207 protein-coding genes, 4 tRNA genes and 1 pseudogene (2 of these 212 cut by a window edge) are annotated in these 230,686 nt (G+C 34.3%); 137 read left to right on the top strand and 75 right to left on the bottom strand.

Annotated features, from left to right (window positions below; all coding sequences use genetic code 11):
* On the top strand, positions 1-1,019 hold the 3' portion of the coding sequence (locus tag GJJ64_RS11825; protein ID WP_154287992.1) for a hypothetical protein. It extends 151 nt beyond the left edge of the window; only the last 1,019 of its 1,170 coding nucleotides appear in the window; the start codon falls outside the window, past its left edge; the stop codon is at positions 1,017-1,019.
* Here GJJ64_RS11825 and GJJ64_RS11830 read toward each other — a convergent pair.
* Positions 994-1,788, bottom strand: coding sequence for an ion transporter (locus tag GJJ64_RS11830; protein ID WP_154287993.1), 795 nt, complete (start codon positions 1,786-1,788; stop codon positions 994-996). The two genes, GJJ64_RS11825 and GJJ64_RS11830, sit on opposite strands and share 26 nt — an antisense overlap.
* Before the next feature lie 124 nt (positions 1,789-1,912).
* Between GJJ64_RS11830 and lpdA the strand changes: the two genes are divergently transcribed.
* The 4 genes from lpdA (at position 1,913) to GJJ64_RS11850 (ending at position 5,682) form a co-directional block, all read left to right on the top strand.
* Positions 1,913-3,316, top strand: a complete 1,404-nt coding sequence (gene lpdA / locus GJJ64_RS11835) for a dihydrolipoyl dehydrogenase (protein ID WP_154287994.1) — start codon at positions 1,913-1,915, stop codon at positions 3,314-3,316.
* A 149-nt stretch (positions 3,317-3,465) separates the two neighbouring features.
* Complete coding sequence (locus GJJ64_RS11840) at positions 3,466-3,906, top strand: sterol desaturase family protein (protein WP_154287995.1); 441 nt, start codon at positions 3,466-3,468, stop codon at positions 3,904-3,906.
* A gap of 24 nt (positions 3,907-3,930) precedes the next feature.
* Entirely contained in the window at positions 3,931-4,947 is a 1,017-nt protein-coding gene (murB, locus tag GJJ64_RS11845; protein WP_154287996.1) for a UDP-N-acetylmuramate dehydrogenase, read from the top strand.
* A gap of 204 nt (positions 4,948-5,151) precedes the next feature.
* Positions 5,152-5,682, top strand: a complete 531-nt coding sequence (locus tag GJJ64_RS11850; RefSeq protein ID WP_154287997.1) for an RNA polymerase sigma factor — start codon at positions 5,152-5,154, stop codon at positions 5,680-5,682.
* A gap of 25 nt (positions 5,683-5,707) precedes the next feature.
* Here the strand turns inward: GJJ64_RS11850 and GJJ64_RS11855 are convergent, their stop codons facing one another.
* Positions 5,708-7,192 carry a phytoene desaturase family protein gene (locus GJJ64_RS11855; RefSeq protein WP_154287998.1) on the bottom strand — a complete coding sequence of 495 codons (1,485 nt, stop codon included), beginning with the start codon at positions 7,190-7,192 and terminating at the stop codon, positions 5,708-5,710.
* A 139-nt stretch (positions 7,193-7,331) separates the two neighbouring features.
* On the opposite strand from GJJ64_RS11855, the gene GJJ64_RS11860 reads away from it, so the two are divergent.
* From GJJ64_RS11860 to GJJ64_RS11875, 4 genes are read left to right on the top strand one after another with little or no spacing between them, the layout of a single operon-like run.
* Complete coding sequence (locus tag GJJ64_RS11860) at positions 7,332-8,165, top strand: phytoene/squalene synthase family protein (RefSeq protein ID WP_154287999.1); 834 nt, start codon at positions 7,332-7,334, stop codon at positions 8,163-8,165.
* A 35-nt stretch (positions 8,166-8,200) separates the two neighbouring features.
* Complete coding sequence (locus GJJ64_RS11865) at positions 8,201-8,728, top strand: hypothetical protein (protein WP_154288000.1); 528 nt, start codon at positions 8,201-8,203, stop codon at positions 8,726-8,728.
* On the top strand, positions 8,729-9,415 hold the full coding sequence (locus GJJ64_RS11870; RefSeq protein WP_154288001.1) for a lycopene cyclase domain-containing protein: 687 nt from the start codon (positions 8,729-8,731) through the stop codon (positions 9,413-9,415).
* Positions 9,412-9,654 (top strand): cytochrome b5 domain-containing protein, encoded by a 243-nt coding sequence (locus tag GJJ64_RS11875; protein ID WP_154288002.1) that lies wholly within the window; start codon positions 9,412-9,414, stop codon positions 9,652-9,654. The genes GJJ64_RS11870 and GJJ64_RS11875 overlap by 4 nt, the downstream gene beginning before the upstream one ends.
* Here GJJ64_RS11875 and GJJ64_RS11880 read toward each other — a convergent pair.
* From GJJ64_RS11880 to GJJ64_RS11890, 3 genes are read right to left on the bottom strand one after another with little or no spacing between them, the layout of a single operon-like run.
* A complete protein-coding gene (locus GJJ64_RS11880; RefSeq protein ID WP_154288003.1) occupies positions 9,651-10,169 on the bottom strand; it encodes a shikimate kinase in 519 nt (172 codons plus the stop codon). The two genes, GJJ64_RS11875 and GJJ64_RS11880, sit on opposite strands and share 4 nt — an antisense overlap.
* A 1-nt stretch (position 10,170) precedes the next feature.
* The gene (locus GJJ64_RS11885; RefSeq protein WP_154288004.1) at positions 10,171-11,331 is read right to left on the bottom strand and encodes a BT_3928 family protein; all 1,161 of its coding nucleotides are present in this window, start codon (positions 11,329-11,331) and stop codon (positions 10,171-10,173) included.
* An 18-nt stretch (positions 11,332-11,349) separates the two neighbouring features.
* A complete protein-coding gene (locus GJJ64_RS11890; RefSeq protein WP_154288305.1) occupies positions 11,350-11,826 on the bottom strand; it encodes a DUF1599 domain-containing protein in 477 nt (158 codons plus the stop codon).
* A gap of 181 nt (positions 11,827-12,007) precedes the next feature.
* Between GJJ64_RS11890 and folP the strand changes: the two genes are divergently transcribed.
* Genes folP through GJJ64_RS11910 form a run of 4 tightly spaced genes read left to right on the top strand, consistent with a single transcriptional unit; the run spans position 12,008 to position 14,671 of the window.
* Positions 12,008-12,868 carry a dihydropteroate synthase gene (folP, locus tag GJJ64_RS11895; RefSeq protein WP_154288005.1) on the top strand — a complete coding sequence of 287 codons (861 nt, stop codon included), beginning with the start codon at positions 12,008-12,010 and terminating at the stop codon, positions 12,866-12,868.
* A 52-nt stretch (positions 12,869-12,920) separates the two neighbouring features.
* A complete protein-coding gene (cdaA, locus tag GJJ64_RS11900) occupies positions 12,921-13,712 on the top strand; it encodes a diadenylate cyclase CdaA (RefSeq protein WP_154288006.1) in 792 nt (263 codons plus the stop codon).
* An 18-nt stretch (positions 13,713-13,730) separates the two neighbouring features.
* Positions 13,731-14,414 carry a metallophosphoesterase family protein gene (locus tag GJJ64_RS11905; RefSeq protein WP_154288007.1) on the top strand — a complete coding sequence of 228 codons (684 nt, stop codon included), beginning with the start codon at positions 13,731-13,733 and terminating at the stop codon, positions 14,412-14,414.
* Positions 14,411-14,671 carry a (2Fe-2S) ferredoxin domain-containing protein gene (locus GJJ64_RS11910; RefSeq protein ID WP_154288008.1) on the top strand — a complete coding sequence of 87 codons (261 nt, stop codon included), beginning with the start codon at positions 14,411-14,413 and terminating at the stop codon, positions 14,669-14,671. The genes GJJ64_RS11905 and GJJ64_RS11910 overlap by 4 nt, the downstream gene beginning before the upstream one ends.
* A 35-nt stretch (positions 14,672-14,706) precedes the next feature.
* On the opposite strand, the gene GJJ64_RS11915 is transcribed toward GJJ64_RS11910, so the two are convergent.
* A complete protein-coding gene (locus GJJ64_RS11915) occupies positions 14,707-15,243 on the bottom strand; it encodes a ferritin (RefSeq protein ID WP_026903261.1) in 537 nt (178 codons plus the stop codon).
* A gap of 81 nt (positions 15,244-15,324) precedes the next feature.
* Positions 15,325-15,672, bottom strand: a complete 348-nt coding sequence (locus GJJ64_RS11920) for a hypothetical protein (protein ID WP_154288009.1) — start codon at positions 15,670-15,672, stop codon at positions 15,325-15,327.
* Positions 15,673-15,950: 278 nt separating this feature from the next.
* Between GJJ64_RS11920 and GJJ64_RS11925 the strand changes: the two genes are divergently transcribed.
* The 5 genes from GJJ64_RS11925 to GJJ64_RS11945 all read left to right on the top strand — a co-directional run bounded on the left by GJJ64_RS11925 (position 15,951) and on the right by GJJ64_RS11945 (position 20,433).
* On the top strand, positions 15,951-16,640 hold the full coding sequence (locus GJJ64_RS11925) for a response regulator transcription factor (RefSeq protein ID WP_154288010.1): 690 nt from the start codon (positions 15,951-15,953) through the stop codon (positions 16,638-16,640).
* Positions 16,637-18,004 carry a HAMP domain-containing sensor histidine kinase gene (locus GJJ64_RS11930; protein ID WP_154288011.1) on the top strand — a complete coding sequence of 456 codons (1,368 nt, stop codon included), beginning with the start codon at positions 16,637-16,639 and terminating at the stop codon, positions 18,002-18,004. Before GJJ64_RS11925 ends, GJJ64_RS11930 begins: the two co-directional genes overlap by 4 nt.
* Positions 18,005-18,105: 101 nt before the next feature.
* The gene (locus tag GJJ64_RS11935) at positions 18,106-18,891 is read left to right on the top strand and encodes a prohibitin family protein (protein WP_154288012.1); all 786 of its coding nucleotides are present in this window, start codon (positions 18,106-18,108) and stop codon (positions 18,889-18,891) included.
* Between the two features lie 40 nt (positions 18,892-18,931).
* Positions 18,932-19,609: a leucine-rich repeat domain-containing protein gene (locus tag GJJ64_RS11940; RefSeq protein WP_154288013.1), complete on the top strand. Its 678-nt coding sequence runs from the start codon at positions 18,932-18,934 to the stop codon at positions 19,607-19,609.
* 41 nt (positions 19,610-19,650) lie between these two features.
* Positions 19,651-20,433: a carbonic anhydrase gene (locus GJJ64_RS11945; protein ID WP_317162932.1), complete on the top strand. Its 783-nt coding sequence runs from the start codon at positions 19,651-19,653 to the stop codon at positions 20,431-20,433.
* Between the two features lie 295 nt (positions 20,434-20,728).
* Here the strand turns inward: GJJ64_RS11945 and GJJ64_RS11950 are convergent, their stop codons facing one another.
* Positions 20,729-21,649 (bottom strand): PfkB family carbohydrate kinase, encoded by a 921-nt coding sequence (locus GJJ64_RS11950; RefSeq protein ID WP_154288014.1) that lies wholly within the window; start codon positions 21,647-21,649, stop codon positions 20,729-20,731.
* A gap of 99 nt (positions 21,650-21,748) precedes the next feature.
* Here GJJ64_RS11950 and GJJ64_RS11955 point away from each other — a divergent pair.
* From GJJ64_RS11955 to GJJ64_RS12060, 22 genes are all read left to right on the top strand, one after another.
* Positions 21,749-21,822 (top strand) — tRNA-Asn (locus tag GJJ64_RS11955).
* 196 nt (positions 21,823-22,018) lie between these two features.
* A complete protein-coding gene (locus tag GJJ64_RS11960; RefSeq protein ID WP_154288015.1) occupies positions 22,019-22,300 on the top strand; it encodes a hypothetical protein in 282 nt (93 codons plus the stop codon).
* A complete protein-coding gene (locus GJJ64_RS11965) occupies positions 22,301-22,495 on the top strand; it encodes a hypothetical protein (protein WP_154288016.1) in 195 nt (64 codons plus the stop codon).
* Positions 22,496-22,918: 423 nt separating this feature from the next.
* Positions 22,919-23,359: a hypothetical protein gene (locus GJJ64_RS11970; RefSeq protein ID WP_154288017.1), complete on the top strand. Its 441-nt coding sequence runs from the start codon at positions 22,919-22,921 to the stop codon at positions 23,357-23,359.
* A gap of 92 nt (positions 23,360-23,451) precedes the next feature.
* Positions 23,452-24,006: an REP-associated tyrosine transposase gene (locus GJJ64_RS11975; RefSeq protein WP_154288018.1), complete on the top strand. Its 555-nt coding sequence runs from the start codon at positions 23,452-23,454 to the stop codon at positions 24,004-24,006.
* Positions 24,007-24,139: 133 nt separating this feature from the next.
* Entirely contained in the window at positions 24,140-24,520 is a 381-nt protein-coding gene (locus tag GJJ64_RS11980; protein ID WP_154288019.1) for a hypothetical protein, read from the top strand.
* Between the two features lie 454 nt (positions 24,521-24,974).
* On the top strand, positions 24,975-26,564 hold the full coding sequence (locus tag GJJ64_RS11985; RefSeq protein WP_154288020.1) for a glycoside hydrolase family 43 protein: 1,590 nt from the start codon (positions 24,975-24,977) through the stop codon (positions 26,562-26,564).
* A 110-nt stretch (positions 26,565-26,674) separates the two neighbouring features.
* Entirely contained in the window at positions 26,675-29,035 is a 2,361-nt protein-coding gene (locus tag GJJ64_RS11990; protein WP_154288021.1) for a glycoside hydrolase family 127 protein, read from the top strand.
* Between the two features lie 87 nt (positions 29,036-29,122).
* Positions 29,123-30,433: an acetylxylan esterase gene (locus tag GJJ64_RS11995; protein WP_154288022.1), complete on the top strand. Its 1,311-nt coding sequence runs from the start codon at positions 29,123-29,125 to the stop codon at positions 30,431-30,433.
* Positions 30,434-30,628: 195 nt separating this feature from the next.
* Positions 30,629-32,815 (top strand): polysaccharide lyase family 8 super-sandwich domain-containing protein, encoded by a 2,187-nt coding sequence (locus GJJ64_RS12000; protein WP_154288023.1) that lies wholly within the window; start codon positions 30,629-30,631, stop codon positions 32,813-32,815.
* Between the two features lie 21 nt (positions 32,816-32,836).
* Positions 32,837-34,633, top strand: coding sequence for a hypothetical protein (locus tag GJJ64_RS12005; RefSeq protein WP_154288024.1), 1,797 nt, complete (start codon positions 32,837-32,839; stop codon positions 34,631-34,633).
* Between the two features lie 8 nt (positions 34,634-34,641).
* Entirely contained in the window at positions 34,642-36,777 is a 2,136-nt protein-coding gene (locus GJJ64_RS12010; RefSeq protein ID WP_154288025.1) for a polysaccharide lyase family 8 super-sandwich domain-containing protein, read from the top strand.
* 78 nt (positions 36,778-36,855) lie between these two features.
* The gene (locus GJJ64_RS12015) at positions 36,856-37,887 is read left to right on the top strand and encodes a GntR family transcriptional regulator (RefSeq protein ID WP_154288026.1); all 1,032 of its coding nucleotides are present in this window, start codon (positions 36,856-36,858) and stop codon (positions 37,885-37,887) included.
* A gap of 82 nt (positions 37,888-37,969) precedes the next feature.
* Positions 37,970-39,046, top strand: a complete 1,077-nt coding sequence (gene rhaT, locus GJJ64_RS12020; protein WP_154288027.1) for an L-rhamnose/proton symporter RhaT — start codon at positions 37,970-37,972, stop codon at positions 39,044-39,046.
* A gap of 24 nt (positions 39,047-39,070) precedes the next feature.
* A complete protein-coding gene (locus GJJ64_RS12025) occupies positions 39,071-41,191 on the top strand; it encodes a bifunctional aldolase/short-chain dehydrogenase (RefSeq protein ID WP_154288028.1) in 2,121 nt (706 codons plus the stop codon).
* Positions 41,192-41,280: 89 nt separating this feature from the next.
* Positions 41,281-42,555: a sugar isomerase gene (locus tag GJJ64_RS12030; RefSeq protein WP_154288029.1), complete on the top strand. Its 1,275-nt coding sequence runs from the start codon at positions 41,281-41,283 to the stop codon at positions 42,553-42,555.
* Between the two features lie 149 nt (positions 42,556-42,704).
* Entirely contained in the window at positions 42,705-44,090 is a 1,386-nt protein-coding gene (locus GJJ64_RS12035; RefSeq protein ID WP_154288030.1) for an FGGY-family carbohydrate kinase, read from the top strand.
* A gap of 162 nt (positions 44,091-44,252) precedes the next feature.
* Positions 44,253-46,154 carry a DUF1800 domain-containing protein gene (locus GJJ64_RS12040; RefSeq protein ID WP_154288031.1) on the top strand — a complete coding sequence of 634 codons (1,902 nt, stop codon included), beginning with the start codon at positions 44,253-44,255 and terminating at the stop codon, positions 46,152-46,154.
* Between the two features lie 20 nt (positions 46,155-46,174).
* Positions 46,175-47,443 carry a DUF1501 domain-containing protein gene (locus GJJ64_RS12045; RefSeq protein ID WP_154288032.1) on the top strand — a complete coding sequence of 423 codons (1,269 nt, stop codon included), beginning with the start codon at positions 46,175-46,177 and terminating at the stop codon, positions 47,441-47,443.
* 193 nt (positions 47,444-47,636) lie between these two features.
* Positions 47,637-47,713: transfer RNA gene (locus tag GJJ64_RS12050), tRNA-Asn, on the top strand.
* A 65-nt stretch (positions 47,714-47,778) separates the two neighbouring features.
* Positions 47,779-48,261 carry a YdeI/OmpD-associated family protein gene (locus tag GJJ64_RS12055; RefSeq protein WP_154288033.1) on the top strand — a complete coding sequence of 161 codons (483 nt, stop codon included), beginning with the start codon at positions 47,779-47,781 and terminating at the stop codon, positions 48,259-48,261.
* Between the two features lie 355 nt (positions 48,262-48,616).
* A complete protein-coding gene (locus GJJ64_RS12060; protein ID WP_154288034.1) occupies positions 48,617-49,261 on the top strand; it encodes a hypothetical protein in 645 nt (214 codons plus the stop codon).
* A 190-nt stretch (positions 49,262-49,451) separates the two neighbouring features.
* Here GJJ64_RS12060 and recA read toward each other — a convergent pair whose 3' ends face one another.
* The 4 genes from recA to GJJ64_RS12080 all read right to left on the bottom strand — a co-directional run bounded on the left by recA (position 49,452) and on the right by GJJ64_RS12080 (position 53,349).
* Positions 49,452-50,465 carry a recombinase RecA gene (gene recA / locus GJJ64_RS12065; protein ID WP_154288035.1) on the bottom strand — a complete coding sequence of 338 codons (1,014 nt, stop codon included), beginning with the start codon at positions 50,463-50,465 and terminating at the stop codon, positions 49,452-49,454.
* Between the two features lie 94 nt (positions 50,466-50,559).
* Positions 50,560-51,312, bottom strand: coding sequence for an endonuclease III (nth, locus tag GJJ64_RS12070; protein ID WP_039452918.1), 753 nt, complete (start codon positions 51,310-51,312; stop codon positions 50,560-50,562).
* Between the two features lie 9 nt (positions 51,313-51,321).
* Complete coding sequence (locus GJJ64_RS12075) at positions 51,322-52,374, bottom strand: TerC family protein (RefSeq protein ID WP_154288036.1); 1,053 nt, start codon at positions 52,372-52,374, stop codon at positions 51,322-51,324.
* A gap of 3 nt (positions 52,375-52,377) precedes the next feature.
* Positions 52,378-53,349 carry a polyprenyl synthetase family protein gene (locus tag GJJ64_RS12080; RefSeq protein ID WP_154288037.1) on the bottom strand — a complete coding sequence of 324 codons (972 nt, stop codon included), beginning with the start codon at positions 53,347-53,349 and terminating at the stop codon, positions 52,378-52,380.
* 129 nt (positions 53,350-53,478) lie between these two features.
* On the opposite strand from GJJ64_RS12080, the gene GJJ64_RS12085 reads away from it, so the two are divergent.
* From GJJ64_RS12085 to GJJ64_RS12095, 3 genes are all read left to right on the top strand, one after another.
* Positions 53,479-54,027 carry a hypothetical protein gene (locus tag GJJ64_RS12085; protein ID WP_154288038.1) on the top strand — a complete coding sequence of 183 codons (549 nt, stop codon included), beginning with the start codon at positions 53,479-53,481 and terminating at the stop codon, positions 54,025-54,027.
* Positions 54,028-54,166: 139 nt separating this feature from the next.
* Positions 54,167-54,469, top strand: a complete 303-nt coding sequence (locus GJJ64_RS12090) for a nucleotidyltransferase family protein (RefSeq protein WP_154288039.1) — start codon at positions 54,167-54,169, stop codon at positions 54,467-54,469.
* Positions 54,459-54,767, top strand: a complete 309-nt coding sequence (locus GJJ64_RS12095; protein WP_154288040.1) for a HepT-like ribonuclease domain-containing protein — start codon at positions 54,459-54,461, stop codon at positions 54,765-54,767. The genes GJJ64_RS12090 and GJJ64_RS12095 overlap by 11 nt, the downstream gene beginning before the upstream one ends.
* A gap of 103 nt (positions 54,768-54,870) precedes the next feature.
* Here GJJ64_RS12095 and GJJ64_RS12100 read toward each other — a convergent pair whose 3' ends face one another.
* Entirely contained in the window at positions 54,871-55,710 is an 840-nt protein-coding gene (locus GJJ64_RS12100; protein ID WP_154288041.1) for an endonuclease/exonuclease/phosphatase family protein, read from the bottom strand.
* A 98-nt stretch (positions 55,711-55,808) separates the two neighbouring features.
* Here GJJ64_RS12100 and GJJ64_RS12105 point away from each other — a divergent pair, with 98 nt between their 5' ends.
* The 8 genes from GJJ64_RS12105 to GJJ64_RS12140 all read left to right on the top strand — a co-directional run bounded on the left by GJJ64_RS12105 (position 55,809) and on the right by GJJ64_RS12140 (position 69,689).
* Positions 55,809-58,688: a triple tyrosine motif-containing protein gene (locus GJJ64_RS12105; RefSeq protein ID WP_154288042.1), complete on the top strand. Its 2,880-nt coding sequence runs from the start codon at positions 55,809-55,811 to the stop codon at positions 58,686-58,688.
* Between the two features lie 265 nt (positions 58,689-58,953).
* Positions 58,954-61,959, top strand: coding sequence for a SusC/RagA family TonB-linked outer membrane protein (locus GJJ64_RS12110; RefSeq protein WP_154288043.1), 3,006 nt, complete (start codon positions 58,954-58,956; stop codon positions 61,957-61,959).
* 17 nt (positions 61,960-61,976) lie between these two features.
* Positions 61,977-63,512: a RagB/SusD family nutrient uptake outer membrane protein gene (locus tag GJJ64_RS12115; RefSeq protein ID WP_154288044.1), complete on the top strand. Its 1,536-nt coding sequence runs from the start codon at positions 61,977-61,979 to the stop codon at positions 63,510-63,512.
* 12 nt (positions 63,513-63,524) lie between these two features.
* The gene (locus tag GJJ64_RS12120; RefSeq protein WP_154288045.1) at positions 63,525-64,418 is read left to right on the top strand and encodes a LamG domain-containing protein; all 894 of its coding nucleotides are present in this window, start codon (positions 63,525-63,527) and stop codon (positions 64,416-64,418) included.
* Positions 64,419-64,550: 132 nt separating this feature from the next.
* On the top strand, positions 64,551-65,909 hold the full coding sequence (locus tag GJJ64_RS12125) for a glucoamylase family protein (RefSeq protein ID WP_154288046.1): 1,359 nt from the start codon (positions 64,551-64,553) through the stop codon (positions 65,907-65,909).
* A gap of 5 nt (positions 65,910-65,914) precedes the next feature.
* Positions 65,915-68,242, top strand: a complete 2,328-nt coding sequence (gene bglX, locus GJJ64_RS12130; protein ID WP_154288047.1) for a beta-glucosidase BglX — start codon at positions 65,915-65,917, stop codon at positions 68,240-68,242.
* Entirely contained in the window at positions 68,239-69,018 is a 780-nt protein-coding gene (locus GJJ64_RS12135) for a carboxylesterase family protein (protein WP_154288048.1), read from the top strand. The genes bglX and GJJ64_RS12135 overlap by 4 nt, the downstream gene beginning before the upstream one ends.
* A 5-nt stretch (positions 69,019-69,023) precedes the next feature.
* Positions 69,024-69,689: a GDSL-type esterase/lipase family protein gene (locus GJJ64_RS12140; protein ID WP_154288049.1), complete on the top strand. Its 666-nt coding sequence runs from the start codon at positions 69,024-69,026 to the stop codon at positions 69,687-69,689.
* Between the two features lie 38 nt (positions 69,690-69,727).
* Here the strand turns inward: GJJ64_RS12140 and GJJ64_RS12145 are convergent, their stop codons facing one another.
* The 4 genes from GJJ64_RS12145 to GJJ64_RS12160 all read right to left on the bottom strand — a co-directional run bounded on the left by GJJ64_RS12145 (position 69,728) and on the right by GJJ64_RS12160 (position 75,059).
* Positions 69,728-70,618, bottom strand: a complete 891-nt coding sequence (locus tag GJJ64_RS12145; protein WP_154288050.1) for a hypothetical protein — start codon at positions 70,616-70,618, stop codon at positions 69,728-69,730.
* 25 nt (positions 70,619-70,643) lie between these two features.
* Positions 70,644-71,369 carry a YebC/PmpR family DNA-binding transcriptional regulator gene (locus tag GJJ64_RS12150; protein WP_154288051.1) on the bottom strand — a complete coding sequence of 242 codons (726 nt, stop codon included), beginning with the start codon at positions 71,367-71,369 and terminating at the stop codon, positions 70,644-70,646.
* A 127-nt stretch (positions 71,370-71,496) separates the two neighbouring features.
* A complete protein-coding gene (locus GJJ64_RS12155; RefSeq protein ID WP_154288052.1) occupies positions 71,497-72,444 on the bottom strand; it encodes an NAD-dependent epimerase/dehydratase family protein in 948 nt (315 codons plus the stop codon).
* Positions 72,445-72,446: 2 nt separating this feature from the next.
* Positions 72,447-75,059 carry a lamin tail domain-containing protein gene (locus GJJ64_RS12160; RefSeq protein ID WP_154288053.1) on the bottom strand — a complete coding sequence of 871 codons (2,613 nt, stop codon included), beginning with the start codon at positions 75,057-75,059 and terminating at the stop codon, positions 72,447-72,449.
* A 66-nt stretch (positions 75,060-75,125) separates the two neighbouring features.
* Between GJJ64_RS12160 and GJJ64_RS12165 the strand changes: the two genes are divergently transcribed.
* On the top strand, positions 75,126-76,121 hold the full coding sequence (locus GJJ64_RS12165; RefSeq protein ID WP_154288054.1) for an aspartate-semialdehyde dehydrogenase: 996 nt from the start codon (positions 75,126-75,128) through the stop codon (positions 76,119-76,121).
* Positions 76,122-76,224: 103 nt separating this feature from the next.
* A complete protein-coding gene (gene dacB, locus GJJ64_RS12170; RefSeq protein WP_154288055.1) occupies positions 76,225-77,601 on the top strand; it encodes a D-alanyl-D-alanine carboxypeptidase/D-alanyl-D-alanine endopeptidase in 1,377 nt (458 codons plus the stop codon).
* Here the strand turns inward: dacB and GJJ64_RS12175 are convergent.
* The gene (locus tag GJJ64_RS12175) at positions 77,594-78,628 is read right to left on the bottom strand and encodes a sensor histidine kinase (RefSeq protein ID WP_154288056.1); all 1,035 of its coding nucleotides are present in this window, start codon (positions 78,626-78,628) and stop codon (positions 77,594-77,596) included. The genes dacB and GJJ64_RS12175 overlap by 8 nt on opposite strands.
* A 120-nt stretch (positions 78,629-78,748) precedes the next feature.
* On the opposite strand from GJJ64_RS12175, the gene crtD reads away from it, so the two are divergent.
* The 9 genes from crtD (at position 78,749) to GJJ64_RS12220 (ending at position 86,265) form a co-directional block, all read left to right on the top strand.
* Positions 78,749-80,218, top strand: a complete 1,470-nt coding sequence (gene crtD / locus GJJ64_RS12180; protein ID WP_154288057.1) for a 1-hydroxycarotenoid 3,4-desaturase CrtD — start codon at positions 78,749-78,751, stop codon at positions 80,216-80,218.
* A gap of 35 nt (positions 80,219-80,253) precedes the next feature.
* Positions 80,254-80,877, top strand: a complete 624-nt coding sequence (locus GJJ64_RS12185) for a lysophospholipid acyltransferase family protein (RefSeq protein ID WP_154288058.1) — start codon at positions 80,254-80,256, stop codon at positions 80,875-80,877.
* Positions 80,878-81,972: a glycosyltransferase gene (locus tag GJJ64_RS12190; RefSeq protein ID WP_154288059.1), complete on the top strand. Its 1,095-nt coding sequence runs from the start codon at positions 80,878-80,880 to the stop codon at positions 81,970-81,972.
* Positions 81,969-82,613: a carotenoid biosynthesis protein gene (locus GJJ64_RS12195; protein WP_154288060.1), complete on the top strand. Its 645-nt coding sequence runs from the start codon at positions 81,969-81,971 to the stop codon at positions 82,611-82,613. The genes GJJ64_RS12190 and GJJ64_RS12195 overlap by 4 nt, the downstream gene beginning before the upstream one ends.
* Positions 82,614-82,682: 69 nt before the next feature.
* Complete coding sequence (locus tag GJJ64_RS12200; RefSeq protein ID WP_154288061.1) at positions 82,683-83,531, top strand: 4-hydroxy-3-methylbut-2-enyl diphosphate reductase; 849 nt, start codon at positions 82,683-82,685, stop codon at positions 83,529-83,531.
* A gap of 11 nt (positions 83,532-83,542) precedes the next feature.
* Positions 83,543-84,232 carry a fatty acid desaturase gene (locus GJJ64_RS12205; protein ID WP_317162933.1) on the top strand — a complete coding sequence of 230 codons (690 nt, stop codon included), beginning with the start codon at positions 83,543-83,545 and terminating at the stop codon, positions 84,230-84,232.
* 6 nt (positions 84,233-84,238) lie between these two features.
* Positions 84,239-85,258 carry a ferrochelatase gene (gene hemH / locus GJJ64_RS12210; protein WP_154288063.1) on the top strand — a complete coding sequence of 340 codons (1,020 nt, stop codon included), beginning with the start codon at positions 84,239-84,241 and terminating at the stop codon, positions 85,256-85,258.
* 68 nt (positions 85,259-85,326) lie between these two features.
* Entirely contained in the window at positions 85,327-85,806 is a 480-nt protein-coding gene (gene parS / locus GJJ64_RS12215) for a type II RES/Xre toxin-antitoxin system antitoxin (RefSeq protein WP_154288064.1), read from the top strand.
* Positions 85,807-85,815: 9 nt separating this feature from the next.
* A complete protein-coding gene (locus tag GJJ64_RS12220) occupies positions 85,816-86,265 on the top strand; it encodes an RES family NAD+ phosphorylase (RefSeq protein WP_154288065.1) in 450 nt (149 codons plus the stop codon).
* Here GJJ64_RS12220 and GJJ64_RS12225 read toward each other — a convergent pair.
* On the bottom strand, positions 86,262-87,491 hold the full coding sequence (locus GJJ64_RS12225; RefSeq protein WP_154288066.1) for a 3-deoxy-D-manno-octulosonic acid transferase: 1,230 nt from the start codon (positions 87,489-87,491) through the stop codon (positions 86,262-86,264). The genes GJJ64_RS12220 and GJJ64_RS12225 overlap by 4 nt on opposite strands.
* Positions 87,492-87,554: 63 nt before the next feature.
* On the opposite strand from GJJ64_RS12225, the gene GJJ64_RS12230 reads away from it, so the two are divergent.
* The 5 genes from GJJ64_RS12230 to GJJ64_RS12250 all read left to right on the top strand — a co-directional run bounded on the left by GJJ64_RS12230 (position 87,555) and on the right by GJJ64_RS12250 (position 92,764).
* Positions 87,555-88,868: a UDP-glucose dehydrogenase family protein gene (locus tag GJJ64_RS12230; RefSeq protein ID WP_154288067.1), complete on the top strand. Its 1,314-nt coding sequence runs from the start codon at positions 87,555-87,557 to the stop codon at positions 88,866-88,868.
* Between the two features lie 2 nt (positions 88,869-88,870).
* On the top strand, positions 88,871-89,866 hold the full coding sequence (locus GJJ64_RS12235) for a UDP-glucuronic acid decarboxylase family protein (RefSeq protein ID WP_154288068.1): 996 nt from the start codon (positions 88,871-88,873) through the stop codon (positions 89,864-89,866).
* Positions 89,867-90,895 carry a UDP-glucose 4-epimerase GalE gene (galE, locus tag GJJ64_RS12240; RefSeq protein WP_154288069.1) on the top strand — a complete coding sequence of 343 codons (1,029 nt, stop codon included), beginning with the start codon at positions 89,867-89,869 and terminating at the stop codon, positions 90,893-90,895.
* A 73-nt stretch (positions 90,896-90,968) separates the two neighbouring features.
* Entirely contained in the window at positions 90,969-92,024 is a 1,056-nt protein-coding gene (rfbB, locus tag GJJ64_RS12245) for a dTDP-glucose 4,6-dehydratase (RefSeq protein ID WP_154288070.1), read from the top strand.
* A complete protein-coding gene (locus tag GJJ64_RS12250; RefSeq protein WP_154288071.1) occupies positions 92,024-92,764 on the top strand; it encodes a tyrosine-protein phosphatase in 741 nt (246 codons plus the stop codon). Before rfbB ends, GJJ64_RS12250 begins: the two co-directional genes overlap by 1 nt.
* Before the next feature lie 21 nt (positions 92,765-92,785).
* Here GJJ64_RS12250 and GJJ64_RS12255 read toward each other — a convergent pair whose 3' ends face one another.
* The 5 genes from GJJ64_RS12255 to GJJ64_RS12275 form a co-directional block, all read right to left on the bottom strand.
* The gene (locus tag GJJ64_RS12255) at positions 92,786-94,015 is read right to left on the bottom strand and encodes an ABC transporter permease (protein ID WP_154288072.1); all 1,230 of its coding nucleotides are present in this window, start codon (positions 94,013-94,015) and stop codon (positions 92,786-92,788) included.
* Between the two features lie 119 nt (positions 94,016-94,134).
* The gene (locus tag GJJ64_RS12260) at positions 94,135-95,187 is read right to left on the bottom strand and encodes a hypothetical protein (protein ID WP_154288073.1); all 1,053 of its coding nucleotides are present in this window, start codon (positions 95,185-95,187) and stop codon (positions 94,135-94,137) included.
* 61 nt (positions 95,188-95,248) lie between these two features.
* A complete protein-coding gene (locus GJJ64_RS12265; protein ID WP_039452832.1) occupies positions 95,249-96,142 on the bottom strand; it encodes a class I SAM-dependent methyltransferase in 894 nt (297 codons plus the stop codon).
* Positions 96,143-96,147: 5 nt separating this feature from the next.
* Entirely contained in the window at positions 96,148-96,897 is a 750-nt protein-coding gene (locus GJJ64_RS12270) for an ABC transporter ATP-binding protein (RefSeq protein WP_154288074.1), read from the bottom strand.
* On the bottom strand, positions 96,894-97,628 hold the full coding sequence (locus tag GJJ64_RS12275; RefSeq protein ID WP_039452826.1) for an MlaE family ABC transporter permease: 735 nt from the start codon (positions 97,626-97,628) through the stop codon (positions 96,894-96,896). Before GJJ64_RS12275 ends, GJJ64_RS12270 begins: the two co-directional genes overlap by 4 nt.
* Positions 97,629-97,711: 83 nt before the next feature.
* On the opposite strand from GJJ64_RS12275, the gene GJJ64_RS12280 reads away from it, so the two are divergent.
* From GJJ64_RS12280 to GJJ64_RS12290, 3 genes are read left to right on the top strand one after another with little or no spacing between them, the layout of a single operon-like run.
* Positions 97,712-98,413 (top strand): SDR family NAD(P)-dependent oxidoreductase, encoded by a 702-nt coding sequence (locus tag GJJ64_RS12280; protein ID WP_154288075.1) that lies wholly within the window; start codon positions 97,712-97,714, stop codon positions 98,411-98,413.
* Between the two features lie 37 nt (positions 98,414-98,450).
* Positions 98,451-98,978: a PspC domain-containing protein gene (locus GJJ64_RS12285; RefSeq protein WP_154288076.1), complete on the top strand. Its 528-nt coding sequence runs from the start codon at positions 98,451-98,453 to the stop codon at positions 98,976-98,978.
* A gap of 2 nt (positions 98,979-98,980) precedes the next feature.
* On the top strand, positions 98,981-99,910 hold the full coding sequence (locus tag GJJ64_RS12290; protein ID WP_154288077.1) for a LiaI-LiaF-like domain-containing protein: 930 nt from the start codon (positions 98,981-98,983) through the stop codon (positions 99,908-99,910).
* A 55-nt stretch (positions 99,911-99,965) separates the two neighbouring features.
* Here the strand turns inward: GJJ64_RS12290 and GJJ64_RS12295 are convergent, their stop codons facing one another.
* Complete coding sequence (locus GJJ64_RS12295) at positions 99,966-100,541, bottom strand: non-canonical purine NTP diphosphatase (protein ID WP_317162940.1); 576 nt, start codon at positions 100,539-100,541, stop codon at positions 99,966-99,968.
* 9 nt (positions 100,542-100,550) lie between these two features.
* Entirely contained in the window at positions 100,551-101,153 is a 603-nt protein-coding gene (locus GJJ64_RS12300; protein WP_154288079.1) for a hypothetical protein, read from the bottom strand.
* A gap of 85 nt (positions 101,154-101,238) precedes the next feature.
* Here GJJ64_RS12300 and GJJ64_RS12305 point away from each other — a divergent pair, with 85 nt between their 5' ends.
* The 3 genes from GJJ64_RS12305 to GJJ64_RS12315 are packed head-to-tail and all read left to right on the top strand — an operon-like array spanning position 101,239 to position 104,413.
* On the top strand, positions 101,239-102,096 hold the full coding sequence (locus tag GJJ64_RS12305) for a hypothetical protein (RefSeq protein ID WP_154288080.1): 858 nt from the start codon (positions 101,239-101,241) through the stop codon (positions 102,094-102,096).
* Positions 102,093-103,451 (top strand): peptidylprolyl isomerase, encoded by a 1,359-nt coding sequence (locus GJJ64_RS12310; protein WP_154288081.1) that lies wholly within the window; start codon positions 102,093-102,095, stop codon positions 103,449-103,451. Before GJJ64_RS12305 ends, GJJ64_RS12310 begins: the two co-directional genes overlap by 4 nt.
* A complete protein-coding gene (locus tag GJJ64_RS12315) occupies positions 103,448-104,413 on the top strand; it encodes an AAA family ATPase (RefSeq protein WP_154288082.1) in 966 nt (321 codons plus the stop codon). Before GJJ64_RS12310 ends, GJJ64_RS12315 begins: the two co-directional genes overlap by 4 nt.
* 2 nt (positions 104,414-104,415) lie before the next feature.
* Here the strand turns inward: GJJ64_RS12315 and GJJ64_RS12320 are convergent, their stop codons facing one another.
* The 6 genes from GJJ64_RS12320 to mutL are packed head-to-tail and all read right to left on the bottom strand — an operon-like array spanning position 104,416 to position 111,476.
* Positions 104,416-105,255, bottom strand: a complete 840-nt coding sequence (locus tag GJJ64_RS12320; protein ID WP_154288083.1) for a hypothetical protein — start codon at positions 105,253-105,255, stop codon at positions 104,416-104,418.
* Between the two features lie 12 nt (positions 105,256-105,267).
* Positions 105,268-106,725 (bottom strand): cysteine--tRNA ligase, encoded by a 1,458-nt coding sequence (gene cysS / locus GJJ64_RS12325; protein WP_154288084.1) that lies wholly within the window; start codon positions 106,723-106,725, stop codon positions 105,268-105,270.
* Positions 106,726-106,759: 34 nt separating this feature from the next.
* Positions 106,760-107,878, bottom strand: coding sequence for an endonuclease/exonuclease/phosphatase family protein (locus GJJ64_RS12330; RefSeq protein WP_154288085.1), 1,119 nt, complete (start codon positions 107,876-107,878; stop codon positions 106,760-106,762).
* Positions 107,865-108,737: a rhomboid family protein gene (locus GJJ64_RS12335; RefSeq protein WP_154288086.1), complete on the bottom strand. Its 873-nt coding sequence runs from the start codon at positions 108,735-108,737 to the stop codon at positions 107,865-107,867. Before GJJ64_RS12335 ends, GJJ64_RS12330 begins: the two co-directional genes overlap by 14 nt.
* Positions 108,738-108,769: 32 nt before the next feature.
* Complete coding sequence (locus GJJ64_RS12340; RefSeq protein WP_154288087.1) at positions 108,770-109,600, bottom strand: rhomboid family intramembrane serine protease; 831 nt, start codon at positions 109,598-109,600, stop codon at positions 108,770-108,772.
* Positions 109,601-109,604: 4 nt separating this feature from the next.
* Positions 109,605-111,476: a DNA mismatch repair endonuclease MutL gene (gene mutL, locus GJJ64_RS12345; protein WP_154288088.1), complete on the bottom strand. Its 1,872-nt coding sequence runs from the start codon at positions 111,474-111,476 to the stop codon at positions 109,605-109,607.
* Positions 111,477-111,636: 160 nt separating this feature from the next.
* Here mutL and GJJ64_RS12350 point away from each other — a divergent pair, with 160 nt between their 5' ends.
* The 4 genes from GJJ64_RS12350 to GJJ64_RS12365 all read left to right on the top strand — a co-directional run bounded on the left by GJJ64_RS12350 (position 111,637) and on the right by GJJ64_RS12365 (position 116,537).
* Complete coding sequence (locus tag GJJ64_RS12350) at positions 111,637-113,433, top strand: serine hydrolase domain-containing protein (protein WP_154288089.1); 1,797 nt, start codon at positions 111,637-111,639, stop codon at positions 113,431-113,433.
* Between the two features lie 60 nt (positions 113,434-113,493).
* Positions 113,494-113,964 (top strand): hypothetical protein, encoded by a 471-nt coding sequence (locus tag GJJ64_RS12355; RefSeq protein WP_154288090.1) that lies wholly within the window; start codon positions 113,494-113,496, stop codon positions 113,962-113,964.
* A 128-nt stretch (positions 113,965-114,092) separates the two neighbouring features.
* Positions 114,093-115,232, top strand: a complete 1,140-nt coding sequence (bshA, locus tag GJJ64_RS12360; protein ID WP_154288091.1) for an N-acetyl-alpha-D-glucosaminyl L-malate synthase BshA — start codon at positions 114,093-114,095, stop codon at positions 115,230-115,232.
* Positions 115,233-115,337: 105 nt separating this feature from the next.
* Entirely contained in the window at positions 115,338-116,537 is a 1,200-nt protein-coding gene (locus GJJ64_RS12365) for a hypothetical protein (RefSeq protein WP_154288092.1), read from the top strand.
* A 65-nt stretch (positions 116,538-116,602) separates the two neighbouring features.
* Here the strand turns inward: GJJ64_RS12365 and GJJ64_RS12370 are convergent, their stop codons facing one another.
* The gene (locus GJJ64_RS12370) at positions 116,603-118,000 is read right to left on the bottom strand and encodes a pseudouridine synthase (protein WP_154288093.1); all 1,398 of its coding nucleotides are present in this window, start codon (positions 117,998-118,000) and stop codon (positions 116,603-116,605) included.
* A gap of 217 nt (positions 118,001-118,217) precedes the next feature.
* Here GJJ64_RS12370 and GJJ64_RS12375 point away from each other — a divergent pair, with 217 nt between their 5' ends.
* The 6 genes from GJJ64_RS12375 to GJJ64_RS12400 all read left to right on the top strand — a co-directional run bounded on the left by GJJ64_RS12375 (position 118,218) and on the right by GJJ64_RS12400 (position 124,914).
* Positions 118,218-118,979, top strand: a complete 762-nt coding sequence (locus tag GJJ64_RS12375; protein ID WP_154288094.1) for a lytic transglycosylase domain-containing protein — start codon at positions 118,218-118,220, stop codon at positions 118,977-118,979.
* Between the two features lie 138 nt (positions 118,980-119,117).
* Positions 119,118-121,955, top strand: a complete 2,838-nt coding sequence (gene uvrA / locus GJJ64_RS12380) for an excinuclease ABC subunit UvrA (RefSeq protein WP_154288095.1) — start codon at positions 119,118-119,120, stop codon at positions 121,953-121,955.
* A 46-nt stretch (positions 121,956-122,001) separates the two neighbouring features.
* Positions 122,002-122,196 (top strand): hypothetical protein, encoded by a 195-nt coding sequence (locus GJJ64_RS12385; protein WP_154288096.1) that lies wholly within the window; start codon positions 122,002-122,004, stop codon positions 122,194-122,196.
* Positions 122,196-122,675, top strand: a complete 480-nt coding sequence (locus tag GJJ64_RS12390; RefSeq protein ID WP_154288097.1) for a hypothetical protein — start codon at positions 122,196-122,198, stop codon at positions 122,673-122,675. Before GJJ64_RS12385 ends, GJJ64_RS12390 begins: the two co-directional genes overlap by 1 nt.
* Before the next feature lie 116 nt (positions 122,676-122,791).
* Positions 122,792-124,279, top strand: a complete 1,488-nt coding sequence (locus GJJ64_RS12395) for an NAD(P)H-hydrate dehydratase (protein WP_154288098.1) — start codon at positions 122,792-122,794, stop codon at positions 124,277-124,279.
* An 8-nt stretch (positions 124,280-124,287) separates the two neighbouring features.
* Positions 124,288-124,914 (top strand): pyridoxamine 5'-phosphate oxidase family protein, encoded by a 627-nt coding sequence (locus GJJ64_RS12400; RefSeq protein WP_154288099.1) that lies wholly within the window; start codon positions 124,288-124,290, stop codon positions 124,912-124,914.
* On the opposite strand, the gene GJJ64_RS12405 is transcribed toward GJJ64_RS12400, so the two are convergent.
* The 3 genes from GJJ64_RS12405 to lipA are packed head-to-tail and all read right to left on the bottom strand — an operon-like array spanning position 124,911 to position 127,241.
* Entirely contained in the window at positions 124,911-125,786 is an 876-nt protein-coding gene (locus GJJ64_RS12405) for an anti-sigma factor (protein WP_154288100.1), read from the bottom strand. The two genes, GJJ64_RS12400 and GJJ64_RS12405, sit on opposite strands and share 4 nt — an antisense overlap.
* Complete coding sequence (locus GJJ64_RS12410; RefSeq protein WP_154288101.1) at positions 125,787-126,338, bottom strand: RNA polymerase sigma factor; 552 nt, start codon at positions 126,336-126,338, stop codon at positions 125,787-125,789. It abuts the gene before it with no gap.
* Between the two features lie 24 nt (positions 126,339-126,362).
* Positions 126,363-127,241: a lipoyl synthase gene (gene lipA, locus GJJ64_RS12415; RefSeq protein WP_154288102.1), complete on the bottom strand. Its 879-nt coding sequence runs from the start codon at positions 127,239-127,241 to the stop codon at positions 126,363-126,365.
* 162 nt (positions 127,242-127,403) lie between these two features.
* On the opposite strand from lipA, the gene GJJ64_RS12420 reads away from it, so the two are divergent.
* Entirely contained in the window at positions 127,404-127,811 is a 408-nt protein-coding gene (locus tag GJJ64_RS12420) for an OsmC family protein (protein WP_154288103.1), read from the top strand.
* A gap of 45 nt (positions 127,812-127,856) precedes the next feature.
* Here the strand turns inward: GJJ64_RS12420 and ytxJ are convergent, their stop codons facing one another.
* The 4 genes from ytxJ to GJJ64_RS12440 form a co-directional block, all read right to left on the bottom strand.
* Positions 127,857-128,183: a bacillithiol system redox-active protein YtxJ gene (gene ytxJ / locus GJJ64_RS12425; protein WP_154288104.1), complete on the bottom strand. Its 327-nt coding sequence runs from the start codon at positions 128,181-128,183 to the stop codon at positions 127,857-127,859.
* On the bottom strand, positions 128,180-128,911 hold the full coding sequence (locus tag GJJ64_RS12430) for a DUF6503 family protein (RefSeq protein WP_154288105.1): 732 nt from the start codon (positions 128,909-128,911) through the stop codon (positions 128,180-128,182). The genes ytxJ and GJJ64_RS12430 overlap by 4 nt, the downstream gene beginning before the upstream one ends.
* A gap of 186 nt (positions 128,912-129,097) precedes the next feature.
* Positions 129,098-129,589: a 6,7-dimethyl-8-ribityllumazine synthase gene (gene ribH / locus GJJ64_RS12435; protein ID WP_154288106.1), complete on the bottom strand. Its 492-nt coding sequence runs from the start codon at positions 129,587-129,589 to the stop codon at positions 129,098-129,100.
* A gap of 59 nt (positions 129,590-129,648) precedes the next feature.
* Complete coding sequence (locus tag GJJ64_RS12440) at positions 129,649-130,320, bottom strand: YfgM family protein (RefSeq protein ID WP_154288107.1); 672 nt, start codon at positions 130,318-130,320, stop codon at positions 129,649-129,651.
* A gap of 179 nt (positions 130,321-130,499) precedes the next feature.
* On the opposite strand from GJJ64_RS12440, the gene recF reads away from it, so the two are divergent.
* Positions 130,500-131,609, top strand: coding sequence for a DNA replication/repair protein RecF (gene recF, locus GJJ64_RS12445; RefSeq protein ID WP_154288108.1), 1,110 nt, complete (start codon positions 130,500-130,502; stop codon positions 131,607-131,609).
* Positions 131,596-131,886, top strand: coding sequence for a DUF721 domain-containing protein (locus GJJ64_RS12450; RefSeq protein ID WP_154288109.1), 291 nt, complete (start codon positions 131,596-131,598; stop codon positions 131,884-131,886). Before recF ends, GJJ64_RS12450 begins: the two co-directional genes overlap by 14 nt.
* Position 131,887: 1 nt before the next feature.
* Here GJJ64_RS12450 and GJJ64_RS12455 read toward each other — a convergent pair whose 3' ends face one another.
* The 4 genes from GJJ64_RS12455 to GJJ64_RS12470 all read right to left on the bottom strand — a co-directional run bounded on the left by GJJ64_RS12455 (position 131,888) and on the right by GJJ64_RS12470 (position 133,803).
* Complete coding sequence (locus tag GJJ64_RS12455; RefSeq protein ID WP_154288110.1) at positions 131,888-132,061, bottom strand: hypothetical protein; 174 nt, start codon at positions 132,059-132,061, stop codon at positions 131,888-131,890.
* Between the two features lie 79 nt (positions 132,062-132,140).
* Positions 132,141-132,719, bottom strand: coding sequence for a 50S ribosomal protein L25/general stress protein Ctc (locus GJJ64_RS12460; RefSeq protein ID WP_154288111.1), 579 nt, complete (start codon positions 132,717-132,719; stop codon positions 132,141-132,143).
* A gap of 12 nt (positions 132,720-132,731) precedes the next feature.
* Positions 132,732-133,667, bottom strand: a complete 936-nt coding sequence (locus GJJ64_RS12465; protein WP_026904366.1) for a ribose-phosphate pyrophosphokinase — start codon at positions 133,665-133,667, stop codon at positions 132,732-132,734.
* A gap of 65 nt (positions 133,668-133,732) precedes the next feature.
* Positions 133,733-133,803 (bottom strand) — tRNA-Gln (locus tag GJJ64_RS12470).
* 248 nt (positions 133,804-134,051) lie between these two features.
* On the opposite strand from GJJ64_RS12470, the gene GJJ64_RS12475 reads away from it, so the two are divergent.
* Entirely contained in the window at positions 134,052-137,075 is a 3,024-nt protein-coding gene (locus GJJ64_RS12475; RefSeq protein WP_154288112.1) for a glycosyltransferase family 117 protein, read from the top strand.
* A gap of 134 nt (positions 137,076-137,209) precedes the next feature.
* On the opposite strand, the gene GJJ64_RS12480 is transcribed toward GJJ64_RS12475, so the two are convergent.
* The 5 genes from GJJ64_RS12480 to GJJ64_RS12500 all read right to left on the bottom strand — a co-directional run bounded on the left by GJJ64_RS12480 (position 137,210) and on the right by GJJ64_RS12500 (position 142,347).
* The gene (locus GJJ64_RS12480) at positions 137,210-138,166 is read right to left on the bottom strand and encodes an acetyl-CoA carboxylase carboxyltransferase subunit alpha (RefSeq protein ID WP_154288113.1); all 957 of its coding nucleotides are present in this window, start codon (positions 138,164-138,166) and stop codon (positions 137,210-137,212) included.
* A 55-nt stretch (positions 138,167-138,221) separates the two neighbouring features.
* Positions 138,222-138,716, bottom strand: a complete 495-nt coding sequence (locus tag GJJ64_RS12485) for a hypothetical protein (protein WP_154288114.1) — start codon at positions 138,714-138,716, stop codon at positions 138,222-138,224.
* A 5-nt stretch (positions 138,717-138,721) separates the two neighbouring features.
* Complete coding sequence (locus GJJ64_RS12490; protein ID WP_154288115.1) at positions 138,722-138,934, bottom strand: hypothetical protein; 213 nt, start codon at positions 138,932-138,934, stop codon at positions 138,722-138,724.
* Positions 138,935-139,033: 99 nt separating this feature from the next.
* On the bottom strand, positions 139,034-139,519 hold the full coding sequence (locus tag GJJ64_RS12495; RefSeq protein WP_154288116.1) for a hypothetical protein: 486 nt from the start codon (positions 139,517-139,519) through the stop codon (positions 139,034-139,036).
* A gap of 338 nt (positions 139,520-139,857) precedes the next feature.
* A complete protein-coding gene (locus GJJ64_RS12500) occupies positions 139,858-142,347 on the bottom strand; it encodes a M1 family aminopeptidase (protein ID WP_154288117.1) in 2,490 nt (829 codons plus the stop codon).
* 241 nt (positions 142,348-142,588) lie between these two features.
* Here GJJ64_RS12500 and GJJ64_RS12505 point away from each other — a divergent pair, with 241 nt between their 5' ends.
* Positions 142,589-144,430, top strand: coding sequence for a tetratricopeptide repeat-containing sensor histidine kinase (locus GJJ64_RS12505; protein WP_195759283.1), 1,842 nt, complete (start codon positions 142,589-142,591; stop codon positions 144,428-144,430).
* Between the two features lie 44 nt (positions 144,431-144,474).
* On the opposite strand, the gene GJJ64_RS12510 is transcribed toward GJJ64_RS12505, so the two are convergent.
* A complete protein-coding gene (locus GJJ64_RS12510; RefSeq protein ID WP_154288119.1) occupies positions 144,475-144,885 on the bottom strand; it encodes a BrxA/BrxB family bacilliredoxin in 411 nt (136 codons plus the stop codon).
* A 194-nt stretch (positions 144,886-145,079) separates the two neighbouring features.
* Between GJJ64_RS12510 and ahcY the strand changes: the two genes are divergently transcribed.
* From ahcY to GJJ64_RS12545, 6 genes are all read left to right on the top strand, one after another.
* Complete coding sequence (ahcY, locus tag GJJ64_RS12515) at positions 145,080-146,396, top strand: adenosylhomocysteinase (protein WP_154288120.1); 1,317 nt, start codon at positions 145,080-145,082, stop codon at positions 146,394-146,396.
* A 271-nt stretch (positions 146,397-146,667) separates the two neighbouring features.
* Positions 146,668-147,390, top strand: coding sequence for a pyridoxine 5'-phosphate synthase (locus tag GJJ64_RS12525; protein WP_154288122.1), 723 nt, complete (start codon positions 146,668-146,670; stop codon positions 147,388-147,390).
* 146 nt (positions 147,391-147,536) lie between these two features.
* Positions 147,537-150,422, top strand: a complete 2,886-nt coding sequence (gene gcvP, locus GJJ64_RS12530; RefSeq protein ID WP_154288123.1) for an aminomethyl-transferring glycine dehydrogenase — start codon at positions 147,537-147,539, stop codon at positions 150,420-150,422.
* Positions 150,423-150,549: 127 nt separating this feature from the next.
* The gene (locus GJJ64_RS12535) at positions 150,550-152,769 is read left to right on the top strand and encodes an ABC transporter substrate-binding protein (RefSeq protein WP_154288124.1); all 2,220 of its coding nucleotides are present in this window, start codon (positions 150,550-150,552) and stop codon (positions 152,767-152,769) included.
* Positions 152,770-152,853: 84 nt separating this feature from the next.
* The gene (locus GJJ64_RS12540; protein WP_154288125.1) at positions 152,854-153,441 is read left to right on the top strand and encodes a YceI family protein; all 588 of its coding nucleotides are present in this window, start codon (positions 152,854-152,856) and stop codon (positions 153,439-153,441) included.
* 389 nt (positions 153,442-153,830) lie between these two features.
* A complete protein-coding gene (locus GJJ64_RS12545) occupies positions 153,831-154,241 on the top strand; it encodes a response regulator (protein WP_149074840.1) in 411 nt (136 codons plus the stop codon).
* On the opposite strand, the gene GJJ64_RS12550 is transcribed toward GJJ64_RS12545, so the two are convergent.
* A complete protein-coding gene (locus GJJ64_RS12550) occupies positions 154,238-155,011 on the bottom strand; it encodes an MBL fold metallo-hydrolase (protein WP_154288126.1) in 774 nt (257 codons plus the stop codon). The two genes, GJJ64_RS12545 and GJJ64_RS12550, sit on opposite strands and share 4 nt — an antisense overlap.
* Positions 155,012-155,118: 107 nt before the next feature.
* On the opposite strand from GJJ64_RS12550, the gene recJ reads away from it, so the two are divergent.
* The 7 genes from recJ (at position 155,119) to GJJ64_RS12585 (ending at position 162,413) form a co-directional block, all read left to right on the top strand.
* Complete coding sequence (gene recJ, locus GJJ64_RS12555; RefSeq protein WP_154288127.1) at positions 155,119-156,819, top strand: single-stranded-DNA-specific exonuclease RecJ; 1,701 nt, start codon at positions 155,119-155,121, stop codon at positions 156,817-156,819.
* Between the two features lie 10 nt (positions 156,820-156,829).
* A complete protein-coding gene (lptB, locus tag GJJ64_RS12560; protein ID WP_149074837.1) occupies positions 156,830-157,570 on the top strand; it encodes an LPS export ABC transporter ATP-binding protein in 741 nt (246 codons plus the stop codon).
* A 39-nt stretch (positions 157,571-157,609) separates the two neighbouring features.
* Positions 157,610-159,127 (top strand): GH3 auxin-responsive promoter family protein, encoded by a 1,518-nt coding sequence (locus GJJ64_RS12565; protein WP_154288128.1) that lies wholly within the window; start codon positions 157,610-157,612, stop codon positions 159,125-159,127.
* Positions 159,128-159,196: 69 nt separating this feature from the next.
* The gene (locus tag GJJ64_RS12570; protein ID WP_154288129.1) at positions 159,197-159,769 is read left to right on the top strand and encodes an RNA polymerase sigma factor; all 573 of its coding nucleotides are present in this window, start codon (positions 159,197-159,199) and stop codon (positions 159,767-159,769) included.
* Positions 159,750-160,511 carry a hypothetical protein gene (locus GJJ64_RS12575; RefSeq protein ID WP_154288130.1) on the top strand — a complete coding sequence of 254 codons (762 nt, stop codon included), beginning with the start codon at positions 159,750-159,752 and terminating at the stop codon, positions 160,509-160,511. Before GJJ64_RS12570 ends, GJJ64_RS12575 begins: the two co-directional genes overlap by 20 nt.
* 6 nt (positions 160,512-160,517) lie before the next feature.
* The gene (locus GJJ64_RS12580; RefSeq protein WP_154288131.1) at positions 160,518-161,333 is read left to right on the top strand and encodes an outer membrane beta-barrel protein; all 816 of its coding nucleotides are present in this window, start codon (positions 160,518-160,520) and stop codon (positions 161,331-161,333) included.
* Between the two features lie 108 nt (positions 161,334-161,441).
* Entirely contained in the window at positions 161,442-162,413 is a 972-nt protein-coding gene (locus tag GJJ64_RS12585) for an ABC transporter ATP-binding protein (protein WP_154288132.1), read from the top strand.
* 164 nt (positions 162,414-162,577) lie between these two features.
* On the opposite strand, the gene GJJ64_RS12590 is transcribed toward GJJ64_RS12585, so the two are convergent.
* Positions 162,578-163,159 carry an REP-associated tyrosine transposase gene (locus tag GJJ64_RS12590; RefSeq protein ID WP_154288133.1) on the bottom strand — a complete coding sequence of 194 codons (582 nt, stop codon included), beginning with the start codon at positions 163,157-163,159 and terminating at the stop codon, positions 162,578-162,580.
* A 180-nt stretch (positions 163,160-163,339) separates the two neighbouring features.
* On the opposite strand from GJJ64_RS12590, the gene GJJ64_RS12595 reads away from it, so the two are divergent.
* Positions 163,340-163,747 carry a hypothetical protein gene (locus tag GJJ64_RS12595; protein WP_154288134.1) on the top strand — a complete coding sequence of 136 codons (408 nt, stop codon included), beginning with the start codon at positions 163,340-163,342 and terminating at the stop codon, positions 163,745-163,747.
* 231 nt (positions 163,748-163,978) lie between these two features.
* Here GJJ64_RS12595 and leuB read toward each other — a convergent pair whose 3' ends face one another.
* From leuB to atpD, 13 genes are all read right to left on the bottom strand, one after another.
* Complete coding sequence (gene leuB, locus GJJ64_RS12600; RefSeq protein ID WP_154288135.1) at positions 163,979-165,037, bottom strand: 3-isopropylmalate dehydrogenase; 1,059 nt, start codon at positions 165,035-165,037, stop codon at positions 163,979-163,981.
* A gap of 94 nt (positions 165,038-165,131) precedes the next feature.
* On the bottom strand, positions 165,132-166,649 hold the full coding sequence (locus tag GJJ64_RS12605) for an alpha-isopropylmalate synthase regulatory domain-containing protein (RefSeq protein WP_154288136.1): 1,518 nt from the start codon (positions 166,647-166,649) through the stop codon (positions 165,132-165,134).
* Between the two features lie 111 nt (positions 166,650-166,760).
* Positions 166,761-167,357: a 3-isopropylmalate dehydratase small subunit gene (gene leuD / locus GJJ64_RS12610; RefSeq protein ID WP_154288137.1), complete on the bottom strand. Its 597-nt coding sequence runs from the start codon at positions 167,355-167,357 to the stop codon at positions 166,761-166,763.
* A gap of 81 nt (positions 167,358-167,438) precedes the next feature.
* Positions 167,439-168,848, bottom strand: a complete 1,410-nt coding sequence (gene leuC / locus GJJ64_RS12615) for a 3-isopropylmalate dehydratase large subunit (RefSeq protein WP_154288138.1) — start codon at positions 168,846-168,848, stop codon at positions 167,439-167,441.
* 70 nt (positions 168,849-168,918) lie between these two features.
* The gene (locus tag GJJ64_RS12620; protein ID WP_154288139.1) at positions 168,919-170,424 is read right to left on the bottom strand and encodes a 2-isopropylmalate synthase; all 1,506 of its coding nucleotides are present in this window, start codon (positions 170,422-170,424) and stop codon (positions 168,919-168,921) included.
* 63 nt (positions 170,425-170,487) lie between these two features.
* The gene (locus tag GJJ64_RS12625; RefSeq protein ID WP_154288140.1) at positions 170,488-172,002 is read right to left on the bottom strand and encodes an ATP-binding cassette domain-containing protein; all 1,515 of its coding nucleotides are present in this window, start codon (positions 172,000-172,002) and stop codon (positions 170,488-170,490) included.
* Positions 172,003-172,070: 68 nt separating this feature from the next.
* Entirely contained in the window at positions 172,071-173,552 is a 1,482-nt protein-coding gene (ilvC, locus tag GJJ64_RS12630; protein ID WP_026903844.1) for a ketol-acid reductoisomerase, read from the bottom strand.
* Positions 173,553-173,693: 141 nt separating this feature from the next.
* Positions 173,694-174,296, bottom strand: coding sequence for an acetolactate synthase small subunit (ilvN, locus tag GJJ64_RS12635; RefSeq protein ID WP_026903843.1), 603 nt, complete (start codon positions 174,294-174,296; stop codon positions 173,694-173,696).
* A gap of 19 nt (positions 174,297-174,315) precedes the next feature.
* Complete coding sequence (gene ilvB, locus GJJ64_RS12640; RefSeq protein WP_229655544.1) at positions 174,316-176,037, bottom strand: biosynthetic-type acetolactate synthase large subunit; 1,722 nt, start codon at positions 176,035-176,037, stop codon at positions 174,316-174,318.
* Entirely contained in the window at positions 176,027-177,706 is a 1,680-nt protein-coding gene (ilvD, locus tag GJJ64_RS12645; RefSeq protein ID WP_154288142.1) for a dihydroxy-acid dehydratase, read from the bottom strand. Before ilvD ends, ilvB begins: the two co-directional genes overlap by 11 nt.
* On the bottom strand, positions 177,706-178,584 hold the full coding sequence (locus GJJ64_RS12650) for a branched-chain amino acid transaminase (RefSeq protein WP_154288143.1): 879 nt from the start codon (positions 178,582-178,584) through the stop codon (positions 177,706-177,708). Before GJJ64_RS12650 ends, ilvD begins: the two co-directional genes overlap by 1 nt.
* Positions 178,585-179,080: 496 nt before the next feature.
* Entirely contained in the window at positions 179,081-179,329 is a 249-nt protein-coding gene (atpC, locus tag GJJ64_RS12655; RefSeq protein WP_154288144.1) for an ATP synthase F1 subunit epsilon, read from the bottom strand.
* Positions 179,330-179,399: 70 nt separating this feature from the next.
* Entirely contained in the window at positions 179,400-180,908 is a 1,509-nt protein-coding gene (atpD, locus tag GJJ64_RS12660) for a F0F1 ATP synthase subunit beta (protein WP_154288145.1), read from the bottom strand.
* Between the two features lie 370 nt (positions 180,909-181,278).
* On the opposite strand from atpD, the gene GJJ64_RS12665 reads away from it, so the two are divergent.
* From GJJ64_RS12665 to obgE, 7 genes are all read left to right on the top strand, one after another.
* A complete protein-coding gene (locus GJJ64_RS12665) occupies positions 181,279-182,577 on the top strand; it encodes an SGNH/GDSL hydrolase family protein (protein WP_154288146.1) in 1,299 nt (432 codons plus the stop codon).
* A gap of 130 nt (positions 182,578-182,707) precedes the next feature.
* Positions 182,708-183,613, top strand: coding sequence for an SDR family oxidoreductase (locus tag GJJ64_RS12670; RefSeq protein WP_154288147.1), 906 nt, complete (start codon positions 182,708-182,710; stop codon positions 183,611-183,613).
* 70 nt (positions 183,614-183,683) lie between these two features.
* A complete protein-coding gene (locus GJJ64_RS12675) occupies positions 183,684-184,145 on the top strand; it encodes a redoxin domain-containing protein (protein WP_154288148.1) in 462 nt (153 codons plus the stop codon).
* A 20-nt stretch (positions 184,146-184,165) separates the two neighbouring features.
* Entirely contained in the window at positions 184,166-185,152 is a 987-nt protein-coding gene (gene floA, locus GJJ64_RS12680; protein WP_154288149.1) for a flotillin-like protein FloA, read from the top strand.
* A 154-nt stretch (positions 185,153-185,306) separates the two neighbouring features.
* Positions 185,307-185,380 (top strand) — tRNA-Arg (locus GJJ64_RS12685).
* A gap of 65 nt (positions 185,381-185,445) precedes the next feature.
* The gene (locus tag GJJ64_RS12690) at positions 185,446-186,018 is read left to right on the top strand and encodes an adenylate kinase (protein WP_154288150.1); all 573 of its coding nucleotides are present in this window, start codon (positions 185,446-185,448) and stop codon (positions 186,016-186,018) included.
* Positions 186,019-186,092: 74 nt separating this feature from the next.
* Positions 186,093-187,091 carry a GTPase ObgE gene (obgE, locus tag GJJ64_RS12695; protein WP_154288151.1) on the top strand — a complete coding sequence of 333 codons (999 nt, stop codon included), beginning with the start codon at positions 186,093-186,095 and terminating at the stop codon, positions 187,089-187,091.
* Positions 187,092-187,180: 89 nt separating this feature from the next.
* Here the strand turns inward: obgE and GJJ64_RS12700 are convergent, their stop codons facing one another.
* Positions 187,181-187,579 (bottom strand): acyl-CoA thioesterase, encoded by a 399-nt coding sequence (locus tag GJJ64_RS12700; RefSeq protein ID WP_154288152.1) that lies wholly within the window; start codon positions 187,577-187,579, stop codon positions 187,181-187,183.
* A 74-nt stretch (positions 187,580-187,653) separates the two neighbouring features.
* On the opposite strand from GJJ64_RS12700, the gene GJJ64_RS12705 reads away from it, so the two are divergent.
* The 4 genes from GJJ64_RS12705 to GJJ64_RS12720 all read left to right on the top strand — a co-directional run bounded on the left by GJJ64_RS12705 (position 187,654) and on the right by GJJ64_RS12720 (position 191,823).
* On the top strand, positions 187,654-188,295 hold the full coding sequence (locus GJJ64_RS12705) for an alpha-ketoglutarate-dependent dioxygenase AlkB family protein (protein WP_229655533.1): 642 nt from the start codon (positions 187,654-187,656) through the stop codon (positions 188,293-188,295).
* On the top strand, positions 188,292-189,017 hold the full coding sequence (locus GJJ64_RS12710; protein ID WP_154288153.1) for a YqjF family protein: 726 nt from the start codon (positions 188,292-188,294) through the stop codon (positions 189,015-189,017). The genes GJJ64_RS12705 and GJJ64_RS12710 overlap by 4 nt, the downstream gene beginning before the upstream one ends.
* Before the next feature lie 126 nt (positions 189,018-189,143).
* Positions 189,144-191,222 carry a hypothetical protein gene (locus GJJ64_RS12715; protein WP_154288154.1) on the top strand — a complete coding sequence of 693 codons (2,079 nt, stop codon included), beginning with the start codon at positions 189,144-189,146 and terminating at the stop codon, positions 191,220-191,222.
* A complete protein-coding gene (locus GJJ64_RS12720; protein ID WP_154288155.1) occupies positions 191,209-191,823 on the top strand; it encodes a trimeric intracellular cation channel family protein in 615 nt (204 codons plus the stop codon). Before GJJ64_RS12715 ends, GJJ64_RS12720 begins: the two co-directional genes overlap by 14 nt.
* A gap of 12 nt (positions 191,824-191,835) precedes the next feature.
* On the opposite strand, the gene GJJ64_RS12725 is transcribed toward GJJ64_RS12720, so the two are convergent.
* Complete coding sequence (locus GJJ64_RS12725; protein WP_154288156.1) at positions 191,836-193,044, bottom strand: GAF domain-containing sensor histidine kinase; 1,209 nt, start codon at positions 193,042-193,044, stop codon at positions 191,836-191,838.
* Between the two features lie 88 nt (positions 193,045-193,132).
* The gene (locus GJJ64_RS12730) at positions 193,133-193,450 is read right to left on the bottom strand and encodes an FtsB family cell division protein (RefSeq protein WP_154288157.1); all 318 of its coding nucleotides are present in this window, start codon (positions 193,448-193,450) and stop codon (positions 193,133-193,135) included.
* 110 nt (positions 193,451-193,560) lie between these two features.
* On the opposite strand from GJJ64_RS12730, the gene GJJ64_RS12735 reads away from it, so the two are divergent.
* Positions 193,561-194,862 (top strand): DEAD/DEAH box helicase, encoded by a 1,302-nt coding sequence (locus GJJ64_RS12735; RefSeq protein ID WP_154288158.1) that lies wholly within the window; start codon positions 193,561-193,563, stop codon positions 194,860-194,862.
* A gap of 70 nt (positions 194,863-194,932) precedes the next feature.
* On the opposite strand, the gene ygiD is transcribed toward GJJ64_RS12735, so the two are convergent.
* The 4 genes from ygiD to eno form a co-directional block, all read right to left on the bottom strand.
* Positions 194,933-195,772: a 4,5-DOPA-extradiol-dioxygenase gene (gene ygiD / locus GJJ64_RS12740; RefSeq protein WP_154288159.1), complete on the bottom strand. Its 840-nt coding sequence runs from the start codon at positions 195,770-195,772 to the stop codon at positions 194,933-194,935.
* Between the two features lie 2 nt (positions 195,773-195,774).
* The gene (locus GJJ64_RS12745; protein ID WP_154288160.1) at positions 195,775-196,212 is read right to left on the bottom strand and encodes a nucleoside deaminase; all 438 of its coding nucleotides are present in this window, start codon (positions 196,210-196,212) and stop codon (positions 195,775-195,777) included.
* Between the two features lie 11 nt (positions 196,213-196,223).
* Positions 196,224-197,222, bottom strand: a complete 999-nt coding sequence (locus GJJ64_RS12750; protein ID WP_154288161.1) for an LLM class flavin-dependent oxidoreductase — start codon at positions 197,220-197,222, stop codon at positions 196,224-196,226.
* Between the two features lie 171 nt (positions 197,223-197,393).
* Entirely contained in the window at positions 197,394-198,695 is a 1,302-nt protein-coding gene (gene eno / locus GJJ64_RS12755) for a phosphopyruvate hydratase (protein WP_149074807.1), read from the bottom strand.
* A 476-nt stretch (positions 198,696-199,171) separates the two neighbouring features.
* On the opposite strand from eno, the gene gnd reads away from it, so the two are divergent.
* A complete protein-coding gene (gene gnd / locus GJJ64_RS12760; RefSeq protein ID WP_154288162.1) occupies positions 199,172-200,632 on the top strand; it encodes a decarboxylating NADP(+)-dependent phosphogluconate dehydrogenase in 1,461 nt (486 codons plus the stop codon).
* 150 nt (positions 200,633-200,782) lie between these two features.
* On the top strand, positions 200,783-203,221 hold the full coding sequence (locus GJJ64_RS12765) for a helix-turn-helix domain-containing protein (protein ID WP_154288163.1): 2,439 nt from the start codon (positions 200,783-200,785) through the stop codon (positions 203,219-203,221).
* Between the two features lie 49 nt (positions 203,222-203,270).
* On the opposite strand, the gene carA is transcribed toward GJJ64_RS12765, so the two are convergent.
* Positions 203,271-204,374 carry a glutamine-hydrolyzing carbamoyl-phosphate synthase small subunit gene (gene carA / locus GJJ64_RS12770; protein WP_154288164.1) on the bottom strand — a complete coding sequence of 368 codons (1,104 nt, stop codon included), beginning with the start codon at positions 204,372-204,374 and terminating at the stop codon, positions 203,271-203,273.
* Between the two features lie 279 nt (positions 204,375-204,653).
* On the opposite strand from carA, the gene panB reads away from it, so the two are divergent.
* Both panB and GJJ64_RS12780 read left to right on the top strand, forming a co-directional pair.
* The gene (gene panB, locus GJJ64_RS12775; protein WP_154288165.1) at positions 204,654-205,469 is read left to right on the top strand and encodes a 3-methyl-2-oxobutanoate hydroxymethyltransferase; all 816 of its coding nucleotides are present in this window, start codon (positions 204,654-204,656) and stop codon (positions 205,467-205,469) included.
* A gap of 134 nt (positions 205,470-205,603) precedes the next feature.
* Complete coding sequence (locus GJJ64_RS12780) at positions 205,604-206,320, top strand: RluA family pseudouridine synthase (RefSeq protein ID WP_154288166.1); 717 nt, start codon at positions 205,604-205,606, stop codon at positions 206,318-206,320.
* Positions 206,321-206,322: 2 nt separating this feature from the next.
* Here the strand turns inward: GJJ64_RS12780 and GJJ64_RS12785 are convergent, their stop codons facing one another.
* Both GJJ64_RS12785 and GJJ64_RS12790 read right to left on the bottom strand, forming a co-directional pair.
* Entirely contained in the window at positions 206,323-207,345 is a 1,023-nt protein-coding gene (locus GJJ64_RS12785; RefSeq protein ID WP_154288167.1) for a patatin-like phospholipase family protein, read from the bottom strand.
* Between the two features lie 61 nt (positions 207,346-207,406).
* Positions 207,407-207,904: a CAP domain-containing protein gene (locus GJJ64_RS12790; RefSeq protein ID WP_154288168.1), complete on the bottom strand. Its 498-nt coding sequence runs from the start codon at positions 207,902-207,904 to the stop codon at positions 207,407-207,409.
* Positions 207,905-208,258: 354 nt separating this feature from the next.
* Here GJJ64_RS12790 and mraZ point away from each other — a divergent pair, with 354 nt between their 5' ends.
* The 19 genes and pseudogenes from mraZ to GJJ64_RS12890 form a co-directional block, all read left to right on the top strand.
* On the top strand, positions 208,259-208,720 hold the full coding sequence (gene mraZ, locus GJJ64_RS12795; RefSeq protein ID WP_154288169.1) for a division/cell wall cluster transcriptional repressor MraZ: 462 nt from the start codon (positions 208,259-208,261) through the stop codon (positions 208,718-208,720).
* A complete protein-coding gene (gene rsmH / locus GJJ64_RS12800) occupies positions 208,713-209,618 on the top strand; it encodes a 16S rRNA (cytosine(1402)-N(4))-methyltransferase RsmH (protein WP_154288170.1) in 906 nt (301 codons plus the stop codon). Before mraZ ends, rsmH begins: the two co-directional genes overlap by 8 nt.
* Positions 209,615-210,028, top strand: coding sequence for an FtsL-like putative cell division protein (locus GJJ64_RS12805; RefSeq protein ID WP_154288171.1), 414 nt, complete (start codon positions 209,615-209,617; stop codon positions 210,026-210,028). Before rsmH ends, GJJ64_RS12805 begins: the two co-directional genes overlap by 4 nt.
* Entirely contained in the window at positions 210,012-212,117 is a 2,106-nt protein-coding gene (locus tag GJJ64_RS12810) for a penicillin-binding protein (RefSeq protein ID WP_154288172.1), read from the top strand. Before GJJ64_RS12805 ends, GJJ64_RS12810 begins: the two co-directional genes overlap by 17 nt.
* Positions 212,117-213,577: a UDP-N-acetylmuramoyl-L-alanyl-D-glutamate--2,6-diaminopimelate ligase gene (locus GJJ64_RS12815; RefSeq protein WP_154288173.1), complete on the top strand. Its 1,461-nt coding sequence runs from the start codon at positions 212,117-212,119 to the stop codon at positions 213,575-213,577. The genes GJJ64_RS12810 and GJJ64_RS12815 overlap by 1 nt, the downstream gene beginning before the upstream one ends.
* Positions 213,577-214,860 (top strand): phospho-N-acetylmuramoyl-pentapeptide-transferase, encoded by a 1,284-nt coding sequence (gene mraY, locus GJJ64_RS12820; RefSeq protein ID WP_154288174.1) that lies wholly within the window; start codon positions 213,577-213,579, stop codon positions 214,858-214,860. The genes GJJ64_RS12815 and mraY overlap by 1 nt, the downstream gene beginning before the upstream one ends.
* Before the next feature lie 49 nt (positions 214,861-214,909).
* Positions 214,910-216,283 carry a UDP-N-acetylmuramoyl-L-alanine--D-glutamate ligase gene (gene murD / locus GJJ64_RS12825; protein ID WP_394350015.1) on the top strand — a complete coding sequence of 458 codons (1,374 nt, stop codon included), beginning with the start codon at positions 214,910-214,912 and terminating at the stop codon, positions 216,281-216,283.
* A gap of 11 nt (positions 216,284-216,294) precedes the next feature.
* Positions 216,295-217,476 (top strand): FtsW/RodA/SpoVE family cell cycle protein, encoded by a 1,182-nt coding sequence (locus tag GJJ64_RS12830; RefSeq protein ID WP_154288176.1) that lies wholly within the window; start codon positions 216,295-216,297, stop codon positions 217,474-217,476.
* 127 nt (positions 217,477-217,603) lie between these two features.
* Positions 217,604-218,704, top strand: a complete 1,101-nt coding sequence (gene murG / locus GJJ64_RS12835; protein WP_154288177.1) for an undecaprenyldiphospho-muramoylpentapeptide beta-N-acetylglucosaminyltransferase — start codon at positions 217,604-217,606, stop codon at positions 218,702-218,704.
* A 4-nt stretch (positions 218,705-218,708) separates the two neighbouring features.
* Entirely contained in the window at positions 218,709-220,064 is a 1,356-nt protein-coding gene (murC, locus tag GJJ64_RS12840; protein ID WP_317162941.1) for a UDP-N-acetylmuramate--L-alanine ligase, read from the top strand.
* On the top strand, positions 220,057-220,935 hold the full coding sequence (locus GJJ64_RS12845; RefSeq protein ID WP_154288179.1) for a cell division protein FtsQ/DivIB: 879 nt from the start codon (positions 220,057-220,059) through the stop codon (positions 220,933-220,935). Before murC ends, GJJ64_RS12845 begins: the two co-directional genes overlap by 8 nt.
* Before the next feature lie 2 nt (positions 220,936-220,937).
* The gene (ftsA, locus tag GJJ64_RS12850) at positions 220,938-222,293 is read left to right on the top strand and encodes a cell division protein FtsA (protein ID WP_154288180.1); all 1,356 of its coding nucleotides are present in this window, start codon (positions 220,938-220,940) and stop codon (positions 222,291-222,293) included.
* Positions 222,294-222,419: 126 nt separating this feature from the next.
* A complete protein-coding gene (ftsZ, locus tag GJJ64_RS12855) occupies positions 222,420-224,066 on the top strand; it encodes a cell division protein FtsZ (RefSeq protein ID WP_154288181.1) in 1,647 nt (548 codons plus the stop codon).
* Between the two features lie 159 nt (positions 224,067-224,225).
* Entirely contained in the window at positions 224,226-225,467 is a 1,242-nt protein-coding gene (locus GJJ64_RS12860) for an aminotransferase class I/II-fold pyridoxal phosphate-dependent enzyme (protein WP_154288182.1), read from the top strand.
* Between the two features lie 265 nt (positions 225,468-225,732).
* Complete coding sequence (locus GJJ64_RS12865) at positions 225,733-225,918, top strand: histone H1 (protein ID WP_154288183.1); 186 nt, start codon at positions 225,733-225,735, stop codon at positions 225,916-225,918.
* A gap of 103 nt (positions 225,919-226,021) precedes the next feature.
* Positions 226,022-226,552, top strand: coding sequence for a dihydrofolate reductase family protein (locus GJJ64_RS12870; protein ID WP_154288184.1), 531 nt, complete (start codon positions 226,022-226,024; stop codon positions 226,550-226,552).
* Positions 226,553-226,689: 137 nt separating this feature from the next.
* A pseudogene (locus GJJ64_RS16945) lies at positions 226,690-227,295 on the top strand (RNA polymerase sigma factor).
* A 197-nt stretch (positions 227,296-227,492) separates the two neighbouring features.
* Positions 227,493-228,635: a FecR family protein gene (locus tag GJJ64_RS12885; protein WP_154288187.1), complete on the top strand. Its 1,143-nt coding sequence runs from the start codon at positions 227,493-227,495 to the stop codon at positions 228,633-228,635.
* A 29-nt stretch (positions 228,636-228,664) separates the two neighbouring features.
* Positions 228,665-230,686, top strand: the 5' portion of a protein-coding gene (locus tag GJJ64_RS12890; RefSeq protein ID WP_154288188.1) for a SusC/RagA family TonB-linked outer membrane protein. 1,563 nt of this gene lie beyond the right edge of the window; 2,022 of the gene's 3,585 nt are visible here — the first part of the coding sequence; it begins with the start codon at positions 228,665-228,667; the stop codon falls past the right edge of the window.

Genomic DNA, 230,686 nt, shown 5'->3' on the forward strand with positions numbered 1-230,686 from the left:
ATGGTAGTTGTACCCGGTTTATTTTGCAAGATGATACTGGTAAAACCATTGGTAGAATAGCTACTTTCATTAATAGAAAAACTTTAAACAGTTTTGACCAGCCCACCGGCGGCTTAGGTTTTTTTGAGTGTATTGATGATAAAAAAGCTGCTTTTTTACTTTTTGATACCGCTAAAGCTTGGCTTGCAGCGCAAGGAATAGAAGCTATGGACGGACCTATAAATTTTGGAGATAGAGATAAATGGTGGGGTTTATTGGTTGATGGTTTTTATGAACCTTGTTATTGTTGTAATTATAACCCACCTTATTATCAGCAGCTTTTTGAGGATTATGGCTTTGAGGTTTACTTTAAACAATACACTTATTACAGAAAAATATCGCAAAAGCTAGCTTCAAATTATGCTGATAAAGCAGAACACATTTTAAGTAACCCTGATTATACTTTTGAGCATATGAAGCTTTCTAATTTAGCTAAGTATATAGAGGATTTTAGGGTGGTTTATAACAGAGCTTGGGTAAAACATAAAGGTGTAAGAGAAATGAGTACGCAACAAGCCAAGGCTATCATGTTGCAACTAAAGCCAGTTTTAGATGAAAAAATTGTTTGGTATACCTATTATAAAGGAGAATGTATTGGCTTTTTTGTGAATATTCCAGAGCTTAACCAACTTTTTGTGAAGCATGTTAAGGGTAAGTTAGATTGGATAGGCAAAATCAAATTTCTATACCATAAATGGAGAAAAACTTCTAAAACAATGTACGGGATTGTTTTCGGAATTGTGCCTGAGCATCAGAAAAAGGGAGTTGAGGTAGCTATGATTGTAAGAGCTGCAGAAACTATTCAAGACAAGAATAAAGTTACTTATGAAGATTTTCAGATGAATTGGATAGGTGATTTTAACCCGAAAATGATGAACGTTGCCGAGCAAATTGGTGGTAAAATTTACAAAACTCATCACACCTACAGGTATTTATTTGATAGAGATAAAGAGTTTAAGAGGCATCCGGTAATTGTGTAATTTCTTTGCCACACTGGGTGCAAAAATTAGCATTAACTGGGTTTTCTGTGCTGCAATTACCACAAACTTTACTTTTATTTTTTGATAACTCAACTGTAATTATACCCGTTGGAACGGCAATGATGGCATAACCCATAATCATCGCTACCGATGAAAGAAATTTACCTAATACGGTTTGTGGTACTATATCTCCAAAACCTACTGTTGTAACTGTTACTATAGCCCAATAAATACTTTGTGGGATACTGGTAAAATTGTTTTCGCTACCTTCTATCACATACATTAGTGTACCTAAAATGGTAACCATCGTAAGAACTGTCATTAAAAAGACGCTAATTTTATAGGAACTCGCTTTTAAAGCATTAAAAAGCATTTGTGCTTCTCGGTTAAAGCGTACCAATTTTAAGATTCTAAAAACTCTAAGTAATCTAAATATTCTTACTGTGAGGAGGTAATGGTATCCAGCAAAAAATAAATCAAAATAGGTTGGGATAATAGAAAGCAAATCTACTAAGCCCCAAAAACTAAATATATAACGAAATGGCTTTGGAGATGTCCATATCCTCAAAATGTATTCTATAGAAAATAAAATGGTTAAAATCCACTCTATGGTATAAAATTCCTTGAAAAAAGCCTCATGTACTTCGGGAATACTTTCTATAATAACAATCACTACACTAAACAGAATCACCCAAAGTAAAGCTATATCAAATGCCCTTCCGGCTTTAGTATCGTGTTCAAAAATGATGTTATACAGACGTTTTTTCATAATTAATAATATAAATTCTAATATAACAATAAACAAGCCTTAATGGTTAATCAAAATAATTGAAAAGAAGCTTGCCAGAAGGCAAATAGAATCGTTAATTTAGCCAAAACAAAAAATTAGAAAGATGCAATACGACGTTATCGTAATAGGTTCTGGTCCGGGCGGTTATGTAGCCGCTATCCGTTGTGCCCAATTGGGAATGAAGACCGCTATTGTAGAGAAATATTCAACCTTTGGAGGTACTTGCTTAAACGTAGGTTGTATCCCATCAAAGGCTTTACTAGACTCATCAGAACATTACCATAATGCAACCCATACCTTTGCAGAACATGGTATTGATGTTAAAGATGTAAAAGTAAATATCAAGCAAATGATTAAAAGGAAAAATGAGGTAGTAGCACAAACTACTGCTGGTATTACTTTCCTGATGAAGAAAAATAAGATAGATACTTATGAAGGTCTAGGCTCATTTAAAGATAAAAACACCATTAAAATTGCTTTAGCAAAAGGTGGAGAACAAGAAATTACAGGTAAGAATGTTATTATAGCAACAGGGTCTAAACCAACAGAACTACCTTTCTTAAAAACTGATGGTAAGCGTATTATTACATCTACCGAAGCTTTAAACTTAACAGAAGTTCCGAAACATTTAATCTTAATAGGAGGTGGTGTTATTGGTTTAGAGTTAGGTTCGGTTTACGCCCGTTTAGGTGCTGAAGTTACTGTGGTAGAGTTTGCTTCATCTATTATTCCAACTATGGATAGTACCATGGGTAAAGAGCTACAAAAATCTTTAGCCAAATTAGGGGTTAAGTTTTTACTTAGTCATAAAGTTACAGGTGCCGAGGTAAAAGGTAAAAAAGTAACCGTTACCGCTGATTCTCCAAAAGGTGAAAAAGTAGTTCTAGAGGGTGATTATTGCTTGGTTGCAGTTGGAAGAACTGCCTATACCGAAGGATTAGGTTTAGATAAAATTGGAATTACTGTAGAAGAAAGAGGCAAGAAAATCCCGGTAAACGAACATCTTGAAACTTCTGTTAAAGGTATCTATGCTATTGGCGACGTTATTAAAGGTGCAATGTTGGCTCATAAAGCAGAAGAAGAAGGTACTTTTGTTGCCGAAGTTATTGCCGGACAAAAACCACACATCAATTATAATTTAATACCGGGTGTAGTTTACACTTGGCCAGAGGTTGCTTCTGTTGGCTATACAGAAGAGCAGTTGAAAGAACAAGGTAAAAAATATAAAGTAGGTTCTTTCCCTTTCAAAGCAAGTGGAAGAGCAAGAGCTAGTATGGATACCGATGGTTTAGTAAAGGTATTAGCAGACGCTACTACTGATGAGATTTTAGGTGTACATATGATTGGGCCACGTACAGCCGATATGATTGCTGAAGCTGTAGTAGCGATGGAGTTTAGAGCAAGTGCAGAAGATATTGGTAGAATAAGCCATGCTCATCCAACTTTTACAGAATCTTTCAAAGAAGCTGCTTTAGCTGCTACTGATAATAGAGCGATACATATTTAGAATGTAAATAACATAAAAGTCTAGGCCGCAACTTTAAATGTTGCGGCTTTTTTGTTTTGGAGAATAATAGTATCCTACAAGTATATCAATAGTTCACAATCGTTTTTAAGAGCTAAATTTTAAATGCATCTTTGCTATATATTTAATTTATGATTTGGTATTACGCATCTGGTATAATTATACTTACCATCATAATGATGGAGTTAGTTTCGTGGACTTTGCATAAATACTTATTTCATGGCCCGCTTTGGTTTATTCATAAAACACACCACCAACAAAGACATGGTTTTTTTGAGTTAAATGATATTTTTAGTTTAGGTTTTGGGATATTAGCCTGCTGGCTGATGTTTGATAACCAAACAACATTAAACCATAAATTTTGGGTGGGTGTAGGTATATCAATATATGGTATCATCTATTTTATTTTTCACGATTGGTTTATTCATAATCGCTTTAAAGCATTTAAAACCGAAAATAAATATTTAAAAGGCATCAGAAGAGCGCATAAAATACATCATAAATCAACAGAAAAGATGCCTTCAGAAGAGTTTGGTTTACTTTGGGCATCCAGAAAATATTTTAAAAGCTAGTCATCATTTCAATATAACGTCATCATGTTACAAATCCATCAAAATGTTTCTTTAAAGAATTTCAATACCTTTCAAATTGAGGTTTTTGCTAAATATTTTGTTGAAATATGTCGAGAAGATGAGCTTGTAGAACTATTTCTAGACCCACAATGGCACCAAACCCCACGTTTGGTTTTGGGTGGTGGTAGCAATATGTTACTTACACAAGATTTTGATGGTTTAGTTATTAAAATGAATATTAGGGGAATAGAGCATCGCATCAATCATCAAGAAGTTGTGGTAGAGGCTGGTGCTGGTGAGGTTTGGAATGATTTTGTAAATTATTGTGTTGATTGGGGTTTTGCAGGAGTAGAAAATTTAAGCCTTATACCGGGTTCTGTAGGTGCTTCGCCAATACAAAATATTGGTGCTTACGGAGTAGAGCTAAAAGATGTATTTGAAAGCTGTAAAGCCTTTGAAATTGCTACTGGTACTTTTAAGTACTTTACAAATGATGCTTGCAAATTTGCATATCGCGAAAGCATATTTAAAAGGGCCTTAAAAGGTCAATATATTATTTGTAGTGTAAAGTTTAAATTGTCTTTAATTCCTCAAATAAATATCAGTTATGGGGCTATCCAAGCCGAATTAACAAATAGAAATATTACACAACCTACTTTAAGTGATGTATCTAAGGTGGTGTCAGAAATTAGGGTATCTAAATTGCCAGACCCATTTACCATTGGTAATGCAGGGTCTTTCTTTAAAAATCCTATTATAACAAAAGAACAATTTGACCTATTACATGAACAGTTTCCGGAGATAGTGTACTTTTTATTGCCCAATAATGAAGTTAAATTAGCTGCTGGTTGGTTAATAGAGCAATGTGGCTGGAAAGGAAAGGTTGTTGGCCATACAGGTACTTGGCATCAGCAGGCCTTGGTTATTGTTAATCATGGTGGTGCAACCGGAAAAGAAATTTATGATTTTTCTACATCTATTATAAATTCTGTTCAACAGAAGTTTGGCGTTGTCTTAGAACGCGAAGTAAACGTCTTTTAGCTAAGGTATGTAATTTTTTTACTACCCATTATTAGATTAAAATCCTGAAAACCTTATTTATACGCCTTTGGTCTAACTTTTGTTAGCGAAAAAGTGTTGCAACATATTGTTTAATTTTTTTGACAAAAAACTTAAACAAAATTTGCAGATTACAAATTATAATCATTAAGTTTGTTTAGGTATTAATCATAAAAGTTAAACAAAATGACTAAGATAGAATTTAACACCCTAGTAATGCGCCAAGCATCATCACTTAAAATGTATGCCTTACATTTTACACATGATGCTGATGATGCCAATGATTTGGTACAGGATACTATGTTAAAGGCAATTACCTACTATAATAAATTTAAAGAAGGAACAAACTTAAAAGGATGGTTATACACCATTATGAAGAATACCTTCATTAATAATTACCGTAGGTTTGTGAAGATTAATACTTTCGTAACTAAAACAGACGAGATTTCATCTTCTCAATTATCTTACTCTGCAACAGTAAACGGAGGAGAGCCAAAGTTTGTGATGGATGATATCAAAAAAGCACTATCAAGGTTACAAGAAGAATATTATGTGCCTTTTACCATGTACTTTGAAGGTTATAAATACCACGAAATAGCAGACCATTTAGCTATACCTATTGGTACAGTTAAAACTAGAATACACGTAGCAAGAAAATTGCTTAAGAAAAGTTTGAAAGCTTATGACCGTAAAACTTCTGAGGCTGTTGCAGCCTAAGAAGTTTTACTTCTTGATTATCTATCTAATTTCCTTTAAAATATTTATCTGCCTCTGCTGCTGCAACTTGTCCAGAAATTAATGAAGGTGGTACACCTGGTCCTGGTACGGTAAGTTGGCCTGTAAATAGTAAGTTATTAACTTTTTTAGCTCTCATAGCAGGTTTGAAAAACGCTGTTTGAGCTAAGGTGTTAGCTAAACCATAGGCATTGCCTTTATAAGAATGATAATCTTTCTTAAAATCCTCCATGGCATAGCTTCTCTTGATGATTTCATGTCCCCTAACTTTTTGTTTAGTGATATTCTCAAACCTATCCATGATGATGTTGTAGTATTTTTCTCTTAATTCATCAGAATCTTCTAAACCTGGGGCTAGCGGTATCAAGAAAAATAAGTTTTCTTTTCCTTCTGGAGCTACTGTATCATCAGTTTGAGATGGACAGCAAGCATAAAATAGAGGTTTTGTGGGCCATTGTGGTGTAGTATAAATTTCTTTAGCGTGTTGGTCTAAATCTTCATCAAAAAATAAATTATGATGTTTAATACCTTCTATTTTTTTATCTAAACCAATGTAAAACAATAAAGATGAAGGAGACATAGTTCTTTTATCCCAATACTCGGCAGTATAATTTCTGTTCTTTGGTTCTAAAAGTTGTTGGTCGGTATGTTCATAATCTGCGCCAGAAATAACAAAATCTGCTTCAATATTTCCTTTATTGGTAATTAAAGTTTTAGCCTTATTTTTATCCACCAAAATTTTTTCAACTTCTGTATTTAGCAAAATTTCTACACCTTGCTCTTCAGCAAGCTTAGTCATAGCTTTTACAATTTGGTGCATACCACCCATTGGGTACCAAGTTCCCATGGCTAAATCGGCATAATTCATTAAGCTGTACATGGCCGGTATTTTTTGTGCTGTAGCGCCTAAAAACAAAACGGGAAACTCTAATAATTGTATCAGTTTTGGATTTTTGAAGTACTTTCTTACATGAGAGCTCATAGGTTTAAGCATATGAATCCGTAAGCTTTCTAGCATCATTCTTAAATCTATAAACTCGGTAATAGAGTGTGAAGGTCTAAAAACATAATCGCTCATAGCGGTTTTATACTTATAAGCCGCTTGCTCCATAAATTTTCTTAAACCAATGCTACTCCCTGGCTCATACTGTTCAAATAAAGCTTCTAGTTCTTGCATATTGGCCGGAATGTTCATGATTTCGTCCTCGCCAAAATAAATTCTATACCCGGGGTCTAATTGTATAAGCTGATAATAATCTTTAACACTTTTGCCAAACAGGTTGAAATAATTCTCAAAAATATCTGGCATCCAATACCAACTTGGTCCCATATCAAAAGTAAAACCTTCGGTTTGCCAAATCCTCGCTCGACCACCAGTTTGGTCGTTTTTTTCTAATAAAGTTACCTGATAGCCTTTTTTAGCCAATACCGTGGCTGCAGCCAAGCCAGAAAAACCTGCGCCTATAACTGCAATTTTAGATTGATTACCCATGTTAAATGTTAAATTCAAAATAAGCTAATTTGTTTTACAATTTCTTGATTTCTGCTGTTTATTAGCTAAACGATAAATCATTTCAAACAAAATCTAACTGATTTTGTAATCTGAATATATTTTACAATTTTAGCTATTGATGGATTTATATACCCAAACCTGCCTAGATTGCAGTAAAATTATTACCAATAACTACAGTACTTCTTTTAGTTTGGGCATTAAGGCTTTTGATAAAAAGTTTAGAGAACCCATTTATGCCATCTATGGTTTTGTGCGTTTTGCTGATGAAATTGTTGATACTTTTCATGATCAAGACAAAGAAAGCTTAATTGCTCAGTTTAGAAAAGATACTGTTGAAGCTATAAAGCGTAAAATAAGTTTAAATCCTGTACTACATGCTTTCCAATTAGTAGTAAATCAATACCATATTGAGTTTCATTTGATTGATGCTTTTCTAAAATCAATGGAAATGGATTTAGATAAAACCCGTTATACCGATGACAGCTACAAGGAGTACATTTACGGCTCGGCAGAAGTAGTGGGTTTAATGTGTTTAAGAGTTTTTTGTGAAGGCAATCATCAACTTTATGATACTTTATTACCCAAAGCAAGAAGTTTGGGTTCTGCTTTTCAGAAAATTAACTTTTTAAGAGATATTAAATCTGATTTTGAAGAAAGAGGAAGAACATATTTCCCTGGTGTTGATTTTACAAAATTTACCGAGGCGGATAAACAAGAAATCGAAAAAGACATTAAAGTAGATTTTGATGATGCTCTAGAAGGTATAAAACTACTTCCACAAGGTTCTAAGCTTGGTGTTTATATAGCTTATATTTATTATCTAAAATTATTCGAGAAAATAAGAGCTACATCGGCTCAAACCATAGCGAATAAAAGAATACGTATTCCAGATACACAAAAGATATTCTTAATGGCACAAGCATTGATTAAGGACAAGCTAAACTTTGTTTAAGGTTTTTACGTTCGTTATATAAGAATATAAAAATTATGAAAAATATTATCTTTTGCTTTCTATTTCTGGCTTGTTTTACGGTTCAAAGTTTGGCTTATGATATCCAAAAAATAAGAAAAGATTATATAGAAGCTATTAAAGATGCCAATGCTGCCGATAAACTTTATAAAGAATTAAAAGCCATTAAAAACCCAAGTCCGTTAATATTGGCTTATTTAGGTTCTGCTGATGCGGTAAGAGCAAAACATTCTTGGAACCCGGTTAATAAAATGGCTTTTTTAAAGCAAGGTTGTAAAACCATTGATAAAGCTGTTGAATTAAGTCCTAACCAGCTTGAAATACGTTTTCTTAGATTTAGTTTAGAGCATTTTCTACCTCCATTTTTAGGTTACAGCAAACATCTTGAAATAGATAAAAAGAAGATATTAGAATTGGTACAAAAATCAAACGTACAAGCTTTGCATGTAGATGAAAATATCCTGAAAAATATGGTCAATTTTATGATTGATAGTAAAAGATGTACCGATAATGAAGTAAGTGTTTTAAGAAAAGTAATAGCATAAATGGATAATAAACTGAGTTATCTGCTCATTAATATTTTAACAGTTTTCTTTCCTATTCTCTTATCATTCGATAAAAAAGTACATTATTATAAAAAGTGGAAATTTATCATGCCTGGCTTATTTATTACAGGGCTTCTTTATCTTCTTTGGGATTATATTTTTACCATTAACCAAGTTTGGTCTTTTAATGATGATTATATTCTAGGCATCAGGTTTTTCGATTTACCACTAGAGGAAATCATGTTTTTTATCACCATTCCTTTTGCTTGTATTTTTATATACGAGTGTTTAATAGCTTATTTTAAGATTGAAATCTCGGCTAAAATCGTAAATACTATCAGTTGGTTATTCATCATCTTATGCGTAATTATGCTGGGGCTGTTTTATGATAGAATTTACAGTTTAGTAAATTTTAGCACTCTTATGGTGGTTTTACTCTACACCATTTTTGCTAAAACGCATTTAAATATGGGTAAGTTTTACATCGCCTACTTGGTTTCTTTATTACCTTTCTATATTGTAAATGGGATATTAACATCTATACCTATTGTGATGTATAATAATTCAGAAAATATGGGTTTTAGAGTTGGAACTATCCCTTTCGAGGATCATTTTTATTCGATGTCTTTATTTTTGATGAATTTGCTTTTCTTTGAGTTCTTTAGAAATAAGAGAAAAGCTGCATGATAGAAGAAGAATTGCCTGTTTATACCAAATCTCAGTTAGCTTTAAGAAACGGACAAGATAAGCCAGAAATATGGGTTGCTTATTTGGGTTTAATTTATGATGTAAGCCAAAGCAGATTATGGCTAAAAGGAAAACATTATGAGCATTGGGCGGGGCAAGATTTAACAGCCGAGTTAAAAGATGCGCCACATACAGAACAGGTTTTTGAGCGCTTTAAAGTTATCGGCAAACTGGCCTAAACCAGTTTGATGTCTTTATTTTCTAACTCTTCTAATAAAATTTCTGGCGTTAGGTTTACACCATGTAAAGAAATTTGGGCTTTTTCATAAAATGGTCTGCGTTCTTTTAGTTTGTTTTCTATAAATAAAACCAGTTCATCAAAGCTTTTGCCTTTTATTAGCGGTCGCTCGGTTTTAGCGTTTATCAATCTATCTGCTAAAACTTTAACAGGTGGGTCAATAAAAATAGTTAAGCCATTGGCATTCATCCAATCCATATTATCAAAAAAACAAGGTGCCCCACCACCGGTAGAGATAATAGCATCATCAGCTATGGCGCTATTTTGTAATAAATCACGCTCAATTTCTCTGAAACCATTTTCGCCTAGCTCAGCAAAAATTTCAGGAACAGTTTTATGCTGGGTACTTTCTATTAAGGTATCTAAATCTATAAAAGGACGGTTTATTTTGGCAGAAAGGTTTTTACCCATTCTTGTTTTTCCGCAACCCATAAAACCTATTAAGAATATCTTCATTTTAGTTTTTACTCAAGTATTGTGCTACCAAATCATCATAACTTGGTAAAGCACTTGCTGGCCATTTATTAATAATTGTTCCGTTTTTTAAAAGAATTAAACCGGGATTAGCTCTTACCATACTTTTAAGCGGTACTGCATCGGCATAAAAAAACTCCATCACCAGTTTATTTTCTTTGATAAATTTTTCAGCATCAGTAGCAGAATTTGCTGTTAGCCAAACCGTACGGATATTAAAATTTTCTGCAGCATTTATCGCTAAAGCGTTAATGTCTCCGGCAGCTTTTTTATTAGCTTTATCAAGCTTCCAACCAACAGCAACCAAATTATAGTAAGGGTTTTCTATCAATTCTTTGGTATAGCTTACCCCTTGTGAATCGTAAATATTTAAATCACTTATTTTAGGCTGATAGCCTTCTTTAACAAGTTTTGGTTCTGATGAGTTGATTAATTCCCAATCCGGATTTTCATAAATTTTGGTCTCCAGATATTTTTTATCACTCATTTCCTGTTGCTCGCCAGTTTTCTTATTCTTTAGCGTATAAATAATTTCATACTCGTTTTGTGGTGCACCTTCAGGAATACGCATAGCATCCGGAATATTAGCACCAATTTTATAAGGCAAAAAATCTATAATAGGCAAATATGCATAGGTATAAATGCCAAATAATATGGTTAAGCCGATGGTTAAAGAGATAATTGCTGTTCTGCCAGATTTTTCTGCTGCAACGGGCTTAATATGCGCTTTATTAAAGAAGATATAAACAATGAAAACCAATAAAATCAAATCTTTGCTGAAAGATTGCCAAGGCGTTAAAGGTATAGCATCACCAAAGCAGCCACAGGTTTTTACAACATTAAAAGCTGCCGAGTAAAAAGTTAAGAAAGTGAAAAATATAATCAGTAACAATAAACCCCAACTTACCTTTTTTGAAGATATGCCGGTTAATAAAAACACACCCAATACCACTTCAAGTGCACATAAAAAGATAGATAGATATACTGAAATTGGGTTTAAAAAAACTACATGAAAAACCTCAAAATACTCTTCTAATTTGTAAGAAAAGCCTAGAGGGTCGTTTAGTTTAATAAGTCCTGAGAAGATAAAAAGGACACCTACAAATATCCGACTAAATAAAAGGATGTACTTATTGTGTAACATAGGTTAAGAGCTTAGCAGTTAAGACAATTTTATCAGTGCAAAAATAGCGTAGTTCATCATATCTTGATAATTGGCTTTTACACCTTCAGAGGCCTCTGTTTGCCCTTGGTTATCTTCAATTTGTTTTACGCGTAAAATCTTCATCAAGATTAAATCTGTTAAAGAGCTTACACGCATATCTCTCCAAGCTTCGCCATAATCATGATTTTTGGCAAACATAAGCTCTTTAGTTTCGGTAACTTTTTGGTCAAAATTAACTTCCACAATACTAGGTTCAAGCTCTGTAGCAGCACTATCATCAAGCTCTAGCTGTATCATAGCTATAATACAGTAATTGATGATACCGATGTATTCTCCCTTAATATCATCACCAACTTTACTAACTTTTTTCTCTTCTAAAGTTCTAATTCTTTGCGCTTTAATAAAAATTTGATCGGTTATAGAAGAGGGACGTAAAATTCTCCAAGCTGTACCATAATCACGAGTTTTTTTCATGAAAAGGTCTTTACATACCTTAATTACTGCGTCGTATTGTGTTGATGTTTGAGCTGCCAATCTGATATCGGGTTTATTTAAATAGTAAAATTATGGCTATTTTGTTGCTTTTAAAAATTCTACCCTTTATTTATCATAATAATAGATGAAAGAGGGCTTTATTTTGTAAGCAAATAAAATAATGGTTAAAGATACAAGGCTTCAGGTAAAAAACACATTAAATATTGGCGGCAAATTGATGGATTTAAGCGAGCCTAAAGTAATGGGGATTATCAATATCACACCAGATTCTTTTTTCTCTGGCAGTAGAGTTAATACTAACCATGAAATTCTTAAGCAAGCAGAAAAAATGCTTACCGAAGGAGCAGATTTTTTGGATTTGGGAGCTTACTCATCAAGACCAGGGGCTCAAGATATTAGTGAAGCCGAGGAGGAAGCAAGGCTTTTGCCAGCAGTAGAACTCATTAGTAAAGAATTTAAACAAGCTTTTATCTCTATTGATACTTTTAGGGCTGGTGTAGCTGAAAAAGCTATACATGCTGGTTCGCATATCGTTAATGATATATCGGGTGGTAATTTAGACCCAAAAATGTTTGAAACCGTAGGAAAATTAAAAGTGCCTTACATCTTGATGCACATGAAAGGTACGCCTCAAAACATGCAATCGCAAAACCACTATGATGATATGATGGAAGAGATGATGTATTATTTCTCATCTAAAATACAACAATTAAAAGCTTACGGAGTGCATGATATCATCATAGACCCCGGCTTTGGCTTTGCAAAAGATATAAGTCAAAACTTTAGTTTATTAAAGCATATGGCTGCTTTTGAAATATTAGGTTTCCCAGTTTTGGCGGGGCTTTCCAGAAAATCTATGATTTGGAAAACGCTTAATACCACGGCAGATGAAGCCTTAAATGGTACTACAGTTTTAAACACTATAGCACTACAAAATGGGGCGGCAATATTAAGAGTTCATGATGTAAAGGCGGCAAAAGAGAGTATTAGTCTTTATCAAACCTATCTTAAAGCCAAATAGCTATTATTTTTTTAATAATTTTTGATAAATTACAAGAGTACAATATTAAAATATGGATTTTCTCGATTTTAGCTTCTTAAAACTTACCGTATTAGATGTAATAGATATCCTTTTAGTAGCTATTATCATTTATTACATCTATAATTTGATAAGAGGTACTATAGCTGTTAATATTTTTATAGGTTTTATCCTTATTTATGTTGTTTATTTTGTGGTAGAGCAGCTAAATATGAAACTGCTGGCAGGTATTTTAGGCAGTTTTGTTAGCGTAGGTTTTATTGCTTTGATTATCGTTTTTCAGCAAGAGTTTAGAAGATTTTTACTTACCATAGGTAAAAATATCTCTCTAAAAAATAAGATTTGGCTAAAGCTGATGTTTGGCAAAGAAGAGTTAGAGAAAAACAATATCGCCAAAATTAAACCTATTATTGATGCCTGTAAATCCATGAAAAAGACCAGAACAGGTGCTTTAATTGTTTTTGCAAAATATTTTGATCAAGATGCTTTTGCCAATAGTGGTGAAATGATGGATGCAAAAATCTCTAAGCGTTTATTAGAAAGTATCTTCCAGAAAAATAGCCCATTGCATGATGGTGCTGTTATTATATCAGAAAATAAAATAAAGTCTGCCAGCTGTATTTTACCCTTAACAGAGAATGATAAGTTGCCACCACAATTTGGATTAAGACACCGGGCCGGGATAGGCGTTACAGAATCTAGCGAGGCTACTGCATTAATTGTTTCTGAAGAGACAGGAGAAATTTCTTATGCACAGCAGGGTAGGGTAAAAATGAATATTAGTTTTACTGATTTGGAACGCTTGTTGAACAAAGATTTTAATTAAATCAGTCCGCACAAGTTCATGTCAAAGAAGAAAAAAGAACACTTTATTGTAGGAGACGTTCATGGGTGTTTAAATACTTTACAAGCTTTATTAAAAAAATGGAAACCCAATACACAACAACTTATTTTTGTTGGAGATTTGGTAGACCATGGTAATTTTTGTCCGCAAGTAGTAGAACTAGCTTTTAACCTTAAAGATGAAGAGCCTGATAGCGTTTTAATTAGAGGTAACCACGAAGAGTATTTTTACAAACATGTACTTAGCCAGTATAACGAAGACTGGTTTCAAAAATCTGGCGAGAAAACGTTTTCTCAATACTTATTTCATGGAAGAAGAATAGAGCCCGATGCTGAGTTGTTTAAAAAGATGCCCTTATATTACCAAACGCCTTACTTATTAGTTAGCCATGCAGGTGTTTGTGAAACGGCAGAACCTTTTAATCCGGATAATGTAGATAGTGTTTTATACCAAAGAAAGGGGATAAGAAGACTTCAGCAATTACAGGTTTATGGGCATACACCGGCAGAAAAAGCTAAATATGATGAAGCTAGCCATGCTATTTGTATAGATACAGGGGCGTATAAATGCAACAAACTTTCTGCAATAGTTGTTAATGCTAAAGGAGATATTAAAGATTTGATAGAGCAAAAAACACATCATGATGATGAGGTAAGTTGTGAAGAAATACAAAGAATAGCATGAGTAAATTTTACGAGCCAGAAAACATTATTTACGTTTGTACCGGCAGCAAATGCGCTAAAAGAGGGGGTAAAGATTGTTATAAGTCTTTAAAATCTTATGTGAAACATACAGATACAGAGGTTATAAGAATAGAATGTACAGATAGGTGTAAGTTTGCTCCTGTTTTAAATTTACAACCTCAAAATATTTGGCTTAAAGAATATACAGAAAAACAAGTTTTCAAAACTTTAGAAGAGCTTAAACTAAAAAAGCGATAAGTTCTTATCGCTTTTTTAATGTTGATTAGAGCTTTTTAAGCTTCTTCACCTTCGCTATATTTTATTTTAGCTATATGTCTATCAATTTCCCAACGACCAGTTCCGGCTTCACCAATTAAATCAAACAATTCTAAAGCTCTTCTTGCTTTAAATTCTTCTTCGCGTTGTTCTTTAAAGAACCAGTTTAAAAACTCTAAGGTTACAAAATCTTGCTCTTTATGGCATTTTGCAGCAATGTTTTTGAAAGATTGTGTAATAGCTATTTCTTGTTCCAAAGCATCCTCAAACACTTCTCTAAAGCTCATATACTCTATTTTGATGTTATTGATATCTGGAGAGATAGCCGTACCGCCCATATCTAAAACATAATGAAATAATTTCATTTGGTGTTTACGCTCTTCTTCTGATTGATCATAGAAATATTGAGCAGAACAATCAAAACCATTTCTATCACACCAAGAAGCCATAGCTAAATATAGCGATGATGAATGAGCTTCTTTTTTTATTTGCTGATTTAAGCTACTTTCTATCTCGGTAGAAAGTAAACTTTTATGACGTACTAAATCTTTCATGATGTAAATTTTTATATCTTAAATATAGCAAATATTACACCGTAGGCAGATTAGAAAAGTAATTTGGAGTTAATCTAATTATCAGATTAGCCTTTGCAGGCAATCTTTAATAGTGCTGTTTAAGTTAAACATGGTAAAAGTACCATGTAACAAATCTTTAAGCCCTAAAATTTCATGAATATCTAATACAAAGCAATCCTCGGCTCCACACAAGAAAATAATTTCTAGGCCAGAATGGCTGGCATCTGTCATTTTAGCCAAATCAACCTGGTTAATAACTTTGTTTAGTCTTTGTAAGCAAGGGTATTTGTAGGTAACGGTTTTACCAGAGAATTTTAAAGTAAGTAAATCTGTTCTAGGGCAATGACTAATAGAGCCGAAATTGGTGCTAAAGACTTCTATTTGGTTAATTTCCGCTAGTTGATTCATATTGTTTCAAATTTCTATTTTATTTAGAACTAATCCAAATTAATTTTAAAATGATTCTAAATAATTTTTTGGATCATGATGAACATTATGAAAAAAATGCGGTTAATTAAGCTTAAAGCGTTAAATGTAAATTTTAACTCAAAAGGAAATTAAATTCTAATAAGTTTCTAAGGTTGATGTAATTTCTGCCTAATTTAATCAACTAGTTTTATGTTGTTTTTGAAGATGCTATAAGAAGCTAATTTCAATCCTCAAAGAGCAATTAACGCTGTATAAAAATGGTAGAACGAAAAAATATATTAATTGTTGAAGACGAAACTAAAGTAGCAGCCTTTATTCATAAAGGTTTGCAAACTCAAGATTTCTCTAGTGATATTGCAGATTGCGGCTTTCAGGCGCTTAATCTTTTTAATCAAAACCATTATGATTTGGTAATATTAGATATTGGTTTACCTGATATGAGTGGTTTAGCCGTTTGCGAGCAAATCAGAAAAAATGATAATAGAATTCCTATTTTAATGTTAACCGCCATGGGAAGCTTAGCCGATAAATTATCGGGGTTTGAGGTTGGTACTAATGATTATCTGGTTAAGCCTTTTGATTTTATGGAGCTTTTGGTTAGGATTAAATCACTTCTAAAGTATTATCCTGAAAAGGTTAAACAACAAGAAATTTTAAAAGTAGCAGATTTAGAGCTTGATTTAAACGAGAAAATAGCCCGTAGAGCAGGGAAAGAAATAGAGCTTACAGCCAGAGAGTTTAGCTTATTAGAGTACTTGATGCTTCATAAAGGTAAAGTAGTTTCAAAAATAGAATTAGCAGAAAAAGTTTGGGATATAAATTTTGATACTAGAACCAATTTTGTTGAAGTTTATATCAATTACGTTCGTAATAAAGTAGATAAAGGGCATGCTAACAAACTTATTCATACTGTAGTAGGAATGGGTTATATCTTAAAACAGAAATGACAATTAGAACCAAGATGACGGTACTGTTCCTTAGTATCGTAACTGTATTATTATTGGTTTTTTGTGTAACCATTTACTTTTTAAGTGATGTTTACAGGCAATCAGAATTTGAAACTCGGCTAAAGAGAGAAGCCTTAACTGCTGCTACCATTGTTTTTAACAAAGAAGAAGTTAGTCCTGATTTGCTTAAAATATTAAGTCGTAATCAGATGACGGCCCTCAGCAAAGAAAACATTGTTATTTTCAACGCTCAGGATAAAGTTATCTATCAAAGTGGGCTAAAAAGCAATATTTATACTCCGGCTAAACTGCAAGAAATAAAGCGAAACGAAGAAGTTTTTTGGGAAGAAGGTGAGGTAGAAGAATTTGGTATGACCATTAGAAACCGAGCTAAAGATTATATTGTTATTGTATCTGCGGTAGATAAATATGGTTTAAGTAAGCAGCACAATTTAGCCATTCTGCTAAGTTTTGGAAGTATTTTATTAATTGCCTTAAGTGCTATTATAGGGCGGTTTTTTGCAGGAGGTCTACTTAAACCTATGCAACAAATGATTAAAGAAATAGATGCTATTAATGCATCTTATTTAAGTTTAAGACTTAGCCAAAGGGGTAATAAAGATGAGCTAGGGCAGTTGGCTCAGCGTTTTAACGAGATGTTAGACCGTTTACAGAAAGCTTTTCATAAACAAAGGGCTTTTGTATCTCATGCCTCGCATGAATTAAGAACTCCTTTAACGGCTATTACTGGGCAAATACAGGTTTCTTTGCTTGCTAATGATAATATGGAGGAACTAAGAAACATGGCTAAATCTGTTTTAGAAGATGTAAATCAACTTAATATCCTTACCAACAATTTATTAGAATTAAACAGTATTGATGTTGATGATATTAGAATTAAAGCAAGCTTGCTTAATGTGGTAGATTTATTACTACAAGCAAAATCTGAGGTCAGTCAAAAATATCCGGAAAGTAAGATTGTGCTGCAAATTGATGACCATGAGGATTATTTACCCGAGATTTATGCTAACGAGAGCTTAATTTATAGTGCATTCATCAATCTTATTGAAAATGCTGTAAAGTTCGCATCAGATCAAACAGCTCAAATTAAATTACTTACCTTAAAAGATGAAATTCAGATAAAATTTCAAAACAAATTAAATACACCTGTAAACTTAAATATCGATATCATTTTTGATCCTTTTATCAGAGGTGCTAATTCTAAAAACGTGAAAGGTCATGGCGTAGGTTTATCGCTTACAAAAAGAATTATTGATATTCATAAAGGTCATTTAACAGTAAACCTAGAGGAATCAGAATTTGTAGAATTTATTCTTTTTTTACCCAAAGGAAATCATCCATAAATTCTAAGCTCATCCTAATATCAGCTTAAGTTTAGTCTAATAAGAGAAATTTATGTTTACACTATAAAGAAAAATGATTGTGTAATCTAAATTTTAATATAATGAAAACTAAAGTTATTTTATTCTCAGCATGCCTAGCTGTAGCATCTTTAAGTAGCTGTACCATTATTAAGCAAGGCGAAATTGGTGTAAAACGCTCTTTTGGTAAAATAAATCCTAAACCTTTAATGGAAGGTGCCAGAGTATTTAATCCTTTTACAACTACCATTATTAAACTTCCAACACGTACTATCAATATGGAGGTTCGTTTGCCTTTGCCATCTAAAGAAGGTTTAACGGTACAATCAGAAGTTTCTATTTTGTATAGGATGGTAGGAGATTATGGCCCTCAAATAGTTGAAAAATTAGGTAGAAGCTATGAGCAGGTAGTTATTTTGCCAATTTTTAGATCAGCTGTAGCTGATGTTTCTTCTCAATATTTTGCCAAGGATATGCATACAGGACAAAGAGCTTTAATAGAAAAATCTATTAAAGATTTGATGATGTCTCAGTTGCAAAGCAGAGGTTTTGTGATAGAGTCTGTTCTGTTGAAAAGTATAGTGCTTCCTCCAGGGCTAACCAAAGCTATTGAAGAAAAATTAGAGGCAGAACAAGATGCGCAAAGAATGCAATTTGTCTTAGATAAAGAGCGCCAAGAAGCTACTCGTAGAACTATTGAAGCCGAAGGTATTAGAGATGCTCAGAAAATTATTTCTGAGGGTTTATCCCCAATGCTTCTAAGATTTAAAGCTATTGAAGCTTTTAATAAGCTATCAACATCTCCAAATGCTAAAACAATCATAACTGATGGAGATTCGCCCCTCATTTTAAGTACAGAGGGTAAATAGCTTTAAATAGTTAAAACATCAATCTCTAAAGAATAAGATTATGGAACCTAAAAAAGAGCCTTTTTTACAGCGATTTACGGTATATGATTACTTACAATTGCTTATCATCATGGTGTGTATACTGCTTGCAGTATTGCCTCATAAGGCCGATGCCCAAGTAGCAGTAAAAGAATATACCACCCTTGAGGAGGCTTTAAAAGAGCCTGAAAAGGTGTTTAGGTTAAACTTACAAAATCAACATCTTGATCATTTAGAAGAGATTGCTAAGTTCAAAAATCTACAATATTTAAATCTCCGGAACACTCATTTATCGAGTGTTCCGCAGGAGATTACCACGCTTCAAAATCTAAAGGTATTAGATATTGGTGATAATGAAATTGCCTTGCTCCCTAAGAACTTTGATGCTTTGAAAAATCTTACAGAGTTGTATCTAGATAAAGAAAAAAACTTACAGCTAGAAGAAGATTTAGAGATCTTAAGTAGGATGAAGAGCCTTAAAATTCTTCACTTAGAAAATAACGGAATCAGCATCTTGCCCAAAAATATTGGTAAACTTCAAAAAATAGAAGCCCTGTATTTAGGCGATAATAAATTACAAACTATTCCGGCAGAAATTAAAGAACTCAAGAAATTGAAATTTCTTGATGTTCACCACAACCCCATTATTCCAACAGATGTTATCAAAAGGAATTATGGCGGACTAAAAATCAATTTTTAAGACAGAACATATACACTCATTAACACACTAAATAGCATAAAATGAAAAGAAATTTTTGTATCACCTTAGTATGTTTGCTCATCGCAAGTTTAAGTTTGCAGGCACAACAAAGTAGAAAAAGCAACAGTAAAGCCGTAGTTAAAATTGATTCTGCGAAATGGCGAGCAGAGCATTATGTTATCAATAGAGACTCTGCCTATGCAGACCCACGCCTAGGTTTAAAGAAATTAATGGGCGGTAATAAAAGATTTGTGGAAGGTAAAAGCATTAAGCCAAGACAAGATGCTCAAACCATTAAGCAGCTAGAAAATGGTCAGAAACCGTTTGCTACTATTGTAGGCTGTTCTGATTCTAGAGTACCCAATGAGGTAATTTTTGATCAAGGTTTAGGAGATTTATTTATTATCCGTACAGCAGGGCAGGTTTCTGCGGCAGCATCTTATGGAAGTATGGAATTTGCCACCCTAAAACTTAATACAAAGCTTATTGTAGTTTTAGGGCATACAGAGTGTGGTGCGGTGGCAGCAGCAGTACAAAGACCAGAAAATGTACCCGGACATATTGTTACGCTTATTAATGATATAAAACCGGCAGTTGCCAAATGTGCGCATTTACCGGGCGACCCTGTGAATAACGCAGTTCGCCAAAATGTGATAGAACAAGTAAACCATTTAAGAGATTTAGAACCTATTTTACATAAAAAGTATGTAGACGGTGAGATTTTAATTGTAGGTGCCGTTTATGATATACACACAGGTAAAGTAGAATTTTTACAAGAGACTTTATTGAATCTTCCTCAGAATAAAGTAAAAACAAAAGGTTAGTTCTTTTTTAATGAGGGGTGGTCTTGATAAGCGAGACTGCCTCTTTTTTAAGCTCTCCTAAAAAAGAGATTACAGGAAGAATAGTTTTAAAAAGCAAGATAAAATCTTCTTCATACTCCAAATAAATGCGATAAGTTAGTTAAGTGTAAAGAGACGGTCTTGCCCATCAAGACTGTCTCTTTTTAACCATCATCACATCACAAGAAATTAAAAAATTACTTTATATCTCTTTCAAATAAAGTACGATTGGTTAGTGTGTTAGAGGCAGTCTGGAAAATTCAAGACTGCCTCTTTTTTATTTAGAAATTACAAAGCTACTTAGCTTCACAAATTCTTGTACTCTAGCAGCTATTTCTTCTTGAGTTAAATTTTTAATACGCTCTGTGCCAAATTTTTCTACGCAGAAAGATGCTAAGGCCGAGCCATAGATGATAGCATTTTTCATGTTATTGAAATTTACAGTACCTACTTGTGATAAAAACCCAATAAAACCACCAGCAAAAGTATCACCAGCACCCGTTGGATCAAAAACCTCGGCTAAAGGTAAAGCCGGAGCAGAAAATATTTGGTCTTCATGAAATAATAATGCACCATGTTCTCCCTTTTTAATAATCAGGTATTTAGGGCCCATAGTTAAAATTTTATTTGCCGCTTTAACCAAAGAATATTCTCCGGATAACTGGCGGGCTTCTGCATCATTAATGGTTAAAACATCTACCATCTTAATGGTTTCCAATAAATCGTCCATGGCAATATCCATCCAAAAATTCATGGTATCCATCACAATAAGCTTAGGTCTGTTTTTTAACCTTTTGATAACGGTTTGTTGTATTTGCGGCGTTAAATTACCCAACATTAAAAACTCGCAATCTTGGTAAGACTCTGGAATGATAGGGTCAAAATCAGCTAAAACATTTAACTCTGTAGCTAAAGTATCACGGCTGTTCATATCATTATGGTATTTACCAGCCCAGAAAAAAGATTTTTCTCCTTTTTTTATTTGTAAGCCTTCTACATCAATACCATGCTCTTTAATGCTGTTGATGTCTTCTTCGTGGAAATCCTCACCTACAACAGCCACAATTTTTGTTTTTTTATAAAAGTAAGAGGCTGCTAAACTAGCATAAGTAGCTGCACCACCTACAATTTTATCGGTTTTACCAAACGGAGTTTCTATAGCATCAAAAGCCACAGTACCTATAACAACTAAGCTCATATATTATCTTCAAAAAAGTTTTTACAAATATTGCATAATAAATTTAAAATCCCGAATATTGCAGTCCCTTAACCAGAAGCATGTTGAAATGCTTAAAATTCCCGAATAGCTCAGCTGGTTAGAGCATCTGACTGTTAATCAGAGGGTCGCTGGTTCGAGCCCAGCTTCGGGAGCTCCTTAAAGCCTTACTAGAAATAGTGAGGCTTTTTTTATTTGTAGTTCTAGAACTAAAGCCGTTAATTATATTATATTAATTATTTATATTTAAAATTAAATGCTGAGCGTTTTGGCGTAAGTATGCAGTATTATAGGAATGAATTAAGGGGTACTTGTGTCTTTAGATAGTTTGCAAAGGTTTAATAGAAATAGATGTATTACAGTGATGAAAGCGCAAGTCAGGCTTTTGCTTTGTCTAGCCCGCTAAGACTTGCGCTAGTGAGGGGGCTTACAAAAGCAGAAAAAACTATTTTATCTGCCGGTGTAACTGCTACAAGTAAACTTGCAGAGATAGGAATTGATAAAACAAAGTCTAAAGATAATCCGGGGTCATTACCTTTAATACCAGATTTAACTTCTCCTACTCCTTTACCACTTATAAAACCAGCTCCCGCATCAAAACCTAAGGCAGAATTAAAACCTAAACCTAATTAAATGAATAATACGCTATATTTTCTTGGAGGCATTTTATCCTTAATACTTGGGATATTTATCGTAATAAATCAAATAAAGTTTTTTCTGAAAAAAGAGAAAGACGAATTAGGATTTAATTTTGGTTTTTTAATTAGTGGAATATGTGCAATAATGTTGGGGATAGGATTAATAGAACATTATTGGTCATTAGTTTAGGTAGTCTTAACCCTCTCAATGGCGCAAGGTGTGTCGTGAAGAGTTGATGAGAATCAACGCCTCCCTCACTGGCGCAAGTCTTAGCGAGTAGGTAAAGCGGGAGAGCCTGACTTGTGCCTTATGATTAAAAGCACTAGATTTAGTAATGAGTACAAAATATAAGTTTAACAACCCAGAGAGAGATTATCAAGAAGGTAAAGGTTTAATAGAAATAGATGTATTACAATAATGAAAGCACAAGTCAGTCTTTTGCTCTATCTAGTCCGCTAAGACTTGCGCTAGATAGGGGAAAAAAATATGGAAAGTGGTGAAAATAAGCCATCGGCTGAATTGGCAGCAGGAATAGGCACTGCAATAGGTGTAGGCTACGTAGTAGAATATAAAGTTGAAATAGGAGTTAAAGTAAGTGAAAAATAATATCTAATGATTAAAATAAGTGTTAATAATATAATAGGGAGGGTCTTGTTTTTTCTCATTGGAAGTTTTCCTTTTAGTTTTTATTTAATATTATCAATATTACTTGATTGGGACTTTAATTTTAGTGCTGGTATTTTTATTTACTTTTTGTTATCAATGGGTTTTATGATATTATTAATAAAGTTCTGTTGTTTTGATTGGGATTTCTATGTTGTAAAAGGTAAATGTTTTCAATTTAATAAGTTTGGAATAAAAACCACTGTGCCAATTAATTCTTCTTTTATTATTAAACCTGCTTCTTTACTAGCGTTTTATTTTAACGTTTTTTATATAGAGTTTGAAGATGGAAAAAGATTTTATTTTAGGTATAATTTGTATCAAATGCCTATTTCATCATTTAGAGGTGTTTTGGAAAAAATAAAGTCAGATATTATTGATGCCCAGTAGAGAGCACCCCTCACTGGCGCAAGTCTTAGTGAGTAGAGGAAAAAAGGGAGAGCCTGACTTGTGCTTATTCAATAAAAGCACTAAATATAAAAATGAGTTCAAAATATAAATTTAACAATCCAGAGGGGATATATTTTGTTCCTTTTGCTGTTGTAGGGTGGATAGATGTTTTTACAAGACAAGTGTATAGAGATTTGTTTTTAGAGAGTTTAGTTTACTGTAGAAAGGAAAAGAATTTAAACATACATGCATGGGTAGTCATGAGTAATCATGTTCATTTAATTATGAGCAGCAGAACGGGAGGTAAACTAGCTGATATCATGCGAGATTTAAAGAAATATACAGCATATAAAATACTGAAGGAAATAAAGGAAAGTACAACAGAAAGCAGAAAAGAGTGGATGCTGTTTTTATTTGCCAAAGCTGGCAAAGAGAATAGTAACAATACAAATTATCAGTTTTGGCGGCAAGATAATCATCCCATAGAATTAGATTTTCATAGCAATATGTTTGAACAAAGATTGGATTATATACATAACAATCCAGTAGAGGCAGGCATAGTAGAGCATGCAGCGGATTATGTGTATAGTAGTGCAAAGGATTATCAAGAAGGTAAAGGTTTAATAGAAATAGATGTATTACAGTGATGAAAGCACAAGTCAGGCTTTTGCTTTGTCTAGCCCGCTAAGACTTGCGCTAGTAAGGAGATGTCATCAGTTCAACCTACTCCTTTAATTGTTAAAAGAGATAACCTTCGAGTAGGAAATTAAGAATATATATATGAAGAATACTATGAAAATATTAGGAGTTTTAGTGTTTATATTTTCTATAACATGGTTAATAAACAACTATAAAATTTTCAACTTAGAAAACAACGGGTCTTTAGTCTATATGAAGATTATCGAAAAGCCTCAAACGTGTCTAGGTACAAGAGCCAAATACAACATGAAATTGGATTATAATGGTGAAATATTTGTAAAACAGGTTGCTTCATCTATCTGTGATCAGTATCAAGTGGGTGACAGAATACAGATGAAATACTTAAGGGGGTATAATCAGGTACTGTACCCGAAAGAAAATTTCACTGTGGACTATGGAATAGGAATATTATTTGCTCTCTCAGGAGTGTCATTAGTGATTTATGGTTTTGTTAAAAAGTAGAAGCCTTTATTAGCAACAAAAACAGAAACGCCCGGTTCTGGTTTAAGTCTTAGCGGGCAAAGGCAAGAAGGGGCAGGGTTGACTTAAATCTAAATAGAAGCAAAGACTTTAATATTTTGCATAAGCTTTATATTTTTAAGTAATGTGCTGACAAAAATTAAGATAAAGAAGACAAACCGTGTTAGGGATTGCAGCGGCATCCTTTTTTAGTGAGAGGGTATAGCTTAGGGAAAAAAAGATACAGCGGAAAGCCCGGCCTTGGGCAACACCCAAATAAATAACTCCTTTAACTTTACTATCTCCCTCTCAAGCTTAATATTTCGTATTTTCACCTCCATCCATGTGCGTTCGGCTTTAAAATAAGCTCTATCATTAAAACCAATTTAAACTCATGATTTTTAATTCTCGCTCTCGCAGCATTTTTGGCTGCTTCCTGATGATTTGCTTATTATGCATGCAACAGCTTTACGCACAACAAGAAAAAGTACTTAAAAACCCTATTCTAGAAGGTTATTATCCAGACCCTAGTATTTGCCGTGTAAATGATGATTATTATTTGGTTTGTTCTACCAACGAGTATTTCCCGGGTTTACCCATTTTTCATAGTAAAGATTTAGCCCATTGGCAGCAAATAGGTCATGCTTTAGATAGGCCAGATCAAATAAGATTAGACAGCGTGAATCCATCAGGAGGAATTTTTGCGCCAACCATCAGATATCATCAAGGTTTGTATTACATTTTGTGTACCAGAGCAGGCGGTGATCCTGTAAAAAGAAATTTCGTTATAACGGCAACAAATCCTGCCGGCCCATGGAGCAACCCTTACTGGTTAGAAGATGCACCCGGTATAGACCCCTCTTTGTTTTTTGATGATGATGGAAGAGCTTGGTATACAGGAAATAAAATCCCCAATAAGGAACGCTATTTTAAGCAAAGAGAAATTTGGTTGCAAGAGTTTGATACCAAAAGCATGAAATTAAAAGGCCCTGTTACGCTCTTGCTTGATGAAGGTGCAACCAGAGAAGCCCGTAACATAGAAGCGCCACACATTTACAAAGTAAACGGTTATTACTACCTCATTATAGCAGAAGGAGGCACAGATTTTAACCATGCCGTTACAGTTTTTAGGAGTAAAAATATTCAAGGGCCTTATGAAATTGGTGCTAAAAACCCCATCATCACCAGCAGGCATTTAGGTAACCATTATCCTATACAAAACATTGGTCATGCAGATTTTGTAGAAACCCAAAATGGCGAATGGTATACCGTTTTATTAGGAACCAGACCCTATGGCGGAAAAGGCTTGGCCAATTTAGCCAGAGAAACTTTTATAGCTCCATTAATTTGGGAGGATGGTTGGCCAGTGGTAGCCCCAGGCGAAGGTAAGGTGTTGCCTCAATTTCCTTTTCCTAATTTACCAGAATTTAAGGTGGCTAAACCCAGTGTAAGAGATGATTTTAATAGCGATAAATTGGGCTTTCAATGGAATTTAATCAGAACCCCATCGGCAAACTTATATTCTTTAACCAAAAAACCTGGTACTTTAAGGTTGTATCTAAAACCAGAAAATATTACAGAAAAAGCTAATCCGGCTTTTATAGGTCGTAGGCAACAGCATATCAATTTTGCGGCAAGCACATTTATGCAGTTTAATCCTAAAAATAAAGAAACGGCAGGCTTAGTTGTTTATCAAAATCCAACGCATCATTTTAAATTAGAGTATCTCTTACAGAACGGAAAAAAGGTGCTGCGCTTAACTAAAGTAAAAGCAGGCGTGGTAGAAATATTGGCCGAGAAAGCTATTGATGCTAAGCAATTATTTTTAAAAGTATCTGCCCAAGGGCAAGCTTATGCTTTTCATTTTGCAACAAAAGAAAACGATTGGAATTTATTGTTAGGAAATGTTGAAGGCACTATGCTTAACAGAGCTACAGCAGGCGGCTTTACCGGTGTTTACCTGGCTATTTATGCCAGTAGCAATGGTGCTAAAACCACTAATTATGCAGATTTTGCTTGGTTTGATTATCAAGAATTAAACAAATAAACTTACTTGTGCATCTTTAAATCAACAGCATGATTTGTTATTCTTTTTAAGAAATGTGAAAATTACACTTATATTTGAATTAACCAGCTATAAGCCAAAAAACCTATTTTATGATACGTAAAATTATCATCTATTCTTTCTTCTTTGTGGGTACCCATTTTACTGCACAAGCGCAGCAAAAAGCTCAGTTATTTCCGCTTTCGGCGGTTAAACTAGAAGACCAACTTTTCTTAAAAGCGCAGCAAAATAATTTAAAATATATTCTGGCTTTAGAGCCCGATAGACTCTTAGCTCCGTTCTTAAAAGAAGCCGGGCTTAAACCCAAAGCAGCTATGTATGGCAATTGGGAAACCAGTGGTTTGGGTGGGCAAACGGCTGGTCATTATCTTTCTTCGCTTGCGCTGATGTATGCCGCCACAGGAGAACCCGAGTTGCTAAAGCGTTTAGATTATATGCTAAATGAATTGGCACTATGTCAGCAAAAAAATGCAAACGGCTATGTAGGCGGTGTGCCGGATGGTTTAGCCATGTGGGCCGATGTAGCAAAAGGCAAATTGGAAGTAGCCAACTTTGCTTTAAACAAAAAGTGGGTGCCATGGTACAACATACATAAACTTTATGCGGGTTTAATAGATGCTTATGTGATAGCACAGAGGCCAGAAGCTAAGCAGATATTGTTAAAACTAAGCGATTGGTGCTTAAATACCATCGCCAATTTAAGTGATGAGCAAATGCAAAACATGCTACGTTGCGAGCATGGTGGGATGAACGAAGTTTTAGCAGATGTAGCAGCCATTACTGGCGATGATAAATATTTAGTGGTGGCTAAGCGTTTTTCGCATCAATTTATTTTAGAACCTTTATTGCAGCAGAAAGATGCGCTTACCGGTTTACATGCCAATACACAAATCCCTAAAGTAATTGGCTTTATGCGTATTGCAGAGCTTACACAAAATGATAGCTGGAAAAATGCATCTAAGTTTTTTTGGGAAACCGTAGTCAATAATAGAAGCGTGGCAATTGGAGGCAATAGTGTAAGAGAGCATTTCAATAAAACCGATGATTTTGCTGAACTTATTTACCACAAAGAAGGTCCTGAAACATGCAATAGTTACAACATGTTGAAACTAAGTAAACATTTATTTCAAGACCAACCGCAAGCCAGCTATTTAGATTTTTACGAGAAAACTACTTATAACCATATCTTAGCATCGCAACACCCAGAGCATGGCGGTTTTGTTTATTTAACGCCTATGCGGGCGCAACATTACAGGGTTTATTCTAAACCCGAGCTTGCTTTTTGGTGCTGCGTAGGTACAGGTATAGAAAATCATGCAAAATATGGCGAGTTGATTTATGCTCATCAGCAAAATGATGTATTTGTAAACCTATTTATTGCTTCTACTCTGCATTGGAAAGAAAAGGGCTTAACATTGAAGCAAGAAACTAAGTTTCCTTTTCAAGAGTCTAGTACCCTAACTTTACAATTAGCAAAACCACAATCTTTTACTTTATACATCAGAAAGCCATATTGGGTAAAAAACAATCAGTTAGCGGTTTTAGTAAACCAGAAACCTGTAGAGGCTAAACTTGCAGCAAATGGTTATGTGGCTATCAAAAGAAATTGGAAAAATAACGATAAAATAAGCCTAACACTTCCAATGGAAACACAGCTAGAATCTTTGCCAGACCATTCTTCGTGGGTGGCTTTTAGGCATGGGCCAATTGTGTTGGCTTCTGCCACTTCTAAGCAAGATTTAGAAGGCTTAATTGCTGATGATTCTAGAAAAGGACATATTGCAAACGGACCTTTATATTCTGTTGCTGATGCTCCTGTGCTTATTTCAGAACAGAAAAATTTCAAACCTCAATTAGAAATTATAGATAAAGATAAACTGATATTTGGTGCCGCTAAGTATATCCACCAGGATAAATATAAAAACCTAAAACTGATTCCATTTTTTAATTTGCATGATGCCCGATATATGCTTTATTGGCCCGTAAGCAGTATCCAAAGTTTAGAAGAAAATCGAAAAAAATGGTTAGCAGAAGAGCAAAAAGTCTTGCCTTTAGAAACCGCAACGGTAGATTTTGTTGCACCTGGCGAGCAGCAGTCTGAAGTAGACCATGCCTTTGACGGCAAAGATACTGAGAATGGCTTGTTTAGAGACAGGCGTTTTAGAGCTACCAAAGCATGGTTTTCTTACGAGCTAAAGAATGAAAATAAGCAGGCTAAAAAACTACGCATTACTTATTATGGTGCAGATGTTGCCAAAGGATTGCAGATTTTTGTGAATGATAAAATGCTTCAAAAAGTTACTTTAAACGGAGATAAAGGAGAGAAGTTTTTTGATGAGGAATACATTATCCCGGCTGATATTCTTGAAAATGCAAAATCTTTAAAAGTTAAGTTTGTAAATACAGAAAATGCTACGCCAGTGAAGGTATTTTTTATACGACTTTTAAAATAATAGCTAAAATTTAATAGAGTTTTTGCGGATTAAACATATGTATTAACTTAGCGCTTATTAGCTAACCCAATATACCAAACCTCAAAAATGAACAATTCAATTCTTAAATTTAAAAACTTAACATTCATTTTGTTAGGCTTTTTATTCATTGCCAACGTACAGGCACAAACCAATAAGTCTACAAATCTTACTTTAGCTGTTACCGCTGATAAACCTGATTGGGTTTATAAAATAGGTGAGCAACCTAAGTTTAAAATTACCGCAATGCAAGATGGTAAGCAGCTTAAAAATGTAAAAGTAAAGTACGAGCTTGGTCCAGAAAAAATGCCTGCTATTAAAAAAGACTCTTTAGTGTTAACTCATGGAGAGGCGGTGGTAAGTGCTAGCTCTTTAGCAGAACCAGGTTTTTTAAGAATCACGGTAACTACACAGTCTGGAGATAAAGTGATTAAAAGTTTAGCCACAGCGGCTTTTGCACCAGAAGCTATAAAACCAACCATTACTTTGCCAGATGATTTTAAAACCTTTTGGGCAAAAGCCATAAAAGATTTAGAAAAAGTACCTTTTGATGTAAAGCTAGAAGCTTTAAAAGAGCGTTCAACCGCTACGGTTGATGTTTACCAATTAAACATCCAAAACATTGGTGCTTCAAGAATTTACGGTATTTTATGCGTACCTAAAAAGGAAGGAAAATATCCAGCCGTTTTAAAAGTTCCGGGTGCAGGTGTAAGACCTTATAATGGTGATATTGCTTTAGCCGAAAAAGGATTTATCACACTTGAAATAGGCATACATGGTATTCCGGTTAACCTAAATGCCGATGTTTATAATGATTTAAGAGCTGGAGCATTAGCAGGTTATCCTAGCTTTAATTTAGACAATAAAAACAGCTTTTATTATAAAAGGGTTTATTTAGGATGTATCAGAGCTTTAGATTATTTAGCCAGTCATCCGGCTTATGATGGTACTAACTTAGCCGTACAAGGCGGTAGTCAAGGTGGGGCATTATCTATTGTAACAGCTGCATTAGATAAAAGAATAAAATATTTGGTTGCATTTTATCCCGCTTTAAGCGATGTTACAGGTTATTTATTTAACAGAGCAGGAGGCTGGCCACATTATTTCAATGCTACATCTGTTACACAAAATAATACCAAAGCAAAGTTAGAAACCTGCCAATATTATGATGTGGTAAATTTTGCTAAGCAATTAAAAGTACCTGGCTTTTACAGTTGGGGCTTTAATGATGAAACTTGTCCGCCAACCTCTATGTATGCCGCTTATAACAGTATCAGCGCAGCAAAAGAGCTGGCTATTTACAAAGAAACAGGTCATAATACTGTGGAAGCTCAAAGAGAGCAAGCTACCAACTGGCTTATCAGTATGTTAAAAAAATAGCCTTCAACTTATAAGATAAGCTTCTGAAAGATTCCCATCTTTCAGAAGCTTATCTTATCCCATTTAAAAGCCCGCTTACTGGGCCAAATTATTTCTAATTTTGTTTTCTTAGAAAATATTAATAACTACGCAGAATTATTTGCCCCAAACCAATTTATTAAACTATTTTATTAAGGCCTAAACCATATTCTAATTATGCAAACGTTTGTATTTAGTTTAGAGAAATCTAGCTTGGCAAAAAAAATGATGCTCCTACTGTTTTTATTCATAGCAGGTAGCGTATACGGACAGTCTAATCTTATTGATGTTCTTGCAATGAACATACAAGACTATTACGTAATGAATAAGCAGCAAGACAAGAACTTAAGTCTTGCATTGCAGAATTTAAAGATAGATAAACAAGCATCAGACCAAGGTACTATAGAGCTTTATGAGAAGAAGGAAATTAAGAAAGAAGATGTTTTAAAAATCATCAACTCGCAAAGTGAAAATGGTAGCTGGGCAGATATCAATTATAAAGACGAAAAACGTGGCGGTTGGGAGCCCAAACTACATGGCGATAGGGTGTTGTTATTAACAAAAGCTTATAAGAATCCATCATCAGCGTTTTACAATAAAAAAGAAATTTCTACAGCTATACATAAAGCATTACAGTTTTGGTTTCATACAAAGCCAGTATGCTTAAATTGGTGGTATAATGAAATTGGCTTGCCGCGTACATTGGGCCCTGCCTTTGTTATGCTTAAAAATGAATTATCTGCCGAAGAATTGCAAGGTGCCATAGAAGTGATGAATAACGCTGGTTTTAGAATGACAGGGCAAAACAAAGTATGGCTGGCCGGAAATGTTTTATTCAAATCTATTTTGTTAAATGATGCGCAGTTGGCCCAACAAGCAAGAGATACCATTGTTTCTGAAATTGTGCTTACTAATGTAGAAGGCATTAAGCCCGATTATAGCTTTCATCAACACGGGCCGCAACAACAATTTGGAAATTACGGATTGTCTTTTTTCATTGGGATGTCTATGTGGGGGCGTGTTTTTAACCAAACGCCTTTAGCTTTTAATCCAGAGCAGGTAGGTATTTTAAGAAATTTATTTTCTGAGGCTTATAACTGGCTATCTTGGAAAGCCGAGTTTGATGTAAACTCTTTAGGGAGGCAGTTTTTTAAGAATGCTTTAAAGAATAAGGCATTAGGTGTGGGCTTTGTTGCGGCAGATATGATGTTGATAGATCCACAGCATCAAGAACTTTATGCGGCTTATATTCAAAGGAATTTTGGTAAAGCAACGGCGGCAAACACATTAGAAGGTCATCAGCACTTTTGGTATTCTGATTTTACCATCCATAGAAATAAGGATTGGTTTTCATCGCTTAAAATGTCTTCTAACCGTGTTATAGGTGGCGAGGCTGGTAATAATGAAAATCTTAAAGGCTATTATTTGGCTGATGGGGCCCACTATATTATGGTAGACGGTACCGAGTATGATGATATTTTCCCACTTTTAGATTGGCGAAAGTTACCGGGTGTTACCTGTTACGAGGGTAAAGAGGCGCTTCCTTTATTAACTTTTAAAGGCTACCAAAACCCTTCTGATTTTGTTGGGGGCTTATCTCATAAAAATGAAGGGATATCTGTTTTTTCTTTAGATAGAGATGGTTTAAAAGCTAAAAAAGCATGGTTTTATACCAAAGATGGTGTTATTGCTTTAGGTGCCGATATTCAATCTGGTAATGCTAATGCAGTTACCAGTACCATCAATCAAACTTACTTAAATGGTAAGGTTTACGTAAAAGCTAAGCAGCTTGAAGAAGTATCAAAAAGTAAGAGTTTAAATCATGTAGATTGGGTTTATCACCATAAAATAGGGTATCATAACCTAAGTAAATTGCCATTATCTTTAAAAATAGAAGAACAAAAAGGTAGTTGGGGAGAGATTGCTAAAGTTTACAATACAGATAAGTTACAGGCAGATATGTTTACCTTATTTGTAAATCATGGTAAAATGCCAAAAGCAGCCAATTATGCCTATTTTATGCAGCCTGGGGTTAGCTTAAAGGAAGTTAAAAGCTATAAGCCCGATTTTAAAGTTTTAGAAAACAGTGCTAAGGCACAAATTATAAACTTTACGAAGGATGATAAATTTGCTTTTGTGATTTACCAGCCTTATAATTTCTCTCATCCTAAATTGGGAAACATCAAGTTTGAGCAAGCGGGTTTATACTTGCTGGCTAAAGAAAATGCTAAATGGAACATCACCGTTGCAGACCCAACACAAAAACTATCAGAGATAACGTTTCAATTAAAGAATCAAACACATCAAATAGCTTTACCTAAAGGGCAAGCTTTGGGTAAATCAATAAACTATCTCATTCCTTAAACAATTAATTACATATTCAGCATGAAAAGAATTGCTTTAATAGCTTTAGTATTAGCCACTATACAGGCAGTTGCACAAGAGAAAAGTGCTGTTCCATATTGGAATAGTAAAACACAGCTTATTCCGTGGCGTTTTGAACCTCAAATTACCAATATTACTTATGAAGATTTAGATAAAGACGGTGACCCGGATGTTTTAAAAGCGATGTTAAACGGTAAAATTCCTGTTATTTGGATTGATGATAATGACAATATGAAGGTAGGGGATAAAGAAGGAGATACTGTAGACGACTGCTTATTAATAGATAAAAATATAGACGGTATTTTTGCCGGCCCTCTAGATTTTAGTATAGATTGGACAGATGAAAATAACGATGGCAAAGCCGATATACAATTGATTGTAAACAACGGAAGTGCTAAAAAGCGTAATTTTTTTGATTGGCAGGCCGATTTTATGTACATCATGGACGATGACAAAGACCAAATTATGCACTATGTAGATTGGAACAAAATTGCCATGGAAGCTTGGGAGCACATAGGTCATGCAAACTTTTTCTACGATTACCACGGCAATTCTACCTTCTTAAAAATGCATGGTTCAAGCTTTAGGATAGATGATTTACGTTATAACTGGGAAAATCCTTTCATTTTTTATGATTTTGATAAAGATGGTTTGTCTGAAATGGCTATCCGCTTGTTAGATATACCCGTTTTTAGAGATTCATCAGAAGCAAAAAATATTGCCAATGGTTTTGATAAGCTAGATAAAGAAATTGATGCTAAATACAGCAGAATGATAACTTATGCTGCCCCAACCTGGGATTTAGACAATGACAATGCACCGGGTAACGAGTTTGATTTTGATATGAGCTTATTGCTTAAAGGCAAAGGATTTAGTTATACAGACCAAGCCCATACTTTTAAAAAGTTAAAAGGTATACCAGAAGCTAATAAGTATTTCTTTGATAAACGTTGGAGAGAGATAGATACTTTATTTTATCCGGATAGATATGTAGCCTATGACATGATTTTCAAAAAAGGCGATTGGCAGGAAGCTCGATTGGTTTTTGATGAAGATGATGATTGCAACCGTTGGGAGCGAGTGGAGTTTTATGACCCTCTAGATTTGTTTAAAACTGGTGGTGGTAAAGGCGGTTTGGATAATAACCTGCAAGCAGACGTTATTGGCGATAGAGGCGAGTTTGATATGGATAACTCTGGTAAAGGAAACCTTTATATAGCGGCTTTTGATGGAAGAATTCACCTTCATGGTGCCGAATGGGGCGCTTGGAGGATAGACCAAAACGCTTTCTCATTCCAAGGTTTTGGTGGTATTTATGATAGATGGAGACCCGGAAGAATGCAAAAAAATATAGATGTATTTGCAACTGTAAAATATACTGATGCTGATAATAACGGCTTCATAGATGTAATTGAATATGATTTAGATGGAGACCAAAAGTTTGAAGATAAAGTTTCTTTAAAAGCGTTAGGTATTGATGATAAACAAGCGGTTATTAATTCGGCAGAACTAAACCATAAAGGGTTACAAAAATTATTTAATCAAGTTGCTAATAACATTTGGAACAAGGCTTTAGCAGCTTTAGAAGTAGCAAAAAAACATAATCTTAATACAGATTGGTATGCTTTTTACAAAAAACCAAACTCTGTTAACGAGAAATATCAATACGGTTATTGGTTAGGTTTTTATATCTATCAGGATTTAAGACACGCAGCAAAAGCAGCTAACAATACAACTTTGGTAAGCCAATTAGATAAAGCTTATTATAGTGGTAATTGGGCATTATTAAATAAATAAATAAAAGTATGGTAAAGACTTGTAAATATTTACTTATTACTATTTTAAGTTTAAGCTTGTTTCATGTAAATGCCCAACAAGACCTTTTTAAGAAACTAGAAGATAATATCAAAGCTTATTATACAAATGCTCATCAGGCTCCTTATGCTATAGACCATATTGTAAAAGGCAGCAAGCCTTATGATATGGAGCAAAATGTTAAAGAGCAGGCTTTAATCAATAACTATAAGAAAACCTTTAATGCTAATGGTAGCTGGGCAGATATTGATTATCAAGACAGTAGAAAGGCAGCTTGGGCACCAAGAGAACATGCAGACAGGGTTTTAGCGTTAAGTATTATTTACAGTAATCCTAAATCTGCCTTTTACCAGAACAAAGAACTTAAGGAAACCTTGCATCAAGCTTTAGCTTTTTGGTTTAATGCTAAATTGGTTTCTTCAAATTGGTGGTATAACGAAATTGGGATACCTAAAACTTTAGGTGTAGCTTTTATATTCTTAAAACATGAGCTTTCTGCCCTAGAAATGCAACAAGCAGTAGCCATACTTAATAACTCTTCTTTTAAACAAACGGGGCAAAATAAAGTATGGCAAGCTGGAAATATCTTATACAAAGCCATTTTGATAGAAGATGAAGCTTTAGCTAAAAGAGCAAGAGATACTATTTTTTCTGAGTTGAGGATGACTACCGAAGAGGGTATCCAGCCAGATTACAGCTTTCATCAGCATGGACCGCAATTGCAGTTTGGTAACTACGGGCAAGGCTTTGTAACTACCATGAGTTTCTGGGCAAGAATTTGTTCATCTACCAAATTACAGTTAGATGATGAAAAACTAGCTATCCTTAGAAATTTAGTTATACAAGGTTTTAATTGGGTAAGCTGGAGAGGTTATTTTGATATCAACTCTTTAGGAAGACAATTTGCTAAGAAAGTTTTAACATCAAAATCAAATTCTCTTACCGGAGGTGTTTTAGATATGATAGATATAGACCCGGCAAATGCATCGCTATATAAAGAGTTTATCATCAATAATTATAAAGCTCATCAACCATCATCTTTAACTGGAAATAGGCATTTTTGGCGTTCGGATATGACTATCCATCGTCAGCAAAATTGGATGTCTTCTGTAAAAATGTCTTCAGAAAGAGTGCAAGCTACCGAGGCTTTAAACGGAGAAAATTTAAAAGGTTATCATATAGGAGATGGTACTAACTTTATCTATGTTAAAGGAGACGAGTATGATGATATCTTCCCAATTTGGAATTGGAAAAAACTTCCGGGTGTTACCAATTATCAAAATACAAAACCATTACCAGTTCTTACTATCTCTGGTTTTAGAAACCAAGGCGATTTTACCGGAGCAGTTAGTAATGGCAAAACAGGTTTAACAGCCTTCATGTTAAACCGAGATTCTTTAACCGGTAATAAAGCATGGTTTCATCTGGAAGATAAAATTGTTTGTTTAGGAGCAGCCATAAAACCTTTAAAAAATGATTCTGTTTTTACTACAGTTAATCAAGTTTATACGAAAGGGCCCATAGTATATCAAGATCTTAAAAAAGATAGTTTATGGTTAGGGAAGCGCTTTTCTTCATCGTCTATAAAATGGGTTTATCACAACCAGATAGGTTATATCCCGTTAAACGGAACTTCTTTAACGCTAACTAATCAAAATCAAAAAGGTAGTTGGGGAGATATTGCTGTAACTTTTAGTAATGATAAAGCACAACAAGCACCTGTTTTTACGCTAGAGATAGCGCATGGTAAGCAGTTTAAGCAAACAAATTATGCTTATTTAGTTGTACCAAATACTACTTTAAGTAAAATAGAAAATTACAAAGTAAGTTTTGAAATTGTAGCTAATGACGAAGGAGCACAAGTTTTATTTCAGAAGGATAAACAACAAGCTTATTTTGCTATTTATGAACCTCAGACTTTCAATATCAAAGGTTTTGCAGAAATTTCTTTTAAAAGCCCTGGTCTTTACATGCTAAGCAAAAAGGGTAAACAGTGGATTTTAAATTCAGCAGACCCCACACAAAAGCAAGGGAAACTTCTTTTAAAGGTTAATCAAAAAGAAATAAGTGTAAAAATGCTCGATGATGGCTTTAAAGGCAAAACTGTGGAGACAATATTCAATTAAAAGCAGATGTTGGTAGGACATTTTACTTTGTTCTACCTACATTTGTATAAACCTTTGTTTTCTTTGCGTTTCTGATTTATGCGGACAGATAATTTTTTTAAGCTTATACAAATAGATGAATATTCTGCAACACCAAAATATATGCAGCTATGTGATTCTATTATAGCTGCAATAGAAAATGCTAAGCTTAAAAAGGATGATCCATTGCCATCTATAAACGAATTAAGTTTTGCTTTAGATATTTCTAGAGATACGGCAGAAAAAGGCTATAAATATCTTAAGAAAAGGAATATTCTGGTTTCTGTACCGGGTAAAGGCTATTATATCGGGAATACAGATTTTAAAAAGAAAATTAGGGTTTTCTTACTTTTCAATAAGCTATCGGCACATAAAAAAATTATTTACGATGCTTTTGTTGCCGCCTTAGGAGAAGACGCCGCTATAGACTTTTACATCTATAATAATGAATACGCTATCTTTAAAAAGCTTATCCAAAGCAAGCGTAATGATTATTCGCATTATGTGATTATACCCCATTTTATGGAGGGGGGCGAAGATGCTTATCAAATTATCAATACCATACCGGCAGATAAACTCATTTTATTAGATAAAAAAATTGATGGTATAGCAGGTAATTTCTCTGCCGTTTATGAAAACTTTAGGCAGGATATCTACCAAGCACTTAATCAAGCTAAAGAAGAGCTTTCTAAATATCACACCTTAAAATTAATCTTTCCAGATAAAAGTTATTATCCTACAGAAATTATCGATGGCTTTAAGCTGTTCTGTCAGCAGTATGCTTTTACCCATCGTATCGTACACGATATAGAAACAGAGCCGATAGGAAAAGGAGAAGTTTATATTAATTTGATGGAGGATGACCTTGTAACCTTGATAGAGAAAATTGTTTCTTTAGATTTTAAGCTGGGTAAAGAAGTAGGTATCATCTCTTATAATGAAACACCTCTGAAAAAATTATTGCTTAACGGAATCACTACCATTTCTACAGATTTTAAATTGATGGGAACAATGGCCGCAGAAATGATAAAAAATCAAATCTCGGCTCACCGCGAGGTTCCATTTTACCTTACTTTAAGAGCGTCTTTATAAAAGATACATGATGGTACATGACAGTTTAACGTAGTTAGGTGCATATTTTAGCCCTACCAATAATAAGTTAAACGAATTATACATGCAAGCATTATTAGGCGTCATTTTTCACTTTATTGGAGGCTTTGCTTCCGGTAGTTTTTACATTCCTTACAAAAAAGTTAAAGGTTGGTCTTGGGAAAGTTATTGGATAGTAGGGGGGATATTTTCTTGGCTTATTGTACCTCCATTAGCTGCTTATTTAACCATACCAGATTTTACCGGTATTATCGCCGCTACTGATGGTGGTATTTTAGGTTTAACTTATTTTTTCGGGGTTTTATGGGGAATAGGTGGTTTAACTTATGGTTTAGGAGTTAGGTATTTAGGCGTTTCTTTAGGCAGTTCTATCATTTTAGGTTTGTGTTCTATTTTTGGAGCTTTAATCCCTTCTTTTTATTATGATTTATACCCTAGTCCGGGTAAAGATTCTTTTACAGATTTGATTAACAACACCTGGGGACAGATGGTACTATTAGGCATTCTGGTATGTATCTTCGGAATTATCATCTGCGGAAAAGCAGGTATGATGAAAGAGAAAGATTTAAATGCTGCAGAAAAGGACGCTGCTAACAATGAATTTAAAATAGGTTTAGGACTTTTTGTAGCTATAGTTTCTGGTGTTTTAAGTGCATGTTTTGCTTTCGGTATTGATGCAGGTAAAGACATGGCTTCTACAGCAAATGAAGTGTGGAAAGCTAATAACCCTAACCAAGGCGAATTTTTATTTCAAAATAATGTTACCTATGTAGTAATTTTATTAGGTGGTTTAACTACCAATTTTATTTGGTGTATGTTGTTAAATTTCCGCAATAAAACTTTCGGAGATTATACCAATGCTGCTACGCCTCTCTTAAAAAACTACATTTTCTCTGCATTAGCAGGCACCACTTGGTTTCTACAATTTTTCTTTTACGGCATGGGTGAAAGTAAATTAGGGAATGGTCCAAGTTCGTGGATATTACACATGGCATTTATCATTCTTATAGCCAACCTTTGGGGTTTAATCCTTAAAGAATGGAAAGGTGTAAAAAGTAAAACCCTTACTACCGTTATAGTAGGTATACTATTTATTATCCTATCTATTTTAATTGTGGGCTACGGAAACTCAATCAAATAATAAAACAATAAAAACCAGCATATTATGTCTTTTGATACAAAGCAATTTAAACACGTAAGCTATTTATGGGATGAAGCCGAAGCAGCAAAGCTAGCAGGAGATGAAGTAGCGTTATTAATTTACCGTTCAAATTTATTAGGAGCAGATTTAAGGCTTACTAATTACGGTGGAGGAAATACATCTTGTAAAGCTATAGCAAAAGATCCGTTAACAGGAGCAGATACCGAAATCATGTGGATTAAGGGTTCTGGTGGAGATATAGGTACACTAAAAAGAAGCGGCTTAGCAGCTTTATATGTAGACCGTTTACGTAATTTAAAAAATATATACCGTGGTGTGGCTTATGAGGATGAAATGGTTGAACTTTTTAACCATTGTATTTACGATTTAGCTTCTAAAGCACCATCTATTGATACACCTTTGCATGGTTTTTTACCATTTAAACATATAGACCATTTACATCCTGATGCGGCTATTGCTATAGCAGCAGCAAAAGATGGTAAAAAAATCACTCAAGAATTATTCAACGGAGAAATTGGTTGGGTAGAGTGGAAAAAACCAGGTTTTGAACTAGGCTTACAATTAAAGCAATGTTTAGATGAAAACCCTGGTATTAAGGGTATTATGCTGGGCTCGCATGGTTTGTTTACTTGGGGGGATACAGCTTACGAAAGCTACATCAATACCTTAGAGGTGATAGAGAAATGTGCAGAATACCTAGAGCAAAATTATGGTAAAAAAGGACCTGTTTTTGGTGGACAAAAAATACAAAGCCTTCCAGAAGACCAACGTAAGAAACAAGCTGCTGCTTTAGCACCTATTTTACGTGGTTTTTGCTCAAGCGAAAGAAGTATGATTGGGCATTTTACTGATGATGCTAGAGTACTTGAGTTTATCAATTCTCATGATTTAGATAGGTTAGCACCACTAGGAACCAGCTGTCCAGACCACTTCCTAAGAACTAAAATTAGTCCTTTAGTATTAGACTTAAAGCCAGAGCAAGATTTATCAGACGTAAAAGCTATAAAAGAGCAATTAGCGCCAGCATTTGAGGCTTACCGTAAAATGTATACCGATTATTACGAGACCTGCAAGCATGATAATAGCCCGGCTATAAGAGATGCTAATCCGGTAATTATATTATACCCAGGTGTAGGTTTATTCTCTTTCTCAAAAGATAAACAAACTACCCGTGTAGCGGCAGAATTTTATATTAATGCTATTAATGTAATGAAAGGTGCTGAAGCTATTTCAGAATATACCTCATTACCAAGACAAGAGGCTTTTGATATTGAGTACTGGTTGCTAGAAGAAGCTAAATTACAACGTATGCCTAAGCCAAAGGCTTTATCAGGGCGTATTGCTTTAATTACAGGTAGTGCCGGTGGTATAGGTAAAGCTATTGCAAAGAAATTTGTAGAAGAAGGCGCTGTAGTTATTTTAAACGATATGAATGCAGAGCGTTTAGCTGGTGCTGGCGAAGAGTTTAAAAAGCTTTATGGTAAAGATTCTTATACAACAGCAGTTTTAGATGTTACCAATGATAGCCAAATACAAGAAGCTTTAGAAGTAGCTGCTTTGGCTTTTGGTGGGGTAGATTTAATTGTAAATAATGCTGGTTTATCTATTTCAAAATCTATAGAAGACCATACCGATAAAGATTGGGATTTACTTTACGATGTATTGGTAAAAGGCCAATTTAAAATTACCCAAGCAGGTGTAGAAATTATGCGTAAGCAAAATATTGGTGGCGATATCATCAATATTGTGAGCAAAAACGCTTTAGTTTCTGGTCCAAATAACGCTGGTTATGGTTCTGCAAAAGCAGCGCAATTACATTTAAGCAGATTAAATGCTGCAGAATTAGGTGCTGATAAAATCCGTGTAAACGTAGTTAACCCCGATGCTGTAATCTCTGATAGTAATATCTGGGCTGGTGGCTGGGCAGAAGGCAGAGCAAAAGCCTATGGCGTTAAAGTAGAAGAATTACCTGCTTATTACGCAAAACGTACTTTATTAAACGAGATTATTTTACCAGAAGATATTGCTAACGCTTGTTTCGCATTTGCTGGTGGTTTATTAAATAAATCAACCGGTAATGTGCTAAATGTTGATGGTGGTGTTGCCATGGCATTTGTAAGATAAAAAGCAGCAATTAAATACCGATTAAGAACAATTGCTACGGTTTCTTAATCGGTTATTTTTTATTACATTAATAAAAACCAATTACAAGCATGTTGATAGAAAAAAGTCAGATAGACCAACATAATAGCGATAATCAAGCGTCACATCAAAAAAGGTTTGATTTTATTAAATTAGAAATTCCTCAAGTAGAGGCTGTTATCCAAAAATTAATTGATTTCCAAATAGCTATCCCTAGTTGGGCTTTAGGTACGGGTGGTACGCGTTTCGGCAGGTTTTCTGGTGGTGGCGAGCCTCGTAACCTAGAAGAAAAAATTGCTGATATTGGCTTATTACATAAATTAAACCAATCTAGTGGTGCTATATCTTTACATATTCCTTGGGATATCCCTCAAGATTATGACGCTATAAAAAATCTTACGGCAAGTCATGGTTTACGTTTTGATGCTATGAACTCTAATACCTTTCAAGATCAAAAAGGACAAGAGTTGAGCTATAAATTTGGTTCATTACAGCATGTAAACAAAGCGGTAAGACAACAAGCTATAGCGCATAATATCGAAGTTATTCAACAAGGTTTAGCATTAGGTTCAGATTCTTTAACCGTTTGGCTAGCAGATGGTTCTTGCTTTCCTGGGCAATTAAACTTCAGAAAAGCTTTTCAAAATACTTTAGAAAGCTTGCAGGAAATATATGCTGCTTTACCAAAAGACTGGAAAATGTTTGTAGAGTATAAAGCTTTCGAACCAAATTTCTATTCGATGACCGTTGGTGATTGGGGACAGTCTTTATTATTTGCCAATAAACTAGGCCCTCAAGCTTATACTTTGGTAGATTTAGGTCATCATTTACCAAATGCCAATATAGAGCAAATAGTTTCTTTATTATTGATGGAAGGTAAACTAGGCGGTTTCCATTTTAACGATTCTAAATATGGCGATGACGATTTAACCGCAGGAAGCTTAAAACCATATCAGTTATTCTTAATATTTAACGAATTGGTAGAAGGTATGGATGCTAAAAACATGAACCACGCCAAAGATTTAGGTTGGATGATTGATGCATCGCATAACGTAAAAGATCCATTAGAAGATTTATTACAGTCTGTTGAAGCTATCATGATTGCTTATACACAAGCTTTATTGGTTGATAGAACAGCTTTACAACAAGCTCAAGAAGAAAATGATACGGTTAAATGTCAAGAGCTATTACAAAATGTTTTCCGTACCGATGTTAGAGCAATTGTAGCAGAAGCTCGTTTACGTTCTGGTGCAGCTCTAGATCCGGTAGCAGCTTACAGAAAGTTAGCCGTAAGACAAGAACTTATCAAAGAAAGAGGAGCTGTAACGGTAGCAACCGGACTTTAATATTTTAGATTTTAGAATTACGATTTTAGATTGATTTCTGAAGAATTTAGAGTTTAAATGACGATTTATATTGAAGACTTTAAACTCTAAACTTTTCACTTTCAAACTTAATACTTTCAACCTTTAACTTAATACTTTCAACTTAAAAAATGCTTATTCCCGTTATTGCTGTTTTTGATGTAGGTAAAACCAATAAAAAGCTTTTCCTTTTTGATGAGCAATACCATATTGTTTATGAAAAATCGGCTCGTTTTTTAGAAACCAAAGACGAAGATGGAGACAGCTGCGAGAATTTAGACAGCCTTAGATTATCAGTTTTTGATTCTTTAAATGAAGTTTTAAAAATCAATAAATACGATATCAAAGCCATTAATTTTTCTACTTACGGGGCAAGTTTTGTATACCTTGATGAGGAAGGAAAACCCTTAACGCCACTTTACAATTATTTAAAACCTTATCCAAAAGAATTAGAAGAGCTGTTTTATAAAATACATGGCAGCCCACAAAAAATAGCACAAGAAACGGCATCGCCAGCTTCGGGGAGTTTAAACTCTGGTATGCAATTGTACCGTATCAAGCATCAAAAACCTGATATTTTTAAGCAGATAAAATACGTTTTGCATCTTCCGCAATACATGAGCAATTTAATCACTGGTAAATATTTTACCGATATGACCAGTATTGGATGCCATACCCAACTGTGGGATTTTAATAAAAAAGATTATCACCAATGGGTTTACGATGAACAATTGGTAGAAAAGCTTCCAAAGATTTTTCCTGCTGATGATGTTATTGAAGCCTCTTTTATGGGCAAAACTTATAAAACAGGTGTAGGCTTGCATGATAGCTCGGCAGCTTTGATTCCTTATTTGGTAAATTTTAAAGAGCCTTTTGTATTGCTTTCTACTGGTACTTGGTGTATTAGTCTTAATCCGTTTAACGAAAGCCCTTTAACCTCGCAAGAGTTAGAGAACGATTGCTTGGCTTATATAGCTTATCATGGAAAACCAGTAAAAGCTTCAAGATTATTTGCAGGCTTCGAGTTAGAACAGCAAAGCAAAAGAATAGCAGCACATTTTAAGGTTGATGCTCTTATTTTTAGAACCATGCCTTTTGATGCTCAATTGGCAGCTCAATTAAAAGAGCGCTTTAAAAACGAAGATCAAGCATCAGCAATTTTACCTAAGCAATCTAAATTTGGAGGTAGAGATTTAAGCAGTTTTGCAAATGAAAAAGAAGCCTATCATCAATTAGTGGCAGATATTATTGATTTACAATCGCAATCCACAGCTTTAATCATAAAAGGTTCTACCATAAGGAAAATATTTGTAGATGGTGGTTTTTCAAAAAATACCATTTATATGAATTTATTGGCAAGAGCATTCCCTCAGATAGAAGTTTATGCCGCCTCCATGGCTCAAGCAACTGCTTTAGGAGCTGCGGTGGCCATTCATCAACATTGGAATACAAAAGCTCTTCCTAATGATATTATAGAGCTGAAATATTACTCTGTCAATCAGCCGGTATTAGGCTAATTTCAAATATTTTATCGAATTTTTAATAGCGTTCTCTAGTTTGAGGACGCTTTTTTTTTACCCTTTTTCTCTGAAATAAATTCTCCTCTTTCATCGTTGGTTAAACCTATCCCATTTAATTCTGTCTTAAATACATTGTTATCATATATAAACCTCAGATTTATGAAAATTGCTTTTCGTTATTTAAGTATAAGCGCACTAATAGTAACTAGTTTATTGGTGTTAGCTTCTTTTACAAAAGAAAAGTCTGTAAGAGCAAAATTTTCTTTTCCTTACAAGCAGGCAGGTTTAACAGAGCGTGAAGCCGCAGCTCATCTTTTAAACAGATTTACTTATGGTATTAAGCCTGGTGAGATAGATGCTGTTTTAAAAGTAGGGCTAGAGAAATGGTTTGCCAGCCAACTAAAAGCAAATTTAGAGGATAAAGAGCTAAAGCAGATGCTAGATAAGTATGATGCACTTCAACTTTCTAACGCACAGGTAGTAGAAAAATATCCAAGAGGTGGGTTAGCTATAAGAATGGCCATTAAAGATGGTTATGTTCATAAAGATTCTGTTGACCAAAACAGAGCAGATTATCGCCAAATCATCAAAAAATATATGGATGAAAAAGGCTTAAGACCTCAACAAGAGCTTTATAGACAATTTATAAGTCAAAAGATATTAAGAGCCGCTTATTCACAAAATCAGGTTCAAGAGGTTTTAACCGAATTTTGGTTTAACCATTTCAATGTTTCTTTAGATAAAGGACAATGTGCCGAGTTTATTCCGGCCTATGAGCGAGATGTTATTCGCCCGAATGTATTTCAGGATTTTAATGTTTTACTACTAGCAACCGCAAAATCTCCGGCAATGTTAAGGTATTTAGATAATTTTTCTAGTGCCGGCCCTATGGAGATGCCTAAAAATGCAAAAGTTAAAAAACCAGCTAACAATAACCGAGGCTTAAATGAAAATTATGCCAGAGAGGTAATGGAGTTGCATACTTTAGGTGTTGATGGTGGCTACAGTCAGCAAGATGTTACCCAAGCTGCCCGTGTATTAACCGGTTGGACGATAGCGCCTATGAATGATGGCTACTCTGATGGGATGAAAAAGATTATGGAAAATTCATCCAGAGAGAAACTTCTAAGTGCTGGTTATGTATTTGATGGCGATTTTATGTTTGTACCAAATCGTCATGATAAAGGAGAGAAAACCGTTTTAGATAAATATTTCCCAGAGGGTGGTGGTTATGAAGAAGGTGTTACTTTATTGAATATGCTAGCCAATCATCCTTCAACAGCCAAATTTATTTCACGCAAATTGGCAGTACGTTTTGTAAGTGATAATCCCCCACAAAGTCTTATCGATAAAATGGCTAAAACTTTCCGCGAGAAAAAAGGCAATTTAAGAGAAGTGATGATAACTATGGTTACAGCTCCAGAGTTTTGGAATAAAGAAGCTTTAAGAGAGAAAACTAAATCTCCTTTTGAGTTAGCCATGAGTGCTGTAAGAAGCCTCGATGCAGAGATTACCCAGCCTTATCAATTATTTACATGGATAAATAAAATGGGGCAAAAAATATATTATTACCAAGCACCAACCGGTTTCCCAGATAGAGCCGCTTATTGGATAAATACGGGTTCATTATTAAACAGAATGAATTTTGGTTTAGCTATTGCATCGCAAAGAATACCGGGGGTAAAATTCAATATCCAGGCTTTAAACCAAAATAGAGAGCCCGAAAGTGCGGAAGCAGCTTTATATACTTATAGTAAGATTATGATGCCAGAGCGCAACATACATGAAACTGTTAAAAGGTTGAAGCCTATGGTGAACGACCCAGAATTGGTTAAGAAAGTAGAAGCTGCAGCCAACAAAAATCAGGTAAGAACCGAGAATATGATGATGAATGAAGAAGCTTCTTTAGGTGAAGATATGATGGGCATGCAAACTATGAAAGAGAAAAATCAAGTAAAGTCAACTCAGCCAAAAGCAAATATACAGGCTAATGCAGGTAGCAACATGTTAGCTCAAGTAGTTGGGGTTATTATTGGTTCGCCAGAGTTTCAACGTAAATAAGAAATTAAAATATTAAGGATATGACATCAAGGAGAGGATTTATAAAAGCAGGTGGTTTAGCTCTTTTTGGGATAGGTATTGGAGGTATTCCAACCTTTTTATCAGAAGCAGTTGCAGGTATTAGAGAGCCAGGTTTATTTCAACGCCGTAAAATACTAGTGTGTATTTTTCAACGTGGTGCTATGGATGGTTTAATGGCTGTAACGCCATTTAATGATGAATATTTAAAGGCTGCAAGACCAACTTTATTTATGTCGCCAGTTAAAGCGGCAAATAAAAAACCATTGATAGACTTAGACGGTAATTTTGGTTTGCATCCATCAATGGCGGCTTTCGAGCAGGTTTTTAGAGACAAAAGGATGGCTATCGTACATGGTATTGGCTCGCCAAATACTACTCGTTCTCATTTTGATGCTCAAGATTATATGGAGTCTGGTACACCTTTTAAAAAGGGAACATCTAGTGGTTGGTTAAACAGAGCGGTGGGTTTACTTGGTCATGAGGCGGCTACACCATTTCAGGCAGTAAGTTTAACATCTTCTTTACCTCGTTCTTTTTATGGGGATAACCCTTCTTTAGCTATCAGTAATCTCCAAGATTTTAATATTCAAATGAGAGGAAACCAAGCCAGCGCTAATATGGCGGCTAAGAATTTTGAAGATTTATACGATCAAACATCTTCTGAGCTATTGAAAAATACAGGTAAAGAAAGTTTTGAGGCTATTAAAATGCTTCAAAAAACCGATACTAAAAATTATAAGCCAGCAAATGGCGCCGTGTACCCTACATCATCTTTAGGAAATTCTTTAAAGCAAATAGCTCAGCTCATTAAAATGAACGTTGGTTTAGAGGTGGCTTTCGCCGAGTCTGGTGGTTGGGATACCCACTTTAACCAAGGTACAGATACCGGTATTTTCGCTAGAAATGTTAATGATTTAAGCGAGAGTATTATGGCTTTTTGGACAGATATGGGCACTTTACAAGATGATGTTACGGTAATGACGATGACAGAATTTGGACGTACCGTTAAACAAAACGGAACTGGTGGAACAGACCACGGAAGAGCCTCATGTAATTTTATTTTAGGTAATGATGTTAAAGGTGGCCTAGTACATGGTAAAGTGGCACCATTATCTGTAGAAAATTTAGAAGATGGAAGAGATTTAGCTGTAACTACAGATTTTAGAAGTGTATTTAGTGAAGTTGCTGCAAAACATTTGAAAGTAAATGATCATGCTCAATTATTTCCAGACTGGAATGGCAATACCATTGGTGTTATGAAATCTTAAAATGATAAAATTTCTATAAAAGCCCGATATGAAAATATCGGGCTTTTTTATGGAAAAATCTGTATATCAAACAGATGAGATGATTGAATTTTTTAGCTTCTAAAATTGTGAATATTATTGATGATTTTTTTTCTAGAATAAAAATCAATTGATATATTTGCGCCACAGTAACAAACCCGTTTTGTATACATGATCCCGAATAGCTCAGCTGGTTAGAGCATCTGACTGTTAATCAGAGGGTCGCTGGTTCGAGCCCAGCTTCGGGAGCCAAACAAGAAAAGCCATCAAAAATGATGGCTTTTTTAGTTTAAATACCTCTCTCTATCTTTGTGAAAATGAAAACGTTTAAAAGTCATCAAACAATCGGACAGCTAGAAAAAAGGAAAGGGGGTTACTTCTTTTTGAAAATTGACGCAGATATCATCAATCAATTTCAAAATAAGCGTCATACGCGTTTTCTTTTTACACTTGAAGATAGTTTGACTTTCCAGTGTGGACTTAATCACCTAGGAGATGGAAATTTTTTCATTATTTTATCTAACAGTAATCTAGCCAATGTTCAAAAAAAGTTAGGAGATGAAATCCATTTTGAGTTAAATGAAGACCCCAATCCATTAGGTGTTGATATGCCTGAAGTACTAGAAGTCCTTATTGAACAAGATGAGCATTTAAAAACAATTTTTGAAAGCTTGACGCCAGGTAAAAAGCGTAATATTATCCATCAAATCAGTAGAATTAAAGATATCGACAAGCAAATTCAGAAAAGCATCAAACTTATACAAGAAAGTGTACAACCACGACCTAAAAAAACCTTGTAATGTTGCTGAATTTCATCTCTACAATCTCCTGATAGTTACAAGCTCAATCATCGAATTATAGCTGCATCTTTCGTCAATAAGGGGAGTTCTGGAAAGCCTCACTAGAAATGGTGAGGCTTTATTTTTTATAGTCTATCGGCTTTTTCTTATCCTAAAAAACTAAAAATCTTTACAAAACTAAAGGCTTCTTACGCTATATATTGCATCAACTTTGATAGTTTGAATTAAAAGAATATATTTATCATTTACCAAGAAACATAATCAAACACATCTACTTAGCTTTTGCCGTTGAACAATCTGGGTATTTAAAATGATTATTTTGAGGTAATGCTAACTTATTAATGTATTTGAAACGATGAAAAAAATTTACTTAATTCTTTTTTTAACAGGTTTATTCTTTAGCGCTGATGCACAAACGAGTAGTAGAGATACTAGTTCTACAAGTAAAGCAGGACTTCAAAAGAATCTTTTATCTATGGGCTTTCTGTTACCTGGTTTTACCTACGAGCGAGCATTAAATAATCATATGTCTTTGTCAGCAACAGCAGGACTTACTTTTGCAATAGGAGATGATGGTGTAAGTGAGTCGAGTTTTGATTTAATACCATTTGGTTATTTAACAGGAAGGTATTATTATAATTTAGAAGAGCGACAAAAAAAGGGAAAATCTATACTTCATAATTCTGGAAATTATTTGGCTTTATCTTTAACCTACCAAAAAGGGGTACTTTCTCCAGATTGGCCCGATAAATTAGATGAACAAGCGAGTTATTTTTCCGTAGGGCCTGTATGGGGTTTTCAACGTACTTTTAAAGATAATTTTCACATCAATATAGATTTAGGTGTTGGATATTATAAGGCTAAAAGTCCTGCTACAGATTTTTATTACGATCCTATTAATAATGAAATTGTAAGTAATGGCTATTATCTTGAAGATACCTCTGCAATGACGATTATTGGAAATATAAGGTTTGGTATTTTATTAAACAGAAAGAAGTAAAAGGTGGTTTGTCGAATTTTGATCACATAAAATAAAAGATTTCAGTAAGGTATATTAGCTTAGATAATATATAACCACTATGTTGAGTGATTTGAATAACGGGAGTTACTTCCTTTTTCTTCGGCAAAACCAAAAAAGCCTCAAAAAATTAATTTTTTGAGGCTTTTGTATAATATATGAAGAGAAAAGATTACTCTTTCTCTTCTAATGGAGCAGCCATAACAGCTTCTCTAATTTTAGCTTCTAGTTCGTCAGAAAGTTCTGGGTTATCATGTAATAATTGTTTAACACCGTCTCTTCCTTGGCCCAATTTGGTATCGCCATAGCTAAACCAAGAACCTGCTTTTTTAATAATGCCGTAATCAACACCAAGGTCAATAATTTCACCTACTTTAGAAATACCTTCGCCAAACATAATGTCAAACTCGGCAATACGGAAAGGTGGAGCTACCTTATTTTTAACAATTTTAACTTTAACACGGTTACCAGAAACCTCATCGCTATCTTTAATCTGTGATATTCTTCTTATATCTAAACGTACAGAAGCGTAAAATTTCAATGCGTTACCACCCGTGGTAGTCTCTGGGTTACCAAACATCACCCCAATTTTATCTCTTAATTGGTTGATGAAGATACAGCAGCATTTAGTTTTATTAATGGTACCAGTTAATTTCCTTAAAGCTTGTGACATTAAACGAGCCTGTAAACCCATTTTAGAATCACCCATCTCGCCTTCTATCTCTCCTTTTGGTACAAGGGCGGCAACAGAGTCAATTACAATCACATCTATAGCACCAGAACGAATTAAGTTATCGGCAATTTCTAAGGCTTGCTCACCATTATCTGGCTGAGAGATTAAAAGGTTTTCTATATCAACACCTAATTTTTTTGCGTAAAATTGGTCAAAGGCATGCTCGGCATCAACTATAGCAGCTATACCACCAGCTTTTTGCGCTTCTGCAATTACATGTGTTGCTAAAGTTGTTTTACCAGATGATTCTGGCCCATATATTTCTATAATTCTACCTTTTGGTAAACCGCCAATTCCTAAGGCTATATCTAAACCAATAGAACCTGTAGAAATAGCTTCCATTGGTTCTATTGCAGCATCTCCTAATTTCATTACGGTGCCTTTACCGTATGATTTTTCTAGTTTATCCAGCGTAAGCTGTAGGGCTTTTAATTTTTCGTTTGAGGCACTCATGTATATCTTTTAATGAATATGAAAAAACAATAATACTAATTTTTTTAGCAAATATAAAATAATTCTCTTATTCTCAAATGTAATGAATAGAAAATTATTTAACAGCTCTTTTTTTCAACGCTTTAGCTAGTTGTTTCTTTTGGGCAAGCTTTTTCTTTTGCACTGCCTTCTTTAATTCAGCTTGTTCTTTTCTTAGTAAAGCAGCTGGTGTATTTTGTAAAGCATAGTATTTGCAGAAATAGCTGATTGGGCAAATTTCGCATTTAGGATTGCGAGCAATACAAACATACCTGCCATGTAATATAAGCCAGTGGTGTGCAATATGTATTTTATCTTGAGGTAGGTATTTGGTTAATTGTTTCTCTACAGCTAAAGGCGTTTTTGCTGCAGATGTTAGACCTAAACGATTAGAGACTCTGAAAACATGTGTATCTACCGCCATGGTAGGGGCATTATAAATAACCGATGCAATAACATTGGCCGTTTTACGACCTACACCAGGCATTTTCTGTAAATCTTTTACATCTTCTGGTACAATACCACCAAATTCTTCTACTAAAATTTTAGCCATACCTACCAAATGTTTTGATTTGTTGTTGGGATAGCTAACAGAGCGTATATAAGTAAAAACTTCTTCTGCAGTTGATGCTGCTAAAGATTCTGGTGTTGGGTATCGCTCAAAAAGTTTTGGTGTTATTTGGTTGATGCGCTTATCTGTACATTGTGCTGATAGGATAACAGCAATAAGCAATTCAAACGGATTGCTATAATGTAATTCTGTTTCTGCCTGTGGCTGATGTTTTGAAAAATAAGCTACAAATTCTTGATAACGCTCTTTTTTAAGCATAAAGCACCATTAATAAATTGTCTTTTCTTTTTTAGGAAATGCTAAAGAGGCAACAACACTAATAACCAGTATACCAATGATAATGTATAAAGAGTGCGCTGTTGTAAAGCCCCATTCTTTTAAGTAATGATGCCCAAGCATTTTAATACCAATAAATATCAATAAAAAGGCTAAGCCTGTTTTTAGGTAATGGAATTTATGAATCACATTTACCAATAAGAAAAACATAGAACGTAAACCTAGGATGGCAAATATGTTAGAGAAAAATACAATGTATGGGTCTTTTGTTACCGCAAATATAGCTGGGATAGAATCTACTGCGAAAATTACATCTGTAAACTCTATGATTAATAACACTAAAAATAGTGGAGTAATGTATTGTTTACCATCTACTTTATGGAAGAATTTATTGCCAACAAAATCTGGATAAACAGGGAAAAACTTAGAAGCTAGCTTTACTACTTTGTGGTTTTCGGGGTCTATTTCATCGTCTCCTTCACGGTTGATAAACATCATAATGCCCGAGTAAATTAAGAATGCTCCAAAAAGATAAAGTATCCATCCGAACTTACTGATAAGGGTTGCGCCAATAAATATGAATAGAAAACGCATGATAACAGCACCTAAAATTCCCCAAAATAATACGCGATGGTAATATTTCTCTTTTACGCCAAAGGCAGAGAATATCAATACCATTACAAAAATATTATCTACAGAAAGGGCATACTCTATAACATAGCCTGTTATAAATTCAAGAGATAAATTGTTTTTGTATTTGATGAGGTTTTCTTCAAAGGAAGTACCGTTTAAGACAATATTATGTTGATTTTTTTGAACAACTTCTATCAAATGGGCTTCATCCTGAATGTCATGCAGGATATGTCCTTGTATCTTTAAAAAGAAATAAAAACCTATTGCACAACTTACCCAAATAGCGCTCATGATACCAGCTTGCTTTAATGATACAGGTTGGTCTTTTTTATTAAACAAACCTAAATCAAGCGCCAACATCAAAATGATGAATAAGGCAAATGCACCAAAAAATATAACTTCGTTACTCATGTATTATTTCTTTCTTTCTGTTGTAAAGCGTACTAAATTTTCTAATCCTTTTAAAGATTCGCTTGCCGGAAATTGAGCTAAAATTTTAAAAGCTTCTTCCTGATAGTTCATCATTTGCTGCTCGGCATAAGCCAAACCACCACTATTTCTAACAAAATTAATGATGGTATTGATTTTATCTGGGTCATCGTTGTGGTTTTTAACCAAGTTGATGATTTTCTTTTTATTGGCTTTTTCTGCTTTGTTTAGGGCATATATCAGCGGAAGCGTAACCTTTTTCTCTTTGATATCTATACCTTTGGGTTTGCCTACATCGTCCACACCAAAATCAAATAAATCATCTTTAATTTGAAAAGCTATACCAATTTTCTCTCCAAAAGTATGCATTTGCTTGATGATTTCTTCGTTAGCCCCGGCTGATGCCGCACCCGCTGCACAACAAGAGGCTATTAAAGATGCTGTTTTTTGTCTGATAACTTCATAGTAAACATCCTCGCTAATATCCATTCTTCGAACTTTTTCTACCTGAAGCAGTTCTCCCTCGCTCATTTGCTGTACTGCATCTGATACAATTTTGAGGATGGTGAATTCTTGATTGTTAACGGATAGTTGTAAGCCTTTGGCTAAGAGATAATCGCCAACTAAAACAGCAATTTTGTTTTTCCAAAGGGCGTTAACAGAGAAAAACCCTCTTCTTTCAAAGGAATTATCTACCACATCATCATGAACTAAAGTGGCTGTATGTAGCAGTTCTACCAAAGCCGCACCACGGTAAGTAGACTCGGTTATGCCGCCACAAACGTTGGCAGCAAAGAATACAAACATCGGACGAATTTGCTTACCCTTCCTCTTTACAATGTAGTGTGTAATGCGGTCTAAAAGTGGAACAGAGCTTTGCATGGAAGTTTTAAACTTCTCTTCAAAAGCATCAATTTCCTTTTCTATGGGTTTTTTGATTTCGTCGAGTTTCAGCATCTTGAGTTAAACAAGCTTTGATACTTTGGGTTTGCAAACATAATGTAAAAAAGCGGATTTATACTTATGAAAGCAAAGCTTTAAGAAAAATTGTTTAATATTAAATCGAAAATTAAAAAGCATATGAGAATGATTAAAATATGGATGTTGGTTGCCTTTAGTTTAGTAAGTGTATCGGCTTCGGCCCAGTTACAGTCTGGCAAAAGATTTAACTTTTTTAACCGTACAGAGGTTTCTTATTCTTTAGCTATCAATGAAGTTTTGGGTACTTCTGGTATCAATGCATTTAGGATAAAAACTATTTTTGGTAAGCAAAATAGTTTTTTTGGTATAGGTGGCGGAATTGCAACCACAAGTTTTAATACCATTGATAGAAGTGGTGGGGGTAATTATAATACCATTTCTTTTTTAGCAGATGCGCATGCTTTCCCATTTAAAAATGAGGATAGTGGGAATAATATCTTTGTTAAGGCTGCCGCCGGATATTCACCTCGTATTTTTAATGGTTACGACCAAGGTTTTACTTATGATGCAGGTTTAGGTTACATCATCACCACCAAAAAGGGAGGGAGATTATTTATACAAGCTTTGTATTTACAACAAAATTTAAGTCAGTTTAATTTTATTGAAACGGTAAAACTGCAATCTGTTGGGCTTGGTGTTGGTATAGGGTTTTAGGTTTGTGGAGTGGAAAGTACGGAGTGGAAAGTGGAAAGAATCTGAAATGTGGGATTTAGAAAATGCTATGAAGGGTACAGCATTTGATAGTATATGCTGATATGTTTGAATATGGTAATTTAAAGATTTACTTTTGAGTATGAATATAGAAAAGTCTAAACTAAAGCAGATTAGGGAACTTTGCAAAGCAAATAAAGTAAAATCACTTTTTGCTTTTGGCTCAGTTATTCGAGATGACTATAATGAATCATCCGATATAGATTTAGTTGTGGATTTTGATGAACAAGACCCATTTAAGTATACTGACTTATATTTCAATCTAAAAACGAAGATAGAAGAGATTTTAACCAAGCAAATTGATTTACTTGAAGAAAGAGGAATAAAAAATCACATTTTTAAGCAAGAGCTAGAAAGTACAAAAGTTAAGATTTATGGATATTAAAATCAGAACTTGGTTATTGGACATACAGCAGTGTATTGATGAAATATTTCTATTCATTGCAGATCAAAAGGATTTTAAAGCCTATCAGAAAGATTTAAAAACTAAAAAAGCCGTTGAACGAAATTTAGAAATTATTGGAGAAGCAGTTAATCGTATCATAAAAATGGATGCTAATCTCCAGTTTCAGAATGCGAAGAATATCATTGGGACCAGAAATAGAATAATTCATAGTTATGATAATATATCAGATGAATTAATCTGGACTATAGTGTGTAGAGATTTACCAGAGCTAAAATAGCAAGTAGATAAACTTCTAAAAAGCAATTAATTATAGTCTATATATCTTACTACTAACTCCCGATATCTATCGAGACTAACAAACAAACCACATAACAAACTACTCAAAACCCAACTTCTACCAATACAGGGAAATGATCTGATGGATATTTACCCTGATAGCTATCTGTAAGTAAGCCCCATCTATATGTTTTAAAATGCTTGCTAACAAAAACGTGGTCTATGATGCTGTTACCCTTTAATTGAGCGCCAAAACCATTAAAAGAATTACTAAGAGCATAAGGCTGTTTAACTTGTTTGTAAGTGTCTTTTAAAATATCGCTATCTGTAATAATTAAATAAGGGTCGCTGCTGTGGTTTCCATTTAAATCGCCAGTAAAAATTACAGGTTTATCTTTTGCAATAGCCTTAATTCTCTCCAAAATAAGTTTGCTACTTTCTTTGCGGGCAGTAACACCTTGATGATCATAATGAGCATTAAAGAAGTAAAAGCTTTTTTTCGTTTTTTTATCCTTTAAATAAACCCAAGAGCAAATACGCTTACAACATTTAGCATCCCAGCCTAAAGAAGGTGTCTCTGGTGTTTCTGATAACCAAAAATCGCCTTGAGCTAAAAGTTCAAATTTATCTTTTTTATAAAGGATAGCAGAGTGCTCGCCAGCTTGTTTACCATCATCTCTACCCTTACCATAAATAGCATATTGGGGTAAAGCTTTTAAAATATCTTGTAATTGATGATGAAAACCTTCTTGCGTACCTAAAATATCAAAATCATGAAACTCAATTAACTGACTTACAACAGCAGCTCTGTTTTTCCATTGGTTTTCTTTATCAGTTTCGGTATCTAATCTGATATTAAAAGTTCCGGTGGTATAAGTTTGCGCAATGCTTAGTTTACCTATGAAGACAAGGAAAGTAAAAAATATCAGTAATTTAGATTTCATAATCAATAATATTAAAACAAAGGCTTGGTTTATTTTCTTAAGAACAAAACGACCAACTTGTTAAAGTATTTTAAAATCTAAATATAAACAGAATAGTCATGCTAAAATCTATTGTAGCATTTATTTTATATTATCTTTTTGTTGTCTCAACCGTACTTGCTGAGATACAGAAAATAGGTGTTCCTTATGTAGAAAATTATGCCAAATCAGTTTATCAGGCGGGTAACCAAAACTGGGGCATCACTATAGATGAACGAAACATCATGTACTATGGTAATTCTGAGGGATTGTTGTCTTTTGATGGTAGGTCTTGGCAATTACACCGTTTGCCCAATAAACTTATTGTACGTTCTGTAGCGGCCGACAAAAAAGGAAAAATTTTTACTGGTGCTTTTGGGGAGTTGGGCTATTGGTCTTACAACGAAAAAGCAATTTTAAAATATCATTCTATCACCCATTTAATACCTAAAAGCTTTAAGTTAAACGATGAGATTTGGAAGATTTATATAGATGGTAATCGGGTTATTTTTCAATCTTTTGCAGCGATATTAATTTATCAAAACAGTAAAATAGAGGTGTTGCGCTCTACCAATCCATACTTGTTTTTGTTGCAATCTGGTAAGCGCTTCTTTGTTGAGGAATTAAAAAGAGGTTTACATGAGTTAAAAGGAAAACAGCTAAGTTTTATCAACGGAAGTGAAATTTTAAGTGGTAGTGCCATATTATCTGCAATGCCTTTTGGTAATGGTTTTTCTCTTATAGGAACTTCTAAAAGCGGTTTGTTTTTATACGATGGTAATAAAATAATACCTTGGAAAGTACCAGCAAGCGATTTTTTAAAAGTTGCGCAACTTAATAATGGCGTAAAAATATCAGAACAGTATTATGCTTTTGGGACTATTTTAGATGGGGTAGTAGTAGTAGATAAAGCTGGTAACATTGTTCAGCATATCAATAAATCAAGCGGGTTGCAGAATAATACCGTTTTAAGTTTGTTTTTAGATGATGCACAAAACCTTTGGGCAGGTTTAGATAATGGTATTGATAGAATTGAGTTAAACTCGCCTTTATCTTTTTATTTTGATAAAGCAGGCGTTTTTGGAACGGTTTATTCTAGTATCATTTACAACGGAAAAATCTATTTAGGAACCAATCAAGGTTTGTTTTACAGCAATTGGGATGCAAGTGGGAAAATGCAGAAATTTAATTTTCAGCTTATTCCTAATTCACAAGGGCAGGTTTGGGAACTAGCCGTTATTAATGGTGAATTATATTGCGGTCACAACTCAGGAACTTTTAAAGTTAGCGGAGCTACTATCAGCAGAATATCAGCAGTAAATGGTGGTTGGACTTTAAAGAAAATGCCTTTACTTGCTGATAAACTTATACAAGGAACTTATACAGGTTTGGTGATTTATAACCAAATCCCTACTAACACTTATCAGTTTTCTCATAAAATAGAAGGTTTTGGTGAGCCTTCTAGATATGTAGAACAAGATATTAAAGGTAATATTTGGGTAAGCCAGGCTTATAAGGGTGTATTTAAAATTAATTTAAGTGGAGATTTAAAGCGAGTTACCAAGCTTAAAAACTATAGCGAGAAAGATGGTTTGCCCTCTAGTTATGGTATCAATATCTTCAATTTAGATGGACGTATCATCTTTTCATCAGAAAAAGGATTTTATGTTTATGATGAGATAACAGATAAATTTAAGCGCTACCAAGAGCTTAATCAAAACTTAGGATCTTATGCTAAATCAAATAAAGTTATAAAAGCTAGCGCTAGTTTATATTGGTTTATAGACCATGGTAGGGTAGCTTTGGTTAACTTTAAAGATGCTGGTGAAGTTAAAATCGATTCTAATAAGTTTAGCATCCTAGATGGTAGAATGGTGCAGGATTATGAGAATATCTCCAAAATCAATAGTAATTTATACCTCATTAGTGTTGATGATGGCTTTGTGCTTTATAACCAAGAAAGCAAAGAACAACAGCCTAAAATCCCATCAGTAGTCATAGGAAAAATAACCAATATTACAGGCTCTAACTTTTTAATCACGGGTAGTGGCTCGCTCAGTAAAAATATAGAAATACCAGCCTCAGAAAGTAGTATCAGAATAAATTATGCTTTACCTTATTACAGGCAGGCAAATGTTCAATATCAATATTATTTAGAAGGTTTCTCTGATGACTGGTCTGAGTGGTCTAATCAATCGCAAAAAGACTTTACCAATTTAGGTTTCGGTACTTATACTTTTAAAGTAAGGGCAAAAATTAATGAAACTATAATTACACCAGAAACTGTTTTCGAGTTTGAGGTTTTGCCACCATTTTATGCTTCTTCTACAGCATTCTTTTTTTATGTGATTTTATTAGTTATTGGAGTGTACTTGGTAAGAAAGTGGTATTTTAAAAAGCTTGTTAAACATCAAGAACGTATTAAGCAACAATTACAGCAAGAAAAAGAAGAGCATCTTAAACGTGAAGCATTAGCTAATGAGCAACGGATGATTAAGCTTACTAACGAGAAGTTGCAAGCAGAATTGGAAAGCAAAAGCAGAGAAGTAACTAATTCTGCTATGAGTATTGTTTATAAAAATGAATTGCTGCAGAAAATAAAAGATGAGTTGTATAATCTTAAAGATGACGCAGGTAAAAAACTATCAGAAGAACGCTTAAGAAAAATTCAAAAAGTTATTGATGATGGTATGAGTGATGAAAGAGATTGGAATTTATTTGAAACCAGTTTCAACGAAACTCATGAAAACTTTTTTAAGAAGCTAAAGCATAATCACCCCGATTTAGTACCTAACGATTTAAAACTTTGCGCTTATTTAAGACTAAATATGAGCAGTAAAGAGATGGCGTCATTACTCAATATTAGTGTACGAGGTGTAGAGATTAGGAGATACCGCCTGCGTAAAAAACTAAACATTCCGCATGATAAAAATTTAGTTGAGTTTTTAATGGAGCTTTAATACTACATCATTACCTCTCATAGCACTACATAGCACTCTGTTTTTTTGATGTAGGGTTTTATATGTTGATGTAGTCTTTAAAATAGCTTTGTGTTATTAAAAATGCGTTTTTGACTTAAATAAGCATGGTTTTATGATGTATGAAATTATGTTTATTTTAAGATGATGTAGTAATGTAGAGTTGATTTTCTTTTGCATTCCAAGAAATAGCTTGAAGTTTGTGTTACCAAAAAACCAATTAATACTTATCACAATTAGCTAAATTATGGAAAGAAAGATTTTACTATTTCTATGTCTTTTCTCGCTCAGTTTATTTGCTTTTGGACAGAACCTTAGTGTAACAGGTAAGGTTTCTGATGCTCAAGGCGAACCACTGATAGGGGTTGCAGTATTGTTAAAAGGCTCTAACATTGCTACACAGACAAACGCTCTAGGGAACTACACTATAAGTGTCCCACCTAATGGAACCTTAGTATTTACTTATCTGGGTTACTCAACTCAGGAAATTGCTATTAATAACCGTACTACTATCAATGCTACACTGGCCGAGTCTTCTCAAAGTCTTGAACAAGTAGTGGTAATTGGTTATGGTACACAAAGAAAAAGAGACTTAACAGGTTCTATAACTTCTATTAAAGGAGAAGATATAGAAAAGTCTCCTAACGTTAACCCATTATCTTCTTTACAAGGTAAAGTTGCTGGTTTAACTATTGTAAATAGTGGTGTACCGGGTGCTGCACCAACTGTAAGAATTAGGGGGGTAAATAGTACTAACGCTTCCAATCCAATTTATGTAGTTGATGGTGTTATCCAAACCAATATAGATTATGTAAACCAAGGAGATATTGAAAGTATTGAAGTATTAAAAGATCCTTCATCAACTGCTATTTTTGGGGTTCAAGGTGGTAATGGTGTCATTGTTGTTACTACTAAAAGAGCTGCTAAGGGGCAAACAAGAGTTTCTTTACAAAGCTCAGCAGGTATACAATCTGTACCTGATAAAATTGATGTGGTTGATGCAGAGGGTTTTAGAAGATTGTACACTGCGCAATTGGCAAATTTAAATGCAGCACCTTTTGATTTTACAAATTATACTGCTAATACAGATTGGCAAGACTTAATTTTTAAAACTGCTGCAATGCAAAATCATAACCTAAGTATTTCAAACAGTGGCGAAAAAACAACTACTTTATTAAGTATTGGCTATAACAATCAAGAAGGTGTTTTAAGAAACACCAATTTCCAACGTTTTAATGTGCGTTTTAATGAAGAGATTAGAATAAACGATAACATTAAAGTTGGTGGAGATATTGTAGGTTCTCATTATATTGTTGATCCTTCTGATGTAAGTTTTAATAATGCGTTAAGGGCAGTGCCAATTGTTCCGGTGCAAGAAGATGCTAATACTTATTATAGTATGCCTTCTTTCCAAAGAGCCCAAGTAGGTAACCCAATTGCAGCATTAAATAGAAGTGATGGAACCGAGATTAACAAAGGCTATCGTGTAGTAGGTAATATTTTTGGAGAAGTAACCTTCTTAAAGAACTTTAAATGGCGCTCTGCTTTTTATAGTGATTTAGCTTTTAATGGTTCTAGAAATTATTCTCGCTTACCTTATACTTTTATTAACCTAGGAGAAGGTACAGCACCTACTACCAGAACTGTTGATAATAATGTTAGAACTTCTGTAGGGCAAAGTCAAAACGAGTTCCGTAGATACCAACAAGACCATACTCTTACTTTTGATAAAACCATTAATGAAAATCATAAAGTAACAGCACTTGCGGGTTTTAGTTCTCTCTATACTGGTAGTACTGGTCTATCAGCAAGTAGAAGAGATACCACTTTAAATATTCCAGATAGTCCAGACTTTTGGTATTTAAATATCATTAATAACTCTAATCCTGCTGCATCTGTAGGAGGAAGTGGTTCAGAGTCTGCTCAACTATCTTATTTTGCTAGAGTAAACTATGCTTACAAGAATAAATATCTAGTAAATCTATCAGCTAGAAGAGACGGAATTTCAAAATTTGCTCCTGAAAATAGATGGGGAACTTTTGGTAGCGTAGGTCTAGGATGGGTTGCTAGTGAAGAAGATTTCTTTAAGGTAGAAAAAATAGATTTTTTAAAATTAAGAGCCGCGTGGGGTACTTTAGGTAATGCCAATGGTTTTGGTGAGAATTTATATTTACCAGGCTTAAATGTTACTGATGTGGGTGTGTTTGGTGATAATGTTTTTCCATCGGTTACACCAGCTTATATCCCAGACCCTAGTCTAAGATGGGAGGTTGTAAGAGGATTTGATATGGGTCTTGAGTTAAAAGCTTTAGATTACAGATTTAGTGCTGATATAGCGTTTTATGATAGAAAAACGACTGATATTATTACTTCTGTAACTATACCAAATCAAACACTACCTTATAGAACCAATTTAGGTGATATAACCAACAGAGGTATTGAGGTGGCTTTAGGTTGGAATGACAAAATTGGAAATGATTTTAAATATTCATTCTCACCAAACTTTAGTTATAACCGAAATAAAGTAGAGTCTATAGGTAATAATTTTAATTTCCAGCTTTTAGGTAATGGTGGAGCTAATAGAACAACTTCTGGAGAACCAATTGGTTATTTCTTCGGATATCGCCAAACTGGTATTATCCAATCTACAGCAGATTTAGATAGAACGCCAGCTTTTGGAGATTCACTTCCGGGTGATATTTCTTATGCAGATACCAATGGCGATGGTGTAATTACTCCGGCAGACCGTGTGAATTTAGGTAATCCTTTCCCTAATTTCAATTACGGATTAAATCTTTCTTTTAGCTACAAAAAGTTTGATGCCATGATTGAAGGTCAGGGTGTAGCTGGTAACTATGTTTATACGCAAAGAAGAATGGCAAGTTTTGCTATCGTTAATTATGAAAGTAATAGGCTTAACGCATGGTCTGGCCCTGGAACTTCTAATGTTGAGCCAATTCTAGATAATACTAGAGCTAATAATCAACTGTTTAGCTCTTACTATTTAGAACTTGGAGATTACTTCCGATTAAGAACCGTACAATTAGGCTATACAGTTGATACCAAGGCCTTGACTAAAATTGGTATGAAATCTTTAAGACTATATGTAAGTGGGCAAAACATAAAAACTTGGAGCAAAACTACGGGATATACACCAGAAGCACCTTTATCACCTATTCTAGGTGCTGGCGCTGATAATGGTTTATTCCCATTGCCTGCGATTTACACATTTGGTATTAATGCAACATTTTAAATTTAATAGACATGAAAATGCTTAAAAACATAAAAACAAGTTACGGTGCTATGGCATTGTTAGCGATAGCATTATTCCTGAGTTCTTGTCAAAAAGATTTTTTGGATAGAATATCCCAAGGCGAATATAATCAGGATAATTATCCTTATCCGGAAGGAGCAGGTCCTTATGACCAATTTATAAACGGAGCTTATGCAAGCTTAAGAAGTTATGATGTAACCGTATTTCCATTTATTGCAGCAACAAGCTTTAGAAGTGATGATGCTGATAAAGGAAGTACACCAGCTGATAGCCCTGATGGTTTACAGATGGATAATTTTACCCTTACACCAACCAATGGTTTAGTAAATGCTTTATGGTTAGGGCATTATAGATTAGTAAATAGCTGTAATTTTATTTTAGATAGGGTTGCTAAAGATCCTAACCCTAACACTCCAGAAGCTTTAAAAATTGATGCACAAGCACAAGCAAGATTTTTACGTGGCTATGCATACTTTATGTTGGTAAGATGTTACGGAAGAGTACCTATCATAGACACAGTAATTTCAACAAACGTATCACAAGCAAATATTCCTCAAAGCACTCCAGCTCAGGTTTATGCATTTATAGAACAAGATTTACAATTTGCTGCTAATAATTTATCACCAGCATCTGCTTATGATAGAAAATTTATTGGCAGAATTAATTCTGGGGCAGCACATGCTTTGTTAGCTAAAGTTTACTTAACACAAGGTAAATGGGCACAAGCAATGAATGAAGCAAATATTGTTATGACTTCTGGCGAGTATAATCTATCGGTTCCTTATGCCACCATCTTCAATGAAGAAGGAGAGAATTCTAAAGAGTCTATTTTTGAAGTACAAGCAACATCAACGCCTGCAGTACCAACAGATTTTGGCTCCCAGTATACCCAAGTACAAAGTGTTAGAGGTGTAAACGATTGGAATTTCGGTTGGGGCTTTAATGTACCAAGTACAGACTTAGCTAATGCTTATGAGCCCGGTGACCCTAGAAGAAGACGTACCATTTTCTATAGCGTACCAGATTCTGTAACTATTTTTGGCGAGCGTCCTCAAGCTGGTTTACCAAATCCTCGCTATAATAATAAAGTATATACAAACCCAGCAAAAAGAGCTTTAATAAATAGTCGTTCTGGCTGGTGGATGAATGTACGCTTACTGCGTTATGCCGATGTAGTGTTGATGTATGCAGAAGCAGCTAACGAATTAGGTGGTACAGAAAATACAACCAAAGCTCTACAAGCCTTAAACAGCGTAAGGGCAAGAGCAAGAGGTACAAACGCAAATATTTTACCTAATGTTACCACTACAGATCAAGAATTGTTACGTCAAGCTATAAGAAAAGAAAGAAGAATAGAATTGGCTATGGAGCATGATCGTTTCTTTGATTTAGTTAGATGGGGTACTGTAGCAACAGTTATGCAAGGGGTCGGCAAAAGCTTTGTCCCTGGTAAGCATGAGCTACTACCAATACCACAAGCTCAAATTGATTTAAGTAATGGAAGGTTAACTCAAAATCCAGGTTATAATTAATCTTATTAGGATATGAAATTTTTTAAAACATATATATCAGGAAAATTAATGCTAAGTGCATTAATAAGCCTTGGTTTGCTATCTTCTTGCGAAAAAGATGGTAATCCTAATAATTTGCCAGATGTAAATCCGGCAGATTACGAAGGTAAAATTGATGGTTATACAAGTTCAGATGAGATTTTCCCTCGGAACCTGGTAGCTTATTGGTCTTTTGATGATACTAAAAACGAAGTAAAAAGCAATACAGCACCAACTCAAACAGCAAACGATTCTTTTGTTGATGGTGGCGTAAGAGGTAAAGCTATCAGCCTAAACAGCGGTTATTTGTATTATGCGACTCAAATAAATGCATTTAAATCAGATTCATTAAAAAGCTTTACGCTTAGCCAGTGGGTTAAAATTACCAATAACGGTTCTAAAAGAACCATGATTTTTCAAATTGCAAGACCCGGAATTTTTAACGGAAGTTTAGATTTTAGGTTAAATACCCAGAGTTTTCCTGCTACTACTACCAATACTTTAAGGATGAACCCAAGATTTACTACAGTTGGTGGCGGTTCTCAGGATAATTTAAATAGTACTTTATCCCCAACTATTGGTGCTGATAAATGGACACATCTAGTACTTAAATATGAAACAACTACTGGTGTATTTAATATGTGGGCTGACGGTGTAAATGTTGGTTCCTTTAATAATAGAGGTGTAGGTAATAACTTATTTAAATCTTATGAGCCAGGAGAAATTATTATTGGTGGTAACTACAATACTATACCAGGTAAAACCATTGGTACAGATGCTACTTTCGCTAACATGGTTGGCCAAATAGATGAAATAAGAGTGTATAATAGGGCTTTGCCTGATGCACACATCAGAGCTTTATATAATTTAGGTAAAGCAAACAAATAAATAGGTTGGTTTAGTTGTCATAATGGGCGGAGTTGGTAAAAATCCAGCTTCGCTCTGCCTGACAAATTTTAATCTCTTTAAAATATAAATCCTGCCTTCTAGAAGATTAAGTGAAGACGTAAAAATGATATCATGTTAAAACCCTTTTTATCTGCCCTAGCCGCTGTTGTTATTATCCTTTCGGGATGTAGCAATGGTAAGAAAATCGTGAATACCCCTTTAGAAAATCAAAATAAGTTAAGTGATGAACAATTGATAGATTTGGTTCAAAAACAAACTTTTCAATATTTCTGGGATGGTGCAGAACCAAATTCGGGAGCCGGCAGAGAGCGTATCCATTTAGATAATTATTATCCACAAAATGATAGAAATGTAGTAGCTACAGGCGCTACAGGTTTTGGCTTAATGGCTATTATTAGTGCCATTGATAGGGGCTATGTAACCAAGGCAGAAGGTACAGCCCGATTAGAAAAAATACTCAATTTCTTAGAAAAAGCAGACCGTTTTCATGGTGCTTGGCCACATTGGTTAGAAGGTGAAACCGGTAAAACCAAACCTTTTTCTACAAAAGATGATGGTGGCGATTTGGTAGAAACTTCTTTTGTAGCACAATCTCTTATTTGTATCAGAGAATATTTTAAATCAGGAAATACACAAGAAAAAGCTTTGGCTGCTAAGGCAGACCAGCTTTGGAAAGAAATAGATTTTAACTTTTACAGAAACAACCAAAACGTATTGTATTGGCATTGGTCGCCAAATTACGCTTGGCAAATGAATTTTCCTGTAAAAGGATATAATGAATGTTTAATTATGTATGTGCTTGGAGCATCGTCTCCTACATATCCTATCCCGGCAGAAGTTTACCACGAAGGATGGGCAAGAAACGGAGCCATCAAAACAAATGTTAGTGTTTATGGTCATCAAATTACATTAGACCATCAAGGAGAGAAAAATAGTGTAGGACCATTATTTTGGGCACATTATTCTTACCTAGGTTTAAACCCGAAAGGTTTAAAAGACCAATATGCAGATTATTGGCAACAGAATAGAAATCACACTTTAGCTATTAGAGATTATTGTGTAGCAAACCCAAAAGGATTTAAAGGTTATGGGGAAAATAGTTGGGGTTTAACCGCTAGTTATTCTGTAAACGGCTATGCCGGCCATACCATTAACAGAGATTTAGGCGTAATCTCGCCAACAGCAGCTTTGTCTTCTTTTCCTTATACACCAGAAGAATCTTTAAAAGCTATGCGCCATTGGTACGAGAATTTAGGCGATAAAGTATGGGGCAAATATGGTTTTTACGATGCTTTTTCTGAATCAGCAAACTGGTATCCAAAAAGATATTTAGGTATAGACCAAGGTCCAATTGTAGTGATGTTAGAAAATCATCGCAGCGGTTTACTATGGAATTTATTTATGAAAGCCCCCGAGGTGCAAGCCGGTTTAAAAAAATTAGGTTTCCAAAGTCCGTATATATCAAATTAATTACCATGAAGAACAAGTTTTTTATTTTATTAGCCTTTACCGGATGTTGTATTGCCATATTAACAGCATGCGCACAACAAAAAAATATACAAAGCCGTCCACAAAATAAAATGGATGTCTTTATCAGTGATTTAATGTCTAAAATGACCATTGAAGAAAAAATTGGTCAGTTAAATTTATTAACAGGTGGCGAAGCCATTACAGGTACTACCGGGAATTCTGATTTAGAAAATAAAGTAAAACGTGGTGAAGTGGGAGGCTTTTTTAGCTTAACTACGCCAGCCAGAATTAGAAAAGTTCAAGAACTTGCGGTTAACAACACTCGTCTAAAAATTCCCTTAATTTTTGGGTTAGATGTGATACATGGTTATAAAACAACTTTCCCTATTCCATTAGGTTTATCTGCCACTTGGGATATGCCTTTGATAGAAAAAACAGCTCGTATAGCAGCAGAAGAAGCTTCCGCAGATGGTATCAATTGGACTTTTTCGCCAATGGTAGATATTTCTAGAGACCCACGTTGGGGCCGCGTTTCTGAAGGTAATGGTGAAGACCCTTTTCTAGGTGCAGAAATAGCTAAGGCTATGGTTAAAGGTTACCAAGGAGATGATTTAGCTAAATACAATACCTTAATGGCTTGCGTAAAACATTTTGCCCTTTACGGAGCTGGCGAAGCCGGAAGAGATTATAACACCGTTGATATGAGCAAAGTGAGGATGTATAACGAATTTATGCCTCCTTATAAAGCTGCTATAGAAGCAGGAGCAGGAAGTGTGATGACATCTTTTAACGAGATTGATGGTGTGCCAGCATCGGCAAACCAATGGTTGTTAACCGATTTATTACGTAAAGATTGGAAATTTGATGGCTTAGTAGTAACTGATTATACCGCTATCAATGAAATGATAGACCATGGCATAGGTAACTTACAAGAAGTATCAGCCAAAGCGGTAAAAGCGGGTGTAGATATGGATATGGTGGGCGAAGGTTTCTTAACAACTTTAAAAAAATCTTTAGATGAAGGTAAAGTTTCTGAAGCTGATATCAACAGAGCTTGCAGATTGATTTTAGAAGCTAAATATAAATTAGGTTTGTTTGAAGACCCTTACCGTTATTGTAACGAGGAAAGAGCTAAAACAACCATTTTTACTCCAGAAAACAGGAAATTTGCTCGTGAAGTTGCTGCTAAAAGTTTTGTGTTGTTAAAAAATGCACCTACTGCTGGGCATACAAATGCTGTATTACCTTTAAAAAGAACAGGAACTATTGCTTTAATTGGTCCTTTGGCAGATAGCCGGGTGAATATGCCAGGCACTTGGAGCGTTTCAACAGATTTAGCTAAAGCTGTTTCTGTAAAAGACGGTTTACAGCAAGTTGCTGGTCCGCAAGTGAAAATTCTCCATGCTTTAGGTTCTAATTTAATTGAAGATGCAGCCTATCAAGCTAGAGCAACCATGTTTGGAAGAGAAATTCCTAGAGACAATCGCCCCAAAGAGCAGGTTTTACAAGAAGCCATCGCTATTGCTAAAAAAGCCGATGTTATTGTTGCCGCTTTAGGTGAAAGCTCTGAAATGAGTGGCGAAAGTTCTAGCAGAACAGATATCCAAATCCCAAAAATACAAAGAGAGCTTTTAGAAGAATTGGTTAAAACAGGTAAACCTGTGGTTTTAGTGTTGTTTACAGGCAGGCCTTTAGATTTAAGTTGGGAAGAAAAGAACGTTCCGGCTATCTTAAATACTTGGTTTGGTGGCACAGAAACAGGTTTGGCTATCGCCGATGTTTTATTTGGCGATGTTAATCCATCAGGAAAATTAACCGCTACTTTCCCTCAAAATATTGGGCAAATTCCTATGTATTATAATCATAAAAATACAGGCCGACCGTTAGCAGAAGGTAAATGGTTTACAAAGTTTAAATCAAATTATCTAGATGTGAGTAACGAGCCACTTTATCCTTTCGGGTATGGTTTAAGCTATACAACTTTTGATATTCAAGCACCTGTATTAGATAAAACTACCTTGCGTTCTGGCGAGCAAATCAACATCAGCGTAAGCGTAAAAAATACGGGTAAAGTAGATGGCGCAGAAGTTGTACAATTATATATTAGAGATTTGGTAGGCTCTATAACCAGACCAGTTAAAGAACTCAAGGGGTTCCAAAAAGTGTATTTAAAAGCTGGCGAAACTAAAAATCTTACTTTTACTTTAAGCGAGGAAGACTTGATGTTTTATAATAGTAATTTAGATTTTGTAGCAGAACCTGGTGATTTTAAAGTTTTTGTTGGAAATAGTTCTACAAATGTGAAATCTGCCGATTTTAAATTAGAAAAATGAGAATTTTAAGCAGCATATTATTATTAGTTATCCTGAGTTTTGAAATGAAAGCTCAGGATATTTCTAAGTTTAATGATGAAACTTTTATCTACAAAGGAGATACTTTGCCAGTAAGGGTTTTGTATCCTAAAAATTTTGATGCTACAAAAAAATATCCACTCGTACTGTTTTTACATGGTCGTGGCGAGAGCGGAAATAATAATAAAAGTCAGCTGATACATGGCTCTAAATTATTTTTAGAAAAGCAGGATGAATTTCCTGCTATTGTGGTTTTTCCGCAATGTTCTAAAGATAGCTATTGGGCAAATGTGAACATTGTTACAGATAAAGAAAAGGGCAAAAGGCATTTTAATTTTCAGCAAGGAGGTAAACCTACTAAAGCCATGTCTTTGCTGTTGGCTTATTTAAAAGAACTTAAAAAATTAGCTTATTTAGATGAGGATAGATTTTATGTAGGAGGCTTATCTATGGGTGGGATGGGAACTTATGAAATGTTACGTAGGCAGCCCAATACATTTGCAGCAGCTTTTGCTATTTGTGGCGGAGACCATGTTAAAAATGTAAGAAAATATGCTCATAAGGTTAATTTATGGATTTTTCATGGGGCAAAAGATGATGTTGTGATACCAGAATTTTCGTTGTTGATACATGAGGAATTGAAACGTTTAGGTGCAAAACCGAAGTATACGGTTTACCCGGATGCCAACCATAACAGTTGGGATCCTGCTTTCAAAGAGCCAGAAGTTTTACCTTGGTTGTTTTCGCATAAAAAATAATACTGATGAAACATTTTTTAAAGTTCTTTTTAGTTGTTGCTTTCTTATTTTCGGGAGTTATTATACAAGCTCAGCCTGCTAAAGCTCCCTTTTATAAAGAGATAGCTCAGTACAAAAAGCAAGACTCGCTTCGTTTTCCTCAAAAAAATGCTGTACTCTTTGTAGGAAGTTCTTCCTTAAGATTATGGAAAGATTTAGAAAATGTCTTTAAAGCTTATGGAGCTATCAATCGTGGATTTGGAGGCTCAAATTTAGCTGATGCTATTTATTATGCCGATGATATTATTTTTCCTTATCAGCCAAAGCATATTTTCATTTATAGTGGAGAAAATGATATTGCCGGCGGAACAAGTGTTGATGTTACGGTAGACAGGTTTAAAATCTTGTTTAATTTGATTAGAAAGCAACTTCCTGAAACTAGAATTTCTTATATTTCTATTAAACCCAGTATTAGTAGAGAAAAATTTGATGCTGCTTTTCAGGATGCTAACGCTAAAATTAAATCTTTTTTAAGCTCGCAACCCTCAACAGATTTTATTGATGTTTACCAAGCCATGTTAGCTGAAAATGGTAAGGTACAACAAGATATTTTTATCCAAGATAATTTACACATGAACCAAAAAGGATATGATATCTGGATTAAGGTATTGAAGCAGTATTTTAAAAACTAATACTGATTTTTCTAAAGAAAGGATTAAAACAATAGTTTCTACTTATTCTGTTTAAATCTAGGTTTAAAGCCTAAAGGTTTCGCTGTAGAAGTATGCTCTTCCTTTATTTCTTCTTGCGAATCAGCTACTATATTTTCTTCAGCATTAACACCTTCTTGTTTAATTGTGGTAGTCTTAGCCTTAAATCTAGGTTTAAATCCTAAAGGTTTATCTTCTTGAGCTAGTGTTTCAGTAGCTTTTTCTGATTCTAGGTTAATAGGCTCTTCCTTTATTTCTTCTTGTTGAATAGGGGTTTGGGTAGCCTTAAATCTAGGTTTAAAACCAACAGCGGGTTTGCTTTCTTCAGTTTTGGTAGCTGAAATAGGTTCCTCTGTCTTTGTTTCCTCTGTTTTTATAGTTGTAGCACCAGCCTTAAATCTCGGCTTAAAACCAACTGGAGTAGTGGATTTACTTTCTGCTGTTTCAGGAGTTGGAATAGGCTGTTCTGCTTTTGTTTCCTCACTTTTTACTGGCGTAGCTCCGGCTTTAAAGCGGGGTTTAAAGCCAGCGGGTTTGGCTATGGTTGTTTCTTCTGTACTTGGGTTTGATGAAGTATTTTCTTCAGTTTCTTTTGGTGCTACGGTAGCAGCTTTAAATTTAGGTTTAAAGCCAGCAGGTTTAGCTATTACAGCTTCCGTTTCGGTAGTTTTTTCTTCTTTTACAGCCGTTTCAAGTGGTTTTTGGTATAAAGCTTTTAATCTGCTTTCTTCTTCTTCAGATAAGCGAAAATCTTTACGCAGCTTGTTAAACCAGTATTTCTTGGTATGGTCAAAGCTTTTTTCGCCCATTAAAGTAAAATGACTTTTGAATTGAGTGTATAAACCATCATCAGCTTGTTTAAGCTTATTAAGGTCTATTTTCTTTTTTAAGAAAAACTCTTCAAAAGTCATTTTTACAATGTTTTTAGCTTAAAAACTATTCTGCCATGTTATGATAAACTGCTTGTACATCATCATCATCTTCCAGTTTATCTAATAGTTTTAAAATATCAGCAGCTTGCTCTTCATTTACTTCTGTATGTGAAAGCGCAATACGCTCTAATTTGGCTTGCTTAACTTCTATGCCTTTTTCTTCTAAAGCTTTTTGCATCTTACCAAAATCTTCGAAAGCGGCATGCACTACAACCTCATCTTCGCCTTCCTCGTTGGCTTCAACAAATATTTCTTCTAAGCCAGCATCAATCAATTCAAACTCTAGTTCTTCTAAGTCTAAATCTCCAGGAGCAAATCTAAAAGATGATACTCTTTTGAAAATGAAATCTAAAGAGCCAGTTTTTCCTAAAGCACCGTTACATTTATTAAAATAGCTACGTACGTTAGCTACAGTTCTGTTGGTATTATCGGTAGCGGTTTCAACCAAAACGGCAACGCCATTTGGTCCGTAACCTTCATAAACAATCTCTTCGTAACCGGCAGTACTTTTATCAGAAGCTCTTTTAATAGCTGCGTCTACACGGTCTTTAGGCATATTCACTGCCTTAGCATTTTGTATGGCAGTTCTTAATCTCGAGTTGGTTTCCGGACTTGGTCCGCCTTCTTTAACGGCAATAACAATATCTTTACCTATACGGGTAAATTGTACCGCCATTTTAGCCCAACGCTTAAATTTTCTTTCTTTACGGAATTCAAATGCTCTTCCCATTGTGTTTTTTTACAAAAGTCAGAAGTCGGATGACCGAAGTCTGATGTTTTAATCTATTAACTATCTATCATTGACTATTGTCTATTAACTATAGTCTAAAATCAATCCCAAAACTATAAAAAAATGCTTAACCCTTTCCCAGATTTCTCAGCATTTCGCTAGTTATTTTTTGAAGGTCAAATTTTGGCGACCAATTCCAGTCTTTTTCTGCATAGCTATCGTCAATAGATTTTGGCCAACTGTTAGCAATGGCTTGTCTGGGGTCGTTTTCGCTATAAGTTAAAGTAAATTCAGGGATGTGTTTTCTAATTTCTGAGGCCAACTCTTCTGGGTTAAAGCTTACACCATCAAAATTATAGCTTGACCGGATGTTTATATTTTCTGCCGGAGCATCCATTAATTCAATAGTGCCGCGTATCGCATCATCCATATACATCATGGGTAAATCTGTTTCGGCAGAGAGGAAGCTTTGGTAAGTTTTCTTTTTTAGTGCATCATGAAAAATATGGATAGCATAATCTGTTGTTCCTCCGCCCGGCATGGCTTTCCAGCTGATGATACCTGGGTAGCGTATGCTTCTTACGTCTAAACCAAATTTTTGAAAATAATATTCGCACCATCTTTCGCCAGCAAGTTTACTAATTCCGTAAACGGTATTTGGGTCCATAGTGCAAAATTGCGGTGTTTGGTTTTTTGGTGATGATGGCCCAAAAACGGCAATAGAACTTGGCCAATAAACTTTTTGTGTACCATACTCAATAGAGAAATCAAGTACATTAAGTAAGCCATTCATGTTTAAATCCCAAGCTAATTTTGGGTTTTGCTCGCCAGTTGCCGATAGTAATGCGGCTAATAAATACACCTGTTTGGGTTTGTATTTTGTAAATACAGCTTTTAGGTTTTCTTTATCTAAAACGTTTACAAACTCAAACGGACCAGCATTTTTAATGTCATAATCGGGTCTGCGGATATCGCAGGCTACCACTTTATTAAAACCATAGGCTTTTCTGAGGGCGGTAACCAACTCTGTACCTATTTGCCCATTAGAACCTAAAACTAATATGTGTTCTGTCATTTTTAATTTAATTTTGAGGCTAAAGTCACGGCCTTTTTGAACTTTTTAATTTCAGACTTTAAGTCGAAAAACTCGGCATAAACAATATAAATACCTGTTTTTAAAAGGTTATTATTTTCATTTAGTCCATCCCAAGTAAAACTACCTTCAGCAGAAACGTTTTGATTTTCAATCAGTTTTTTTACCAGTTGACCTTTATCATCAAAAATAGAAATTTTAGCTACAAAACCGCTGTTGGGTAATTTATAGTTAATGGTTAAAATGTCTTCAAAGCCGTCATTATCAGGCGAAAAGCTTTTTCCTGATAGAGAAAGTTCTTCGTTTGTAACGATATTGTTTGGCATTTGAGAATTTTGATAAGCAGGTGTTGCATAACCTACTGTTGATGTGGCCGATTTGAAATTACCCGGTTTATTAGTCTCCTCGTTTGCTGATACCCTTTCTAATGAAACGCCTTCAACATCTCTTAATAGTTCAAAGTGCATATCAGCATCATAATTAAACTGGTCTATGCGCTTGTTATTCTTATCTAACAATACAACAACACCTTCAGAATCATTATAAGCAGGCATACTAGTCATCTGCACAAAATGAGAAGGATTTAAAGTTTGATAAGCTGTTTTAATCTGATCTAGATTGGTGGTAAGCACCCAATAACTACCGGGTTCTGCTAATATGGTAGCTGTACTTACTGCTCTTATACTAATTAAAGAGTCTTTTTCTGTATTGAGGCTAGCAATGTTTAAATCTTTTAAATCTAAAATTTTATCAGAACGATTATATACTTCTACAAAATCTACTCCTCCAGGTTTAGGGTTAAATAAAACTTCATTAACAACAAAATCCTTAGTTTCTAATACGCCCGGATAGATAAATGAAAGCGCTTGGTTATTAATGGTACTTACACCACAATCTGCAATGTTAGAAAGCGTAAGTGTATAAGTTAAATTTCTACTTAGCGGAGCTGGATATTTTAGTTCTACTTGTGAAAAATCTGGAGCCAAAAGGCTAACACTTTGCGGGTTTCCTAAGCCATTATTTAAGCTGTAATTTGTTCTGATAGATGCTTGCAAACTATCTAATCCACGGTTAAAAGTTACCAAAACGGTAACACTATCTTTCATTGTTGCGTTATTTGCTGATAGCGGATTTACTGTTCTGTTACTTAAATAAATACTGTTTTGTGCGCCAGGTGTCCCGCCAATGGGGTTTATACTGGCCGAATAATTTTGTGATGGTTTGCAACTTGTTAAAGGGTCTATCATTTCTAATGTCCAGCCACCAGCTCTTTTTGTTGCATCTCTATACCAAGTATCACTATAATTTACATGGTTGATTAATGTATTAACATCATTAAAAAAGCTTAATTGGTCTGACGTATTGTTTAACGATGGCCAAGGGGAAATCCCTAAAACACGCCCAAACGGTTTTAATAAAGTAGTATCTGGCCGGGCACAAAGAATTAAATATTCATTAGCTTTTAGCGTGTCTCCTGTAAAATTGAAAGTTGTAGTAGCATCACTAAACTTATATCCATTTAATGGGATGTTTTCTGTAGTACGATTCCAGAGCTCAATAAACTCAACCGCAGGTAAGCCTATTTGTGGCGATGGGTCGGCAAATATTTCATTAATCACAACATCATTAACTCTAGCCCGATAAGGTCTTCTGTAATTGAAATTTCTGTTGATAGGGTTGGTGATGGCGTTACCGCTCAAATCTTTAATATTATTGATGCTAATGCTGTAACTATTAGTGTTTAAGCTGTTTGTTAAATTTAAGACTACTGTACTACCACTTACATTTACCGTTGCCGGGATGATATTCCCAGGATTTATCAGATAATTTAAACGATTACTGGCTTCTGTTGTTGCAATAGCTTCATTAAAGTTTAGAGTGATTTTATTTGAATCTGGTATAATGGTATTTAATACTGGCGGATTTACATCAACAACCAAATCTTGTACTATGATATTATCAAAAAAATGCTTTTGAAAAAATGTAGCTGTAGATTGCTGAATTAAAAAGCCAAACCAGTTAGTAGTAGTAAACGTATTATCAGTAACTGTTCCTTCAGAGCGGTAAGCATTTCCGGTTCCAGTACTATCTCTTTCTAAGTTAAATATTGCATTAGCCGTTCTACTTACTTTAATTTTGAAATTATTATTAGTTGAGCTTGATACCAGGCCATCTCTACCATCAATAATTTTAGTACTTGTAGCAGTTGTACCACTTCTTCTATAAAGTGCAATTTCATCAGCAGTATTACCAATTCTTACAAAATAGCCATTAATATTTGTAGCTCTAAGGTCTGATGTATTGCTAATGAGGTAAACATCAACATAATTAGCTCCAGATGTGGCAAATTGTAGCACACAATTAAACTCCCAAGTGCAGCCTAAAGCTTTGGTGTTTTCTGTAGCCAAAGAAAAGCTGGCATTAGCAGTAGTATTATTAGAGCGTAACTGCTCATTCACTACAATGAAGTTCAAATTAGCATCTTGTCCTATCCAAGTTGGGTTATTAGTAAAATTACCGTCAGAAAATAGATCATTTATTTGTGCAAAAGTGTTTTTGTAGAATATAATCAGAAAAAATAGTAAAATCTTTCTCATATTTGGCGTTCAAAATTTTCACAAAATAGTTAAACAATAGAAAGTTAGTATTAAATTTTAAAAAAAATGAAAGTTGCAGTTGTAGGCGCAACCGGCCTAGTAGGTACGGAGATGTTAAAAGTATTAGCAGAGCGCAATTTCCCAGTTACAGAATTAATTCCAGTTGCTTCAGAAAAAAGCAAGGGTAAGGAAATTGATTTTAAGGGAAAGAAGTACAAGGTTGTAACTGTTGATGAGGCTATTGCCATGCAGCCAGATGTTGCTTTATTCTCTGCCGGAGGTAGTACTTCTACAGAGCAAGCACCAAAATTTGCTGCTGTTGGTACTACAGTAATTGATAATTCATCTGCATGGAGGATGGATCCAACCAAGAAATTGGTTGTTCCTGAAGTTAATGCATCTGTTTTAACTAAAGAAGATAAAATTATTGCAAATCCTAACTGCTCTACCATACAAATGGTTGTAGCCTTAAAGCCTTTGCATGATGAGTATAAAATAAAAAGAGTTGTAGTTTCTACATACCAATCTGTAACAGGAACTGGTGTTAAAGCTGTAGACCAATTAATGAACGAGCGTAAAGGCATTACTGATGGTCCTATGGCTTATGCTTACCCAATTGATTTAAATGTTATCCCTCAGATTGATGTTTTCCAAGATAATGGATACACCAAAGAGGAGATGAAAATGATTAAAGAAACCAATAAAATTATGGGCGATGACAGTATTAAAGTTACTGCAACAACTGTAAGAATACCGGTTATGGGTGGCCACTCAGAGTCTATCAATATTGAGTTTGAAAGAGACTTCGATTTAGCTAAAGTTCGTGAGTTGCTAGCGGCTACAAGTGGTGTTATTGTTGTTGATGACCCTGCAAATGCTAAATATCCAATGCCAATGGATGCACACGGTAAAGATGAAGTTTTAGTAGGACGTATCCGTAGAGATGAATCACAAGCAAATACCCTAAACATGTGGTGCGTTGCTGATAATTTAAGAAAAGGTGCTGCTACCAACGCAGTTCAAATTGCAGAATATCTTTATAGCCAAAAGTTAATAGGTTAATTTTTTATATAGATACACTTATAGGAGCGAACTTAAAAAGTTCGCTCCTTTTGTTTTAGACCTTTTTCTATTTTAATGGATGATAATTTTTAATTTCACTGTGATGAAAAATATCCTCCTTGCTTTAAGCATCTTTTTGTATTCAAATGTTTATAGCCAAACACTAAATCAAAGAATACAAGTAGCCTATCAAAAATTTATGGCTGATGAGCAATTGAAACACGCCTCAGTTTCTTTTTTTGTTGCTTCTACAACTCATAATACTTCTATTTTTTCTGCACAACCACAACTGGGGATGGTCCCAGGCTCCACATTAAAAGTTATTACGGCCGCAACTGCTTTAAGTATTTTGGGAGAAGATTATCGGTTTAGAACCGAAATTGGTTACAACGGTGTTGTAAATAATGGTGTTTTGCAAGGTAATATCATTATTAAAGGTAGTGGCGACCCTACTTTGGGTAGCGATAGGTATGCCTCAACAACCAAAACTGTTATTTATGCTAGAGTTTTAGATGCTCTTAAACAAGCGGGAATTAAGAAAATTACAGGAGAAATCATCGCTGATGATGCCATTTGGGATTCACAATCTTTACCAGATGGATGGATTTGGCAAGATATAGGCAATTATTACGGAGCTTCTACCAGTGCGGTTTGTTGGGGTGAAAACGAGTTTGATGTTAATTTCAGTCCATCAACAACTATAGGGAAGCCGGTTAGCATCATTAACGAAAAGCAGCTTTATCCTTTTTTACAATTGGTAAATGAAGTAAGTACTGGTGCTGTTGGCTCTGGCGATCAGGTTTATGGTTATTCATCGTCTTACAGCCAGTTTATTTATTTAAGAGGTACTTATGCACAAAATCTTAAGAAAACCATCAGGTTTGCTTTGCCAGATGCTGCTTTAGCCATGGCTTATGATGTTTATGATTTTTTGAACAAAAACGGTATTCAATCATCTGGCTACAATACCGGCAGGAGACTTCAATTACAGGCTGTTGCCGTAAAAGAGACAACAAAAATTTTGTTAAGCATAGAGTCTCCTAAGCTTTCTGATATTATTTATCAGTTTAACCAAAAAAGCTTAAACCTTTACGGTGAGCAGTTATTAAGGCTAATGTCTCCGGATAATAGCATAGCAAAAGGTATAACATTCATTAAAGACTTCTGGAAAAATAAAGGTATTGCTAGCGCAAGTTTAAACATATATGATGCTAGTGGTTTATCCCCAGCAAACCGGGTAACATCTAAAACTATGGTTGATGTTTTACTAGCGGCAAAAAAGGAAAAATGGTTTAATGCTTACCTTAACAGTTTTCCGGTTTATAACAATATGAAAATGAAAAGTGGTACCATAGGCGATGTTTTATGCTATACAGGCTACCATGAAGACAAATGCTTTTCAATAATGGTAAATAATTATAACGGTTCAACATCAGCCATTAGGCAAAAGATTTTTACGCTTTTAAACTCACTTAAATAATCAAGCTAAAAGTTGCACCTTTGTTTTCACCATCGCTATGAGCTTTTAATTTACCACCCATTTGTTCAATAGTTTTTTTACTCAGGTTTAACCCCAAACCCATAGTTGGCTCTCCGTTAGTTCCTCTTCTTCCTACAGATGCAGAATTTGTAAAGAGTTTTTTAGCTAAATCGGGTGTGAAACCAAGTCCATGATCTTTTACTTCTATTTTAAACTTGTTTTGATAAGGCTGTAATGCTACAATTACATTGCCTTTAGGGTATGAAAATTTTATGGCATTACTTAATAAATTTTGTATTACTAAGCCAAGCTTATGCTCGTTAGTGAGGTTTATAGCATCTTCAGCACAAAAGTGCTCTTCAATTTTAATATCTTTTTTAGATGCCTCTGCTTTTACCTCTTCTATAGTTTTTTTGACGAGTTTTTTTAAATCAACAGCTTTATTTTCTGTCTCATCATCTATATGATGGTATTTTAAATTGAGTAACAGTTCATCAATATTTTTGAGTTGAGTACTAGTAATATCATCAATTTTATCTACAATATCTTTGTTCTCTGTTTTTTGTATTTCTAAAACGTTACATAAGCCTTTAATTTGCAAAAGTGGTGCTCTTAAATTGTGCGATAAAAGTGCTGTAATCTCTTGATTTTCTTTTAGTAAGCTATCCAATTGTAAGATGTTTTGTTGGATAAGTTGCATTAATACACCAACTTCATCTTTGTAGTGTGTGGGTAAATTAGGTAGTTTCTTCTCAGAAATATAATCTTGAAGCGCATTTTTTGAATATATAAGCGGTTTGATTAGGCTATTTAGAATAAAAAGCGTAGAGGCCGTTGCAACTAGTGTTAAAATTAAAGTGATGATGATAAGGGTGCTTTTTTCCAGTCCAGCATCGGTACTTAAAAGAAATATTATAATCCCTATTAAAGGAATATGTATCCCTATAAAAGAGATGAACAGGAATTTAAGACTGTAGCTTTTCTTTAGAAATTTTACTGCGTGTAGTTTGTTGTATACTTTAGCCATAGCATTGGGTATAATGTTTTTTTACGGAAGATTTTAACTAAAAGTTATCTGTATATTAATAATATTTGTTTAAAAATCCACAGTTTTAAAACAATTTAAAAAATAAACAGTAATGATATCATGTCTAAAGCAATAGTTATTGGTGCGGGTATAGCAGGTATTGCAAGTGCTGTAAGGTTAGCTTTGAAAGGTTATCAAGTTGATGTTTACGAGTCTAATGCCTATCCAGGAGGGAAATTATCAGAATTTGAACAAGATGGTTTTAGGTTTGATGCCGGACCTAGCTTGTTTACCATGCCGCAATATGTAGAAGAGCTTTTTAAATTGGCTGGTGAGTTGCCTCAAGATTATTTTCAGTACGAAAAACTAGACGAAGTGTGTCGTTATTTCTGGGATGATGGTACACATTTAACTGCTTGGGCAGATGTTGAGAAGTTTGCTGATGAAATAGCCGCTAAAACCACTTCTAAACGCGAAGAAATTTTTACTTTTTTAGCCAAAAGCAAACAGATTTACGAGATTACCAATCATGTTTTTTTAGAGAAGTCTTTACATAAACTAGCTACTTTTTTAAATATCCCTACACTAAAATCTGTTTTAAGATTACCTAAAATAGATGCTTTTAGAAGTATGGCTAAGGCAAATGAATCATTTTTTAGTGATAAAAAAATGATTCAATATGCAAACAGATATGCCACTTATAATGGTTCTAATCCTTACCAAGCACCGGCTACTTTAAATGTTATCCCTCATCTGGAGCAACATTTTGGAGCATATTTTCCAAAAAAGGGCATGTTTGATATTACCCTAAGTTTAGTAAATTTAGCAGAACGACTAGGCGTAAAATTCCATTATAACAGCTATGTTGAACAAATTCTAGTAGAAAATAAGGAAACAAAAGGCATCATTATCAATGCAAAAAAGCATTTTGCAGATGTTGTTGTCTCTAATATGGATGTGTATTTTACTTATAAAAACCTGCTAAAAGACGAGAAGCAGCCACAGCAAATATTAAAGCAAGAGCGATCAAGCTCGGCACTTATTTTTTATTGGGGAGTTAAAAAGCAGTTTAAAGAGCTGGGATTACACAATATTTTCTTTAGCGATGATTATCAAAAAGAGTTTAATACCATTTTTAAAGAAAAAGCTGTTGATGATGATCCAACTGTTTATATCAATATCACCTCAAAGCTTAAAGCTGATGATGCACCAGAAGGTTGCGAAAATTGGTTTACCATGATAAACGTACCCAATAACATTGGGCAAGATTGGGATACTTTAATCGCAAAAGCGAAATTAAACATCATTAAAAAACTTAATAAAAATTTAAAGATAAATTTAGATGAGTTGATTGTTACAGAAGCCATTTTAGACCCAAGAACTATAGAATCTAAAAGTTTTTCTTATCAAGGTTCTTTGTATGGTACAAGCTCTAATAACCAGTTTGCGGCATTTTTACGTCACGCCAATTTCTCATCAAAAATTAAGAACTTGTATTTTACAGGTGGAAGCGTACATCCCGGGGGTGGAATTCCTTTGGCCTTGTTATCAGCCAAAATAGTTGGTGAAATGATACCGTCAACAAGCTGATATCAAGAAAATAAAACTAATTTTACAAGTAAGCTATGGTAACACCAAAAGAAAACAGATTGATTCATAGATTTTTCTCCTGGTATATTCAATATATCATCAAGAAAGATTTTTCATCTGTTTCTTTTAACAAGATTGATGTCGACAACGATAAGGCAATTTTATTACTAGCAAACCATTGTAGTTGGTGGGATGGGTTCTTACTTTTTTACCTCAATAAAATTTACCTTAAAAAGAAATTCCATGTCATGATTATTGAGGATACAGCCAAAAAAGTTTGGTTTATGAAATATTTGGGTGCTTTTAGTGTTCAAAAACAGTCTAGAAGTGTGGTTAACTCGTTACAATATGCAGCCAAACTTTTAGAAAATCCAAATAATTTGGTATTGATATTCCCTCAAGGTCAGCTCTTTTCTAACCATGTGTCAAGTATAGGTTTCGAGAAAGGTTTGCTTCATATCATACAACATGCGAGTAAGAAATTTCAATACATTTTCGCAGTAAGTTTATTTGATTATTTTCAAAACAGAAAGCCCTCTGTTTCTATTTACTTAAAAGAATGGCAAGCTCAAGAATATACAAGTTTACAAGTTATCAAAAACGAGTTTAATAAGCATTACGATGATGCTAAAGGCCAGCAAAGTAAAATTGTAGTGTAAATGATGATCTTGTTTTATATCATATTTTTCTTTTTGATTTTGCGCTTTACGGTTACGCTATTTAATTTTATTTCTAATCCAAAATTAACGGCTAGTCCAAAGCATTATCAAGATTTGGTTTCGGTACTCATACCCGCCAGAAACGAGGCCGGAGATATTTTACCGCTTTTAGAATCACTTAAACAACAAGACTACAAGCACATAGAAGTTTATGTTTTAGATGATAATTCTGATGATAATACCTATGAGATTTGTGAAGCATTTGCCCAAACCGATGCTCGTTTTCATACCTTAAAAGGCGAGGTTTTAAAACAAGGTTGGTTGGGGAAAAACTTTGCTTGTCATCAATTAGCTAAACATGCTAAAGGCAAATATTTACTTTTTTTAGATGCTGATGAATTGGTGAAAGACGGTCTTATTAATAGCGCCATACATAGAATGCACATGAATAAGCTTGATTTATTAAGTTTATTTACCAACCAAACCATGAAAACCCGTGGCGAGCAGTTAGTTGTACCTATGATGCATTATATCCTACTTAACTTATTGCCGTTAAGGTTAGTTTTTCTATCAAAAAATCCTGCTTTTTCTGCTGCTAGTGGGCAATTTATGATGTTTAATGCTACAACTTACCACGAATATAAGTGGCATAAACAAGTGAAAGAGCAGGTAGTAGAGGATGTTGAGATTATGAAGCGTGTTAAACAGGAAAAGCTTGTTGGTGAGGCTTTATTAGCAAATGGGTATATCTTTTGCCGTATGTATAAAGGTTATAATGATGCAATTAATGGTTTTTCTAAAAACATGTTATCTGGTTTTGGGAATTCTATACCGGGTTTGTTGGTTTATTTGTTTTTAGTGCTTTTAGGGCCGGTTTTAATCTTGTTTTACTTGAATTCGCAGCTGTTTTTTTTCTGTTGTACACTCATCTTATTAAGTAGATTAATGATTTCCCTACTCTCTGGCCAATCACCAATCATCAATATTTTATTTCATCCCATCCAAATGTTATCATTGGGGTTAGTTTCATTTCAATCCATTAGAAAAAAAATCACAAATAAAGTAACCTGGAAAGGTCGTAAAGTAAGCATATGAATTTTAGATTAGGTAAAAAGGAACTCTCTATTATCTTCATTATCGTTTTCCACATAGTGGGTTTAATAGGTTTTTTAGTTCCTGCTTTGTATGAGTTGTTTCTGTCTTTAGTGCCCTTTCATTTACTTTTAATGGCAGGTATTTTAATTATCAACCAAAAAGAATTTAGCTTAAACTTTTGGGTTACTGCCTTAACAGTTGCAGTGGCAGGATATATAGTAGAGCTTATTGGTGTAAGTACCGGAAAAATATTTGGCGTATATAGCTATGGGAATACATTGGGTTTTAAACTGGCAGATATACCTTTAATGATAGGGGTAAATTGGTTTATCATGGTTTTTTCCATGGGTTCTTACTTAAAGAGAAAATTTAAACATCAACCCACCATAAAATCTTTAGTTGGTGCAGTTTTTTTAGTTGCCACTGATATTTTAATAGAACCAGTTGCCATTCAGCATGATTACTGGAGCTGGGAAGGATACAATGTGCCTTTTCAAAATTATGTAGGTTGGTATATAGTTTCTTTCCTGTTGCTAAGATTTTACTATGCGGTAGATTTTAAGAAAACAAATCCGGTTGGTTTGGTATTATTCATAAGTCAGTTTGTGTTTTTTGCCATATTAAATATTGCAGAGCTTTGATGTTTTTTTAAATTTTTTAAACAAGAATTTGCCTAATTTTACGGCATAAAAGCTTGATTATCTTGCACCATGAAATATAATTTACAAGTAACCATTGATAGCGATTCTGGATTTTGTTTTGGAGTAGTTTATGCCATAGATATGGCAGAAGAAATACTACAAGAAGATGGTTATTTATATTGTTTAGGAGATATTGTTCATAATGATGAAGAGGTAGAACGCTTAAAAGCTAAAGGCCTAAGAATTATTGATAATGAGGATCTTAAAACACTTAAAAACGAAAAAGTTCTTATAAGAGCACATGGCGAGGCGCCTGAAACGTATAAGGTTGCACTAGAAAATAATATCACTTTAATAGATGCATCTTGCCCGGTGGTTTTAAAATTGCAAAATCGTATCAAAACCACACATGATGCTGATGAGAAAATCTTGATTTTTGGCAAACATGGTCATGCTGAGGTTATTGGTTTGCAAGGTCAAACCAATAATGAAGCTTTGGTTTTTCAAGATATAAAAGAATTGGAAGATGTAGAACTTCCGCAAAAATTCACTTTATATAGCCAAACAACAAAGTCTACAGAGAAATTTTACCAAATTAAAGAAGAGCTTATTGCTAAAGGTTACGAGGTAAAGGCTAATGATACCATTTGTAGACAAGTATCTAACCGCGATAAAGACTTACCAGATTTTGTTAAGAAGTTTGATAAAATTGTTTTTGTATCGGGTAAAAAATCTTCAAACGGAAAGGTTTTGTACGAAGTATGCCGCAAAAACAATCCAGCTACTTATTTCATCAGTAAGGCAGAAGATTTAGAAATTATGATGTTTAACCCTGGAGATAAAATTGGTATTTGTGGTGCAACCTCTACCCCAATGTGGTTAATGGAGGACGTGAAGAAGGTTTTAGAGACATACTAAATTTTTATATCGTGAATAAAAAATCTTATAAAGGTTTGCTTATTGCTTTGCTTGTCATAGCCTTTTGGTTTTGTTCACTATCTTTTTTCTTAAATTTTGAGGTTAATTTCTCTAATCCTCTTATTTATGTTTTTATCCTCATCCAAGCACACTTATATACGGGTTTATTTATTACCGCACATGATGCTATGCATGGTACAGTTTATAGCGCTAATAAGAGGGTAAACAATGCCATTGGGCAAATATGTACCGCTCTATATGCAGCTTTTCCCTTTAAAGCTTTAAATGCCAAACATCATTTACATCACAGTCATGTACATTCTCATGATGACCCTGATTACCATCATGGTAATTTCTTTCAGTGGTATTTTCATTTCATAACACAGTACATTACTTGGTGGCAAATAGTTATTATGGCTATTATTTTTAATGTTTTAAAACTTTGGTTTGACGAAGTAAACCTTGTTTTATTTTGGGTAATTCCATCTTTGTTAAGCACTTTACAACTTTTTTACTTCGGCACCTATTTACCTCATAAAGGAGAACATGATAATAAACATCAATCAAGATCTCAAACAAGAAATCATTTTTTAGCTTTTATAAGTTGTTACTTTTTTGGTTATCACTACGAGCATCACGACTCGCCGGGTACACCTTGGTGGCTATTATGGATTTTAAAAGATAAAGCAAATCATATATAAACAGGAATGGGAAAAAAGGGAATTTTATTGGTTAATTTAGGAACACCAGATAGTCCTAAAACTGCTGATGTTAGAAAATATTTAGATGAGTTTTTAATGGATGGTAGGGTTATAGATATTAATCCTGTTTTAAGAACTTTATTAGTTAAAGGTATTATTGTACCGTTTAGAGGGCCTAAATCAGCCAAAATTTACAAAGAAATTTGGACCGAACAAGGTTCACCGCTTTTAATTTATGGTAATAATGTTAGAGACGCTATAGCCGATAGATTGGGCGAAGATTATCATGTAGAATTAGCTATGCGTTATCAATCTCCTTCTATTCCTGATGCTCTTGAGCGATTAAAACAAGCCAAAGTAGATAGCATTAAAGTTATTCCATTATTCCCTCAATATGCTTCGGCATCTACTGGTTCTGTTCATCAATTGGTCATGGAAATTGTTAGCCAATGGCAAGCAATACCTTCTATAAGCTTTGTAAATAGCTATTATGATCATCCGGGTATGATTAAAGTGTTTGCAGACAATACCAGAAAGTATTTAGATGAAGGTTGGGATCACATCTTATTTAGTTTCCACGGAGTGCCACAAAGACATATGCGTAAAGCCGATGTTTCTGGTGAACATTGTTTAAAAGTAAAAGATTGTTGTAAGACCTTAACAGAGAATAATAAGTTTTGTTACTCGGCCCAATGCCACCAAACAGCTAAATTAATTGCAGAAGAGCTTAATTTATCAGATGATATGCACTCTTTATGCTTTCAATCTCGTTTAGGAAACGATCCTTGGATGCAACCTTATACCAGCGATGTTTTGAAAGAATTAGCCGGCAAAGGCGTAAAAAGAATTTTAGTTTTATGCCCTGCTTTTGTGGCAGATTGTTTAGAAACGCTATTTGAAATCTCAAATGAGTACCAAGAAGAGTTTGAAGAACTTGGTGGCGAGAAAGTACAATTAGTAGAAAGCTTAAACGATAATCCGGCCTGGATAGATGCTTTGGAAGATATCATACTTAACAAGAATTAATAATCAGGAAATTTTTCTTTGATAAAAAGAAAAATTTCATATATTAGATTATTCTTTTTGTTAAGCTTATGAAAACAGTCAAAAAAAAGCCAAAAAATTACAGCGTCAATCCTCATGATGATATAACCAACCAATTGGTTCAGGAAACTATTGCGGTGTATCAAAAAATGTCTGTTAATCCTATTGCTTTATTGCAAAATTCTAAAGAGGGTTTAAGTGCAAATGCTGCGCTAGATTTTCTAAATATTTCTGGTTTTACTTATGATGAGTTTCAAAGCGCATTTAAAACCACCGTTAAAACCATACAAAATCATGCTGTTCAAGGTTTAAAACTAGATGCTGCTTTAAGTGAAAAGCTCATCAAATCTTTTGCTCTTTTTAATAAAGGTATTGAGGTTTTTGGTTCTGTAGAGGCTTTTCATCAGTGGTTAAATTTACCGGCTTATGGTTTAGGAAACCAAACGCCTTTTCATCTTATGGATACCATTACTGGTATAAACCTCATAGAAGAAGAGCTTATTCGTATAGCCTACGGTGATTTAGCCTAGTTAAAATCTATGTTGGTCTACAGAATTGTTTTAGCGCCATTTGCAGATGCTTTACTTTCTTCTGGGAGGGCTGCCAGATGGAATAGTCATGATAGCCATGTTATTTATACGGCTTCATCTATCTCTTTGGCTTGTTTAGAAAACGTGGTACATCGGAATAAACTTGGCTTAAACGCTTTATTTAAAGTTTTATATATAGATATTCCTGATGATTTGCCTCAAAAAGAAATTTCTAATGATGAGCTACCTAGCAAATGGCATCATTTTGAAAATATCCCAGTAACTCAACTTTTGGGCAACGAATGGTTGATAAACCAGCAAACAGCTATTTTAAAAGTGCCTTCATCAATAATTCCTCAAGAATTTAATTACTTATTAAATCCAAAACATCCTGATTTTAAGGCAATAAAATTGTTAAAAGCAGCCCCCTTTATTTTTGATGAGCGAATTAAAGCTTAGCCAAAAACTTTTTTCATGATTAAAGCTGTAGCTCCAATATTCTCTTTTACATAAGCTTGTGCTTTCTTTCCACTGTTAGCACAGTAAATTTCGTCTTGCGTAAGTTTAGCTAGTACTGCATTCAACTCTTCTTGATTTTTGATACTAAAACCAGCTTCATGTTTAATAAGGTCTTTAGCTTCCTGAAACTTCTGGTAATTTGGTCCGAAAATAATGGGTAAGCCCCAAGTGGCAGCTTCTAAAGTGTTGTGTATACCAGCGCCAAAACCTCCACCTATGTAAGCAATCTCCCCGTAAGGGTAAAGAGAAGATAACATACCAATATTGTCTATTACGAGTATTTTATAATTCTTTAATGTGTCTAAATCAGCAATTTCGGAATGTTTAATCACCATTCTATCATTAAATAATTGTTGTAGCGCTTTTATTTTTTCTGGTTTTATTTCATGAGGTGCAAACAGTATTTTCCAGTTGTCTTGTTGATTCATAAACCATTGAGCCAAAAGTTTTTCATCATCAGGCCATGTGCTGCCAGCCACTAGTAATTTACTTTCATTTTTAAAAGCTTTAACAAAAGGAAGCTCTTTAACTTTTTGGGCTAAATTATTTACGCTATCAAATCTTGTATCGCCACATAAAGTAAAATTATGCAAACCTATACTTGAAAGTAAATCGCCAGATTCTTTATTCTGAGTAAAGAAATGCGTTACATAACTAAGTATTTGCTTATTAAAACCTCCATAAAATTTAAAGAAGATTTGTTGAGGCCTAAAAATAGCTGATGTTACATATAAAGGAATTTGATATTTATTTAAGGCTTTAAAAAAGTGATACCAATATTCGTATTTATTAAAAAACGCCATTGAGGGTTTAAAAATCCGAATAAATTCATGAGCATTTTTTGCTGTATCTAGTGGCAAATACAAGATATAATCTCCTAAAGGCGAGTTTTTTCTAATCTCATAGCCTGATGGAGAAAAAAATGTTATAACTATTTTTTGCTGAGGATTTTGATTTCTAACAGCTTCTAAAAGCGGTTTACCTTGTTCAAACTCGCCTAATGAAGCAAAATGAAACCAAATTGATGAAGTAATCTCAGAATTTTTAAACTTTTCTTTCCAGTCTTTTCTTCCATCAATCCACTTCTTTGCCTTATCGTTAAAAAAAGATGCAAAAAGTATGAATAAATAATAAAATTTTATTCCAATGTTATATATTGAGGGCATTTAATTTTGTATTGATTAACTTCGCCTGAAGTTTGATTTAAAGGTAATAATTTCCGCCATAATATGAAGATAGCCGTAATAGGTACCGGGTATGTAGGTTTAGTAACCGGAACTTGTCTTGCAGAGACAGGAAATAATGTAACATGTGTAGACATTGTAGAAGAAAAGGTTCAAAAAATGAAAGAAGGTGTTATGCCTATTTATGAACCTGGTCTAGATATTTTGTTTCATAGAAATATAGAACAAGGTCGTTTAAAATTCACAACTAACCTTGCAGAAGCCATTAAAGATGCAGTTATTATATTTTTAGCATTACCAACGCCACCAGGTGGAGATGGTAAAGCCGATTTAAGCTTTGTACTTGGAGCAGCTAAGGATATTGCAGGTATTATAGATAATTATAAAGTTATCGTAACAAAATCTACGGTTCCAGTTGGTACGGCAGATAAGGTGAAAGCAGTATTTAAAGAACATACTTCTATAGAGGTTGATGTTGTTTCTAACCCAGAATTTTTAAGAGAAGGCGTTGCTGTAGATGATTTTATGAAACCAGATAGGGTGGTAGTTGGTACATCAAGTGAAAAAGCTAAAGCATTGATGGAAGAACTTTATGCGCCATATGTAAGGTCTGGTAATCCTATCATTTTTATGGATGAGCGTTCTTCAGAGCTTACTAAATATGCAGCAAACTCTTTCTTAGCTACCAAAATTACTTTCATGAATGAGGTTGCTAATTTATGCGAATTAGTTGGTGCCGATGTTGATATGGTAAGAAAAGGTGTAGGTTCTGATGCTCGTATAGGTAAGAGATTCTTATTTCCAGGAATAGGTTACGGAGGTAGCTGCTTCCCTAAAGATGTGCAAGCCTTAGCTCTTTCGGCAGAAGAATATAATTATGATTTCAAGATTTTAAAATCTGTAATGGACGTAAATCAGGTACAGAAGATTAAAATCATTGAAAAAATGAAGAGCTATTACAAAGGGGATTTAAAAGGAAAGAAATTTGCTTTATGGGGCCTAGCTTTTAAACCAGAGACTGATGATATCAGAGAAGCTCCAGCCTTGTATATTATTGATGAGTTACTAAAAGCTGGTGCTGAAGTTGTGGCTTATGACCCAGAAGCGATGGATAATGTAGAGCGTTTGTTAGGAAATAAAATCAGTTTTGCTGAAAATCCTTATGATGCTTTACTAGACGCTGATGCTTTAGTTATAGCAACAGAATGGCAACTTTTCCGCAACCCTGATTATGAGTTGATGGAGAAAAACTTAAAGTCTAAAGTGATATTTGACGGTAGAAATCTTTATGATTTACAAAAAATGATAGACTTAGGTTATTATTACAACAGTATTGGAAGAAAAATTATTGAAGCATAAGTATGGCAACTAGAAAAAGAGTATTAATTACCGGAGCGGCAGGATTTCTAGGCTCGCACTTATGTGATAGATTTATCAAAGAAGATTATCATGTTATCGGGATGGATAACCTGATAACCGGAGATTTATCAAACATAGAACATCTGTTTAAGTTAGAAAACTTCGAGTTTTATAACCATGATGTTTCTAAGTTTGTGCATGTTCCTGGAGATTTAGATTATATCTTACACTTTGCATCTCCGGCCAGCCCTATTGATTATTTAAAAATCCCAATCCAAACTTTAAAAGTTGGTTCTTTAGGTATTCATAATTTATTAGGTTTAGCAAGAGTAAAAAAAGCTCGTATTATAATTGCTTCTACTTCAGAAGTTTATGGTGATCCTTCAGTGAATCCACAGCCAGAAGAATACTGGGGTAATGTAAATCCGGTTGGGCCAAGAGGCGTTTATGATGAAGCTAAGCGTTTTCAAGAAGCAATGACGATGGCTTACCACACTTTCCATGGCGTAGAAACCAGAATTGTAAGAATATTTAATACTTATGGTCCAAGAATGCGTTTAAATGATGGTAGAGTATTGCCAGCATTTATAGGACAAGCTTTAAGAGGAGAAGATTTAACTGTTTTTGGTGATGGTACACAAACTCGTTCATTTTGTTATGTAGATGATTTGGTAGAAGGTATTTACAGATTGTTGATGTCTGATTACGCTCATCCAGTAAACATCGGAAATCCAGATGAAATTACGATTGGTCAGTTTGCAGAGGAAATTATTAAACTAACAGGTACACAGCAAAAGGTAATTTATAAACCATTGCCACAGGATGATCCTAAGCAACGTAGACCAGATATTACGAAGGCAAAAGAACTGTTAAAATGGGAACCTAAAGTGAATAGGACAGAAGGTTTAAAAATAACATACGAATATTTTAAATCGCTATCAAAAGAGGCTTTAGAAAAAATAGACCACAAAGATTTTACTACTTTCAATAAAAAATAAATGGCAAATAAAATTCTTGTAACCGGTGGTACCGGATTTATAGGCTCACATACCGTAGTAGAACTGCATCATGCAGGTTATACTCCGGTTATTGTAGATAACCTTTCTAATTCATCTATCAAAATATTAGACCAATTAGAAAAAATCATCGGTTATAAACCAGAATTTCATGAATTTGATTTATGTGATGAAGCTAAAACTAAAGCTTTCTTAGCAGAAAATCCAGATATCACAGGTATCATACACTTTGCAGCCTATAAAGCTGTTGGAGAATCTGTTCAGAAGCCTTTAGATTATTATAAAAATAACTTTGTTTCGCTTATCAATTTGCTTGATGCTTATAGAGATAAGGCTATCAATTTTGTTTTTTCATCTAGCTGTACAGTTTACGGTCAGCCTGATGTTTTACCTGTTACAGAGGCAGCGCCAGTTAAAAAAGCAGAATCTCCTTACGGGAATACCAAGCAAGTAGCAGAAGAAATTTTAAAAGATACAGCATCAGTAAATAAAAATTATAACATTGTTGCTTTAAGATATTTTAATCCGGTTGGTGCACATGAATCTGCACTTATTGGCGAGTTACCTATTGGGGTTCCTCAAAATTTAGTTCCTTTTATTACGCAATCTGCAATAGGTAAAAGAGGTAAAATAACCGTTTTTGGTAATGATTATAATACTGTTGATGGTAGCTGTATAAGAGATTACATCCATGTAGTAGATTTGGCAAAAGCACACGTTGCAGCTATACAAAGAATGGAGTCTGGTAAATCTGCTGATAATTACGAGGTTTATAATATTGGTACAGGTAAAGGAACATCGGTACTAGAAATTATCCATGCTTTTGAGAAATCAACAGGAGAAAAATTAGATTATCAGATAGGCCCAAGAAGAGAAGGTGATGTAGAACAAGTTTATGGCGATGTTACAAAATCTACTCAAGAACTTGGCTGGAAAGCAGACTTAGGGATTGAAGAGATGATGAAATCTGCTTGGGAATGGGAGAAATACATAAAGAATAATCCGTTTTAAATAAGTTTGTTAGGTATGGGTATTTAGGTTGTTAGAAAAACATCCTAACCAACTAACAACTAACAACTAAAGAATGAAAAAAATATTAATTACAGGTGGTGCTGGTTTTATCGGCTCACATGTGGTAAGACGTTTTGTAAATACTTATCCAAACTATCAAATTGTTAATTTAGATAAATTAACTTATGCTGGTAATCTAGAGAATTTGAGAGACGTTGAACAATCGCCTAATTACAAATTTGTAAAGGGAGATATTGTTGATGCTGAGTTTATCAATAACTTATTTACTAATGAAAATTTTGATGCTGTTATCCATTTAGCGGCCGAATCTCATGTTGATAGGTCTATTGCCAACCCCATAGAGTTTGTGATGACTAATGTGGTTGGTACTGTAAACTTGTTAAATGCTGCTAGAAATAGCTGGAAAGGCGCTTATAATACCAAGCGTTTTTACCATGTTTCTACAGATGAAGTTTATGGAACTTTAGGCGAAGGCACAGAAATGTTTACAGAGCAAACAGCTTACGATCCGCATTCACCATACTCTGCTTCTAAAGCAAGCTCAGACCATTTTGTAAGAGCTTATCATGATACTTATGGTATGGATTGTGTAATCTCTAACTGCTCAAACAATTATGGTTCTTTCCATTTTCCAGAGAAGTTAATTCCGCTTTCTATCAATAACATCAAAAACAATAAACCTATTCCAATTTATGGTAAAGGCGAAAATATTAGAGATTGGTTATGGGTAGAAGACCATGCCAGAGCTATTGATGTAATTTTCCATAAAGCCAAAACAGGTTCTACTTACAATATTGGTGGACATAACGAATGGACAAATATTGATTTAATAAGAACCTTATGTAAGGTAATGGATAAGAAGTTGGGCAGACCAGAAGGTACCTCGGCTCAACTGATTACATTTGTTACTGATAGAGCCGGACATGATTTACGTTATGCGATAGACGCTACAAAACTAAAGAATGATTTAGGCTGGGAGCCAAGCTTGCAGTTTGAGGAAGGTTTAGAAAAAACTGTTGATTGGTATTTGGCTAATGAAGAATGGCTAAATAATGTAACTTCGGGTAACTATCAGCATTACTATGAAGACCAATATCAAAACCGTTAATGTTTTCGTTTTTTAAAAAGAAGAAAGAAGCAAAATATAATTTTAATCGTATTCAGGTGGATATGCACTCGCATATCCTACCTGGTATAGATGATGGTGCACCAACAGTAAAAGAATCTATCATGTTGGTTAGAAGGTTAATGGATTTGGGTTTTACCAAATTAATAGCAACGCCACATATCATGGCAGATTATTATAGGAATACGCCTGATACCATCCGTAAAGCTCTTGATGAGCTTAAAGAAGAGCTAGAAAAGGAAAATATCCAAATACCTGTTGAAGCTGCTGCTGAATACTATCTTGACGAAACTTTTGAAAGGAAACTAGATGCCGGAAATTTACTCACTCTAGGAGATAATTACCTCTTATTTGAACTTTCTTACATCAATTACCCAAATAACCTTAAAGATGTTATTCAAAAAATGAATGATAAAGGTTATAAACCCATTCTAGCGCATCCAGAGCGTTATCCTTATCTATATGCTTCTTTAGAAAGCTATCAGCAAGTAAAAGAATACGGTTGCTATTTTCAGTTAAATACCATTTCTTTAAGTAATCATTATGGCAAGCAAGCCCAAAAGGTTGCAGAAAATTTAGTTGAAAATATGATGATTGATTTTTTAGGCTCGGATATGCACCATTTAAGGCATGCCGATTCTTTACAAAAATCTCTTTTTACACCAACTGTAGAACAATTACTTTCTGATGATTACAGTTTATACAACGAGTTGCTGAAGTAATATCTCTTTCTGAAAATGTTATTATTCGTACCTCAATGCCTCTACAGGGTCTAGCTTTGCAGCTTTAGAAGCTGGGATAAAACCAGAAACTAGCCCCGTTCCTACGCAAGCAGAAAGCCCGAGTAGTATCCAAGCCCAAGGAATAAGAAAGGAAGCTCCCATGGCGATGGCTAATAAATTACCCATGATGATGCCTAAGAAAATACCAAACATTCCGCCCATCATACAAATCACAATGGCCTCGTATAAAAATTGTTTTCTAATAACTTGTGGTGTGGCTCCAATAGCTTTTCTTATGCCTATTTCTCTTGTTCTTTCCGTTACAGAAACCATCATGATATTCATTAACGCAATGGCAGCACCTATTAAGGTAATTAAACCTATGGCTACACCAGCAATCTGCACTATTTTAAGATTTTCTATCAGTGTTTCTGCAATAGCATCACTTTTAGTGATTTCGAAATTATTGTCGTTTTGTGTTTCTAGGCCTCTTATTCTTCTCATCAAAGCTGTAGCTTCGCCAATCATATAATCCATTTTGGTAGGGTCATTAGCCATTACAGAAATGGTATAAGTAGGGTTGGGGTTACTCATAATTTGCCTGCCTTTAACAATTGGCACCACACAAACTTTATCGCCACCAAAACCAACACTAGAACCTTTAGGTTCAAAAACCCCAATTATTTTAAATTTATTACTTCCTATGGTGATGATTTTATCAACCGCAGAGCCTTGTTTAAAAAACTTTTGCTTTATCTCATCACCAATAATCACAACGCTAGCACCAAATTCTGTTTCGTTAGCAGAGAAATTTCTTCCTTCTGCTATTTTGTATCCACCAGTGAAAACGTAAGATTCATCAGCGCCAAGCACAGATATATTTGGGTTTGTTTTTTCATTACCATACTTTGCTGTAGCGGCAAAAGAAGCAAAAGTATTTACAGAAACTGTAGCAGGTAAATTAAAATCATTTTTAAAGGCCATTGCTTCGCGGTAGGTAATCACAGGCCAAATTTTTCTAGCACCATTACCACCAATTCTTATGCCTGTACCTCTATTCCTTATAGTGAAAGAGTTTGCCCCCATACTGGCAAAAGTATTGTTAAGAGAGCCTTTAATAGCATCTATAGAAGTTAGAATGCCAACCAAAGCCATCAAACCTATAGCAATAATAAGTGCGGTAAGAAATGTTCGCAATTTATTACTCTTAATAGATTGTAAAGCAACTTTGATATTCTCTCTCGTATTCATTTTTGATGGGAGCTATTGATACGAAGATAAGACAACTTAAATAGATTTTTGTTACAACATGTAAACTGAATTGTGGATGATAAAAAAAGCTGCCTTTTTGGGGGCAGCTTTGATTTTTCTTACTGATATTGAATATAAATCGGTTTAGGAGAAAGTTTTAATAACTCTTCCGGAGTCATTAACCTATTTGGTGCTTTCTTTAAATCGTTTTTATAGAATAATTTAAAACCTGTGAATTGTACGGGTTGTTCTCTTATCCAATGGCGATAAGTGCCTTTTTTAAGTTCAGGCTCGCCCCATCCATCCATATGCATCACAATTTGAACTTCTGGTCTTAATTTAATGTTTTTATAATTGGTAACCATGCCTTTGGTGAAACGATGTACAACCAACATTTTAGCAGGTAAGTTATGCTCTTTAACAAGTTTAGCTAAGTAATTAGAGCAGTAGTTTATATCTTCTGCATCGTACGTTCCTATTTTTGCACCTGGTTTATGTCCGGTTTTCATAGAAAACTCTGGGTCTATCCCTAAATGAACATGGGGTAATTTTAGGTATTTTTCTAGTAAAGGAAGTTCTTGTTGAATGGTACTTAAAGATACTTGTATGTCTAGAAAAACTATACCATCATGCATTTTAGCAATTTTTAAAGCAGAATCTATTTGCTTATCAGGCATTCTAAAACGATATTTTCCATCTTTACCGCCATCGCCTTGGGCAACTACAGCAATATAATGTATCCCTGCTTGTACTGGTGTTTTAGGGTCTGCTTTTTCCCATCTTTTAACCTCAGCATTTAATCTTCTCCACATTTCTTTAGGAGCATACTCGCCTAAAGCACCCATTTTTTTCGAGTATAAATTACCATAATAAACCACCACTCTTTTAAAGGGTAAAATAGCTCCCGGAGAAGGTACAGGTTGGTTTTTAACCGGCCATAAACCTGTGGTATCTCCATTTGCCAATTCTTTGTGTAAGGCAAAATATTTGGCAGAGTCTATAGGTTGGTATGGGTTTGCTACTTTTTCTTCTGTAACAGTATTTGTTTTAGAAGAATCAGCTGTAGGTGTTGAGTTTTTACCAGTTTTACTGTTTGCACCATCACAAGAGGCTAAAACAGAAACCAACCCTAAGGAAAAAATGCTTGTTAAAAATGTGTTTTTAGATAACATGAGTTAAATTTTCTTGAAAATAGGTATATGTATTGGATGTTTAAAAAAAAGATATTCACAATTAAACAGAACGGAATTTACCAAATACACCAAGCGGTAAATTAATACCAGAGCTTGCTTCTAAATACAATTCGCCAATCTCTAAATTTTTAACTTGAGGATAAGCTCCTGTGATTAGGTTTTCTACAATGATAGAAGAAAAACCAAGCGAATAGGTGTTTAAAATAAGGAAATGCTCTTGTGGATCGAGTAGTTTAACAACATCAGTCATCATTTCTCTAATTTGGTCTTCTAGCTTCCATTTTTCACCTTTTGGGCCATGGCCATAGGCCGGAGGGTCTAGAATAATACCGTTATAAGTTTTGCCTCTTTTAATTTCTCTTTGAACAAATTTTAAGGCATCCTCAACCACCCATCTAATATCTTTTAGATTAGAGATTTCTTGATTTTCATTAGCCCAGGTAACTACCTGTTTTATGGAGTCAACATGGGTAGTATCTGCGCCAGCAGCTTTAGCAATTAAAGAAGCTCCGCCGGTATAGGCAAATAAGTTTAATACCTTTGGACTTTTGGTTTTAAATTTTTTAATGGTTGATGAGATATAATCCCAATTTACGGCCTGCTCAGGAAAAATACCTACATGCTTAAATGAGGTTAAAGCCAATCTAAATTTGATTTCAACATCAGGGTTCTTATAGGTTATATGCCAGCGGTCAGAAACATTTCCAGATTTTCTTACCCACTCGCCACTGGTGGCAGACCGACCTTTAAATTTTATATGATGCCTTTTTTGCCATTCAGCATCGCTTAAACCTTTTGCCCATACAGCTTGTGGCTCTGGCCTAATGAGGATTAAATCTCCAAACCGTTCTAGTTTTTCAAAATCGCCACAATCAATCAATTCGTAGTCTTTCCAGTAAGTAGGGGTGAGTGCTTGTATAGCAGGTTTGGGCATTATATTTATTTTTTGAGTAAAGTTTCCATCAATTTTGTAGCAAATACAAAATCATTTAATTCTTGGTTATTGGTAGAAGTAATCTCTTCTTTAGAGCCTTCCCACCATTTTTGACCTTGATGCAAAAATAGGATGTATTCTCCAATTCCCATTACCGAGTTCATATCGTGTGTGACGATAATGGTAGTAATATCATATTCCTCGGTAATTTCTTGAATAAGTTCATCTATTAAAATAGAGGTTTTAGGGTCTAAGCCCGAGTTTGGTTCATCGCAAAATAAATACTTAGGGTTCATGGCAATAGCCCTTGCTATACCAACCCTTTTCATCATCCCGCCTGAAAGTTCTGATGGGTACAATTTATTTTTACCAGCCAGATTTACCCTTTCCAGAACAAAATTTACACGTTCTAATTTTTCTTTCTTAGCTTGCTCTGTAAACATGTTTAGAGGAAACATGATATTTTCTTCAACCGTCATAGAATCAAACAAAGCAGAGCTTTGAAATAGCATACCAATTTCTTTTCTGATAGCGATACGCTCATCAAAACTCATGGCAGTAAAGTTTCTATCGTTATAAGATACAATACCTTCGGTAGGTTCGTGTAAACCAACCATGCATTTTAGTAAGGTAGTTTTACCAGAGCCTGAGCCACCAATAATCAAGCTAGTGGTGCCAGGTTTAAACTCGGCACTAATACCTTTTAAAACTTGGTTGTCTCCAAAACTTTTATGAATATTTTCTACTGTTATCATAGTAAGAGTTGTGCTATTATATAATCTGCTACCAAGATTGAAATACATGAAATTACCACCGCTTTGGTACTAGATTGCCCAACTTCAAGTGCGCCTCCATCTGTATAAAAACCTTGATAAGAAGAAACTGTGGTTATAATAAAAGCAAATATGACAGCTTTTACCATTGCCACGGTAACGGTGAAAGGAATAAAATCCGTTGTTAAACCTTGTATATATTCTGCTGCGGTTACAGCACCAGAGGCTACACCAGCAAAATATCCTCCGGTAATACTTAAAAATATGGCGATAATTACCAATAAAGGAATCATCATAACACCAGCCAATAATTTTGGTAAGATTAAATAACCCGGAGCGTTTATGCCCATAATTTCTAAAGCATCAATTTGCTCGGTTACTCGCATCGTTCCAATTTGTGATGCTATACTAGAACCAATTTTACCCGCCAAAACCAAAGAACAAATGGTGGGGCTTAACTCTAATATGGTAGAATCTCTGGTAATAGAACCAATGATAGATTTCGGAATTAAATCACTAACCAATTGAAAAGCCGTTTGTACAGTTGTAACAGCGCCAATAAAAATAGAAATGATACTGATGATACCTAAAGAGCCCAGTCCAATATCAACCATCTCTTTAAAAATCTCTCTTTTATAAATAGAAGCTTTTTCGGGGCGTCTGAAAACAGATTTCAGTAATAAAATGTATTTTCCAAAATGGTAAAATATCATAAAATTTATTTTTTGTAAAAATAAGCTTTTTTATCAATTGCAATTATTAATCCTAAATTGACATATTTAGCCAAAATTTCAAGATGAATATACTCATAACAGGCGCAACCAAAGGAATAGGCAAAGCTATAGCCATAAAAATGGCACAAGAAGGTCACCATTTGGCTTTATGCGCAAGAAACGAAACTGAACTCACATCCTTAAAAGAAGAAATACAAAAGCTTTATCCATCTGTTAAAGTATACACTCAGGCGGTTGATTGCAGTTTAAAAGCAGAAGTAAATGCTTTTGCGGCACAATCTTTACAGTGTTTTGGTTTTATTGATGTTTTAATTAATAACGTTGGTTTTTTTGAGCCTGCTGCCATTTTAGATGAAACTGATGATTTACTAGAAAAACACTTTTTAGTAAATGTAAATTGTGCTTATCTATTGTATAAAAAAATAGGTTTAAGTATGCGAGAAGCCAGAAAAGGTCATATTTTTAATATTTGTTCTGTAGCTAGCATCCATAATATTGTAAATGCTGGTTCTTATTGTGTAACAAAAGCAGCGATGCTGAGTCTTAACAATATCATGAGAGCAGAATTAATACATCACCAAGTAAAAGTAACAGCTGTTTTGCCTGGTTCAACATTAACAAGCTCTTGGGAGGGTACAACCGTAGCTGCAGATAAATTTATACAGCCAGAAGATGTTGCCCTGATGATTAACCAGACTTTAAACCTAAGTGTGGGGGCTAATGTAGATCAATTGATAGTTACCCCAACAGGTGGCCAAGTTTAAGAAAGAAAAGAAGAGTAAGGATTGTAAAAACAAGATTATGTCTAAAAAATTAACAAGAAACATGAGCGACAAGATGGTTGCTGGTGTTGCCTCAGGATTAGCAGATTACTTTCAGTTAGATGTTACCTGGGTAAGAATCGCATTTGCTTTAGCAGTATTTTTTGGTGGCGGTGGCTTCCTTATTTATATTATTTTATGGATTGCTTTGCCAGAACAATATAGTGCTATATATGGTGGTTACAACAAAGGTTATCAGCCACCAATGCCAGATTATGCTTCCTATAAAGCATCAAAAAAGAAAGAGAAAAATTCTAACATAAGCACTGTTGGTGGTTTAATACTTATTGTTCTAGGTTCGTATTTCTTAATGGAAGAATTTGATTTAATACCAGATTGGTTTAGCATCAGCAAATTATGGCCTTTAGTTTTTGTTGTATTAGGTTTAACGATGTTGATGAAAACTAGAAAAGAAAAAGAAGTGCTAACAGAAACTAAAGAGGAAGAACCTGTAGAAGAAGCAACAGCACAAGAAGTAACTGAAGATAAAACCAACGAAAATATATAGTTATGAAAACAGATAGAATTTTTTGGGGAATCATATTGGTTTATATAGGAGGAATTATCCTACTAGAGAATTTTAATATGATTGATTTTAGCTGGCGATATATCTGGCGCTTTTGGCCCCTGGTTTTAATTGTTACGGGTATCAATATCTTATTTGCTAAAAGAAAAACAGTTTTAGCTACAACCTTAATAGCAGGTGTAACTATTATAAGTTTAGGTTTTATCACTTATAAAGGTTTAAATAACGATTCTAATACAGGAATTACTTGGTCTAATGATGATGAAACAGAGGTAGAAAAAGAATCTAAAGAGTTAAATGCTTATACCGAAACGTATGATCCAAGGTTTAAAATTGTTAAGCTTGAAGTTTCTGGAGGTGCAAGTTCTTTTGTTATTGATGAATACACAGATAACTTATTTGAGGCCAATATAAAAGGCGCTAAGGCCAGATATATTTTAAAGAAAACCGAGCAAGATAGCATCGTAAATTTAGATTTTACAACTAATAACAATAAAGATTTCAACTTTAAAGATGAAGAATATAGTAAAGTTAAACTGTATCTAAATACAACTCCAATTTGGGATATCAGCTTAAAGATGGGAGCTGGTAAAGCAACCTTTAATTTAGAAGATTATAAAGTAAGAACTTTAGATTTAGAAGGTGGCGCAGCAAAATTTGATATTAAACTGGGTAGCTTGCAAGATAGTGTAAGTCTTAATGCAGAAACTGGTGTTGCCAAAGTGGTGATTAAAATTCCTGAAAATTCTGGATGCTTAATAGAAAACACCAGCGAGCTTTCATCACGTAAGTTTGATGGTTTTAAAGAAAATGAGGTAGGTGATTACGAAACGCCAAATTTTAAAACCGCTAAACACAAAATATATATCAACTTTAAAGGCGGTTTAAGTGATTTTGAAGTAAGAAGATATTGATTGACCTTAACATATATCATAAAGCCTCGTTTTTAATTAACCGAGGCTTTATCATTTACAAACTATTCAGGTAATTGATAAGCTTTTCTACCGCCAAACCACGGTGGCTAATGTTATTTTTACTTTCCATATCCATCTCAGCAAAAGTAATATGGTAACCATCGGGTTCAAAAATAGCATCGTAACCAAAGCCGCCTGTACCAGCTCTTTCTTTACGGATATTCCCATTTACAATTCCTTCTAGTAAAATCTCTTCGCCATTTAATATTAAAGAAATCACAGTTCTAAAGCGGGCTTTACGGTTGCTCTCGTTTTCAAGTTTCTCTAAAACTAAATCGATATTTTTTTCAGAATCTCTACTTCCGCTGTACCGGGCAGAGAATACGCCGGGTTCTTGGTTAAGGGCTTCAATTTCTAAACCAGTATCATCAGCAAAGCAATTTATTTGATAAGCATCATAAATATACCTGCTTTTTATAGATGCATTTTCTTCTAAGGTTAAGCCAGTTTCGGCAATATCCTCAAAACAACCAATATCCGCTAGGCTTAAAACCTTTATTTGTTGGTTTATTTTTGATTGTACTTCTGCTACTTTGTGTGGGTTATTTGTGGCAAATACCAATTGCATAATTTAATGGTTTTAAAAGTTTTTCAACTCATTCCAGTAAATGGTCTTCTTCTTTACGTCATTGTCTAATAGTGGTAAAGCCCATGTACCTAATATTTTTACACGCTCAAATTCTCCTGCTTTATTAGCCGTGATGCCTTGTATTTGAAGTGATTTTGGATCTATCCCAAAAGTTAAAATCTTATTACAAGCAAAATAATCTTTTAAATCTTTAAAGGTTAAATCTGTATAATTATTGGTGTTTAAGATGGCAATATCATGCAAATCAAGTTTTTTAGCTGCCAGAATTTTTAAAAGAAAAGCTAGGTCTTTATCGTTTATAAACTGATGCGTTTTATCGTTTACAATAATCAGCAGATATTTGTTGTTATCGCCCAAATAATTAAAAGTTGGTTTGCTAGCAACAGCTTGTGGTTTTGCTACTTCTGGCGTTTCTATTGGCGTATTTTGCAAAACTGGTATAACAATTTTATTTTCTACAGCTGCTTTAGGTTCTTCTTTTGGAACTGTGGTAATTTCTACGTTTTGCATGGTTTCTACAGGTTCAATAACATATAAATCTTCATTTAAAAGAATGCTTAATGCTAAAGGGTGGGCTGTATTTAAAGAATCCATAAGGGCAAATTTAGGGTTAAATATTGTTAAAAATTTTAAAATGCTTCATGTTTTACATAAAAAGACTTTACATTCGTTTAAATTCATGAATAACTATATATTTCGTATTTTTTGTTTAGCTATTTCAGTTGCCTTTGCCTCTTGTGGTAAGTTTACAAGCGATGAAGAACAGCCTATAGCAAGAGCTTTTGATAAATATCTTTACGCAAAAGATATAGCAGGTATAGTACCTCCAAATATTCATGGTAATGATAGTATAGCCATTGTAAGAGGTTTTATAGACCAATGGCAGCATGATATGGTTTTGCAACATCAAGCAGAAGAGAATATCCAAGTTGATGAAAAATATATCCAAGAACAGCTTGATAATTACCGTAAATCTCTCATCCGTTTCCAGTACGAGCAAGAATTAATTAACCAGAAGTTGGATACTACTGTTACTGAAGAAGAAATTGCGAAATATTATGAAGAGAATAAGAAGAATTTTCAGCTAAAAAAACCGATATTAAAGGTCTCTTATATCAAATTAAGTAATAAGGCTCCTAAAATAGACATGGTAAAGAAGCTTTTTACTTCTAAAGATGTAAGGGATAGAGATTTACTTGAAAAATATTGTTTTAAGTATTCGCCAGCATTTTCTTTAATGGATACCAGCTGGCATTATATAGATGAATTAGAGAAAACGCTACCTATATCAAAAATTGGAGAGTATAATTACGAAACATTAAACCGTATTTTTCAGATTTCTGAAAATAATACATTATATCTCCTAATTTTGCGAGGCTCTAAATTTCGCGATAGCTTATCGCCTTTAGCGTTTGAAAAAGAGAATATTAAAAATTTAATACTAAATCAGCGTAAGCTGAAGTTAATAAGCCAAATGGAAAGAGAAGTTTTTCAAGAGGCCCAAAAAAATAACGAATTAGAAGTGTACAAGAAATGAAGAAGTATTTAATAATTGCGCTACTTTTTGTAAGTAACAGCCTTCTGGCACAAAAGAAGGTGATAGACAAAGTAGTGGCTGTGGTGGGTGATAACGTGATTTTACAATCTGAGGTTGACCAACAATATGCCCAATACTTAGTGCAAGGAACTAAACCAGACCCAGGTATTAAGTGCTATATTTTACAAAATATGTTAAGCCAGAAACTACTATCGCAACAAGCTGTCATAGACTCCATTACTGTTAATGATGATGAGGTAGATGAGGAAATTGATAGAAGAATGCGTAGGTCTATAGCCAATGCAGGTGGGCAAGAGAGGTTAGAAGAATTCTTAGGTCGTTCTGTTTTGCAGTATAAAGATGAAATCAGACCAGATATTAGAGAGCAATTGGTTGCGCAAAAAATGCAAGCTAAAATCACCGAAAAGGTAGAGGTAACACCTTTAGATGTGAGGAGATTTTTTAACGAGATACCTAAAGACTCGCTCCCAACCTTTAATACCGAAGTTGAAGTTGGTGAATTAGTGGTTTACCCCGAGCTAACTAAAAAAGAGAAAGAATTTTATAAAGACAAAGCAGAAGCTTTACGTTTAAGAGTTAAAAGCGGTGATAACTTTGGAACCTTAGCGAGGTTATATTCTCAAGACCCTGGTTCTGCGGCGGATGGTGGTGAGCTGCCTTTTTTTGACAGGCAAACCATGGCGAAAGAGTTTACAGCTTGGGCTTTTAAACTCAAAGAGAAAGAAATGTCTCCTGTTTTTGAAACCGAATTTGGTTTCCACTTTTTAGAGGTTCTTGAAAGAAAAGGCGAGCAAGTAAGAGCAAGACATATTTTAATTATCCCAGAAACAACCCCAGCATCTTTAGACAGGGCTAAAGTTGAAATAGACTCTATTTATAAAAAGGTTATGGATAAAAAAATGGATTTCTCTACCGCTGCATCTTTATATTCTGATAATAACGATACCAAGTACAATGGTGGGATGATTTTAAATTACGACAGTTCTAACAGAACTACATTTATCCCTACTGATAAATTAGATCCTGCTATATTTTTAGTTGTAGATACCATGAAGGTTGGAACTTATTCTAAACCAGAAGTTTTTACTGATGCTAGAGGAAAAAAAGGCTATCGTTTCTTGTATTTAAGATCTAAAACTCCACCTCATAAAGCTAATTTAGAGCAAGATTTACCTAAATTAAAAGATGCTGCTTATGAAACTAAAGTTAATAAAGTGGTAAGCGAGTGGTTTGAGAAAAGAAGAAAAGCAAGCTATATTAAAATAGATAAAGAATTTCAATCTTGTGATGTTTTGCAAGAATGGATAACTAAACCCGTAACAGCTAAAGAATGAGTAAGTTTCAATCAGAAGTAGAGGCTATTGATGCATTATGTTTGTCCTATAAAGAAATCAGGAAAGAGATTTCTAAGGTGATAGTAGGGCAAGATGATGTTGTAAAAGCAGTATTGATATCTGTTTTTAGCAATGGCCATTGCTTATTGGTTGGTGTACCAGGTTTAGCTAAAACCCTATTGGTACAAACCATTTCTAGGGTACTAGATTTATCTTTTAACAGGATACAATTTACACCAGATTTAATGCCTTCTGATATTATAGGAAGTGAAATTTTAGGCGAGGAAAGAGTTTTTAAATTCATCAAAGGACCTGTTTTTGCTAATATTATTCTAGCCGATGAAATTAATAGGACTCCACCTAAAACTCAGGCTGCTTTATTAGAGGCCATGCAAGAAAAAGCTGTTACTGCCGCTGGTGTTACACATGCTTTACCAAAACCTTTCTTTGTGTTGGCAACTCAAAACCCTATAGAACAAGAGGGTACATATCCCTTACCAGAGGCCCAGCTAGATAGGTTTATGTTTAACGTAAGCTTAGATTATCCTTCTTTCGAGGATGAAATTGCTATCGTAAAAAATACTACGGGTACTAAAGTTCAGGATTTGAGAAAAATTATCAATGCCGAGCAGATTAGCTATTTCCAACAATTGGTAAGAAATATTCCGGTAACAGATCATGTGGTAGAATATGCAGTTTCTCTGGTTGCTAAAACCAGACCTCAAGGTGCTATGGCTACTGATATTGTGAAGAAATACATCACTTGGGGTGCAGGGCCTAGGGCTTCTCAGTTTTTAGTTGTAGGCGCTAAATGCCATGCTGCTATTCATGGTAAGTATTCTCCGGATATTGAAGATGTACAAGCCGTAGCCACTGCAATTTTAAGACACCGTATGGTGAGAAATTACAAAGCCGAAGCAGAAGGAATAAGTATAGAAGATATTATTACGGGTTTGTTCTAGTATTATTTAGAATAAACATCTAAAATAATATTCCACTTCATATCATCATCTAATTTCCAAACCCTAACGTAATGGTAATTTTCTTGATTGATACTTGCATCACCATAGGTGAAGGCTAAATCTCCACTTATTGCCCTTTCAGCGGTAATTGGGGTAGAGATAATGTTTAACTCCTTTTTCTCAATAAAATCTAAAGCTTTTAATCTTCCGATGACGGGTAAATACTCAGGGAAATATAATCTTACTTTTGGATCGTAAAATTCTTTAAAATTTTTACTCCCCGATAACTTTAGTGCTTTACCCAGAAGAATATCCGTATTAAATACAATATCCTCTCGCATCTGAATTTTTTGCGGACCTAATAATTTTGGATATTTATAATTAGAAGGGTCATAATACTCGTACTTTAAAACCGTAGGGGGCTTAGCATGGGTAATGCCTACATCTAACCATAATTTCCATTTGCTATGGTCGTTTTTCCAGATAGATAGGTAATGGCCATAAGTGGTATCTTGAGCAGAAACTAATTCATAAGGCCCTGTTGTAAAAGCTAAATCACCCTCTTTAGATATTCTGGCGTATTCTGGTTTCCAACTGATTTGATATTCTGATTCGCTATTTTTAGTATAATACTTTCTCATATCTACCGGGCCAGGTCTAAAAACGATACCCTTAGCATCAGCAAATTTTAGAAAGCCTTTCTGAATACCTTCTCTTTTTACCAAAAGGTTAAAAAAATCTTCGGTATTAATTAGAGAGCGGATAGTTCCATCTGCCTTTTGTGCAAAAGCAGGAATACTAAAACATAAAGCAAGAGCAAAGTAGATTGTTCTTTTAATCATCAAGTTAGAACGCTAAATTTTAGACCATGTTGTACCTTCTTTACTATCCTTTAACTGGTAACCAATCTCCTGTAAACCTATTCTTATTTTATCAGAAGTAACATAATCTTTGTTTTCTTTAGCTTCTTTACGGATATTAATCAGGAAATTTATCAAAGGCTCTATATCATGTGCCTGATTTTCATCTTGTAAGCCTAAAATATCAAACACATAAGTTTGGATGAGATTTTTTAAAGCAGTTAAATCATCAGCAGATATGGCTGTTTTTCCATCGTAAATAGAATTGATAATTCTAACGGCATCAAAAAGTTCTGCAATGAGAATTGGCGAGTTAAAATCATCATTCATGGCCTTAGCAAACTTTTCTTCTAAAGCTTTAACATCAACTTCAGACTGTGCAGATGTTTTAACCTTATCTAAGAGGGCTAATGCAGCCATTAATCTTTTAAAGCCTTTTTCGCTGGCATCTAGGGCTTCGTTAGAGAAATCTAAAGTACTTCTGTAATGCGCTTGCAGCATAAAAAACTTAACCACCATTGGGCTATAGCCTTTTTGCAGTAAGGGATGGTCGCCAGAGAAAAGTTCATGTGGTAAAAAGCTATTTCCTAAAGATTTAGACATTTTTTGTCCGTTCACGGTTAGCATATTGGTGTGTATCCAATAATTAGCCGGATGCTTACCACAAGAAGCTACATTTTGGGCAATTTCATTAGTATGGTGTGTAGGGGCTAAATCCATACCACCACCGTGTATGTCAAATTGCTCTCCTAAGTATTTATTACTCATGGCAGAGCATTCTAGGTGCCAGCCAGGGAAACCCATTCCCCATGGCGATGGCCATTGCATCAAGTGCTCTGGCTTAGCTTTTATCCAAAGGGCAAAATCAAGTTTACCTTTTTTCTCATCTTGTCCGCCTAAATCTCTGGTATTATTTAATAAATCTTCAAGCTTACGATTATTTAAAATACCGTAATCTTGTGTTTGGTTATATTTCTCAACATCAAAATAAACCGAGCCATTAATTTCATAAGCAAAGCCTTTTTCTAAAATGGTTTTAACCATTTCTATCTGCTCAATAATATGCCCAGTAGCTGTTGGCTCTATGCTAGGCGGAGAAACATTAAAAACCGCCATCATGTTATGGAAACCATTGGTATATTGTTGTACAATTTCCATAGGCTCTAAAGATGCCAGTTTTGCTTTTTTAGAGATTTTATCTTCCCCGCTATCGCCATCACCTTCTAAGTGGCCAGCATCAGTAATATTTCTTACATATCTTACTGTATAACCTAAATGTTTAAGGTATCTATAAATCAAATCAAAAGAAATAAAAGTGCGGCAATTTCCTAAATGTACATCACTGTAAACGGTTGGTCCGCAAACGTACATTCCTACATAAGGTGGGTTTAAAGCCTTAAATTCTTCTTTCTTTCTGGATATGGTATTATAAATAGTAAGATTGTTGTGCATGTCGCAAAATACGAATTTTGATGATTGTATTATATTAATCTGCCAAAGTTACATTACATCTAACAGGATAATGGTCTGAAAAAGTTTTTTTTATGATTTTATAGGTTTTAAAATCAAATTCTTTTGAAGCCAAGATGTAATCTATTTGAAAATTAGGAAAATCGCCATTATAGGTAATGCCTAAGCCGCTACCTTTCTCCTCGAAACCATTTTTAATATTCTTTTTTAAGGAGTGTAAAGTATAAGAAACTGGGGTGTCGTTAAAATCGCCCATGATGATATATGGCGTTTTGCAAGAATCTATATAAGCTTGTAAATATTTTACCTGCATACTTCGTTTGATAAAAGCATTTTTTAGCCTTTTGATGATTCTTTTACCAGAGTTTAAATCTTCTTCTGTATTTAAATCTTGTTTTAACTTATTGAGGTAGCTATAATCCTCTGGCTGGAAAGATATAGATGCTAAATGCACTATAAAAACCCTGAAAGTTTTATTGTTTTTTTCAATATCAACCCAAATACCTTGATTGCCTCTTGTTTCATCTTTTAAATCTATATTGCCTTTAGCTTTTATTGGTAATTTGCTAAATACCGCAATACCAGATGATTCATAATTATTATCTACAGAAGGATTGTAGTAATAGTATTTAGTATCTAATATTTTAAAAACAGAGTCTTTGATGTTGTATTTGCCTTTATTTCTGGTGAAAAACTCTTGAAAACCGATAATATCTGGTTGCTCATTTCTGAGGAGATTAAAAATGCCAGATCTGGTATGGGTATCAAGCTCTAAACCAAACTTCTTAAAATAATGAACATTATAGGTCATCAATTTTAGTGTGTTACTATCAGTAACAAAGCTACTTTCTGTTTTTCCTCTAAAACCTATAGTAGATGTAAGCGCATTATATCCTAATGCAATTGCAATGATAGAAATTAAGGCAAACCATTTTTTTCTGATGAGCCAATAAATAATTATCAGAAAATTGATGAAAAGAATAATAGGATAAGAAAGACCAAAAAACGCAATATACCAATAGTCTGCCGGGTTGGTATATTTTGCCAAATAGCTTAAAAATAAACCAATAACAGCTAGTATATTAACAAATAGAATAAACTTACTAACCAGACTTATTTTTTTATTTTTCCTCATTGCTTTTGCTGGCTCTAAATAAAATTTCTTTCTCTCTTTTGGTTAGCTTATCATAGCCCGATTGCGATATTTTATCTAAAATTTCATCAATAGTTTTTTGGTCTGGATGTATATTTTCTTGATATGGTTTGTTATAATTTTTTGAAACAACTTTGAGCTTTTTATGCGGTTTAAATAGGTTGATAAAAGGTTTGCTCCAATCTCTGCCGTTTTGTAAAGATTTGATATACAAAAAACCAAAAATAGCACCTCCTAAATGTGCCATGTGCCCTCCTGCATTAGCACCTGCTAAGCTTATAATGTCTAAAACAATATAAATTAAAGCAATCCATTTTAGTTTAACAGGCCCAAATAGTAGTAAAGAAATGGTGTAATCTGGCAATAAGGTTGCAGTAGCTACAATAATTGCAGTAACAGCAGCAGAAGCCCCCACAGCTGTTGCAAATATCACTTGGTTAGAAAATGCAGGCAGAAAATTATAGCTGACGATGAATAAAAAGGCTCCTGCCAAGCCTCCGGCTAAATAAACAAAAGTTAGCTTTTTTGAGTTTAAAAATTCTTCAAAAATTCTTCCCATCCAAAACAACCAAAGCATATTAAACAGAATATGAAACACGCCATTATGTAAAAACATATAGGTAAAAGGTGTCCAAAATTTAAATAAGAGCTCTTTGGTATAAGTTGGTACAGCTAAATAATCAATAATGGTTTCGTAAACGGTGGTTTGTCTGGTAAATAGCCATTGTACAACCCTTATCAGGTTAAAAGCAAGAAATACAATCACATTTATCCCAATAAAAAGATTTACCCTACTGCCCGAGTTAAAAATTTTATATCGTAATTCTTGGATGGTATTCATAGTGCTAATTTAATTAATCAAATTGATGATGTTTAGTAATAAAAATCGCCAGGTCTTCTCACTCGCCATAGTTTTATCAAAATAAAACCGATAAGCATGCCCCCCAAATGGGCAAAATGAGCTACGTTATCTCCCGGATTATTGGCTACACCGCTATAAAGTTCAAATAAACCATAAAAAAATACAAAGTATTTAGCCTTTAACGGGAAAAAGAAATACAAGTATATAACCGCATTTGGAAATAACATCCCAAAAGCTAATAGTAAACCAAAAACAGCACCAGAAGCACCAACTGTAGGGATATTAGTTTTAATATCTGTAAGTTGTTTAACCAGCTCAACCGAGTTATTTTTAGCATTTAAACTTGTGGGGTCTGCTTGCCAGAAATTATACAAACTATTAAAATCTCTCTGATAAGCCTCGGGTACTGTGTTTTCTATAAACTGTCCAAAGCGCCCTAAAGTTGGGTTGGCTATATAATCTCTAGAGTTTTCTATAAAAGATGAAAGTTCAATATACTGCACTCCGGTATGCAAAAGAGCAGCACCAAGTCCGGTTAAAATATAATATTGTAAGAATTTTTTAGAGCCAAAGAAATTTTCTAATACAGCGCCAAACATCCATAAAGCCAACATATTAGAGAAAATATGCATGAAATCTCCATGCATAAACAAATGCGTTACAAATTGCCATATCCTAAAATTGGGAGACTCGTAATAGAAAAGCGCAAAATGCTCATACATATCAAAGCCTAAGCTATCTTTGAAAACGTTGGTTGCCAAAAAAATAATACCATTGATAATCAATAGGTTTTTTACAACTGGCGGAAATATAGTGTTGCCTAATGGCCTAAATTCTCTCATACTACTAGCCTTTATTAAAGCGTTCTGCTAATTCTTCTAAGCTTATTTTTACTATAATTTGTTTGCCATTAATGGCGATGCCTGGCATTTGACAAGCAAATAGCTGGTCTATTAAATCAACCATCTCCTCTTCGCTTAATTTAACCCCACTTTTGATAGCTGTATTTTTAGCAAGTGTTCTGGCTAAATTATCTCTCTTATCAAGCTTTAAAACGGTATGATTGTTTTTAAAACCTTCAATTAATTCTTCCATCATGGTAGCCAAATTGTTGTTTTCAGGAATATCTGCCGGTACACCTTCTATGACTAATGTGTTTTTACCAAACTCTCTAATCTGGAAACCTAATGCCTGAAAAGCAGGAAGCAATTCGGTTACCAAAGCGTAATCTGTGGTGTTTAAAGTTATGGTTTGCGGAAATAAACTTTGCTGACTTAAACCTTTATGATTTTCTAATTGTGATAAAAAGCGTTCATATAAAATGCGCTCATGCGCCGCTTGTTGGTCAATCAGCATAAAGCCAGACTTTATCGAAGAAATAATATATTTCTGGTGTAGCTGAAAAACCTGTCTGCTTAAAGTTTTGGTTTCTGTAGCCCCGTTTACTGCCGAAGAAATGGTATTTGATGATGAATCTAAATCAAAAAAAGTTTGAACAGACTTTTGTTCTTTGTTAATCTCATATAAAGTATCCCAATTTTGAGGAATGGCCTTTTTCTCTCCTAAATCTCTTAAAAAAGGTATTTCTCTGTCTTTTTTCTTTTCATCCGAAAAGGGATTAAAATTAGGATTAAATTGTATGGCTGGTGGCGTTATATCTTCCCACGCTTTCTGTGATATCATTCTCTCAAAACCAGTTTCCTGATTAAAATCTAAAGTAGGCGTAATGTTATACCTCCCTAAAGAACGCTTTACAGCAGACCTAATGATAGCATAAATGGCTTTTTCATCCTGATATTTAATTTCTGTTTTAGTAGGATGAACATTAATGTCGATTTTAGATGGGTCTATCTCAATAAATAACACATATAACGGGAAACAGTCGTCGGGCAGTAAATCCTCGTAAGCGGTCATCACTGCATGGTTTAAATAAGGGTCTTTAATAAAACGCTTATTTACAAAAAAGAACTGATCGCCTCGTGTTTTCTTAGCAAAAGATGGCTTCCCAATAAAACCTTTTACCTCAATAATACTGGTTTCCTCGTCTAAAGGGACAAGCCTTTCATTGTAATTATTCCCTAAAAGATGAATGATACGTTGTTTTAGCTGCGTTTGCGGCAAATGGTAAACCTCTTGCCCATCGTGGTGAAGGGTAAAATGTATTTCTGGATGTGCTAATGCTACCCGTTGAAATTCATCAATAATATGACGCATTTCTACTGGGTTACTTTTTAAAAAATTTCTCCTAGCGGGGATATTATAAAAAAGGTTTTTAACCGATATAGATGTGCCAGCCGTTGTAGCACAAGGTTCCTGACTTAAAACTTCAGAGCCTTCTATTACCAGTTTTGTGCCTAATTCGTCTTCGTGTTTTCTGGTCTTAAGTTCAACCTGAGCAACTGCGGCAATAGAAGCCATAGCTTCGCCTCTAAAGCCCATGGTTTTAATGGCAAATAAATCCTCAGCTTTCCTGATTTTTGATGTTGCATGTCGCTCAAAGCACATTCTTGCATCTGTAGCGCTCATCCCACAACCGTTATCAATAATTTGGATAAGGGTTTTACCAGCATCTTTTACAATCAGTTGGATTTTATCGGCACCTGCATCTATCGCATTTTCTATGAGTTCTTTTACAGCAGAAGCGGGTCTTTGTACTACCTCACCGGCAGCAATTTGGTTAGCAACCGAGTCTGGTAAAAGTTGTATTATATCTGGCATATCTTATATGCTGCTAATTTATCAAAATTTTAAGGCTCTTTAATCAGTACTATCCCATTTTTTAAATTTTATATAAGATAAGTACCTATATAATATTTAATTTACCACTTATTTTAAAATACTGTATCCAACAAAATAAAAAGCTGGTCGTTAAATTATCATGAAACAAGTCTTAAGTGTAATAGCTTTAATAATTTTTATAGCCGTACAAGCTTGTGGTCAAGCTCAACAAAATCAAAGGTTTAGCTCAGAACAAATACAAGAAGCCAAGAATAATTTGGTACTTCTAAATAATCAGGAGCAAATTATTCCTTTAAAATCATTACAGGATTTAAAAATTGCTAGTGTAACTTTTGATTTTCAAGAAGTTGCGCTTTTAGATAGCATATTGGCTAAATACCATAGCATACATAGAGAAAATGGGAATGCTTTTTTGAATGATTTAAACGGATTAGAAGACGATTTAAAGTTTTACAATCTCATCATCATCACTTTAACCAACAAAAGCTTAAGCCAGCCTCAGCTACTTAATTTTATAACAGATTTAGCTACTAAGAAAACTTTAATTATTAATTTTTTAGGAGATGGAGCTTTACTTTCTAAACTTGATAGTATTAAACAACCTATTTTGTGGAGTAATCAAGTTAATGCGGCAACGGCTTTTGTAGCTGCTCAAGCTATATTTGGTGGTTTGTCAATCTCAGCAAAATTAAAAGAAAACTATGGCAACCAATTTAAATTAAATGATGGTTTTGAAACACAAGCTATAAGATTAGGCTTTGCATTGCCAGAAGAGTTAGGTTTACAAACTAAAGATTTTGAAAATATAGATGCCATAGCGGAAGAAGCCATACAAAAAAAGGCTGCGCCTGGTGCAGTAGTGCTTGTAGCTAAAAATGGTAAAATTATTTACAACAAAGCTTACGGAAAACATACTTATCAATCAGAAACTTTAATGGGTGTTGATGATATTTTTGATTTAGCATCTATCACTAAAATTGCCGCAACAACGGTAGCTGCAATGAAATTACAAGAAGAAGGTAAGCTCAATCTTGATGCTCCGTTGGCTAATTACATAGCCAGAACACGTAGAACAAATAAGGCTAACATTAAGGTGAAAGATGTGATGCTGCATCAGGCTGGTTTTGTGCCATTTATTCCTTTTTATAAGGATATAGAGAAAAATGCGTTTAGTAGAATCGCAGATGAAAATTATACGGTTAAAGTAGCTGATAGTTTTTACCTCAATACCAATTATTACCGAGATGTTATGTGGAAACAAATGTTGGCAAGTCCACTAAAAACACCTGGTAAATACGTGTATAGCGATTTAAGTATGTATTTCATGAAAGAAATTATAGAAAATATTACACAACAGCCTATTCCTAATTATGTAAGCCAGAACTTTTATAATAAATTAGGTTTAGAAACTATGGTTTTTAACCCTAGAGATAAGTTTAAAAAAGGTCAAATTGTACCTACCGAAATAGATAATTATTTCAGAAAAACACTGCTTTGGGGTTATGTACATGATCAAGGTGCAGCTATGGCTGGAGGTGTTGCAGGGCATGCAGGTTTGTTTTCTAATGCTACAGATTTAGCTATATTGATGCAAATGCTTTTAAATAAAGGAAGCTATGGCGGCGAACAGTTTTTAAAACCAGAGACAGTTGAACTTTTTACCCAGCAGCAATCGCCATTAAGTAGGAGAGGTTTAGGTTTTGATAGAAAAGACCCAGATTTATCAAAAAAATATCCATCGGCTTTAGCTTCTCAAGAAACTTTTGGTCATACTGGTTATACAGGCACTTGTGTATGGGTAGATCCTGCTAATCAGCTCATTTACATATTTTTATCAAATAGGGTTCATCCACAAGTCAATAATAAATTGATTGATTTAAATATCCGTTCTCGGATTCATGACGAAATTTATAAAGCTATTTCTAAAACCAAATAAAACATTCTGAACCAAAAGACCTTTTATTACGTAGATTACGACAATAAACATCAAATAACTATGATTAAAAGAATAGCTTTTATAACGGGGGCAAGTGTTTTATTAGCGGCCTGCTCACCAAAAACAACTAATCCTGATATTTTAAAATTAGAGAAACAGGAACAAGTTTTAAGTTTAACATCAAAAGTTAATAGTTTAAAATTAGATTTAGAAAAAGAGTTGGTTAAAATTCAAGAATTATCCAAACAAGTAGAAACTGTTAATGAGGATGTATCAAAATCTTCAAAAGAAGCAAAATCTATCTCAGATGATTTAAGTAATAACCCTGGAGACACTAAATTATCTTCTAAAGCAGATAGAGCGGCCAAAGCAGCTGCAAGAGATGCAAAAAAGGCCCGTAAACTAAATGATGCTTTAAATAAGTCAAATAAAAAGGTAGAGAGCTTACAGAAAGAGATTGAAAAGACACAGCAAGAACTTAATACTTTAGACCAGAAAGTAGATTTTGTGCCTACACAAGAAGCTAAGTAAAAAACAAGCGCTTATTTTAAGCGCTTGTTTTTTTGTTTATTCCCTTTATTAATTGTTACAAAAGGCTAACACAACAATTCTAATTAAATTACTTAATTTGCTGTACATTTAAGAAGGATGATTATAAAATGAGAATAGGTATTGTTTGTTATCCCACGTTTGGCGGAAGCGGTGTTGTAGCTACAGAATTAGGCAAGGCACTTGCTGATAATGGCCATCAGGTTCATTTTATAACCTACAGTCAGCCTGCTCGTTTAGATTTCTTTTCAGAAAATTTATTCTATCATGAAGTTTCTGTTTCAAATTATCCACTTTTTGATTACGCCCCATATGAGTTAGCTTTATCTAGTAAGATGGTTGATGTTGCCAGATTCGAAAAACTCGATATTTTACATGTTCATTATGCTATTCCACATGCATCGGCAGCGTTTATGGCGAAGCAAATTTTAGCAACTTATGGTATACACATCCCCGTAGTTACTACGCTGCATGGTACAGATATTACTTTGGTAGGGAAAGATTTAACCTACAAACCTGTTGTTACTTTTTCCATCAACCAATCAGACGGGGTTACAGCCGTTTCTGAGGATTTGAAAAAAGCTACCTATGACCATTTTGATATCCAAAGAGAAATACGTGTAATACCCAATTTTATAGATTTACAAAGATTTAACTTAAAAGCTAAAGATCATTTTAAAAAGGCCATAGCACCATTTGGAGAAAGAATTTTAGTACATACGTCAAACTTTAGAAAAGTTAAGCGTACACAAGATGTTGTACATATTTTTAAGCAAATCTTAACTAAAGTGCCAGCTAAACTTTTAATGGTAGGCGATGGTCCAGAGCGTGTAAATTGTGAGGCTTTATGTCGTGAGTTAGAAGTTTGCGAACATGTACGTTTCTTGGGTAAGCAAGATGCGGTAGAAGAGATTCTATCAGTATCTGATTTGTTTTTGATGCCTTCAGAGTCTGAAAGTTTCGGATTAGCGGCACTTGAAGCCATGGCTTGTAAAGTGCCAGTAATATCATCAAATACTGGAGGCTTACCAGAGCTTAATGTAAACGGTGTTACCGGATTCTTGAATAATGTTGGCGACGTAGATGGTATGGCTAATAACGCTATCTATATTTTACAAGACAACCAAATTCTTCAAAAGTTTAAAGAAAATGCCATCAATAGGGCTAAAGAGTTTGACTTAAGCCTTATACTACCCGTTTATGAGAAATATTACGAAGAAGTAATAGAAAAGAGTAAAACAACTATTTAATTTTTTATTGATTCCTTAATAAGCCAAAAATAATAATCTAATTTTTGTTGCAACAAAATTGCATTTACATATATTTGCAACATTGTTTCACTTATAAAAATAATTATGTCAACAAAAATTAAATTCTACTTATTTATTTTTCTAATCACTGCTTTTGCTGCTTGTAAGAAAGATAATGCAACAGATCCTCAAAAAATTGAAGAAAACAGATTTGTAAGGTTATTAGTTGCAGATGCTCAGGATAAAACCCTTACTTTAATTAATCCATTAACAAATCAGCAATCTACTTTTCAAGCCCAATTTGCAGTTAACAATATCTATCCAACAGCAAGTAAACGTTTTGCTGGGATTATAAATGCTACTAATAATCATGTAAGTTTTTTTGATTCTGGTGTTGAGGCTCATGGAGACCATGCACATTTAAAAGGCATACCTAAATGGGCTTTAACCACTTCTTTAGCAGTTAAACCAACTCATTTTTATTCTTTGGGTAATGAGATAGCTATTTTTAATGATGGAGATGCATCTTTAAGCTTAATTACAGAAGATAAATTGCATACACAAGCACAAACCAACCATGTTGTGGTAGATAGGGCTCATCATGGTGCAGTGGTTATATTTAACAATGGTAGTTACGCTGTAACAGAAAAGGATAATAGCATTAGCGGAGCTTTGCCTGAAAGAGTTAAGATTGTTAATGCTACTGGTCAAGTACTATATACTTCTACTGTTGCTACAAAAGGTATACACGGCGAGGCAGGAAATGGAAGTACTGCTATTTTTGGTTCAGTTGGTGGCATGTTAGTTGTAAAAAGTGATGGAACACAAAATCTTATAACTTGGCCATCAGAGATAGGTGAGGCTAATTGGCTTTCTACCATACATTACGGTAAGGCATCAAATAAATTCTTAGGTTTCAAATCAAAATTTGGGGCATATATATTAAATCCAGTTAATGATAGCTTTACCAAAGTAGTAACGGAAAATAATATTAGAAGTGCTGTATTTGATGCCGAGGGGAAAGATATATTGGTTTTGTTAGAAGATGGTACTGTACAATTATACAGTGGTTCTTCTTTAGCTAAATTACAAGAAGTTAAGTTGAATATTACTTTCGGTACTGGAGCTTTAGTACCTAATATTACCGCTACAAAGCATTTTGTGTATGTAACTAACCCAAATGGTGGAGAAATTATTCGGTTAGAACGTGATAACTTTTCTATACAAAATAAAATTCCTGTAGTTGGTAAACCAGCTAAAATAATCATGCTAGGAGCTGATTTTGATGATGAAGGAAATCATTAAGAAATACGAATAAATAGGTGTGTTAGTGAAAAAGGCAGCTCATTCATGTAATGGCTGCCTTTTGTTTATTTAATGAGGTGTTTAAGGTTGATAATTTCCTGTTCAGATAAATATCTCCATTTCCCTCTTGGTAAATCTTTTTTGCTTAAACCAGCGTAAATTACACGGTCTAATTTTACTACTTCATAGCCCAAGCTCTCAAAAATTCTTCTTACGATTCTGTTTTTACCGCTATGAATTTGTATACCAATTTCATTTCTAGCTCCACCTGTAACATAACTCACCGCGTCAGGTTTAATAAAACCATCTTCCAATTCTAAACCGAATGCAATTTTATTAAAGTCGCCTTGCGTTAGGTTTCTATCTAACTCAACGTTATAAATTTTAACAATGTTATTTCTTGGGTGAGATAGCTTTTCGGCTAAATCCCCATCATTAGTCATTAAAAGTAAACCTGTGGTGTTTCTATCTAACCTACCAACCGGATAAATACGTTCTTTGCTAGCTTTATCAACCAATTCCATCACGGTTTTGCGCTCTTGTGGGTCGTCTGTAGTGGTAATAAAGTCTTTTGGCTTATTGAGTAAAACGTAAACCATTTTTTCACGTTTTAATAACTCTCCATTATATCGTATTTGGTCTATAGCTGGGTTTACTTTAGCTCCAAGTTCTGATACTACAACACCATTAACACTAACTACACCCGCTGCAATTAATTCATCCGCTTTTCTTCTAGAGCAAATTCCAGAATTGGCAATGTATCTGTTTAACCTAATGGTTTCGTCTTCTTTTTTAGTGTTGACTTTAGTTTGTCTAGATCTTAATCTTACTTGCTCATCTTTTACTTCAGAAAATTCTCCTTGAGGTTCTCTTTTTCTGTACTGACGTGGTTGTTCTCTATCATTTATACGCTCTCTTCTCTCTCCACCAAAACCGCCTTCTTTTCTATCGCCAAAAGGCTTTCTATCTCCGTAAGATTTTCTCTCTCCACCAAAACCGCCTTCTTTTCTATCGCCAAAAGGCTTTCTATCTCCGTAAGATTTTCTCTCGCCGCCAAAACCGCCTTCTTTTCTATCGCCAAAAGGCTTTCTATCTCCGTAAGATTTTCTCTCGCCGCCAAAACCGCCTTCTTTTCTATCGCCAAAAGGCTTTCTATCTCCATAAGATTTTCTCTCGCCACCAAAACCACCTTCTTTTCTATCGCCAAAAGGCTTTCTATCTCCGTAAGATTTTCTCTCGCCACCAAAACCGCCTTCTTTTCTATCTCCAAAAGGCTTTCTCTCGCCGTAAGATTTTCTCTCGCCGTTTGAGTTGTCTTTTCTATCTCCGTAAGGTTTATCTTTTCTGTTTGATGAGCTTTCGCCTGATTGTGGCCTTCTATTTGATGATGAAGATCTGGAAGGTTTATTGCTGTCTCTTCCGGACTTGTCGTCACGACTGTTCCTGTTTTTGTTGAATGACATGTTATCGTTTTTATCCTCTTTTGAGGGCTACAAATGTACTAAAATTATGCAATTTTTCATGTTAAAAAACAACGGTATTCTGTATAGAAAACAAGTCAGCTAAAGTGTCTAAAGGAGGTCCCTAAAAACGGTGGTTTTTGTAAGTGTTTGATAATGTGATTTATATGTTGTATATTTGCAGCCTTTTAAAAGTTGAGTGGTAATTAAAACAAGATTTATGAAGCGTAAAAGCGTAATAACTTGTAGCTTGATGTTGGTTGTTTGCTTAATTGCAAAAATGTTTGGTTACAGCTATTCCACCGGGTTTAACAAGATAAATAATCCGCTAAATATTGAGACAATAGAAGATAAAATAACAAAAGAAAGGTCTCAAGAATTATTAAGTTTTGCCGATGAAATGATCCCTTTAGGGGATGAAAAAATCGACTACAAAATGAAAAGAGCCTTAAAGGCAAACTCATTTCGTCAGATGCAAACTTTAAAATTACACCAAAGAGCAGAAAGATGGTTTCCAGTGATAGAGCCAGTGCTTAAAGCCTACGGTATTCCAGAAGATTTTAAGTATATCCCTTTGGTAGAAACCGGTATGGCTCGTGGAAAAGTTTCACCTAAAGGAGCAGCAGGTTTATGGCAATTTATGCCCCAAACAGCCAGAAGCTACGGTTTAAAAGTGAATAGTAAGGTTGATGAGCGTACAAACGTTTATCTTTCTACAGTTGCAGCAGCAAAATACTTAAGAGATTTATACAAAGTTTTTAACAGTTGGACTTTAGTTGCTGCAGCTTACAATGTAGGCGAAGGAAGCTTACAAAGACAAATTAACAGGCAAGGAGAAGATAACTATTTCAGGTTAAAACTAAACCGCGAAACGGGTAGGTATGTGTACAGCCTTATTTCTATGAAAGAAGTTATAGAAAAACCGGAAAAGTATGGTTATCAAATTAACAATCCTAGGAAGTTATTGGCTTATCAACCTTAAGAATTAAAATGACAATGAAATAGAAAGGTTGGGCCCTGTGGTCCAGCCTTTTTTTGTTATTTTTGCTGCCGAGAAAATCCTCGCAAATAACAAACAAAAGCATAAATAAAATCTTTATTTAGAGCAGGAAGCTTTTTTATGAGTAAGAAACCTATTGACCTTGGCGAACAAACAGAAGTAGAAGTTTATGGTGCCAGGGTTCATAATTTAAAGAATATAGATATATCTTTTCCACGTAACCAACTGGTTGTTATTACTGGTTTAAGTGGTTCAGGGAAATCTTCTTTAGCATTTGATACCATTTATGCCGAAGGGCAAAGACGTTATATGGAGACTTTCTCTGCCTATTCTCGTCAGTTTATGGGTGGTATGGAGCGCCCTGATGTAGATAAAATATCAGGCTTAAGCCCCGTTATTGCTATAGAGCAAAAAACTACTTCTAAAAACCCTCGTTCTACGGTAGGTACTATTACAGAGATTTATGATTTTATGCGTCTCTTGTTTGCTCGTGTTGGCGATGCATATTCTTATAATACGGGAGAGAAAATGGTTAAAATGTCTGAAGATCAAATTTTAAATCAGATTTTAACCCAATTTGATGGCAAGCCTATTAACATTCTAGCACCTGTTGTTAAAGGTAGAAAAGGACATTATCGCGAATTATTTGAGCAGATAAGAAAGCAAGGTTTTCTAAAAGTGAGGGTAGATGGGGAGATTATGGATGTAACACCTAAAATGCAGGTAGATCGTTATAAAATCCACGATATAGAAACTGTTGTTGATAGGTTAATTGTTTCTCAAGATGATAAAAAGCGACTGTATGCTTCTATACAGCAAGCTCTAAAAATAGCCAAAGGCATCATCAAAATAGCAGATAAAGAAAATAATGTGTATCATTTTTCTAAATATTTGATGTGCCCAACTACGGGTATTTCTTATGACGAACCGCAACCTAATACATTTTCCTTTAATTCTCCTTACGGGGCTTGTCCGGAGTGTGATGGTTTAGGTTATGTTTTTGATATTGATGAAGAATCGGTTATACCTAATAAGAAATTAAGCATTCTTAATGGTGCTTTAGCTCCTTTGGGCGAGTACCGCGAAACTTGGATATTTCAAGTGATTAAAGCTTTAGGTAAAAAATACGGTTTCTCTTTATCGCAGCCTATAGAAAAATTAAGTGATGAGGCTATTCGTATTCTACTACACGGAACTGACGAGTTGGTTACAGTACCTGTAGAGTACAACAAATGGAATGTTGAGAATTACCAGATAGAGTTTGATGGTATCATCAAAATGCTGGAAGAACAAAACGAGAAAAAAGGAGATGCTGCAACAGATTTAGAAGGTTATCGTATTCTTAAAACCTGTCCTGAGTGTGATGGTGCTCGTTTAAAGAAAGAATCACTCCATTTTAAGGTTGATGAAAAGAATATCTTCGAGTTAGCCTCTATGGATATCAAAAACCTAAAGCAATGGTTTGATGGTATTGAAGAAAGACTTTCAGATAGGCAAAATGTAATCGCCAAAGAAATTTTGAAAGAAATAAGAGCCAGAATAGGTTTCTTATTAGATGTAGGCTTAGAATATCTTACATTGGATAGAACTGCTCGTACACTTTCTGGTGGTGAAGCGCAACGTATTAGACTGGCAACGCAAATAGGTTCTCAGCTTATGAATGTGATGTACATTTTAGACGAACCTTCTATCGGGCTACACCAAAGAGATAATGATCGTTTGATAAAAGCTCTAAAAGATCTTAGAGACTTAAGCAATACTGTTTTGGTGGTAGAGCATGATAAGGATATGATTTTGGAGGCCGATTATGTTATTGATATGGGCCCATCTGCCGGGGTACATGGTGGTGAAGTGGTGGCACAAGGCACACCTCAACAACTTTTAAAAACACATACGCTTACAGCTTCCTACCTTAACGGAGAAAAAGGTATTCATATCCCAACAGAAAGAAGGGCTGGAAACGGACATGTTTTATCGCTTAAAAAAGCATCAGGTAATAACCTAAAAAATGTAAGTGTTGATTTTCCTCTAGGGAAGTTGATATGTGTTACGGGTGTTTCTGGAAGTGGAAAATCTACCCTGATAGGAGAAACGCTTTATCCTATTTTAAATAAACATTTCTTTAGGGCTAAAAAACACCCAATGCCCTACAAGGAAATTAAAGGATTGGAGCATATAGATAAGGTTATAGAAATAGACCAAACCCCTATTGGGCGTACACCACGCTCAAATCCATCAACTTATACAGGTGTTTTTTCTGATATTAGAAATCTGTTTGTGGCTTTACCAGAGGCTCAAATTAGAGGTTATAAGCCTGGGCGTTTCTCTTTTAATGTCAAAGGTGGCAGGTGTGAGGCTTGCCAAGGTGGCGGTATGAAGGTTATTGAAATGAATTTCTTACCTGATGTGCAAGTACCTTGTGAGGAATGTGGAGGAAAGCGCTACAACCGTGAAACATTAGAAGTACGCTATCGTGGTAAATCCATCTCCGATGTGCTAGATATGAGTATTGAAGATGCTGTTGATTTCTTTGAAAATATCCCTTCCATATATAGAAAAATAAAAACTTTGAAAGATGTGGGCTTAGGGTATATCACCTTAGGACAGTCTTCTACCACACTTTCTGGTGGCGAGGCACAAAGGGTTAAATTAGCTACAGAACTTTCTAAAAAAGATACAGGTAACACTTTTTATATTCTAGATGAGCCTACAACCGGACTACATTTTGAAGATATTAATGTTTTACTAGGTGTTTTGCAACTTTTGGTTGATAAGGGAAATACCGTTTTAGTGATAGAACATAATTTAGATGTAGTAAAAGTTGCTGATTATGTTGTTGATTTAGGTCCAGAAGGTGGCTCTGGCGGAGGAAATATCGTTTTTGCAGGTACACCAGAAGGATTAGCAAACTGTAAAGACAGCTTTACAGGAAAATTCTTGCAAAAGGAAATGGTTTAATGCCGCGTTTTTATTATTTTTATAAGAAAGATTAACAACGCTTTGTATGGGAAAAAGCAAAAAAATGATTAAACAACCCACAGCTGATTTTGAAAAGAGTGAAATTGATTTATTAAAGAATGCCTTAAAAAAGTCTTATACTGAAAGATTCTTCATCATGACTTCTTTGATGAAGCTAGATAGTATGTTTAGAAATGCTAAGATTACTCATCAGCCAGATGTCAAGACAAATAAAGGCTAATGGATATTTATGACGAAACCTTTCTAGATTTTTGGAAGTCTGCCAATAAATTTAATCTTCGATTTATCATGATTGGAGGTGTAGCAACCAATCTACATGGTTATTTCAGAACTACCGCTGATATCGATTTATGGATTGAGGATACACCAGATAATCGTAAAGCTCTTTATCATGTCTTTAATGATATAGGAATGGGTGATTTAGAATCTTTATTAACTATAACTTTTGTTCCAGGTTGGACTGATTTTTACCTAAGAAATGGAATTAGATTAGATTTGATGACATCTGTTAAAGGTTTAGAAGAATATACCTTTAACGAAGCCTATAAACTAGCATCAATTGCTAATATTATGGATGCAAAGGTTCCATTTTTACACATCAACCATTTAATTCAAGCAAAAAAAGCAGTCAATCGTCCTAAAGATCAAATTGATATTACAGCTTTAGAGCAAATCAAAAAATTAAGAGGCTTGAGCTAATTTTTAGTAGTATATCATAACTCTAAAATTATAATCTCAAACAATTTAAAAAGAGATAGCGTTTTAAGAATAAAATCTTTAACTTGATTAAAGGATTTTATAAATACTATACTCTCATGCTAAAACTCTTAAATGCCATTCAAATACGAGAGGCAGATAAATATACCATAGAGAACGAGCCTATTAGCTCCCTCGACTTAATGGAAAGAGCTGCTCAAGCCTTTGTAAGAGTTTTTACAGAACGTTTTACAGATAAGAAAATTAATATCGCCTTATTTTGTGGAAAGGGTAATAATGGTGGAGATGGTTTGGCTATAGCCAGGATGTTGCTGAATGAAAATTACACTTCTATACAAGTTTGTATTGCAGATTTTACAGAGAAATCAACCCCTGATTTTAAATATAACCTAGAGAGTTTACAGCAATTAGATGCTCAAATTTTTTATTTAAGTCAGGCCGCAGAACTTGAGATACAAACTACAGATGTTATTATCGATGCTTTGTTTGGTATAGGTTTAAACAGACCTTTAGAAGATGAATGGTACAAGTTAATCAAGAAAATCAATCAGTTTCCTGGCTTTAAAGTAAGTGTTGATATTCCATCTGGTTTACCGGCCGAAGGACAAGTTGTTGGTGATGCTATTTTTAAATCAGATTGGGTCATTACTTTTCAAAGACCTAAACTTAATTTCTTATTGCCACATTCAAGTCCTTATGTTAAAGAATGGAAAGTGGTAAATATTGGCTTAGATGAAAATTTTATAGAAAGTTCATCATCTCCTTATTATTGGTTTTGGAAAAAAGACGTTCAGAAATTTATCAAACCCAGACAAGCTTTTGAGCATAAAGGGTTGTTAGGCAGCGCACTTATTATAGCTGGTGAAGATGAAACTATGGGTGCAGCTTTATTATGTGCCGAAGCTTGCCATAAAGCGGGTACAGGTTTAACAACAGCCTTGATACCTAAAAGTGGTTTAGCGGCTTTAAATGCCCGCGTTCCAGAGGTTATGTATTGTAATAGAAGTAAGCTTGCAGATTTAAACTGGGAAAAATATAATGTTATAGGTATTGGTCCGGGTTTAGGTACATCTACCGAAGCAGAAGAACTTTTAACACAAACGCTCAATCATTTTAAAAAAACTATAGTTCTTGATGCTGATGCTTTAAACATCTTGGCTAATAGGCCAGAATTATGGAAAAATATTCCTGTAAACTCTGTTATAACGCCTCATATGAAAGAGTTTGATAGGTTGTTTAAAATACATCAAAATTGGTGGGATAGAATTATAACAGCTTTTGAGGAAGCTGTAAACAAAAAAATATTTATTGTGTTAAAAAATAGGTATACAATGATATTTAGCCCCCAAGGGATGTGCTATTTTAACTCCTCAGGTTCGCCAGCTATGGCAAGTGGTGGTATGGGAGATGTTTTAACCGGTATGATAACTAGTATGATAGCACAAGGCTACTCGGTAGATAAGGCTGTTTTATTAGCAGTTTTTACACATGGCTATGCCGGAGAACAGTTAGCTCAAAATATGTATGTAGTACCAGCAACCAGTTTAATTAAGAAAATACCAACTGTTTTAAGAGAATTGATGTAATCTAAAATATGTTTGATCAAGCCGATACAGATTTATTTTTAAAAATCGAGTTAAACCAAATTATTCCAGATATATTAAAACGATTAGATGATGCTACCAAATCTTCTAAAGCTGCTTTTCATGAAGGTTATGTAGCAACTATTCATGATGGTATACCTGAAATTAGAACTGTTGTTTTAAGAAAGGTACTTTTTAATGAAGAAGCCTTAGTTTTTCATACGGATATGCGTTCACCTAAGGTTCATCAAATCAAAAACAACCCTCAGTTAAGCTGGTTATTTTATGATGCTGCTTTAAGAATTCAAGTTAGATTTAAAGCCATTGCCGAAATTCATCATCAAAATGAGCTAACACAAAAGCAGTGGGAGGGTTCAAGATTAGAAAGTAGAAAATGTTATTTAGTTGAGCCTGCACCTTCCACACAAATTCAAAAAGTTTGGGAAGGTATTCCAAATATCGCACATCAAGATTTAACAGCGCAACTGGTAAGCAATGGTTATCATAATTTTGCTGTTATTAAAACAAAACTTATTTCTTGTGATTGGCTCTTTTTAAATAGAAGAGGACATAAAAGAGCTATTTTTACTAAAAATATAATAGCAAATACTTGGGAAGGTAAATGGGTGCAGCCTTAAATAGCGCCCATTACCATCATTTTTTCTAATGTAGGATTTATACTGCCACCTTTAGGCTCTAAAGTAACTGCAAAAGCTTGAGCTTTGTCTATTGCTTTCATCTTTTTCATAACAGTTTCTGTGCTAACGCCATCAAAAACCCCTAAATCAACAGGCTTACCATCAACTAGCGCCCATAATTGATATTGATGATTTTCATCATGAGCAGGCATAGACATATTTTTCATGTCTATCATAACCTTTTGTTCCTTCGGATTAAAAGCTACCAACATTTTAGATTCAGGAGAATTTGCAGTACCCTTCAATTCTACCATTTTATAATCAGGATTAGTATAAACACTTAATATCTCGTTAGTGCTTTCTACTTTTTTATCTAAATAATTTACCTGATTTGCATAATCTTGATTGCTACTTTGTAATACAGCTAATTGCTCTTTAGATTCTTGCAAATTATTATAAAGTACAAATAAAGCAGCTACACTTATGATAAGAAGTGCAAAGCAAGCGGCGAAAGAGTATTTATAAAAGTTAAGTTTAGCGTTATTTAAAGGAATAATGTTATCCTTAGTATTTGTATTAGCTAAAGTGTTTTGTTGGTCATTTTCTATAAAAGGTACAGAAGCAAGAGTATTGTTTTCTTCATCGTTGAAACTTAATTTACTTAAGAAATTGTCTCTTAAATTTTCAGAAGGCTCAATAGCGTAAGAATCTGCCAACTCTCCTAACGTTTTCTCTATTTCGGCAAGCTCAACTTTAACCTCTGGGTAAAGCGAAGCCATCTCTTCAACCTTAAGTCTTTCTTCAGGTGTAAGATCTCCTAGAACATAAAGTTCTAGAACGCCAGATTCTATATATGTTTTAATATCTTCCAATTATTTAAAATATTTTCTAAGCTCCATAATACCCATTCTAAGTCGGGTTTTAACGGTACCCAAAGGAATTTCTAATTCATTTGAAACTTCTACGTGAGTATATCCCTGGAAGTAAACTAATTCAACAATCTTTTTTTGTTCTGGCTTAAGTTTCTCTACCAAATCTTTCACACCTAATAGCTCGGGCCTGTATGTTGTATTCCTTTGCTCGTCTATAGCATTTACGTGGTTTTCAATATCTTGGTTTTTAGAATGATTTCTAAAATCTTTAGATCTTAGTTTATCAATAGCTAAATTCCTAGCAACATTTACCATCCATGTAAATAATCGGCCTTTAGTGGCATCATATTGGTGAATAGAATTCCAGATTTTTACTAAAGTTTCTTGTAAAACATCCTCGGCAATTTCTCTATCGGCAACTATTTTAAATATAACACCAAGCAAAGAAGCAGAGTACATATCATACAAGGCTTCTGCACCTATTGCTTTGCGTTGCTGTAGGGCTTCTATCAATACTGGTTCTTCCAGAGTTATTTTTTTAGTCTTAATCAATTTACCTAAGGTAGCGATGAATTTTTACAAATCAAACAAGTGTTTTTCTGCATGGTAAGATGATCTTACCAATGGTCCACTTTCAACATATTTAAAACCCATCTCCATACCAATTTGTTTGTATTTTAGGAATTGATCTGGATGAATCCAATCTACAACCGGATGATGATTTTTGGTAGGCTGTAAGTATTGCCCTATTGTAACTACATGTACACCATTAGCTTTTAAATCGCTCAATGTCTCAATTACATCTTCTTCTTTCTCTCCCAAACCAAGCATAATGCCTGATTTAGTTCTTAAACCAAAATCAGAGATACGTTTTAAGCACTCCATACTACGGTCGTACTTAGCTTGTATTCTTACTTCTTTGGTTAGCCTTCTTACGGTTTCTATGTTATGAGAAATGATTTCAGGTTTTTCTTCGCAAACTCTGTAAAGATTATCCCAAATACCTTTAAAATCTGGAATTAAGGTTTCCATAGTTGTTTGCGGACTTTCTCTTCTGATAGCCTTAATGGTTTCTGCCCAAATAATAGAGCCTCCATCTTTTAAATCATCTCTATCAACAGAAGTGATAACGGCATGCTTAACGTTCATCAGTTTAATAGAGTTGGCTACGCGGTTAGGTTCATCTGTATCAACAGCTAAAGGTCTTCCTGTTGCAACTGCACAAAAAGAACAAGAACGGGTACAAATGTTACCTAAAATCATGAAAGTAGCAGTACCAGCACCCCAACACTCGCCCATATTTGGACAGTTACCACTTTCGCAAATGGTGTGTAGTTTATGCTCGTCTACTAAGCCTCTCACATGAGCATACTCTTTTCCAACAGGAAGCTTCACTCTTAACCAATCTGGTTTTCGTTGTACTTGATTTGCAGGTATTACTGGTAACTCTATCATAACAACAAAAATACATATAGTTTAATTAAAAGTTGTGTTGATATTCTGTAATTTATTTAAAGAAACGGTGCTAAAATTGTAAAATAATCATAGTAAAAAACAGTATTATTGTTTTTAAAGCGCCTAGTCGCTTTTATATTAAAATGATATTAAATTTTATTTATGGCAACCACAAAAATTATTTATAACGGTTCTTTAAGAACTACATCAATACACTTACAATCAGGTAAAGAAATTATAACGGATGCACCTGTAGATAATAATGGTAAAGGAGAGGCTTTTTCTCCAACAGATTTGCTAGCTACTTCTTTTGGTAATTGTATGATGACGATTATGGGAATAGCAGCAAATATCCATGGCATTGATTTAACAGGCTTAAGCGCCGAGGTTACCAAAGTAATGGCTGCAGAGCCAAGAAGAGTTTCAGAAATTCATGTGAATTTTGATTTTCCTTTAAAAAATCTATATAGTGATAAAGATAAAAAGATATTAGAACATGTAGCTTTAACTTGTCCGGTGCATTATAGCTTACACCCTGATATTAAAAGGGAAGTTAAATTTAATTGGTAAGAGAGGGCTAAGCAAAAGAGGAATACTTTCAGTATTCCTCTTTTGTTATATCATTTCAATAACTTCTTCCAAGTTGATTTCTCCATGAGATTGATCTAAAATACATTCTCCGTTTTGGATAAGTAGTAATTGAGGAGACTCATGATGAACTTGAAATAAATCTGCAATTTGGTTAGAGATAATTCTGTAGTTTAAAAGATCAAGATAGTAGCAAGATAAGTTTTCCGGAACAATATCTCCATCCATATCTAGTCTTTTTTTAGCCATCATACTGATGGAGCATCTGGTACTATGCTTGAAAATAATGCTATTTCCTTGTTTATTTTTAATATCGTTTAATTGTTCTTCGCTCTCTAAATTAATCCAGTTCATGGTTTTGTAAATATATGTTTATCAACTTTCTGCAAAACTTTTGTGTTTGGAAAAGAAATAGTTGAAGTATTGTTACTGTTTGTTTTACTGGTAGATAATTTAACTCCGTTACCAATTTCTACATAAGGAGACCAATTAGAAATACTAAAGTTTTTTTGATTCTGTAATAAATACTTCCACTTTTTTATTTCCCCGTTTGCAGGGTTAATATAAAGCCAATATTGGTCGCCTGGCGTTAAACCTACCTTATCAAAGTTTAAATTTAATACCTGGTATTCTTTGCCATCTATAGTTTCATTTGCCACTAGAGTGGTATTTACACCAGGGTCTTCAACTTTAAACGGTACCAATAGCCAATAAGTATCATTGATATAAGAAGCATAAGCTTTTTTTACTGCAACTTCATTTAAAGAGTCGCTTAGAGGTATGTCATTTTCGTAAGCTTTGCCTTTTTTGGTATTAACATTAAATAGGGTTACTAGCTTTTTACTATTAGTAGTTTGTTCAAACCTATAGTTGCCAGTGTATCGGTCCCATAAATGGTTTCTCGATGTTGCGATTTTATCATTTCGTTTAACTTCAAAAGTAAATTGGATATATCTACTCTTCTCAAAGTTCTGTTTACCGCCAACGGCAGTCCAAATTTTATCAATCACGGCATTTTTATCTTGTGCTATGGCAGTTAAGCACAAGGCAATAAATAGACATGAAAAAAATAATTTTTTCATATAAAATTTTAAAGGATTAAAGATTATCTTCTTCCTCTAGCTTGAGGATAAGAACTATAAGCTGGGCAAAGTTTAGAAGAGCAAGACTCTAAAATGGTCATACTTGCAATTAAAACTAATGCTATAAAGATTAATTTCTTCATTGATAAATCTATAAGTATATAAATTTGTGTAAAGCTAATATATTTATTTTAAACTATTTGCCATATCTGCAATTTTTATTGCCGTGATAGCGGCCTCATCGCCTTTGTTGCCATGTTTGCCTCCGGCTCTATCTAATGCTTGTTCTTGATTATCTGTTGTTAAAACGCCAAAAATAACGGGTTTTGTGTGTTTGATACCTACTTGTGCAATTCCATTAGCCACGGCATTACAAATAAAATCAAAATGGCGTGTCTCTCCTTGTATCACACATCCCAAACAAATTACTGCGTCTAATTGCTGTTTACTTAGTAAAATATCTGCTCCAGCTATAAGTTCGTAACTTCCTGCAACTTCTACAGATATAATATTATCTTCTTCTGCACCATATTTAATTAAAGAGTCATAAGCTCCTTGATATAATTTTCCTGTTACCTCTGCATTCCATGCTGCTACTACGATACCGAAACGAAAAGGTTTTGCAGATGGTACTGTTGTATGCGAAAAATCTGATAAATTTTTTAAGTTAGTTGCCATAATGTCCAAAAAAAAAGGTTAGCCTTTTAGCTAACCTGATAAAAGTTTCTTTTATAAAATTATTTTCCTTCAACTCTAGCTATGTACATGTCAATGTTAAACGCTACAGTACTCTCAGGGAAATCGGTTTTAATTTTAGTGTATGTTTCAAAAGCAGATTTATAATCTTTTTGCTCCTCATAAACTAAACCTAACTTTTTAAGGTAGATTGGAGCAGCAAATTGGTTATTACCTTTAGAAATTGCTTTATTATAATAAGTAATTGCTTTGTCGTATTGCTTTAGTTCTACAAAAGCATCAGCAGCGCCACCTAATGCTAAAGGAGCAATAACTTCATCAGAGCCGCTATAGTTTGTTAAGTTATCTGCCGCTTTCTGAAACTCACCCTTATTTAGATACGCTATTCCTAAATAGTAATAAGCTAAGTTAGCTGATTTTGTATTATCGTAATCTTCTATGATTTTTTCAAAGCCAGGGAAATTTCCGTCGCCTTTTATAGCCTTATCCCAGTCTTTTTGTTCCCAATACTGCTGTGCTTTGTACATTTGGTTTAAAGCATCAGTTTCTCTTGGAGCCAAATAAAACTTTTGATAAGCAAAAAATAATAATATTAATCCTACTACGGCACCACCTATAATAAGGAGACTTTTACGGTTTTCTTGAATGAAGCTTCCTGTTTTACCTAAAGAACCTACTACTTCTGGTGTACTATCAATCTGTGTGTTCGACATTTTGGGTTTTATTAAAGATTGCAAAAATAGTGTTTTCGTTAAAAACAACAACTCTTATATTTAAATAATTACGATATAATTTACTAATATTCAATTACTATACTTTAAATGGAATTTTTGCCGATAAATAATTTGGTAAGAATACAGTTAAGAAGCCTTAGAAAGTTAACTTTGTTAATATGTATTTGAAAAATCTTTCACTTGTAAATTTTAAAAACTATGACGAAGCAGAGCTAGTTTTCTCTGATGGGGCAAACGCTTTTACTGGTGATAATGGTGCAGGTAAAACAAATTTATTAGATGCAATACATTATTTGTCTTTATGTAAAAGTTATTTTAACCCAATTGATAGTCAGCAAATTAAACAAGATAGAGACTTGTTTATGATACAAGGAAAATTTGACAAGGATAATCAAGAGGAGTTTATTGCTTGTGGTGTAAAGAAAAATCAAAAAAAGCAGTTTAAAAGAAATAAAAAGGAATATACAAGGTTGGCAGACCATATTGGTTTGTTTCCTTTGGTGATGATTTCTCCAAATGATATTAGTTTAATTTTAGATGGGAGTGAGGAGCGTAGGAAATTTATAGATAATGTCATATCTCAAACAGATAATCATTATTTAGATGAACTTATTATTTATAATAAAAGCTTATTAAACAGAAATGCTTTACTAAAAAGAATTGCAGAAACAGGAAGGTATGATCCAACTTTGCTAGAAATTTTTGATGAGCAGTTGGTAAATTCTGGAATGAAGATTTTTGAGAAAAGAAAGCAGTTCATGGAGTCTTTTACCAGCATTTTTAATGAACATTATCAATATTTAAGTGATGATGCTGAACAAGTAACATTAACTTACGACTCTATGTTGTTAAATGGCGATTTTGATGCTTTATTAAAGAGTGCAGCAGAAAAGGATAAAATCTTACAAAGAACTACTGTAGGTATCCATAAAGACGAACTGCAATTTGCTATACACGGTATGCCACTTAAGAAATTTGGTTCACAAGGGCAACAAAAATCTTTCTTGATAGCATTAAAATTGGCGAAATATAGTTTCCTTAATCAGCAAAAAGGTTATAAGCCCTTATTATTATTGGATGATATTTTTGATAAGTTAGACGATAAGAGAATAACCAAATTAATGAAAATGGTTTCTGAAGACGATTTTGGACAAATTTTTATTACCGATACTAATCCCGAAAGGTTAAAAGCTATTTTCAATGCGATAAATGTTAAGCTTAATTTATTTACGATAGAAAATCAAATCATCCGTAATGAGCAGAACTAATGATAAAACATTAAAAGAGGCATTAGAACAAATGCTTAAAGCTTATCGCTTAAAAGGTAAATATGATGAAACTTTTGCTGTTTCTTCTTGGGAAGCGGTAGTAGGTAAGGCTGTAGCTAATAGAACTAAGGAAATTTATATCAGAGATAGGAAGCTTTTTGTTAGGATCGAGTCATCCGTTGTAAAGAATGAGTTGGTGATGATGCGCTCAAAAATTTTGGAGGGCCTTAATGAAAAAACAGGGGCTGAAGTGGTTACAGATATTGTTTTTTTATAAGTTATCTTCTTTTATTGATAAAGAAAAATATCAAAGTGCTTAAAGAAGCAGTGAAAAGAGCTCTAGCTACAAATACACTATTTAACTCCTCTTCAAATAATAGCATCCCTATTAAAGGCGAAACTATGAAGACTACAAAAAAGAATATGATGTATTTCTTTTCTAAAATTTGCATACTTAAAAGTCTATATATTTTCGCTATAAACAAAAAAAGACTGCCAAATGACAGTCTTTCTTTAATTCTTTAAAGCTAATTATTTTTTGTTAGCCTCTTGCTCTGCTTGTCTTAAAGCTCTAGACATAATTACAGAAACGATAGTATCTTCACCAACATTGGTAATGGTATATCCTTCTGGTTTTAAATCACGAACACGAGTAGATTTACCTACTTCTAAAGGCTCTAAAGAAACTTCAACGTATTGAGGCATATCTTTAGGTAAAGCATTAACTTTTAATTTACGTAACTTTTGAACTAATTTACCACCCATTTTAACACCTGGAGAAGTACCAGTTAATTTAACAGGGATTTCCATAGTTACTTTTTTATCATCAAATAACTGTAAGAAATCTACGTGTAAGATTTGTTCTGTTAATGGATGAAACTGAATTTCTTTTAAAATAGCTTTGATTTTTTTACCAGCAATTTCTAACTCAGCAAAGTTTACGTCTGGAGTGTAAACTAAATCTCTTAATGATGGTGCTTCAACAGCAAAGTGAATTTGCTCTTTTCCGCCGTATAATACAGCTGGCACTTTACCCGAGTAACGAAGCTCCTTAGCGTCGCGTTTCCCTACGTTCTCTCTTGGAGAACCGCTAATTGCGATTGATTTCATGTTTGTTATATATTAAATTTTAAAAAGTTCACTAATTGATGCATGCTCATTTACGTTGGTGATAGCCTTCGCAAATAAGTCTGCAGTTGATAATACCTTAATTTTACTGCTCTCTTTTTTAACAGGGATAGTGTCTGTAACAATAATTTCTGTTAAAGCCGAGTTTTCTATAGTTTCATATGCATTGCCAGATAATACAGCATGTGTACAAACGGCTCTTACACTTTTAGCGCCCTTTTCCATAATTAAAGCTGCTGCTTTAGATAAGGTACCGGCAGTGTCGCAAATGTCGTCAATTAAAACGATATCTTGGCCAGTTACATCGCCAATGATAGACATTGATTCTATTTCGTTTGCTCTTTTTCTTCTCTTATCACAAATTACAACCTCAGCATTAAAGAATTTAGCAAATAAACGAGCTCTGTAGGAACCACCCATATCTGGTGATGCAATGGTTAAATTCTCTAATCCTAAGCTTTTGATGTATGGAACAAAAATAACAGCTGCATCTAAGTGGTCTACCGGGATATCAAAAAATGCTTGTATTTGTGCTGCGTGTAAATCCATAGTCATTACACGGTGTGCGCCAGCAGCAGTTAATAAGTTGGCAACTAACTTAGCGCCTATAGCAACTCTGGGCTTATCTTTTCTATCTTGACGAGCGTAGCCAAAATAAGGGATAATCACGTTGATATAATGTGCTGATGCTCTTTTAGCAGCATCTATCATCATCAATAATTCAAAAAGATTATCGTTAGGTTGGCAGGTAGATTGTACTAAGAAAACATCACAACCTCTAATAGATTCATCGAATGATGGTTGAATTTCACCATCTGAAAAACGAGATAGCTTAATATCTCCGAGTTCTTTTCCGTATGACTTAGCAATTTTATCAGCAAGAGTTCTTGTTGCAGATCCTGAGAAGAGTTTTACTGGATTAGAAGGCATGAGCTTTCGATTCGATTTTAAAAAAAATCAGATTGTGGCTTTCACAATCTGATTTTAATTTCTAGTTGCCCGACCAGGATTCGAACCTAGACAAACGGTACCAAAAACCGTCGTACTACCATTATACTATCAGGCAATCTCCAATTTCAAGTATTTCCCGAAATGGAATGCAAATATAGCCTCATTAGAGAAAGCATGCAAATTTTTTTTAAAAATTTTTAAAGATGATTTAGCTATTGGAATCTCGAAAAGTGTAACTGCTTGTTTTATAGCGGTAATTTAGAATGAAATAAACTTTAATAGCTGGTTAATATTTGTTAAAGTCCTGTTTTATTCATTTCAAATAGTTATTTTCGGCCAATGAAGAATCAATTTAAATAGAAAATGGCCTATAAGAAGATTAATAATTTACTGGGTTGGTTTAGCTTTTTAGTAGCTGCGGTGGTTTATACCTTAACATTAGAACCAACTTCAAGTTATTGGGATTGTGGAGAGTTTATCTCTGCAGCGTATAGATTGCAAGTGGTACACCAGCCTGGTGCTCCTTTGTTTTTAATGATAGGAAGAATCTTCAGCCTTTTTGCTGGTAGCCAGGATAAGGTAGCTTTTTGGGTTAATATGAGTTCTGCTTTGTCTAGTGCGGCAACAATTTTATTCCTCTTTTGGACAATAACAGCTTTAGCAAAGAAAGTTGTAGCATCTGGTAAGCAGGAACCTACATTAGCACAGCTTATCAGCATTATGGGGGCGGGTTTAGTAGGAGCTTTAGCTTATACTTTTTCTGATACCTTCTGGTTTTCTGCAGTTGAGGCAGAAGTTTATGCCATGTCATCACTTTCTACAGCAGTAGTTTTTTGGGCAATTTTAAAATGGGATGCTCATGCAGATGAACCACAAGCCGATAAATGGCTATTATTTATAGCCTACATTATGGGTTTGTCTATTGGTATTCACTTACTAAATCTACTAGTGATACCTGCTATGGCTGTTATTTATTATTTCAGGAGAACAAAGAAAGCTACTACTAAAGGAACTTTTATAGCTTTAATTATTGGAATAGCGGTTTTAGGTTTTATCCAATATGGTATTATTCAATACCTAGTGAAATTTGCTGCAAATTTTGATCTGTTCTTTGTAAATACACTAGGAATGGGCTTTGGTAGCGGAGTTATCTTTTTTGCGCTGCTAGTTATTGGTGCTGTTGTATGGTTACTATATTATTCTATAAAGAAAAGTAAGCCAGTTTTAAATTTAGCTGTTCTTTCTTTCTTACTCATCATATTTGGGTATAGCTCTTATGCGATGATTGTGATTAGAGCTAAAGCTGATACAAATCTTAATAATAGTGACCCTGAAAATGTATTTGCTTTATTAGGCTATTTAAACAGAGAGCAGTATGGTGATAGACCGTTATTATACGGGCAGTATTTTGATAGTAAAGTTGTAGATTCTAAAGAAGGTTCTGAAAACTATCGTAAGGGAAATGATAAATATGAGGTAACAGGTAAAAAACAATCTTACGTTTACGATAGAAATACTTTATTCCCTAGAGTTTATAGTGAGGAAGGAAATCATGTTGCTGTTTATCGTGATTGGTTAGATATGGGACCAGAGGAAAGCCCTAGCTTTAAACATAACATAGGATTCTTCAGTACTTATCAAGTTGGGTTTATGTACATGCGTTATTTCTTATGGAATTTTGCAGGGAGACAAAACGATGAGCAAGGAATAGGTGATTATACCAAAGGTAATTGGATAAGTGGCATTAAACCTCTTGATGCTTTGCGTTTAGGTGATCAAAATAATTTACCTAAAAGCATGACAGAGAATAAGGCTTACAATCAATTATATTTCTTGCCTCTTATCTTGGGAATTTTGGGGGCTTTCTGGCACTTTAAACGCAACCAAAAAGACGCAGGTGTTGTAGCTTTATTATTTTTCTTTACAGGTTTAGCTATTGTTTTATATCTAAATCAAACACCAAACCAGCCGCGTGAAAGAGATTATGCTTATGCAGGGTCTTTTTATGCATTTGCAATTTGGATAGGTTTAGGTGTATTTGCCATTAGCGAGTGGTTGAATAAATTCTTAAATGCAAAAACAGCTGGGGCTTTAGCTACTATAATTTGCTTGTTGGCAGCTCCGGTATTAATGGCAAGTGAAGAGTGGGACGATCATGATAGATCTGGAAAAACTACTGCCAGAGATTTGGCAAAGAATTATTTAAATAGTTGCGCTCCTAATGCCATCTTATTTACTTACGGAGATAACGATACTTACCCGTTATGGTATGTACAAGAGGTTGAAAATTTTAGGCCCGATGTAAGAATCGTTAACTTAAGCTTATTTGATACAGATTGGTATATTAATCAGTTGAGGAAGCCTTTTAATGCCTCTCAACCATTACCTATAACCATGGATTCATCTGCTTATGTAACAGGTACACGTGACGTACTTTTTTATCAGGATTTTAATCTTCCAGGAAATCAAGAGTTGAGCGATATCTTTGAATTTATTACTTCAGATAATCCAGAAGCAAAAGTTCAATACCAAAGTGGTAGACAAGAAAATTTCTTACCAACAAAAAACTTTAAGCTTACTGTAAATGCAGATGAGGTTTTAAAAACTAAAACTTTAAGTAACCCTGCCGAGGTAGTTCCTGCTTTAGAATGGCAATTTCCTGGTAATTACCTTACTAAAGGTCAATTGGCTTTTTTAGATATCTTAATTCATAACAAATGGGAGCGTCCTATTTATTTCGCCTTCACAGTACCTAGTAGCAATTTCTTTGGCTTAGATAAATATTTATATAATGAAGGTTTTGCTTTAAGATTATTGCCTAAGAATAAAACAACTATTAATGATAATAATCCATTATCAGAAACTGACGTGGTAAATACTACTGCCATGTATCAAAACATGATGAGTAAATTTACTTGGGGTAACATGAAAACAGCATCTTATTTAGATACTGAATCAACTAAAATGATTTATTTATCTGTAAATAAGTTTACAGAGTTAGCTAGAAATTTAATATTTGAAGGTAAAGTAGATAGCGCAAGAAATGCTTTGAAGGAGTGTTTAGATAAACTACCTATTTACACTACATATGATTCTAATTTTGCCCTTAGTAAGTATGAATTGGTTGATTTGATGTATCAAGTAGGGATGAAACAAGAAGCTGCTAAGTTATTGGCGCAAAGTAAAAATCTAATAAAAGGCGAGCTTGATTATCATTATATTTTAACACAAAATAAAGAAAACTTGGGTATGAGAGATATTCAGCTTGGATTATTTGTACTAGCTCAGTTTGATGATATTACCAAACGGAATGGAGAAGCATCGCTAAATAAAGAGATAAATACTTTGCTGAGTGATTATGAAAGAAAATTTGGAGTAAGTAGATAGATAAACTATTGATAATAATAACTTTGTAAAAATCCGAATCATTGATTCGGATTTTTTGTTTTAGATGATTCTAACATAAAAAAAGCCTCTAAGCTAAATGCTTAAAGGCTTTGTATTTTTATATAAAGGCCTGATTAATCTTCTACAACAACACCCATGTTACAGAATTTTTCAATTCTTTCATCAATTAATTTTTCAATTTTCTTAGCTTTTAGCTCAGATAAATCTGCTAATAATTGTGTTTTAATGGTCTCTGCCATAGCTTTAGGATCTTGATGTGCGCCGCCAAGAGGTTCTTTGATGATACCATCTATCAATTTATTTTGATACATATTATCAGCGGTAAGCTTTAAGCATTCTGCAGCTTGTTCTTTAAAATCCCAGCTTCTCCATAAAATAGAAGAGCAAGATTCTGGAGAGATAACCGAGTACCAAGTATGCTCTAACATATAAACTTTATCTCCAATACCAATACCTAAAGCTCCACCAGAAGCACCTTCACCAACAATAATGCAAATGATAGGTACATTTAAGACAGACATTTCAAGTAGGTTTCTTGCAATAGCCTCGCCTTGTCCTCTTTCTTCGGCTTCTAAGCCAGGGAAAGCACCAGGTGTATCTATAAAAGTAATAACTGGTTTGTTAAATTTCTCGGCAAGCTTCATCAATCTTAGCGCTTTTCTATATCCTTCAGGATTAGCCATACCAAAATTTCTATATTGACGCATTTTGGTGTTTACACCCTTTTGATGACCGATAATCATTACAGATTGCCCTGCAATAGTACCAAAACCGCCAACAATAGCTTTATCGTCTTTAACGGTTCTATCACCATGCATCTCAATAAAATCATCACAAATCATTTCTATGTATTGTAATGTATAAGGTCTTTCTGGATGCCTAGAGATTTGTACTTTTTGCCAGCCTGTAAGGTTATTATATATGTCTAGCTTGGTTTTTTCTATTTTATCTTGCAGTTCTTTCAATGTAGCAGACATGTCTACTTTGGTTTTTTCTGCTACCTGCTTCACTTTTTCAACCTGTTGCTGTAAATCTGCAATAGGTTTTTCAAAGTCGAAAGATGTATTCATATCACTCCTTTATTTAGGTTGCTAAGTTATCGTTTAATCTTAAATTTTAAAAAAACTAATTTCTAACAACTAGTTGTTTGTACTTATTTAATTGATTTGTGGTAAATACCTTTTTAGTTGCGATATAAGCTTTCAAATAAGCATTTCTTAATTCGCCTTGTAATGCTCCAATTTTATTGGTATAAAAAATTAAAGAACCATCGTTTACCTTTTGCTCTTTAAATAAAGTATTGAGCTTATCTTCTTGAGCTAAAATGAAATTATTCATTTCTTTGGCCTTTCTATTCATTTCACTCAGGATTTGCGTGATTTGCGTCTTTTGTACTGCGCTTAAATTAAGTTGTTGAGCATATTGTAAAGCTTTCTGAGGAGAAGGATAGTTGTTAGTTTCTGCCACTAAGATCATTTCTAAAACACTGGTTTTAGGTTGCTCTTTATTTAAATGTATCGGAACTTTATTTTCTATAGAATCTGTCTTATGCGTATTGGCATTTACTATAAAAGAGTTTAATCCGCAAAATAATAGTGCTAATCCTATAATTTTTTTCATGAATTTTAGGTTTTTATTTTGTTTAATTTCTCTTTAGCCGCATCCCAAGTATTCTGCTGTGATTTTTCTGGGGTATTATCTATTAACTCTTGCAGGTTAGATAGGCCTTTAAGTACTTCTTCTGCCTTTATATTGGCCTTTTTTAAATACAGCAAGTCTATGATTAAAGCTTTGCTATTCCCTTTATCATCTGTTATGATGTTGATGCCTTCTGTCATATCAAAATATAAACGTTTCTAAAAGCAAATATGGTATTAAATTTTAAAGCAAAAAAAAACCGGGCCTTGCGGTCCGGTTTATAATAGAGTGTTATGCAGTTAAAGTTTAATTGAAGTAACAGTTGTAATGTTATCTTCAGGAGAAACTAATAAGATGATTTGCTTTTCTCCGCTAATTAATGATACCCAGTAAGAACCTGTATCATCTGAAAATTGAAAATCTGATGGTCTTGAAATGATTTTAACAATTTTTTGAATTTTAGCGCTTGCATAAGCATCGTTAATGTTTTTTAATGCAGTTTTAGAAAACTCTTCGATTTTAATAACTTGTGTAGCAACTAAAAATTCATTTTGTAAGCTGTAAAGAGCGTAAGCAGGTTTGTCATTTAGCTTAAAAGATGCAGTTTGAAACTTTTCATTGATATTCCATTTTACATCAGTAGCATTATAGAAGTTGTAGGCAAATTGTCTAAGAACATTTTCTGCAACGTTTCCAGATTTTACTGCTGATTTAGAATCTTTTTCATCAGCAAAACTTACAGTTAAACTTAATAATAGTGCGATTGATAATATAGCCTTTTTCATAATTTTAAATTTTAAGTAGTGTTGTAATTATTTACACAACAAAAGTATGTATTTATTGATAAATATGTAAACTAAATTGAATTTTTATGAAAAATTTATATAAAAATGGCTTTTTAATTAAAATTGAAAAAAATCTTAGTGTAAACGCTACACTATTTAATAAATTTATAAAAAGAACTTAGAGAGTTTTAATGTTTTGCTTTGTAAGTAGTTGATAAAGAGTGTTTTTATGTAAAATATTTGTTAAATAAGTGTTAGGTTATGGTAAATCTTACCTTGCGAAATAAAAAAGGGTTAATTCGTAGAATCAACCCTTTTTTAACTTGGCGTTATTACAATTATAATTTTTCTAAGACTGCGATATTAGTTTTCAAATATTCTATTTGGTTGTCAAGATCAGCCTTGGCTTGAGTATAGCCAGCATTTAACTGTTCTGTTTTGATTTTTAAAAGGTTATTAAGTAAGCCTATAACGTATTTATCAATTCCATAAGATTTATATTGTATGCCAATTCCTTTTAGAAGATCAATGTTTTCATTGAAAACGCTAGCACTTTTTACCTTACCTAGCATACCAACGTAACGTTGCATCATCTGGAATTTTTCTTCTATACCACCATCCTTAAAAGCTTTAGAAACAAAGTTGAAATTATTTTCAGAGCCTTCGGCAGCATAAAGAGATACTAATGCAACTGATAATGGTCCTCTGCTATCTTGTTCAAGAGATTTTGCAAGTTGTAAAGCATCTTTTTTATTAGTAGTGGCTAATGCCTGTAAAGCAGCTCCTTGTACAGCATATGATTTACTTTTTAAAGCTTCTTTGAATAATAGCTCATTTGTGTTATCTTTTAATGATGATAATGCTGTAATTGCCGCAGCTTGAACAAGGGGTTTTTCATCAGCTTTAGCTAAATTCTTAAGAATAGGCAATGACTTATTTTTTACTGATGCTTGGTCTAATTTTAAAGCGTCAATGGCTTTGATTCTTATTTTGTAATACTTGTCTTTTAAAGCATTTTGAATAATAGTTTGAGCTATTGCCTCGCTACTGTTTTTTATTGCTGCGTTTAAAGCTTCTAACCGATCTACATAAAGTGGGGCGTTATCATACTGAAAAGCATATTCATTTAAAGATTTTTCATCGATTTTCTTTGTTAGTATGATTTTATCAGCATCAACATTAACTAAATCTGCTTTTTTATTTAAAATGAAATTTAGTGTATCGGCTTTTTTGCTCATGAAATAATCATGACGTTCTTTTTTGCCGCCTACATAAATGTCAATTTTCATAGGTAGCAAGAATACATCTGTTTTTTGATTTTGACTTAAAATAACTTGTTGTGTTTTGGTTGCATCGTTCCAATTATATTTTATGTTAAGCTCAGGATGGCCCTCTCTAAAATACCATTGATTAAAAAACCAATTTAAATCTTTACCTGTAACTTCTTCAAAAGCAAGTCTTAGCTGGTGTGCTTCACCAGTTTTAAAGGCATTACTTTTTAGGTATAAATTTAAGCTTTTGTAAAAGGCGTCCTCACCAATGTAATGACGAAGCATGTTCAAAATACGTCCACCTTTTTGGTAAGATACTACATCAAACATATCTTCTTTATCTTCATAGTGGAATCTAATAAGGTGTTTAGATTTAGCAGAAGGATTATTTAGGTAGGCTTGCATAGCTTCATAATTATGAGCATCTCCAGCATCTTTACCAAATTTATATTCGTTCCAGAGGGTTTCGCTTATATCGGCAAAAGATTCGTTAACAGATAAATTACTCCAGCTTTCAGCAGTTACATAATCTCCAAACCAATGGTGGAAAAGTTCGTGAGCAATAACATCTTCTCCGGCACTTCCATCTAATAATTCTCGGTCTGTTTGTTGAACAAAATCACCATGAATAGTAGCTGTTGTGTTTTCCATAGCGCCACTTACGAAATCTCTAACTACAACTTGTGCATATTTATCCCAAGGATAATCTATTCCTAATTTATTAGAAAAGAAAGTCATCATTTCTGGTGTATTACCAAAAATGTTTTTTGCATAAGGGGCATATTCAGGCTCTAAATAATAATCAACCGGGATATTTTTCCATTTATCTTGATAGATTTTAAAATTCCCAACAGCCATCATAAATAAATAGGGTGCATGTGGTTTATCCATTTTCCAGGTATCGGTACGGGTACCATCTTTATTGGTTTTCTTACCCACCAAGATACCATTAGATAAAGTAGTGTATTTAGCTGGTGCAGTTATGCTGATTTCCTGGGTAGTTTTTTGATTAGGGCTATCTAAAGTAGGAAACCAAACAGATGAGCTTTCGGTTTCGCCTTGTGTCCATATTTGCACAGGTTTGTTTTGTACAGTGCTATCCGGATTTATAAAATACAAACCTTTAGCATTGGTAATAGCAGCACTGCCTTTAGCTTTTAGTTCATCCGGCTTAGCCACATAATCAATATAAACGGTGTAATTTTCTTTACTAGAATAAGTTTTATCAAGCTTTATTTTAAGCTTTAAACTATCATAGCTAAAATTTAGTTTATTGAGTTTGTTGTTAGCAACCAAAGCCACATTTTTGATATCCATTCCTTTAGCGTCTAAGGTTAAAGAATCTGTATTATAAAAATGAGGTTTAAGGGTTATCCACGCTTTACCAATTAATCTTCTCTTTTGGTAATCAAAGCTAACATCTAATTTTGTATGAATTAAGCTATTAATTTTTTCGGCAGTTGCCCTGTAAATTTTTTGTTCTTGCGAAAAAGAAGATTGGTTAAGTGAAAATAATAAAGCTATTACAGATAAAAACCTGAAAAAATGATAAAACATGAGAATTTTAGTTAGTGAAAACGCAAAGATATTTAAATTGAGTTAAAAGTATTGCACTTTCATTTGTAAAGAATTTATATCCTATTTATATTACAGCTTTTAAACACTATACATGAATATCTACTATATCCTACTCTGTTTTAATCTACTTTTATTTCAAAGTATTGATGTAAATCATTACAAAAAAGTTATAAACACATCGAAGAATGATTCTTTAGTGGTTAATGCTCATGTAATGATCATGAAGTCTCTCGGGCCTAATAAAATAGATTCTGTAAGATTTTATTATAATAAGGCGATAGCTTACTCAAAAGAAAATGATTTTGTATTAGGAGAGATTTTGTTGAACCATAATATGGCCAATCTCTTAAGTGTACATGGAGATTTGTCTGAAGCTTTAGTTTATGCAAATAAAGCACTTAAACTAGCGAAGAGCCAAAAAGATCAAATTAACTTAGCTAGAGCTTATGGTTTATTGTCTGTTATCTACGGCAGAAAGGGAGATTTCCCAAAATCTACAGCTAATGCTTTTTCATCCTTAAACATTTTTGAAAAATTAAAAAATAAAGGGGGAATGATAAACGCTTACATTAAACTAAGCGCTATTCATATACAAATTCATGATTTTAAAAGTGCTCTTAAGTATTGTAAAATTGCCGATTCTTTAAATAGAGATGTTAAGGATAAAGATTTTGAACTAGATATTGCTAATAATATGGCTATTGCATTTGCAGAGCAAGGAAAGCTGGATGATGCTTTAGCTATGTTTGAGAGAGTAAGTAGGCTAACCAAAGGCAATAGAGAACAAGTAGCGGCTCATGCCTCGTCTTTGATGAATATTGGCTTGGTTTACAAAGAAAAGAAAGAATATAAGCAGGCATTAGATTATTATCAGCAATCATACAAAGTTTCTTTAGATAACAATTATCCAGAAGGAATTTTAAAGAACATGCAAAATATCTCTGTAGCTTATTATTTCATCGGAGATTATGAGAAAAGTAATAGTGAAGCTCTTAAAGCTCTGATGAAATCAAGAGAAATGGGAGTGATAGATTTAGAAGTTGAGATTTTAGAAGGTTTAAGAACTAATTATTTAAAGCAAAAAGACTATAAAAATGCTCACAAATATACCGAGGAGTATTATGAGGCTTCTATGAAGTTAAACACAAAGGAACGTGAGCTTGAAATTTCTGGAATTAAGGATAAATACGAGTTAGAGAAAACCCAAGAGCAATTAAAACTTTTAAATGAGATAAATGAAACAAGAACCAATCAACGTAATTTAAGCATTATTCTATTGGTAATTGCATTGTTATCCATGGTGGTTTTTGCTTATTCCTACTATCGAGTAAGAATTTTAAATAAGCAAAATATCCTCGTAAAGGATAAACTTTCTGAAAGTAACCAAGTAAAGGATAGAATTTTTTCTATCATTGGACATGATTTAAGGAGTGCTTATGTTTCTACATTAGGCATTTTAAACCTCATTAAAGAAGATGATTTATCAGCTAGCGAAAAGAAAGATATGATTAATCGTGTTATTCATCAATCTGAAACAGCCTTAGAAACGCTAGATAAATTATTGCATTGGGGGTATAGTCAAATTAGAGGAGCTAAAATAAATTTAGAAGATTTTAATTGTACTGTGCCACTTAATCAAACATTAGACTTTTTATCACAAATTATTCATGAAAAGGAGATTAAGGTAAATAATCACATAAATGAAGAAATATGTGTTTTAGCTGATAAGAATCATTTCAACTTTATTATTAGAAACCTCATATCTAATGCTGTGAAATTTACTCCAAAAAGAGGTGAAATCAATTTAAGTTGTACTGATGAACAAGACTATTTTAAGTTTTCTATCCAAGATAGCGGCATAGGCATTTCTCAAGATAGACTAAATAAGATTTTTACTGCAGACTCTTCAAGTACAAGTGGTACTCATAATGAAAAAGGTACAGGTCTAGGTTTAATTATCTGTAAAGAATTTATAGAAAGTAATGGAGGCCAGATTACAGTGAGTAGTGTAGAAGGGAAGGGGGCAACTTTCAGTTTTACATTAAAGAAAGGTAATTGTTAAAATCAAAAGCACTAGCTTTTACAAAAGCTAGTGCTTTTTAGAAATTAACAGTATTGTTCAAAAGCACCAATTAAATTATCGGCAATCATTTGTGCTGGGCGACCTTCTATCTGATGTCTTTCTATAATATGTACCAATTTACCATCTTTAAATAAAGCCATAGAAGGTGATGATGGTGGATAAGGCAACATGTAATTACGGGCAGCATCAACCGCTTCTTTTTCCATTCCTGCAAAAACAGTTACAATTTTATTAGGCTTTTTACCTTCTTGTACAGCAATTTTAGCAGCCGGACGAGCATTTGCAGCCGCACAACCACAAACAGAGTTAACAACCACAAACGTAGTGCCTTCTGTTTCTATAGCTTGCTTTACTTCATCGGCATTTTTTAATTCTTCAAAACCAACACTAGTTAAGTCGGTTCTCATTGGGGCAACTAAATATTCTGGATACATTTTTTTGTATTTACGATTTACGAATTAAGATTTTTGATTCTTTTTACAAGCACAAAATTAAGCTTTTAACCAGATGCTAACAATAAAGCATATCAAGGCTTTGTCATAAATGTAATTTTCTTCTTATCTATAGTTAAAGGTTTGAATTTCATCCGCCTAAGCGGTATCTTTGCAGCTCACAAAATAAAACAACTATGTCATCAGTAGAGACAACTTACGTACCTTACAAAGTGAAGGACATTTCCCTGGCAGAATGGGGAAGAAAAGAAATTGAATTAGCCGAGGCAGAAATGCCTGGCTTAATGGCCCTTAGAGAAGAGTTTGGCGCAAGCAAACCTTTAAAAGGCGCAAGAATTGCCGGATGTTTACACATGACCATCCAAACAGCAGTTTTAATTGAAACTTTAGTAGAGTTAGGTGCAGATGTTACTTGGTCTTCTTGTAATATTTTCTCAACTCAAGATCACGCAGCTGCTGCAATTGCTGCCGCAGGTATTCCTGTTTACGCATGGAAAGGTATGAATGCAGAAGAGTTTGATTGGTGTATTGAGCAAACCTTGTTCTTTGGCGAAAACCGCGAGCCTCTAAACATGATTTTAGATGATGGTGGCGATTTAACCAATATGGTTTTAGATAAATATCCAGAACTAGCAGCAGGTATCAAAGGAATCTCAGAAGAAACAACTACAGGTGTTTTACGCTTACACGATCGCGTTAAAAAAGGAACACTTCCAATGCCGGCAATCAATATTAACGATTCTGTAACCAAATCTAAATTCGATAATAAATATGGCTGTCGCGAGTCTTTAGTAGACGCTATCCGTAGAGCTACAGACGTGATGATGGCTGGTAAAGTAGCCGTTGTTTGCGGTTATGGCGATGTTGGTAAAGGTTCTGCAGACTCTTTACGTAACGCAGGTGTAAGAGTTATCGTTACAGAAATAGATCCAATTTGTGCTTTACAAGCTGCAATGGAAGGTTTCGAGGTTAAAAAACTAGCTACCGCTATCAAAGAGGCAGACATTGTAGTAACAGCAACTGGTAATAAAGACATCGTTAGAGGCGAGCATTTTAAAGGCTTAAAAGACAAAGCTATCGTTTGTAACATTGGCCACTTCGATAATGAAATTGATATGGCTTGGTTAAACGCAAACTATGGCGATACCAAAATCGAAATTAAACCACAAGTAGATAAATATACTATTGATGGTAAAGACGTTATCGTTTTAGCAGAAGGTCGTTTAGTAAACTTAGGCTGTGCAACTGGTCACCCATCATTTGTAATGTCTAACTCATTTACAAACCAAACTTTAGCTCAAATAGAGTTATGGACAAACTCGGCAGCTTACGAAAACAAAGTTTATGTTTTACCAAAAACTTTAGATGAAAAAGTAGCTCGTTTGCACTTAGCAAAAATCGGGGTAGAGTTGGAAGAACTTCGTCAAGACCAAGCAGAATACATTGGTGTTACGGTTCAAGGTCCTTTCAAGTCAGACGCATACCGTTATTAATATTTTTGATTGTTGTCCCGATAGCTATCGGGAGACGATTAATCTAAGCCGCTCTGTACAAACAGGGCGGTTTTTTTATTTCATAGGGATTTTAATTTAGAAAAGCAATGGCAGCATTTCATTTTAAGGCTAGTCCGGTGCTTTGCTTTACTCCTCGTCCATTTTTCGCAAAAGCTACAAATGTACTGCGGGGTATCGCCCTCGCCCCGGTTTATTTTTCAAAACCTATACAAGGTATTTACAGTATCGTAGCATAATGATACCTTTGTATATGTCATTAGCCAAATTATCAGTAAACATCAATAAAATAGCCACTTTAAGAAACTCAAGAGGTGGTAACAATCCAAATGTATTACAAACAGCATTAGATTGCGAGCGTTTTGGTGCACAAGGAATAACCGTACATCCACGTCCGGATGAAAGACATATACGCTATCAAGATGTTTATGATTTAAAAGGTCAAATTCAAACAGAATTTAACATAGAAGGCAATTGCCAAGAAGAAAAATTTGTAGAACTGGTTTTAGCTAACAAACCAGCACAAGTAACTTTAGTACCCGATGCTTTAGGGCAAATCACTTCTAACCATGGTTGGGATACTATCAAACACCAAAACTACTTACAAGATATCATTGCTGTTTTTAAACAAGAAGGTATTAGAGTTTCTATTTTCGTAGATCCTAATCCAGAAATGGTAGAAGCAGCAAAAACTACAGGTACAGATAGAATAGAACTTTATACAGAGTCTTACGCGGTAAATTATCATCAAGATAAAGAAAAAGCCATATTGCCTTATGTAAAAGCAGCCGAAATGGCCAATAAAGTAGGTTTAGGCATCAATGCTGGGCATGATTTAGATTTACATAACCTTCAATATTTTGCGCAAAATATACCGGGCTTGTTAGAAGTTAGTATAGGCCATGCACTTATTTGTGATGCACTTTATTTAGGCTTAGAAAATACCATACAACGGTATTTATATCAGTTAAAATAAAGATAAAACGCAGTTATAAACATTTATAGCTAACCACTGTTAAATGTGGATAATTTGTCTTGTAATCTTTACAATTCTACAAGGGTTAAGGCTTTATTAAGAGCCTTGTTTTTTTTAATTTTGCGCATCTTAAAACTTCCGTTTAAATGAAATTAAATGTTGATTATCAGGAACTGTTCGAGCAAAGACATATTGCACCAAATGAGCAGGATACCCAAGAAATGTTAAAGGCTGTTGGAGTAAATTCTTTAGATGAATTAATTTCTCAAACAGTACCACAAAACATCCGTCTAAAGAAAGCAATGGATTTGCCTACGGCAAAAAGTGAGTTCGAATACCTGAATCATCTGAAGCAAACGGCATCTAAAAACAAGATTTTTAAATCGTATATAGGGCAAGGTTATTACGGCGTTATTGTACCGGGTGTTATCCAAAGAAACATTTTAGAAAACCCAGGATGGTACACGCAATACACACCTTATCAGGCAGAAATTGCGCAAGGTAGATTACAAGCGCTGTTAAATTTCCAAACGATGGTTATTGATTTAACCGGAATGGAAATAGCAAACGCTTCTCTGCTTGATGAAGGAACAGCAGCTGCAGAAGCGATGTTTATGCAATACAGCTTAAGAAAAAATACCGCAGCTAAGAAGTTCTTTGTTTCTCAAGAAGTATTCCCGCAAACCATAGATATTTTAAAAACACGTTCACAGCCTTATGGTATAGAGCTAGTTATTGGCGACCATAGAACCGCAGAACTAACAGAAGATATGTTTGGTGCTATTGTACAATACCCAGCAGGTAATGGTGAAGTATTTGACTATAGCGATTTTGCTAATAAAGCTCATGAAAAAAATATAAAACTTACTGTTGCGGCAGATATTATGAGTTTAGCTTTATTAACTCCTCCAGGAGAATGGGGCGCTGATATTGTTGTAGGTACAACCCAACGTTTTGGTATTCCAATGGGTTTTGGTGGGCCTCATGCCGCTTTTTTTGCTACAAAAGAAGAGTACAAAAGGTCTATGCCAGGTCGTATCATTGGTGTAACTATTGATGCTCATGGAAATTACGCTTTGCGTATGGCTTTACAAACCAGAGAGCAACATATCAGAAGAGATAAAGCAACTTCAAATATTTGTACAGCACAAGCTTTATTAGCTATTATGGCCGGTATGTATGCTACTTACCATGGTCCTAAAGGCCTTAAACTTATAGCAGAAAGAATACATGGTTTAGCCGTTTTATTGTCTAATGCTTTGCAACAGCTAGGTTATAAACAAGAAAACCAAGCTTATTTTGATACGGTAAGGTTTAACGTAGGGGCTTTGGTAAATGCTATCAAAGCAGAAGCTTTAAATAACGAAGTTAACTTAAACTACCGAGGTGAAACCGTAACCATTGCTATTGATGAAACTACCTCTGTAGAAGATATTAAAACTTTAGTTAGATTTTTCGGAAAAGTAAAAGGCATCAATCAAAATGATATAGATGTTGATGCTTTAAAAGGAGATTTAGCAACTACTATCCCTGCTTCTTTAGCTAGAGCATCAGCTTATTTAACGCATCCTATATTTAATAGTCATCACTCAGAACATGAGTTGCTGCGTTATATCAAATCTTTAGAAGCAAAAGATTTATCCTTATGCCACTCTATGATAGCTTTAGGTTCATGTACCATGAAATTGAATGCTACCACAGAAATGATTCCGGTTACATGGCCAGAGTTTGGAAACTTGCATCCTTTTGCACCAATAGATCAAACTGGTGGTTATATGCAAATTATGGATGAGTTAAACCGTTGGTTAAGTGAGATAACTGGTTTTGCAGCCATGAGCTTACAGCCAAACGCTGGTGCACAAGGTGAGTATGCAGGTTTAATGGTTATCAGAGCCTATCATCAAGATAGAGGAGATTTCCATAGAAATATTGCTTTAATTCCATCTTCTGCACATGGTACAAACCCAGCTTCTGCTGCTATGGCAGGTATGAAAATCGTGGTAACTAAATGTGACGAAAAAGGAAATATTGATGTTGAAGATTTAAGAGCAAAAGCAGAAGAACACTCTGCTAACTTAAGTTGTTTAATGGTGACATATCCGTCAACTCATGGTGTTTTTGAAGAGTCTATCATAGAAATCTGTGATATTATTCATCAACACGGTGGACAGGTTTATATGGATGGTGCCAATATGAACGCACAAGTAGGTTTAACATCTCCAGCAAATATTGGTGCCGATGTTTGCCACCTCAACTTACATAAAACATTTTGTATTCCACATGGAGGTGGTGGCCCAGGTATGGGGCCGATTGGTGTAGCTAAACATTTAGTTCCGTATTTGCCTGGGCATGCTGTGGTAAATATCGGTCAAGAAAAATCTATAAATGCAGTTTCGGCAGCACCTTGGGGTTCTGCATCTATTTTGTTAATTTCTCATGCCTATATAGCTATGATGGGAGCTGAGGGCTTAACCAATGCTACAAAATATGCTATCCTAAATGCAAATTATATCAAAGCTAGGTTAGAACAGCATTATCCTGTTTTGTACTCAGGAGCAAATGGAAGATGTGCACATGAGATGATTTTAGACTGCCGAGAGTTTAAGGCTTTAGGTATCGAGGTAACTGATATAGCTAAAAGGCTTATGGATTACGGTTTCCATGCACCAACAGTTTCTTTCCCAGTAGCTGGCACTGTAATGGTAGAGCCTACAGAATCTGAACCAAAGCATGAGCTAGATCGCTTCTGCGATGCTATGATAGCTATCAGAAATGAAATAGCTGATATAGAATCTGGTTTATTAGATAAAGTAAATAATCCTCTAAAAAATGCTCCACATACTGCTGCGGTAGTAACAGGTAATGATTGGGATAAACCTTACACCAGACAAAAAGCAGCATTTCCTTTGCCTTATGTAGCTCAATATAAATTTTGGCCTTCTGTAGGTAGAGTTAATGATACACATGGGGATAGAACCTTAGTATGTTCTTGCCCACCATTAGAAACATACACAGAATTAGAGTCTGTATAAATTAAATATTTTATTCAAAAGAAAAGCTAGGCTATTGTCTGGCTTTTTTTATTTAATGCGCTTATAAAAAGCATGTTATAAACAATTAATGTGTTAGATTTATAGGGCAGTTACTAAGTTATACAGGATGAGGTTTTTATTAGCACCACTTATTCTTTTCGTGTTTTTATTGAAGCCTTCTTATGCAATAAAAAAAGATACTTTAAAGCTACAACTTAAGTGGCGACATCAATTTCAATTTGCAGGATATTATGCTGCGCTTATTAAGGGATATTACAAAGAAGAGGGCTTGAATGTAGAGCTAATACCCGGCGGACCAAATATCTCGCCTGTACAAGAAATTTTAAAGGGTAATGCAGATATTGGAGTTTTTGATCCCAATGTTGTTTTAAGAAATACCAAAGAGAAACCTCTAGTAGTACTTTCCACCATCATGCAATCTTCTCCCTATGTCATCATCAGCTTAAAGCGTAAAAATATATTAAAACCATCAGATCTTATCGGAAAAACAATTTTAGCTGATCAAGATCAAGGTTGGAATATTTTTAAAGCCGTATTGTTAAAAGAAGGAATAAAATCAGATTTAATTGATGTTATTCCAAGAAAAAACGATTCAGAAGAAATAGCAGAAGGTAAAGCAGATGCGGTTGTAACTTACATCACCACGCAACCTCAAAGACTACAAAAGCTAGGCTTATCAGTTAACATGATAAGACCTGTAGAGTATGGTGTTGATTTTTATGGCGATGTGATTTTTACAACAAAGTCTTTTGCTTATGAGAATCCAGAAAGAACAGATGCTTTTATAAGAGCCACGTTGAAAGGCTGGGAATATGCTTTTGAGCATGAGGATGAACTTATCGATTATATTTTAACACTTCCCGGGGTTAAAAATTACGGAAATAATAGAGCTTTTTTAAAAATAGAAGCTCAACAAGTTAAAAAGCTAGTGATGCCAGATTTAGTACAAATTGGCCACATGAATATAGGGCGATGGCAATATATGCTACAAATTTATCAGCAGCTGGGTATTGCAGATAAGAAGGTTAGCTTAAAAGATTTTATTTATAATTCTGAAGATGAGCGTTTGAACAAGTGGTTAAAACCAATTGTATACGCTGCTATTGCAGCTTTTATCATTATTGTAGTTATAGTGGTTATAAATTGGCAGCTAAGAAAGCTAGTTAAAACCAAAACTGCAGAGCTTTCTGCAGAAATTGAAAATAGAAAATCGGCAGAACTTTCAGCAAAACGAAATGAAGAAAAGCTAAAACTAGCTATTAAGAGTGCAAATATTGGTATATGGGATTGGGATGTTATCAATAAAAAAGCGTTTATAAGTAGAGATTGGTGTGAGATGTTAGGGATAGATTATCAACCATCTTTAAATAAAGCTAATCTTTTAGATTTTGTTCATCCTGATGATAAAATTATAGCTCTTAAGAGTTTTAAAGAATTTAAAAGAGGTAACAAAAAAAGGCAGATTTTTCAAGTTAGATTAAAGCTTAAAAATGGCGAGGTTCTACACGTGATGATATCTTTTACAGCAAATAACTATACGGATAAGTTGAGAAATAAGGTATCTGGAATTGTAATTAACATTGATAAGATAAGGAGAAAAGAGTTTCAACTTATTAAGGTTTCTGAAGAATTGATGCGTAGCAATAACGAGTTGAAAAAGTTTGCTTACATAACTTCACATAATTTAAGAGCACCTATTGTAAATATAGAGGCTCTTTTTGGAATGCTGAATGTAGATACTTTAAATCCAGAGGATTTAGTGATTGTAAATCATATTAAAGCATCTATAGATAAATTAAGTGGGGTTTTAAATGATTTGATTGAGATTGTTTCGCATGAAATAAAATCAGAGGAGAAATGCTCAACAAATGTAAATATAGAAGAGGTATGCGTAAGAGTTATAAATTCTTTGGAAAGTAAACTGGTTAAAGCACACGCTAAAGTAAAATTAGAACTTGATGTAAATACATTATTTTACCCAGAAAAATATTTAGAGAGTGCTGTTTTCTGTTTATTGTCTAATGCTATTAACTATAAATCTAATCATTTAAACCTAGAAATTCATATCACTAGCCAGTTAATCAATAATGATGTAGTTTTAAAAGTAAAGGATAACGGTTTAGGAATTGATTTAAAAAAGAATGCTGGAAAAATGTTTGGTTTATATCAAAGATTTCATCAGCATACTGAAGGGCGAGGTATAGGGTTATTTATTCTTAAATCGCATGTAGAATCTTTAGGGGGCTCAATTGAGGTGGAAAGTGAGCCAAATAAAGGAGCCACTTTTATCTTAAGATTTCCTCAGCCTGAATCTTTAGAGATGTAATAATGTCAATTTAATGTAATATCAAAAATAGATGTTTAAACATATAAATTATTTATGTAGGTTTGTTTAACAAAATTAAAAATTATGAAAAAAGGAATATTATTAATTGCTTTCGTAAGCATGATTTCGTTGGCATTTAAGCCAGCTGCAGTTGAGTATAAAGTTGATACTCAAAAATCTAAAATTGAGTGGATTGGTAAAAAAGTTACTGGTGAACACCGTGGAGAAATTAAATTAGCTTCTGGGGTTCTTAATTACAATGGTTCTGCTTTAAATGGAGGTAATTTTGTTATCAACATGAATAGCATGACTGTAACTGATTTACAAGGCGAAATGAATGGTAAATTATTAGGCCATTTAAAAGCTGACGACTTCTTTGGCGTTGATAAATTTGCTCAATCAAAATTTGTGATTACTAAAGTTACTGCTGCTGGTGCAGGTAAAGTAAATATTTCTGGTAATTTAACAATTAAAGGAATCACTCAGCCATTAACTTTCCCTGCTGCAATCACTGTAATAAATGGTGTTTTGGTAGCTGTTGCTAATGGAGTTAAAGTTGATAGAACAAAATACGATATTAAATATGGTTCTAAAAGCTTTTTTGATAGTTTAGGAGACAAAGCAATTAATGATGAGTTTGAATTAAATATCAACTTGGTTGCGAAAAAATAGAATATTTCTATTATAAAGTATGAGAGGCTAGCTATTAAAGCTAGTCTCTTTTTTTTTTTTTTGCCTTATATTGTAGAATAAAATTCTCAAATTCCCCATTTTGGGTATTATAATAATCAAAAAAGAGGCGTTTTTTTATTTGATTTAATAAGCTTATAAATAATATGCCTTTTTAATATGGTCTTTAAATCTTTTAAGCAAGATAATATCAATTTAAAATCTTAATTATCTAGAAAAATGCTTTTATGGTATAAAACTTGAAACTATTTTAAAGTTAAAGTGTATCTATAAATATTAATAGTTATAATAGCGGGATAATTATTAATGAGTTTAATATGCTTTGAAATCATTAAAACTTTATTTTTAAGCTTTCGTAGAAGAGCCCAGATATGATAGATGAAACGTTACATATTTTAATTATTGATGATGACGAAATCAATAATTTTATAGCCGCTAAATTAATAGACAAGATACCGCCTAGAGCAAGAGTTTCTACTTGTTTAAATGGTCAGGAAGGTATAAATTATATAACATCTAGATTAAATAATCAAAAAGATCTTCCAGATATTATTTTTTTAGATATTAACATGCCAATCATGAATGGCTGGGAGTTTTTAGAAGAATATGCTGCCGTAACTCATCAAATATCAAAAAAGATTGTAATTAATATGTTGTCATCATCTGTTTATAATGATGATATCAGTAAATCTAAAACATATCCTACTGTTAACAGGTTTATTTCTAAACCTTTAACCATAGAAAAAATTCAAGATTTGTATCAAAGCTTAGGTATTAGCTAAAAAGCGTCTACTCTTATATTACCTTGTTCATCCTCTTTAACTGTGCCAATAGCCCTGTTCTTGGCATGGTAAAATAAGCATATCCAATTGTTTATGGCAGCCTTTTTTCCATACTCTGTTCTTAAGTCTTTAGCTAGCTTTCCATCGTAATCATACTTAGCAATAAAATTTCTTTGTAATTGTTCGGGCTCAGGTACCACATCTCCACCAAAAAAAATTTCATGCTCATCATTTTTGATATGATAAACTTGATGATATTCACAATGTCCACCAGTTAGTTCGTAGCTTATTTCATCAGTTAAGATTCCAGTTCCTTCAATAAAATGCACCTGTCCGGATCTTTGTATAACATCAAAAATTTCTGTTTTATATGAGGATGATTGTTTGGCATAAGCAGTTTCCCACTCGCCCTGTTGAATAATATATTCTGCATTTGCAAAACTAGGTTCTAGTTTTCCTTGCTTATCCCAAACCATACCACCGCTATGGTCATAATGTAGATGAGACATTAAAACTTTGGTAACATCATCTGGATGATAGCCTGCTTTTTTAATATTCTCATGTAAAATAAGATTGCCTTTTTCATCATTATAGCCTAATCCTGTATCTAGAATAAGTAGTTCTTTTTCGGTTTTAATCAAAAAGGGATTGATATGTATAAATAATGAAGCAGGTCTTTCACTTGCTTTATGAATGCTAGGGTCAAAGGGGATGAATTTCTTTGATGAATCTACAGAATATGAACCTTCGTTAAGTGCTATGATTTCCAAAATGCTAGTTTTTTGTAATTTAAATAAGACATAATCAGTAGCTTACAATTCTTTTTTATGGAGCTTGCTGATTATTGTATCTTTACTGTGTTACATTGCGCAAATATATGGAAAAAAGGTGGGTAGAGCATTCAATACAAGATTTAGAAACTGTTAATTTACTCTCAGAAGAGTTAAATATAGATGAGATTTTAGCCCAGATGTTGGTTGCCAGAGGTATTAAAACTTTTGAGCAGGCTAAACTATTTTTTAGACCATCTTTGGATGATTTGCATGACCCATTTTTAATGAATGGGATGGAGGAGGCCGTATCCAGAATACAAAGAGCCATCAAAAACCAAGAGCATATTTTAATTTATGGAGATTATGATGTTGATGGTACAACCTCCGTAGCTTTAACCTATTCTTTTTTTAAAGATTTATATCCTCATTTAACTTATTATATACCAGATAGATATGTAGAAGGTTATGGTATATCCACACAAGGGATTGATTATGCTGCTCATCATGGTATTAGCCTTATTATAGCTTTAGATTGTGGTATAAAATCTATTGATAAGGTTGAGTATGCAAAAGAAAAGGGAATAGATTTTATCATTTGCGACCATCATTTACCGGGAGATGAAATTCCGGATGCTGTTGCTGTGCTAGACCCAAAACGTAAAGATTGTAATTATCCATATAAAGAGCTTTCTGGTTGTGGTTTAGGCTTTAAACTTATTCAAGCTTTTGCCTCTAGAAATGATATACCACAAGAAAAGGTTTTAAAATACCTCGATTTGGTAGTGGTAAGTATCGCCTCAGATATTGTACCTATTACTGGAGAAAATAGAATCTTAGCACATTATGGTTTAAAGAAGCTTAACTCAGAGCCATGTAACGGTTTAAAAGCTTTGATAGAATTATCTGGCAAAGCCGATGATTTTACCATCACAGATATTGTTTTTTCTATAGGCCCTAGAATTAATGCTGCAGGTAGAATTGATGATGCTAAACAAGCTGTTAAACTTTTAATTGCCTCATCAACACAATTGGCAGAAGACGCTGGCTTTATCATTAACCTCAAAAATTCTGAACGTAAAGAGTTTGATAATAATATTACAGAGCAAGCTCTTAACATGATTTTAAACTCTCCAGAAATGGAAAAAAGAAAATCAACCGTTGTTTACCACGAGACCTGGCATAAAGGTGTGATAGGAATTGTAGCAAGTAGGTTAACAGAGAAATATTATCGTCCAACTATTGTTTTAACCCAATCTAATGGGCATATAGCTGGTTCGGCCAGGTCTGTTTTAGGATATGATTTGTACGAAGCTTTATGCGAGTGTAGTGATTTGTTAGAGCAATTTGGCGGACATAAATATGCAGCAGGTTTAACCATGAAACCAGAAAACTTGCCTGCTTTCATCCATAAATTTGAAGAAGTTGTATCGGCTACTATCACAGATGATATGTTGATGCAAGTAATAGAGGCAGAAAAGTGTATTGATTTAAAAGATATTACACCTAAATTTTTTAGGATATTAAAACAATTTGCACCTTTTGGCCCTCAAAACATGGCGCCAGTTTTTATTAGTAGAAATGTATATTCGTATGGTTATGGCTCTATCGTGGGTAATAACCATTTAAAAATGAGTGTTAGGCAAAAAGATAGTCAGGTTTTTGATTGTATAGCCTTTGGTCATGGAGATTTTTTAGAGCAAATTAACAGAGGTATTCCTTTTGATATTTGTTACACCATAGAAGAAAATGTATGGAAAGATAAGCGTTCTATACAATTAAACATAAAAGGCATTAAAACCTATTAGGTTAAAATTTATGATATTAAGAGCAGAAAATCTAATTAAAAAATATAAGCAAAGAACTGTTGTAAATAACGTTTCTTTTCATGTAGGGCAGGGTGAAATTGTAGGGTTACTTGGCCCAAATGGAGCCGGAAAAACAACTTCATTTTACATGATAGTGGGTTTAATAAGACCAAATGAAGGCAATGTTTTTTTAGAGGATGAAAATATCACCCAAGACCCTATGTACAGAAGAGCGCAAAAGGGAATTGGTTATTTGGCGCAAGAAGCTTCTGTTTTTAGAAAACTTACGGTTGAGGATAATATTAAGGCTGTTTTAGAAATGACGCAACTATCTAAGGCAGAACAAAAAGATAAATTAGAACAACTTATTGATGAATTTAGCCTTCATAAAGTAAGAAAAAACCGTGGCGATTTATTATCTGGTGGCGAGCGAAGAAGAACAGAAATTGCCAGAGCTTTAGCTGCTGACCCAAAGTTTATTTTACTAGATGAGCCATTTGCTGGGGTAGACCCCATTGCGGTAGAAGAAATTCAGACTATTGTGGCCAGACTAAAACATCGTAATATTGGTATTTTAATTACTGATCATAATGTGAACGAAACCTTATCTATTACAGATAGAGCTTACCTATTAGCAGAAGGTAAAATTATGCTTGCTGGTACTCCGCAAGAAATTGCAGATAATGAAATGGCTAGAAAATTTTATTTAGGCCAGCATTTTGTACTTAAAATCAAGAATTTTAAAGTTTAAATTTATATCTCTTATATTCAAGGTAGCCAATAACCCATTATGACAATTGTAAATTCTTTTCTTAACTGGATAATGAAAAAGCGTATGCACCAAATAGAGCTTTTCATGAAATATCCTAATGAAGTGCAAGAAGAATGGCTAAATACTTTGATAAACTCTGCAGAAAATACAGAGTGGGGAAAGCTTTATGATTATAAATCAATAGAAAACGAGCGCCAATTTAAAGAGCGTGTACCGCTTCAAAGCTATGATACCCTTAAGCCTTTTATTGAAAAAATGCTAAAAGGAGAGCAGAATATACTATGGCCATCAGAAATTAAATGGTTTGCCAAATCATCTGGCACCACTAGCGATAGAAGTAAATTTATCCCCGTAAGTGAAGAGGCTTTAGAAGAATGTCATTTTAAGGGAGGGAAAGACATGTTAGCAATTTATTGTAATAATAGGCCAGATGCTAAGATGTTTACCGGTAAAAGTTTGGTGTTAGGTGGTAGCCATCAAATCAATCAATTAAGTCCTGATTCTTTTTACGGAGATTTATCTGCTGTTATCATAAAAAACTTGCCTATATGGGCAGAAATGATGCGTACGCCTGATATGTCTATCGCCTTAATGGATAATTATGAGGAGAAGATAGAAAAGATGGCCAGAGCAACTATGGAAGTTAATGTAACTAATATTGCCGGAGTACCAACTTGGACTATCGTTTTGGCAAAACGCGTATTAGAACTTACAGGTAAAAATAACTTAATGGAAGTTTGGCCTAATTTAGAGCTTTATGTGCATGGCGCTGTAAATTTTGAACCTTATCAGGAACAATTTAAAATGCTTATTCCTAACGAGCAGATGTATTACTTAGAAACCTACAATGCATCAGAAGGCTTTTTTGGGATACAAGATCAAAGTGAAGATAAAGACTTATTGTTGATGTTAGACTATGGTATTTACTACGAGTTTTTACCAATGGAGCATTTTGATGAAGAAAATCCTAAGACATTATCCCTAAGCGAGGTTGAGCTTAATAAAAATTACGCTATCATCATCAGTACCAATGCCGGTTTATGGAGGTATGTTATTGGTGATACAGTAAAGTTTACTTCATTAGACCCTTACCGAATAAAAATAACTGGAAGAACTAAACATTTTATTAATGCATTTGGCGAGGAGGTTATCATAGATAATGCTGAAAAGGCACTTACTAAAGCTTGTGCGGAAACCAATGCTATTATTAAAGATTATACTGCCTGCCCAATTTATTTCCAAGGAAATGAAGCTGGCGGTCATGAATGGATTATAGAATTTGAAAAGAAACCTAACGAGTTTAATAGGTTTGTTGATATTTTAGATAATACTTTACGCGAAGTAAACTCTGATTATGACGCTAAAAGATTTAAAGATATGGCTTTAAGAAGGCCAACTGTGCATATTGCCCCAGATAATACTTTCTATAAATGGTTGAAACAGAAAGGGAAATTAGGCGGGCAACACAAGGTTCCAAGATTGGCAAACAACAGAACTTATGTTGATGAAATCTTGCAAATCATACAAAGTAGCTGATGATTTAAAAAAAAATTAAACCCTCATGCAACCAATATTACAAATTCATCATCTACCTCATATAACACGATGAATTTGCAGCACAAATACTCTCAAGAAGAAATTATTCAAGGATGCCAAGCAGGCGAACGACGTTATCAAGAGTTACTCTATAAGATGATGTCATCCAAAATGCTAGGTGTTTGTATGCGCTACGCCAAAGATCAGTTTGAAGCAGAAGACATGATGCAAACTGCTTTTGTAAAGGTGTTTAGAAATATAAACGCTTACCGCGGAGAAGGTTCGTTTGAAGGTTGGATAAGAAGAATTATGGTAAATACTTCTATAGAAGTTTACCGCAAAAATTTAAGAAGTTTAAATGTTGTTGATATAGATGAAACACATGATCACCAAGCATCAACAGCGTTTGATATGAGTAGATTAAATATTGCAGACTTAATGAAGTTGATTAGAAATCTTTCTGACGGTTACAGATTGGTATTTAACATGTATGCAATAGAAGGATACTCGCACAAAGAAATAGCAAATGAGCTTGGCATTACTGAAGGAGCCTCAAAATCTCAACTCAGTAGAGCCAGAGCGATATTAAGAGAACAAATTTTAAAAATGGAGGGAAACAGTTATGGAACCAATGTCGGATAAAGAATTGGATCTTTTATTCAAATCTAAATTTACAGATTATGAAGTAGAGCCATCAGTTTCAAGTTGGTCTAAAATAGAAGAACAACTATCTGTTAAGCCAATGCAGCACAGAAAAGTTCCTTTTCTATGGATGGCAGCAGCAAGTGTAATAGTAGTTTTTGGCTTAGGTTTACTTTTATGGAATAAGCCACAAGAGCAAATCATGCTAAAAGGAAAGCCAACTGTTGAAGAAGGTGATATGGTTATCGCTCAAAATAATGCAGCTAGAAAGCGTGAAGAAGTTATTTCTCGTAATCAACCTGTTGATAATAAGGTAGATAATTTTAGTCGTGTAGCTCAGGAGGTAAAACCAAAAACAATAGAAGAAAGTAATACACAAGAAGAGGAGAGTTTTATAGCTTCAACACAAATAGACAAGCCTGAAACCCAGCCAGAACAAGAGTTTGTAGCTACACGTACAGAGCCTGTAAAAAGAATTACAGTGACAGAACTGATGCTTCTTGAAGAAGAAAACGCAGCAAAAACTAATAAAATTAAATCAACTATGTTCTCTTCATTAAGCAGTAAAGATGAAGACAGCAGCCAGCCAGAAAGAATAAGATCTGTTGGAGATTTGGTGAACTTTGTTATCGCTAAAGTAGATAAGAGAGAAAATAAAGTGCTAAAAATCAGTAAAACAGAAGAAAGCGATATTGAAATAACAGGAATTAATCTAGGACTCTTCAAATATAAAAAAGACTAAAAAATCATGAAACAATTAATACTTATAGCTTGTACAATGTTTTCCTTCGCCCAGTTGGCGCAGGCACAAGCAACAGATTCTATCGTTGTAAAGAAAGAAAAAAACGCCCAGGTAGAAATCAGTAAAGAGGGTGTAAATATCCATATAGGTAAAACAGATTCTACCAAGAAAGATAATAAAGGTAGTTTTCCAAAAGTAAGCTTTGGATTAAATATCGAGCATTTTGACATTGGTTTAAGTAAATATCATAACGGTAGTGATTTTGGTTTTCCTTCTAGTTATGGTTTCTTAGAAAATAATACATGGAAAACTCATACCGTTGGTTTTGATTTACTACAATTTGGTGTAAGATTTAATTCTAATTTCAAAGTTGCTTTGGCCGGAGGTATAGATTGGAACCATATCAGATTAGAAAGAGATGTAACAATTAGACCAGATGCAGCAGTTTTAATCGCTGATCCTTCATCAGAAACTAATCTAAAGAAGAATAGATTTTCTAGCAGATATGTAAGAGTACCTTTATATTTTGAATATAGAAGCAATCAAGGTAAAGATGGAAAGAGATTTTCTTTAGTTGCCGGGCCAGAAGTTGGTTTCTTAATAGATGGTAAAGTGAAACAAAAGACTAATGGTGGTGAGAAAATTAAAGTTAAAGACGATTATAACTTTACCCAATTTAGATACGGAGCTAATGTTAGATTAGGTTATGGTGGTGCCGGTTTATTCTTTAAATACTACTTTAATGATGTATTTGCAGATAATACAGCTCCTGGTTTAGAAGGCTATAAAAATCTTTCATTCGGATTAACCTTCGGATTCTAACCTTTAATAAAATGATGTGTATGTAAAGCCCCGTAATTGTTGCGGGGCTTTTTGTTTAATTCTTTTTTTTACCGATGCGATGGTTATATTTACCGAGTAATCAAGAATATGGCTCCTTTAATAACTGTTCATAATATCTATAAAAACTTTACAGATACGGCTCATTCTGGCGTTTCGGGAATTAATCTAGAAATTAATGAAGGTGAAATTATAAGTATTGTGGGAGAGAGCGGCAGTGGTAAAACAACTTTATTAAAGTTAATTTATGGTTATTTGATACCGCAAAAAGGCGAAATTCTTTTTGAAGGTAAACGCGTACTCGGGCCCACAGAAAAGCTGATACCTGGCCATGATGAAATGAAAATGGTTACACAAGAAGTTACCTTAAATCTTTATGCTAGGGTTTATGATAATATATCTTCTTTACTTTCTAATACAGATTTAGAAGTTAAAAGAGATTTAACCATGCAAACCATGGAGTTTTTGAGGATAGACCATTTAGCGTATAAAAAAATTGTGGAGCTGAGCGGTGGCGAGCAGCAACGTGTTGCCATAGCAAGAGCTGTAATTACAGAGCCTAGGGTATTGTTGTTAGATGAACCTTTTAGTCAGGTTGATACTATTTTAAAGAAGCAATTAAGAGATGATATAGAGCGCTTAGCTCGTTTTTTGAAGATAACAGTCATTATGGTTTCTCATGACCCTAGTGATGGTTTATCACTATCAGATAAATTGGTGATTATAAAAGACGGAAAAGTAGTTAGAGAGGGTAAACCTCAGGATATTTATCACCAACCACAGCATGCTTATGTAGCTCAGCTCATTGGTAAAGCCAATATTTTGGAAGGTTTATCCTTTCTAGAGGATGGTAAATATGCTGTTTATCCGCAAGATGTTTTTGTAAATCAAGATGGGATGACTGCTAAAGTAAAATCAGTTCATTTTGGAAGCTTGTATCAAGAAGTAGAATATATAATTGAAGATAAAACCATCTTATCTTACGATTTTGATTTTATATCCTTATCCAAAGGAGATGAAGTAAATATCGCTTTTAAAAAGCTGATGAAACTAGATTCATAGGTTTTTTTACGATCTCAACTTTTGCGCTCGTTTGCAACGAGTGCTTCATCTGGTTTAACGATTTCATCGTTATTTAATAAGTACTGCCTTTGCCACCTAAACCCGGTTGAAACGGCATCTTTTTCTTGCGCTCGTTTGTAACGAGTGCTTAATTGGTTTAACGATTAAATCGTTATTTCATAAAAATCACTAAAGCTAGTATCAACTTTTATAACATCTAAAAGACCTTTTTCATTTAAGTAGTTTTTTGCAGAGCTGTATAAATATTCTTCAGGTAAATCTACAATTTCAGCTTTTACGGGATTGTTGTGTATATAATCTAGTTTTTGAGCTAGGGTATGATGATTGAAACATTCAATAGCATGATAGCCATCTTGCCAAACTTTATAATCTTTTATCCTATTATTAAACTTAGCGTGGTAACTAAAGCGGTATAACATCCAATCTCTTCTACTTTCATGCTCTGTCTCCATTATCTTGATGATTTCTTTATTAGTGAATTTTTTAAAATCTCTAACAAAGTCTGATAATAATAAAGGCTCTTTAATAGAAACTAGCAGGTGTAAATGGTTAGTCATTAAGCACCACGCATACAGTTCTAATCCTTTATTTTCTTGTGCGTATTTTAAAGAGTTGATGATGATTTTTTTATAGACTGGTCTAATAAATATATCTACCCAATCTACAACTGTAAAAGTTATAAAATGGATTAGATCTTGCGTTCTTACACGGTATTGATGCGACATAGGTTTGATTTTAGTATCTAAATTTATTGAAAATTCGATGAAATCGAAAGCCCATTTTAAGCACTCGTTGCAAACGAGCGCAAGGGGAGAGATTTTAATGTTAATTAGAAGTTATAGTTAATATTTTAATATTAATATTTTAATTTAGGAACTAATAATTATAGTATTTAATTTTGAAGAATGAGGATTCATAAATTAACAACAGAGAATCAATATAATTTGATAGAACTAATTTTGAGATTAGATAAGATAAATCTTGAGCTGTTTAAATCTGATGACGATTTAAAAGCATTATTAAAATTTAATGAAGTGTTTCAGATAGATGTATCTCATTATGATGATTTTCATAGAAGGATATGTTATTTAAGAGTTGCAAAGGAAATTTATTTGTTAAAGATAAAATCTGATAATTACTATGTAGACTTTAGGCAACTTTTGAAGGATGTTAGATATTTAAATTTAAGCGGTAATGAAGATGTTCAAGAATTAATAGATGAGGTAATTAATAAAGACAATTTGATTCATTACAAAGTATTGTCAAAAAGTTATTCTTATTGGGGAGAAATTCAGAAGAGAATTATCTCTTAGTGCTAGAGCTTGCGCTCGTTTGCAACGAGTGCTTCATTTGGTTTAACAATTTCATCGTTATTTAATAACTACTGCCTTTGCCATTTAAACCCGGTTGAAACGGCATCCCCAAAACGACCATCGGGAGTGGAGGGATATAGTGGAAAACGGGACTAGCGGGACAAAAATAATGACGCAACTGCTTTTCAAAAAAAACAGCCCCAATTTTTGGAGCTGCTTTCTTTAGATTTTTTATACGTTTTTAGCTAACCAATCGCCAACTTCGCTGGTTTTGTAAGCTTTATTAGTTCCGGCTAAATCTTCTGTTACTACGCCTTCTGCTAAAGATTTATTAACTACGTCTCTAATAGCTGCTGCTTCTGCGTGTAAGCCGAAAGCGTCTTCAAACATCATAGCGGCAGATAAAACGGTTGCCAATGGGTTTGCAATGTCTTTTCCGGCTGCTTGTGGGTAAGAACCGTGAATAGGCTCGTACAATGAAGTATGTAAGCCTTTAGACGCTGATGGCATTAAGCCCATAGAACCTGAAATTACAGAGGCCTCATCTGTTAAAATATCTCCAAAAAGGTTTTCGGTAATTAAAACATCGTAAGAGTTTGGCCACTGTACTAAACGCATAGCTACGGCATCAACAAACTCGTAACTAACGGTTACTTCTGGATAATCTTTTTCCATATCCTGTACGGTTTCTCTCCATAAACGAGAGCTTTCTAGTACGTTTGCTTTATCCACACAGCATAATTTTTTGCTACGTGTCATGGCTATTTCAAAGCCTAATTTAGCTAAACGCTGAATTTCTGCTCTGGTGTATGTACAAGTGTCAAAAGCGGTGTTGCCATCGTCTTTTCTACCTCTTTCACCAAAGTAAATTCCGCCAGTTAGCTCACGTAAAATAATTAAATCTGTACCTTCTATGCGCTCTCTTTTTAACGGCGAGTTGTCTATTAAAGAAGGGAATGTAAAAGTAGGACGAACGTTTGCAAATAAGCCTAATTTCTGACGCATTTTTAATAAACCTTGCTCTGGGCGAACTTTTGCTTTAGGGTCATTATCGTATTTTGGATGGCCAATAGCGCCAAATAAAACAGCATCAGCAGCCATACAAACTTCGTGTGTGCTATCTGGATAAGGCTCTCCGCACTCATCAATAGCGCAAGCACCTGTTAAAGCAGATGTCCAATTGATTTCGTGGTTAAACTTTGTAGCAACAGCATTTACTACTTTAACAGCCTGGTCTACAACCTCAGGCCCAATTCCGTCTCCCGCTAAAAGGGCGATATTTAATTTCATATTTTTATTTAGTTTGTTCGTTTCTAGTTTGTTAGTTGGTTAGATTGTTTTATATCCGTTTTCAAGAGTTCTAACAAACTAACAACCTAACCACCTAGATGATATTTAACATTTTTTGTGTTGCTTTAATGGCACATACGGTTTGGTCTGAGTCTAAACCGCGTGTTTTAAAGCTTTTTTTATCAGTTTCCCAAGTAATAATGGCCTCACAAAGTGCATCAGAATCACTTCCTGGCGCAATTCTTACAGCATAATCTATCAATTTTGGTAAGTGCAATTTCTTTTTAGCATATACCTTATTTAAAGCATTCATAAAGGCATCAAACTGTCCATCGCCTTGTGCATTTTCTTCAAAATGCTCTCCTTCTATTGAAACTGAAATGGTTGCAGACGGACGTAAACCTTTAGCATGTGTTAGAACGTATGATTGTACAGTAACTTTTTCTTCATACAGCTTACTATCTAGAACATCAGAAATGATATAAGGAAGGTCTTCTTTAGTAACCGTTTCCTTTTTATCTCCAAGTTCTATAACGCGTTGGGTAACCTTTTTTAAATCTTCATCATTAAGTTTTAAACCTAATTCTTGAAGGTTTTTTTCAATGTTGGCTTTGCCCGATGTTTTACCTAAAGCGTAAGTACGTTTTCTGCCAAATCTTTCTGGTAATAAATCGTTAAAATAAAGATTGTTTTTATTGTCGCCATCAGCATGGATACCAGCGGTTTGGGTAAATACATTGTCGCCAACAATAGGTTTATTTGCAGGTATTCTGATGCCCGAAAATGTTTCTACCAGTTTGCTCACTTTAAAAATAGAAGATTCTTTTAATGAGATTTTTACCTCTGGCAGAAAATCGTTAATAACAGCTACAGCACTTGCCATTGGTGCATTTCCGGCTCTTTCACCCATACCATTTACGGTTAAATGTAAGCCATCTATACCTGCTTTTACAGCTTCCAGAACGTTGGCGGTACTTAAATCGTAATCATTATGAGCATGAAAATCAAAATGAACTTTAGGGTATTTTGATTTTAATTCGGCAATATATTCATACGTTTCTGAAGGCGTTAAAACACCTAAAGTATCTGGTAGAAGCACCCTTTTTACAGATTGCTGGCCAAGAAAGTCTAAAAACTGGAAAACATAGTCTTTAGAATTACGCATGCCATTACTCCAATCTTCTAAATAAACATTGGTTTCTATTTGGTTTTGAGTAGCCAAAGCTATAACTGCAGCAATTTCTTCAAAATGTTGCTCAGCAGTTTTTTTAAGTTGATGTGTTAAATGATTTAAAGAACCTTTGGTAAGTAAATTCTGAACTTTAACACCAGCATTTAGCATCCAATTGATAGATACCCCATTATCAACAAAAGAAAGTACTTCTATACGATTGGTGTAACCGTTTTGGCTTGCCCAATCCATGATGGTTTTTACAGCTTGAAATTCTCCATCTGAAACACGGGCAGAAGCAATTTCAACTCTGTCTACATGTAGTTCCTCCAGTAATAGCTGGGCAATTGTAAGCTTTTCAGAGGCGGAAAATGAAACTCCCGAGGTTTGTTCACCATCACGGAGTGTTGTATCCATTATTTCTATTTTCCTTTTTACCATGTAAATGTTATTTGTTGATGATTGTTATTTCTATAAATCTATTTTAGAAAACACACCTTCTATTTTTTTAGAAGATGTGTTTTAAATAAGTTTATTAAAAACAGTCTGTTGTTATAATGGAAGTTGCGTAGCAAATTCCTGAATTTCTGATTTTATGTTTTGTAGATAATCAATATCATCAAAACCGTTCATCATATTTTCTTTTTTGTATGAGCTAATATCGAAGCTTTCTTGCTCTCCGGTTGTAGTTAAAGTAATGGTTTGTGCCGGAAGATTAATTTCTAATTCTGTTTTAGGGTTTGCCGCAATAGCTTTAAATATTTTATCTAAAAACTCTGGACTAACCTGTACCGGTAAAACACCAATATTTAAACAGTTATTTTTAAAAATATCTGCAAAGAAGCTAGAAACAACCGCTCTAAAGCCATAATCGTAAACAGCCCAAGCAGCATGCTCTCTTGATGAACCTGAACCAAAGTTTTTACCACCTACTAAAATTTTACCGCTGTAAGTTGGGTTATTAAGTACAAAATCTGGTTTAGGAGTATTATCTGGATTATATCTCCAATCTCTAAATAGGTTATCACCAAAGCCTACACGTTCTGTAGCTTTTAAGAAACGAGCTGGTATAATTTGGTCAGTATCAACATTCTCTATAGAAAGTGGAACTGCACTGCTTTTTAATATGTTAAATTTATCGTATGCCATTTTATTTGTTTTTAGTTTATTGGTTTGTTAGTTTTTAGTTTGTTAGATTAAACTTAGCGAACCAACTAACAACCTAATCATCTAACCAACTAATTCTTCAATTAATTCTCTAGGGTCTGTTACTTTACCTGTAACCGCTGCCGCAGCTGCTACTAGTGGGCTTGCAAGCATGGTTCTAGAACCTGGTCCTTGACGGCCTTCAAAGTTTCTGTTTGATGTACTTACTGCATATTTACCTGCAGGAATTTTATCATCATTCATAGCTAAACAAGCAGAACAACCTGGTTGGCGTAGTGTAAAACCAGCCTCAGTTAAAATATCTAAAATACCTTCTTCTTTTATTTGAGACTCAACAATATGAGAGCCTGGTACTAACCAAACGGTTACATTTTCTGCTTTTTTTCTTCCTTTTACAACTGATGCAAAAGCTCTGAAATCTTCTATTCTACCATTAGTACAGCTTCCTACGAAAACATAATCAACAGGTTTGCCTATCATAGAATCGCCTTCATTGAAACCCATATAGTTTAAAGATTTTTCATAAGTTTCTACACCACCTTCTACTTGCTCAGCATCAGGGATTTGGTTAGAAATACCAATACCCATACCAGGGTTGGTACCATAAGTAATCATAGGTTCAATTTCAGAAGCATTATAAGCTAACTCTTTATCAAATACTGCATCAGCATCTGTTTTAAGGGTTTTCCAATATTCCATTGCTTTATCCCAAGCTGCACCTTTTGGTGTAAACTCACGACCTTGGATATAATTGAAAGTAGTTTCATCTGGAGCTATCATACCACCACGAGCACCCATTTCTATACTTAGGTTACATACGGTCATACGGCCTTCCATACTCATTTTCTCGAAAACTTCACCAGCATACTCCACAAAATAACCAGTGGCGCCAGAGGTAGTTAATTTAGAGATGATGAATAAAGCAACGTCTTTAGGCGTAACACCTTTGCTTAAAGTACCGTTGATGGTGATTCTCATTTTCTTTGGTTTTGGTTGCATGATACATTGTGTAGAAAGTACCATTTCTACTTCAGATGTACCTATACCAAAAGCGATAGCACCAAAAGCACCATGTGTGGAAGTATGCGAGTCGCCACAAACAATAGTTGCACCTGGTTGAGTAATACCGTACTCTGGTCCAACTACGTGAACAATACCATTTTTTTGATGACCTAAACCCCAGTGAGAAATACCATATTCTTTAGAGTTAGCCTCTAAAGCTTTCAGCTGATTAGCTGATAATGGATCTGCAACTGGTAAATGTTGGTTAATAGTAGGCGTGTTATGATCTGCCGTAGCAAAAGTACGTTCAGGATATAAAACTTTAATACCTCTGGTTTTTAATCCTAAGAAAGCTACCGGGCTAGTTACTTCATGGATTAAATGACGATCGATAAATAAAACATCCGGACCGCCTTCTATCTTGCGAACCACATGTTTATCCCACACTTTGTCAAACAATGTCTTGCTCATCTTATTATAATTTTATTTGTTTTCTAATCTTAAAGCCTTATCAATAATCTCGATAAGGCAAATTTAAATTTTATATAAATTTATTTATAGCATCTAAATAAGCATTTGCAGATGCTTTTACGATATCTGAACTGAAACCGTAACCTGCATAATATTTATCGCCATATTTTACCCTCATATTTACTTTACTAATATCATGGCTTCCACCATGTATCGCATCTATATGGAACTCTTTTAAAGTAACTTCTTTTTTAATGATGCTATCCATAGCTTTAATGGTCGCGTCTACCGGACCATTTCCTGATGCTACAGCTTCATATACTTTTTCATGAATTTCTAGCTTTACCATAGCGGTAGGAATTAATGGATCACCACACATCACCTGTAATAATTTTATGGTGATACCATCTTTATAGTTACGTTCTGTACCATCGCCCATTAAAAGTAATAAGTCGTCATCTTTGATTTCTTTTTTACTATCAGCAAGTACTAAAAAACGCTCGTAAACTTCATCTAAGTTTATTTTTTCTATAACATATCCTAAACGCTCTAAATGGTGTTTAAGCGCATGACGACCACTTCTTGCGGTTAAGATAATCTCTGATTGGTCTATACCCACATCTTCCGGATTGATGATTTCATAATTCTCTCTGAATTTTAAAACACCATCTTGATGGATACCCGAACTATGTGCAAATGCATTTTTACCAACAATAGCTTTGTTTGGCTGTACTGGCATACGCATCATACGACTAACCATTCCGCTTAGCTCATAGAATTTTTTGCTATTGATATTGGTATAATAACCTAATTGATGGGTTTTTAATATCATAGCAACTTCTTCTAAAGAAGTGTTACCGGCTCTTTCTCCAATACCATTTATAGTACATTCTACTTGGCGAGCTCCGTTTTGGATACCAGCAATAGAGTTTGCTGTTGCCAAACCTAAATCATTATGGCAGTGTACAGAAATTATAGCTTGATCTATATTTTTAACATTCTCTTTCAGGAAACGAATTTTAGAGCCATACTGGTCTGGTAAGCAATAGCCATTAGTATCTGGTATATTAACTACCGTAGCACCGGCTGCAATTACAGCCTCTATCATTTGTGCAAGAAAAACTACATCTGCTCTTCCAGCATCTTCTGCATAAAACTCAATATCTTCTACAAACTTTTTGGCATATTTTACTGCTGCAACACCACGCTCCAGAATATCTTCACGGGTACTGTTAAATTTGTATTTGATATGCATGTCTGATGCGCCAATTCCTGTATGTATTCTTGGTCTTTTGGCATGTTTTAAAGATTCTACAGCAGCATCAATATCCTTTGTATTGGCTCTTGTTAAAGCACAAATAATAGGATCTTTTACAGCTTTAGATAGCTCAACAACACTTTGGAAATCTCCTGGGCTTGAAATTGGGAAACCAGCCTCAATAACATCAACACCTAAGATTTCTAATTCTTTTGCAATCTCTATCTTTTCTGATGTTGTTAATTGACAACCAGGTACCTGTTCACCGTCTCTTAAAGTAGTGTCGAAAATGTAAATTCTATTCGGGTCGTGTAACATATTCTTTTGTTAGCTTCATTTACGCTTGTTTAAGGGGTAAATGAGTTCATTTTTTTATTCTTTTTATAATGATGGCTCAAAGTTTAATGCATAATCTTTAAGCTGTTTATATGCTTTATCTGTTTTTAAATCTTCTATCAGGATAACTTCTCCGTTCTCCAAAACAATCTTTTTTTCTAAGCAGTTGGGTAATTGAGATTCAAAATGACCAACGTAAATTAAAGTCATACCATTACTGCAAAGCTCATCTACCAATTGGTTAAAATGTTTGGTTTGTTGTTTATCTAAACCTTGGCAAGGCTCATCCAGAATAAGTAATTCTGGGTTTTTAATGATGGTTCTAGCCAGTAAAACCAATCTTTGTGTACCTAAAGGCAAGGTGTTTAAAAGTCTGTTTTTTTCTTCGGTTAAACCAAAATATTCAACTAACTCATCTACTAAAATACTTTTAGAATAAGGGAGCTGTCTAAATAAACCTACCGAGTCATAAAGGCCAGAAGCAATACTTTCCCATACCGTAGCTGATGCATCAAAATACCAATGAAATTCTGGAGAAATTAAGCCAATATGTTGTTTAATATCCCAGATACTTTCTCCGCTACCTCTTTTATTACCAAATAAATACAAGGTATTGGCATAAGATTGTGGATGATCTCCGTTTATTAAGCTTAATAAAGTTGATTTACCAGAACCATTATGTCCTTGTAGCAGCCATTTTTCACCAGCTTTAACTTCCCAGTTGATATTTTTTAGCACTTGTTTTTCTCCATAACTAATTTGGATGTTCTCCATTTTAGCTATTTGCTGCGAGCTATAAACAGGCGATGTTCTTAAAAAAGCTGGTATTGTTTTATTTTCCCTTAGAGGGATGAATTGCTGTAAATCAGTTTTTGTATTTACGGCTACCAATTTTTTGTTTACAATGGTAGCAAAACGATTGATAGACGATGGTAAATCATCATCATTACTGATTAAGATTAACGTTACCCCTGCCGATGCAGTTTCATCTAAAAGAAGATTTAGGTTTTTTCTCGATTTTAAATCTAAACCTGTATAAGGTTGGTCTATAATAAGCACTTGAGGTTTTAACCACAAAGCTTTAACCAGTTGTAATTTTTTATGCTCGCCACTAGAAAGCTCTATAAGTTGCGAGTTTTGTAAAGATGTAAAGTCTAATCTATTTAAGATAGGTTCAACATCAGCAATATTTAAGTGATATTCTTTAGCGTAATAAGCTAGTTCTGCTTTTACAGTTAAAGTTTCTTTAGCCTGTTGGCTTGTATAGCGTTGCTGATAGTAAAAATTAGCAACACCTTCTAAATTTTTAAATTGATACCAGCTTTCTACAAACAAAACTTTTGCGGGTAATTTACTTGTATCGTTAAAAGTGATTTTGATGTTTCCAGATGCAGGTAATAAGCCAGCTATAACTTTGCCTAAGGACGTTTTTCCGTTGCCACTATTCCCGCCTAATAACCAGTTTTCTCCAGAAAGGATAGTCCAATTCAAATCTGATAACACCAGCATTTGCTGATATTGCAAGTTTAAATTGTTGATATGGACGACTGGTTGTGACATAAATTTAACCCTTAAAATCTCCTCTCCATTGAGAGAGGAGATTTGGGTATTTTCCTTATATTATTTACTTAAGCAGTTTTAATAGCTTTCATAGCTGTCATTGCTTTACGCAATTTTACACCTACAACTTCTACTTGGTGGCTACGTAAAATTTCATTGATTTCTACTAATCTTCTGTTATCTACAGAACCATCTTTTCCTTCGTTAAAGTTTTTACCTACTAAGTCTGTATCAACTTTCTTCATGAAATCGGCTAATAAAGGCTTACAAGCTTGGTCAAATAAATAGCAACCGTACTCAGCAGTATCAGAAATTACACGGTTCATTTCGAATAATTTTTTACGAGCAATGGTATTTGCAATCAGCGGAGTTTCGTGTAAAGACTCATAATAAGCAGATTCCGGTTTAATACCAGCCTCAACCATAGTTTCAAAAGCCAATTCAACACCTGCTCTAACAAAAGCAACCATTAATAAATAGTTATCAAAGTATTCTTGCTCGCCAATTTTAACATCTCCGGCAGGAGTTTTTTCAAAGGCAGTTTCACCTGTCTCTGCTCTCCAAGCTAATAAGTTTTTGTCTCCATTTGCCCAATCTTCCATCATGATACGGCTAAACTCGCCACTCATAATATCATCTTGGTGCTTTTGGAATAAAGGACGCATAATGTCTTTTAACTCTTCAGAAACTTCAAAAGCTTTAATTTTAGCAACATTACTTAAACGATCCATCATACCAGAAACGCCACCATGTTTTAAAGCTTCAGTGATAACTTCAACACCATATTGTACCAATTTAGAAGCATAACCAGCATCAATACCTTTTTCAATCATTTTATCAAAAGAAAGAATAGAACCAGTTTGTAACAAACCACAAAGTATAGTTTGCTCGCCCATTAAATCTGATTTTACTTCAGCAACAAAAGATGATTTTAATACACCAGCTCTGTGGCCGCCAGTACCTACACAATAAGCTTTTGCTTGTGCTAAACCTTTTCCTTCCGGATCATTTTCTGGGTGCACTGCGATTAAAGTAGGTACTCCAAAACCTCTTACATATTCTGCTCTTACCTCGCTACCAGGGCATTTAGGTGCCACCATAATAACGGTAATATCTTTACGGATTTGCATGCCTTCTTCAACAATGTTAAAACCGTGAGAATATAATAGGGTAGAACCTTGTTTCATTAAAGGCATAATAGCATTAACAACAGCAGTATGTTGCTTGTCTGGTGTAAGGTTAACTACTACATCTGCAGAAGGAATTAATTCTTCGTAAGTACCAACTTTAAAGTTGTTTTCTGTAGCATTTTTCCATGAATCACGTTTACCTTCAATTGCTTCTTTACGTAAGGTATAGCTTACATCTAAGCCGCTATCTCTTAAATTTAAACCTTGGTTTAAGCCTTGTGCACCGCAACCTACAACTACAATCTTTTTCCCTTTTAAAGCATTTACTCCATCTGCAAACTCTGCATTATCCATGAATTCACAAACGCCTAATTGGTTTAGTTTTTCTCTAAGGGGTAAAGTATTAAAATAATTTGCCATTGTTTTTTGTTTTTATGTCCGAAGTTGGAAGTCTGTAGACTAGAGCCAAATTCGTTCTTTATATATGTTTGTTTATTGTTTCTATTTTTTTAATTAATTCTTATGACTTTAGTCTTCTGACCTCGGTCTGCCGACGTTAAACTACATCGTAAAGACCTTATCGCCATTGTTCAGGTATTCATTCTCTGCAGCTGGCTCTCCTGGTTCGCGATTTTCAAATTGTTTAAGTTTGGTATGGAAACCATCGCTAGCTTTTATAATAGCTACACGGGCACTTCTTACAAACTCTATTAAACCATATTGTTGCAATACAACCACTAAAGCATCAGTTTCTTCTCTATGTCCAGTAGTTTCAAAAACGGTGTAATCTTTACGGATAACCACGGCTCTTGCACCATATTCACGTAATAAACGCTCTACACTAACATGCTCTGCAATAATTTCTGTAGGTACTTTGTAAAGTGCAAGCTCTTGCCAGATAACATCTTCATTGGTATTGTAGTATACTTTTAATACTTCAACTTGCTTTTCTAACTGACGAGCAACTTTTCTTACCACCTCTTCTGTTTCGTTTATCACGATGTTAAAACGGTGAATACTTTCTACCTCTGAAGGGGATGTATTTAAGCTTTCAATATTCAGTTTTCTTCTACTAAATATAATTGCTATCCTGCTCAGTAAACCAACCTGGTTTTCGGTATAAACAGTGATGTTAAATTCCTTCTTTTCTAATTTTGATTCCATGATTTTTTAAATTGAAGGTTTACTTAAGCCTGATTTCACTAACGCTACAGCCTTGTGGAACCATAGGGAATACATTATTTTCTTTAGTTACCATAACTTCTAAAAGGTATGAGCCCTTATGATCAAGCATAGTTTTTAAAGCGTCTTTTAGTTCTGTTCTTTCAGATATTTTTTTACCGTCTATGTAATAGCTTTTTGCAAGAGCTACAAAATCCGGACTGGTAATATCAACAAAAGAATATCTTCTATCGTGGAAAAGCTCTTGCCATTGTCTTACCATCCCTAAGAACTGATTATTTAAAATCATGATTTTTACATCAATACCACTTTGCATAATAGTACCTAGTTCTTGTAAAGTCATTTGGAAACCACCGTCACCAATAACAGCTACTACTGTTTTATTGGGTGCGCCAAACTTAGCTCCAATAGCTGCGGGTAAAGCAAAGCCCATGGTACCTAAGCCACCGCTAGTGATATTACTTCTGGTATGGTTAAATTTAGCATAACGGCAAGCTACCATTTGGTGCTGACCAACATCTGTTACAATAACAGCATCTCCGTTAGTTAATTGGTTAAGCTGATTGATGACTTCGCCCATGGTTAACTCTCCAGATTGAGGGTTAATTTCAGCATCAATACACTGAGCAAATTCTTCTTTAGAATAATTATTAAACTTAGCTAACCATTCTTCGTGTTTGTTTTCTTTAACTAAGACAGTTAATAAAGGTAAAGTTTCTTTGCAATCTCCCCATACCGGAACATGAGCTTTCACATTCTTATCAATCTCGGCAGGGTCTATATCTAAATGAATAACCTTAGCTTGTTTAGCATATTTGTCTAAACGGCCGGTAACACGGTCATCAAAGCGCATCCCAATCGCAATTAAAACATCGCACTCATTGGTTAAAACATTTGGGCCGTAATTACCATGCATACCCAACATACCTACGTTTAGAGGGTGATCTGTAGGTATAGCACCAGCTCCTAAAATTGTCCAAGCAGCAGGAATACCTGTTTTCTCAACAAAAGCTTTAAACTCTTGTTCTGCGTTACCTAATAGAACACCTTGTCCAAATAAAACAAAAGGTCTTTTAGCATCATTGATTAAAGCTGCGGCTTGTTCTATATAATTATTTCTAATAATAGGAGTTGGACGATAACTTCTTATATGGTCGCATTTTTGGTAACCTTTATAAGCTGCCAATTGTAGTTGAGCATTTTTAGTAATATCAATAAGCACTGGTCCTGGTCTGCCTGTTTTAGCAATATGGAAAGCCTTGGCTAACACTTCAGCAATTTCAGATGCATCAGTTACTTGGTAATTCCATTTAGTAACAGGTGTTGTGATATTAATAACATCAGTTTCTTGGAAAGCATCAGTACCTAAAAGATGTGCAAATACTTGTCCTGTGATGCACACCATTGGAGTACTATCAATTTGAGCATCGGCTAAACCTGTAATTAAGTTGGTAGCACCTGGTCCGCTAGTGGCAAACACAACACCTACTTTCCCTGATGTACGGGCATAACCTTGAGCAGCATGTGTTGCACCTTGCTCATGCCTAACTAGAATATGTTTTAATTGATCTTGATAATCATATAAAGCATCGTAAATAGGCATAATCGCTCCACCAGGATATCCAAAAATGGTATCAACACCTTCGGCAATTAAACCGTTTAATAAAATTTCTGAGCCTTTAAGCTGTTCCACAGTGGTTGCTGTCTCTTCTTCAGAACTCATCAGTAACGCATCCTTCTGTTGCATTTTTTACAAGTTTAAAATATTTATACAATACCCCGCTTTTTACCGGAGGCTCTGGTTGTGTCCATTTTGATTTTCTTGCAGCTAATTCTTCATCAGACAGCATTACATTAATGGTATTTTTAGTAGCATCAATCTCTATAATGTCATCATCATTAATTAAAGCGATATTACCTCCTTCAAATGCTTCAGGTACAATATGGCCTACTACAAAACCATGTGTACCTCCAGAAAATCTACCATCAGTAATTAATGCTACTGAAGAACCTAAGCCTGCGCCAAAAATGGCAGAAGTAGGTTTTAACATTTCAGGCATACCTGGTCCGCCTTTTGGACCTACATAACGAATTACCACTACATCTCCTGCCTTTACTTTTCCTGAAGAAATACCATCAATAAGTGCAGATTCACCATTGAAAACTCTTGCTGGTCCAGAGAAACGTTCACCTTCTTTACCTGATATTTTAGCAACACTGCCTTGAGTTGCAATATTGCCATATAGCATTTGTAAGTGGCCTGTAGTTTTGATAGGATTTTCTATAGGGAAAATAACTTTTTGAGCATCAAAATCAAGGTCTTTAGCTTCTGCAACGTTCTCAGCAACAGTTTTTCCTGTAACAGTTAAACAATCACCATGTATCAAACCTTTCTTTAAAAGATATTTCATAACAGCAGGTGTTCCACCTAACTCATGAACATCTTCCATCATATATTTTCCGCTAGGTTTTAAATCTGCAATTACTGGTACGCTATCGCTGATGTCTTGGAAATCTTTCATGCTTAACTCTATACCTACAGATCTTGCCATAGCAATCATATGTAAAACAGCGTTGGTAGAGCCACCCATCACCATAATAACAACCATAGCGTTATGGAAAGCTTTACGAGTCATGATATCACGCGGTTTGATATCTTTCTCCATTAAAATTCTGATGAATTTACCAGCTTCTAAACATTCATCTTTTTTCTCTTGGCTTAAAGCCGGATTAGATGAACTGTAAGGTAAACTCATACCTAAAGCTTCAATAGCAGAAGACATGGTATTAGCAGTATACATACCACCACAAGCACCAGCACCTGGGCAAGAATGTTCTATAATACCTTGATAATCTTCTTCGCTAAGGTTACCAGCAATTTTTTGCCCTAAAGCCTCAAACGCCGATACAATATTTAAAGATTGTCCTTTATAATTTCCAGAGTGTATAGTACCACCATACACCATAATAGATGGTCTGTTTAATCTTCCCATTGCAATGATTGCGCCTGGCATATTTTTATCACAACCAGGTAAAGCTATTAAAGCATCATAATAATGGCCACCGCAAACAGTTTCTATAGAATCTGCAATCACATCTCTAGAAACCAAAGAAAAACGCATCCCATCAGTACCATTAGTAATACCATCGCTAATACCAATAGTATGGAATTTTAAACCTACAAGATTATTATTCCAGACGCCTTTTTTTACAATATCTGCTAAATCATTAAGGTGCATGTTACAAGTGTTACCATCATAACCCATGCTGGCAATACCTACTTGTGCTTTTGCTAAATCTTCTCTTGTTAAGCCAATTCCATAAAGCATTGCTTGTGAGGCAGGCTGTGTCTCATCTTGCGTAATAGTCTTACTATACTTGTTTAATTCCATTATATTATTACTTCGAAACTTAATTTATCTAATACTAAATTTTTATAGGCTCTTTGTATGGTTGCGCCAAGCGAGTCTTTAAAAGGTGTTTTAAAAGGAACATCGTCTAAAGACGCAATACCAACAACTTCTATAGCTGTACTGCATAAAAATGCGCTATTGGCATTTTTTAATTCTTCAACAGAAATAGATTTTTCTATAACTTCTATATCTAATTGCTTGGCAATTTTAATGATGGTGGCTCTAGTAATACCTGGTAAAATATAGGCTGAGATTTCTGGAGTATATAATTTACCGTTTTTCTCGATAAAGATATTTGCACCAGGTGCTTCTGCAATATATCCTCTAGCATCTAGCTGTATAGCATCATCATATCCGTTTTGTGCTGCGTCTGTGGTTGCTAAAATAGAGTTGATATAATTACCTGTAAGTTTTGCGTCTACTGGTACTGATTTAGGATTTGGTCTTTCAAACCTAGAAATACAAGTATTTAATGATTTGTTGGCGTCATAATAATCCCAATGCCAAGCCATAATCGTAATCTCTGACTGCTTATTCACTTTTAAATCCATGCCTGTTCCGCATGTGACAAGAGGTCTTAAATAAGCGTTCTTTAACCTGTTTTTATGTAAAACTTTGTATGAAACTTCTATCAATTCTTCTAAATCCCACTGAAAAGGAATATTTACTTTTTCGCAAGATCGTTGAAGACGCTCAAAATGTTCACGAGCTTTAAAAAGCTTTACGCCATTATTAGTTTGATAAGATCTAATACCCTCAAAAGCTCCAAATCCATAATGAACGGTTTGGCTGAAAATATCTATACCTGCATGTTCTGCCTGGATAAATTCTCCATTTTGGTATATAATTGTTTTCATTTTACTGTTGTGGGTTTAAATGATAAAAAAAAAGCCTTCTTTATTGGAAGGCATTTTTAATTTTTATGTAGCTAATTAAAACATGCCTTCGACTGCATACCTAGTAAAATAGGTAAGAAAATAATGACTGTTAGAATAGCTGTTAAAATCATATTTATACTTTGCTTTTAATCAATTTTAATCTTCTCAAGGTAAGGCATGTAATATTTAATGTCAAGAGTAAATCATGAAAAAGGTTAAAAAAAATATTATTTCATAAAACATGTTCAAACAGAATAATATTTGCTCTTTAAACATCAAACCGTTATAAATTTCATAATTTTTGAACCAAAAATGAAAATGGTATTTAGTATAAAACAATCGAATACTATGCAAGCATTGTATTTTAAGTACTAAATCTTCCTGAAATGTCGGTTAGGCTATAAAAATTTAAAATTTTGGTCAAAAAAAAACCGATGATTATATCATCGGTTTTTATATTTTCAGAAAGCTTTGTTTAGCTTCCTATTACTCCTTCTGCAAGAACAATTATTTTATTATCAATAACTTCTATTGCTCCACCGTTAATGATAAGCTTTTCAGTCTTGCTTGCAGTTCTGATGATAACCTGTCCTTTTTCTAAAGTAGAAATAATAGGAGCGTGGTTATTTAGTACTTCAAAAGATCCCATGGTTCCTGGTACAGTTACAGATGTAACTTCGCCATCAAATACTTTTTTATCTGGAGTTAATATTTCTAAGTTCATATTTATCGTATTGCGTATTTAGTATAGCGTAATGCGATTTACTCAATACGCTATAAGCAAATCTCAATTCTTATGCGTTTGCTTCAGCTAATAATTTTTTACCTTTTTCAACAGCATCTTCTATACTGCCTACAAGGTTAAATGCTGCTTCAGGATACTCATCAACTTCTCCATCCATAATCATGTTAAAGCCTTTGATAGTATCTTTAATGTCAACTAAAACACCTTTTAAACCAGTAAATTGCTCAGCAACGTGGAAAGGTTGAGATAAGAAACGTTGAACTCTTCTTGCTCTAGCTACAGTTAATTTATCTTCTTCAGATAACTCATCCATACCTAAAATAGCAATGATATCTTGTAATTCTTTATAACGTTGTAAGATTTCTTTTACTCTTTGTGCGCAAGAGTAATGTTCTTCACCAACTACAGCTGGAGTTAAAATTCTTGAAGTAGAATCTAATGGATCTACAGCAGGGTAAATACCTAACTCAGCAATTTTACGTGAAAGTACGGTTGTAGCATCAAGGTGAGCAAAAGTTGTAGCCGGAGCAGGGTCAGTTAAGTCATCCGCAGGTACGTATACTGCTTGTACAGATGTAATAGATCCTCTTTTTGTTGAAGTAATACGCTCTTGCATAGTACCCATCTCGGTTGCTAATGTTGGTTGGTAACCTACCGCAGAAGGCATACGACCTAATAATGCTGATACCTCAGAACCTGCTTGAGTGAAACGGAAGATATTATCAATGAAGAAAAGAATATCTTTTCCTTGTCCATCACCTTCACCATCACGGTAGTATTCTGCTATAGTTAATCCTGATAAAGCTACACGAGCTCTAGCACCAGGAGGCTCATTCATCTGTCCGAAAACGAAAGTAGCTTTAGAGTCTTTCATTTCTTCTTTATCAATTTTTGATAAATCCCATCCACCTTCTTCCATAGAGTGTTTGAAAGCATCACCATATTTAATGATACCAGCTTCAATCATCTCACGTAAAAGGTCATTACCTTCACGAGTACGTTCACCTACACCAGCAAATACTGATAAACCGTCATAAGCTTTTGCAATGTTGTTAATTAATTCCTGAATTAATACTGTTTTACCAACACCAGCACCACCAAATAAACCAATTTTACCACCTTTTGCGTAAGGCTCTAACAAATCAATTACTTTAATACCAGTAAATAAGATTTCATTTTCTGTAGAAAGATCTTCAAATTTTGGAGGTAAGTTATGGATAGATTTTCCATTAGTTTTATCGATATCTTCGATACCATCGATAGCATCACCAACAACATTGAATACACGACCTTTAATACCTTCACCTATTGGCATTTTAATAGGAGCTCCGGTGTCAGTAACATCCATACCTCTTACTAAACCGTCTGTAGAATCCATTGCAATGGCTCTAACTCTGTCTTCGCCTAAATGCTGTTGTACCTCTAAAATGATTTTTTGACCATTTTCTTTACGGATTTCTAAAGCATCGTAAATTTTCGGCAGGTTGGCATCCTCGGCTGAGAAACTAACGTCTACAACTGGTCCGATGATTTGTGCTATTTTTCCAATGTTTGGCATATCGAAATTTAATTATGTATCAGTGAGATATAAATCTCTATCAATTGAATTTTTGAGTGGGGCAAAATTACTTTTTATTCATCAAAATACAAATATATGTATACAAAATGTTTTTTAAGAGAATTGGTGTTTGTGTTTTGTGTTATAAGTGTCTGTTTTTCAGTTGTTTATTTATGTTTTGCTTTTTGTGCTTTTTAAGATTTTTCTTGCTAAAAGTTTCTTTTTTGAAATCCTATTGATATTCTGAAATTTAGGCGTAAATTTTTCTTAAAAAAAAATAGGAATGAATCTAAAAATTTGTTATGCTTGCATAATAAAGAAAAAAGATAAGCTCATCTTGTCTTAACCAATTAACTTAAATTAATTTAAAATGAAATTTAAATACGCATTTAAATGGGCTTTTGCGGCTGTAATTTTGGTTGCATCGGCCTGCAAGAAAGAGGATGATGCTGTAGTTGTTCCGAGTTCTGGAAGTGCAGACTTTACAAGGTATATTTCAATAGGGAACTCATTAACAGCTGGTTTTGCAGATGGAGGGTTATACTTAAGTGGTCAAATGAACTCTTTTCCTTACATTCTTTCGCAGCAAATGAAGCTGGCTGGAGGAGGTGAGTTTGCCCAACCTTGGTTCTCGGTAAGTCAGAAAAATGGAACTGGATATGTAAGATATGGGGGCTTAACTTCTGCTGGTACTCCCAACCTAATACCTGTTACAACAGAATTGGCTGTAAGAGGAGTAGCTACAATACCAGGTTTTGGTAATGTTACACTTTATACCAAGCATACAGGTCCTTTAAATAATTACGGTGTACCTGGTATAAAGTTAAGAGACATAAAATTAAGTGTTTATGGTAATGTAAATGGTTACTTTGAAAGATTATTACCTGGTAATGCTGGAAGTAATACAACTACTTATTTAGATTTTGTGACAGCAACACCTTTTACCTTTTTTACCAATTGGCTAGGTAATAATGATGCTTTAGGATATGCAACTAGTGGTGGTGTTGGTGATGTTTTAACACCTACAGCAGATTTTACTACTATGTATACAGAACTAATTAACAGATTAACAGCTACCGGCGCAAAAGGTGTAGTAGCAACTGTTCCAGATGTTTCTGTTATACCATTTTTTAATACGGTAACCATTGCGGCAATTTTGTCTAATGTTCAAAAAAATGCGCCTACAGTAACATCAATTTTTATCCAAACCGCGGGCGGAGCAAGAGTTGCAACAGCAGAAGATTTGGTTGTTTTAAATTTTCCAACATCTTTAATGGGAGTGCCAAATTCTAATATGCTTCCTTATGGTTTACACCCAGGTAATCCAATAGAGAGTAAATACATCTTAGATAAAGATGAAGTTGCTAATGTTAGAGCAGCAATAACAAGTTACAATAACACCATTAAAACAGTTGCTAATTCTAAAGGCTTGGCTGTTTTTGATGCTAATGAGTATCTAAATAAATTTAAAGGAGCAGGTACTACTGTTGATGGACTTACCTTTACTACAGCTTATATCAGTGGGAAAATATTCTCTTTAGATGGTATTCACCTTACTCCAATGGGTAATGCAGTAGTTGCTAATGAGTTTATCAATGTTATCAATGCAAAATACAATGCTACCTTACCAAAGGTTTATTTAGGGAATTATAGTTTCTTAAGATTTTAATTAATGTTTTTGTAAGCTTTTTGTTAAAGCCTTTAAGACGTTAAAAGGATAGCTAAATCAGCTATCCTTTTTTTGTTTTAAAAATTAAATCTTAAAATGGTTTTTCATATAAAAGAAGTATTTTCGAGCGATGAAAAAGATTTTAGTCACAGGTAGTAATGGCTTGCTAGGACAAAAAATAACCGAAAGAATTTTAGCTCAACAAGATTTTGAATTAATTGCTACATCAAAAGGAAAAAATAGATACACTATAAAAGAAGGTTATACTTATGCCGAGATGGATATCACCAACCAAGACAGTATTGATGAAGTTGTAGGTAGATATAAACCAGATGTCATTATTCATACTGCTGCAATGACTAATGTAGATACTTGTGAAAATGAAAAGGAACTTTGTTGGTTGCTTAATGTTACAGCAGTGGATTACTTAATTAAAGCATGTAAAAAACATCAAATCCAACTGATACATCTCTCAACAGACTTTATATTTGATGGTGAAGATGGTCCTTATACAGAAGAAGATAAAGCTAATCCGGTTTCTTATTATGGAGAATCTAAATGGGCAGCAGAAAAGCTTTTAATGCAGTCTGATATTCATTACACAATTTTAAGAACTATTATTGTATATGGTATTGTTAACGATATGAGTCGTAGTAATATCGTACTTTGGGCAAAGGGGGCGCTAGAAAAAGGCATGCCAATCAATATTGTTAACGACCAGTGGAGAATGCCTACACTAGCCGAAGATTTAGCAGAAATTTGTTTGTTGGCTGCTGAAAGAGGTGCTAAAGGTGTTTATAATGCTTCTGGAAAGGATATGATGAGTATTATGGAGCTTGTAGAACAAGTAGCTGATTTTTATAATTTAGATAAAAGCTTAATCAAGCCTATTAGCTCTGATTCCTTAAATCAGGCTGCTAAAAGACCAAAAAAGACTGGATTTATTTTAGATAAGTCTATTAAAGAGTTGGGTTATCAACCTCGCTCTTTTAAAGAAGGTTTAGAAATTATGGATAAGCAGTTAAAACAAAGATGACTTTTTAGAAGTTAAAAATGAGGTTTGAAAATCAATCATTCAATAAATAAACATTCAATCAATAAATATTATGGCATTACAAGTAGGAGAACAAGCACCAGATTTTACTTTGTTTAATTCTGAGCTTAAAGAAGTAAGTTTAAAAGATTTTGCAGGAAAAAAAGTGATTATCCACTTTTTTCCGATGGCGTTTACAGGAGTTTGTACTACGCAATTATGTACTTTGAGAGATAATTTTGGCTTTTATGAAGGTTTAAATGCTCAAGTATTAGGGATTTCAGTAGACTCTCCTTTTACATTAGCTAAATTTAAAGAAGATAATAATTATCAATTTCCATTACTATCAGATTTCAACAAAGAAGTTTCAAAAGCATTTGGAGCTTATTATGATGAGTTTGTATTTAATTTAAAAGGTGTTTCTAAAAGGGCAGCATTTGTAATTGATGAAAATCAGAAGGTAATTTATGCGGAAGTATTAGAATCTGCTGGAGATTTACCAAATTTCAAAGCAATTGACGATATTGTCAAATAATTAAATTTAAAAATCAGCTTATGGATGGTTCTCTAAACATTGTTTTTATTATAGTAGGGAGTTTTATTGCTCTAGTACTTGTCTTGTATTTTTTACCCATAAACTTGTGGTTCACAGCCCAATTATCAGGGGTAAGAATTAACTTGCTCAATTTGGTTTTAATGCGATTAAGAAGAGTACCCCCTTCTTTAGTAGTAAACGCAATGATTACATCAACTAAAGCTGGTTTAAATATTACTTCTAATGAGATAGAGACGCACTATTTAGCTGGTGGGCATGTAAATAATGTTATAAAAGCTCTTATTTCGGCAGATAAAGCTAATATTCCTTTAGATTTTAAATTAGCTACCGCGATAGATTTAGCAGGAAGAGATGTTTTTGAAGCCGTACAGTTATCAGTAAATCCAAGAGTTATTAACACGCCTCCTGTTGCTGCTGTTGCAAAAGATGGTATACAGTTGATTGCAAAAGCAAGAGTAACAGTTAGAGCTAATATTAATCAATTAGTTGGTGGTGCTGGCGAAGAAACTATTCTAGCTCGCGTAGGCGAAGGCATTGTAACTACTATTGGTTCTGCAGTTAGTCATAAAGAAGTATTAGAAAATCCAGATAAGATTTCTAAAGTTGTACTTTCTAAAGGTTTAGATTCTGGAACAGCGTTTGAAATTTTATCTATCGATATTGCTGATATTGATATTGGCGATAACATAGGCGCAAAATTACAAACAGACCAAGCTGAGGCTGATTTAAAAGTAGCTAACGCGAAAGCTGAAGAAAGAAGGGCTATAGCGGTTGCTTACGAGCAAGAAATGAAAGCTAAGGCACAAGACGCAAGAGCTAAGGTTATTGAAGCAGAAGCACAAGTACCGTTAGCCATGGCAGAAGCTTTTAGAAGTGGTAACCTTGGTATTATGGATTATTATAAAATGCAAAATATACAAGCCGATACAGAAATGAGAGAATCTATTTCAAGACCCGGTGGAGATCAAAAAAAAGATAAGAAATAAAATTTATCTTATTGTATAGGAAGCGCTTAATGAAAATTAAGCGCTTTTTATTTATAAAAATCTCTGAGTTTAAAAGTTCAAATCCGCCTTATTTTAAATAAAATTTGCATTAATGTCTATATTGTCTATTTTTGCAATCCCAAATATGGGAAATGGATCTGTAGCTTAACTGGATAGAGCACCTGACTACGGATCAGGAGGTTAGGGGTTCGACTCCCTTCAGGTCCACTAATTAAGGTAAAGCCTTTTTGCCAACAGGCGAAAAGGCTTTTTAAATTTTAACAGACATTACTATGCTTAATTTAGTACTCTTTGGCCCTCCGGGAGCCGGTAAAGGCACACAATCTCAAAAACTTATTGAAAAATACAACTTAGTGCATCTTTCAACAGGTGATATTTTGAGAGGAGAAATTAGCAATGGCACAGCGTTAGGGCTAGAAGCTAAGAAATTAATGGATGAAGGTATTTTAGTGCCTGATGAAGTAGTTATTGGCATGATTAGCAATAAATTAGACGCTAATAAAGAGGCTAACGGTTTTATCTTTGATGGTTTCCCAAGAACAGTAGCACAAGCCGAAGCTTTAGATAACTTATTATCATCTAAAGGTGAAGCTATATCAGGAATGATAGCTTTAGAAGTAGAGCCTACAGAATTAGAGAAGAGACTCTTATTAAGAGGTAAAGATTCTGGTCGTCCTGATGATCAAAATCCTGAAATCATTAAAAAAAGAGTAGAAGAGTACAACTCTAAAACAGCACAAGTAGCTAATTATTACAAAGAACAAGGTAAATTCACCAGTATTAATGGAATTGGTACTATTGAAGATATTTTTACCAACATTTGTAAAGTAGTAGACACTTACTAAGCACAAATCACAGAAAATTGGCGGATGTGTTTTTGTACATCCGCTTTTTTTATTTTTACAGAGGAGAATAAATTATGTCACAGGGTTCAAATTTCGTTGATTATGTTAAAATTTGCGGACGTTCAGGTAATGGAGGTCCTGGTTCTGCACATTTACACCGCGATATTAGAACAAGTATGGGCGGCCCTGACGGAGGCGATGGTGGCAGAGGCGGTCATGTAATTGTGAGAGGGAATGCTCAACTATGGACATTGTTACATCTTAAATACCGTAAACATGTTATTGCAGAGCATGGCATGTCTGGTGGTAGCTCTTTAAAAACAGGTAAATGCGGTAAAGATGAAATTTTAGAAGTTCCTTTGGGTACCGTAGTTAAAGACGCAGAAACTGGTGAAATAGCTTTCGAGATTACTAAAGATGGGGAAGAGCGTATTTTGGTTGAAGGTGGAAGAGGAGGTTTAGGTAACTGGCATTTTAAGAGTGCTACCCGTCAAACACCTCGTTTTGCGCAACAAGGCGAGCCTGGAAAAGAAGAATGGAAAATTCTTGAACTTAAAGTTTTAGCAGATGTTGGTTTAGTAGGTTTTCCTAATGCTGGTAAATCAACATTGTTGTCTGTTATTACAGCTGCTAAGCCAGAAATTGGTGATTATCCTTTCACAACCATAGTCCCAAATTTAGGTATTGTTTCTTATCGTGGTAATCAATCTTTTGTGATGGCAGATATCCCCGGTATTATAGAAGGTGCTTCAGAAGGTAAAGGATTAGGATTTAGGTTTTTACGTCATATAGAAAGAAATTCGGTTTTACTTTTTATGGTTCCTGCCGATACACATAGAAGTATTAAAGAAGAGTATGAGATTTTATTAGCAGAGCTGGAAGCTTATAACCCAGAAATGATGCAAAAGCCGAGGATTTTGGCAATTACAAAATCTGATATGTTGGATGAAGAGCTTGAAAGCGAAATGCGTAAAGAAATTGATTTAGATATTCCTTTTGTTTTTATTTCTTCCGTGGCCCAAAAAGGGCTATTAGAACTTAAAGATTTACTTTGGAAAGAGATTAATCAGTAGTCTAACAGTTTTGGTTAAAGGTTTTTAGTTGCGAGTGTTTGGTTTCAGCTCTAATAAAATTACTTGCTATTCACTACAAATCTTCAAACTCAAATCTTATCACCCTTAAATTTTTCTGAAGAATAAACAATTTTAGTTTTACCATGGGGCTCTGGTTTACCGTCTTCATTCATGTTTACAAATACAATTTTGTCTATTGTTAAAATCCGCTGACGGGTGATTTTATTTCTTACTTCGCAATATAAAGTGATAGATGTAGTTCCAAAATGTGTTGCAGTAATCCCCATTTCTATCACATCACCTAAACGAGCCGAGCTTACAAAATTAATCTCAGACATATATTTAGTCACTATTCTATTGTTGTCTAATTGACAAATAGTGTAAATAGCTGCCTCCTCATCTATCCATTTTAATAAACTGCCACCAAATAAAGTTCCGTTAGGGTTTAAGTCTTCTGGTTTTATCCATTTTCTAGTATGAAAATTCATCGTTTTTCTTTTAAAGAAAAGCTTTAGAATATCAAAAAGCAAAATAATTCTTCAATTTATTTTAAAAACTTAATATGTTTTATCCTGTTAGCCTTAATAAATGGAAATTATTGATGGATTTATTTAATCAGCGTAAGCATAATAATTTTTTACCTTATGATGGTGAGGTGCTTTATTATCCAAATATTTTTTCTCTAGAGGATTCAAGAATATTTTATCAAAATCTTTTGTCGGATATAGCTTGGCAGCAAGATGTTGTTAAAATTTTTGGAAAGCAATTTATTACTACTAGGAAAGTAGCATGGTACGGGGATGATTCTTGTGCTTACACTTATTCTAACCAAACTAAAATAGCTTTACCTTGGACAAAAGATCTTTTAACGTTAAAATATAAAGTTGAGGATATTTCTAAAGAACATTATAACGCTTGTTTGTTAAATCTTTATCATCACGGTGATGAAGGAATGGGTTGGCATAGTGATGATGAAAAATCTATTGTTCCACAGTCTGCAATAGCATCTTTAAGTTTTGGTGCAGCAAGAAAATTTGTTTTCAAGCATAAAGAAAGTAAAGAAAGTTTTTCTCTGTTATTAGAAAACGCTAGCTTATTGCTAATGAAAGGTTGTACCCAAGAGAAATGGGTACATGCTTTGCCTAAAACTAAAAAGGTGAAAGATTTAAGAATTAATTTAACATTCAGAAAAATGATAATATGAGTGAAGAAAGCCCTTTTTTAACTGCCGAGTGGAATGATTTAATAATGGCTAATTATGTTGTACATGCAGATTTGTTAACGCCCTATATCCCCAAAGGAACTGTTTTAGATGATTATCATGGACAAGTATTTGTAAGTTTAATTGGATTTATGTTTGAGAAAACCCGTTTATTAGGTTTTAAAATACCTTTTCATGTAAACTTTGAAGAAGTGAATCTGAGATTTTATGTGAAATATTTAGACCAAGGCATTTGGAAAAGAGGTGCGGTATTTATCAAAGAAATAGTACCTAAACTTGCTATAAGTTTAGTAGCTAATACTTTGTATCGAGAGAAATATAGCACCATGCCCATGAAGCATTACAAAAAACAAACTATCGATGAAATAAAATTGGGCTACTTTTGGAAGTATAAAGGAACATGGAATAGCATAGAAGCTGTAACTTCTACCAAAGCAAGAGTTATGGAAGCAGGTAGCGAGGAAGAGTTTATTGCAGAACATTATTGGGGTTATTCTCAATACAATATCAACACAACTTATGAATATGCTGTAGGACATCCTTCTTGGTTAATATATGATGTGAAGTCTTATCATATCAATTGCGATTTTGAAGGTTTATATGGTGCTAAATTTGCTTTTTTAAAAGATAGAAAACCCAATTCTGTTTTCGTTGCTCAAGGTTCGCCTATCAGGATTATGAATAAAAATGTGATTAAATTTTAAGACCTTTTACCTGCTTATTTGTCGCCTCATAAATTAATATCTACATTTAGTATCAAAAATTACAGATAAAAAAATGCGTTATTAAGCTATTATTTTGATGATGCTTTTTGGCTTTTATGATTTAACATGGCGTTATCCCTCTTATTTATAGTATTTTCTGAATTTTCTATTTGGTGGATTTTACCTTGTTTAGGTGTAGGCCTTTTATTTGGATGGTTTTTTTACAGAAAAGAATTGTCTAAAAAATCGAAATTACACTATTTCTTATTTGCTTTAAGAGCTGTTTTAATTAGTTTATTGTGTTTTTTATTATTAGCACCTCTTATCAAAACTCAGCGTAAGCGTATAGAAAAACCTTTAATCGTTATAGCACAAGATAATTCTGCCTCTATAAAAGTAGGGAAACCCACTGGGTTTGATTTACAGGCTTACGAGAAACAGTTGAGGTTATTTAAAGAGCGTTTAAGTGAAGATTATGAAGTAGAAGTTTTAAGTTTCGGAAAAGCAGTAAAATTTAGCGATACTTTAGATTATAAAGAGCAACAAACTAATTTTTCGGTACTTTTTGATTTCATCAATAAACAGTATGAGGGTAGAAATTTAGGAGCAATTATTTTAGCTTCTGATGGGATTATAAATGCTGGATATAATCCTACAACCGAGCTTACAAAGTTTAAATCACCAGTTATTAGCATTGCCTTGGGCGATACGATTCCTAAAAAAGATTTATTTATCAATAGTGTTAATTATAACAAAATTGCCTATTTAGGTAATGATTATACTTTAGCCGTTAATTTAGGCGCTTTTGATTTAAAAGGAAAAAAAGCCATAGTGAATATAAAAGCAGAGGGTTTATCAGCTTTTAATAAATCGGTGATGATTGATGAAAAGGATTGGCGAAATACTTTAATCTTTAACTTAAAAGCCGCTAAGCTAGGGACACAAAAAATAACCATAGAGGCTTTACCTTTGGAGAAAGAGGCAACCTTGCAAAATAACAAGCAAACCATTTTTATTGATGTTCTGGATAGCAAAAAGAAGGTTCTGTTATTAGCTCATGCTCCACATCCAGATTTATCCGCTATTAAGCAGGGTTTAGAGGCTAATGAAAATTACGAAGTACTAGTAAATGTAGCTAATGGTAGCGAAAGTAGTATTAATTTTGATGCTTATAGTTTGGTTATTTTGCATAATCTACCATCAGCGAAAGCGTATTCAAAAGCTGTTTTTAATAAGATAAAAAGTAAGCCCAGATTATTTGTCATGGGCTTAGATGTTGATTTTGCGCAGTTAAATCAAGTGCAAGATTTACTAAAAACAACAAAAGGAACAGCTACTGAGGATTTTTTACCTAAACTAAATACCGGTTTTTTTGCTTTTAATTTATCTAGTTCTGCTGCTGGTTTGATTTCTAAATTACCACCATTAAGCAGTAAGATAGGTTCTTTTACATTTGTTGCACAGCATCAAAATTTTTTGGTTAAACCTGATGATAAGCCGCTTTTATCTTTCGTGAATCAGAATAATTTAACTACAGGATTTCTTTTTGGAGAAGGTTTATGGAGATGGAGGTTAGAAAATTACAAGCTAACAGATAACCATGATGCTTTTCAAGAAATTTTAAGTAAAGTAATACAGTACTTGAGTATACAAGAAGATAAAAGGAAATTTAGAGCCTATCCTGTAAAAAATAGGTATCATGATGATGAAGCTATCATACTAAATGCCGAAGTATATAATGATGTTTTTGAGCCTGTAAAAAATGCCGAAATAGCGGTAGATGTTTTTAGCAATACAGGTAAAAAGTATAGTTATATTTTTACCGCTAAAGGAGAAAATTATGAACTTAATGCAGGTCTATTGCCAGCTGGTACTTATAATTTTATAGCTAAAACCAATGCTATAGGAAAACAGCAAGTGGCTAAAGGACAGTTTTTAGTTGAGCAGCAGGTAGCAGAATATCAACAAACAAAAGCAAACCACCAATTACTATATCAAATAGCACAAGCTACCGGGGGAGATTTTTTATATCCAGATGATTTAGAAAGTTTAGATTCACTTTTGAAGCAAAAAGAGCAAATCAAAACCATCGCTTTTGATGATAAAAGCTATGATGATTTAATTAATTTGAAGTGGTTTTTTGCTGTTTTAATAGTATTGTTAAGCTTAGAATGGTTTTTAAGAAAGAGAAATGGAATTATTTGATAGTTTAGGATATATCATAACCATTTGCGGAACTATTTCTTTCGCAATATCTGGCGCTTTTGCGGCTATGCAGAAAAGGTTAGATGCTTTTGGAGTACTTATTGTAGCTTTTGTAACTGCCGTTGGGGGAGGAACTCTTAGAGATTTAATTGTTGGCGATACACCTGTATTTTGGCTAAAAGGTGCAAATTATAGTTTACTAATTATTTTAACTGCGCTTTTCTCTATGTTCTTTTGGAAGAAACTAAAATCTTTAAAAATAACCTTGTTTTTATTTGATTCACTAGGCTTGGGTTTCTTTACTATAGTAGGTTTACAAAAAGGTCTAAGTTTTGATTTAAGTCCGGGTATTTGTATTGCTTTAGGGACTATTACAGGTTGTTTTGGCGGTATTAGTAGAGATATATTATTAAATAACATCCCTTTAATTTTTAGAAAAGAAATTTATGCTACAGCTTGTATAGTTGGTGGCTTATGTTTTTTCCTGTTGTCTTATTTAGGGATGAATATCGCTTTTGTAGAAATTATATCTGTAATTGTAGTTTTTGTTATCAGGATAGTTTCTGTGAAGTATAATTTTACCTTGCCGAGGTTTTATTGACCAACAAGAAGCTTAATTGCTTCTTGTTGGTTGTGGAAGAGTAATTAAAAAAGTTGTTCCTTCACCTTCTTTTGATGAAATACTTAGTGAGCCTTTTAATCCATCTATCAGATGTTTCACAAGTGCTAAACCAAATCCGTAGCCTTCTTCTCCTTTTGTACCTGATGTTGAATTTATTTTGCCTTCCAATAATGCGTTTATCCGTTCTTGATTGATACCGATACCATTATCTTTAACGATAATTTGTAAAGAATTATCAGGAACTCCAGCAAATAAGTCTAGGTCAACAGATACGCTTCCGTTGTCTTCTGTAAACTTCATAGAATTAGAGATAAGATTACCAATAATTTGGAGTATTTTATCTTTAGGGAAAGGTATCTCTTCTGCTTTTTTATTGATATTAACTGTAAAGTTGATGTTTTTATTAATTGCTTGTGGTTTGTACAGTTGTTCTAATTTGTCTTTTAAGGTGATTAGATTAAACTCATCATTACCAAGTTGTTTAGGCTTATTAGCAGTTAAAATTTCATCTGCTAATTCTAACAAAGAAGTTCCACTTTTTTGGATTAATTGTACAAATTCTAAAACCTCATCAAGTTTATTCTGATCTCCTTGTTCACTAATAATTTGAGCTAAGCCGATGATGCCACCAATAGGCCCTCTTATATCATGAGCAACCTTTTTCTGAACCTGAGTAGCTTCTTCTAATTTGTACTTTAAACCTTTAATAACTTTTAATGCAGTTAATCTATTGATGATTTCGCTTGCAATAATTTTTAATAATTCTGCTTTTTCAGGGTCAATACTTTTTGTTTGAGTATCTAAAACGCAAAGAGCACCAATATTATAACCATCGGTGGTTGTAAGAGGAATACCGAAATAATATTTTAAGCGTTCTCCGTCTGTTCCTGCGTATACTTTATCCTTAAATCTTTCGTCTTCAGTAAGATTATCAACTTCAAAAGACTTATTATCTAGAATAGTGTATTGGCAAACAGAATTTTCTCTGGGCATTTGGCTCATTTCAAAGCCAAAACCTGCAACTGTCCATTGGGTGTAAGAATCTATTAAGTTTACTAAAGAAATAGGAGCACCCAACGCTTTTGCAGCTAAACGGGTTAAATCTTTAAAATTATCCTCCAGGCTATAATAGTCTAAATCAAAATCAGAAAGATTAAGGATTCTTTGAAGCTCATTGTCTGGAATAGGTGGATTTTGCATAGTTAAAATTTAGAGTGTGCTCTAAATAACAAAATTAGTTTGAAATACAAGTAATACTTAATATGTAACTTTATTGTATCTAGACGATTTAAAAAAGGCTTTTCTGCTCTTCTTTTTTCTCTTCTTCAATAATTACAAAAACATCTTCATTATCTCTTTTCATTAGATAATGTTCTCTAGCAAATTTTTCGAGCTTATCTTTATTAGTAGTTAGCTCGTCTAAATCTTTTTGAACTTTAGCAATTTCCTGAGTGTAGAATTGCTTTTCTTGTTCTAGTTTTTGTAATTGAGAGCGGTATTCGTATTGGGATAGCAAATCATTTCTATCAAAAAATAACATCCACACTAAAAACGCAGTAGTAGATAGGAAGTATTTATTCTTAAGTAATGATAATAACTTTTGCATATCACCAAATGTTTATACAAAGATGTATAAATTAAAGAATACCAAAAAATAAATTCTCCACATGTTAACATCTAAATAAAAAGAGCTCAATTTTAGGTACTTTTGTACCAATGGCATCATTTGAGAAATTAAAACTTACTAAACAGTTACTAATTGCTGTTTCTAACGCAGGCTTTGTGCAGCCAACAGAATTACAATCAAAAATTTTAACTAGAATTAACGGGGGACAAGATGTAATTGCAGTTGCGCCTGAAGGCGCTGGTAAATCTACCGCTTTGGTATTAGCTGTTTTAAATAAATTAAAATTTACTGAAGAAATTGCTCCACGAGTTTTGGTTTTAGTGCCTGATATAGAAAGCGGCGAGTTATTGATTGATGCTTTCCATACCTTAAATAGAAATAGAAATTTAAGAATCATGGGGCTTTTTAATGGCGAAACAAGTTTAGATACCCATGTTTTAGAATTAACAGATGGTGTTGATATTGTTGTTGCTACACCAGATAGAGCAAGAGCAGCTTATCTGAAACTGGGCTTAAACCTCAATAAAATACAAATGTTTATTTTGGATGATGCTGACTTAATTATTAAAAAAGGTTTGCAATTACCCGTAGTTGAGTTGGCCAGAGGGATTATAAAGACTCAGCATTTGGTGTTTACAGAAGTTTATCATCCTAAATTACAACATATAGTAGAGCAGTTTATTGATATACCTAATCTTATAGAAATAGAAGATTTAGGAAACGAGCAATTAGATACGCTAGAGCAAATACTATATCAAGTACCTAACTTCAAAACAAAGCTTAATTTACTTTATCTGCTTTTGGCAGATAAGGAGGTTTTTGATAAAGTAGTTGTTTTTGTAAATAGTACGTTTAATGCAGAAACAGCTTATAAAAATATCTTAAAATCTGATGAGCAAGAAGTGATTATCCTCAACCATCCAGAGTTTGGGGATACTGGTATTCAAAATATTCAGGATTTTAAATTGAGCCCAAAAAGTAGAGTTTTGATTATTGTTGGGCAACAAGAGGAGCAATTAGACCTAAGCCAGTTACCTATTTTTATCCATTTTGATATTCCTGAAGATGATAGTCAATATTTGAAAAGAGTAATTCTTAAAAGTGATGATCAAAAAGATCATTTAGCTATTACTTTATGTACAGATTTAGAATTGCTTCAAATTAAAAAGCTAGAGCAAAAGCAAGGTAAGAAAATGCAATTGATGGATTTACCTGATGATTTATACATCGAGAAAGAAAGTAAGAAAAAGAAAGAAGAGGAGGAAGAGGATGATCCAACAAGAGGTGGTGCTTTTCATGAGAAAAAAGCTAAAAACCTAAAGACACATAATTATAGCGCTAGAGAAAAAATAAGATTGTCAGGTAAAATCAGTAATAAGAGACTAGACTAAATATTAGATTTAAATGAGTTTGACTTATTGTTTGCGTGTATCAATAAGTCAAATTCGCTTAGCTGATAAATCAATTAGTTTTCATCATTACCGATGTCATGGTTAATGAACCGCCAACGGCAACATCATTAATGAAACTTACCTCATCATGCTTATTCTGTAAGCCTAAAATGTATAATAAAGGCAAATAATGTTCTGGTGTTGGTATAGCGTATTTACCAGCCTGACCAAAATTCTCGAAATTAACCATAGCCTGATGGTTACCTTCTAAAATATTTCTTTTAAACGTATCATTAAGTTCTAAAGCCCAATCATAACCAAAACCAGGCTGATTAAGTTTATCCCAAGCTACCATTCTTAAATTATGAACCATATTGCCACTACCAATAATAAGTACACCTTTTTTGCGCAATAATTGTAGCTCTTTGGCTAGTTCATAATGATAGATAGCAGGTTTTGTATAGTCTAAACTCAACTGCAAAACCGGAATATTTGCTAGCGGGTAAAGATGTTTCACTACGCTCCAAGTGCCGTGGTCTAAACCCCAAATATGGTTTAATTCTACAGGCGTGTAATGCTTAAGTGCTTCTTTAATAAATTCAGCAAGTTCTGGGTCGCCTGGGGCAGGGTATTGTACATCAAATAAAGCTTGGGGGAAACCACCAAAATCATGTATGGTATGTGGTTTTTCTACGGCCGTAACTGCTGTACCACGTGTTTCCCAATGTGCAGATACAACAACAATAGCTTTAGGTTCTGGTATTTCTAAGGCTAATTTTCTCCAGTTGTCAACAAAATCATTTTCTTCAATAGCATTCATGGGGCTGCCGTGGCCCATGAATAAAACAGGCATTGTTGTGCTGGTATCTAAATCTTGCTGCCAGCGGTATAAGTTTTTAAGCGTTTCCATATTTAAACTCCAATATCTTCATTCCAAAGACTTGGCTTTTCTTTGATAAATTGTTGCATCAACTGGTAGCAACCTTCATGGTGGGTAACCAATACTTTAACACCGCGGCTGCTTAGGAGTTCTTCTTCTCCCATAAAAGTTTTATTCTCTGCAATAACTACCCTAGGGATACCATATAAAAGTATAGTGCCCGAACACATAGGGCATGGTGATAAAGTAGTATACAAAGTACATTCTTGATAAATTTTAGCAGGTAATCTGCCAGCATTTTCTAAGGCATCCATCTCGCCATGTAAAATAACACTGCCTTTTTGCACTCTTTTATTATGGCCTCTACCTATAATTTTTCCATCATGTACCAGAACGGAGCCAATAGGAATACCACCTTCTTCGTAACCTTTTTTAGCTTCTTCAAAAGCTGCTTCCATGAATTTATCCATCTTTTTGTAAGTTAATTAATTAAACCAGCCAAAAGCTCGTAAGATTTAAACCTATCTTCTGCTGTATCTGTAAAGGTAGAAATCATAATTTCATCAGTATCAAAATTACGACAGATATTTTCTAGCTTCACTTTCATTTCTTCTGGTGTACCAATAGCCATTCTTTGGCGGTTATATAAAATTCTATTCCACTCTAGTGTGTCGTAATCTTCATTTTTGATGTCTTCGTAAGAGAAACGCTCGTTAAACTTACCTTTTTCAAAGCTTAATAAGCGGTAATCCATTAAGGCTTGTACTTGTTTTACTTTTTCTTCATCTTCAGAACAGAAGCCAAAAATACCAACACTAGTTTGTGGTGTCTTTAATTCATCAGAAGGAACAAATTTTTCTTTGTATGCTTTTATAGCCTGTGGGCCACCTTGCGGATTAATAAACTGAGCAAATGATAAAGCCATACCAAAATAAGCCGCCAACAAAGCACTTTCTCCACTAGAAGTTAAAAGCCATAAATCTGGTGATGTACTAATCATCGGGATAGCGTTTATCTTAATTTCACTAACGCCCTCGATAGGTTCATCATTTAAAAAAGCTCTTAAATCTCTAAGCTGCTGAATATAATTTTGTGGATCGAAATTATTAGATGGGTTTAGCAAATGTGCCGTTATACGGTCTCCACCTGGTGCTCTTCCCATGCCTAAATCTATCCTGTTGGGATAAAGGGCTTCTAGCACCCTAAAATTTTCTGCTACTCTTAAAGTGCTATGATTGGGCATCATCATACCTCCGGAGCCTAAACGTATATTTTTAGTTTCGGCACCTAAGCGGGCAATCATAATTTCTGGCGAACCGGTTGCTAAAGTTACTGAATTGTGATGTTCACTGAGCCAATATCGGGTATAACCCAATTGATCAGCTAATTTGGCAAGCGCAATACTTTCTTTTAAAGATTCCTCTGCACTACTCCCTTTCCTTATAGGGGTTTGGTCTAAAACACTTAATCTCATCCTCATATACAAATTTAACGATGCTTAAGCAAATACGTTTTATGACAAGCCTTTCTTGACGGTTAAGTGATATTGGCTGTTCATCCATAATAAAAAAAACCGCTCCCAAAATAGAAGCGGTTTTTTTAGATGTCTAGAGTTTTCACTCTTTTCATCCTAACTCTTTTATCCTAAAAACTATTTTCTGTTTTTGAAGAATTTAAAGTCTTTACCAATGAATTTTGCATTGCTACCTAATTCTTCTTCGATACGTAATAATTGATTGTATTTTGCAATCCTATCAGAACGAGAAGCAGAACCAGTTTTAATCTGGCCGCAGTTTAAAGCAACCGCTAAATCAGCAATGGTAGTATCTTCAGTTTCTCCAGAACGGTGAGACATTACAGATGTATAGCTGTTGGTTTGCGCCATGCTTACAGCATTAATAGTCTCTGTTAAAGAACCAATTTGGTTTACTTTTACCAAAATAGAGTTTCCGGTTTGGTTATCAATACCTTGTTTTAAACGAGTAACATTAGTTACAAATAAATCATCACCAACTAATTGAACTTTATCGCCAATTCTTTCGGTTAATAATTTCCAACCATCCCAATCGTTTTCATCCATACCATCCTCGATAGAAATGATAGGATATTTCTCTGTTAAAGAAGCTAAATAAGCTACTTGCTCCGCACTGGTACGTTTTGCTCCGTTTGGTCCTTCAAATTTAGAATAGTCATAAATTCCGTCTTTGTAAAATTCAGATGCAGCACAGTCAAAAGCTAAACAAATATCAACACCTGGTTTGTAGCCAGCTTTCTCAATCGCTTTTAAAATGGTTTCAACACCATCTTCAGTACCTTCAAAAGTAGGGGCAAAACCACCTTCATCACCTACCGCAGTAGATAAACCTCTATCGTGTAAAATAGCTTTTAAGTTATGAAAAACTTCTGTACCCCAACGTAAAGCCTCAGAGAAAGAAGAAGCACCAACTGGCATAATCATAAACTCTTGGAAAGCGATAGGAGCATCAGAGTGAGAACCACCATTAACAATGTTCATCATTGGGATAGGTAAAGTGTTAGCATTAACACCACCAATATAACGGTATAAAGGTTGTCTGCTTTCTTGTGCCGCAGCTTTAGCTACTGCTAAAGAAACACCTAAAATAGCGTTTGCACCTAAGTTACCTTTGTTTTCAGTACCATCTAATTTTAACATGATGCTATCAATGGTGTTTTGTTCAAAAACATCAACACCTCTTAATTCTTTAGCAATCACATCATTAACATTGGCAACGGCCTTTAAAACGCCTTTACCTAAATATACAGATTTATCTTTATCACGTAATTCTACAGCTTCGTATTGTCCGGTTGAAGCACCAGAAGGAACAGCTGCTCTTCCAATAGCACCGTTTTCGGTGATTACATCTACCTCAATGGTAGGGTTACCTCTCGAGTCGAGGATTTGTCTTGCATGTACATCAAGAATTAAGCTCATAGTATTTAATTTGTTGGATTATTCGATTCTACTCTTAGTGTTAAAAGTACACTAAAGTATAGTTTTTATTTTAACTGGGCAAATATAAACTTTTTAGGCATATGCTTTAAGTATAAAATATTATGTATATGCTAAGAAAATGTTGATTTTATTTTTTTTGAAAAGCAAAGTTTTGCTACTATTTTTAGGTAGTCTGGCTTTTCGCTCATACGTCACTAGGCCTTAGCCACATAGCCGGTATACGCTTCAATCCAGTTTATGGGGCAGGGCTTGTGCTAAGATTAATCGTATACAGGCTTCATAGATTTATCATTTATCTATAAAAATCAAAAATTATAGTTTTTAAGCTATAAATCATACTGCTTTTTTATGTTAAATTTCAATTTATCATAGGTTTATGCCCTCAAATTCCTAAAAAATTGCTAATCTTGCAGCACTAACATTTCAAACAAAACCAACATATTTAATTATACATCATGAGTAAAGCAATTTCAGACATCGGGATTATAGGTATAGCTGTAATGGGCGAAAACCTAATCTTGAACATGGAAAGTAAAGGATTTCATGTAACTGCGTACAACCGTACTGTAGATAAAGTAGAAAACTTTATCAACGGTAGAGCTAAAGGGAAAAACATCTACGGAGCAAAATCTATAGAAGATTTAATAGGCTCTTTAAAAGCTCCACGTAAAGTTATGTTAATGGTAAAAGCAGGTAAGCCTGTTGATGATTTTATCGAACTATTAATCCCTCATTTATCTCCTGGTGATATTATTATTGATGGTGGAAACTCTCACTTCCCTGATACTGAACGTCGTGTTAAGTATTTAGAAGGCAAAGGTTTGCATTTTATTGGTAGTGGTGTTTCCGGAGGCGAAGAAGGTGCTTTGTTAGGCCCTTCAATTATGCCTGGTGGTTCTAAAGCTGCATGGCCAGCTGTAAAACCTATTTTCCAAGGTATAGCCGCAAAAGTAGACGATGGTTCTCCTTGTTGTGATTGGGTAGGCGACGGCGGTGCAGGTCACTTCGTTAAAATGGTACATAATGGTATCGAGTATGGCGATATGCAATTGATAAACGAAGTTTATCATATCATGAAAGACGTTTTAGGAATGTCTACAGATGAAATGCATGAAGTGTTTAAAGAGTGGAATGAAGGCGAATTAGATAGCTATTTAGTAGAAATCACCAGAGATATTTTAGCTTACAAAGAAGCTGATGGCACACCAATCTTAGATAAAATTTTAGATACCGCCGGACAAAAAGGAACAGGTAAATGGACTGGTACTGTAGCTTTAGAGCTGGGTATTCCATTAACTTTAATTACCGAGTCTGTGTTCTCAAGATGTTTATCAGCTTTAAAAGATGAGCGTGTTGCTGCATCTAAAGTTTTAACTGCTGGTCCAAAGCCATCATTTAATGGCGATAAAAAAGAATATATCAATTACTTAAGAGATGCATTATATGCTGCTAAAGTGATTTCTTATGCACAAGGTTACCAAATGATGAAAGCCGCAGCTAAAGAATACGGTTGGGAGTTAAGCTATGGTAATATTGCTTTAATGTGGAGAGGTGGATGTATTATCCGTTCTCGTTTCTTAGGAAATATCAAAGAAGCATTTGATAATAATCCAGACTTGGCTAACCTTTTATTAGACCCTTATTTTGCTGAGAAAATTCAAGCTTGCCAAAATGGTTTAAGACAAGCGGTGGCTCTAGCAACTATCAATGGTATTCCTGCACCTTGCTTAAGCGCAGGCTTAAATTATTACGATGGTTACCGTTGCGAGCGTTTACCTGCTAATTTATTACAAGCACAACGTGATTATTTTGGAGCGCATACTTACGAGCGTATAGATAAGCCTAGAGGAGAATTCTTCCATACCAATTGGACAGGTCGTGGTGGTACAACTTCATCTACAACTTATGTAGTTTAGTATAAGCAACATATTAAACAAAAGCCTTTTAGAATTTTCTAAGAGGCTTTTTTGTTAAAATAAACTAAAAATTTTAGCTAAAAAGAATTATTTATATTTTTATGAGCAATTAGGATAAGTTAACTACCTAAAGCTTGTCCTATAATTTTTATGGCGCAAAACTTTCAACTGCAATTAGCTTCAGAATTTGTACAGTATACTGATAAGAATGTTTTCCTAACTGGGAAAGCTGGTACAGGTAAAACAACTTTTTTACATCGTTTAAAAGAAAACTGCCCCAAAAGGATGGTTATAGTAGCGCCTACAGGTGTGGCGGCCATTAATGCAGGTGGAAGTACTATCCATTCTTTTTTTCAATTAGCATTTGGACCTTATGTGCCCAATGCTGATCAAAAATCATTTCAACACAAAATGAATAAGCAAAAAATCAGTCTAATAAAAAGTCTTGATTTATTGGTTATTGATGAAATAAGTATGGTTAGAGCCGATACTTTAGATAATATTGATGAAGTTTTAAGAAGATATAGGGATAGAAATAAGCCTTTTGGTGGCGTACAACTTTTAATGATAGGCGATTTGCATCAGCTTTCTCCTGTTGTTAAAGATCAAGATTGGGAGCTGCTAAAACCATATTACAGCAATTTATACTTTTTTAATAGCAGGGCTTTACAACAAACATCGCCAATAAGTATAGAGCTTAAACATATCTATCGCCAGTCTGATACTTTTTTTATAGATATTTTAAATGCCGTTAGAGAAAACCGTATTGATGAGCAAGTTTTAGCGCAGCTTAACCAACGTTATATCCCTAATTTCAATCCTGATGAAGAAGAAGGTTATATCACGTTAACATCTCATAACCAATCTGCCAATATCATTAACGATGAAAAGCTAAAAAGTTTAAAAGCAAAAAGCCATTATTATAAAGCTGATGTGAAAGGCGAGTTTCCAGAGTTTTCTTATCCCAACGCATTAGAGTTGGAGCTGAAAGAAGGTGCACAAGTTATGTTTGTTAAAAACGACGCTTCTAGAGACAAGCTCTATTTTAATGGGAAAATTGGTAAAATCATCAAAATAAAAGATGACTATATCCATGTAAAATGCCCCGGAGATTTACAAGAAATTGTGGTAGGCAGGGTAGAGTGGGAGAATACCAAATACGAGTTAAATCCAGATACGAAAGAAATAGAAGAAAAAGTAATAGGTAGTTTTATTCAATATCCTATTAAATTGGCTTGGGCTATCACCATCCACAAAAGCCAAGGTTTAACTTTTGAAAAAGCTATTATTGATGCTAATGCCGCCTTTGCCCATGGGCAAGTTTATGTGGCTTTAAGCCGATGTAAAAGCTTCGAAGGGATGGTTTTGCGTACGCCAATTTCTTTTAACAGCATAAAAACAGATGGAACTGTTGCTACTTACACTAAAAATGCGGAGCAAAACAGCCCGGGAGAGCAGCATCTTGTAGAGGCTAAAGTTGTTTTTCAAAGAAATTTGTTATTAGAGCTTTTTGATTTTAAACGATTAAAATCATCACTTTATGTGTGTAAAAAATTAGCAGAAGAATATCATCAAATTATAAGTTTAGGCTTTTTAGAGAATATTAATGCAGTTAGAGAGGCAGCAGAAATTGATATTTATACTGTAGTGGAGAAATTTAACAGGCAGATTGAACAATACTTGCAGCAAGGTAAGTTACCGGAGGAAAATGAGGAGTTGCAAGAACGTGTTAAAAAAGCTTGTACTTATTTTGCAGATAAGCTAATTGTGCTTCATGAAAACTTAGATAAAGTAAGTTTTGATGCAGATAATAAAACCATTAAAAAGCAATTTTTAGAGGCTATAGAGCAGGTTGAAAAAGAGGTTTTCATCAAGCAATCTGCACTTAAACTTTGCTGTAATGGTTTTCAAACTTTAAATTATCTAAAAACTAAGGCCAATGCAGAGATAGATTTCCTGAACCTTAAAAAAGCTACTCCGGTAGAAAAAGCAACTGCTCCGGTTACTGGTGTTAACCATCCCGAATTGTACAAAACCATTAAAACTTGGCGAGACCAATTAGCTGCAGAAAATAATGTACCGGTTTATCATATTTTACCGCAAAAGGTTTTGATAGAGTTGGTAAATAAATTGCCTTCAAACTTTCAAGAACTAGAAAGTATAAAAGGAATAGGTAAAACCAAAGTGAAGCAATTTGGGAACGAGCTATTGGTGATGATTAGCGAATATTGCGAGAAGAAAGAAGTCTCTCAGACACCTTTTCAATTGTTTGTAAAAACCACGGCAGAGAAAGTAGATACCAAAAAGTTAAGTTTCGATTTATTTAAAGCAGGTAAAACCATGCAAGAAATTGCTTTAGAAAGAAATTTAGCGCTTACTACAATAGAGACTCATTTAACACATTACATTGGTACTGGCGATTTAGATATTTATAGCTTTGTAAATAAGAGTAAAGTAAGCCAAATTCAAGATTATATCTGGAGAAATAAACCTTCATCTATGAATGATACCAAAGCAGCTTTAGGCGAAGAGATTTCTTATGGCGAAATAAGAGCGGTTATGAAGTTTATGGAACTTAATAACTCGTAATACTATTAAAATAAAAAATCCCTCTTTTTGGGAGGGATTTGTATGATTATTATCCTTTCATCATTTCCACAAAATCATCAAATAAGTATCTTGAATCATGCGGACCTGGTGAAGATTCTGGATGGTATTGTACAGAAAACGCTTTTTTACCTTTAACTCTTATACCTTCAATAGATTGGTCGTTTAAGTTTAAGTGAGTAATTTCTACTTTGTCAGATTTTCTAACTTCTTCTGCAATTACACCAAAACCGTGGTTTTGAGAAGTTACTTCGCAGTGGTCTTTAATGATGTTCTTTACAGGGTGGTTTAAGCCACGGTGGCCGTTAAACATTTTCATGGTACCAATACCATTAGCTTGTGCTAATAATTGATGCCCTAAACAAATACCAAACAAAGGCTTGTCTTCTTCAAGAATTTCTTTTACCGTTTCTATGGCATAAGGCATTGCAGCAGGGTCTCCAGGGCCATTACTAATGAAGTAACCATCAGGGTTCCATTTTTTCATTTCATCGTAAGAAGTTTTAGCAGGAAAAACCTTAGCGTAAACACCTCTCTCGGCAAAATTTCTTAAAATATTTTTCTTAACACCTAAATCTAAAACAGCAACTTTTACCGGAGCATTTTCATCACCAATAAAATAAGGCTCTTTTGTACTTACTTGCGATGAAAGCTCTAAACCATCCATAGAAGGTACACCAGCAAGTTTAGCTTTAAGTTCATCAATATCTAATATTTCTGAAGAGATAATGGCATTCATAGCACCTTTATCTCTAATATGTCTTACCAATTCACGGGTATCAATATCAGAAATACCTACAATATGCTCGTCTTGGAAATAGTCTTGAATAGATTTTTCTGCTTCTTTTCTACTGTAATTGATATTGAAGTTTTTGCACACTAAACCAGCAATTTTGATGCTTCCAGACTCAATCTCATCAGCATGTATACCATAATTACCAATATGAGCATTGGTAGTAACCATGATTTGTCCAAAATAAGAAGGGTCTGTAAAAATCTCCTGGTAACCAGTCATACCTGTATTAAAACAGATTTCGCCTGTTGTAGTGCCAATTTTTCCGGCTGCTTTACCGTGGAAAACGGTTCCATCAGCTAAAAGAAGTACGGCGGGTAATTTTGTGTAGTGTGCGTTCATTTGTGATTAATAAACTCTAAATGAAAATTTAATTGAAAAAGGCTATGGGATGGAATAAATTCCTTGATGTTAGTGTAAGAAATAAGAGCTTGCTTATTTTTCATCTCGGGGTGCAAAAGTAATAAAAATAGCATAATAGACAAAGTAAAAGCTTAAAATAATTATCATTTAAAATATGCTATTCAATATTAATACCTAAAATATTAAACATTACATTTTCCTTTTTCTAACTTTGAGGCCTGTTAACATAACTAAATTAACACTACATAATTATTAAAGATGTCTGTACATAAAGAAATCAGGAGAATAACAACTCATATTTTACAGGAAATGAAAAATAGAGGAGAGAAGATAGCGATGCTTACTTCTTATGATTTCTCTATGGCAAGAGTTGTTGATGAAGGTGGAGTAGATGTTATCCTTGTTGGAGATTCTGCTTCTATGGTGATGGCCGGACATGAAACTACCTTGCCTATTACTTTAGATCAGATGATTTATCATGCAGCATCTGTTATAAGAGCAACGAAAAGGGCTTTAGTTGTGGTTGATTTACCTTTCGGTTCTTATCAAGGGAACTCCAAAGAAGCTTTAAACTCAGCTATCCGGATTATGAAAGAATCTGGTGCACATGCGGTGAAATTAGAAGGTGGGACAGAAATTGTTGAATCTATCCAAAGAATTATAGCTGCTGGGATACCCGTAATGGGGCATTTAGGTTTAACGCCTCAATCTATTTATAAATTTGGTACCTATACAGTAAGAGCTAAAGAAGAAGCCGAAGCTCAAAAACTTAAGGAAGATATTTTAGCCTTACAAAACGCTGGCTGTTTTTCTGTTGTTTTAGAGAAAATACCTGCCGCATTAGCTAAAGAGGTTACAGAAAGTGTGCAAATTCCTACTATTGGTATTGGTGCAGGTGGTAGTTGCGATGGACAAGTGTTAGTGATTAATGATATGATTGGTTTAACCAAAGGTTTTACCCCTAGATTTTTAAGGCAATATTTAGATTTATTTACAGAAATTAATGGAGCTGTAAAATCTTACGTATCTGATGTTAAAAGTGGAGATTTCCCTAACGATAAAGAACAGTATTAGTTAGTTGGTTAGAAAGACATACAAGTTAGACATATTAAATGGAATTACAAAGGGTCTCAATACGCATATCTCAGTACTCAAATCCAATATAAAAGTTCTCAAATCTCACACCTCAATACTCATATCTAAAAAAAATGTCTGAATACCCAGATTTAAATTATACAGTTACAGATAAGGATGTTCTTTACGAGGATAATCATCTTATTGCTATTTATAAAAAAGCAGGCTGGATTGTTCAGGTTGATGATACCGGAGATTTATCTTTGGATGATATGGTGAAAAAATACATCGCCGAAAAATATCAGAAACCTAATGGTGCTTTTTTAGGTGTTGTACATCGTTTAGATAGACCAGTTAGCGGGGTAATACTTTTTGCAAAGACTTCTAAAGCATTAGATCGTATCAATAAAATGTTTAAAGAGCGACAAATGCATAAAACTTATTGGGCAGTGGTAAGACAAAAGCCTCGTAAGATGGAAGGAAAGCTGATTCATTGGCTGGTTAAAAATCCTAAAAAGAATATTACCACCGCTTATGATGAGGAAGTTAAGGGCAGCCAAAGAGCCGAGCTAAACTTTAAAGTATTAGGTTTTTTAGATGGTTATTATCTGATTGAGGTAGATCCTATAACAGGTAGGCCTCATCAAATAAGGGTTCAGTTAGCTACTTTGGGAAGCCCTATTGTTGGTGATAATAAATATGGATACCCACGTGGCAGCCGTAAAAAGAGTATCTGTTTACATGCTAGAAGGTTGCAATTTGTACATCCGGTTAAAAATGAACCGGTGGATATCTTTGCTCCTTTACCAAAAGATGGTTTTTGGGATAAATTTGAAAGCTTTAAAAAATAGTTTTAATGATTTGTTTCTTCTTTAAGCTTAATTAAAGTTTCAACTATTCGGTCTAACAATAAATTTCTTTCGCTAATTAGTCTATCGCCTAAAGCCATTAGCTTTTTAATATTCTTAGGTGTGGCTGCATCCATTCTTTCATCAACACTTTGTAAATCTTTAGGCTCTAGCCTGATGTATTGATTAGAGATTCCTAAAAAGGAAAAAATCTGCATCATATAAAAATGGCTGGTTTCACTCGCTCCGCTCATCATCATATCTAATAAGGCTGGTACAACAAATAAAGCTTTTGTCTGACTTAGTTCATCGCTATCATATGATTTTTTAGAAACTCCAGTTCCTAAAGATAAAATATGTATGTTTCTAGGGATTTCTTTTTCAGGTGTTTTTTGTATTTCTACAAAGGCACTTAAAGTAGGGTTGGTAGCAAAAACACCTCCGTCTAATAAGGGGTATCTAACGCCTGCTAAAGAATAAATCTCGGCTACACTAAAGAAAGTTGGTGCTGCTGACGTGGCTCTACAAACATCCCTTAAATAAAAGTCTCTACTATTGCCTCTTTCTATGGCAGTTTTTTGTCTAAAAAAATGAGCCTTCCTTAATTCTATATTATAGGCAGTAATAATACAAGGCTTTATCAACTGACTAAGTTTGACATCGCCAAAATAATCTTGCAGAATTTTTTCCCAAGCTGCATTATTGTATTTTTCTGTTACCCAGCCAATTTGTGCTAATATTTTTTTAAAGCCTTTGTTTTGGAAAATCTCTGCGCCATGTTTAATATAAAGGTCTAAAGCTTCTTTAGCGCTAAATTTGGGTTTTTTAGGGTCTGCATCAGAAGGGCAAAGTAATAAGCCGGTTAATATTCCACCGGTACTTGTGCCCGCAAAAAAGTCGAAATACTCTACTATTGATGCATCGGGGTTATGGGTTTTTCTTTTTAGTCTTTCTTCTAAGCTAACTAAAATCATTCCCGGTATAATGCCTTTAATGCCTCCACCATCAATAGATAAAATTACTTTCATAGAAATTACAATTTAAGCTTTTACGCTAAATGTAATAAACAAGAATTAATAATCAATTGTGTTATTTAGGATTTTTAAATAATTGGGTTGTCATTAAACCATACTTAGAGGCTACTATTCCGATACCCATTCTGCCTAATTTGGGATTTAAAATATTGGCTTTGTGTTTAGGCGAGTTCATTAAGCCTTCGTGGATTTCTTTAATGGTTGATGCATAAGCGATATTTTCTGCGGCAGCTCTAAATACTATACCCGCTTTTTTCATTCTGTCAAATGGATTTTCTTTATCAGGATTTATATGTGAGAAAAAATCTCTTTTAGCCATATCTCTGCTATGTGCTCTGGCAACTAACTGAACTTGTTGATCATAAACTAAAGGAGCTAATCCGGCTTTTTTTCTCTCTTGATTAACTAGTTGATGCAGTTCTCGCTCTAAGTTTTCTATGTCTATAGGCTTAGTAATACTTGTGTTTGGCTTATTTGGAAGCGTATTTTTTGAAAAGCTACAAGATAAAATAAGAGGAATAATAAGTGCTATTTTATGAATATGGGTCAACATACAGATGGTTTTTTGGCATAACGTTAATTATAAGAGTTTATTTCATAGAGAAATAGGTAGATTTTGGCTCTTCACCTGGTAGATTCTCCCACTTTGTCCTACTTTTCTAATAAAAAATAGAAAAATCTCCCACTTAGCAATTTTTTATGTATTTAAGTATTTGATAATCAATGTTTTTGTAGTGGTGATGAACTTGTACTTTATAGATGTTTTGAAAGATGAGTAAGGTTTAAAATGCCTAAAAACTTTCTTTCTAAGCATTTTTTAAGGTGTTGAAAACTTTTTGTGGTAAAAAGTGGTAAGAAGTGGAACTTATGTTTATTTTTACATTAAGAAAAACTATATACACTTAGTATGTCTCATCTGATTGGAGAATTTGATTGTAAGCTTGATGCCAAAGGACGCCTTATGGTGCCTTCTGGTTTGAAGAAGCAATTGCCTGCGGCAGATGCGGAGGGTTTAGTGATAAATCGTGGTTTTGAAAAACATTTGGTTATTTATTCTAAGGCCGAGTGGGATAAGGTAACTGCTGAATTAGCGCAGTTAAATCAGTACGAAGAAAAGAACAGAAAATTTATTCGCTATTTCACAAGAGGGGCTACAGAGCTTTCTTTGGATGCTTCTGGAAGAGTTTTGTTGCCAAAATCTTTGTTAGAGTATGCTGGTATAGGTGCTGAGGTGGTTTTGTCTTGTCAGTTTAATAAAATAGAAGTTTGGGCTAAAGATGCTTACGATGCTCAGTTGGATGATGAGCCAGAGAATTTCTCAAGCCTTGCTGAAGAGGTAATGGGTAAAGGAAGGAGGATAGATGGATAACGTTTATCATGTTCCAGTAATGTTGAGAGAGTGTATTGAAGGGTTAGCTATACAGCCTGAAGGTGTTTATGTTGATGTGACGTTTGGTGGTGGTGGTCATTCAAGAGAAATTATGAAGCACTTAGGTGATGATGGGGTTTTGGTAGCTTTTGATCAAGATGAGGATGCGAAGCAGAATATCATTGATGATGAGAAATTTGTTTTTGTTGACCAAAACTTCAGGTTTCTTAAAAATAATTTAAGAGCTCATGATTTAATCCCAGTTGATGGAATATTGGCTGATTTGGGTGTTTCTTCTCATCAATTTGATGTTCCAGAGCGTGGTTTCTCTATTCGTTTTGATGGTGATTTAGATATGCGTATGGATCAATCATCCGGTTTAACCGCAAAAGAAGTTGTAAATACTTATGAAGAAGAAGATTTGCATAAAATCTTTGGGATTTATGGTGAGATACAAAACGCAAAATCTTTAGCTAGAACTATTGTCACGGCAAGGTTAAACGCTCCTATAGAAACAATTTCTCAGTTAAAAGCGGTCATTCATAAATTAATTCCAAGAGGGAAAGAGAATAAATATCTAGCTCAGGTTTTTCAAGCGCTAAGAATAGAAGTTAACCAAGAAATGGAGGCTCTTAAAGATTTTCTAGAGCAAACAGCAGAAGTTTTAAAGCCAGGTGGAAGGTTAGTAGTGATGTCTTACCATTCTTTAGAAGATAGGTTGGTTAAAAATTTCATGGCTAAAGGAAAGTTTAGCGGAGAGGTTGATAAAGATTTTTTTGGGAATGAGATAAAGCCCTTTAAGGTTTTAACGAAAAAGTCGGTTACGGCTAGTGAAGAGGAAATTAAAATAAATAACAGAGCAAGAAGTGCAAGATTAAGAATTGCTTTAAAACAATGATAAATAAAATTAGAGAGCCTAAAGTAGAGCCTGTAGAGGAAGATATCCTTCCGAAGCAGAAAGAGGAACCTAAAGAGGTTGCTCCAGGCTTTTTGGTTTCTCTTTTTACAAAAGGTGTTGTCTCTAAAGAAGGTGCTACAGAAGCGCTTCCGTTTATAGTGTTTTTGGCTTTTCTGGGGATGATTTACATAGGGAACAGGCACACTGCAGAGAATAATATTAGAAAAATAGATAAGGTTGGCAAAGAAGTAAAAGAGTTGAGTTGGGATTTTAAGACACTTAAAGCTGACCTCATGTTTAAAAGTAAACAAACAGAAGTGGCAAGCAGGGTAGACTCTGTTTTGGGTCTTAAAGTTTCTGTAGAGCCACCAATAAAAATAAAAATTAGTCCTGATGAATATAAGAACTAACATTCTTCTGCGTGTTTACGCGGCTTTCGGGGTTATCGTTTTATTTGCATTTGCTGTAATCGCTAAAATGGTTCATGTGCAAGTTGTAGAAGGCGATAAGTATAGGGCTATGGCTGATAGTTTAAGTACTAAATATGTAGAGGTTGAGGCGGCTAGAGGGAATATTTATTCGGCAGATGGTAGCTTACTAGCTACATCAGTTCCAGAATATGAAATAAGGATGGATTTATTGGCGGGTGGTATTGAGGATGATAAAGTTTTTTATGAAAAAGTAGATTCTTTGGCTTATCGCCTTGCGGCACATTTTAAAGATAAGCCAGGTTTTAAATATGCTCGTCTTTTGCGTGATGCTAGAGAGGAGCGTCAGCGTTATTTCTTGATTAAAAGAAATGTGAGCTATCAGGATTTAAAGGCCTTAAAAAAGTTTCCAATATTCAACTTGGGTAGGTATAAAGGTGGGATGATAGCGGTTCAGCAAAACAAAAGAATTTTCCCTTTCAGAGATTTAGCTGCCAGAACCATAGGCTACTATAATGCAAATGCTGGTGCGGCAGTAGGTTTGGAGGGTGCTTATGGCGATTATATTAATGGAGAAACTGGGAAAAGACTAGTCCAAAGAATTGCAGGAGGCGTTTGGATGCCAATTAATGAGGATGCTGAAATTGCTCCTAAAGATGGCGCTGATATTATCTCTACTATTGATATCAATATGCAAGATCTTGCACAAAGTGCTCTAAAAAAACAGTTGATAAAAAGCGAAGCAGATTTTGGTTGTGTGGTGGTGATGGAGGTAGAAACTGGCAAAATTAAAGCTATAGCAAATTATACCAGAGATGGTGAGGAGCTTGAGTATAAAGAGAAGTTTAATTATGCTATTGCGCAGAGTGCAGAGCCTGGTTCAACTTTCAAATTAGCCTCTTACATGATTGCTATGGAAGATGGTAAGTTTGACTTAAACGACCGTGTTGATACAGAGGGGGGCAAATACAAAGTCTACCGTCATACCATTAAAGATTCTCACGAAGGTGGTTATGGGGTAATAACCATGAAACAAGCTTTTGAAGTTTCATCTAACGTAGCTATTGTAAAGCAAATTTATAACCATTATAAAGATGAGCCTGAAGAGTTTACCAGCAAGCTTCATGATTTAAAACTTGGAGAGAAAATGGGTTTGCAAATTCCCGGAGAAGGCAAGCCATTAATTAAGACACCAGAAAGCAAATCATGGAGTGGCTTAACCTTACCGCAGATGGCTTATGGTTACGAGCTTAAAATGACTCCAGTAGAAATATTAGCACTTTATAATGCAGTAGCTAATAACGGTAAAATGATAAGCCCAATGTTTGTGCAAGAAATTAGAAGATTAGGTTCTACTGTTGAGCAATTTAAACCTAGGGTTATCAATAATAAAATATGTTCTGATGCCACTTTAGAGAAACTTAAACTCATGTTAGAAGGTGTTGTGATTGATGGTACTGGAAAAGCTTTAAACAATCCACTGTATAAAATAGCCGGTAAAACAGGTACGGCACAAGTGGCAGATGGTTCTAAAGGTTATAAGGGTAAAAGACAATATCAAGCATCTTTTTGTGGGTATTTCCCGGCAGAGAAGCCTAAGTACTCGATGATTGTTGTTGTTCAAAACCCAACCAAAGGTTCTTACTATGCTGCAGATGTTGCAGGACCAGTTTTTAGAGAAGTTGCTGATATGGTTTATGCTGGCGATATCCAGATGTACTCTGATATTAAAGCACCTAAATTGGTTGGTAATACCAGATTACCAAAAGTAAAAGAAGGGCATAAAAAATCTGCGCAGAAGGTGTACAGCGCTTTTGGTATTAAACCTTATTTCGCTTCGGCTTTAGAAAATGATATTGATACTAATAATGGTATTACTTATAAAGAAGTGAAAATGAATCGTGGCGTTGTGCCAGATGTGGTGGGTATGGGTTTAAGAGATGCATTATTTGTTTTAGGAAATTCTGGCTTAAAGCCAATAGTTAAAGGAAGTGGAGAAGTAGTTACACAGTCTTTAGCAGTAGGAACACCTATCATGAAAGGGACTAAAATTTTAATCGAGTTGCGATAATGGCGGTTTTAAAAGACATATTGTATGGTGTTGCTTTAGAGCAAGTAATTGGCTCAACCGAGGTTGAAATAGCCCAAATTGCTTTCGACTCTAGAAAAGTAGCGTCTCAAACACTTTTTGTTGCCATTAAAGGAACTCAAACAGATGGACATGAATATATCAGCTTAGCTGTAGAAAAGGGTGCTTCTGCTGTCGTTTTAGAAAACTTACCAGAACATTTGGTAGAAGGTATCACCTATTTAGTTGTGGCAAATTCTGCTAAGGCTTTAGGTACTATGGCAGCTAATTTTTACGATCATCCATCATCAAAGCTAAAATTAGTTGGAGTAACAGGTACTAATGGTAAAACAACAGTTTGTACTTTGCTTTATCAACTATTTAGAGATTTAGGTTATAAAGTAGGGTTAATATCTACGGTAGAGAATAAGATAAATGATGTTATAATTCCATCAACCCATACTACGCCAGACCAAGTTGCACTACAATCTTTAATTCATAAAATGATTGATGCAGGTTGCGATTACTGCTTCATGGAAGTTAGCTCGCATGCCGTAGCACAGCATCGTATAGAAGGGTTAAACTTTGCTGGAGCTGTTTTTACAAATATCACTCATGACCATTTAGATTTTCATTTAACCTTTGATAACTACTTAAAGGCTAAAAAAGGTTTTTTTGATGGCTTAAATAAATCAGCATTTGCGCTTACCAATATTGATGATAAAAATGGTGAGGTAATGCTACAAAACACCAAAGCTTACAAAAAGAGCTATGCCTTAAAAACTTTAGCTGATTTTAAAGCTAAAGTGATAGAAAATCAATTCTCTGGTTTACATCTGGATATTGATGGCCAAGAGATTTACATGAAAATGGTAGGCTCTTTTAATGCTTATAATTTATTAGCTGTTTACGCAACAGCTATGTTGTTAGAGCAAGATAAAATAAAAGTCTTAACCATTTTAAGCAGACTAAGTGGGGCAGAGGGTAGGTTTGATTACATCGTGGCACCAAATAAAGTAGTAGGTATTGTTGATTATGCACATACGCCTGATGCTTTAAGAAATGTGCTATCCACCATAGATAATATCAGAAATGGAAATGAATCTATCATTACCATTATAGGTTGTGGCGGAGATAGAGATAAAACCAAACGCCCTGTAATGGCGCAAACAGCTTGTGATTGGAGTAATAAAGTTATTCTTACTTCAGATAATCCTCGCTCAGAAAATCCTGAAGATATTATCAAAGATATGCAAGCTGGTGTAACTCCTGTAAATCAGCGTAAAGTGCTTACCATTATTGATAGAAGAGAGGCAATAAAAACAGCTTGTCATTTAGCTCAGCCTGGTGATATTATTTTATTAGCAGGCAAAGGCCATGAGAAATATCAAGAGATAAAGGGCGTAAGGACAGATTTTGATGATAAAAAAATATTGTTGGACCAATTTAACCTACTTGCTTAATGTTATACTACCTTTTTAACTTTTTAGATAAACAATTTGATTTCCCTGGGGCGGGTGTATTTCAGTTTATCTCTTTTAGGGCAAGTATGGCCATCATCTTATCCTTAATTATTACCACTGTTTACGGCAGTAGGCTAATTAAGTATTTAAGATATAAGCAAGTTGGCGAAACTGTAAGAAATTTAGGTTTAGATGGCCAAATACAAAAGCAAGGCACACCAACAATGGGTGGTTTAATCATTATTGCTGGGGTTTTAATCCCAACTTTATTGTTTGCCAAGCTAGAAAATATATACATCATTTTAATGATTGTGACCACCATTTGGATGGGCGCAATAGGCTTTTTGGATGACTATATCAAGGTATTCAAAAAAAATAAAGAAGGTTTAGCAGGTAGGTTTAAAATTGTAGGTCAGGTTGGGTTGTCTATTATTGTCGGTTGTACGATGTATTTCCACCCTGGAATTTTAGTGAGACAAACTGTTACACAGGCATTACCAGCCGGAAGTTCTACTACACAAACTGAAGCTGTTTACAATCAAGAAGGAAAGAAGTTGATAAAAGTAGAAAAATCAACAGGAGTACATTATGCTAATGATGTAAAATCTACCATTACCAATATTCCTTTCTATAAAAATAATGAGTTTGATTACGCCAAAGTCTTAAAATTTATGGGCGATGGCTATGAGAAATATGCTTTTCCGGTGTTTCTGCTATTCGTTATTGTTATTATAACAGCGGTTTCAAACGGTGCTAATATTACAGATGGTATAGACGGATTGGCTACCGGAACATCAGCTATTATTGGAATTACTTTGGCGTTACTAGCTTATGTTTCTGGTAACATGATTATAGCTGACTATCTGAATATTCTTTATATCCCAAATTCTGGAGAGCTAGTAATTTTTGCAGCAGCTTTTGTTGGTGCTTGTGTGGGTTTCCTTTGGTACAATACTTTTCCAGCTCAGGTTTTTATGGGCGATACAGGAAGCTTAACTATTGGAGGTATTATAGCAGTTTTGGCAATTATGATACGTAAGGAATTACTTATTCCTATACTTTGTGGAGTTTTCTTGATAGAAAATATATCAGTGATTATGCAGGTTTCTTGGTTTAAATACACCAAGAAAAAATATGGCGAGGGTAGAAGAATCTTCTTAATGTCGCCACTACACCACCACTTTCAGAAAAAAGGTTATCACGAAGCTAAAATAGTTACCCGCTTTTGGATTATAGGGATATTACTAGCAATTATAACCATTGTAACCCTGAAATTGAGGTAGAAAGAAGAAAATAAAGAGTAAAAATTAAATGAGTAATAAACATCAAGATATGAACCCTTTAGAACAAAATACTACTTCTTTCAATACGAAGAGACTTGTTGTTCTTGGAGCTGGAGAAAGTGGCGTTGGTGCTGCTATTCTGGCCCAGAAGCATGGTTTTGATGTTTTTGTTTCTGATTTTGGTGCTATTGCAGATCATTACAAAGCAGAACTTACTGCTTTTAATATCCCTTTTGAGGAAAATCAGCATACTGAAGATTTAATCCTAAATGCTACCGAGGTTGTTAAAAGTCCGGGTATCCCTGATAAGGCTCCAATAATCAAGAAATTATTAGAAAAAAATATTCCAATTCTATCAGAAATAGAGTTTGCAGGTAGATATACCAAAGCTAAAACTATTTGTATTACTGGTTCAAATGGTAAAACCACTACCACGCTTTTAACTTATCATATTTTAAAGAAAGCAGGTTTAAATGTTGGTTTAGCAGGTAATATTGGGAAAAGTTTTGCTAAGCAGGTTGCTCAAGAAAATTTTGATTATTACGTATTAGAAATTAGCAGTTTCATGCTAGATAATATGTATCAGTTTAAAGCTGATATAGCTATTCTACTAAACATCACACCAGATCATTTAGATAGATATAATTACGAGATGCGCAATTATGTGAACTCTAAATTTAGGATTGCTCAAAATCAAACACAAGAAGACCATTTTATCTATTGTGCTGATGATCCAGAAACAGAAGCAGTAATTGCAGATTTTGCTATTAAAGCTCAAATACATCCATTTTCTATCAAGAAAGAAGTTGCTAATGGTGCTTTTGCATCAGGGCAAACCATCACATTTAATCTAAACCATTCAGATAAATTAACTATGTCATTTTCAGATTTAGCACTACAAGGTAGTCACAATGTTTACAACTCTATGGCTTCTGGTATAGCGGCTAAGATTTTAGATCTTAGAAACGCAACCATCAGAGAAAGCATGGGAGATTTTAAAAATATTGAACACCGTCTGGAACATGTTGCCAAAATTTCAGGTATTACTTTTATTAATGATTCTAAAGCAACCAATGTAAATTCTACTTGGTACGCACTAGAAAGTGTTAATACCGATGTTGTATTAATTATGGGCGGCGTAGATAAGGGAAATGATTATAGCATGATTAAAGATTTGGTTAAGCAAAAGGTTAAGGCTATAGTTTGCTTAGGTAAAGACAATAAAGCTATTCATGATGCTTTTGAAGATGATGTAGAAGTTATCGTGAATACATTTTCTGCTAGAGAAGCTGTAGAAGTAGCTTATCATTTAGCAAAAAAAGGAAGCACCGTTTTATTGTCTCCTGCTTGTGCAAGTTTTGATTTATTTAAAAATTACGAAGACAGAGGTAATCAATTTAAAGCAGCTGTTAGAGAACTTTAATATCGATAAACATGATTAAAGATATTCTAAATCATACCCGTGGCGATAGATGGATTTGGTTAATCATCATCCTGCTTTCGTTGCTTTCTGTGCTAGCTGTTTACAGTGCTACAGGTACCTTGGCATACAAGCGTGGGGTTGGCTCAGAGTCTTTAATGTTTAAGCATTTGTTATTTATCATCATAGGTTTTGTTTTGATATATTTTGCCCACTTACTTAATTACAGGTATTACGGTGGGATATCAAAAATTTTAATGATTATCACCATTCCACTACTGCTTTATACACTACTTTTTGGTAGCACCATGAATGATGCAAGCAGATGGATTGCAATACCGGGAACAGGTTTAACTTTTCAAACATCAGATTTAGCTAAGTTGGCACTTATTACTTTTTTGGCGAGAACACTTACTAAAAAGCAAGAAAATATTAAAGATGTAAAGAAAGCATTTATCCCTATTATGGGCTCCGTTTGTTTGGTTTTTATCTTAATTGGTTTAGCAAATTTATCAACAGCATTAATGTTATTTGGAGTTAGCATATTGATTTTATTAATAGGAAGAATAAGCTTTAAACAAATTGCTGTTGTTTGTGTAGGAGGGTTTGCGTTATTACTAACATTGGTGTTTTTTGGTCCGCGTAGAGAAACTTATAAATCAAGAATTAACGCATATATGCATCCAGAGATGCAGCATTCTGATAAGACCTTTCAACAGGATCAAGCAAAAATAGCTGTAGCTACGGGTGGTCTTTTAGGTAAAGGTCCGGGTAATAGTACGCAAAGAAATTTCTTACCACACCCTTATTCAGATTTTATTTTCGCCATTATTATAGAAGAGTATGGTATGGTTGGTGGTATTCTTGTGGTAGCCCTATACCTATTACTCATGTTTAGGATTATCAAGATAGTAACGCAAGCTCCTAAGGCTTTTGGAGCCTTATTAGCTGCAGGTTTAGGTTTTAGTTTAACCATACAAGCATTAGCAAATATGGCGGTAGCGGTAAATTTATTTCCGGTTACAGGTGTTCCATTACCACTAGTAAGTATGGGAGGAACTTCCATCTTGTTTACAAGCGTAGCATTCGGTATTATTTTATCGGTTAGTAAAGATGTAGAGGAGTATAAAGCAGATTTAAAAGCAACAAATAAAGAAGAAAAAGTAATTGTAGGAGAAATACCTGCAATGGGGTAAATATTTAGTGAATGATAGATGGATTGAATGAGAGATTGACATTATTTAAATCACTAAATCAAAATAAATTTAGTAGGGCGATACAGAATCAATCAATCATTAAATCAATCCATCAAAAATAAAAAATATGGCAAAAAGAATCATCATAAGCGGAGGCGGAACAGGAGGACACATCTTCCCTGCTATTGCTATAGCCAATGCTTTGATAGCTTTACAGCCAGACACAGAAATACTTTTTGTAGGTGCCTCAGGAAGAATGGAAATGGAAAAGGTTCCGGCTGCAGGTTATCGCATTATTGGTTTAGATATCCAAGGTTTTCAAAGAAGTAATTTAGCTAAAAACCTGTTATTACCTTTTAAATTATTAGGTAGCATAAGAAAGTCTCTACAAATTATCAAAGATTTTAAACCTCATGCAGTAGTAGGAGTTGGCGGTTATGCGTCTGGGCCTTTATTGTATGCAGCTTCTTTAAAGAAAATTCCTTACCTCATTCAAGAGCAAAACTCTTATGCAGGTATCACCAATAAATTATTAGGTAAAAAGGCGGAGAAGATATGTGTTGCTTTTGATGCCATGGATGCATTCTTTCCTGCCGAGCGTATTATTAAAACAGGTAATCCAGTTAGAAAAGAATCGGTACAAATTGCAGATAAACGTAAAGATGCAGCGGCATTTTTTGAATTGGATGAAAACAAAAAAACGATTTTAGTAGTAGGTGGTAGCTTAGGTGCTGGTACTTTAAACAAAAGCATGATGGCTGGTTTAGGCTTATTACAAGGCAATGATGTACAACTGATTTGGCAAACAGGTAAATATTATTACCGTAGTATTATAGATAGTTACGGCAATCAACCTAAAGACAATGGGATAAGAATTTTTGAATTTTTAAATCGTATGGATTTTGCTTTCGCGATGGCAGATGTAATTATCTCAAGAGCCGGAGCAGGAACCATTGCAGAGTTATGTTTGGTTCAAAAACCAGTAATCTTAGTGCCATCACCAAATGTTGCAGAAGACCATCAAACTAAAAACGCTATGGCTTTAGTAAATAAAGATGCAGCCGTTTTAATTGATGATAAACATGCTGAATCTGATTTGGTAGAACAAACCATAAAATTATTGAAAGACGAAGCTAAGATGAAGGCTTTATCTTCAAATATAGCCGAGCTGGCTTTGCCATCGGCAGATGAAACTATTGCAAAAGAAGTATTAAAAATTGCATTATAGCATGATAAAATTAGAAGACATACAAAGGGTTTATCTTGTCGGAATTGGCGGTATTGGCATGAGCGGTCTTGCCCGTTATTTCCATAAAAGAGGCTGTGTGGTATGTGGGTATGATAAAACTGCTACCCCGCTTACACAAAGCTTGGCAGATGAAGGTATCCCGGTGCGTTATGAAGATTTGGAAGAAAATATTCCGATGAATTTTCATGAGCTTTCCTCTTCAACTTTAATTATCTATACACCTGCAATTCCGCAGGATAGTGTGGTTTTAAACTTCTTTAAAAGAAAAGGCTTTACACTTTATAAACGTTCGCAGGTTTTAGGTATTCTGTCTGCTGGTATGTATACCATCGCGGTAGCTGGTACCCACGGAAAAACAACAACCAGTACATTAATAACACATTTGTTGTTAAATGGAGGGAATGATTGCTCAGCATTTTTAGGTGGTATTAGTTCTAATTACAATACCAATATCATCATAGGTAAAAATAATGTGATGGTAGTTGAGGCCGATGAGTATGACAGATCTTTCTTAACCCTACATCCTGATGTTGCTGTAGTAACCTCTATGGATGCAGACCATTTAGATATTTATGGTGATGAAAGTCATCTGATAGAATCTTTCAAACTATTTGCTGGCCAGGTAAAAGCTGATGGTAAATTGTTTATCCGTAACGGATTGCCATTATCAGGAACTTCAACTTATGGATTAACCACCCAAGCAGATGCTTATGCGCAAAACATAAGGGTAGAAGCAGGCGAGTTTAAGTTCGATTTTAAAAATCAAGAGCTAGAAATGCCAAACTTAGTTTTAGGATTAGCTGGCCAACACAATATAGAAAATGCAGTGGCAGCTATACAAGTTGCCCTTTTAATGGGAATATCTAAAGAGGATATAAGAGCAGGTTTAGCAAGTTTTAAAGGTGTAAAAAGACGTTTTGAGTATATCATCAAACAACCTAAAAGAATTTATATAGATGATTATGCACATCACCCAGAAGAGCTAAGGGCTTGCTTTAAAGCTGTAAGAACCTTATATCCAGATAAAAAGTTAACAGTTGTTTTTCAGCCACACCTATTTACCAGAACTAGAGATTTTGCAGACGGTTTTGCAGAAGTTTTGGCTACCGCCGATGAATTACTGCTTTTAGATATTTATCCGGCAAGAGAATTGCCTATACCGGGTGTTGATAGTGATTTCTTAGCTCAAAAAATAAATTCAGATAAAGTTATCAGATGCTCTAAAGAGCAAGCTTTGCAATTGGTAAGAAGTTTAAACCCTGAGTTGTTGGTAACTGTTGGGGCCGGAGACATAGATACATTGGTTAAACCTTTACATACTTTATTTACAAATGCTTAAAAAGATAAAATGGAAATTGGTAGGTGCTATATTTCTCTGGCTGATAAGCTTGAGTGGTTTAGTGGTGCTGATGAGTTTTATCGAAACTAAAAAAGTAGAAACAGTTTGCAGGGAGGTAAAAGTAATCTTACCCGGAAATCAATATTTTATAGAAAGAGCAGAAGTTGATGAAATACTAGCTTCAAAAAATGGTTTATTGGTGGGTAGAAGGTTAGATAATATAGATTTGCAGAGCTTAGAAGATAGGTTGCAAGCTAATCCTTTTATAGAATACGCCAATGTTTTTGCTGATATGAATGGCGTAATCCATGCAAATATTAGGCAGCGAGTGCCAATTTTAAGAATGTTAAATATTGCCGGTCAAGATTATTATATAGATCAAAACGGGTTGAAAATTCCATTATCAGAACATTTTACAGCTAGAGTTTTAGCTGCAAACGGAATGATATTAGAAGGCTTTAGCGGTAAAATTGATACCCTTAGAACAGCTTTGGCTAAAGATCTTTTTAAAGTTGCAGTACACATTGCTAAAGATTCTTTATGGAACGAGCAATTTGTACAGCTATATGTAAATGATAAGAAAGAAATAGAGTTGGTTCCTAGAGTGGGCAAACAAAAAATCATTTTCGGAGATGGAAATGATATTGAAGATAAATTTAAGAGACTATTGGTTTTCTATAAAAAAGCTATCCCTTACGTGGGTTGGGATACTTACTCATCGGTAAGTTTAAAATTTAAAGGTCAGATAGTTTGCCAAAAAAGTGATTCTACAATCTTAAGAACACAGATTGAGCAGCAGCAGTTAAGAGATAGCTTACGCAAAGAAGAAATTAAAGAAATAGCAAAAGATTCAATACAAAATACATTATAGACATGGAAAAAGGCATTACTAAACAATCCAAAGTATCACCCATTGTAGTAGGTCTTGATATTGGTACCACTAAAATTTGTGTTATCGTGGGCAGAAGAAGCGAACACGGTAAAATTGAAGTTTTAGGCTTAGGTAAGGCAGAATCTGCCGGTGTTACCCGTGGCGTGGTTTCTAATATAGCAAAAACCGTTAAAGGTATCACCCAAGCAGTAGAAGAAGGTAGTTCGCAATCTAATGTTGACATTAAAATTGTTAATGTTGGTATTGCTGGGCAACATATCAAAAGCTTGCAGCACCGTGGTATTTTAACTAGAAAAGACCTCAGTAATGAAATCTCTAAAAGGGATATCGATAGGTTAATAGACGATATGTTTAAACTAGCGATGAACCCAGGAGAGGAAATCATACATGTATTACCACAAGAATTTACGGTAGATAATGAGCCGGGTATAAAAGACCCTGTTGGTATGGCAGGAGTGCGTTTAGAAGCAAACTTTCATATCATTACCGGGCAAGTAACGGCTATTAAAAATATCATGAAATGTGTGGTGCAAGGTGGTTTAGAAACTCAGGATTTAATTTTAGAGCCTTTAGCTTCCGCAGAATCTGTATTGAGTGAAGAAGAAAAAGAAGCAGGTGTTGTTTTGGTAGATATTGGTGGTGGTACAACCGATGTGGCTATTTTTCATGAAGGTCTTATAAGGCATACTGCGGTTATTCCTTTCGGAGGTAACAGCGTAACTGAAGATATCAGAGAGGGGTGCTCTGTTATGCGTAATCAGGCCGAATTATTAAAAACTAGGTTCGGTTCTGCATTAGCAGAAGAAAATAAAGAAAATGAAATTATTTGTGTTCCAGGATTAAGAGGAAGGGAGCCAAAAGAAATCTCGGTTAAAAACTTAGCTTATGTGATACAAGCTAGGATGGAAGAAATCATAGACCATGTTTACTATGAAATCAAATCATCTGGTTACGAGAAAAAATTAATAGGCGGAATTGTAATAACTGGTGGTGGTGCGCAGTTAAAGCATTTGTCACAATTGGTAGAATATGTAACAGGTTTAGATTGCAGAATTGGTTATCCTAATGAGCACTTGGCAAAAAATGAAGAATTGCCTAAGAATGTTTATGAGGATTTAAAAAGTCCAATGTATGCAACAGGTATCGGTTTGTTAATAAAAGGCATTGAGAAAGTAGAAAGCGAATTGCAGAAAGATTATAAAGTTTCATCTTCTGCGCCTGTGTCTTCTGTTGCAGAAAGCAGTTCTAAGAAAAACAGAGGGTTATTTGCTTCTTTACTAGAAGGAACTAAGAAATTTATTAAGGATGATATTAGCGATCAGGATTTTCTTAAATAATTTTCAACAATCAGGAAGTTTTCCACACTATTAACATTTGTGGATAACTGTTGTGGAATATTTTTTAATATTACATACAGGAATAATTCAATTTTATAAAACGCTTAAAAGCTGATAATAAAGGATATGCAGTTTGAAATGTTAAAAGAAAAATCATCAATAATCAAAGTTATTGGTGTTGGTGGTGGCGGTGGTAACGCTGTTAACCATATGTACAGGCAAGGAATTACTGGTGTAGACTTCATCATATGTAATACCGATGCTCAGGCTTTAGAACTCAGTCCTATCCCCAATAAAGTACAATTAGGTGCAAGTTTAACAGAAGGAATGGGGGCAGGCTCTATTCCAGAAGTTGGAAAAAACTCGGCTATAGAAAATATAGACGATGTTAAAGAAATGCTTGGTGCTAATACCCGTATGCTTTTTATTACTGCCGGAATGGGCGGTGGTACTGGTACAGGTGCTAGTCCTATCATCGCTAAAGCAGCTAAAGAACTAGACATTTTAACTGTTGCTATTGTAACTACACCTTTTTCCTTTGAAGGTAAACGTAGAAGAATGCAAGCAGAAGAAGGACTAGAAGAATTAAAAAAATATGTTGATTCTTACTTAGTAATTTCTAATGATAGATTGCGTGAGATATTTGGTAACCTAACATTAGGCTCTGCATTTGGCCAGGCTGATGATATTTTAACAACCGCAGCAAAAGGTATAGCAGAAATTATTACGGTACCGGGTTATATAAACGTCGACTTTAAAGATGTGCGTACTGTAATGAAAGATAGCGGTGTAGCTATCATGGGAAGTTATGCAGCAGAAGGCGAAAACAGAGCTTTGAAAGCTGTTGAAGGCGCTTTATTATCACCACTATTGAAAGATAATGAAATAGAAGGTGCAAGATACATTCTATTAAATATCAGTTCTGGTGATAAAGAGGTTACCATGGATGAAGTAAGTATTATTACAGACTTTATTCAAGATCAAGCTGGTTTATCTGCGGATTTAATTTGGGGTAATTGTAATGATGCTTCTTTGGGCGATAAAATTTCTGTAACCATAATTGCTACAGGTTTCCAAACTAGAGAAGAAAGAGTACAAACGCAGCAAAGCGCTCCAAAAAAGCAGTTTTTAACAACTGATACCCCTTTAATTAGACCTGTTAATGAATTTGTACAGGCTAAACCTCAGGTAGAAACGCCACAAGTTACTCAAGAGGCGGCTAAGCCAAAAGAAAGTATTTTACCTCAAGCAGATTTGTTTGGTGGTATGTTTGCACAACCAGAGCAAACTCCGGTAAATAAAGATGCTGATACCATTAGACATCAATTGATTGAGGAAGAACCAGAACAACTTGAGTCGCAAGAACAGGAAAATACTTTTGAATTTAACCTAAAAGTGGAAGAGCCTAGCTTCACTTTCTCTACACCTCAAATCAATAAAGTAGAGGAAACTTATAAAGAAGAGGAGCCTATTCAAGCAATACCAGAACCTGTACAACAGGTAGATGAATATAAAACAGATGACTCTATAGAAGAACAGTTGAGAAAATCTAAGGAGCGTATTTTAAGATTAAAAGACTTAAGTATGAAACTGAGATCAACAAGTGGTTTACAAGAGTTGGAAAATGAGCCAGCTTATAAAAGAAAGCAAATGCAACTTAAAGATGTGCCACATTCTTCTGAGTCTCAGGTATCAAGATTTACTTTAAGTAATGAAGATGGTCAAACAGAAATAAGACCAAACAATTCATTCCTTCATGATAATGTAGATTAACCTTTGCATTAACCAACTTAAAGCCATTCTGTAACAGGGATGGCTTTTTAATTTTAATGCCATATTTCATTCATTGCGCTAATAGGTTTTGTTTATCAATGAATTAAAGTAAATTTGCAACAAATTAATATTTTAATAACACACAAAAAATACATCACATTGGATATTTTTGATAAGATAGCTAAGAATATGGGGCCACTTGGTCAACACCAAAAATGGTCTCATGGTTACTTTTCTTTTCCGAAATTGGAGGGAGAGATTGCACCTCATATGAAATTTAGAGGCAAGGAACATTTAGTTTGGAGCTTAAACAATTATTTAGGTTTAGCTAACCATCCTGAAGTAAGAGAAGCTGATGCAAAAGCTGCTGCTGATTATGGTATGGCCTATCCTATGGGGGCTAGAATGATGTCTGGTAACTCTAATAACCACGAGGAATTAGAAAAGCAATTAGCAGAGTTTACTGGTTTTCAAGATGCATTCTTGTTAAACTATGGCTATCAAGGTATGGTATCTATTATCGATACCCTTGTAGATAGAAATGATGTTATTGTTTATGATGCAGAGTCTCACGCTTGTATCATAGATGGTGTTCGTTTGCATATGGGTAAGCGCTTCGTATATCAACATAATGATATGGATAGCTTGCGTAAGCAACTAGAAAGAGCTTCAAAACTTACAGAGCAATCTGGAGGTGGTATTTTAGTAATTACCGAGGGTGTATTTGGGATGTCTGGTGCACAAGGTAAAATAAGTGAAGTAGTAGCTCTTAAATCAGAATTTAATTTCCGTTTGTTAATTGATGATGCTCATGGTTTTGGTACTATGGGTAAAACTGGTGCTGGTACACATGAACATCAAAATTGTATAGAAGGTGTAGATGTTTATTTTGGAACATTTGCCAAGTCTATGGCAGGTATTGGTGCTTTTGTAGCTTCTACAGAAGAAATTACCAATTACTTACGCTACAACATGCGTTCTCAGACCTTTGCTAAATCTTTACCTATGCCAATGGTAATGGGCTTATTAAAGCGTTTAGAGCTATTAAAAAGCAAACCAGAATTAAAAGATAAACTTTGGACTATTGCTACCGCTTTACAAAAAGGTTTAAAAGAAAGAGGTTTTGATATTGGTAATACAGATTCTGTGGTAACGCCTGTATTCTTGAAAGGTGAACTATCAGATGCTACCGCTATTACTATGGATTTAAGAGAAAATTATGGTATTTTCTGCTCTATTGTAGTATATCCGGTTATCCCTAAAGGTTTAATTATGCTACGATTGATACCAACAGCTATGCATACTTTAGAAGACGTTGAACGTACTTTAAGCGCATTCAGCGAGGTTGGAGATAAGCTTAATAAAGGCCTGTACAAAGAAAAAAAGGCTGTTGAAGCTTAAAAAATATCAAAAATGTATAAATGCCTCTACAATAAACGTAGAGGCATTTTTGTTTAATTACTTTTGCGTATCTTGTTGTTTGTGAGGGTTTTATAAAAAAAATGTTTTTAGTGAATTGTTAAAACCTTAGTATTTGTGGAAAAAAAACCATTTTAAGGGGCATAATTAGCTCGTATAATATTTTTTTTTACAAAAAAACATTATACATTAGCTATAAGTAAACAATATTACTAACCATCATAAATAAAAAAAGGAGTATTTTAAAATGAAACAATTCGAAGAAGTAAAAAGATTAGTAGCAGAGCTAGAAGCTGATGCAGACAAATTTTACAACAAAGGTAACAGCGCTGCTGGTACAAGAGTAAGAAAAGGAATGCAAGACTTAAAAAACTTAGCTCAAGCTATTCGTTTAGAAGTTCAAGAAACTAAAAATAAAGCTGCTGGTAAATAATTAACCAAAACTTTATTCATAAAACCCAAAGACATATGTTTTTGGGTTTTTTTGTTTAGCAATTTTTTAAAATTACATCTGTTTATAATTACACCAACTGTTTATGAGAAAAGTTAATTTATACATTGCTATGAGTTTAGATGGGTACATCGCTACAGCAGACGATAATATTGATTTTCTAACTATGGTAGAGTCTGCCGGAGAAGATTATGGACATAAAGCTTTTATGGATACTGTAGATACGGTAGTATGGGGAAGAAAAACATATGATAAGGTTTTAACTTTTGGTGATAACCTCTTGTATCCAGATAAAAAAATATATGTGATGTCTAGACAGCGAAAAGGCGATAAACAAAATATTAGGTACCGAGATGATGTTGTGTCTTTAATACATGAATTAAAGCAGCAAGAAGGGAAAGATATTTACTGTGATGGAGGAGCAGAGATTGTAGATGAATTATTGAAACACCAATTGATTGATAGAATTATTGTTTCTATCATACCGCATTTATTAGGAAGTGGTAAAAGTCTGTTTAAAAATGGTAGGCTAGAACAAAAGTTGAAATTTAAAAAAAGTGAAACCTACCCAACTGGTTTAGTGCAACTTTGGTATGATGTAAAACAAGGAGTATAATTTACATACTTCTTCTTTTCAATTTTAAATTATCATTAAATTTAAGTCCTTTATTTAATTATTGAGGATTTACAACTTAGGATAGTCTTTATTATCTTATTTATTCCTTATTTAGCGAGAATATTTCTATTAATTATATGTCTCATATTGTTGAAGCTTCTGGTGATGATGAGCGTGAGCTAGTTAAAGATTTGGTTAAGGGAGACCAAAATGCTTTCAATTTGCTTTACCAGAAGTATAGTAGTCTTATTTATCAAAAAATATTTTTGATGACTAAATATGAACATATTGCGGATGAATTACTTCAGGATATATTTCTTAAAATTTGGTCAAACAGGGCCAACATCAACCCCGATAAATCTTTTAAAGCTTGGCTTTATACCATTGCCCAAAATGTGGTTTATGATTATTATCGCAAACTTGCAAACGATAAATAAATGCAGGATTACTTTATAGAAAGCTTTGCGAACCTTTATTCAGAGACGGAAGATTACCTCCTTAATAAAGAACGCAATGCTATCTTGAATGCAGCTTTAGAAACGCTTAGTCCTAAAAGAAGAGAAATTTTTAAGCTTTGTAAATTTGAGGACAAGAGCTATAAAGAAGTTGCAGATATCTTACAGATAAGCCCATCTACTGTAAGTAATCAATTGGTGGCGGCAACAAAAAGCATTAAAGAGTATATTTTTTTGCATTCTCAAGAGTTTTTGATGATTTGCATTGGTTTATATCTCGAAAAATAATTCTTTCTATCAGTTTTGTTAAGTTACAAATAGATTTTTAGCCCATTATGGAGTTAAATTCTGTGTTTTATATGGCTGATTATTTCTTTTAGAAGCTATTTCTTTCCTGAAATCAATTTTTTTTAAAAAAATATGCAATAGCAATAGTGTGTTTTTTCTTTTCGAGCGTATTTAAGAATATATCATGTTAAGATAGTATGAAATTTAAAGCACTTTACCGTAAATTCTTATCTAATACCATCACCAAGCTAGAGCTTGAAAAACTGATGGAGCACTTTAAAAATGAAAGTGAAGCATCTCTTAAGCATGAGATAAAAGAGGTTTTTTTATCGGATCAAGAGCAAACTAAACCTAAAGAACAACAACATTTAGAGCGTCTACGTTTACAAATCATCCGTAAAATAGAACAAGAGCAAGCTATTGTTGTAGAAAGTAAGCGTTTTGTTATTCCTACTTATTTAAGAGTTGCTGCGGTTTTAGTTTTGGTAGGCTTAGCCGCTTATCTATTTTATCCTAAAACTCAAAACATAAATCCTATTGAGCCTGGGAAAAATATAGCCTTATTAGAAATAAATGGTAAAAAAATTCCTCTGAATGATAAGCGTGAAAGTGAAATTTACAGACAGGAAGGTATTTCTATCATCCATCATAAAAATGGTTCTATCACATATCATATTAATGAAGGTGCAGATAGTACAGAGATAGTTGCTTTACAAACCATTAAAACCCCAAGAGGCGGTCAATATAAAGTTACGCTGAGCGATGGAACGAAGGTGATGTTAAACTCAGAATCTAGATTATATTTTCCTGCGGGTTTTAGAGGCAATACTAGAAGTATAAAGTTAGATGGTGAAGCTTATTTTGAAGTTGCGCATCAACCTAAAAGACCTTTTATAGTAGATATTAATGGTATGCAGGTGAAAGTTTTGGGTACCAAGTTTAATGTGAGTAATTATCCGGAAGATAAAGGAATAAAAACTACGCTATTAGAGGGGAGCGTTGCTATAAACTACCCGGGTAACATCAAAACCAATCTTTTAAAACCCAATCAGCAAGCTTTATTTAATAAGGGTGGTTTAACTATCTCTGATGTGAATACAGAAGAATCTGCCGCCTGGACAAATAATTTATTCTTATTTAACAATGTACCGTTTGAAGTAGTGATGCAAAAACTTTCCAGATGGTATAACATAGAAGTAGACTATAATAGTTTACCAGAAAGAAATCTATACGTGAAAATTAATAGAAATGTAGAAATGCAGAAAGTTTTAGAAATGATATCACTTACTACCGATGTGAAATTCAAGCTTGAAGGGAGGAAACTTAGCATAGAACAATGAAGAATTAAAATTTAACCAAAACGTATGATATGAAACAAACCCACAAAACCTATTCACTTACTACTAAACTATGTTTGCAGTTCTTACTAGTGCCGCTATTCTTAGTTTTAGTAACTTTAAAATCAAACGCTCAAACTTATAGTTTCGAGTTTAAAAACACTCCATTTAAAACGGTTATAGCTGAAATCACATCAAAAACCAATTATCAATTTGTTTTTGACGCAAGCTATTTACAGCAAGCAAAACCAGTGACTATAACAGTAAACAGTGCTAGTATAAATCAAATATTAGATGCTGTTTTTCAAAATCAGACATTTAGTTACACACTATCAGAAAATACTATTGTAATAGTTCCTAAAAAAGCATCAACTAAAGAAAGTTTTACCGCTAAAGGATTGGTAATAGATGAAAATAAGCAACCTATACCAGGTGTAGTAGTTAAAAATAAGAGCAGCAATAATTTTGTTCTTACTGATGCTAATGGAAATTTTTCTATTAATCTTTCAGAAAATCCATCTGTTTTGGTATTTAGCTATTTAGGATATGCTACGGAAGAGCGTTCTGTAGCAAAAAATCCGGCTTATGTTTCTTTACAAATGCAGGTTAATGCAGAAGAATTAAGCGCTGTTGTAGTAAATGGTTATCAAACCATTAGCAGAGAGCGTTCTACAGCTGCGGCTACTATTTTAACCGAGAAAAAGTTAAATGAAAACATCAACGTAGATTTACTAAGCGCTATAGAGGGTAGGGTAGCAGGTTTAGTTTATAATAAAAACCCAAATGGGTTAGGTGCCGACCAACCAGAACTAAGAGGGAGAGGTACTTATTCTATTGAGCAAGGAAATACAAATCCGCTTATTGTGGTTGATGGTTTACCTACAGAGTTGACACTTGACCAAATTAACCCTTATGATGTTGAATCTGTAACAGTACTAAAAGATGGGGCGGCAGCTTCTATTTATGGTGCTCGTTCTGCTAATGGGGTTATTGTGGTAACTACTAAAAAAGCCCAAGGAGCTACAAAAATTTCTGTAAACTCAGATTTCTTTATCAATACCAAACCAGATTTAGACTTGCTAGGCTTAGCATCTACAGCGCAGGTGATAGACTATGAAACTCGTCTTTACAATCAAGAAAGGTCTAGGTTTGCTACTACAGAAGCGATGTTCCAATCTTATGGTACAGTAGCTAACGGAAGTATTAGGTATTACTCTCCTTTATATCAATTATATAGAGATAGAGATGCTGGTTTATTTAGTCAGGCTGCGGTAGACCAAACCTTAAGCAATTGGGCTAAAAATGACTATATGCAAGAGTATAGAGATCAAGTTTGGCAAAACGAGTTTAGACAACGTTATAATATTTCTTTAAGCACTGGAAATACAAAGAGTAATACTTTCGTATCTTTTAATTACGATAAAGGTAAAGAACGTGTTATAGGTAATAATAACGAGAACTATAACCTATATTTTAAAAACAGTTTTAAACCTAAAAAGTGGTTAGATATTACGGTTGGTTTAAATGGTCAATATCAATTGGCTGATGATACAGATGGTTCTTACAATAACATATTTCTACAGAACCGTTACGAGCGTATTATTGGCGAAAATGGGAATAGAGAACAGGCAGACTATGTGAATTTTGGTGATAGCTTTGCAGGAGCTACCCCTATAAATGGTGCTGTTGCAAGAATTTTAAATGCAACCCCTGCTTTTAAATCTACACGTTTTAATGTTTTAGATGCTTTAGATGAAGGCGTAACCAATAGTAAAAGAATTGGATTAAGAGCTTTTACCAATTTGCAATTTAATATCACCAAAGCTATCAGTTACAGCACTCAATTTCAATACGAGTTAAATGAAACAAGACGAGAGACTTATTTAGATGTTAACTCTTATAAAGTACGTAGCGCTGCAAATGCGTTAACTAATTTTGCTAGCAATACTTATACTTATGGTTTGCCTGTTGGCGGAAGGTTTGAGCAGTTAAATAGAGCATCAAATGCTTATACTTTTAGAAATCAATTAAATTTAGATAAAAGTTTTGATGAA

The sequence above is a fragment of the Pedobacter puniceum genome (genome assembly GCF_009674685.1).
GTDB classification, from domain to species: domain Bacteria; phylum Bacteroidota; class Bacteroidia; order Sphingobacteriales; family Sphingobacteriaceae; genus Pseudopedobacter; species Pseudopedobacter puniceum.

Excerpts from the sequence above, each read along its gene's own strand:
- GJJ64_RS12510 (WP_154288119.1), bottom strand. The coding sequence starts at position 144,885 with ATGTATCCAGAATATTTAGTTGCCCCAATGAGAACCGACTTAACTAGT.
- cdaA (WP_154288006.1), top strand. The coding sequence starts at position 12,921 with ATGGATTTTCTCGATTTTAGCTTCTTAAAACTTACCGTATTAGATGTA.
- ribH (WP_154288106.1), bottom strand. The coding sequence starts at position 129,589 with ATGGCAACTAACTTAAAAAATTTATCAGATTTTTCGCATACAACAGTA.
- GJJ64_RS12075 (WP_154288036.1), bottom strand. The coding sequence starts at position 52,374 with ATGAGTAACGAAGTTATATTTTTTGGTGCATTTGCCTTATTCATCATT.
- GJJ64_RS12565 (WP_154288128.1), top strand. The coding sequence starts at position 157,610 with ATGACAATTGTAAATTCTTTTCTTAACTGGATAATGAAAAAGCGTATG.
- GJJ64_RS12290 (WP_154288077.1), top strand. The coding sequence starts at position 98,981 with ATGAAAACAGATAGAATTTTTTGGGGAATCATATTGGTTTATATAGGA.
- GJJ64_RS12080 (WP_154288037.1), bottom strand. The coding sequence starts at position 53,349 with ATGCTGAAACTCGACGAAATCAAAAAACCCATAGAAAAGGAAATTGAT.
- ilvB (WP_229655544.1), bottom strand. The coding sequence starts at position 176,037 with ATGAGTTCTGAAGAAGAGACAGCAACCACTGTGGAACAGCTTAAAGGC.
- GJJ64_RS12810 (WP_154288172.1), top strand. The coding sequence starts at position 210,012 with ATGAATATAAGAACTAACATTCTTCTGCGTGTTTACGCGGCTTTCGGG.
- lpdA (WP_154287994.1), top strand. The coding sequence starts at position 1,913 with ATGCAATACGACGTTATCGTAATAGGTTCTGGTCCGGGCGGTTATGTA.
- GJJ64_RS11930 (WP_154288011.1), top strand. The coding sequence starts at position 16,637 with ATGACAATTAGAACCAAGATGACGGTACTGTTCCTTAGTATCGTAACT.
- murD (WP_394350015.1), top strand. The coding sequence starts at position 214,910 with ATGAACCCTTTAGAACAAAATACTACTTCTTTCAATACGAAGAGACTT.
- GJJ64_RS12265 (WP_039452832.1), bottom strand. The coding sequence starts at position 96,142 with ATGCCCAAACCTGCTATACAAGCACTCACCCCTACTTACTGGAAAGAC.
- GJJ64_RS12200 (WP_154288061.1), top strand. The coding sequence starts at position 82,683 with ATGAAATATAATTTACAAGTAACCATTGATAGCGATTCTGGATTTTGT.
- GJJ64_RS12255 (WP_154288072.1), bottom strand. The coding sequence starts at position 94,015 with ATGAATACGAGAGAGAATATCAAAGTTGCTTTACAATCTATTAAGAGT.
- GJJ64_RS11860 (WP_154287999.1), top strand. The coding sequence starts at position 7,332 with ATGGATTTATATACCCAAACCTGCCTAGATTGCAGTAAAATTATTACC.
- murB (WP_154287996.1), top strand. The coding sequence starts at position 3,931 with ATGTTACAAATCCATCAAAATGTTTCTTTAAAGAATTTCAATACCTTT.
- GJJ64_RS12300 (WP_154288079.1), bottom strand. The coding sequence starts at position 101,153 with ATGGATTCTTTAAATACAGCCCACCCTTTAGCATTAAGCATTCTTTTA.
- GJJ64_RS12690 (WP_154288150.1), top strand. The coding sequence starts at position 185,446 with ATGCTTAATTTAGTACTCTTTGGCCCTCCGGGAGCCGGTAAAGGCACA.
- gcvP (WP_154288123.1), top strand. The coding sequence starts at position 147,537 with ATGAAATTAAATGTTGATTATCAGGAACTGTTCGAGCAAAGACATATT.
- lptB (WP_149074837.1), top strand. The coding sequence starts at position 156,830 with ATGATATTAAGAGCAGAAAATCTAATTAAAAAATATAAGCAAAGAACT.
- GJJ64_RS12570 (WP_154288129.1), top strand. The coding sequence starts at position 159,197 with ATGAATTTGCAGCACAAATACTCTCAAGAAGAAATTATTCAAGGATGC.
- GJJ64_RS12540 (WP_154288125.1), top strand. The coding sequence starts at position 152,854 with ATGAAAAAAGGAATATTATTAATTGCTTTCGTAAGCATGATTTCGTTG.
- ygiD (WP_154288159.1), bottom strand. The coding sequence starts at position 195,772 with ATGGAAACGCTTAAAAACTTATACCGCTGGCAGCAAGATTTAGATACC.
- mraZ (WP_154288169.1), top strand. The coding sequence starts at position 208,259 with ATGTCTCATCTGATTGGAGAATTTGATTGTAAGCTTGATGCCAAAGGA.
- GJJ64_RS11950 (WP_154288014.1), bottom strand. The coding sequence starts at position 21,649 with ATGAGCTTAGTTGTTATAGGTACTGTGGCTTTTGATGCTATAGAAACT.
- recA (WP_154288035.1), bottom strand. The coding sequence starts at position 50,465 with ATGAGTGCCTCAAACGAAAAATTAAAAGCCCTACAGCTTACGCTGGAT.
- GJJ64_RS12055 (WP_154288033.1), top strand. The coding sequence starts at position 47,779 with ATGAAAACGTTTAAAAGTCATCAAACAATCGGACAGCTAGAAAAAAGG.
- ilvN (WP_026903843.1), bottom strand. The coding sequence starts at position 174,296 with ATGGAATCAAAATTAGAAAAGAAGGAATTTAACATCACTGTTTATACC.
- GJJ64_RS12225 (WP_154288066.1), bottom strand. The coding sequence starts at position 87,491 with ATGCCCTCAATATATAACATTGGAATAAAATTTTATTATTTATTCATA.
- bglX (WP_154288047.1), top strand. The coding sequence starts at position 65,915 with ATGAAGAACAAGTTTTTTATTTTATTAGCCTTTACCGGATGTTGTATT.
- GJJ64_RS12125 (WP_154288046.1), top strand. The coding sequence starts at position 64,551 with ATGTTAAAACCCTTTTTATCTGCCCTAGCCGCTGTTGTTATTATCCTT.
- GJJ64_RS12845 (WP_154288179.1), top strand. The coding sequence starts at position 220,057 with ATGCTTAAAAAGATAAAATGGAAATTGGTAGGTGCTATATTTCTCTGG.
- GJJ64_RS12305 (WP_154288080.1), top strand. The coding sequence starts at position 101,239 with ATGAATAACTATATATTTCGTATTTTTTGTTTAGCTATTTCAGTTGCC.
- GJJ64_RS11925 (WP_154288010.1), top strand. The coding sequence starts at position 15,951 with ATGGTAGAACGAAAAAATATATTAATTGTTGAAGACGAAACTAAAGTA.
- parS (WP_154288064.1), top strand. The coding sequence starts at position 85,327 with ATGAAAACAGTCAAAAAAAAGCCAAAAAATTACAGCGTCAATCCTCAT.
- GJJ64_RS12135 (WP_154288048.1), top strand. The coding sequence starts at position 68,239 with ATGAGAATTTTAAGCAGCATATTATTATTAGTTATCCTGAGTTTTGAA.
- GJJ64_RS12865 (WP_154288183.1), top strand. The coding sequence starts at position 225,733 with ATGAAACAATTCGAAGAAGTAAAAAGATTAGTAGCAGAGCTAGAAGCT.
- GJJ64_RS11935 (WP_154288012.1), top strand. The coding sequence starts at position 18,106 with ATGAAAACTAAAGTTATTTTATTCTCAGCATGCCTAGCTGTAGCATCT.
- atpC (WP_154288144.1), bottom strand. The coding sequence starts at position 179,329 with ATGAACTTAGAAATATTAACTCCAGATAAAAAAGTATTTGATGGCGAA.
- GJJ64_RS12140 (WP_154288049.1), top strand. The coding sequence starts at position 69,024 with ATGAAACATTTTTTAAAGTTCTTTTTAGTTGTTGCTTTCTTATTTTCG.
- GJJ64_RS12710 (WP_154288153.1), top strand. The coding sequence starts at position 188,292 with ATGAGTGAAGAAAGCCCTTTTTTAACTGCCGAGTGGAATGATTTAATA.
- GJJ64_RS11945 (WP_317162932.1), top strand. The coding sequence starts at position 19,651 with ATGAAAAGAAATTTTTGTATCACCTTAGTATGTTTGCTCATCGCAAGT.
- GJJ64_RS12010 (WP_154288025.1), top strand. The coding sequence starts at position 34,642 with ATGGTAAAGACTTGTAAATATTTACTTATTACTATTTTAAGTTTAAGC.
- GJJ64_RS12090 (WP_154288039.1), top strand. The coding sequence starts at position 54,167 with ATGAATATAGAAAAGTCTAAACTAAAGCAGATTAGGGAACTTTGCAAA.
- GJJ64_RS12115 (WP_154288044.1), top strand. The coding sequence starts at position 61,977 with ATGCTTAAAAACATAAAAACAAGTTACGGTGCTATGGCATTGTTAGCG.
- GJJ64_RS12335 (WP_154288086.1), bottom strand. The coding sequence starts at position 108,737 with ATGAATACCATCCAAGAATTACGATATAAAATTTTTAACTCGGGCAGT.
- GJJ64_RS12815 (WP_154288173.1), top strand. The coding sequence starts at position 212,117 with ATGGCGGTTTTAAAAGACATATTGTATGGTGTTGCTTTAGAGCAAGTA.
- GJJ64_RS12185 (WP_154288058.1), top strand. The coding sequence starts at position 80,254 with ATGGTAACACCAAAAGAAAACAGATTGATTCATAGATTTTTCTCCTGG.
- GJJ64_RS12730 (WP_154288157.1), bottom strand. The coding sequence starts at position 193,450 with ATGCAAAAGTTATTATCATTACTTAAGAATAAATACTTCCTATCTACT.
- GJJ64_RS12330 (WP_154288085.1), bottom strand. The coding sequence starts at position 107,878 with ATGAGGAAAAATAAAAAAATAAGTCTGGTTAGTAAGTTTATTCTATTT.
- GJJ64_RS12485 (WP_154288114.1), bottom strand. The coding sequence starts at position 138,716 with ATGAAAAAAATTATAGGATTAGCACTATTATTTTGCGGATTAAACTCT.
- GJJ64_RS12000 (WP_154288023.1), top strand. The coding sequence starts at position 30,629 with ATGCAAACGTTTGTATTTAGTTTAGAGAAATCTAGCTTGGCAAAAAAA.
- carA (WP_154288164.1), bottom strand. The coding sequence starts at position 204,374 with ATGAACGCACACTACACAAAATTACCCGCCGTACTTCTTTTAGCTGAT.
- GJJ64_RS12625 (WP_154288140.1), bottom strand. The coding sequence starts at position 172,002 with ATGTCACAACCAGTCGTCCATATCAACAATTTAAACTTGCAATATCAG.
- ilvD (WP_154288142.1), bottom strand. The coding sequence starts at position 177,706 with ATGGAATTAAACAAGTATAGTAAGACTATTACGCAAGATGAGACACAG.
- GJJ64_RS12320 (WP_154288083.1), bottom strand. The coding sequence starts at position 105,255 with ATGATTAAAAGAACAATCTACTTTGCTCTTGCTTTATGTTTTAGTATT.
- GJJ64_RS11970 (WP_154288017.1), top strand. The coding sequence starts at position 22,919 with ATGATTAAAATAAGTGTTAATAATATAATAGGGAGGGTCTTGTTTTTT.
- GJJ64_RS12220 (WP_154288065.1), top strand. The coding sequence starts at position 85,816 with ATGTTGGTCTACAGAATTGTTTTAGCGCCATTTGCAGATGCTTTACTT.
- GJJ64_RS12495 (WP_154288116.1), bottom strand. The coding sequence starts at position 139,519 with ATGAAAAAGGCTATATTATCAATCGCACTATTATTAAGTTTAACTGTA.
- nth (WP_039452918.1), bottom strand. The coding sequence starts at position 51,312 with ATGCTTAAAAAAGAGCGTTATCAAGAATTTGTAGCTTATTTTTCAAAA.
- GJJ64_RS12735 (WP_154288158.1), top strand. The coding sequence starts at position 193,561 with ATGGCATCATTTGAGAAATTAAAACTTACTAAACAGTTACTAATTGCT.
- GJJ64_RS12450 (WP_154288109.1), top strand. The coding sequence starts at position 131,596 with ATGAGCAGAACTAATGATAAAACATTAAAAGAGGCATTAGAACAAATG.
- GJJ64_RS12750 (WP_154288161.1), bottom strand. The coding sequence starts at position 197,222 with ATGAGGATGAGATTAAGTGTTTTAGACCAAACCCCTATAAGGAAAGGG.
- GJJ64_RS12160 (WP_154288053.1), bottom strand. The coding sequence starts at position 75,059 with ATGAGAAAGATTTTACTATTTTTTCTGATTATATTCTACAAAAACACT.
- ahcY (WP_154288120.1), top strand. The coding sequence starts at position 145,080 with ATGTCATCAGTAGAGACAACTTACGTACCTTACAAAGTGAAGGACATT.
- GJJ64_RS11980 (WP_154288019.1), top strand. The coding sequence starts at position 24,140 with ATGAAGAATACTATGAAAATATTAGGAGTTTTAGTGTTTATATTTTCT.
- GJJ64_RS12650 (WP_154288143.1), bottom strand. The coding sequence starts at position 178,584 with ATGAAAACAATTATATACCAAAATGGAGAATTTATCCAGGCAGAACAT.
- GJJ64_RS11990 (WP_154288021.1), top strand. The coding sequence starts at position 26,675 with ATGATACGTAAAATTATCATCTATTCTTTCTTCTTTGTGGGTACCCAT.
- GJJ64_RS11985 (WP_154288020.1), top strand. The coding sequence starts at position 24,975 with ATGCAACAGCTTTACGCACAACAAGAAAAAGTACTTAAAAACCCTATT.
- GJJ64_RS12420 (WP_154288103.1), top strand. The coding sequence starts at position 127,404 with ATGGCAACCACAAAAATTATTTATAACGGTTCTTTAAGAACTACATCA.
- GJJ64_RS12275 (WP_039452826.1), bottom strand. The coding sequence starts at position 97,628 with ATGATATTTTACCATTTTGGAAAATACATTTTATTACTGAAATCTGTT.
- obgE (WP_154288151.1), top strand. The coding sequence starts at position 186,093 with ATGTCACAGGGTTCAAATTTCGTTGATTATGTTAAAATTTGCGGACGT.
- GJJ64_RS12060 (WP_154288034.1), top strand. The coding sequence starts at position 48,617 with ATGAAAAAAATTTACTTAATTCTTTTTTTAACAGGTTTATTCTTTAGC.
- GJJ64_RS11880 (WP_154288003.1), bottom strand. The coding sequence starts at position 10,169 with ATGAAGATATTCTTAATAGGTTTTATGGGTTGCGGAAAAACAAGAATG.
- GJJ64_RS12165 (WP_154288054.1), top strand. The coding sequence starts at position 75,126 with ATGAAAGTTGCAGTTGTAGGCGCAACCGGCCTAGTAGGTACGGAGATG.
- folP (WP_154288005.1), top strand. The coding sequence starts at position 12,008 with ATGGTTAAAGATACAAGGCTTCAGGTAAAAAACACATTAAATATTGGC.
- GJJ64_RS12095 (WP_154288040.1), top strand. The coding sequence starts at position 54,459 with ATGGATATTAAAATCAGAACTTGGTTATTGGACATACAGCAGTGTATT.
- GJJ64_RS12340 (WP_154288087.1), bottom strand. The coding sequence starts at position 109,600 with ATGAGAGAATTTAGGCCATTAGGCAACACTATATTTCCGCCAGTTGTA.
- crtD (WP_154288057.1), top strand. The coding sequence starts at position 78,749 with ATGTCTAAAGCAATAGTTATTGGTGCGGGTATAGCAGGTATTGCAAGT.
- GJJ64_RS12605 (WP_154288136.1), bottom strand. The coding sequence starts at position 166,649 with ATGGTAAAAAGGAAAATAGAAATAATGGATACAACACTCCGTGATGGT.
- GJJ64_RS12150 (WP_154288051.1), bottom strand. The coding sequence starts at position 71,369 with ATGGGAAGAGCATTTGAATTCCGTAAAGAAAGAAAATTTAAGCGTTGG.
- GJJ64_RS12430 (WP_154288105.1), bottom strand. The coding sequence starts at position 128,911 with ATGAAAAAATTATTTTTTTCATGTCTATTTATTGCCTTGTGCTTAACT.
- GJJ64_RS12665 (WP_154288146.1), top strand. The coding sequence starts at position 181,279 with ATGAAATTTAAATACGCATTTAAATGGGCTTTTGCGGCTGTAATTTTG.
- GJJ64_RS12885 (WP_154288187.1), top strand. The coding sequence starts at position 227,493 with ATGAAATTTAAAGCACTTTACCGTAAATTCTTATCTAATACCATCACC.
- GJJ64_RS12580 (WP_154288131.1), top strand. The coding sequence starts at position 160,518 with ATGAAACAATTAATACTTATAGCTTGTACAATGTTTTCCTTCGCCCAG.
- GJJ64_RS12025 (WP_154288028.1), top strand. The coding sequence starts at position 39,071 with ATGTCTTTTGATACAAAGCAATTTAAACACGTAAGCTATTTATGGGAT.
- ftsA (WP_154288180.1), top strand. The coding sequence starts at position 220,938 with ATGGAAAAAGGCATTACTAAACAATCCAAAGTATCACCCATTGTAGTA.
- GJJ64_RS12585 (WP_154288132.1), top strand. The coding sequence starts at position 161,442 with ATGGCTCCTTTAATAACTGTTCATAATATCTATAAAAACTTTACAGAT.
- GJJ64_RS11995 (WP_154288022.1), top strand. The coding sequence starts at position 29,123 with ATGAACAATTCAATTCTTAAATTTAAAAACTTAACATTCATTTTGTTA.
- mraY (WP_154288174.1), top strand. The coding sequence starts at position 213,577 with ATGTTATACTACCTTTTTAACTTTTTAGATAAACAATTTGATTTCCCT.
- GJJ64_RS12045 (WP_154288032.1), top strand. The coding sequence starts at position 46,175 with ATGACATCAAGGAGAGGATTTATAAAAGCAGGTGGTTTAGCTCTTTTT.
- GJJ64_RS12385 (WP_154288096.1), top strand. The coding sequence starts at position 122,002 with ATGGGAAAAAGCAAAAAAATGATTAAACAACCCACAGCTGATTTTGAA.
- GJJ64_RS12870 (WP_154288184.1), top strand. The coding sequence starts at position 226,022 with ATGAGAAAAGTTAATTTATACATTGCTATGAGTTTAGATGGGTACATC.
- murG (WP_154288177.1), top strand. The coding sequence starts at position 217,604 with ATGGCAAAAAGAATCATCATAAGCGGAGGCGGAACAGGAGGACACATC.
- GJJ64_RS12120 (WP_154288045.1), top strand. The coding sequence starts at position 63,525 with ATGAAATTTTTTAAAACATATATATCAGGAAAATTAATGCTAAGTGCA.
- bshA (WP_154288091.1), top strand. The coding sequence starts at position 114,093 with ATGAGAATAGGTATTGTTTGTTATCCCACGTTTGGCGGAAGCGGTGTT.
- GJJ64_RS12260 (WP_154288073.1), bottom strand. The coding sequence starts at position 95,187 with ATGTTATCTAAAAACACATTTTTAACAAGCATTTTTTCCTTAGGGTTG.
- GJJ64_RS12110 (WP_154288043.1), top strand. The coding sequence starts at position 58,954 with ATGGAAAGAAAGATTTTACTATTTCTATGTCTTTTCTCGCTCAGTTTA.
- GJJ64_RS12575 (WP_154288130.1), top strand. The coding sequence starts at position 159,750 with ATGGAACCAATGTCGGATAAAGAATTGGATCTTTTATTCAAATCTAAA.
- GJJ64_RS12230 (WP_154288067.1), top strand. The coding sequence starts at position 87,555 with ATGAAGATAGCCGTAATAGGTACCGGGTATGTAGGTTTAGTAACCGGA.
- GJJ64_RS12790 (WP_154288168.1), bottom strand. The coding sequence starts at position 207,904 with ATGTTGACCCATATTCATAAAATAGCACTTATTATTCCTCTTATTTTA.
- rfbB (WP_154288070.1), top strand. The coding sequence starts at position 90,969 with ATGAAAAAAATATTAATTACAGGTGGTGCTGGTTTTATCGGCTCACAT.
- GJJ64_RS11890 (WP_154288305.1), bottom strand. The coding sequence starts at position 11,826 with ATGAAAAAAACTCGTGATTATGGTACAGCTTGGAGAATTTTACGTCCC.
- GJJ64_RS12395 (WP_154288098.1), top strand. The coding sequence starts at position 122,792 with ATGCTAAAACTCTTAAATGCCATTCAAATACGAGAGGCAGATAAATAT.
- GJJ64_RS12460 (WP_154288111.1), bottom strand. The coding sequence starts at position 132,719 with ATGAAATCAATCGCAATTAGCGGTTCTCCAAGAGAGAACGTAGGGAAA.
- GJJ64_RS12035 (WP_154288030.1), top strand. The coding sequence starts at position 42,705 with ATGCTTATTCCCGTTATTGCTGTTTTTGATGTAGGTAAAACCAATAAA.
- ftsZ (WP_154288181.1), top strand. The coding sequence starts at position 222,420 with ATGCAGTTTGAAATGTTAAAAGAAAAATCATCAATAATCAAAGTTATT.
- rhaT (WP_154288027.1), top strand. The coding sequence starts at position 37,970 with ATGCAAGCATTATTAGGCGTCATTTTTCACTTTATTGGAGGCTTTGCT.
- GJJ64_RS12535 (WP_154288124.1), top strand. The coding sequence starts at position 150,550 with ATGAGGTTTTTATTAGCACCACTTATTCTTTTCGTGTTTTTATTGAAG.
- GJJ64_RS12155 (WP_154288052.1), bottom strand. The coding sequence starts at position 72,444 with ATGACAGAACACATATTAGTTTTAGGTTCTAATGGGCAAATAGGTACA.
- GJJ64_RS12375 (WP_154288094.1), top strand. The coding sequence starts at position 118,218 with ATGAAGCGTAAAAGCGTAATAACTTGTAGCTTGATGTTGGTTGTTTGC.
- GJJ64_RS12005 (WP_154288024.1), top strand. The coding sequence starts at position 32,837 with ATGAAAAGAATTGCTTTAATAGCTTTAGTATTAGCCACTATACAGGCA.
- ilvC (WP_026903844.1), bottom strand. The coding sequence starts at position 173,552 with ATGGCAAATTATTTTAATACTTTACCCCTTAGAGAAAAACTAAACCAA.
- GJJ64_RS12480 (WP_154288113.1), bottom strand. The coding sequence starts at position 138,166 with ATGAATACATCTTTCGACTTTGAAAAACCTATTGCAGATTTACAGCAA.
- floA (WP_154288149.1), top strand. The coding sequence starts at position 184,166 with ATGGATGGTTCTCTAAACATTGTTTTTATTATAGTAGGGAGTTTTATT.
- GJJ64_RS11920 (WP_154288009.1), bottom strand. The coding sequence starts at position 15,672 with ATGAATCAACTAGCGGAAATTAACCAAATAGAAGTCTTTAGCACCAAT.
- mutL (WP_154288088.1), bottom strand. The coding sequence starts at position 111,476 with ATGCCAGATATAATACAACTTTTACCAGACTCGGTTGCTAACCAAATT.
- GJJ64_RS11875 (WP_154288002.1), top strand. The coding sequence starts at position 9,412 with ATGATAGAAGAAGAATTGCCTGTTTATACCAAATCTCAGTTAGCTTTA.
- GJJ64_RS12465 (WP_026904366.1), bottom strand. The coding sequence starts at position 133,667 with ATGCCTTCTAATCCAGTAAAACTCTTCTCAGGATCTGCAACAAGAACT.
- GJJ64_RS11905 (WP_154288007.1), top strand. The coding sequence starts at position 13,731 with ATGTCAAAGAAGAAAAAAGAACACTTTATTGTAGGAGACGTTCATGGG.
- dacB (WP_154288055.1), top strand. The coding sequence starts at position 76,225 with ATGAAAAATATCCTCCTTGCTTTAAGCATCTTTTTGTATTCAAATGTT.
- GJJ64_RS12040 (WP_154288031.1), top strand. The coding sequence starts at position 44,253 with ATGAAAATTGCTTTTCGTTATTTAAGTATAAGCGCACTAATAGTAACT.
- GJJ64_RS12525 (WP_154288122.1), top strand. The coding sequence starts at position 146,668 with ATGTCATTAGCCAAATTATCAGTAAACATCAATAAAATAGCCACTTTA.
- rsmH (WP_154288170.1), top strand. The coding sequence starts at position 208,713 with ATGGATAACGTTTATCATGTTCCAGTAATGTTGAGAGAGTGTATTGAA.
- GJJ64_RS12085 (WP_154288038.1), top strand. The coding sequence starts at position 53,479 with ATGATTAAAATATGGATGTTGGTTGCCTTTAGTTTAGTAAGTGTATCG.
- GJJ64_RS12780 (WP_154288166.1), top strand. The coding sequence starts at position 205,604 with ATGTCTGAATACCCAGATTTAAATTATACAGTTACAGATAAGGATGTT.
- panB (WP_154288165.1), top strand. The coding sequence starts at position 204,654 with ATGTCTGTACATAAAGAAATCAGGAGAATAACAACTCATATTTTACAG.
- GJJ64_RS12030 (WP_154288029.1), top strand. The coding sequence starts at position 41,281 with ATGTTGATAGAAAAAAGTCAGATAGACCAACATAATAGCGATAATCAA.
- GJJ64_RS12715 (WP_154288154.1), top strand. The coding sequence starts at position 189,144 with ATGGCGTTATCCCTCTTATTTATAGTATTTTCTGAATTTTCTATTTGG.
- GJJ64_RS12350 (WP_154288089.1), top strand. The coding sequence starts at position 111,637 with ATGAAACAAGTCTTAAGTGTAATAGCTTTAATAATTTTTATAGCCGTA.
- GJJ64_RS12280 (WP_154288075.1), top strand. The coding sequence starts at position 97,712 with ATGAATATACTCATAACAGGCGCAACCAAAGGAATAGGCAAAGCTATA.
- GJJ64_RS12370 (WP_154288093.1), bottom strand. The coding sequence starts at position 118,000 with ATGTCATTCAACAAAAACAGGAACAGTCGTGACGACAAGTCCGGAAGA.
- GJJ64_RS12015 (WP_154288026.1), top strand. The coding sequence starts at position 36,856 with ATGCGGACAGATAATTTTTTTAAGCTTATACAAATAGATGAATATTCT.
- GJJ64_RS12315 (WP_154288082.1), top strand. The coding sequence starts at position 103,448 with ATGAGTAAGTTTCAATCAGAAGTAGAGGCTATTGATGCATTATGTTTG.
- galE (WP_154288069.1), top strand. The coding sequence starts at position 89,867 with ATGGCAAATAAAATTCTTGTAACCGGTGGTACCGGATTTATAGGCTCA.
- lipA (WP_154288102.1), bottom strand. The coding sequence starts at position 127,241 with ATGATAGAGTTACCAGTAATACCTGCAAATCAAGTACAACGAAAACCA.
- leuD (WP_154288137.1), bottom strand. The coding sequence starts at position 167,357 with ATGGCATACGATAAATTTAACATATTAAAAAGCAGTGCAGTTCCACTT.
- GJJ64_RS11855 (WP_154287998.1), bottom strand. The coding sequence starts at position 7,192 with ATGGGTAATCAATCTAAAATTGCAGTTATAGGCGCAGGTTTTTCTGGC.
- GJJ64_RS11885 (WP_154288004.1), bottom strand. The coding sequence starts at position 11,331 with ATGTTACACAATAAGTACATCCTTTTATTTAGTCGGATATTTGTAGGT.
- GJJ64_RS12285 (WP_154288076.1), top strand. The coding sequence starts at position 98,451 with ATGTCTAAAAAATTAACAAGAAACATGAGCGACAAGATGGTTGCTGGT.
- GJJ64_RS12455 (WP_154288110.1), bottom strand. The coding sequence starts at position 132,061 with ATGCAAATTTTAGAAAAGAAATACATCATATTCTTTTTTGTAGTCTTC.
- GJJ64_RS12175 (WP_154288056.1), bottom strand. The coding sequence starts at position 78,628 with ATGGCTAAAGTATACAACAAACTACACGCAGTAAAATTTCTAAAGAAA.
- GJJ64_RS12475 (WP_154288112.1), top strand. The coding sequence starts at position 134,052 with ATGGCCTATAAGAAGATTAATAATTTACTGGGTTGGTTTAGCTTTTTA.
- GJJ64_RS12805 (WP_154288171.1), top strand. The coding sequence starts at position 209,615 with ATGATAAATAAAATTAGAGAGCCTAAAGTAGAGCCTGTAGAGGAAGAT.
- GJJ64_RS12105 (WP_154288042.1), top strand. The coding sequence starts at position 55,809 with ATGCTAAAATCTATTGTAGCATTTATTTTATATTATCTTTTTGTTGTC.
- GJJ64_RS11840 (WP_154287995.1), top strand. The coding sequence starts at position 3,466 with ATGATTTGGTATTACGCATCTGGTATAATTATACTTACCATCATAATG.
- GJJ64_RS12400 (WP_154288099.1), top strand. The coding sequence starts at position 124,288 with ATGTTTGATCAAGCCGATACAGATTTATTTTTAAAAATCGAGTTAAAC.
- GJJ64_RS12440 (WP_154288107.1), bottom strand. The coding sequence starts at position 130,320 with ATGTCGAACACACAGATTGATAGTACACCAGAAGTAGTAGGTTCTTTA.
- GJJ64_RS12500 (WP_154288117.1), bottom strand. The coding sequence starts at position 142,347 with ATGTTTTATCATTTTTTCAGGTTTTTATCTGTAATAGCTTTATTATTT.
- GJJ64_RS12235 (WP_154288068.1), top strand. The coding sequence starts at position 88,871 with ATGGCAACTAGAAAAAGAGTATTAATTACCGGAGCGGCAGGATTTCTA.
- GJJ64_RS12355 (WP_154288090.1), top strand. The coding sequence starts at position 113,494 with ATGATTAAAAGAATAGCTTTTATAACGGGGGCAAGTGTTTTATTAGCG.
- GJJ64_RS12620 (WP_154288139.1), bottom strand. The coding sequence starts at position 170,424 with ATGTTACACGACCCGAATAGAATTTACATTTTCGACACTACTTTAAGA.
- GJJ64_RS12700 (WP_154288152.1), bottom strand. The coding sequence starts at position 187,579 with ATGAATTTTCATACTAGAAAATGGATAAAACCAGAAGACTTAAACCCT.
- GJJ64_RS12310 (WP_154288081.1), top strand. The coding sequence starts at position 102,093 with ATGAAGAAGTATTTAATAATTGCGCTACTTTTTGTAAGTAACAGCCTT.
- uvrA (WP_154288095.1), top strand. The coding sequence starts at position 119,118 with ATGAGTAAGAAACCTATTGACCTTGGCGAACAAACAGAAGTAGAAGTT.
- GJJ64_RS12595 (WP_154288134.1), top strand. The coding sequence starts at position 163,340 with ATGAGGATTCATAAATTAACAACAGAGAATCAATATAATTTGATAGAA.
- GJJ64_RS12720 (WP_154288155.1), top strand. The coding sequence starts at position 191,209 with ATGGAATTATTTGATAGTTTAGGATATATCATAACCATTTGCGGAACT.
- GJJ64_RS11830 (WP_154287993.1), bottom strand. The coding sequence starts at position 1,788 with ATGAAAAAACGTCTGTATAACATCATTTTTGAACACGATACTAAAGCC.
- GJJ64_RS12490 (WP_154288115.1), bottom strand. The coding sequence starts at position 138,934 with ATGACAGAAGGCATCAACATCATAACAGATGATAAAGGGAATAGCAAA.
- GJJ64_RS12250 (WP_154288071.1), top strand. The coding sequence starts at position 92,024 with ATGTTTTCGTTTTTTAAAAAGAAGAAAGAAGCAAAATATAATTTTAAT.
- GJJ64_RS12100 (WP_154288041.1), bottom strand. The coding sequence starts at position 55,710 with ATGAAATCTAAATTACTGATATTTTTTACTTTCCTTGTCTTCATAGGT.
- GJJ64_RS11870 (WP_154288001.1), top strand. The coding sequence starts at position 8,729 with ATGGATAATAAACTGAGTTATCTGCTCATTAATATTTTAACAGTTTTC.
- GJJ64_RS12675 (WP_154288148.1), top strand. The coding sequence starts at position 183,684 with ATGGCATTACAAGTAGGAGAACAAGCACCAGATTTTACTTTGTTTAAT.
- leuB (WP_154288135.1), bottom strand. The coding sequence starts at position 165,037 with ATGAAATTAAATATCGCCCTTTTAGCGGGAGACGGAATTGGGCCTGAG.
- GJJ64_RS12145 (WP_154288050.1), bottom strand. The coding sequence starts at position 70,618 with ATGACTTTTGAAGAGTTTTTCTTAAAAAAGAAAATAGACCTTAATAAG.
- GJJ64_RS12190 (WP_154288059.1), top strand. The coding sequence starts at position 80,878 with ATGATGATCTTGTTTTATATCATATTTTTCTTTTTGATTTTGCGCTTT.
- GJJ64_RS12270 (WP_154288074.1), bottom strand. The coding sequence starts at position 96,897 with ATGATAACAGTAGAAAATATTCATAAAAGTTTTGGAGACAACCAAGTT.
- GJJ64_RS12195 (WP_154288060.1), top strand. The coding sequence starts at position 81,969 with ATGAATTTTAGATTAGGTAAAAAGGAACTCTCTATTATCTTCATTATC.
- GJJ64_RS12590 (WP_154288133.1), bottom strand. The coding sequence starts at position 163,159 with ATGTCGCATCAATACCGTGTAAGAACGCAAGATCTAATCCATTTTATA.
- GJJ64_RS11865 (WP_154288000.1), top strand. The coding sequence starts at position 8,201 with ATGAAAAATATTATCTTTTGCTTTCTATTTCTGGCTTGTTTTACGGTT.
- GJJ64_RS11965 (WP_154288016.1), top strand. The coding sequence starts at position 22,301 with ATGAATAATACGCTATATTTTCTTGGAGGCATTTTATCCTTAATACTT.
- GJJ64_RS11960 (WP_154288015.1), top strand. The coding sequence starts at position 22,019 with ATGTATTACAGTGATGAAAGCGCAAGTCAGGCTTTTGCTTTGTCTAGC.
- GJJ64_RS11940 (WP_154288013.1), top strand. The coding sequence starts at position 18,932 with ATGGAACCTAAAAAAGAGCCTTTTTTACAGCGATTTACGGTATATGAT.
- GJJ64_RS12830 (WP_154288176.1), top strand. The coding sequence starts at position 216,295 with ATGATTAAAGATATTCTAAATCATACCCGTGGCGATAGATGGATTTGG.
- eno (WP_149074807.1), bottom strand. The coding sequence starts at position 198,695 with ATGAGCTTAATTCTTGATGTACATGCAAGACAAATCCTCGACTCGAGA.
- recJ (WP_154288127.1), top strand. The coding sequence starts at position 155,119 with ATGGAAAAAAGGTGGGTAGAGCATTCAATACAAGATTTAGAAACTGTT.
- atpD (WP_154288145.1), bottom strand. The coding sequence starts at position 180,908 with ATGCCAAACATTGGAAAAATAGCACAAATCATCGGACCAGTTGTAGAC.
- recF (WP_154288108.1), top strand. The coding sequence starts at position 130,500 with ATGTATTTGAAAAATCTTTCACTTGTAAATTTTAAAAACTATGACGAA.
- hemH (WP_154288063.1), top strand. The coding sequence starts at position 84,239 with ATGGGAAAAAAGGGAATTTTATTGGTTAATTTAGGAACACCAGATAGT.
- GJJ64_RS12670 (WP_154288147.1), top strand. The coding sequence starts at position 182,708 with ATGAAAAAGATTTTAGTCACAGGTAGTAATGGCTTGCTAGGACAAAAA.
- GJJ64_RS11850 (WP_154287997.1), top strand. The coding sequence starts at position 5,152 with ATGACTAAGATAGAATTTAACACCCTAGTAATGCGCCAAGCATCATCA.
- GJJ64_RS12365 (WP_154288092.1), top strand. The coding sequence starts at position 115,338 with ATGTCAACAAAAATTAAATTCTACTTATTTATTTTTCTAATCACTGCT.
- GJJ64_RS11910 (WP_154288008.1), top strand. The coding sequence starts at position 14,411 with ATGAGTAAATTTTACGAGCCAGAAAACATTATTTACGTTTGTACCGGC.
- GJJ64_RS12785 (WP_154288167.1), bottom strand. The coding sequence starts at position 207,345 with ATGAAAGTAATTTTATCTATTGATGGTGGAGGCATTAAAGGCATTATA.
- GJJ64_RS12545 (WP_149074840.1), top strand. The coding sequence starts at position 153,831 with ATGATAGATGAAACGTTACATATTTTAATTATTGATGATGACGAAATC.
- cysS (WP_154288084.1), bottom strand. The coding sequence starts at position 106,725 with ATGCACAACAATCTTACTATTTATAATACCATATCCAGAAAGAAAGAA.
- gnd (WP_154288162.1), top strand. The coding sequence starts at position 199,172 with ATGAGTAAAGCAATTTCAGACATCGGGATTATAGGTATAGCTGTAATG.
- GJJ64_RS12725 (WP_154288156.1), bottom strand. The coding sequence starts at position 193,044 with ATGCAAAATCCACCTATTCCAGACAATGAGCTTCAAAGAATCCTTAAT.
- leuC (WP_154288138.1), bottom strand. The coding sequence starts at position 168,848 with ATGAGCAAGACATTGTTTGACAAAGTGTGGGATAAACATGTGGTTCGC.
- GJJ64_RS12745 (WP_154288160.1), bottom strand. The coding sequence starts at position 196,212 with ATGGATAAATTCATGGAAGCAGCTTTTGAAGAAGCTAAAAAAGGTTAC.
- ytxJ (WP_154288104.1), bottom strand. The coding sequence starts at position 128,183 with ATGAACTGGATTAATTTAGAGAGCGAAGAACAATTAAACGATATTAAA.
- GJJ64_RS12390 (WP_154288097.1), top strand. The coding sequence starts at position 122,196 with ATGGATATTTATGACGAAACCTTTCTAGATTTTTGGAAGTCTGCCAAT.
- GJJ64_RS12765 (WP_154288163.1), top strand. The coding sequence starts at position 200,783 with ATGGCGCAAAACTTTCAACTGCAATTAGCTTCAGAATTTGTACAGTAT.
- GJJ64_RS12705 (WP_229655533.1), top strand. The coding sequence starts at position 187,654 with ATGTTTTATCCTGTTAGCCTTAATAAATGGAAATTATTGATGGATTTA.
- GJJ64_RS12505 (WP_195759283.1), top strand. The coding sequence starts at position 142,589 with ATGAAGTCTCTCGGGCCTAATAAAATAGATTCTGTAAGATTTTATTAT.
- GJJ64_RS11975 (WP_154288018.1), top strand. The coding sequence starts at position 23,452 with ATGAGTTCAAAATATAAATTTAACAATCCAGAGGGGATATATTTTGTT.
- GJJ64_RS11915 (WP_026903261.1), bottom strand. The coding sequence starts at position 15,243 with ATGAAAGATTTAGTACGTCATAAAAGTTTACTTTCTACCGAGATAGAA.